This is a genomic window from uncultured Imperialibacter sp. (assembly GCF_963974565.1).
Classification (GTDB): domain Bacteria; phylum Bacteroidota; class Bacteroidia; order Cytophagales; family Cyclobacteriaceae; genus Imperialibacter; species Imperialibacter roseus.
Genome location: NZ_CAXBCJ010000001.1, coordinates 1 through 230,686, shown reverse-complemented (window position 1 = coordinate 230,686; position 230,686 = coordinate 1). Strand labels below are relative to the sequence as shown.

Annotated in this window: 215 protein-coding genes (1 of these 215 cut by a window edge); 102 read left to right on the top strand and 113 right to left on the bottom strand. The window is 46.6% G+C overall.

The annotated features are described in order from the left end of the window. From AAC052_RS01075 to AAC052_RS01050, 6 genes are all read right to left on the bottom strand, one after another. Nucleotides 1–471 carry the 5' portion of a hypothetical protein gene (locus AAC052_RS01075; RefSeq protein WP_339810266.1) on the bottom strand. It extends 168 nt beyond the left edge of the window, so 471 of the gene's 639 nt are visible here — the first part of the coding sequence; its start codon is at nt 469–471; its stop codon lies off the left edge, out of view. A gap of 58 nt (nt 472–529) precedes the next feature. Further along, nucleotides 530–1,594 carry a DnaJ domain-containing protein gene (locus AAC052_RS01070; protein WP_339810265.1) on the bottom strand — a complete coding sequence of 355 codons (1,065 nt, stop codon included), beginning with the start codon at nt 1,592–1,594 and terminating at the stop codon, nt 530–532. A gap of 12 nt (nt 1,595–1,606) precedes the next feature. Beyond that, nucleotides 1,607–2,710 carry a DNA-processing protein DprA gene (gene dprA, locus AAC052_RS01065; RefSeq protein WP_339810264.1) on the bottom strand — a complete coding sequence of 368 codons (1,104 nt, stop codon included), beginning with the start codon at nt 2,708–2,710 and terminating at the stop codon, nt 1,607–1,609. Next, nucleotides 2,707–3,054: a MerR family transcriptional regulator gene (locus AAC052_RS01060; RefSeq protein WP_152000468.1), complete on the bottom strand. Its 348-nt coding sequence runs from the start codon at nt 3,052–3,054 to the stop codon at nt 2,707–2,709. The genes dprA and AAC052_RS01060 overlap by 4 nt, the downstream gene beginning before the upstream one ends. Before the next feature lies 1 nt (nt 3,055). Continuing rightward, nucleotides 3,056–4,252, bottom strand: a complete 1,197-nt coding sequence (locus AAC052_RS01055) for a CapA family protein (RefSeq protein WP_317490374.1) — start codon at nt 4,250–4,252, stop codon at nt 3,056–3,058. A gap of 139 nt (nt 4,253–4,391) precedes the next feature. Beyond that, a complete protein-coding gene (locus tag AAC052_RS01050) occupies nt 4,392–5,369 on the bottom strand; it encodes a peptidoglycan DD-metalloendopeptidase family protein (protein ID WP_339792036.1) in 978 nt (325 codons plus the stop codon). A 233-nt stretch (nt 5,370–5,602) separates the two neighbouring features. Here AAC052_RS01050 and alaS point away from each other — a divergent pair, with 233 nt between their 5' ends. The 3 genes from alaS to AAC052_RS01035 are packed head-to-tail and all read left to right on the top strand — an operon-like array spanning nt 5,603 to nt 10,852. Further along, nucleotides 5,603–8,245, top strand: a complete 2,643-nt coding sequence (gene alaS, locus AAC052_RS01045; RefSeq protein ID WP_339810262.1) for an alanine--tRNA ligase — start codon at nt 5,603–5,605, stop codon at nt 8,243–8,245. A 14-nt stretch (nt 8,246–8,259) separates the two neighbouring features. Further along, nucleotides 8,260–9,714 carry an Asp-tRNA(Asn)/Glu-tRNA(Gln) amidotransferase subunit GatB gene (gene gatB / locus AAC052_RS01040; protein WP_339810260.1) on the top strand — a complete coding sequence of 485 codons (1,455 nt, stop codon included), beginning with the start codon at nt 8,260–8,262 and terminating at the stop codon, nt 9,712–9,714. A 28-nt stretch (nt 9,715–9,742) separates the two neighbouring features. Beyond that, complete coding sequence (locus tag AAC052_RS01035) at nt 9,743–10,852, top strand: TlpA disulfide reductase family protein (RefSeq protein ID WP_339810259.1); 1,110 nt, start codon at nt 9,743–9,745, stop codon at nt 10,850–10,852. 21 nt (nt 10,853–10,873) lie between these two features. Here AAC052_RS01035 and AAC052_RS01030 read toward each other — a convergent pair whose 3' ends face one another. The 3 genes from AAC052_RS01030 to AAC052_RS01020 form a co-directional block, all read right to left on the bottom strand. Continuing rightward, nucleotides 10,874–11,053 (bottom strand): hypothetical protein, encoded by a 180-nt coding sequence (locus AAC052_RS01030; protein ID WP_339810258.1) that lies wholly within the window; start codon nt 11,051–11,053, stop codon nt 10,874–10,876. A gap of 2 nt (nt 11,054–11,055) precedes the next feature. Next, a complete protein-coding gene (locus AAC052_RS01025) occupies nt 11,056–11,226 on the bottom strand; it encodes a hypothetical protein (protein ID WP_339810257.1) in 171 nt (56 codons plus the stop codon). A 108-nt stretch (nt 11,227–11,334) separates the two neighbouring features. Beyond that, the gene (locus AAC052_RS01020) at nt 11,335–12,000 is read right to left on the bottom strand and encodes a DNA alkylation repair protein (RefSeq protein WP_339810256.1); all 666 of its coding nucleotides are present in this window, start codon (nt 11,998–12,000) and stop codon (nt 11,335–11,337) included. 63 nt (nt 12,001–12,063) lie between these two features. Between AAC052_RS01020 and AAC052_RS01015 the strand changes: the two genes are divergently transcribed. Beyond that, entirely contained in the window at nt 12,064–13,950 is a 1,887-nt protein-coding gene (locus AAC052_RS01015; protein ID WP_339810254.1) for a M1 family metallopeptidase, read from the top strand. A 492-nt stretch (nt 13,951–14,442) separates the two neighbouring features. Next, entirely contained in the window at nt 14,443–14,838 is a 396-nt protein-coding gene (locus AAC052_RS01010) for a hypothetical protein (protein WP_339810252.1), read from the top strand. Nucleotides 14,839–14,875: 37 nt separating this feature from the next. On the opposite strand, the gene AAC052_RS01005 is transcribed toward AAC052_RS01010, so the two are convergent. Beyond that, complete coding sequence (locus AAC052_RS01005) at nt 14,876–15,277, bottom strand: hypothetical protein (RefSeq protein ID WP_317490383.1); 402 nt, start codon at nt 15,275–15,277, stop codon at nt 14,876–14,878. Between the two features lie 114 nt (nt 15,278–15,391). Between AAC052_RS01005 and xerA the strand changes: the two genes are divergently transcribed. The 17 genes from xerA to AAC052_RS00920 all read left to right on the top strand — a co-directional run bounded on the left by xerA (nt 15,392) and on the right by AAC052_RS00920 (nt 30,560). Beyond that, nucleotides 15,392–16,522, top strand: coding sequence for a site-specific tyrosine recombinase/integron integrase (gene xerA, locus AAC052_RS01000; protein ID WP_339810250.1), 1,131 nt, complete (start codon nt 15,392–15,394; stop codon nt 16,520–16,522). Between the two features lie 210 nt (nt 16,523–16,732). After that, entirely contained in the window at nt 16,733–17,587 is an 855-nt protein-coding gene (locus AAC052_RS00995) for a hypothetical protein (protein ID WP_339810246.1), read from the top strand. A 12-nt stretch (nt 17,588–17,599) separates the two neighbouring features. Then, on the top strand, nt 17,600–18,886 hold the full coding sequence (locus AAC052_RS00990; RefSeq protein WP_339810244.1) for an SEC-C domain-containing protein: 1,287 nt from the start codon (nt 17,600–17,602) through the stop codon (nt 18,884–18,886). A gap of 141 nt (nt 18,887–19,027) precedes the next feature. Next, nucleotides 19,028–19,420 carry an SMI1/KNR4 family protein gene (locus tag AAC052_RS00985; RefSeq protein WP_339810241.1) on the top strand — a complete coding sequence of 131 codons (393 nt, stop codon included), beginning with the start codon at nt 19,028–19,030 and terminating at the stop codon, nt 19,418–19,420. A gap of 401 nt (nt 19,421–19,821) precedes the next feature. Next, nucleotides 19,822–20,298 (top strand): hypothetical protein, encoded by a 477-nt coding sequence (locus tag AAC052_RS00980; RefSeq protein WP_339810238.1) that lies wholly within the window; start codon nt 19,822–19,824, stop codon nt 20,296–20,298. A gap of 179 nt (nt 20,299–20,477) precedes the next feature. After that, complete coding sequence (locus AAC052_RS00975) at nt 20,478–21,038, top strand: hypothetical protein (protein WP_339810236.1); 561 nt, start codon at nt 20,478–20,480, stop codon at nt 21,036–21,038. Between the two features lie 164 nt (nt 21,039–21,202). Next, nucleotides 21,203–21,763 carry an NADAR family protein gene (locus AAC052_RS00970; RefSeq protein ID WP_339810233.1) on the top strand — a complete coding sequence of 187 codons (561 nt, stop codon included), beginning with the start codon at nt 21,203–21,205 and terminating at the stop codon, nt 21,761–21,763. Nucleotides 21,764–22,394: 631 nt separating this feature from the next. Next, nucleotides 22,395–23,111, top strand: coding sequence for a hypothetical protein (locus AAC052_RS00965; RefSeq protein WP_339810231.1), 717 nt, complete (start codon nt 22,395–22,397; stop codon nt 23,109–23,111). A 173-nt stretch (nt 23,112–23,284) separates the two neighbouring features. Continuing rightward, on the top strand, nt 23,285–23,860 hold the full coding sequence (locus AAC052_RS00960) for a hypothetical protein (protein WP_339810229.1): 576 nt from the start codon (nt 23,285–23,287) through the stop codon (nt 23,858–23,860). A 194-nt stretch (nt 23,861–24,054) separates the two neighbouring features. After that, nucleotides 24,055–24,624 carry a hypothetical protein gene (locus AAC052_RS00955; RefSeq protein WP_339810227.1) on the top strand — a complete coding sequence of 190 codons (570 nt, stop codon included), beginning with the start codon at nt 24,055–24,057 and terminating at the stop codon, nt 24,622–24,624. Between the two features lie 180 nt (nt 24,625–24,804). Then, nucleotides 24,805–25,722 (top strand): hypothetical protein, encoded by a 918-nt coding sequence (locus tag AAC052_RS00950; protein ID WP_339810224.1) that lies wholly within the window; start codon nt 24,805–24,807, stop codon nt 25,720–25,722. Between the two features lie 157 nt (nt 25,723–25,879). Beyond that, nucleotides 25,880–26,410, top strand: a complete 531-nt coding sequence (locus AAC052_RS00945; RefSeq protein WP_339810222.1) for a hypothetical protein — start codon at nt 25,880–25,882, stop codon at nt 26,408–26,410. Nucleotides 26,411–27,497: 1,087 nt separating this feature from the next. Next, complete coding sequence (locus tag AAC052_RS00940) at nt 27,498–28,172, top strand: DUF4272 domain-containing protein (protein WP_339810219.1); 675 nt, start codon at nt 27,498–27,500, stop codon at nt 28,170–28,172. Nucleotides 28,173–28,427: 255 nt separating this feature from the next. Next, on the top strand, nt 28,428–28,973 hold the full coding sequence (locus AAC052_RS00935; RefSeq protein ID WP_339810216.1) for a hypothetical protein: 546 nt from the start codon (nt 28,428–28,430) through the stop codon (nt 28,971–28,973). A 214-nt stretch (nt 28,974–29,187) separates the two neighbouring features. After that, nucleotides 29,188–29,415 (top strand): DUF433 domain-containing protein, encoded by a 228-nt coding sequence (locus AAC052_RS00930; protein ID WP_339810215.1) that lies wholly within the window; start codon nt 29,188–29,190, stop codon nt 29,413–29,415. Between the two features lie 13 nt (nt 29,416–29,428). After that, complete coding sequence (locus tag AAC052_RS00925; protein WP_339810213.1) at nt 29,429–29,782, top strand: DUF5615 family PIN-like protein; 354 nt, start codon at nt 29,429–29,431, stop codon at nt 29,780–29,782. 268 nt (nt 29,783–30,050) lie between these two features. Continuing rightward, the gene (locus AAC052_RS00920; protein ID WP_317490424.1) at nt 30,051–30,560 is read left to right on the top strand and encodes a hypothetical protein; all 510 of its coding nucleotides are present in this window, start codon (nt 30,051–30,053) and stop codon (nt 30,558–30,560) included. 325 nt (nt 30,561–30,885) lie between these two features. On the opposite strand, the gene AAC052_RS00915 is transcribed toward AAC052_RS00920, so the two are convergent. Further along, complete coding sequence (locus AAC052_RS00915; protein WP_339810211.1) at nt 30,886–31,773, bottom strand: glycoside hydrolase family 16 protein; 888 nt, start codon at nt 31,771–31,773, stop codon at nt 30,886–30,888. A gap of 389 nt (nt 31,774–32,162) precedes the next feature. On the opposite strand from AAC052_RS00915, the gene AAC052_RS00910 reads away from it, so the two are divergent. The 7 genes from AAC052_RS00910 (at nt 32,163) to AAC052_RS00880 (ending at nt 36,696) form a co-directional block, all read left to right on the top strand. After that, nucleotides 32,163–32,747 carry a Crp/Fnr family transcriptional regulator gene (locus tag AAC052_RS00910; protein WP_339810209.1) on the top strand — a complete coding sequence of 195 codons (585 nt, stop codon included), beginning with the start codon at nt 32,163–32,165 and terminating at the stop codon, nt 32,745–32,747. Nucleotides 32,748–32,825: 78 nt separating this feature from the next. Next, nucleotides 32,826–33,443 carry a hypothetical protein gene (locus tag AAC052_RS00905; protein ID WP_339810207.1) on the top strand — a complete coding sequence of 206 codons (618 nt, stop codon included), beginning with the start codon at nt 32,826–32,828 and terminating at the stop codon, nt 33,441–33,443. Between the two features lie 169 nt (nt 33,444–33,612). Further along, entirely contained in the window at nt 33,613–34,239 is a 627-nt protein-coding gene (locus tag AAC052_RS00900; protein WP_339810205.1) for a hypothetical protein, read from the top strand. A 197-nt stretch (nt 34,240–34,436) separates the two neighbouring features. Beyond that, the gene (locus AAC052_RS00895; RefSeq protein WP_339810203.1) at nt 34,437–34,817 is read left to right on the top strand and encodes a DUF6326 family protein; all 381 of its coding nucleotides are present in this window, start codon (nt 34,437–34,439) and stop codon (nt 34,815–34,817) included. Nucleotides 34,818–35,018: 201 nt separating this feature from the next. Continuing rightward, on the top strand, nt 35,019–35,591 hold the full coding sequence (locus tag AAC052_RS00890) for a Crp/Fnr family transcriptional regulator (RefSeq protein WP_339810201.1): 573 nt from the start codon (nt 35,019–35,021) through the stop codon (nt 35,589–35,591). 85 nt (nt 35,592–35,676) lie between these two features. After that, entirely contained in the window at nt 35,677–36,087 is a 411-nt protein-coding gene (locus AAC052_RS00885) for a hypothetical protein (protein ID WP_339810199.1), read from the top strand. 12 nt (nt 36,088–36,099) lie between these two features. Beyond that, on the top strand, nt 36,100–36,696 hold the full coding sequence (locus tag AAC052_RS00880) for an START domain-containing protein (protein WP_339810197.1): 597 nt from the start codon (nt 36,100–36,102) through the stop codon (nt 36,694–36,696). 40 nt (nt 36,697–36,736) lie between these two features. On the opposite strand, the gene AAC052_RS00875 is transcribed toward AAC052_RS00880, so the two are convergent. Then, the gene (locus tag AAC052_RS00875) at nt 36,737–37,630 is read right to left on the bottom strand and encodes a LysR substrate-binding domain-containing protein (protein WP_339810195.1); all 894 of its coding nucleotides are present in this window, start codon (nt 37,628–37,630) and stop codon (nt 36,737–36,739) included. An 89-nt stretch (nt 37,631–37,719) separates the two neighbouring features. On the opposite strand from AAC052_RS00875, the gene AAC052_RS00870 reads away from it, so the two are divergent. The 3 genes from AAC052_RS00870 to AAC052_RS00860 all read left to right on the top strand — a co-directional run bounded on the left by AAC052_RS00870 (nt 37,720) and on the right by AAC052_RS00860 (nt 42,277). Then, nucleotides 37,720–38,025, top strand: coding sequence for a hypothetical protein (locus AAC052_RS00870; RefSeq protein WP_339810192.1), 306 nt, complete (start codon nt 37,720–37,722; stop codon nt 38,023–38,025). A 32-nt stretch (nt 38,026–38,057) separates the two neighbouring features. Further along, complete coding sequence (locus AAC052_RS00865) at nt 38,058–39,731, top strand: proton-conducting transporter membrane subunit (protein ID WP_339810191.1); 1,674 nt, start codon at nt 38,058–38,060, stop codon at nt 39,729–39,731. A gap of 71 nt (nt 39,732–39,802) precedes the next feature. After that, complete coding sequence (locus AAC052_RS00860; protein ID WP_339810190.1) at nt 39,803–42,277, top strand: DUF2309 domain-containing protein; 2,475 nt, start codon at nt 39,803–39,805, stop codon at nt 42,275–42,277. Nucleotides 42,278–42,343: 66 nt separating this feature from the next. Here AAC052_RS00860 and AAC052_RS00855 read toward each other — a convergent pair whose 3' ends face one another. Further along, complete coding sequence (locus tag AAC052_RS00855; RefSeq protein WP_317490438.1) at nt 42,344–43,975, bottom strand: carboxylesterase family protein; 1,632 nt, start codon at nt 43,973–43,975, stop codon at nt 42,344–42,346. A gap of 176 nt (nt 43,976–44,151) precedes the next feature. On the opposite strand from AAC052_RS00855, the gene AAC052_RS00850 reads away from it, so the two are divergent. Beyond that, nucleotides 44,152–44,856, top strand: coding sequence for an NUDIX domain-containing protein (locus tag AAC052_RS00850; protein ID WP_339810187.1), 705 nt, complete (start codon nt 44,152–44,154; stop codon nt 44,854–44,856). 217 nt (nt 44,857–45,073) lie between these two features. On the opposite strand, the gene AAC052_RS00845 is transcribed toward AAC052_RS00850, so the two are convergent. The 7 genes from AAC052_RS00845 to AAC052_RS00815 all read right to left on the bottom strand — a co-directional run bounded on the left by AAC052_RS00845 (nt 45,074) and on the right by AAC052_RS00815 (nt 52,646). Further along, entirely contained in the window at nt 45,074–46,333 is a 1,260-nt protein-coding gene (locus tag AAC052_RS00845; protein ID WP_339810186.1) for an aminotransferase class V-fold PLP-dependent enzyme, read from the bottom strand. Between the two features lie 120 nt (nt 46,334–46,453). Beyond that, a complete protein-coding gene (locus AAC052_RS00840; RefSeq protein ID WP_339810185.1) occupies nt 46,454–46,777 on the bottom strand; it encodes a type II toxin-antitoxin system PemK/MazF family toxin in 324 nt (107 codons plus the stop codon). After that, complete coding sequence (locus AAC052_RS00835; RefSeq protein WP_317490442.1) at nt 46,768–47,013, bottom strand: AbrB/MazE/SpoVT family DNA-binding domain-containing protein; 246 nt, start codon at nt 47,011–47,013, stop codon at nt 46,768–46,770. The genes AAC052_RS00840 and AAC052_RS00835 overlap by 10 nt, the downstream gene beginning before the upstream one ends. Nucleotides 47,014–47,157: 144 nt before the next feature. After that, on the bottom strand, nt 47,158–50,412 hold the full coding sequence (locus AAC052_RS00830) for a S41 family peptidase (protein ID WP_339810183.1): 3,255 nt from the start codon (nt 50,410–50,412) through the stop codon (nt 47,158–47,160). A gap of 202 nt (nt 50,413–50,614) precedes the next feature. Then, nucleotides 50,615–51,244, bottom strand: coding sequence for a DUF6624 domain-containing protein (locus AAC052_RS00825; RefSeq protein ID WP_317490444.1), 630 nt, complete (start codon nt 51,242–51,244; stop codon nt 50,615–50,617). A gap of 85 nt (nt 51,245–51,329) precedes the next feature. Then, nucleotides 51,330–52,196: an alpha/beta hydrolase gene (locus AAC052_RS00820; RefSeq protein WP_317490445.1), complete on the bottom strand. Its 867-nt coding sequence runs from the start codon at nt 52,194–52,196 to the stop codon at nt 51,330–51,332. 39 nt (nt 52,197–52,235) lie between these two features. Next, complete coding sequence (locus AAC052_RS00815) at nt 52,236–52,646, bottom strand: heme-binding protein (protein ID WP_317490446.1); 411 nt, start codon at nt 52,644–52,646, stop codon at nt 52,236–52,238. A gap of 205 nt (nt 52,647–52,851) precedes the next feature. Here AAC052_RS00815 and AAC052_RS00810 point away from each other — a divergent pair, with 205 nt between their 5' ends. Next, nucleotides 52,852–53,850, top strand: coding sequence for a Gfo/Idh/MocA family oxidoreductase (locus AAC052_RS00810; protein WP_339810179.1), 999 nt, complete (start codon nt 52,852–52,854; stop codon nt 53,848–53,850). A 15-nt stretch (nt 53,851–53,865) separates the two neighbouring features. On the opposite strand, the gene AAC052_RS00805 is transcribed toward AAC052_RS00810, so the two are convergent. The 5 genes from AAC052_RS00805 to AAC052_RS00785 form a co-directional block, all read right to left on the bottom strand. After that, nucleotides 53,866–54,864: an NADP-dependent oxidoreductase gene (locus tag AAC052_RS00805; protein WP_339810177.1), complete on the bottom strand. Its 999-nt coding sequence runs from the start codon at nt 54,862–54,864 to the stop codon at nt 53,866–53,868. Nucleotides 54,865–55,092: 228 nt separating this feature from the next. Then, a complete protein-coding gene (locus tag AAC052_RS00800) occupies nt 55,093–55,458 on the bottom strand; it encodes a cupin domain-containing protein (RefSeq protein ID WP_339810174.1) in 366 nt (121 codons plus the stop codon). 33 nt (nt 55,459–55,491) lie between these two features. Next, nucleotides 55,492–57,210, bottom strand: coding sequence for a beta-xylosidase (locus tag AAC052_RS00795; RefSeq protein WP_339810172.1), 1,719 nt, complete (start codon nt 57,208–57,210; stop codon nt 55,492–55,494). 99 nt (nt 57,211–57,309) lie between these two features. Beyond that, on the bottom strand, nt 57,310–57,597 hold the full coding sequence (locus AAC052_RS00790; protein ID WP_317490451.1) for a hypothetical protein: 288 nt from the start codon (nt 57,595–57,597) through the stop codon (nt 57,310–57,312). A gap of 89 nt (nt 57,598–57,686) precedes the next feature. Then, nucleotides 57,687–59,114, bottom strand: coding sequence for a sulfatase-like hydrolase/transferase (locus tag AAC052_RS00785; RefSeq protein ID WP_339810170.1), 1,428 nt, complete (start codon nt 59,112–59,114; stop codon nt 57,687–57,689). A gap of 388 nt (nt 59,115–59,502) precedes the next feature. On the opposite strand from AAC052_RS00785, the gene AAC052_RS00780 reads away from it, so the two are divergent. From AAC052_RS00780 to AAC052_RS00770, 3 genes are read left to right on the top strand one after another with little or no spacing between them, the layout of a single operon-like run. Then, the gene (locus tag AAC052_RS00780) at nt 59,503–60,585 is read left to right on the top strand and encodes an efflux RND transporter periplasmic adaptor subunit (RefSeq protein ID WP_339810168.1); all 1,083 of its coding nucleotides are present in this window, start codon (nt 59,503–59,505) and stop codon (nt 60,583–60,585) included. 26 nt (nt 60,586–60,611) lie between these two features. Further along, on the top strand, nt 60,612–63,788 hold the full coding sequence (locus tag AAC052_RS00775) for an efflux RND transporter permease subunit (RefSeq protein WP_317490454.1): 3,177 nt from the start codon (nt 60,612–60,614) through the stop codon (nt 63,786–63,788). A 5-nt stretch (nt 63,789–63,793) separates the two neighbouring features. Continuing rightward, nucleotides 63,794–65,227, top strand: coding sequence for a TolC family protein (locus AAC052_RS00770; protein ID WP_339810164.1), 1,434 nt, complete (start codon nt 63,794–63,796; stop codon nt 65,225–65,227). Nucleotides 65,228–65,420: 193 nt separating this feature from the next. Here the strand turns inward: AAC052_RS00770 and AAC052_RS00765 are convergent, their stop codons facing one another. From AAC052_RS00765 to AAC052_RS00715, 11 genes are all read right to left on the bottom strand, one after another. Beyond that, a complete protein-coding gene (locus tag AAC052_RS00765) occupies nt 65,421–66,446 on the bottom strand; it encodes a serine hydrolase domain-containing protein (protein ID WP_339810163.1) in 1,026 nt (341 codons plus the stop codon). A 22-nt stretch (nt 66,447–66,468) separates the two neighbouring features. Further along, complete coding sequence (locus AAC052_RS00760) at nt 66,469–67,902, bottom strand: amidohydrolase family protein (RefSeq protein WP_339810162.1); 1,434 nt, start codon at nt 67,900–67,902, stop codon at nt 66,469–66,471. Nucleotides 67,903–68,044: 142 nt separating this feature from the next. Further along, a complete protein-coding gene (locus AAC052_RS00755; RefSeq protein ID WP_339810161.1) occupies nt 68,045–69,229 on the bottom strand; it encodes a PQQ-dependent sugar dehydrogenase in 1,185 nt (394 codons plus the stop codon). 167 nt (nt 69,230–69,396) lie between these two features. Then, nucleotides 69,397–70,068, bottom strand: a complete 672-nt coding sequence (locus AAC052_RS00750) for a DUF4386 domain-containing protein (RefSeq protein ID WP_339810160.1) — start codon at nt 70,066–70,068, stop codon at nt 69,397–69,399. A 41-nt stretch (nt 70,069–70,109) separates the two neighbouring features. After that, nucleotides 70,110–71,102: an NAD(P)-dependent alcohol dehydrogenase gene (locus AAC052_RS00745; protein WP_339810159.1), complete on the bottom strand. Its 993-nt coding sequence runs from the start codon at nt 71,100–71,102 to the stop codon at nt 70,110–70,112. A gap of 104 nt (nt 71,103–71,206) precedes the next feature. Next, nucleotides 71,207–72,967: a helix-turn-helix domain-containing protein gene (locus AAC052_RS00740; protein WP_339810158.1), complete on the bottom strand. Its 1,761-nt coding sequence runs from the start codon at nt 72,965–72,967 to the stop codon at nt 71,207–71,209. A 598-nt stretch (nt 72,968–73,565) separates the two neighbouring features. Further along, a complete protein-coding gene (locus tag AAC052_RS00735; protein WP_339810156.1) occupies nt 73,566–73,787 on the bottom strand; it encodes a hypothetical protein in 222 nt (73 codons plus the stop codon). 204 nt (nt 73,788–73,991) lie between these two features. Continuing rightward, on the bottom strand, nt 73,992–74,390 hold the full coding sequence (locus AAC052_RS00730) for a DUF4304 domain-containing protein (protein WP_339786165.1): 399 nt from the start codon (nt 74,388–74,390) through the stop codon (nt 73,992–73,994). Nucleotides 74,391–74,639: 249 nt separating this feature from the next. After that, the gene (locus AAC052_RS00725) at nt 74,640–75,539 is read right to left on the bottom strand and encodes an Abi family protein (protein ID WP_339810154.1); all 900 of its coding nucleotides are present in this window, start codon (nt 75,537–75,539) and stop codon (nt 74,640–74,642) included. A gap of 135 nt (nt 75,540–75,674) precedes the next feature. Continuing rightward, nucleotides 75,675–76,142, bottom strand: coding sequence for a hypothetical protein (locus AAC052_RS00720; RefSeq protein WP_339810152.1), 468 nt, complete (start codon nt 76,140–76,142; stop codon nt 75,675–75,677). A gap of 266 nt (nt 76,143–76,408) precedes the next feature. Beyond that, the gene (locus AAC052_RS00715) at nt 76,409–76,975 is read right to left on the bottom strand and encodes a hypothetical protein (RefSeq protein ID WP_339810151.1); all 567 of its coding nucleotides are present in this window, start codon (nt 76,973–76,975) and stop codon (nt 76,409–76,411) included. 549 nt (nt 76,976–77,524) lie between these two features. Between AAC052_RS00715 and AAC052_RS00710 the strand changes: the two genes are divergently transcribed. Continuing rightward, nucleotides 77,525–78,226, top strand: a complete 702-nt coding sequence (locus tag AAC052_RS00710) for a response regulator transcription factor (RefSeq protein WP_339810150.1) — start codon at nt 77,525–77,527, stop codon at nt 78,224–78,226. Then, nucleotides 78,223–79,482, top strand: a complete 1,260-nt coding sequence (locus AAC052_RS00705) for a HAMP domain-containing sensor histidine kinase (protein WP_339810149.1) — start codon at nt 78,223–78,225, stop codon at nt 79,480–79,482. The genes AAC052_RS00710 and AAC052_RS00705 overlap by 4 nt, the downstream gene beginning before the upstream one ends. An 82-nt stretch (nt 79,483–79,564) precedes the next feature. On the opposite strand, the gene AAC052_RS00700 is transcribed toward AAC052_RS00705, so the two are convergent. After that, a complete protein-coding gene (locus tag AAC052_RS00700; RefSeq protein WP_339810146.1) occupies nt 79,565–82,297 on the bottom strand; it encodes an ABC transporter permease in 2,733 nt (910 codons plus the stop codon). 10 nt (nt 82,298–82,307) lie between these two features. Continuing rightward, complete coding sequence (locus AAC052_RS00695) at nt 82,308–82,640, bottom strand: helix-turn-helix transcriptional regulator (protein WP_151999104.1); 333 nt, start codon at nt 82,638–82,640, stop codon at nt 82,308–82,310. A 288-nt stretch (nt 82,641–82,928) separates the two neighbouring features. On the opposite strand from AAC052_RS00695, the gene AAC052_RS00690 reads away from it, so the two are divergent. Beyond that, nucleotides 82,929–83,360, top strand: a complete 432-nt coding sequence (locus AAC052_RS00690; RefSeq protein WP_317490467.1) for an Hsp20/alpha crystallin family protein — start codon at nt 82,929–82,931, stop codon at nt 83,358–83,360. Between the two features lie 323 nt (nt 83,361–83,683). Then, nucleotides 83,684–84,151: a DUF6702 family protein gene (locus AAC052_RS00685; RefSeq protein ID WP_339810145.1), complete on the top strand. Its 468-nt coding sequence runs from the start codon at nt 83,684–83,686 to the stop codon at nt 84,149–84,151. A gap of 5 nt (nt 84,152–84,156) precedes the next feature. Here the strand turns inward: AAC052_RS00685 and AAC052_RS00680 are convergent, their stop codons facing one another. The 4 genes from AAC052_RS00680 to AAC052_RS00665 form a co-directional block, all read right to left on the bottom strand. Beyond that, entirely contained in the window at nt 84,157–85,485 is a 1,329-nt protein-coding gene (locus AAC052_RS00680) for an amidohydrolase (RefSeq protein ID WP_339810144.1), read from the bottom strand. A 141-nt stretch (nt 85,486–85,626) separates the two neighbouring features. After that, nucleotides 85,627–86,067, bottom strand: a complete 441-nt coding sequence (locus tag AAC052_RS00675; protein ID WP_339810143.1) for a hypothetical protein — start codon at nt 86,065–86,067, stop codon at nt 85,627–85,629. A gap of 68 nt (nt 86,068–86,135) precedes the next feature. Continuing rightward, nucleotides 86,136–88,880 carry a hypothetical protein gene (locus tag AAC052_RS00670; protein WP_339810140.1) on the bottom strand — a complete coding sequence of 915 codons (2,745 nt, stop codon included), beginning with the start codon at nt 88,878–88,880 and terminating at the stop codon, nt 86,136–86,138. A gap of 88 nt (nt 88,881–88,968) precedes the next feature. Then, the gene (locus AAC052_RS00665) at nt 88,969–90,123 is read right to left on the bottom strand and encodes a class I SAM-dependent RNA methyltransferase (RefSeq protein WP_339810138.1); all 1,155 of its coding nucleotides are present in this window, start codon (nt 90,121–90,123) and stop codon (nt 88,969–88,971) included. 188 nt (nt 90,124–90,311) lie between these two features. Here AAC052_RS00665 and AAC052_RS00660 point away from each other — a divergent pair, with 188 nt between their 5' ends. The 3 genes from AAC052_RS00660 to AAC052_RS00650 are packed head-to-tail and all read left to right on the top strand — an operon-like array spanning nt 90,312 to nt 91,275. Then, nucleotides 90,312–90,530, top strand: a complete 219-nt coding sequence (locus tag AAC052_RS00660) for a hypothetical protein (protein ID WP_339810136.1) — start codon at nt 90,312–90,314, stop codon at nt 90,528–90,530. A 54-nt stretch (nt 90,531–90,584) separates the two neighbouring features. After that, entirely contained in the window at nt 90,585–91,076 is a 492-nt protein-coding gene (locus AAC052_RS00655; RefSeq protein WP_151999111.1) for a DUF4494 domain-containing protein, read from the top strand. Nucleotides 91,077–91,110: 34 nt separating this feature from the next. Next, complete coding sequence (locus AAC052_RS00650; protein ID WP_317490473.1) at nt 91,111–91,275, top strand: type II toxin-antitoxin system HicB family antitoxin; 165 nt, start codon at nt 91,111–91,113, stop codon at nt 91,273–91,275. Between the two features lie 55 nt (nt 91,276–91,330). On the opposite strand, the gene AAC052_RS00645 is transcribed toward AAC052_RS00650, so the two are convergent. The 4 genes from AAC052_RS00645 to AAC052_RS00630 are packed head-to-tail and all read right to left on the bottom strand — an operon-like array spanning nt 91,331 to nt 95,192. Then, nucleotides 91,331–92,080, bottom strand: coding sequence for a succinate dehydrogenase/fumarate reductase iron-sulfur subunit (locus tag AAC052_RS00645; protein ID WP_151999113.1), 750 nt, complete (start codon nt 92,078–92,080; stop codon nt 91,331–91,333). 58 nt (nt 92,081–92,138) lie between these two features. After that, a complete protein-coding gene (locus tag AAC052_RS00640) occupies nt 92,139–92,519 on the bottom strand; it encodes a four helix bundle protein (RefSeq protein WP_339810135.1) in 381 nt (126 codons plus the stop codon). 41 nt (nt 92,520–92,560) lie between these two features. Beyond that, nucleotides 92,561–94,492 (bottom strand): fumarate reductase/succinate dehydrogenase flavoprotein subunit, encoded by a 1,932-nt coding sequence (locus tag AAC052_RS00635; RefSeq protein ID WP_339810134.1) that lies wholly within the window; start codon nt 94,490–94,492, stop codon nt 92,561–92,563. A 13-nt stretch (nt 94,493–94,505) separates the two neighbouring features. Next, entirely contained in the window at nt 94,506–95,192 is a 687-nt protein-coding gene (locus AAC052_RS00630; RefSeq protein ID WP_339810133.1) for a succinate dehydrogenase cytochrome b subunit, read from the bottom strand. A gap of 200 nt (nt 95,193–95,392) precedes the next feature. Here AAC052_RS00630 and AAC052_RS00625 point away from each other — a divergent pair, with 200 nt between their 5' ends. The 5 genes from AAC052_RS00625 to fabD all read left to right on the top strand — a co-directional run bounded on the left by AAC052_RS00625 (nt 95,393) and on the right by fabD (nt 103,962). Beyond that, the gene (locus AAC052_RS00625; protein ID WP_339810132.1) at nt 95,393–96,796 is read left to right on the top strand and encodes a T9SS type A sorting domain-containing protein; all 1,404 of its coding nucleotides are present in this window, start codon (nt 95,393–95,395) and stop codon (nt 96,794–96,796) included. A gap of 75 nt (nt 96,797–96,871) precedes the next feature. Continuing rightward, nucleotides 96,872–99,709, top strand: coding sequence for a gliding motility-associated C-terminal domain-containing protein (locus AAC052_RS00620; RefSeq protein ID WP_339810131.1), 2,838 nt, complete (start codon nt 96,872–96,874; stop codon nt 99,707–99,709). Continuing rightward, nucleotides 99,688–100,125 (top strand): thiol-disulfide oxidoreductase DCC family protein, encoded by a 438-nt coding sequence (locus AAC052_RS00615; RefSeq protein ID WP_339810130.1) that lies wholly within the window; start codon nt 99,688–99,690, stop codon nt 100,123–100,125. Before AAC052_RS00620 ends, AAC052_RS00615 begins: the two co-directional genes overlap by 22 nt. Nucleotides 100,126–100,212: 87 nt before the next feature. Further along, nucleotides 100,213–103,008: a gliding motility-associated C-terminal domain-containing protein gene (locus AAC052_RS00610; RefSeq protein WP_339810128.1), complete on the top strand. Its 2,796-nt coding sequence runs from the start codon at nt 100,213–100,215 to the stop codon at nt 103,006–103,008. Between the two features lie 78 nt (nt 103,009–103,086). Further along, a complete protein-coding gene (fabD, locus tag AAC052_RS00605; protein ID WP_339810125.1) occupies nt 103,087–103,962 on the top strand; it encodes an ACP S-malonyltransferase in 876 nt (291 codons plus the stop codon). Nucleotides 103,963–104,046: 84 nt separating this feature from the next. Here the strand turns inward: fabD and AAC052_RS00600 are convergent, their stop codons facing one another. The 3 genes from AAC052_RS00600 to AAC052_RS00590 form a co-directional block, all read right to left on the bottom strand. Continuing rightward, a complete protein-coding gene (locus AAC052_RS00600; RefSeq protein WP_317490481.1) occupies nt 104,047–104,397 on the bottom strand; it encodes a hypothetical protein in 351 nt (116 codons plus the stop codon). Between the two features lie 85 nt (nt 104,398–104,482). Continuing rightward, on the bottom strand, nt 104,483–106,294 hold the full coding sequence (gene typA, locus AAC052_RS00595; RefSeq protein ID WP_317490482.1) for a translational GTPase TypA: 1,812 nt from the start codon (nt 106,292–106,294) through the stop codon (nt 104,483–104,485). Nucleotides 106,295–106,406: 112 nt separating this feature from the next. Next, nucleotides 106,407–106,724 carry an MmcQ/YjbR family DNA-binding protein gene (locus AAC052_RS00590; RefSeq protein ID WP_339810118.1) on the bottom strand — a complete coding sequence of 106 codons (318 nt, stop codon included), beginning with the start codon at nt 106,722–106,724 and terminating at the stop codon, nt 106,407–106,409. A gap of 158 nt (nt 106,725–106,882) precedes the next feature. Between AAC052_RS00590 and metG the strand changes: the two genes are divergently transcribed. Continuing rightward, nucleotides 106,883–108,952: a methionine--tRNA ligase gene (metG, locus tag AAC052_RS00585; RefSeq protein ID WP_339810116.1), complete on the top strand. Its 2,070-nt coding sequence runs from the start codon at nt 106,883–106,885 to the stop codon at nt 108,950–108,952. 67 nt (nt 108,953–109,019) lie between these two features. On the opposite strand, the gene AAC052_RS00580 is transcribed toward metG, so the two are convergent. After that, entirely contained in the window at nt 109,020–109,406 is a 387-nt protein-coding gene (locus AAC052_RS00580) for a GxxExxY protein (RefSeq protein WP_339810114.1), read from the bottom strand. Between the two features lie 503 nt (nt 109,407–109,909). Between AAC052_RS00580 and AAC052_RS00575 the strand changes: the two genes are divergently transcribed. Then, on the top strand, nt 109,910–110,887 hold the full coding sequence (locus AAC052_RS00575) for a pyruvate dehydrogenase complex E1 component subunit beta (protein ID WP_339810113.1): 978 nt from the start codon (nt 109,910–109,912) through the stop codon (nt 110,885–110,887). Between the two features lie 43 nt (nt 110,888–110,930). Here the strand turns inward: AAC052_RS00575 and AAC052_RS00570 are convergent, their stop codons facing one another. Then, complete coding sequence (locus tag AAC052_RS00570) at nt 110,931–111,104, bottom strand: hypothetical protein (protein ID WP_339810111.1); 174 nt, start codon at nt 111,102–111,104, stop codon at nt 110,931–110,933. Between the two features lie 83 nt (nt 111,105–111,187). Here AAC052_RS00570 and AAC052_RS00565 point away from each other — a divergent pair, with 83 nt between their 5' ends. Then, on the top strand, nt 111,188–112,612 hold the full coding sequence (locus tag AAC052_RS00565; RefSeq protein ID WP_339810109.1) for a nucleoside hydrolase-like domain-containing protein: 1,425 nt from the start codon (nt 111,188–111,190) through the stop codon (nt 112,610–112,612). A 187-nt stretch (nt 112,613–112,799) separates the two neighbouring features. Beyond that, a complete protein-coding gene (locus tag AAC052_RS00560; protein ID WP_339810106.1) occupies nt 112,800–113,531 on the top strand; it encodes a YoaK family protein in 732 nt (243 codons plus the stop codon). Between the two features lie 79 nt (nt 113,532–113,610). On the opposite strand, the gene AAC052_RS00555 is transcribed toward AAC052_RS00560, so the two are convergent. Genes AAC052_RS00555 through AAC052_RS00545 form a run of 3 tightly spaced genes read right to left on the bottom strand, consistent with a single transcriptional unit; the run spans nt 113,611 to nt 114,883 of the window. Continuing rightward, nucleotides 113,611–114,048 (bottom strand): SRPBCC domain-containing protein, encoded by a 438-nt coding sequence (locus tag AAC052_RS00555; RefSeq protein ID WP_339810103.1) that lies wholly within the window; start codon nt 114,046–114,048, stop codon nt 113,611–113,613. A gap of 12 nt (nt 114,049–114,060) precedes the next feature. Then, the gene (locus AAC052_RS00550) at nt 114,061–114,555 is read right to left on the bottom strand and encodes an SRPBCC family protein (protein ID WP_317490491.1); all 495 of its coding nucleotides are present in this window, start codon (nt 114,553–114,555) and stop codon (nt 114,061–114,063) included. Next, a complete protein-coding gene (locus AAC052_RS00545) occupies nt 114,548–114,883 on the bottom strand; it encodes a metalloregulator ArsR/SmtB family transcription factor (RefSeq protein WP_339810102.1) in 336 nt (111 codons plus the stop codon). Before AAC052_RS00545 ends, AAC052_RS00550 begins: the two co-directional genes overlap by 8 nt. 194 nt (nt 114,884–115,077) lie before the next feature. Here AAC052_RS00545 and AAC052_RS00540 point away from each other — a divergent pair, with 194 nt between their 5' ends. Together AAC052_RS00540 and AAC052_RS00535 are read left to right on the top strand one after the other, a co-directional pair. Continuing rightward, nucleotides 115,078–115,503 carry a YciI family protein gene (locus tag AAC052_RS00540; protein ID WP_339810101.1) on the top strand — a complete coding sequence of 142 codons (426 nt, stop codon included), beginning with the start codon at nt 115,078–115,080 and terminating at the stop codon, nt 115,501–115,503. A gap of 70 nt (nt 115,504–115,573) precedes the next feature. After that, nucleotides 115,574–117,520: a tetratricopeptide repeat-containing sensor histidine kinase gene (locus AAC052_RS00535; protein WP_317490494.1), complete on the top strand. Its 1,947-nt coding sequence runs from the start codon at nt 115,574–115,576 to the stop codon at nt 117,518–117,520. 61 nt (nt 117,521–117,581) lie between these two features. Here the strand turns inward: AAC052_RS00535 and ffh are convergent, their stop codons facing one another. The 4 genes from ffh to AAC052_RS00515 all read right to left on the bottom strand — a co-directional run bounded on the left by ffh (nt 117,582) and on the right by AAC052_RS00515 (nt 122,821). Then, nucleotides 117,582–118,907, bottom strand: coding sequence for a signal recognition particle protein (gene ffh, locus AAC052_RS00530; protein ID WP_339810099.1), 1,326 nt, complete (start codon nt 118,905–118,907; stop codon nt 117,582–117,584). Nucleotides 118,908–119,015: 108 nt separating this feature from the next. Continuing rightward, nucleotides 119,016–120,278, bottom strand: coding sequence for a DUF2264 domain-containing protein (locus AAC052_RS00525; RefSeq protein WP_339810098.1), 1,263 nt, complete (start codon nt 120,276–120,278; stop codon nt 119,016–119,018). A gap of 96 nt (nt 120,279–120,374) precedes the next feature. Further along, the gene (locus AAC052_RS00520) at nt 120,375–121,778 is read right to left on the bottom strand and encodes a Gfo/Idh/MocA family oxidoreductase (protein WP_339810097.1); all 1,404 of its coding nucleotides are present in this window, start codon (nt 121,776–121,778) and stop codon (nt 120,375–120,377) included. Nucleotides 121,779–121,912: 134 nt separating this feature from the next. Further along, nucleotides 121,913–122,821 carry a prephenate dehydrogenase/arogenate dehydrogenase family protein gene (locus tag AAC052_RS00515; RefSeq protein ID WP_339810096.1) on the bottom strand — a complete coding sequence of 303 codons (909 nt, stop codon included), beginning with the start codon at nt 122,819–122,821 and terminating at the stop codon, nt 121,913–121,915. A gap of 288 nt (nt 122,822–123,109) precedes the next feature. Between AAC052_RS00515 and AAC052_RS00510 the strand changes: the two genes are divergently transcribed. Together AAC052_RS00510 and AAC052_RS00505 are read left to right on the top strand one after the other, a co-directional pair. Continuing rightward, the gene (locus tag AAC052_RS00510; RefSeq protein WP_339810094.1) at nt 123,110–125,563 is read left to right on the top strand and encodes a YfhO family protein; all 2,454 of its coding nucleotides are present in this window, start codon (nt 123,110–123,112) and stop codon (nt 125,561–125,563) included. A 90-nt stretch (nt 125,564–125,653) separates the two neighbouring features. Continuing rightward, nucleotides 125,654–126,130 carry a hypothetical protein gene (locus tag AAC052_RS00505; RefSeq protein WP_339810092.1) on the top strand — a complete coding sequence of 159 codons (477 nt, stop codon included), beginning with the start codon at nt 125,654–125,656 and terminating at the stop codon, nt 126,128–126,130. A gap of 57 nt (nt 126,131–126,187) precedes the next feature. Here AAC052_RS00505 and AAC052_RS00500 read toward each other — a convergent pair whose 3' ends face one another. Then, on the bottom strand, nt 126,188–127,387 hold the full coding sequence (locus AAC052_RS00500) for a molybdopterin molybdotransferase MoeA (RefSeq protein ID WP_339810091.1): 1,200 nt from the start codon (nt 127,385–127,387) through the stop codon (nt 126,188–126,190). Nucleotides 127,388–127,471: 84 nt separating this feature from the next. Here AAC052_RS00500 and moaC point away from each other — a divergent pair, with 84 nt between their 5' ends. The 4 genes from moaC to AAC052_RS00480 all read left to right on the top strand — a co-directional run bounded on the left by moaC (nt 127,472) and on the right by AAC052_RS00480 (nt 130,521). Then, complete coding sequence (gene moaC, locus AAC052_RS00495) at nt 127,472–127,960, top strand: cyclic pyranopterin monophosphate synthase MoaC (RefSeq protein WP_317490502.1); 489 nt, start codon at nt 127,472–127,474, stop codon at nt 127,958–127,960. Then, a complete protein-coding gene (locus tag AAC052_RS00490) occupies nt 127,926–129,098 on the top strand; it encodes an NTP transferase domain-containing protein (protein ID WP_339810089.1) in 1,173 nt (390 codons plus the stop codon). Before moaC ends, AAC052_RS00490 begins: the two co-directional genes overlap by 35 nt. Before the next feature lie 137 nt (nt 129,099–129,235). Next, nucleotides 129,236–129,778 carry a YceI family protein gene (locus tag AAC052_RS00485; protein ID WP_317490504.1) on the top strand — a complete coding sequence of 181 codons (543 nt, stop codon included), beginning with the start codon at nt 129,236–129,238 and terminating at the stop codon, nt 129,776–129,778. A gap of 152 nt (nt 129,779–129,930) precedes the next feature. Next, entirely contained in the window at nt 129,931–130,521 is a 591-nt protein-coding gene (locus AAC052_RS00480; RefSeq protein ID WP_317490505.1) for a fasciclin domain-containing protein, read from the top strand. Nucleotide 130,522: 1 nt separating this feature from the next. On the opposite strand, the gene AAC052_RS00475 is transcribed toward AAC052_RS00480, so the two are convergent. Further along, on the bottom strand, nt 130,523–130,924 hold the full coding sequence (locus tag AAC052_RS00475; RefSeq protein WP_317490506.1) for a TerB family tellurite resistance protein: 402 nt from the start codon (nt 130,922–130,924) through the stop codon (nt 130,523–130,525). A gap of 433 nt (nt 130,925–131,357) precedes the next feature. On the opposite strand from AAC052_RS00475, the gene AAC052_RS00470 reads away from it, so the two are divergent. From AAC052_RS00470 to AAC052_RS00425, 10 genes are all read left to right on the top strand, one after another. Next, complete coding sequence (locus AAC052_RS00470; RefSeq protein WP_339810087.1) at nt 131,358–132,761, top strand: anthranilate synthase component I family protein; 1,404 nt, start codon at nt 131,358–131,360, stop codon at nt 132,759–132,761. Further along, a complete protein-coding gene (locus AAC052_RS00465) occupies nt 132,758–133,333 on the top strand; it encodes an aminodeoxychorismate/anthranilate synthase component II (protein ID WP_339810086.1) in 576 nt (191 codons plus the stop codon). The genes AAC052_RS00470 and AAC052_RS00465 overlap by 4 nt, the downstream gene beginning before the upstream one ends. Nucleotides 133,334–133,337: 4 nt before the next feature. Continuing rightward, the gene (gene trpD, locus AAC052_RS00460) at nt 133,338–134,351 is read left to right on the top strand and encodes an anthranilate phosphoribosyltransferase (protein WP_317490509.1); all 1,014 of its coding nucleotides are present in this window, start codon (nt 133,338–133,340) and stop codon (nt 134,349–134,351) included. 11 nt (nt 134,352–134,362) lie between these two features. Then, nucleotides 134,363–135,181: an indole-3-glycerol phosphate synthase TrpC gene (gene trpC, locus AAC052_RS00455; RefSeq protein WP_317490510.1), complete on the top strand. Its 819-nt coding sequence runs from the start codon at nt 134,363–134,365 to the stop codon at nt 135,179–135,181. Nucleotides 135,182–135,186: 5 nt separating this feature from the next. Further along, nucleotides 135,187–135,843, top strand: coding sequence for a phosphoribosylanthranilate isomerase (locus tag AAC052_RS00450; RefSeq protein ID WP_317490511.1), 657 nt, complete (start codon nt 135,187–135,189; stop codon nt 135,841–135,843). Continuing rightward, the gene (gene trpB, locus AAC052_RS00445; RefSeq protein ID WP_339810085.1) at nt 135,843–137,039 is read left to right on the top strand and encodes a tryptophan synthase subunit beta; all 1,197 of its coding nucleotides are present in this window, start codon (nt 135,843–135,845) and stop codon (nt 137,037–137,039) included. Before AAC052_RS00450 ends, trpB begins: the two co-directional genes overlap by 1 nt. Before the next feature lie 33 nt (nt 137,040–137,072). Next, entirely contained in the window at nt 137,073–137,333 is a 261-nt protein-coding gene (locus AAC052_RS00440; protein WP_339810083.1) for a hypothetical protein, read from the top strand. A gap of 143 nt (nt 137,334–137,476) precedes the next feature. Continuing rightward, nucleotides 137,477–138,271, top strand: a complete 795-nt coding sequence (trpA, locus tag AAC052_RS00435) for a tryptophan synthase subunit alpha (protein WP_339810081.1) — start codon at nt 137,477–137,479, stop codon at nt 138,269–138,271. Nucleotides 138,272–138,466: 195 nt separating this feature from the next. Then, nucleotides 138,467–139,489: a bifunctional 3-deoxy-7-phosphoheptulonate synthase/chorismate mutase gene (locus AAC052_RS00430; protein ID WP_339810079.1), complete on the top strand. Its 1,023-nt coding sequence runs from the start codon at nt 138,467–138,469 to the stop codon at nt 139,487–139,489. A gap of 157 nt (nt 139,490–139,646) precedes the next feature. Next, nucleotides 139,647–139,820, top strand: coding sequence for a hypothetical protein (locus AAC052_RS00425; protein WP_339810077.1), 174 nt, complete (start codon nt 139,647–139,649; stop codon nt 139,818–139,820). Nucleotides 139,821–140,052: 232 nt separating this feature from the next. Here the strand turns inward: AAC052_RS00425 and AAC052_RS00420 are convergent, their stop codons facing one another. Continuing rightward, nucleotides 140,053–142,554 carry a phospholipase C, phosphocholine-specific gene (locus tag AAC052_RS00420; RefSeq protein ID WP_339810076.1) on the bottom strand — a complete coding sequence of 834 codons (2,502 nt, stop codon included), beginning with the start codon at nt 142,552–142,554 and terminating at the stop codon, nt 140,053–140,055. A 263-nt stretch (nt 142,555–142,817) separates the two neighbouring features. Here AAC052_RS00420 and AAC052_RS00415 point away from each other — a divergent pair, with 263 nt between their 5' ends. Continuing rightward, nucleotides 142,818–145,949, top strand: coding sequence for a hypothetical protein (locus AAC052_RS00415; RefSeq protein WP_339810074.1), 3,132 nt, complete (start codon nt 142,818–142,820; stop codon nt 145,947–145,949). A 189-nt stretch (nt 145,950–146,138) separates the two neighbouring features. Here AAC052_RS00415 and AAC052_RS00410 read toward each other — a convergent pair whose 3' ends face one another. Next, nucleotides 146,139–146,288, bottom strand: coding sequence for a hypothetical protein (locus tag AAC052_RS00410; RefSeq protein ID WP_339810073.1), 150 nt, complete (start codon nt 146,286–146,288; stop codon nt 146,139–146,141). A gap of 15 nt (nt 146,289–146,303) precedes the next feature. Further along, a complete protein-coding gene (locus AAC052_RS00405) occupies nt 146,304–146,744 on the bottom strand; it encodes a hypothetical protein (protein ID WP_339810071.1) in 441 nt (146 codons plus the stop codon). A gap of 98 nt (nt 146,745–146,842) precedes the next feature. On the opposite strand from AAC052_RS00405, the gene AAC052_RS00400 reads away from it, so the two are divergent. Further along, complete coding sequence (locus AAC052_RS00400; RefSeq protein WP_339810069.1) at nt 146,843–147,010, top strand: hypothetical protein; 168 nt, start codon at nt 146,843–146,845, stop codon at nt 147,008–147,010. 768 nt (nt 147,011–147,778) lie between these two features. Here the strand turns inward: AAC052_RS00400 and AAC052_RS00395 are convergent. Beyond that, nucleotides 147,779–149,233 (bottom strand): Gfo/Idh/MocA family oxidoreductase, encoded by a 1,455-nt coding sequence (locus tag AAC052_RS00395; protein ID WP_339810067.1) that lies wholly within the window; start codon nt 149,231–149,233, stop codon nt 147,779–147,781. A 269-nt stretch (nt 149,234–149,502) separates the two neighbouring features. On the opposite strand from AAC052_RS00395, the gene AAC052_RS00390 reads away from it, so the two are divergent. Then, nucleotides 149,503–149,631 (top strand): hypothetical protein, encoded by a 129-nt coding sequence (locus AAC052_RS00390; protein WP_339810066.1) that lies wholly within the window; start codon nt 149,503–149,505, stop codon nt 149,629–149,631. A gap of 109 nt (nt 149,632–149,740) precedes the next feature. Here AAC052_RS00390 and AAC052_RS00385 read toward each other — a convergent pair whose 3' ends face one another. From AAC052_RS00385 to AAC052_RS00375, 3 genes are all read right to left on the bottom strand, one after another. Next, nucleotides 149,741–150,346, bottom strand: coding sequence for a DUF4145 domain-containing protein (locus tag AAC052_RS00385; RefSeq protein WP_339810065.1), 606 nt, complete (start codon nt 150,344–150,346; stop codon nt 149,741–149,743). A gap of 182 nt (nt 150,347–150,528) precedes the next feature. Beyond that, entirely contained in the window at nt 150,529–151,260 is a 732-nt protein-coding gene (locus tag AAC052_RS00380; protein WP_339810063.1) for a hypothetical protein, read from the bottom strand. Between the two features lie 107 nt (nt 151,261–151,367). Beyond that, nucleotides 151,368–152,078: a hypothetical protein gene (locus tag AAC052_RS00375; protein WP_339810062.1), complete on the bottom strand. Its 711-nt coding sequence runs from the start codon at nt 152,076–152,078 to the stop codon at nt 151,368–151,370. Between the two features lie 768 nt (nt 152,079–152,846). On the opposite strand from AAC052_RS00375, the gene AAC052_RS00370 reads away from it, so the two are divergent. Next, nucleotides 152,847–153,275, top strand: coding sequence for an HU family DNA-binding protein (locus AAC052_RS00370; RefSeq protein WP_339810061.1), 429 nt, complete (start codon nt 152,847–152,849; stop codon nt 153,273–153,275). A 366-nt stretch (nt 153,276–153,641) separates the two neighbouring features. Here the strand turns inward: AAC052_RS00370 and AAC052_RS00365 are convergent, their stop codons facing one another. Both AAC052_RS00365 and AAC052_RS00360 read right to left on the bottom strand, forming a co-directional pair. Continuing rightward, the gene (locus AAC052_RS00365; protein WP_339810060.1) at nt 153,642–154,631 is read right to left on the bottom strand and encodes a S41 family peptidase; all 990 of its coding nucleotides are present in this window, start codon (nt 154,629–154,631) and stop codon (nt 153,642–153,644) included. 75 nt (nt 154,632–154,706) lie between these two features. Next, complete coding sequence (locus AAC052_RS00360) at nt 154,707–155,489, bottom strand: helix-turn-helix transcriptional regulator (protein ID WP_339810058.1); 783 nt, start codon at nt 155,487–155,489, stop codon at nt 154,707–154,709. Nucleotides 155,490–155,748: 259 nt separating this feature from the next. Between AAC052_RS00360 and AAC052_RS00355 the strand changes: the two genes are divergently transcribed. Beyond that, the gene (locus AAC052_RS00355) at nt 155,749–156,786 is read left to right on the top strand and encodes an exo-alpha-sialidase (protein ID WP_339810057.1); all 1,038 of its coding nucleotides are present in this window, start codon (nt 155,749–155,751) and stop codon (nt 156,784–156,786) included. A gap of 119 nt (nt 156,787–156,905) precedes the next feature. On the opposite strand, the gene AAC052_RS00350 is transcribed toward AAC052_RS00355, so the two are convergent. The 13 genes from AAC052_RS00350 to denD form a co-directional block, all read right to left on the bottom strand. Beyond that, nucleotides 156,906–159,086: a KAP family NTPase gene (locus AAC052_RS00350; protein ID WP_339810055.1), complete on the bottom strand. Its 2,181-nt coding sequence runs from the start codon at nt 159,084–159,086 to the stop codon at nt 156,906–156,908. Nucleotides 159,087–159,465: 379 nt separating this feature from the next. Then, complete coding sequence (locus tag AAC052_RS00345) at nt 159,466–160,062, bottom strand: short chain dehydrogenase (RefSeq protein ID WP_339810053.1); 597 nt, start codon at nt 160,060–160,062, stop codon at nt 159,466–159,468. A 21-nt stretch (nt 160,063–160,083) separates the two neighbouring features. Next, nucleotides 160,084–160,992 (bottom strand): NAD(P)/FAD-dependent oxidoreductase, encoded by a 909-nt coding sequence (locus AAC052_RS00340; protein ID WP_339810051.1) that lies wholly within the window; start codon nt 160,990–160,992, stop codon nt 160,084–160,086. 16 nt (nt 160,993–161,008) lie between these two features. Then, a complete protein-coding gene (locus AAC052_RS00335; RefSeq protein WP_317490529.1) occupies nt 161,009–161,233 on the bottom strand; it encodes a hypothetical protein in 225 nt (74 codons plus the stop codon). Between the two features lie 84 nt (nt 161,234–161,317). Continuing rightward, nucleotides 161,318–162,175: a helix-turn-helix transcriptional regulator gene (locus AAC052_RS00330; protein ID WP_339810048.1), complete on the bottom strand. Its 858-nt coding sequence runs from the start codon at nt 162,173–162,175 to the stop codon at nt 161,318–161,320. A 144-nt stretch (nt 162,176–162,319) separates the two neighbouring features. Continuing rightward, entirely contained in the window at nt 162,320–162,793 is a 474-nt protein-coding gene (locus tag AAC052_RS00325) for an SRPBCC domain-containing protein (protein WP_339810047.1), read from the bottom strand. A 118-nt stretch (nt 162,794–162,911) separates the two neighbouring features. Then, nucleotides 162,912–164,534 (bottom strand): M1 family metallopeptidase, encoded by a 1,623-nt coding sequence (locus AAC052_RS00320; protein WP_339810044.1) that lies wholly within the window; start codon nt 164,532–164,534, stop codon nt 162,912–162,914. A 183-nt stretch (nt 164,535–164,717) separates the two neighbouring features. Then, a complete protein-coding gene (locus AAC052_RS00315) occupies nt 164,718–166,304 on the bottom strand; it encodes an ATP-binding protein (RefSeq protein ID WP_339810042.1) in 1,587 nt (528 codons plus the stop codon). A 388-nt stretch (nt 166,305–166,692) separates the two neighbouring features. Continuing rightward, nucleotides 166,693–168,126 (bottom strand): DUF1501 domain-containing protein, encoded by a 1,434-nt coding sequence (locus AAC052_RS00310; protein WP_339810039.1) that lies wholly within the window; start codon nt 168,124–168,126, stop codon nt 166,693–166,695. 11 nt (nt 168,127–168,137) lie between these two features. After that, nucleotides 168,138–170,990, bottom strand: coding sequence for a DUF1549 domain-containing protein (locus AAC052_RS00305; RefSeq protein WP_339810038.1), 2,853 nt, complete (start codon nt 170,988–170,990; stop codon nt 168,138–168,140). Nucleotides 170,991–171,469: 479 nt separating this feature from the next. Then, on the bottom strand, nt 171,470–171,841 hold the full coding sequence (locus AAC052_RS00300) for a hypothetical protein (RefSeq protein WP_339810037.1): 372 nt from the start codon (nt 171,839–171,841) through the stop codon (nt 171,470–171,472). Between the two features lie 170 nt (nt 171,842–172,011). Further along, on the bottom strand, nt 172,012–173,484 hold the full coding sequence (locus AAC052_RS00295) for a gluconate:H+ symporter (protein WP_339810035.1): 1,473 nt from the start codon (nt 173,482–173,484) through the stop codon (nt 172,012–172,014). Beyond that, entirely contained in the window at nt 173,481–174,437 is a 957-nt protein-coding gene (gene denD / locus AAC052_RS00290) for a D-erythronate dehydrogenase (protein WP_339810033.1), read from the bottom strand. The genes AAC052_RS00295 and denD overlap by 4 nt, the downstream gene beginning before the upstream one ends. A gap of 111 nt (nt 174,438–174,548) precedes the next feature. Between denD and AAC052_RS00285 the strand changes: the two genes are divergently transcribed. Further along, a complete protein-coding gene (locus AAC052_RS00285; RefSeq protein ID WP_339810031.1) occupies nt 174,549–175,955 on the top strand; it encodes a four-carbon acid sugar kinase family protein in 1,407 nt (468 codons plus the stop codon). Between the two features lie 251 nt (nt 175,956–176,206). Here AAC052_RS00285 and AAC052_RS00280 read toward each other — a convergent pair whose 3' ends face one another. The 4 genes from AAC052_RS00280 to AAC052_RS00265 form a co-directional block, all read right to left on the bottom strand. After that, the gene (locus AAC052_RS00280) at nt 176,207–177,724 is read right to left on the bottom strand and encodes a mandelate racemase/muconate lactonizing enzyme family protein (RefSeq protein WP_339810029.1); all 1,518 of its coding nucleotides are present in this window, start codon (nt 177,722–177,724) and stop codon (nt 176,207–176,209) included. 268 nt (nt 177,725–177,992) lie between these two features. Further along, the gene (gene rlmF, locus AAC052_RS00275) at nt 177,993–179,039 is read right to left on the bottom strand and encodes a 23S rRNA (adenine(1618)-N(6))-methyltransferase RlmF (RefSeq protein ID WP_339810026.1); all 1,047 of its coding nucleotides are present in this window, start codon (nt 179,037–179,039) and stop codon (nt 177,993–177,995) included. 160 nt (nt 179,040–179,199) lie between these two features. Then, nucleotides 179,200–180,315 (bottom strand): permease, encoded by a 1,116-nt coding sequence (locus AAC052_RS00270; protein WP_317490542.1) that lies wholly within the window; start codon nt 180,313–180,315, stop codon nt 179,200–179,202. A 154-nt stretch (nt 180,316–180,469) separates the two neighbouring features. Then, the gene (locus AAC052_RS00265) at nt 180,470–181,657 is read right to left on the bottom strand and encodes a histidinol-phosphate transaminase (RefSeq protein ID WP_339810025.1); all 1,188 of its coding nucleotides are present in this window, start codon (nt 181,655–181,657) and stop codon (nt 180,470–180,472) included. Nucleotides 181,658–182,110: 453 nt separating this feature from the next. Here AAC052_RS00265 and AAC052_RS00260 point away from each other — a divergent pair, with 453 nt between their 5' ends. The 9 genes from AAC052_RS00260 (at nt 182,111) to AAC052_RS00220 (ending at nt 190,082) form a co-directional block, all read left to right on the top strand. Further along, entirely contained in the window at nt 182,111–183,271 is a 1,161-nt protein-coding gene (locus AAC052_RS00260) for a Gfo/Idh/MocA family oxidoreductase (RefSeq protein ID WP_339810024.1), read from the top strand. A 93-nt stretch (nt 183,272–183,364) separates the two neighbouring features. Continuing rightward, nucleotides 183,365–183,625, top strand: coding sequence for a hypothetical protein (locus tag AAC052_RS00255; protein WP_339810022.1), 261 nt, complete (start codon nt 183,365–183,367; stop codon nt 183,623–183,625). 163 nt (nt 183,626–183,788) lie between these two features. Continuing rightward, nucleotides 183,789–184,589 (top strand): phenylalanine 4-monooxygenase, encoded by an 801-nt coding sequence (locus AAC052_RS00250; RefSeq protein WP_339810021.1) that lies wholly within the window; start codon nt 183,789–183,791, stop codon nt 184,587–184,589. A gap of 109 nt (nt 184,590–184,698) precedes the next feature. Further along, a complete protein-coding gene (gene hisH, locus AAC052_RS00245) occupies nt 184,699–185,280 on the top strand; it encodes an imidazole glycerol phosphate synthase subunit HisH (RefSeq protein WP_317490547.1) in 582 nt (193 codons plus the stop codon). Nucleotides 185,281–185,282: 2 nt separating this feature from the next. Then, on the top strand, nt 185,283–185,999 hold the full coding sequence (gene hisA, locus AAC052_RS00240; protein WP_317490548.1) for a 1-(5-phosphoribosyl)-5-[(5-phosphoribosylamino)methylideneamino]imidazole-4-carboxamide isomerase: 717 nt from the start codon (nt 185,283–185,285) through the stop codon (nt 185,997–185,999). A 215-nt stretch (nt 186,000–186,214) separates the two neighbouring features. After that, on the top strand, nt 186,215–186,970 hold the full coding sequence (gene hisF / locus AAC052_RS00235; protein ID WP_339810018.1) for an imidazole glycerol phosphate synthase subunit HisF: 756 nt from the start codon (nt 186,215–186,217) through the stop codon (nt 186,968–186,970). 12 nt (nt 186,971–186,982) lie between these two features. After that, the gene (hisIE, locus tag AAC052_RS00230; protein ID WP_339810016.1) at nt 186,983–187,582 is read left to right on the top strand and encodes a bifunctional phosphoribosyl-AMP cyclohydrolase/phosphoribosyl-ATP diphosphatase HisIE; all 600 of its coding nucleotides are present in this window, start codon (nt 186,983–186,985) and stop codon (nt 187,580–187,582) included. A gap of 57 nt (nt 187,583–187,639) precedes the next feature. Continuing rightward, entirely contained in the window at nt 187,640–188,572 is a 933-nt protein-coding gene (locus AAC052_RS00225) for an arginine deiminase-related protein (RefSeq protein ID WP_339810014.1), read from the top strand. 31 nt (nt 188,573–188,603) lie between these two features. After that, entirely contained in the window at nt 188,604–190,082 is a 1,479-nt protein-coding gene (locus AAC052_RS00220) for an NAD(P)/FAD-dependent oxidoreductase (RefSeq protein ID WP_317490552.1), read from the top strand. 28 nt (nt 190,083–190,110) lie between these two features. Here the strand turns inward: AAC052_RS00220 and AAC052_RS00215 are convergent, their stop codons facing one another. The 5 genes from AAC052_RS00215 to AAC052_RS00195 all read right to left on the bottom strand — a co-directional run bounded on the left by AAC052_RS00215 (nt 190,111) and on the right by AAC052_RS00195 (nt 193,543). After that, nucleotides 190,111–190,692 carry a hypothetical protein gene (locus AAC052_RS00215; RefSeq protein WP_317490553.1) on the bottom strand — a complete coding sequence of 194 codons (582 nt, stop codon included), beginning with the start codon at nt 190,690–190,692 and terminating at the stop codon, nt 190,111–190,113. A gap of 156 nt (nt 190,693–190,848) precedes the next feature. After that, nucleotides 190,849–191,229 carry a DUF1987 domain-containing protein gene (locus AAC052_RS00210; RefSeq protein ID WP_317490554.1) on the bottom strand — a complete coding sequence of 127 codons (381 nt, stop codon included), beginning with the start codon at nt 191,227–191,229 and terminating at the stop codon, nt 190,849–190,851. Nucleotides 191,230–191,815: 586 nt separating this feature from the next. Beyond that, nucleotides 191,816–192,379 carry a hypothetical protein gene (locus AAC052_RS00205; protein WP_339810011.1) on the bottom strand — a complete coding sequence of 188 codons (564 nt, stop codon included), beginning with the start codon at nt 192,377–192,379 and terminating at the stop codon, nt 191,816–191,818. Between the two features lie 42 nt (nt 192,380–192,421). Further along, nucleotides 192,422–192,802 (bottom strand): DUF1987 domain-containing protein, encoded by a 381-nt coding sequence (locus AAC052_RS00200; RefSeq protein WP_317490556.1) that lies wholly within the window; start codon nt 192,800–192,802, stop codon nt 192,422–192,424. Between the two features lie 420 nt (nt 192,803–193,222). Continuing rightward, nucleotides 193,223–193,543 carry a Dabb family protein gene (locus tag AAC052_RS00195; RefSeq protein ID WP_339810010.1) on the bottom strand — a complete coding sequence of 107 codons (321 nt, stop codon included), beginning with the start codon at nt 193,541–193,543 and terminating at the stop codon, nt 193,223–193,225. A 484-nt stretch (nt 193,544–194,027) separates the two neighbouring features. Here AAC052_RS00195 and hisG point away from each other — a divergent pair, with 484 nt between their 5' ends. Genes hisG through hisB form a run of 4 tightly spaced genes read left to right on the top strand, consistent with a single transcriptional unit; the run spans nt 194,028 to nt 198,357 of the window. Next, entirely contained in the window at nt 194,028–194,879 is an 852-nt protein-coding gene (gene hisG, locus AAC052_RS00190) for an ATP phosphoribosyltransferase (protein WP_317490557.1), read from the top strand. Nucleotides 194,880–194,893: 14 nt separating this feature from the next. Beyond that, entirely contained in the window at nt 194,894–196,195 is a 1,302-nt protein-coding gene (hisD, locus tag AAC052_RS00185; RefSeq protein WP_339810008.1) for a histidinol dehydrogenase, read from the top strand. Further along, nucleotides 196,185–197,255 (top strand): histidinol-phosphate transaminase, encoded by a 1,071-nt coding sequence (gene hisC / locus AAC052_RS00180; protein ID WP_339810004.1) that lies wholly within the window; start codon nt 196,185–196,187, stop codon nt 197,253–197,255. Before hisD ends, hisC begins: the two co-directional genes overlap by 11 nt. Nucleotides 197,256–197,262: 7 nt before the next feature. Then, on the top strand, nt 197,263–198,357 hold the full coding sequence (gene hisB / locus AAC052_RS00175) for a bifunctional histidinol-phosphatase/imidazoleglycerol-phosphate dehydratase HisB (RefSeq protein ID WP_339810001.1): 1,095 nt from the start codon (nt 197,263–197,265) through the stop codon (nt 198,355–198,357). Nucleotides 198,358–198,522: 165 nt separating this feature from the next. Here hisB and AAC052_RS00170 read toward each other — a convergent pair whose 3' ends face one another. Continuing rightward, nucleotides 198,523–199,263, bottom strand: a complete 741-nt coding sequence (locus tag AAC052_RS00170) for a peroxiredoxin (protein ID WP_339810000.1) — start codon at nt 199,261–199,263, stop codon at nt 198,523–198,525. Nucleotides 199,264–199,452: 189 nt separating this feature from the next. On the opposite strand from AAC052_RS00170, the gene AAC052_RS00165 reads away from it, so the two are divergent. Continuing rightward, a complete protein-coding gene (locus AAC052_RS00165; protein ID WP_339809997.1) occupies nt 199,453–199,917 on the top strand; it encodes a nucleoside deaminase in 465 nt (154 codons plus the stop codon). Nucleotides 199,918–199,922: 5 nt separating this feature from the next. On the opposite strand, the gene AAC052_RS00160 is transcribed toward AAC052_RS00165, so the two are convergent. Next, nucleotides 199,923–200,849 carry an SGNH/GDSL hydrolase family protein gene (locus tag AAC052_RS00160; RefSeq protein ID WP_339809995.1) on the bottom strand — a complete coding sequence of 309 codons (927 nt, stop codon included), beginning with the start codon at nt 200,847–200,849 and terminating at the stop codon, nt 199,923–199,925. Nucleotides 200,850–200,962: 113 nt separating this feature from the next. Between AAC052_RS00160 and AAC052_RS00155 the strand changes: the two genes are divergently transcribed. Further along, on the top strand, nt 200,963–202,381 hold the full coding sequence (locus AAC052_RS00155; RefSeq protein ID WP_339809993.1) for an amidohydrolase family protein: 1,419 nt from the start codon (nt 200,963–200,965) through the stop codon (nt 202,379–202,381). Between the two features lie 13 nt (nt 202,382–202,394). Here AAC052_RS00155 and AAC052_RS00150 read toward each other — a convergent pair whose 3' ends face one another. Beyond that, nucleotides 202,395–203,201, bottom strand: a complete 807-nt coding sequence (locus tag AAC052_RS00150; protein ID WP_339809992.1) for a DUF1080 domain-containing protein — start codon at nt 203,199–203,201, stop codon at nt 202,395–202,397. Nucleotides 203,202–203,416: 215 nt separating this feature from the next. Here AAC052_RS00150 and AAC052_RS00145 point away from each other — a divergent pair, with 215 nt between their 5' ends. Next, on the top strand, nt 203,417–204,274 hold the full coding sequence (locus tag AAC052_RS00145) for a hypothetical protein (RefSeq protein WP_339809989.1): 858 nt from the start codon (nt 203,417–203,419) through the stop codon (nt 204,272–204,274). A gap of 176 nt (nt 204,275–204,450) precedes the next feature. Here AAC052_RS00145 and AAC052_RS00140 read toward each other — a convergent pair whose 3' ends face one another. After that, nucleotides 204,451–205,353, bottom strand: a complete 903-nt coding sequence (locus tag AAC052_RS00140; protein ID WP_339809988.1) for an NAD(P)-dependent oxidoreductase — start codon at nt 205,351–205,353, stop codon at nt 204,451–204,453. A 234-nt stretch (nt 205,354–205,587) separates the two neighbouring features. Between AAC052_RS00140 and AAC052_RS00135 the strand changes: the two genes are divergently transcribed. Both AAC052_RS00135 and AAC052_RS00130 read left to right on the top strand, forming a co-directional pair. After that, nucleotides 205,588–206,610, top strand: coding sequence for an LLM class flavin-dependent oxidoreductase (locus tag AAC052_RS00135; protein ID WP_339809985.1), 1,023 nt, complete (start codon nt 205,588–205,590; stop codon nt 206,608–206,610). Between the two features lie 14 nt (nt 206,611–206,624). Continuing rightward, nucleotides 206,625–207,707 (top strand): NAD(P)-binding domain-containing protein, encoded by a 1,083-nt coding sequence (locus tag AAC052_RS00130; protein WP_339809983.1) that lies wholly within the window; start codon nt 206,625–206,627, stop codon nt 207,705–207,707. A gap of 59 nt (nt 207,708–207,766) precedes the next feature. Here AAC052_RS00130 and AAC052_RS00125 read toward each other — a convergent pair whose 3' ends face one another. Continuing rightward, nucleotides 207,767–207,922 carry a hypothetical protein gene (locus AAC052_RS00125; RefSeq protein WP_339809981.1) on the bottom strand — a complete coding sequence of 52 codons (156 nt, stop codon included), beginning with the start codon at nt 207,920–207,922 and terminating at the stop codon, nt 207,767–207,769. Beyond that, on the bottom strand, nt 207,912–208,376 hold the full coding sequence (locus AAC052_RS00120; protein WP_339809978.1) for a hypothetical protein: 465 nt from the start codon (nt 208,374–208,376) through the stop codon (nt 207,912–207,914). Before AAC052_RS00120 ends, AAC052_RS00125 begins: the two co-directional genes overlap by 11 nt. A gap of 415 nt (nt 208,377–208,791) precedes the next feature. On the opposite strand from AAC052_RS00120, the gene AAC052_RS00115 reads away from it, so the two are divergent. The 3 genes from AAC052_RS00115 to AAC052_RS00105 all read left to right on the top strand — a co-directional run bounded on the left by AAC052_RS00115 (nt 208,792) and on the right by AAC052_RS00105 (nt 211,134). Further along, nucleotides 208,792–208,959, top strand: coding sequence for a hypothetical protein (locus AAC052_RS00115; protein ID WP_339809976.1), 168 nt, complete (start codon nt 208,792–208,794; stop codon nt 208,957–208,959). A gap of 122 nt (nt 208,960–209,081) precedes the next feature. Beyond that, complete coding sequence (locus AAC052_RS00110; RefSeq protein WP_339809973.1) at nt 209,082–209,918, top strand: SH3 domain-containing protein; 837 nt, start codon at nt 209,082–209,084, stop codon at nt 209,916–209,918. A 118-nt stretch (nt 209,919–210,036) separates the two neighbouring features. Beyond that, nucleotides 210,037–211,134: an AbiH family protein gene (locus tag AAC052_RS00105; protein WP_339809970.1), complete on the top strand. Its 1,098-nt coding sequence runs from the start codon at nt 210,037–210,039 to the stop codon at nt 211,132–211,134. A gap of 122 nt (nt 211,135–211,256) precedes the next feature. Here AAC052_RS00105 and AAC052_RS00100 read toward each other — a convergent pair whose 3' ends face one another. The 4 genes from AAC052_RS00100 to AAC052_RS00085 all read right to left on the bottom strand — a co-directional run bounded on the left by AAC052_RS00100 (nt 211,257) and on the right by AAC052_RS00085 (nt 215,195). Next, the gene (locus AAC052_RS00100) at nt 211,257–211,634 is read right to left on the bottom strand and encodes a hypothetical protein (RefSeq protein WP_339809967.1); all 378 of its coding nucleotides are present in this window, start codon (nt 211,632–211,634) and stop codon (nt 211,257–211,259) included. Nucleotides 211,635–211,777: 143 nt separating this feature from the next. Continuing rightward, nucleotides 211,778–213,700, bottom strand: a complete 1,923-nt coding sequence (locus tag AAC052_RS00095; protein WP_339809965.1) for a prolyl oligopeptidase family serine peptidase — start codon at nt 213,698–213,700, stop codon at nt 211,778–211,780. A gap of 197 nt (nt 213,701–213,897) precedes the next feature. Beyond that, nucleotides 213,898–214,197 carry a DUF1801 domain-containing protein gene (locus AAC052_RS00090; protein ID WP_317490576.1) on the bottom strand — a complete coding sequence of 100 codons (300 nt, stop codon included), beginning with the start codon at nt 214,195–214,197 and terminating at the stop codon, nt 213,898–213,900. A 122-nt stretch (nt 214,198–214,319) separates the two neighbouring features. Then, on the bottom strand, nt 214,320–215,195 hold the full coding sequence (locus AAC052_RS00085; RefSeq protein ID WP_317490577.1) for a cyclase family protein: 876 nt from the start codon (nt 215,193–215,195) through the stop codon (nt 214,320–214,322). A gap of 156 nt (nt 215,196–215,351) precedes the next feature. Here AAC052_RS00085 and AAC052_RS00080 point away from each other — a divergent pair, with 156 nt between their 5' ends. Then, nucleotides 215,352–217,037, top strand: coding sequence for a GMC family oxidoreductase (locus tag AAC052_RS00080; protein ID WP_317490578.1), 1,686 nt, complete (start codon nt 215,352–215,354; stop codon nt 217,035–217,037). A 10-nt stretch (nt 217,038–217,047) separates the two neighbouring features. Further along, nucleotides 217,048–217,611 carry a gluconate 2-dehydrogenase subunit 3 family protein gene (locus AAC052_RS00075; RefSeq protein ID WP_317490579.1) on the top strand — a complete coding sequence of 188 codons (564 nt, stop codon included), beginning with the start codon at nt 217,048–217,050 and terminating at the stop codon, nt 217,609–217,611. Here the strand turns inward: AAC052_RS00075 and AAC052_RS00070 are convergent. The 6 genes from AAC052_RS00070 to nudK all read right to left on the bottom strand — a co-directional run bounded on the left by AAC052_RS00070 (nt 217,608) and on the right by nudK (nt 221,107). After that, nucleotides 217,608–217,901 carry a hypothetical protein gene (locus AAC052_RS00070; RefSeq protein WP_339809960.1) on the bottom strand — a complete coding sequence of 98 codons (294 nt, stop codon included), beginning with the start codon at nt 217,899–217,901 and terminating at the stop codon, nt 217,608–217,610. The genes AAC052_RS00075 and AAC052_RS00070 overlap by 4 nt on opposite strands. Nucleotides 217,902–217,938: 37 nt before the next feature. Next, nucleotides 217,939–218,157 (bottom strand): hypothetical protein, encoded by a 219-nt coding sequence (locus AAC052_RS00065; protein WP_317490581.1) that lies wholly within the window; start codon nt 218,155–218,157, stop codon nt 217,939–217,941. Between the two features lie 84 nt (nt 218,158–218,241). Continuing rightward, nucleotides 218,242–218,583, bottom strand: coding sequence for a hypothetical protein (locus AAC052_RS00060; RefSeq protein ID WP_317490582.1), 342 nt, complete (start codon nt 218,581–218,583; stop codon nt 218,242–218,244). Nucleotides 218,584–218,705: 122 nt separating this feature from the next. Beyond that, the gene (locus tag AAC052_RS00055; protein WP_339809958.1) at nt 218,706–219,734 is read right to left on the bottom strand and encodes a glycoside hydrolase family 43 protein; all 1,029 of its coding nucleotides are present in this window, start codon (nt 219,732–219,734) and stop codon (nt 218,706–218,708) included. A gap of 45 nt (nt 219,735–219,779) precedes the next feature. Then, nucleotides 219,780–220,322, bottom strand: a complete 543-nt coding sequence (locus tag AAC052_RS00050) for a DinB family protein (RefSeq protein WP_339809956.1) — start codon at nt 220,320–220,322, stop codon at nt 219,780–219,782. Nucleotides 220,323–220,525: 203 nt separating this feature from the next. Beyond that, nucleotides 220,526–221,107 carry a GDP-mannose pyrophosphatase NudK gene (gene nudK, locus AAC052_RS00045; protein ID WP_317490585.1) on the bottom strand — a complete coding sequence of 194 codons (582 nt, stop codon included), beginning with the start codon at nt 221,105–221,107 and terminating at the stop codon, nt 220,526–220,528. Nucleotides 221,108–221,189: 82 nt separating this feature from the next. On the opposite strand from nudK, the gene AAC052_RS00040 reads away from it, so the two are divergent. Then, nucleotides 221,190–221,936: a DeoR/GlpR family DNA-binding transcription regulator gene (locus tag AAC052_RS00040; protein WP_339809953.1), complete on the top strand. Its 747-nt coding sequence runs from the start codon at nt 221,190–221,192 to the stop codon at nt 221,934–221,936. 1 nt (nt 221,937) lies between these two features. Here the strand turns inward: AAC052_RS00040 and AAC052_RS00035 are convergent, their stop codons facing one another. From AAC052_RS00035 to AAC052_RS00020, 4 genes are all read right to left on the bottom strand, one after another. After that, nucleotides 221,938–223,182, bottom strand: coding sequence for an ectonucleotide pyrophosphatase/phosphodiesterase (locus AAC052_RS00035; RefSeq protein ID WP_339809950.1), 1,245 nt, complete (start codon nt 223,180–223,182; stop codon nt 221,938–221,940). A gap of 86 nt (nt 223,183–223,268) precedes the next feature. Continuing rightward, nucleotides 223,269–223,979 (bottom strand): hypothetical protein, encoded by a 711-nt coding sequence (locus tag AAC052_RS00030; RefSeq protein WP_339809948.1) that lies wholly within the window; start codon nt 223,977–223,979, stop codon nt 223,269–223,271. A 6-nt stretch (nt 223,980–223,985) separates the two neighbouring features. Beyond that, on the bottom strand, nt 223,986–225,152 hold the full coding sequence (locus AAC052_RS00025; protein WP_339809946.1) for a cellulase family glycosylhydrolase: 1,167 nt from the start codon (nt 225,150–225,152) through the stop codon (nt 223,986–223,988). A gap of 368 nt (nt 225,153–225,520) precedes the next feature. Further along, complete coding sequence (locus tag AAC052_RS00020; protein WP_317490590.1) at nt 225,521–225,727, bottom strand: hypothetical protein; 207 nt, start codon at nt 225,725–225,727, stop codon at nt 225,521–225,523. A gap of 117 nt (nt 225,728–225,844) precedes the next feature. Here AAC052_RS00020 and AAC052_RS00015 point away from each other — a divergent pair, with 117 nt between their 5' ends. Beyond that, entirely contained in the window at nt 225,845–226,618 is a 774-nt protein-coding gene (locus AAC052_RS00015; protein ID WP_339809943.1) for a ThuA domain-containing protein, read from the top strand. Between the two features lie 60 nt (nt 226,619–226,678). Here the strand turns inward: AAC052_RS00015 and AAC052_RS00010 are convergent, their stop codons facing one another. Together AAC052_RS00010 and AAC052_RS00005 are read right to left on the bottom strand one after the other, a co-directional pair. Beyond that, nucleotides 226,679–229,846, bottom strand: coding sequence for a glycosyl hydrolase (locus AAC052_RS00010; protein ID WP_339809940.1), 3,168 nt, complete (start codon nt 229,844–229,846; stop codon nt 226,679–226,681). A gap of 137 nt (nt 229,847–229,983) precedes the next feature. Then, a complete protein-coding gene (locus tag AAC052_RS00005) occupies nt 229,984–230,427 on the bottom strand; it encodes a hypothetical protein (protein WP_339809938.1) in 444 nt (147 codons plus the stop codon). Between the last annotated feature and the right edge of the window lie 259 nt (nt 230,428–230,686).

The window sequence follows — 230,686 nt, the reverse complement described above, 5'->3', positions numbered from 1 at the left end:
TTCGATACCGAAGACCAGACCAATCCCGGAAGACTTAAGCTCTGTTTGACTATTGAATTCCGCATATGCCGGATTATTAACATCGATCGTTTCCTGGCTTTTGAAAGCACAATAGCCAATTTCAGTAAAAAGATTAATGCGGTTTCGTGACAAGTACCAGCGGGCGCCGTAAAATTGCATGCTTTGCTGCCACGCAGCCGTTGGTGAAAGACTAACATTGGCAGTATTGATGACTTCCGGAGTGCCATCGGTTTTGTATTTTTGATACTTGGCGGTTAGATAAAACCAGTTTTGCCCTACACCTGCGTGGAAGCCAATAGGAAAGACGTCGTTTTTATACACACTGGAAACGTTGTCAGCCGATGGGAAGAAAACCCCACCGTGAACCCCGGCGAATGCCCCAAAGCCATTTTGAGCAAAAGAAATGCAGGGCAAAAAAGTGAAAAAGAGCAGAGTAAAGTATCTGTACATAGGTTCGGTCAATCCGAATATAAGAATTATATCGAAAAACCTTGTTATTTACTGAGTATTACTGGCAGAATTTTAACCAGGCATCCTTCCCGCCCTTCGATCCCAGCTTTTCGGCCTCCAAAAAGTCCCGGCAGGCAAGCTCAGGGTACTCAGTTTCAAGAAGAGCCATTCCTCTGAGGTAGAAGCCAGTGCCTCTGTCTTTGCTCGAATATTTGAGAAATGAATTGAAGTCAAGAACAGCAATATCGAAGTTTTTGAGCTGATAGTGGCAATAGCCCCGCCCCATAAAGCAGTCGGAATAATCGGGGTTGATTTCAAGAGCATGAGAGAAGTGCCTGACGCCGTTTTCATAGTCTTGCTTGCCAAATGTGCTGACTTCACCCAGGTAGTAGTAGGCGCTGTCCCAATTTGGTTGTTTCGTTAAGGCGCTGTAAAAAGCGCTGTCGGCTTCATCAAACCTTGATGAATTTTTAAGTGCAATGCCCTTTTTTAGATAAAAGAAAGCACTGTCTGCTGCTGTTTCGGAGTAACTGAGCCCCCTGCTGATGTGGGGTAACGCCTGATTGAAAAACTTCAGGTTTTCGGTCATCAGCCTGGTGATTAACCTGGCGGTTTCAAGGTTTCTGACGCCTACGCCCCGGTAGGCATACTCTAGCTGTTTTAGTGCGGGCACCCACTGCTTGCGGTCATAGAGTGCTTTGCCCTCCTTGTAGTTATGAATGGAGGCGTACACCTGCAGCGTCATTGGTATAGCGACAACCAATATTACCAGAAGAGCCATGAAGGCACTCCCCATTATCTTGGTTCTTCTGGAGAAGGCGGTTGGCTCCGGCGGCTTCCGTGCTCGTGCTTTGTTCCTTTTAAAATAGGGGTCACGATCTCTTGGGGAACCGGATGAGGGTGAGGGTGGTTTCGGTTGACTGAATTGCTCGTATGTAAACGTAGCACCACCGCTGGAAAGTACCCGGTAAGCTTCCGCAACCTGCTTGAACCTCTCCTCGGCATCTGTATCCCCCGGGTTTCTGTCAGGGTGGTATTTGAGTGCCAATTTCCGGTAGGCAGCCTTTATTTGCGCTTGCGTGGCACCGTACTGAACACCTAATACCTGATAATGGTCTGCCATTTTTAAGTGTTTTTACCTGATAAGTTTAAACTGCTTTCCAGGGAGGGACTTAACAAAACCCTCAAACTCCAAATTTAGCAATTCGGAGGCTAGTTGATGAATCGGTATTTGTGTGTTCCAGCTCAAAGTGTCCAAATGGATGCCATTGGGCTGTTTCTCCAGCGAATCCCATATTTTGGAAGCCATTTCGCTTAGGGCCGGCGGCTTGGTTGCGGTCTTCTTTTTTGTGGATGAAGCAAGATCCCAATTGAGCAGAGAAGCAAGACTTTCGGCTGACGTGTAGATGTGGGCTTTCTGTTGTTCTATAAGCTTGTTGCAGCCCTCTGAAAAACTATTGCCCAGGTTGCCGGGTATAGCGAGCACCTCCCGGTCATAGGAATTGGCAATTTCGGCTGTGATAAGCGCACCACCACGGCTGGCGGCTTCTACCACTATCACCGCTTCGGCCAGGCCGGCTATGATCCTGTTTCGTGCCGGAAAGAACGACGCTTCAGGTTTGGTTCCGGGCGCATACTCTGTCACCAAACCGCCCTTTTCAAGCATTTTGTGTGCTGTTTGTTTGTGCACCGACGGGTATATGACATCAGTGCCAGAGGCCATTACGCCAAATGTAGAAAGAGCGTTGTCAAGTGCTGCCCTGTGGGCTTCTATGTCGATGCCGTAGGCCAGGCCGCTGACGATAAGCGGATTGTAGGGAATAAGCGATTGAATAATTTCACGGGTAACCTCCCTGCCATAATCGGTGGCACTTCTGGTGCCAACAATAGCCACCGCCTTTGTTGTGTCCAGTGTTCCAGCCCCCTTTTTGAAAATTATCAGGGGGGCATCGTAGATGTGTTTCAGCCGCTCAGGATAGGCCTCATCGGTAAAAAATATGGCTTCGGTATCCTGCTTTTCGCAGCTCTCCAGCACTTTCTCGGCTTCTTTTAAAAGGTCGGCCTGAATCAGGGCTTCAGCTGTTTTCTCTCCAATGCCGTTGATCTTTTTTAGTTTTCCTTTAGGCGTTTTAAAAATAGAAGAGGCTGATCCCAGATGACTGATGAGCATGCGTGCCATGCGGGGCCCAACTCCCGGAACCAATTGGAGGGCTAATTGATATAACTTTTCTTCTGTCAATCTTTCTGTTCTAACTCGCCTCTTAATTTAACGAGGAAAGACCTGACATTCTTCAATCCATCAATCATTTCCAGTGTATCCTTCGCTTTTTTTGCGTTTGTTTTCAAAAAATCCCGTGCTCCCTGCAGGGTATAGCCCTTTTCTTTTACCAGGTGGTAAATCAGCTTTACATTTTCGAGGTCTTCTTTGGTGAACTGTCTGTTTCCCTTTCGATTTTTCTTGGGTTTGATGATGTCGAATTCAGTCTCCCAAAACCGAATCAGGGAAGTGGCTACATCCATCATGTCAGCTACCTCGCCGATGGTGTAGTATTTTTTCTCGATCTCTTTTTCTTTGTATGGCACGTTAATTATTGATTTTAAAAGTGATCAAACCATCATCTAAAATTTCCAATGCTGTATCAGGAAAGTCCTGCAAGGTTAGCTCTTTTATTTTACGAAGCACTTTCTGATTCTCGTCGACCAGTGGCCCCCCTGAGCCCAGCTGGTGAGTGGAGAATATCTGGCCCTGCAGAAAATCACCCTCTCCATTTACCCATAGCTTTACAATGGGGGCGATGCCATTGGGACCCTTAAGGTTAAACCGGCGATAGGTGCAAAAATTGCCCATGCTGTACGCAATAAATTTTCCTTCGTAAAGGTCAATAGCTCTGGTTACATGTGGGCCATGGCCAAAAACGATGTCGGCACCGGCGTCAATAACCAACCGGGCAAATTCATACACATTACCCCTGTCTTCACCTACAAATGACTCTCTTTTTCGGGTAACGTGCTGAAATTCTGGCCCCTCACCACCTGCGTGGAAAGAAACAATCACTATCTGGCACGTTGAGTCAAGGTGTTGAATGATCTTCCTGGCCCGTGCATAGTCGTGAATGCTGATGGTACCTGTGTTGGGTGCGAAGGCTGCAAAACCTATTTTGGTCTTTTTAGCTTCGAAGATTGTGTAGGGCGTTGATTGAGTGCCTGCTACGGCAATACCCAACTTCGTAAGCACTTCGATGGAGCTTTTTCGGCCTTCCGGGCCAAAATCACCAGCGTGGTTATTGGCCAGGCTCATCACATCGAAGCCAGCTTCTTTCAAATGAACTGCATAGTGTTCCGGTGTCTTGAAGAGATAGCAGAGCTTTGGATTGTTACATTCCTTGGGTGTACCTTCTTCGTCAATAAGCACTCCTTCGTAGTTGCCGAAAGTAATATCTGCATTCTTCAATATGTCTGCTACATCGCTCAACAGCATGCTGCCATTTGCTGGTGGCAGATACTCTTCAGAGGGATATGCTGTTCCCAGCATAATGTCGCCCACGCCAATAACGGTCAATGTGTCGGGCACTACTTCGAATACTTCAAGGGCTATCTCCTCACCAATTTTTTCAAGCGTGTCACCCTTTGAGGTTACGTACACCGGGGCCGGTGCCGACACAACAACCGTGTCTTTCGCAACTGGAGCAGGGGTGTTATCCACCGTTGAAGCCAGCCTGCTAGTTTTGCAGGAAAATGCCGCTAACGCCAATAGTATTACGTACCCTGATTGCTTGAACATGGTTTGGATGGTGAGTCACAAAAATAGGGTATCGGGCTGGAAGTGGCTTTTCAATTCACATGAAATTTATCCACAATTTATAGACACAAAAAAGGCAGCCTTTCGGGAAAGCTGCCTTCATGTTCAGATTCAACTGTTTTTATCCAAGTGATTGGTTTTCAACAGAGGCGAGTCTGAGAATTTCTTCATACTCTTCAGGTGTAACCCCCTGGAAGAAGTAGTGGACGGGGTCAGTGGCTTTGCCATTAATGTGCACTTCGTAATGCACGTGAGGAGCGGTAGACTTTCCGGTGCTTCCAACAAAGCCGATTGTCTCACCTCTTTTTACCCTCTGGCCTACTTTTACGTTTTGCAAGTCCATGTGACCGTACAGGGTTTCGTAGCCAAAGCCATGGTCTATAACCACATACTTGCCGTACCCGCCAAAGTCATATCTGACAGATTTTATGACACCATCTCCTGTCGCATAAATAGGTGTGCCTCTTTCTGCAGAGAAGTCAACACCAGCGTGCATTTTAGACGTTTTCAGGATGGGGTCAATTCTTATTCCGAAACCCGAAGCCAGGCGCTTCAACTCCTTGTTGGATATTGGTTGGATAGCAGGTGTGGCAGCCCAAAGTTCTTCTTTGTTCTTGGCCAGTTTCATGATTTCGTCAAACGACTTGGTTTGAATATACATCTGCTTCTTCAGCTTGTCGAGTTTCTTAAATGACTCCACAATCAGTTCCTCACGCTGAAGGTCAGACTCTATCATTTCTTTGTAGCGGTTAGCACCCCCAACTCCCGCTTCTCGTATCGACGATGGGATGGGTTCAGCTTCAAAAATAACCCTGTAAATCTGATCATCCCTGTTTTGCAGGGAGGCAAGCATGTCCTGAGTCTCATTCATGTCCTTCTTGAGAAGCTCATAGTACATGTTCAATTCCTCATTTTCCTTCTTAAGGAGGGCCTCTTTAGGAGAGTCAAAATAGGTGTTGTAGCCCAAAAGAATGCCGATAGCTAAAATTAAGGCGACAGTAAGGAAGCCAAGAAGGTTAAGGAAAATATCCCAGGAGCTGACCTTGACACGCTCATATTTGCATGTTTCGGTGTCGTAGTAATATTTTATCCTAGCCATAGGTTGACAGTTAGTCTTTTATTATAACTTTGCTTCTATATAAGCGAATCTCACCGCTTTTACGAAAAAATTTGAATTGCGTTATAATTCTGGCGCAATATAAGAATTTTTAAACATATTCTGGATATTTCCCAACCTCCGGCAAGTTTGACAGCAGCATAAACCCCTTTAGTTATTGATAAGTAAGCTGTACAATTCTAAGATGCTACAGTTTATCAGACCATTTTATTCAAATGACAGCAGTAGAGATAAGACAGCAGTTCCTTCAATTCTTTGAAAGCAAAGGCCATAAAATAGTGCCTTCAGCCCCCATGGTGGTGCAAAACGACCCTACATTGATGTTTACCAATGCGGGCATGAACCAGTTCAAAGACTACTTTCTTGGGAACAAAGAGGCGCAGGTAAAGCGAATTGCTGACACACAGAAATGCCTGCGGGTGTCGGGTAAACACAACGACCTTGAGGAAGTAGGGTTGGATACCTACCACCACACCATGTTCGAGATGTTGGGCAACTGGTCGTTTGGAGACTATTTCAAGAAAGATGCCATCAACTGGGCGTGGGAGCTGCTTACTGAAGTGTACAAACTACCAAAGGACAGGCTGTACGCCACTGTGTTTGGGGGTGATGAATCGGAAAGCTTAGAGAAAGACAACGAGGCATTTGAGTTATGGAATGCTCATTTGCCGACCGACCGGGTGCTCGACGGGTCCAAGAAAGACAACTTCTGGGAAATGGGTGACACTGGTCCCTGCGGTCCTTGCTCAGAATTACATATCGACTTAAGAGACGAGGCTGAAATAGCAAAAGTGCCAGGAAGGGAGATGGTCAACATGGGCCATCCGCAGGTAGTAGAGATTTGGAACCTGGTATTCATTCAGTTCAATCGGGTGTCGGACGGAAGCCTTAAACCGCTACCAGCTAAGCATGTCGACACAGGCATGGGCTTCGAAAGGCTGGTGATGGCTTTGCAGGGTAAAAAGTCGAACTACGATACCGACGTCTTCCAGCCAATGATCGCTGTTCTGTCTGAAAAGGCAGGAGTGGCATATGGCGACGACGAAAAGACGGACATTGCCATGAGGGTGATTTCCGACCACATCAGGGCTATTTCGTTCGCTATTGCCGATGGACAGCTGCCATCCAATGTAAAGGCTGGCTATGTGATAAGAAGAATTTTGAGACGTGCGGTTCGCTACGGATACACATTCCTGAAGTTTAATGAGCCGTTTCTACATACTTTGGTGCCGGTGCTTTCCGATCAGTTTGCTGGTGTGTTCCCCGAGCTGGTTGGGCAAAAGGACTTTATTGCCAAAGTAATTTTTGAGGAAGAAACATCTTTCCTGCGCACACTTGACAAGGGACTCAAGCGGATCGAGGTGATTAAGCAGTCGCTGAAAGGGAATGAAATCAGCGGTGCCGTTGCTTTCGAGCTTTACGACACTTACGGGTTTCCGCTTGACCTAACGGCATTGATTGCCAGAGAAAATGGACTGACGGTTGATGAAGCTGGTTTCCAGGCGGAAATGCAGCAGCAGAAAGACCGTTCGAAGAAGTCGTCCAAAGTATCGACCGGCGACTGGGTGGAGGTAAAGCAGCAAGAGGAGCTTGGTTTCATTGGCTACGACAACCTGGAAGCGGTTGCTCAGGTAGTAAAATACCGGGAGATAAAAGACAAAGGCAGCAAGCTGTTTCAGCTTGTGCTTGACAACACGCCGTTTTATGCGGAAAGCGGCGGACAGGTGGGCGACAAAGGCATGCTCATCTCCGGCGATCAAAAAATAAAGGTGCTGGACACGAAAAAGGAAAATGACCTGATCATTCACTTTGTATCCGAGCTTCCTAAGGATCCGACTTTGCCTTTGCAGGCAAAAGTCGACATTTATAAAAGACAGCTGACAGAGAATAACCACAGTGCTACCCACTTATTGCATGCAGCGCTCAGGCAGGTGCTCGGCACGCATGTGCAGCAAAAGGGCTCATTGGTGTCTCCCGATGTGCTTCGTTTCGATTTCTCTCATTTTGCCAAAATGACGGATGAAGAGATCAGAGAAGTGGAGGCCATTACCAATAAGAAAATAAGAGAAAACATAGCGCTGAATGAGCGGCGCAATGTGCCCATTGCCGAGGCCAAACAGTTAGGGGCTATGGCGCTGTTCGGAGAAAAGTACGGTGAGTTTGTGCGTGTCATCACCTTTGATCCTCACTATTCTGTGGAACTGTGCGGAGGTACCCATGTGCGTGCCACTGGCCAAATCGGTTTCCTCAAAATTGTCTCCGAAAGCAGTGTGGCTGCTGGTGTGCGACGCATTGAAGCAGTAACGGCCGATAAGGCAGAGTCACTGATCATTGAGCAGGACATGCTGATGAACGAGATGAAGGAATTGCTGAAGAACCCGAAAGACATGGCCAGGGCTGTGGCACAGCTGCTTGAGGAGAAGCAAACTTTGACAAAGGAGCTGGAGGGGTATCGCCTGAAAGCGTCGCAAGGGGTGAAGCAGGACTTGCTCAAAGAAGTGAAGGCCATTGATGGCATCAGCCTGCTGGTGGCAGAGGTGACATTGCCAGATGCCGACAGCTTGAAAAAATTGGCTTATGAGCTCAGAAATGAGTTGAGCTCACTGGCTATGGTGCTGGCAGCGAATATTGACGGCAAGCCTCAGGTAGCTGTGATGTTCGACGATTCGCTTGTGGAAAAATTTGGATTGAACGCCGGGCTCATGGTGCGTGACCTGGCCAGAGAAATACAAGGTGGTGGAGGCGGACAACCGTTTTTCGCTACTGCAGGAGGAAAAGACATTAACGGATTGCCCAAAGTGGTGGAAAAAGCAAATGATTTACTGGCAAAAGCGCTTAATTTGAGCTCTCTTGCTTAACCGAAGTGCATCTAATGAGTGATTTGAAGGACAAGAATAGCTTTGAGGCCGTTATTGGACTGGAAGTGCATGTGCAGCTGCAGACTAAAAGCAAGGTGTTTTCACCGGATGCCAATAAGTTTGGTTCAGAACCCAATCAGCACATCCATGTGATTAGCCTGGGGCATCCGGGCAGCATGCCGAAGTTGAACAAAAAGGCACTGGAGTACGCCATTGAAATGGGGCTGGCGTGTCACAGCGAAATAGGTCGCTATAATTTCTTTGACAGGAAGAACTACTTCTACCCCGACCTTCCAAAAGGCTATCAGGTGACGCAGGACAAAACACCGATTTGCAAAGGAGGTTATGTCGAAATTGGTTTCGATACCAACACTCCGAAAAAGATCATGCTCCATAAAATTCACATGGAGGAAGATGCGGGCAAATTGATGCACGTCGATGGTAAGGATATTTCGGCAGTGGACTACAACCGGGCTGGTGTGCCTTTGATAGAGATAGTGACTGACCCCATGATTACCTCATCGCAGGACGCCGGTGCTTTTCTTACTGAAATAAGAAAAATGGTGCGTTTTCTGGGCATTTCCGACGGTCATATGGAGGAAGGCTCTTTGCGTTGCGATGCCAACGTGTCGATTCGTAAAAAAGGGGTGACCACGCTGGGCAACAAAGTAGAAGTGAAAAACCTCAACAGCATCAGGTACGTGCAGAAGGCGATTGAGGTAGAAATAGAAAGGCAGACCAACCTTACCTTACAAGGGAAAAAGATCATTTCAGAGACCAGGCTGTTTGACCCCGAAAAGAACCAGACTTACGGCATGCGCATGAAGGAGGAGCTGAACGACTACAGGTATTTCCCTGAGCCGGATCTGGCTCCCTTTGTTGTGGATGACACCATGCTGGAAGACATCCGCAAAAAGATGGCCAAGCTTCCCCGGCAGTACTACGACGACTTCACGCAAAAGTATGGCCTGCCAAGCTACGACGCACTGGTGATCACCGAAAAAAGGGACTTTGCGCACTTGTTTGAAGAGGCCATTGCTCATACCACTTGCTATAAGCAGGTAAGCAATTGGCTCATGGGGCCGATTAAGAGTTACCTGAAGGAAAACGGCACCTCCCTGCGAAAGCTTTCGCTCACAGGCGCTATGCTGGCCGACTTGGTCAATCTGGTGGAAAAAGGAACAGTGAGCTACACCGTGGCCTGCCAAAACATATTTCCGGAAGTAATAAAGACCGGGAAGGCACCTCACGACATAGCGCACGACATGAACCTGGTGCAGGAGTCGGACAGCGATGTGCTGATGCCTGTGATACAAGAAGTGCTCGCCCAAAATGCGGATAAGGTGGTCATGTATAAAAACGGTAAAAAAGGACTGCTCGGCATGTTTATGGGGGAGGTAATGAAAAAAACCAACGGAAAGGCCGACCCGAAACTAACTAACCAGCTTTTGGTTGAATCATTGGCTTAGAAGTCTTGTTAGAGAAAAAAACAGAAAGATGATAAAGTATCTTGTAGTAGCATTAACAGGAGTTTTATTTATTACCTCTTGTTCTGAGGGTACAACTCAGGAAGGGCTGAAAATTGCCGGAAAAGTAAAATTCCCGCAAGAAACAGGCATCATTCAACTGGAAATGCTGGGCCTCGAGGGAATTGACCCTATAGATACGCTCACATTGGCCGCCGACAGTACGTTTGAAACCTATGTGCAAATCACTGAACCTTCTTTTTTAAGGATCAACTTCTACGGCAAACAGGTGGTGCCATTGGTGTTGGACAAAAGCGATGTTTATATAGAGGTGGAGGCTTATTCGCCGCAGGCCCCGTTCACTGTGACTGGCTCAAAGGACACGGAATATTTCGAAGCCGCTGGTAAGCTCAATGCCAAGTTTCAGTCCGACGTGCAGATGATTAACAATGACTACAGCCAGGCAATGATGTCGGGAGATCTTGAGACGGCTGATAAAATACGGGAGCAATATATCGATATAGAAGAGACCTTTAGTAAAAAAATGAAGGCGCTTATTTGGTCGATGGATAATTCAGTGTCGGCCATATTTGCTTTGAACTACCTGGACGATGATGCGCAGTTTCCGTTCTTCGACAGCGTAGCAACAAGGTTTCAGAATGGCCTGCCCGAATCCCGCTTCACCAAGGAACTGGTGACAAGGGTAGATGATATGAGGCCGCTGGCAGTGGGGGCAATGGCTCCGGAAATTAACCTTCCAAACCCTAATGGCGAATCAATTAAGTTGTCATCACTAAGAGGAAAATACGTGCTGGTGGACTTTTGGGCTGCCTGGTGCAAGCCATGCCGTCAGGAAAACCCGAATGTGGTGGCTTCTTACAACAGGTACAAAGACAGGGGTTTTGAAATATTGGGTGTTTCTCTTGATAGAACAAAGGATGCCTGGCTGAAGGCCATTGAAGACGATGGCCTCACCTGGAAGCATGTGTCGGATTTGAAATACTTTAATTCGGAAGCGGCTGCTACCTACGAAATCAATGCTATTCCGGCTACCTACCTAATTGGGCCTGATGGTAAGATTGTAGCCAAGAACCTTAGAGGAGAGTCATTGGAGAGGAAGCTTGAAGAGATTTTTGGGTGAGATTTTCATTGATTGCTAAGTTCAAGCTTTGCTTTCAAGGAACTCAAGTCGCCGGTTCATGATGGCCATTTCTTCCATTCTTAATTTTCTGTCTTCCTTCAAGGCATTCATGAAACGCTCGTTTTGAGCATCCAACTCTTGCTGCCTTTGCTTGCGTTCGTGCTCCAATTCGGACTTTCTGTTCTTTTCTTCCTTTTCCATCCTTAAAAGGACTTTATCCATCCGTTCCCCCTGGTCATCGAGTTTCCGAAAGATCCCATTGACCACCTTTTATTTTCAACAGCGTAGTCTTTCAATGCGTCAATATCAGCAGTAAGCTTATCAATGGCTTTCAGGGTATTACTCAGCTGTTCTTCTATTTGATTGACTCGCATATTTAGTCTTTCGTTATTCACTCAGTATAAAAGTAACTTTTTTGCCATTTGCTTCAAAGTGGCCTTTGATAGCACACAAACGAGCTTATTTTTTGTTAGACGGATCATTCAGGGTCGCCTCTTTTCCAACTCCCGAATCACATCACTGGCAATCCACTTGCTGGTCTTGTCATCTCTGGTCCGGAGCTTCCTTGCCAGTTCAATCACCTCGACAGTTAGATGAGGTCTTTTCTTCCCTACCTGCCTCATTGCCCAGCTTATTGCTTTTTTTATGAAATTCCGGGGGTCGTTGGCAACCTCAATTGCTGTACGGAGCATAGAGCGTAGTTCGTCATCGGAAACATTGTTCTTTTGGTGCATGGTGGCTTCGGCTATTAGCACAATGCCTGCCCTTCGGGTGAACTCATGTTCAGAGGGAATCCATTCGGCTACTTTGCTTTTCCAAAAAGGAGTATAAACGAACAGGTTACCGCAGCACTGGTCGCACACATCCCAGGAATACATGTCTGCCACCCACGCATCCATTTGCTCAGTGGTCATTTGTATCGGGTCGCCAACCATGCTGGCCAGCACCTTTGCCTCATGAATATCCGTTTGCCAGAGCTGAAGCGCCAGGGTGTGGTTCTTTTTGATGCTTTTGGCTATTTTGCGAAGCTCAGGCGTTTTGATGCCCAACGCTTTTTCTGAGGGGATGCCGAATCGCTCTACGCCTTTCTTCGTCCCTTCATCCGCCAGATGTTTTAAACCACTAATAACACTTTCTACCGTCTCCATAAATTGATGTTACTGTTTCTGGCTAAACTTACTACTTTGGCAAAATAACCTTTTATCAAACCAATGACTCGACCTACAAACTTAAATTTAGCCCTGCTTTTTACCTTTTTAACAACGGCTGCGCTCGCTCAACCCGACAGGTGGCAGCAGCGTGTAGAGTACACTATGGACATTGACATGGATGTATCTGCCCATCAGTTCAAGGGTAAGCAAAAGCTCGTTTATTACAACAACTCTCCTGACACGCTCACGAAAGTGTTTTATCACCTTTACTTCAATGCTTTTCAGCCGGGAAGCTCGATGGACGTTCGCTCCCGAACCATCGCTGACCCGGACAGGCGGGTGATGGATAGAATTTACCATTTGAAAGATGACCAGATCGGCTATCAAAAGATCAACAGCCTGAAGCAAGATGGCAAAGTGCTTTCGTATGCTGTAGAAGGTACGGTGCTGGAGGTGAACCTGGCCAAGCCAATTCTTCCGAAAAGCAAAGTGACTTTTGATATGGAGTTTGATGCACAGGTACCCTTGCAGGTTCGCCGCAGTGGCTGGGCCAACAAGGAGGGGGTGGAATACTCTATGGCGCAATGGTACCCAAAAATGGCTGAATATGACTACGAGGGCTGGCATGCCGATCCTTACGTAGGCAGGGAGTTTTACGCTCCATGGGGCGATTTTAATGTAAACATTGCGATTGATTCTGCTTATATGATAGGAGGCTCAGGCTATTTGCAGAACCCGGAGCAAATTGGCAAAGGCTATGCAAAGCCAGGGACTACTATTAAAAGACCGAAAGGGGGCAAGCTGACCTGGCAGTTCAAAGCTCAGAACGTGCATGACTTTATGTGGGCTGCCGACCCTGACTATCTGCACGATGTGGCTCAGGTGCCTGGCGGGCCTGCCCTGCACTTCTTTTATCAGGGTGACACGCTGGTGGAAAACTGGAAGGAGCTTCAAGGTATTGCAGTAAAGGCATTCGACTTCCTGAGCAAAAACTTTGGCAAATATCCCTACGACAAGTTTGCTGTGGTGCAGGGAGGCGATGGTGGCATGGAATACCCTATGTCAACTTTGATTACCGGGCATAGATCAGTTCGCAGTTTGGTAGGTGTGACTGTACACGAAGCACTTCACAGCTGGTACCAGGGGGTGTTGGGCACTAACGAGTCGCTGTACCCATGGATGGATGAGGGTTTTACTGACTATGCCACGCAGATCACCATGCACTACCTTTTCGATGGGCCGAACGGTGGTAATTACATCAACCCGCTGGAGGGCTCGTATCGTTCTTACTTCTCACTGGCACAAAGCGGCCTCGAGGAACCTATGTCGACACATTCCGATCACTACAATACCAACAGAGCTTATGGCTCGGCTGCCTACTCCAAAGGGGCTGTTTCGCAACATCAGCTGAGCTATGTGGTTGGTCACGAAACCTTCATGAGGGGATTGCGGAGGTATTTTGATACCTGGAAGATGAAGCACCCCAATATGAACGACTATATCAGGATTCAGGAAAAGAATTCAGGCCTGGAGCTCGACTGGTACTACGAGTACTTTGTGAACTCCACCAAGACCGTTGACTATGGCATTAAGTCGGTAGAAGAGCAGGGAGATCAAACAAACGTTACGCTTGAGAGAATTGAAAAAATGCCGATGCCTATAGAGCTGTACGTGGAATATGCTGATGGCAGCAAAGAGTTGTTTTATATTCCATTGGATTTAATGAGGGGGGTGAAGGAACATGACGACCCGAGCATTCCACGCACGATCCTTACCGACTGGCCCTGGACGCATCCTTACTACACGTTCAGCATTCCAAAGAAGCCGAAGGACATCAGGTACATGGAGATTGACCCAACGCAACGCATGGCTGACACTGACCGCACCAACCAGAGCTACCCGTGGCGCTCAGCAGTGGAAGCTGAGGGAGAACCGGTGAATAAGTAGAGCGACATGCCGCTTTCTTTTTAGCGGTAATTGCGAAGGCATCGATGAATTTTTCAAATTGTGCGTACTGGTAAAATGCCTGTGGCCATCTGCTTGATAAGAACGGTACTTATTAAGCAGATGGCCACTTTTGCCAGGCGCTGAGCCTGCTTGCCGAGCGATAGCAAATATGAAAAACATAACCACCTTTTAATCAGAAATTTCGTATACTAAGAAAGGCGGTCACTGCCATTTATTCCTTTCTGTCTCAAATATCCACTTTTCCTCGCAGCGTAGCAGTCGCTAGTTTGCTACGTAGCAAACATACCATTTGCTACGTAGCAAATGTCTCAATTATGGCTATCTTGCACCTTCTACATAGCTATGTTGCAGGTGCAATGTGGCTATGTTGGCAGTCCATTGTAGCTATGTTTGGCATCGGCCTTTACCTGACGTTAAAATCCTTTATTTTTCCATTGCCAGGGGTTGTTTTACAAATTAGAAATGACGGAAATGATAAGAAAAACCTATGGCATTATTGCCAGAACTGAGGCTGGAAAGCCGGCTGGCGGCCCACCCAAATATTACCCGGCGTTGCTGCCTCTGCGTAAAGCCACCGAAGAAGACGTGATGCTGAGGATGGAAAGGGAGTATGGCATCAAGCGTGCTGAATACAAGCGCTTTATCATGGCTCTGGAAGATATGATTGTGAAGTTACTTGAAACGCATAACCATATTGAATTGGGTGCACTGGGCTATGTGCGGCTGGAGATCCAAACCAGCGGAGCCGATCGGCCCGAATTGGTCACTCAACAAAACGTCAAGAAGGCCACGTTGCATCTGCGCTTCAGTCAGGTGATCAAGCAGGGGTTGAAGCAGTTGCGATTTGAGAAAGCGAGCAGCAGATGAATGCAACGGGTTTGATTGGAGAATAGGAGTCAGGCCTTCAAGTGTCGGTCTTCGAAGGTTTCAGCGCCAGTTTTTCCCCCATGTAGTCCTGCCAGGTGATGAGGAGGTATTTTTCCTTGCCGTTGTGGGTGATGCCCAAAAATCCGATATCGTAGCAAAAGAGGTATGCGTCGCCTTTTGGGTTTTTCCAGAAATGGGTAAAAAGGTGTGGGTTGAAGCCTTCGTTGTGGAGTATCTCCCGCCGAATGGTGGTAAGGCCGCTCACGTTGTATTTTTTCAGGATCTTACGGTTGATTTTCAGTTGCTTGTCGACCTGAATGAAAAATTGCTCGTTGTCCATCCGTCGTTCGTACTGTTTTACGGTACGGCATTCGATGGAGCAGTAGACCTTGTCGGATCGACCTTTGACCACAGCACCGCAAACGGGACAAACTCTCATAGCTACTAATTTACATTCCTGCACCAATTTACCCTCATAATATACTCATAATATGAGTATATTATGAGTATACTATGAGTTTGCGGTTTCCTTTTTTGCGGTTATTGCCACCTCATGGAAAAGCTGCAAAACATTACGTTAAGGCATCTTTACTTCAACGAAGAGAAGTATATAGGCATTCAATTTTACCCACATAAAGTGGTGCAGGCACTGATAAAGGAGCTTCCCGAGCCGAAATGGAGTAAAGAGCACAATATGGTGTGTATTAAGAATACGCCGCAAAACCTCACTGCTATCTTTAATAAGTTCAAGGGGGTGGCGTGGGTTAATTGTAGTTACTTTTTTAAAAACCGGCCTGTTAACACACATGGAGATGGGAGTGGTGATGTCTCCTGGGTGGAAAAGCGCCGAACTGCAAAAGACTACAGGCCTTGTCCGCATGAGTACCTTCAAAAGCTGGCTTTGAAAAAGTACTCAAGCAGTACGATAAGGTCCTACGTGATGTACTTTGAACGATTTATTAATCATTACAAACACCTTGAAATTAATTCGTTGAATGAGCTTCATATCAGGGCCTTTCTTGAGCAAATGGTAAAAAACAAATCATCCAATTCAGCCCTAAACATGGCTGTGAATGCCATTAAATTTTATTTTGAAATAGTGCAGGATATGCCTAATCGGTTTTATGAAATTGAAAGACCAAATAAGGAGCAAAAGCTACCAAAGGTGCTTTCAAAAGAGGAAGTGAAGGCGATTATTGCCAATACCAACAACATCAAACACAGGTGTATTGTGGAGCTTTTATACTCAGCGGGGTTGCGTCGCAGTGAGTTGATCAATTTGAAGATCAGTGACATCAATAGTGATCGAATGATGGTAAGGGTAGAGGGAGGTAAAGGGAATAAGGACAGATTCACGCTGCTGTCGGCAACCGTGTTAGCTAACTTGAGAAGATATTTTGTGCAATGCAAGCCGAAGACCTATTTGTTTGAAGGTGTTGGTGAAGCACAGTACAGTGCAGCTAGTGTCAAGGCTATTGTAAGTAAGGCCGCAAAAAAGGCTAAAATATTGAAACTGGTTTCTCCTCATATGTTGCGTCACAGTTTTGCTACTCATTTATTGGAGAGCGGTGCCGATTTACGCCAAATACAGATTCTTTTGGGGCATAACAGTTTAAAGACGACAGAAATCTACACACATGTTGCTTCCCATACTTTTAATAACATCAAAAATCCACTAGATTGACCAAAAGTTACAATGGGTATATGGCCAATAGCCATACCGAATTGTTGTGAGTAACTGACTATAGAATATTTAAAGACTACCAAGAGTAGCGTGGACAGGTGTCCTAGATTGAAGAAGCTTCTGCTGATTCAGTGTACCGGGTTCGATTCCCGGCCGAAGGAGTAATGAAAAAAGTACTTCTTCGGCCAGGTTTCGATACTAATAATCAAAATGACAGAGCAAGAAGTTGAAACCTACTTTCAGTACCATAATTCCAATATAAAGTCTTTAAAAATTGGATACGATGAAATACGCTCTCAGATCATAGGGCTATATAGGAAGGCAAATAAGTCTGGTGACCTAATATTTGGTCTTCCCAATACTCATAACCACAAAATTGAAACACGGGAAGTTGAATTGGCTCTAGGTAGGATATTATCTGGTATACAAGTGTCATGGGCAGAAGAGAGCATAAAAAGACTTTTGTATGAACGTCAATTGTTCTCTGACAATCAACGAATTTATCTTCTTAAGCAGCCTGCACTGGATCAACGCTGGTTAAAAACATTAAAAATTGCCTATTGTATAGCATATGATTTAGTCCCAACTGGTGACGAAATCTGTACCACAGTAAAAATTAAGCGAGAGAGAAATAATTTAGGAGATGAACTTGTCGATCAGTACTTTGAACTTCGAGGAATTATTACAAACTATTTGGTTCCGAATATTACCATTAGAAATAAGGTGCAACATGGTGAGTGGAAATTTGCATTTAAACCTTCGTACTCCATAGAATTCAGTCAAGATCTTACGGACAAAGTTCGTGTTGAAAACATTATAACAACTACCTCAAGATTTACCATCGTCAATGCTCTATATCAGATGATGGTCGATTTAGGTAGGTTTCGAAGCGATAGTTTTGCCTTAGACTCTATAACAACTCCATTCGAATTTTTTTATAAGCGCTACATGAGAAAAATAAAGTTTGAGGTCGAAAAAATCACAGACCATAATCTTGAGACATTTATCGATGAAATAGTTCAAAAGGAGCTAAGAGGTATTCAGTACAGAAATAATACGGCATAGAAATACCTAGTAATGATGATGGAGAATAATAGAAATGCCCCATGCCACTGTGGAAGCGGGTTGAAATACAAGAAATGCTGCATGAATAAGGACAAAAGCAGTGCACAAACAATAACTCGTTCTTCTGTTATTTCCGTCGTACGATTTGGGCTTGAAAATCTTGATGCTCTGGAGGGAGCTAAAAAGAAAGTCAGAGTTAAGGACATAACTACTACGAATGATGACACATTACAAATTCAATTCCATTCATATTCGGCTAACTCCATTGATATCAAACTTGAAATTGGAACTATCATGGGGTTCTTGAGTGGTTTCTTTAGAGATGGAGGTTTTGATTTTGATTTCAGGTTCTATGCAGTAAGAGCTTATGATGAAAGCGATAAAGAATTAATCAATGCAATTTCATCAAAACAAACCGCTCAATTAATTGGATCTGGCAATTCTATAGATTGGCTGAAATCCACTCTATTTCAGGAAAACACTGATGATTACAGATTGTCAATTGCAAAACGTATTATCTCTGAAATTGAAACAACATTAAGGCATGTGATGATAGATGTCCTTTCTAACAAATTTGGAGAAGATTGGTGGAATAAAGCATTGAATTCAAAGCTAGGATCGAGCATCAAAGAAACCTATCTCAACCAATTTGGAGAAGAAATATCCGATGGCAATGTCTTGATCAATTATGCATATTTGCTGCAACTGAAAAAAGTAATAAGTACGCATTGGCCATTGTTTAAACATCTATTTAGCTCCAAGACCGATGTGGAAACGTCTCTCGAAAAATTGAATGAAATAAGGCGAGAGGAAGCTCACAATAGAAACATAACCGAAGCTCACCTAGTTGAGCTAAACAGAATTCACACATTAATTCTGTCTGATATAGCCGAAAAATACCCCGAAATATTGCCTACATACCTGATTGAAAACTGGCAATTAAAAATCAAGAAGGTAATGACTGATTCGTATAAGCCTATTTATCAGGAACACGAATTGCTGAATGAGCCGAATCCCAAATTAAAACTGATAAAATCAGTGAACAGCACATTGCATTTGATTGAATATCTTAATGGTACTATCTCAAGACTCAAAGAAATTGTGACTCCAGTTCAAAAGAAAAAATTGCACTTTGAACTGATTGAACTATTTGAAAAAAGCAAAAAATTACAAGAGCAGAAGTTGGATAACGTAAAGACGGGAGAGTTTGATGAACTGCTGAACACAATAAAAAGCATCGAGAAACATGAAAAGAAAATGAATGATTTTGCGGAGAAATTTTTACTTTCAGAGGGCTAAAAACTACTCACAACAAACACTAAAATGAATATGCGAACTGAGTACTTTGCAAGGCATGTGCGAAAAGGCAACTTCGGTGCTTCTAGCCACTGGGGCGCATACTCATTTTAGTTGAGCGTTGTGCACCATTACCTAACCGACATGCCATTTCCAGTAGAACTGAAGTATATCGAACAGACTGAGTCCGAACTAGGGGTTAAATTCCCTAAACTTTTCAAGCAGCGAATGATGCAGGCCAATGGTGGCGCAACATGTAACGAAGAATTTCAGATCTTTCCTTTCTGGGATAAGTCAGACCGGAAGCGAATTGCCCGAACATCTAATCATATCGGACTAGAAACGAAAAACGCAAAAGATTGGCCGGGATTTCCCGAACGAACTGTAGTTATCGGCTCAGACGGAACAGGAGATTTGCTAATTTTCCAACATCATGGAGACGGAGAGCTGGAAGAAGTTATTTACTTGTGGGATCACGAAACGGGTGCGGCACAATTTATCACAAAAGATATAATCGAACTGGACGCCAACTTCTAACCTTTGCAGATCAATCGTAACACATATCTCTGGATAACCTTCGGACTAATTGAGTTCGCAATTTACATGTATTTCAGAGCCAACACACCCAACTGTGAGCCATGTCTACCCAACACTTTTTGCCCTCCTTGCATTACCTGGGAACAGATCATCTCATTCTGGACAGGGATCGCTGTCATCATAGCTTTTATAGTATGGCAAGCCTGGCGGATTGGCAAACAAAGAAAACGGAGCACAACACAAAGCTAAGACATCATGGGGCCTCACCTGAAAGGAAATGGCAGTGGGGATTGCAGTCCCCGCCACTTTGTGTATTTTTATTCATCGGCGTGGCTATTTGCGGAGGGCAGCGGTAACTCTTACCAATCCCCACGCTGTTTAGCTAGGCGTTACATACCATAATGACGTTAATCAAGACCCCATATAGACACGAGCTGATTACGGAATTCCTACAGCCGGATGGAGGTTGCAGAGACATCTATATTATGGGCACCGACGAACTGGACTGGAGGCTTCTGCTCAACGGACTCATAGCATCGGACTACAAATACGACTTCTTTGCCAGCGGTGAAGCAGCTGAACTTTTGATTGACACGGCTCAACTATTTGGACAGGAGGTTATGTACTTTCTCAAGGTTCGGATAGACAACATTCATATTAATTGCCACTTCTTTACTGAAACCCAAATTGAATTTGATATCGATCCTCACGATTTCGTTGCTTTTGAGCAGCACGAGGATCTCATCAATTTCATGCGATTTCTGAGCAACACAGTAGGCAAACCCTGCAGGTTGACTCCAGAGAATATGGAAGACGTGGCGTTAGTGCTAGTTAATCCGAACGAACAGGACATCTGGGCTGACGGAAAAGGTATGTAACACGCCGGTAAAATGAATGTGGGCTTCATCGGTTGTCAAAGGTCAGTTGGCTTGGAATGTCCGCCACAAGAGTTAATTTTAATACCGCCGTGGCTAAGTGCTAGTGGAAGCGGAGCTGCATAAAACTCCCACACTCATTTTACCGAGGCGTTACAAGCAATTATCCCCAGAACGGCTTTATGAGTCAAGAAAATTTCAACTTTGAGGATGCCTGCAAATTAGTGGGAATAAAAGTGACCAATTCTCAGGGAACGCTAACTATTCGAACTCTCTTTAACCCCTTTAACAAATTCGGCATTGGCAGTATAATTTTCTTGATCGGCGGACTGACAGTCGGCATTTTGTCAATAACTCGTTCAAAAGAATACTTGTCGTTAATTACAGGCAGTATTCTAGGATTTGGAATCGGAACAGTTGCACTTCTATCCATTTTGTCTGAACTAACAAGTTACTTTAAGATTTCAGGCAAGAACCTCGAATTTAGGAACAGACTCAGACTAAAAACAGAACGAATCACTGACGATCATAAGGTAAAAATGAAGACTCGTTCGGAATTTGTACAGCTTAAATCGCAACCTGGCTCTGGATCACACTTTAGAATTATTGAACTATACATTTCTAATGGAACAAGCGACCAACTGATCATAGATTTCCAAACTGATGACAAGAGCTCATCAATTGCTAATCAACTTGGAAACGAATTGACCTACATGGTTAAGAATAAAATAAAAAGCTTGTAACACAAAGCTAAAACATCATGGGGTCTCAGCTGCAAGGAAATCGCAGTGGGGATTCCAGTCCCCGCCACTTTGTGTATTTTTATTCATCGGCGTGGCTATTTGCGGAGGGCAGCGGTATCTCTTACCAATCCCCACGCTGCTTAGCTAGGCGTTAGCATTAATGGATGGACTACACAAAAGCAGAGCTAGAAAAAGCTTATCAAGCTGGCAACAAACTTAAGTTCTTATTCTTCTGGGGACACCAGAAACATCCAAGTGGTGAAGTTACTGGATCATGTTTTAGCCAATGGTGGCCGAGCAAGTTTAGTGTCGACGGTGTGACCTATCCGACTACAGAACACTGGATGATGGCGGAAAAGGCACGACTCTTTGCCGACTTTCGAGTGCTGGACGAAGTGCTGAAAGCTGGCTCTCCAGGCAAAGCGAAACAGCTGGGACGGGAAGTTGTCGGATTTAATCAAGACATCTGGAATGAGAAAAGATTTGACATAGTTGTAAAGGGGAACTACCACAAATTCAGCCAAAACCCAGAACTTCGGGCATTCCTTATCAACACTAAGAATAGGATACTTGTGGAGGCGAGCCCTGTGGATAAAATCTGGGGAATTGGTCTGGAAGCGGCTGACGAATTTGCGACTGTCCCACCGAAATGGAAGGGTTTGAATCTCCTAGGTTTTGCATTGATGAAGGTAAGAGATTTACTGAATACAGGTCATAAATTATAGTATGGACAATATCGCTTTGACACGAAAAGAACGGATTCTAATGTTCCTTAACGAGTACTATTTTGGAGGTTCGGCACTAACAACCCTACTCCGACTATTTAGTGGACCCCCAATGTTTTATATAGGACTTACAATGTACTCAAAAGCCTCTGACCGGGTTGGAATTGGATACGGAGGGCTGATGGTCGTGTTCTCAATTTATTATACGTTTAAACCATTCCTATGGATATTATTCAAGTGGAAGTATTTCCGATCTGTCGAGTTTCGAATTGAGGCGACGGCTGACAGACTTTTAATCCAAGAAGACGGTAGCGAGTCACAAACAGAGTATTCAAAATTTGAACGGATCGTCAAGCGGACGAACTACTTCGCTCTCAGTGTCCAGAAAGGCTTAAAAATATATCTGCCAATCGCAGGACTATCTGCGTCGACAGTCGATACGCTAACTCAGCATGAAAAGAAATAATGCTAACACAAAGCTAAGACATCATGGGGGCTCAGCTGCAAGGAAATCGCAGTGGGGATTGCAGTCCCCGCCACTTTGTGTATTTTTATCATCGGCGTGGCTAAGTACGGACGGCGGCGGAATCTCTTAACAATCCCCACGCTGCTTAGCTAGGCGTTAGCGGGAATGATGTTCAGACGAATCAGCATATTTTTGTTCTTATCAATTGGCTTTTCGGCTTTTGCCCAGACTAACATCTTTGGTCACTACGAAACCCCGACTATCGGGATTGTACAGTTTGTCCATCTCAGACCCGACTCTACCTACATCGCATACTCAATAACCGACACCGATCTTCCCATAACGTTGTATGAAGATATAGAGCCGAAACGATTCAGGTACGCTGAGGGTAAAATTCACCTTAGTAATTACACCTACAATTTTGATTCCGTATTTGTCTTAACTGACACACTTCATCTTGTTCCTATGCATGACTCTCATGTTTTGCATCGCAAGGTTTTTTACGATGACGAAGGAGCTATTAAATATGCCGTTCAAGGCATTGGCTATGACTACAAGCTGCAATCCTTCCACAATAATTACCTGACATCTGTACAGACCTTCAAAAATAATCAACGGAACGGGGCTTTTGAAAGGTACTATCCGCTAGATAGCACTACCTTTTCAAGGCTTTATAAATCGTTTATGAAAGACAAAGATCCTTTAAATTGGAGATTTATGACTGCCTTCATGGAAGTCAATTGCGCCATTTATCAATCAACGCAAATACGTGGGAACTGGTTTAACGGTTCAAAAGATGGTTGGTGGTTCTTCTACAATCAGGATGGTTCTGTTGATAGAAAGGAAAAATATAAGAACGGACGTCTGATAAAATCCCGCTAACACAACGGTAAATTGAATGTGGGCTTCACTGCTTTTCAAGCATTGGCGGGCTTGGATTGTCCGCCACAGTTTATAATTTTATCATCGGCGTGGCTAAGATGAAGTGGAAGCGGAGCTGCATAAAACTCCCACACTCATTTTAGGCAGGCGTTGGCACACATAGACCTGCATGGATGAAAAATCTGCTGAACGTGTTAATCTCTCTGTGTCTGATTTCTTGCAGTAGCCGAACCGACCAACGGCAACAAGGCGAAAAATCTGCAACGGAACAGGCAGACTCTGTAGTACTGGCAGATCTGCTGGCAGTAGACGGACCACCGCTCGATACTAGTGAACCATCAAAAGCCGAGCGCAGAATAAAAACCGTTCCGTTTAACTCTTTGTCTGCAAGAGCATGCAATACCGAAGCGATCCTCTATGTATATGAAAATATCGACAGTTTGTCTGTGGATGCAATCGACATATTCCTGGCAGCCTTTTCGGACGAATGTGACATCAACGTTGAATTTTCGGAATTTAGTCAAGAGATGATCTTCGATGTCTTTGCCAGATATCCGCAAGACATTGTTGCTCTGCTGAGTAAGAACGATTACGACATGGCTGCTTTGACGGACGAATTGGAGTCCCCGCTGCTTGATCCAGTGATCAGACCCATAATTTCTGGCATCGAACAGACTGGAGTTCATAACCCAAAAGTAGACAGTGTTTTGGCTGCTCTCGAACGTGCGAACGAATACCTGACGAAATAAAAAGTGTGCCAACACAGGCCTATAGCGAATGGGGCCCTCGTTGGTAAACAGACGGCGGCTGGCTTGGATTGTCCGCCACAAAAGTTAAATTTATCATCGGCGTGGCTAATCGCAAGTGGGTAGCGAAGTGCATAAAACAACACCACTCGCCATAGCCAGTCGTTGTACACCATTGACTGCATCACGTAGAGTAAATGAACAAAGCAAAAATCTGCCTGCTCGCACTTCTAATACTGGGCTTCGAATTAACATTTGCTCAGAACCCATTCGACTGCCCAAACGAAACTTGTCTGGAAAGGCTACACTTTGACTCTGTTCGACTGAACAACAAGATTCCATTAAAGTTAAAGGACGCTCAACTGGTCGAGTTTTTGGGTCAACCCGACTCAATTGCGGTAGAAACATGGGAATGTGGAAACTATATAGATTCTGAAGAGTCAGTTCGAGTTCTGTATTATGGACGGACAAGATTCATCTCTTCGAATGGAACGTCGCTTTTGCATCGATTGGACTTTGAAGACGCCAGATTTTCTTTTGGCTTTGGGAACACTCAAATCAAGTCTGGAATTTCTAAAAACGACCTTCAACGAATTTTTCCGAATGCCATCAACTCTTTGACCTACAAAATTCAGAGTTACAACAAGGAGGGTCGAACTAAGGTGAAGATGCTTCCAGCCTATGAAGGTGAAGGAACAGCTGGCTGGATATTTTCTTTCAACGGAGACCTACTTAAAGAAATTGAACTTTGGTGGATGATATGCTAAGGAAAACGGTGTACAACACAAAGCTAAGACATCATGGGGCCTCGGTTGAAAGGAAATTGCAGTGGGGATTGCAGTCCCCGCCACTTTGTGTATTTTTATTCATCGGCGTGGCTATTTGCGGACGGCAACGGTATATCTTACCAATCCCCACGCCGCATAGCTAGTCGTTATCGTTAATAGATGCATAGAGTCGGCTATTTATCAATCTTCTTTTTTTGTTTGGCGGCCTGCTCCAAGACAGGAGTAACTGACCGTCCAAGCCTGACGCCTGATCAAAAGACAAAGATCGAATCTTTCTCGCAAGAGCTCGTCCGCAGCATTAACGGATTTGACTTCTCCGTAATAAACAACTCCTGGGACTATCAAGCTTTCAAAGACAGGATTTCGGATCGTGTCAACCGGACTCAAAAGAGCGTTTTGTCGCATATCTTTGAAAAAGAACTTAAGAGCAAGATTAAAGATGGTAACGCCCAAATTGTACTGCGGGTAAACACAGACAATGGCAAAGTTTCGCCCCTAAGATTAAATCAGTTTGACCATCATTCCGAACTTCTTCTGCTTTTGACATTCGACAATACCTTTGACTTTTTTAAGTATCGAATCGAGTACATAAATAATCAGCCAAGAGTCACCGATTTCTATTCCTACGCTGATAACAGATGGTTTAGCGAAAAGCTAATTGACCTGCTTAAGCTGAGCACAAAATATGACGCTTTTTCTAGCGACCGTCACGAAGCAAATGCGGCAATTGCAGCATCTGAACAAGCGCTAATACTCGGCGACACCCTTGACGCTTTATACAACCTCTATGAAGTTCCCGGCTCTCACCAAGAAGGCAATTGGCTAAGTCTTAGAAAAATAAATTTGGCAGTGACTCTCGGTGATTCCGTATTGGCAGAGGTGCTGACAGCCGAACATGATTCCAACAATAGCCTTTATATAAACTATCTATACAACTATTACTTTGGAGACACGACTGAGCTTGATCTGACCTACAAGCTTCTAGCCACTGAACTTGGTGACTCACAAGTGCTTGATTCGCTGATACATGCCGGCTACCTGTGGAATACGAGAAAAAACGATAACACGAACCTATGACGTCATGGGGCTTTATATGTAAGGAAATGACGGTAGGGATTGCAGTCCCCGCCACTTTGTGTATTTTTATTCATCGGCGTGGCTATTTGCGGACGGCAGCGGTATCTCTTACCAATCCCCACGCCGCATAGCTAGTCGTTATAGCCAATAAACCGAAATGGCATATTTCAAACTAAACTTCATCCTTCTATTAACCCTCATGATGGCTTGTCAACAGAAGGACAACAATCAAGAGCTGCAAATTGACTTTTTCGATGAACAATTAATGATGAGATCGAATAAGCCAATTTTGAACATCTATTGCCATTTTGATGAATGCGGTGAATGGGGTGGCCATGAAGAGTTTATTGAGATAACAAAAAAGAATAAATCCTTCTTGCTAACTCATACCGAATACTCAGTGAATTGCGATAGCATGGTCTCTGAATATTACCTTGGCGGACTATTAACAAGGCCGTACAAGGAGTTAGTCGGTACTTCAACTTTTGAATTGACTGAAGCAAAAAAACGAGCAATTCTGAACTTCTCAACTGACATGGTTGAGTCGAAATTTAGTGAGACGTTTCCTGGATATTCTGGTATTACACTTTCACTGTTTAACTCAGATTCAACCCTCTTCATACGAACTTACACTCGAACTGCGGAGCACTACCTTAATTTGATCACTGCTCTAAAACAAGACGAGTAAAACTGGCTATAACAAACACTATCGGTTATGTGCTAAACTGCCTCTTTGCCAGCTACATCGGGACTTGCCCGCAGAAGTGCACCTTCTGAGATTTCAACGCTTTTGGATACGTCTGTGGTTCAGGATTTTTACTTGCAGAACGCAGTGCCTTGTAGTTGCCGTTGTGCTTCTGGTGCACTTCCGCTATTTTAGCTGTACTTGCCAACTGTGGGCACACAAACCGATAGTTGGTCGTTACACACAAATCACCTACGTGCGGACATTCCTATTCATACTTTTAAGCATAGTTTACTTCAAAGCGCCTGGACAATGCATTGAAAAAGAATTTGTTGGCCCAAGTCATAAATTTGCGTACCTGCTTAGGTTGGCCACAGACACTACACACAATAGCCGAATAGAACAAGATTTCTTCTGCGCATATCCAAATTCGGTTGGAGAATTAAATGCGATATTTGGTGCTGACCAGCAAACAGAAATGCTACCTTTCAACGATGTCCATGATCGATTGAAAATCATCTTCTTTTTCTACCATCTTAGGACAATTGACAAGTCTGCATATTATAAAAAATACATAGACCTATGTGTGGACGGCGAGTGGCAAAATACTGACGATGCCGACGGATTTGGTCTCTTAAACAAACTTTTGGAAGACTCTTCGATGGTTGTGACGGAATTAGAGACACGGACGGATTCAGAGATTCTAAATGTGTTTAGGCTGTTGTTGAGTTGCACCAATGAGAAGGGTCTGAATACGAAATATACCGAGATTAACGAGGTACTAGCGAGGAACTCTCCTGCTTTAATGGCCCCATTGTACAAAGCTTACAGTGAGATTCAGACATCGATGCCTTGGAAGCGGGACTAAATGTGTGTAACACGCCGCTAACAATGAATGGTGGCTTCATCGGATTTCTATCATTTGCTGGCTTGGATTCTGCGCCACAAACCATAAATTTATCAGCGGCGTGGCTAACTGCTAGTGGAAACGGAAGTGCATAACAATCCACCACTCATGTTAGCGAGGCGTTGTGAGCTATGCTAAGAGTGACGGACACCGACCTTTATTGGTAGCAAAGGGATAAGAGACATGGCAACTGAACCAAAATTGCTAGAGAGAAAGGCACGATTAGACAAGCGGTTGAAAGATCGGGGAATCACAAACTACGAAATCAGGTACCTGCCATACTTGGACTTTGACGAAGCGGAGTTCGCAAGCACCAAAGAGGTTGCTGCAAGGATGATAATTCTATATCTGAGTGCCTACTCCGCAAACAACGATGACAGCAATCACAAAATCGTTGGCTGGCTAAAACAAGAAAGGCTTTGGTCACATGTAAGCCCCGAAGAGAAGAAACTATTTGAGGGGCGTACAAAAGATTCGGAAAAATTGGAGGGCTTTTCTTGGTGCCTTGAATCGGCCTATACTCTTGCGTGGGTATTGAACTTAGTTAGCACACTTCATCCGCCCATTTCGGAATTAAGTGCTGAGCAAATTGTAGACTTTCAAAGAAAAATGCCGAGACTCGGGACTGACCTAGGCTCCTATTTCACCAAATTGGATCTTCGAAACAAGGAAGAAGTTTTTGAAGAGAATATTTTCAACGAACTAGTTACGACGTACTTCCGAGACTTATTATTTAACGGAAAGACCGACACAACTGACATTGACAGCTACGTATCCTTCGAGCGACATAAAGTCCTTAATTGGGTAAGGCGATTTAGCGATATAGTTGACTGGGACGACACAGACACATCAACTTAACTAGGTGGACATCAAATAGCCGGGGACTTGTCGAAACTAAGAAAAAAGCTCACAACACAAACCTATGACGTCATGGGGTCTCAGTTGCAAGGAAATCGCAGTAGGGATTGCAGTCCCCGCCACTTTGTGTATTTTTATTCATCGGCGTGGCTATTTGCGGACGGCAGCGGTATCTCGTACCAATCCCCACGCTGCTTAGCTAGGCGTTAGAGCTCATGTCTTGTAGCGATGAAAAAAACTTCATTCTTACTGCTCTTGGTAACTCTAGCATGTGAGTCCAGGGTAGTAGTCAATCAAAATATTGAGGCTCAGCTAAACACTGTTGATCAATTTATCGACGCTGGCTTCGAGCCGACTGAAGGTCAAACTTTCACTCTTGTGTACCGGCCAATAATTGAGGACGGGGCTTTCAGGGCGTTCATGAAACGAGAGTTTGGAGAGTCTCTTCTCGCTGACATGAGCACGGATCTGCGTCTCAAAACTTCTTTACTTGAAAATCTAAGCAAACCGAACATCCTTGATCGACAACAACTATCCTTGTCTAAGCATAATCTTCTCTCCGGCAAATACAGCATAGATTCGTTATTTGAGGTATACAAGTACGATTACTTGGGTGACGTTAGTATATCGGAAGTGACCATGGACGACAAGGCTTTTATCTATTGCGAAGCTACAGACCCATTGCATTATCGAGGCATTGGACATTTTTTTCTCCTCCAACAAGTTGACGGTGAGTGGACAATACTAGAAACTTTCAGCGGCTGGGAGCTTTCGACGGATACCACAGACTTCTTGCAATGAAAAAGCTCTAACACAGCGGTAAAAATGAATGTGGGCGTCCTTGGTTGTCAAAGGCCATTTGGCTTGGAATGTCCGCCACAAGGGTTAATTTTATTCATCGGCGTGGCTATTTGCGGACGGCAGCGGTATCTCTTACCAATCCCCACGCACGATAGCTAGGCGTTAGAGCGCATGGTGATGCGCACCTTTAATCCATAATTTCGTAAATTTGACTATGGAATGGCGAGAACACATAGTATCAGACAATAATGTCCTTCTAGGCAAGCCGACTGTCAAAGGCACTCGGATTTCCGTCGAGCATGTCATCGGTCTACTGGCACAGGGATGGACTGAGCAGCAAATACTGGAAAACTACCCTCGTTTAACGCATGAATCTTTGCAGGCAGTATTTTCATATATACAGGAATGCTTAAAAGACGGGCTCCTCTACTCAAACGCCTGAACCCTACCTCATCTTGAAGTTACTGGCCAACGAAAATGTTCCGCTCTCAAGTGTGACCTATTTGAAGTCACAAGGGTTTGATATTACCGCAATTGGTGTCGACCACAGTGGAATTTCAGATGAACAAGTGATGGAAATCGCCATTGCTGACAATCGGACAATTGTAACTTACGACAGCGACTACGGCGAACTCATTTTCAAACATGGATATAAGCCAGACGCTGGCGTTATTTTTATTAGGTCTCAACCAGTAGATCCCCTGGAGACATCCAGAATTCTCCAACGATTAGCGGAGACACCAGGCCTTTCCTTCAGGCGAACCCTGACAGTGGTTGACTCCGATTCAATGCGGCAAAAGAAATACTAAAGCTTTCTAACACGCACCTAAGACATCATGGGGCTTCACCTGCAAGGAAATGGCTGTGGGGATTGTCCCAGTGGGATCCCTTCGGGGCAGTCCCGCCACTTTGTTTATTTTTATTCATCGGCGTGGCTATTTGCGGACGGCAGCGGTAACTCTTACCAATCCTCACGCTGCTTAGCCGGTCGTTAGGGCATATAGTGACTGCATGAAACCGAAACTGGCAACATTCTGCGTTATACTTCTTTGCTGCTGCCACAGTGAGCATACGCTAATGGTCACCAAAGAACTTCTAGCTGGAAAATGGATCGACGTCGGTTCATACAAAAATGGCAAACCGCTTTATGATACTCTGGGTGTTGAGCTAAATCAAGATTTTGAAGGTGCTGTCAATGAATTAAAGTATGTAATCAGGACGGACAGTGGCGTATTCAAACACATATATACGGCAGACTCGAACAGATTTGTTGGTATCGAGCCTGCAACAGAGCTATCAATTGGAGAGTATCAATTTATCAGTGATTCTGTTGCGAACTTAACTTACTACCAAATTGATACTTCGCACTTTCAAACTACCGACTCTAAGATGTTTGGTCATACTGAGGAAGTAAGACTTATAGAATCTGACTCTGGCATTGTCATGGAGGTTCCATATCCCAGCAATTTACGGAATGAATATTCTGATCCGACTTACCATGTTTTTGTAAAGCGGCTGACCACCGACTCTCTAATTCTCCAGTTCGGCAACGGAGGAACTATATACGTCAGATTTAAAATGCCCTAACACGCCGCTAACAATGAATGGCGGTTTCATCAGTTTTCAATCATTCGCTGGCTTGGATTTTCGGGGACGCCTAGTCCGCCACAAACCATAAATTTATCAGCGGCGTGGCTAACTGCTAGCGGAAACCGAAGTGCATAACATTTCGCCACTCATTTAGTGTGCCGGGAAGTAGAAAATCGGCAAATCGTAAGCGCTGCATGCTGTATGTAGCGTTACCCTTTTTATGATTTCTGCCTCACTCCCACAGGAAATACAATTCAAGTTTATGGGGCCGCTGGATTCTATTTGATATTATACCCCATTAATCGCACAATGGGTAATGATACTACTTATTGCCAAAGGGATCATAAGACATCCAGTCTACCTCCATTTGGTAAGGCTGTAAGGGTTTTTCGATAGATTGTGGATTTGTTTCAACCGACCAACTGTCGGTATGCCAAAAATTCATCCGATAGTGTGTTCGGTTTTGTGGGATACCCCTTGAGGATCCGTGGTAGTCCCACAACACAACTTTTTCATCACTGTCGGGGCGCTTAATCCACCAGCGGATACGATCTTCAAACCAATCAAAACCGTAGGTATAAAATGTAGAAGAGGCATCAAAATCAGGAATAGCCCCGATAGTTTCCGGTTGGTTTTGTTCGCCGGTCAAAGGTATACGTGTACCGGCATGACCTTCTCTGTAGGTGGTTTCATAGATTATGCCTTTGGCCAGATTGATGGTCCTGCCAATTCGTTTTAACTTTCCCGACTGCCCTCCCGTCCACGTACCCACATAAATAACAGTAGGGTCGGCAGGGAGCCATTCAAAGTCAATTTCACTCAATCCGGCTACACTATCCACATGGTAAGTGAAATAACCCACCACAGCCCCCAGATTCGGTTGAATATCTCTTACCTGAGGAACTTTCAGCCGTGCCGAATAGGTGCCAAAATGCGTAAAGCCTTTTGAGATAATCTCGGGCCCACGTCCAGCGCCGGCCCTATCCTCGGGGTCTATTTTAAAGGAAAGAATTTTAGTGCCCGGTTCAGATGGAGAATTTGCACCCAGTTCGTATTTAAAACTGGCTTTGGTTCCGGTGGAGCCATACCTAAAGTAGCTTGAAGTAGAATCATCAAAATTCTCGACAAATGAACCATGATTCTTGTCAGTTTGAGAAATTGCGAGAAAAGGAATGAAAAATAAAAATGCCACCAGGAAGCGTTGTTTCATAGTAATGCCCAATTGAATTGAGGAATGAAAATACAAAAAAAAAGTTGCTCTATTTATAAGTTATCCAAACACGGTAAGACATAGTGTAGCCTCCCGGGGGAACTGGCCAGGATTGGTTTATTTCTCTTCTTTTTTCGATTGCCGCTCTCCCCCAAGTTTAGCAAAACGGTAACTTGATGGAGGTATCAGTCAAGATTGTGGCTTACCTGCTGGCGAAATGCTACAATTCAAATGTTCCTGATCAGCGTAATAGGCTTGGATTCTCCTCCACAACGACTTTTTATATCTTCAGCATAACCAACTTCAAATGAATGCGAAGCCACCCAAAACTTACCCTATTATTTTACGTTGGTGGCAATTGTAGCAGGCCTCAGTAACGACACACCAGAATGCAAGACATACTATTTGACTTTATAGCAAAATACATTACCCTGACCGAAGAGGAGAAGAACGCCATCAATTCCGTAGATATTTTTCGGTCGGTAAAGAAGGGGACTGTTTTACTCAGCAAAGGGCAGCAATCGAAAAACAGCTTCTTCGTTCTGAAAGGCTGTATTCGCATTTATTACATCATAGACGGAGAAGAAAAAACTACTGCTTTCTATACGGAAATGGACGCCTTAACACCCCATTGTGTGATCAACAAAGCGCCCTCTGAATATTACATTAGTTGTGTTGAAGACACTATTCTTACAGTTTCAAATTTAGATATGGAAGAAGAGATCAATGCTCAATTTCCAAAGTTTGAAATCATGTGCAGAAAAATGTCGGAAGAGTTGTTGGCCAAACACCAAATAGACTTCGACGGGTTTAAGACTTCTTCCCCTGAGCAGCGATACCTGAATTTGATGCGATCACGCCCAGACCTTCTTCAGCGGGTTCCTCAGCACCAGCTGGCAAGCTATCTCGGCATGACGCCACAATCATTGAGTAGGTTACGGGCAAGAATTTCGGAGAAAGACAGAGGGAAGTAGTCATTTATTAACTTAAGTGAACGTTATGAGGCTACCTGCCCATCTACTTTTGCAGCATCATTTTCACCAAAAAAAGATATGCAAAAGAAAATTCTGGTCATTGGCTTCGCCTTTTTGCTGACAAGCTTCTTACCACTCAAAGCTCAATCGGCCAAACAAGACAGTACTTATAAAAAATGGTTTGTTGGAAGTACGCTACTGCTCCTGGGCAATTTGGATGGCACTAACAATCCTGGGTATATACAAATAAATGCAGGGTATAGGATTACACCTAAAGATGTTATTCAATTCAGATTTAAAAAGTCTAAGTATGCGTGGCCACTAGGTATCCCTTTCGGGCCGGATTTTGATGGGCCAGGGCTCAACTACCCCGGACATGCACGCATACTTGCTCCTCAAATTGGGTACCAGCGGTTTTGGTGGAAAGGGGCCTATACATCTCTTTATGTATTGAATGCTTTCGAAAAATACATGGATGAGGATAAAAAGAAGATTGGAAACGGTTTTACGTTATATACAGACTTCTATTTAGGTTATCAGTTTAAGTTTTTCAAGGATCGTTTCTTTTTTGAACCAGCTATCGGATGTAGTTACTGGCCTCTACGAACCGGTGTTCCAGCTTCTTTTACAGCTGTTGAACAAAAGTGGCCTAACTACTTTATTCAACCCGGGCTTGATTTTGGATTCAAGTTTTAGCCTCCACGTCGGGCCATTACTCCAATACTTTTTCACCTGATCCGCCCTGACGGCATCGAACTCAAAAAGGCAGTTTGGCTGAATGCAGGCGATCCAAAACAAAGGGATCGGTTTGTCGTGTCCCGCCAATCCACTTTTTCCATATCGTTTAACACAAGCAAAGACTCAAATGCAAAAGAAAATTCTATTCGTTGCTCTTGTCACATTGATGACAAGCACGCTCCACGTTAAAGCACAGTATGCCAAACAAGACAGCACTTACAAGCGGTACTTCGTTGGTAGCACGGTATTTCTTCTAGGCAATTTGGACCGTGTAAACCCACCCAACTTTGCTCAACTCAACATAGGCTATCGGATTACAGGAAAAGATGCTATTACACTAGAACCAAAAACGTGGAAATATGCATGGCCAAATGGTATTCACCCGTTTCTAAACAAGGCATACGGAAAGGATGAAGAAAAATTTCCGGGATATGTGCGTGAATTTGGCTTATCGGTGGCTTATCAGCGATTTTTCTGGAAAGGCTTGTATGCCGAGCTTAATGTGATGCCTACGCTGCAAAATTTTGTGAATGCGGACGGCGATAAAATTGACAATGGCTTTCAGGTTTTCAATACGTACCGTGCGGGTTATCACATCAAACTTTTTAAGGATAAATTTTTTATTCAGCCATCTATTGCCGTCACCCATCGTGCTTATCACACAAGACTACCCGATGGGTTTAAACAGTTGGATGACAAGTGGCCCAAGTTCATCTTCGGAGAACCGGGATTTCACTTTGGGTTTAATTTTTAGTTGATGACTTATGAGCACACATGAAATAGCCATAAGGAATACCTTACCCAACGGACCGGCGTGGAACGATGAATAACCTGTCAGCAGACTAAGATCTATTCCGTAATGGTACAGGCTATTCCCGCTTCGGCGGACCGATCTGGCCGCTAAAAAGTAAATTTTATACAGATGAAACACTGCATGACATCAAAGTCAGTTTGAAACTGAAGCTCGCTACGCTGTGGGCGAGCTTTATGTTTCTCTACATTTATGTTGATTATTTCGCTCTGTACATGCCTGGTAAGGTAGAAGGTATTCTGACAGGGAAGGTATTTGTATTCGATATTACGCCAGGATTTCTTTTGCTTGCACTCGCCTCAGTGACAATTCCGGCACTGATGATTTTCCTTTCCGTAGCCTTGCCAGACAAAGCAAATCGCTGGGCAAACATCGCTATTGCCACGGTGTATATTCCTTATACGTTGTTTAACCTGGCTGGCGAGGCATGGATGCACATGGTGTTTGGCGCCGTTGTAGAAGTAGCTCTTCTTAGTCTGATTATCCGTTATGCTTGGACATGGCCTCGTATCGAAGCATGAGCAGCGAATAATTTTCATAATTATTGGAATGTTCAGGTTAGTTGAGTGTGGCTGGCTTGGATTCTCCGCCACAAAGTATAATTTTATTCATCGGCATGACTAAGTGCTAGAGGAAAGATTAGTGCTTTTAATCTCCACTGATCATAAGAATTGGTCGTTGAGAGCCAGAAACCCAGGATATTCAATCTAGCCCAAAACATCATGGAGAACCTTATTAAATTCTTTAACAGCACTGTCCCACTTTCTGAAACAGTCATAAGCATGATGGCGGGGATGTTTGTTTGCGATGAACTGAAGAAGGGGGCGTATTTTATAAAAACAGGAGAATATGCAAGTGAAGTTGCCTTTTTGGAAACCGGCATTGTCAGGGCGTTTTACGTCAACAATGAGGGGAAAGAATATAACAAAACTTTCTTTTCAGCGCCTTCAATCATCGGCTCCTATGCGTCACTCATCAGCAAGCAAAAGAACAATGTTGCCCAGCAGGCGCTTACCGATTGCAAAATTTGGAAAGCTTCGTTTCATGAAATAGAAAAGGTATCCGAGGGGAATTTTGAGATAGAAAGATTGAGACGAATGATAGCAGAAAACTACTTTTTGAGCAATGAGAAAAAGGAACTCGAGATGGCGATGCTGGACGCTGACAAGCGATATTTGATCATGCAGGAGGATTATCCTGGGATTGAATTACGAATTCCACAATACCATATTGCCTCTTACCTTGGCATTAGTCCTACCCAATTGAGTAGAATCAGGAAAAACCGATCTCTCTAATCAGTATTTCTTTACATATGTAAATGCGCAGCTGTTTTTGACACTCTTACTTTACAATTCAATTTTAACCAAAATCGATATTGTAATGGAAAGCAATGAACTCAGTTTTTTCAAAGGCTTATTTGTTGTTTCAGCACTATGGAACCTAATAGGAGCAATTTTTGGCTATTTCAATACCGCTTTCACTTTCAATGGTTTTTTTAACCGGGAGTTAGCAGATCCGCTTTACTATGCCATCTATCAAGGGGCATGGGGGACAACACTGGTCTATTTTATCGGCTATTCTATAGTGGCGTACAATCCACTGAAACATACAGGAATTGTCCTAGTAGGCGGGATCGGTAAAGCTGGCTTTGCCATTTCGTTGTTAAAGTTCTACCTGTCGGGCCTTGCCGGGCCTGTGGTGTTCATAGTCATCATCGGTGATTTCATTTTTTCGCTCCTTTTCATGTATTACTTCTTCAGGCTGTATCAAACTAAAGAAAGTATCCTCTAATCGGCGGAAACAGTGAAAGTTAAAATATTGCTGATCAGCGCATTCGGTTTCTTGTCAATAGTATCTCACGCTCAACGGTCATGGGAAATTGACAAGAACAAAGACGGTATCATTGTTTATACTAAAGAAGAAGAAGGGTCAGCTTTCAAATCTTTTAAGGCTGTTGTGACAATCCATGCAGCGGCGGGTGAAATAGTAGAAATACTAAAAAATGCAGACGACTATACTAAATGGTACGGCTACACAAACACATCGGCACTCCTAAAGGAAGAGGGTGATACACAATACAATTATGTTGAAACCATATTTCCGTGGTCATACAGTAATAGAGACATGGTTTACCGGATGTCTGTTAAAGCGTCTGCCCAGGGGGTTGTAAAAATTTTACTGAAAGGAATGCCTGACTACCTACCCGAAAAGCAAGGAATAGTGCGCATGAAAAAGGCAGAGGGGTACATTTTATTACAGCCTATCGGCGAGAAAACAGAAGTGACCTATGTATTTCACTCCGAGCCCGGAGATAATATTCCGCCATGGCTGGCAAACAATTCAATAGCTGAACTGCCTTTTCGAACACTGTCCGGATTAAGGAAACTCCTCAAAGAATAACACTCTCAGATAGCAGCCGCTGGCATCCATTTGAGTGCATTCAGTATTTCAAATACCAGCTGAAGTTATGGTCAAGTATGTGTTGCTTGTTTGACCTGATGTAGTCAAGGAATGCCTGGCTGACAGGTGAAAGTCTTTTCCCCTTTAGCCAAATGAGGCGCCATTTTGTGATAATGGGGAGATGCGCCATAGGTAAAATGTGGATTTCCTTGCTCATCAGTTCATGCCGCATGCCAATCAGCGGCATAACGGAGTGACCTATCCCTGCAATTACCGCCTGCTTTACTGCCTCGTTGGAGGTCAGCTCCATCCGTTTTCTTTGCTTGCCTTCACGTGATTCAAAGTAGTGCTCCATCGCCATCCGGGTGGCTGATCCCTCCTCCCTGTAAATCAATGGTTTGCCTTCATTGCGTGCGGGCGTGTTGCCCATGAGGTAGAGTTTATTTTCTATCAGCAGCTCTTCCTCTACTTCCAGCCTTTCCGGCACCACAGACACGAGCGCAAAGTCGATTTCATTATTTTTCAAACTTTCGATTACCCGACTCTTATTGGTCACATCAAGGACGATGTCGATTCCTTTGTGCTCATCCAGAAAGCCGCTTAGGAAATATGGTATTACATATTTTCCGGTCGACGCCGATGAGATGGACAGCTTGCCTGTAAGGATACCCTGAAAAGCCTGCGTTTTATAATTGATGTTTTCCAATTCCTGAATCACCCGCTCAGCAATTTTAGCGACTTCCTTCCCAAAATCGGTGACGTAGAGCTGCCGTCCAATGACCTCAGTAAGCGGTATTTCAAACTGGTCTTGAAGGTTTCTTAGCTGAATCGAAACGGCAGGTTGAGTCATAAAAAGCTCTTCCGATGCCTTTGTCACACTTCGTGTTTGCACCACTTTTAAAAATATCTGAAGCTGATGGATGGTATAGTTCATAAATATTTGTTATGCTTTTCATAACAAATATAAATAAAAATATATTAAACGCTTTTTCAAACTTTGCCCATCAATCAAACAAAATTTACATGATAACAGAACAGGAAGAGCCCATCAAAAAACAGAAACAAGAAAATTTTGAGCTGGTCAATGGTGAGTTTTCAGCTAGTGAGGCCATAGAAATCATTGAGGATTTGTATGCCAGGAATATCAATTTTCATGAGATCAAAAGTTTTAGTGAGCTAATACGCTACGATGCCAAAGACGAAGCGACTTTAGCTCGGCTAAACGCACTGAAGGAGAACAAGGAACAAGTAGGAAAACTACTTCAAACTGCCCGGGAAGATGGCCGGTCTTTGAGAGTTTCGTCGACCATTTCAATTGAAATTATCTAATCTAAGTCACTCAAACCAAATCGAGATATATTATGCCATATAACTTTCTTATTGCGTTTGCTTTGCTTCCCCCCGCTGCTTTTGTAGCAACGGCCCTGGCTTCATGGTTTCAACCGGGGATTTATCCCACGTTAACCCGACGACTTGGCGCAGCCTCTACTATGATAAGCATCATGGCGGCTGCTATGTGCGGTTACATCGTTTTCCAGGATGGCCTTTTTCAGACCGATTTAGTTGGTTGGTACGACTTAGGCTTTAGTCTTCGCCTTGATGTTGTGAGTGCCATCATGGTGGGTATGATTGCTTTGCTGGGGTTTGTTATCTTTAAATTCAGTATTAACTATCTGGATGGAGACCAGCGCCAGGGCGCCTTCCTTGGCAGGCTTGCGGCTACCATTGCATCGGTGCAGCTACTGGTAATGGCTGGCAACCTTGCTCTTCTATTTGTGGCTTGGGTTTTAACCAGCGTATCACTGCACAGGCTTTTGGTCTTTTACAACCACAGGGCTGGTGCCATTATCGCTGCAAGAAAGAAATTTATAGTAGCCAGGCTGGCAGATGTTTGTCTTCTCGTGGCATTTGTAATCCTATACAATCAGTTCGGGTCGGGTAACCTTGAAACTATTTTCACTTCTATTAGAAGTGTCAGTGCCTCTGCGTCACCTTGGGAGGGGGTAGAAGTTGTTGCGATATTTTTAGCGATGGCAGCCATATTGAAATCTGCTCAGTTTCCAACTCACGGATGGTTGATTGAAGTAATGGAAACACCCACGCCGGTTTCAGCCTTGTTGCATGCCGGCCTCTTAAATGCTGGCCCTTTCTTGATCATCCGAATGGCCTACGTAATGGATGCCAGCACGGCGGCACCACTTCTTTTGATGGCTGTTGGGGGAATCACAGCGCTTTTTGCCTCTGTAGCCTACTTGACACAACCCTCTGTGAAAACAGCCTTAGGCTACTCAAGCGTTGCACATATGGGATTTAGTCTCATGGTATGTGGCATGGGCGTGTACCCGGCAGCCATGCTTCACCTTGTGGCTCATTCATTTTACAAAGCGCATTCTTTTCTTTCTTCCGGCAGCGCCGTTGACCTTCTGAAAATGTCAAAAATAGCTAAGCCAAGCGGCTCTGGAAACCCCTGGGCCATTGCATTAGGACTTTGGTTGGCTTTAGCTCTTTATTCAGGCTTCGCCATTTTGTGGGGCATTAACCCTGCGAAAGACTTTTCGCTGCTTGCGATTGGAGCTGTGATCACTATGGGGTTGGCGAAGATATTTGTATCAGCGATTGAAGCGAAAAGAAACCCTGCTCTGATGTTTCATGCCATATCGCTTGCCTTGCTCGTTACGCTTGCTTTCTTCACACTTGAGTCAGCCATTCATTACCTTCTTCTGAACCAGGTTCCGGAAGTTTCAACTCCTGGATTGGGTGCAATGATCCTGACCGGCTTGTTACTTCTGGTCTTTGCATCCGCTGTAGTCATTCAAATGGTTTCTCCTAAAATCCCCCACAATACCTCTTATTATGCCTTTGCCATTCATTTCCGCAATGGATTCTATGCCAATGCCGTCTTCGATAGGTTGATCAGCTCATTGCGCATTTTGCCGCAGGACGATTCACGGCCTTTAACTCAGCGTCCACTCAATCGATTTGAAGCTTATGGGGCCAAAATTAACGAGCAGGAAGAAGAGTTGAACGTAGTATAAAAACTTCCTCATAGGTAAGAGAGATTTAACCATAAAACCTGATATAGATAAATATGACATACCAAAATCAAATGACTACAGTGAATATGAGTAGTAGTGAGCATCTCAAGGTGCTACGTGAGGCTTGCAAAAAGATTGCACCAGTTTGGCCTCTGGAAAACTTTGTAGCTGTAAATCCATACTTGGGTCACGCTGATCAAACATTTGAAAGCACCGCCCAAACCCTGGCGAAAATAGGTGGTATTCAAATGGCGCTACCACTATCCTTCTACCTTCAGAAAATCAAAGAAGGAAGAATCACCCGAAGTGATCTGCAATCGGTTTTGTCCAAAAAATCAAAAGAGAAAACAAAAGTCGACGACTTTATTGCTCTCATTGAAAATGCCACCGACGAGACAACGGGAGTTTCCACAGTAGCGACTCTGGCGGACGTGGCTACCCAGGTTACCGGAAAGGACTGGAATCGGTTTGCTACGTCAAGGATGTCCACCTGGGCGGCATCGTATTTTGACGACGGGCAGGCAAGCTGGGCCGCTGCTGACCAACAAGCAGCTCTTTTTCCGGCCTGGAAATTTGAAGCTGAAGTTGACAATACAACAGATATCATGGGACTGAAGGGCTTCAGAAAAGCAGCCAAATCGTTGCCGGGCGACCCTGTTAAAGCCATGGATTCCGCACTTCAAATCCTGGAGATGCAGGCAAATATGTTGCCCATTTATCTGCATCGGTTGCTGTTGAGTGTGGGTGGCTGGTCGGCCTTTGCCGCAAGATTGGATTGGGAAAGCGAACTGAATGGGGGTAAAGACGGTAAATTGATGGAGTTTCTCATCGTTTTACTTTGCTGGGAAGCATGTCTTTTCCAAGCCCTCGATAGTCCAAAGCTTAGGGTAAAATGGTTGACAGCCAAAAAATCAATGGTGTTGACATCGACGCCATCAGAAATCAATCAACAACTAACACAAAAACTAATTTTACAAGGGGCCTTTGATCAGGCAGCGCAGCGAGAGATCATTCAAAAATTCAAAGAACCAAAAGCAATAAAGAGCCTATCAGCTTCCCAGGTGAAGGCACAGGCCATATTCTGTATCGATGTCCGATCAGAAGTGTATCGCCGGAACCTGGAGCTGGTAGACCAGGGGATAGATACAATCGGGTTTGCCGGATTCTTTGCTTTTCCTATCAATTATGTGCCCATAGCACACGATCAGGGAGTAGCCCAATGCCCGGTTCTTATTACGACAGGCGCCACCATTTTGGAAGAAATTCCTGATAAGAAAACGCATGAGCAGGCACGAAAAAGCAGAACGCTGAAACACCAGGTGCAGCACATATGGAAGTCGTTCAGGTCAGGAGCCATCACTTGTTTTAGTTTTGTGAGTCCACTGGGGTTGTCCTATCTACCCAAGCTCTTCACAGACAGCTTTGGGCTCAGCCGTCCGGTTCCTCATCCTGATCATGTAGGATTAAAGGGCAAATATATGAAGCTCAAAGGAGCTAGTCTGAATGTGGCGACACACGGCAATGTGGGAGCAGGTATGCCACTGGAACAGCGTGTTCAGGTGGCGAAAAATGCCTTAAATGCGATGTCGCTCACGAGCGATTTTGCCCCGTTTGTGCTAATAGTTGGCCATGGAGCCACTACTGTCAACAACCCGCATGCAAGTGGATTAGATTGTGGTGCCTGCGGCGGGCGGAGCGGAGAGCCCAATGCCAAAGTTGCTGCTGCGGTACTAAATGATAGACAGGTGAGGCAATTACTGAAGGCTGAAAACATTCACATACCGGACACTACTGTTTTTCTTTGCTGTCTGCACGATACCACTACGGATGAAGTAACGATTTTCAATGAGCAAGAAGTGCCAGTTAGTCGGGCAAATGAGTTGGAAGAACTGAAAACTTCGCTGGCAAAAGCTGGCCATGCTTCACGCACCGAACGAGCTCTTCGGATGACTACCAAAGGAAGTGTGGATGATGCTATCATGAGAAGAAGCAAGGATTGGTCGCAGGTTCGCCCTGAATGGGGCCTGGCAGGATGTTCAGCTTTTGTCGTCGCTCCCAGGTTCAGAACAAAAGACCTTGACCTGCAGGGCAGGAGCTTCCTTCATTCTTATGACTGGAAGAAAGACGAGGGATTTAAGGTGCTCGAGCTGATCATGACTGCTCCCATGGTGGTCACCAGCTGGATCAACTTGCAGTATTTTGCTTCCACGGTGGACAATAAAAATTTTGGTTCCGGAAATAAGACGCTCCATAACGTAACCGGTGGTGTTGGTGTGTTAGAAGGGTTCTCAGGAGACCTGAGGGTTGGTCTTCCTATCCAGTCAGTGCACGATGGCAAAAACTATCAGCATGAGCCACTCAGGCTCAATGTGATCATCGAAGCCCCCACCGAGGCTATCGACGCTGTGCTTGAAAAACACAGTGCAGTACGGAACTTGTGTGACAACGAGTGGATTCACCTGCTGGCGATGGATGATGAGGGTATGGTTGCTCGCCGCTACGCTGGAAATTTGCTCTGGGAAGAGATTGGGGCAGTTGGAGTGTAACGGTTGAAGGATTTTTTAAAAAAAGGCCCTGATTTTTTCAGGGCCTTTTTGGTGCTATCAACAGTATCAGTTTTTGTAAGCCTTGTCTAAAAACACGTACCTGGCGTCGTCTTTCGCATCTACTGCTTTGGACTCTACATCGATGATCATGACTGGAGGCGTCGTGTCTTTGGCTTCGGCAGCTGGCCAGTTGGGCACGCCTTCACCATTCGGGTTGCCGGTTTTAATGAAATTGGCAAAGAAGTTTTCCATGGTTTCTGACACTTTGAAGTCGTCGGGCGTCCAGGCATAGTCGTCGACAAGGTAAAGGTTGCCCATGCAGTACTCAATTTCTGAGGCGTGGGAAGCGCCAACTGGTTCTGGCATTTTCGGTGCATTTTCATCTTTCTTCACAGTGCCGCCCGCCAAACCTGAAGCAAGCGTTTGGTCTCTTAGCGGGGGTCTCACTCTGCTGAACAGGTAGCGATACACCGGCTGGTTGCTATTTTTTCTGTGCAGGTCAAACCACTTCCAGGTACTGTAGGAAATGAATCTGTCAGATGCCAGGGCTGTGGCCGAAAGTTCGATCTCTTTTTCTGAGCCATGAGGATACAGCTTGAGTACTTCGCTGTGGGTGTCAGGATAGGCCTCTTTCACCTTTGCCACATAGCTTTCTTCGTTGTAGGGCTTGCCTTGCATAAAGGCCATGCCAGGGATTTCTGCAGAATTCCAGCCCAGCAATAAAGGCACCATGGCCTGCTCCTTGGCATTGAAAATCTGAGGGATGGTTTTAGGATAAAAATACCCATCAATGACTGTCGGGAACCCAAAACGTCTGGATGCCTGGTAAATCTCATATACTTCTTTGGTGCTAAGAGCTCTCAGTTCTTTCAGTGTTGGGTAACCAGCTTTTTGCGCAAACTCAAGTCCTGTTTTTTCAGCCTCAGCCAATGGCACAGGAGCCAGGGTTGGATTGATAGCAGCGCCGCTTTCGCCTATGGCACCGGCAATCAGGTTTTTGGAGAGGGGAGAGGCCATTTGTGCACTCACCGAAATAGAACCTGCTGACTCACCTGCAATAGTTACCTTCTTAGGGTCGCCACCAAAAGCAGCAATATTTTTCTGTACCCATTTGAGGGCAGCATTTTGGTCAAGCAGCCCGTAGTTGCCAGAGCCTTTGTAAGGCGACTCAGCGCTCAGTTCGGGGTGAGCAAAGAAGCCAAAGATGGCCAGGCGGTAGTTAACGGTAACTACTACGATGCCCTTCTTGGCCATGCTGGCTCCATCGTAGCGTGGCTCAGAGCCATCGCCAGCTACAAAGCCGCCGCCGTAGAAATAAACAAGGACGGGGAGGCCGGTTTCTTTGGCTTTAGCGGGTGACCACACGTTCAGGTAAAGGCAGTCTTCGCTGATGCCGTCGGAACGGAAGTTCATGTCGCCGAACACCGCTGCCTGCACGGCACGTGGGCCAAATTTCTTGGTTTGCTTCACACCACTCCAGTTGTCAACAGGCTGCGGCGCTTTCCACCTCAGGTCACCAACAGGTGGTTTGGCAAAGGGGATGCCGAAGTACATTGATAAGCTGGTAGTCACATCGTAGTTGCCTTCGATGGTGCCATTTTCAGTTTTTGCTTGTACGGGAAAACTATTGTTTTTCTGTGCCATGGTTGTAGCGCTGATCAAACATAGCCACCCCATGAGTAAGGTGAGTTTTTTCATATGTAAGTAGGTGTTTTATTATTGTCTCAATTTGTAACAATAATAAAAGAACTTTTGGATAACTCCTATTAATTGTCAATTATTGGGAGTGATGAATCAGCGTTGTGGTCCTGTGGTGCACACGGCGAGGGCTGCAGCCGGGCTGGTGGCACGCATTTTACACTCTCAATGCTCAAATGAACCCAAAGGAATTCCTTCCTCATATTGCTTACGACTCGGTGATCTTCGGTTTCTCTGGCGACAAGCTGAAAATCCTGATCATGGAGTATCACAATACCAGGCTGTTTGCACTGCCAGGGGGCTTTGTGAGAACCAATGAGGCGCTGAATGATGCAGTGCGAAGAGGGCTCAAGGAGCGGACCGGACTAGACGACATTTTTCTGGAACAGTTCTACACCTTTGGCGACATGGCTCGCTTCAAACCGGAGGTGATGAAAACGATCATGCAAGGCCTCAACGACAAGGTGCCCGACAACCACTGGCTGCTCGACCGTTTCATTTCGGTGGCCTACTACGCACTCATCGACTACAAGCAGGTGGTGCCCCGGCCGGACGCCATTTCAGATTCTTGTACATGGTATGACGTAGACAATTTGCCTGTGCTGATACTCGATCATCAAAAAATTGTCGACAAAGCACTTCAAACACTCAGGCAAAACCTGGATCACAAGCTGACCAACCTGCTACCCGAGAAATTCACCATGAAAGAGCTACAGTCGGTGTATGAGGCCATTCTTGGAGAAAAGTTGCGCCGCACCACTTTCCAGCGGAAGTTGCTGGCGTCGGACCTGCTGGTACGCCATGAGAAGCTGTACAATGGAGGAGCACACAAAGCGCCGTTTCTTTATTCGTTTGCAAGGAGTGAGGATTTGGAGAGTTGAGGAATTGGGTATTGGACAACGATGTACCAAATACCCATTATTCGCAGCAAAGATGGGATGACAGGCGTAGGTACGGCAAGAGGGTAAAAGGGAGGGGCCGTCAGACGCCAATCAGCATCCCAGACGTCTGACGGTTTCCTTCGCCGATAGCCAATGCTACCGTGCCGACGCCTTCTTCGTGCGGTCTTCCGTCTTCGGTCTTCCGACCTTTCCGTTCTTAAAGCGTTTCGCCAACAAATTCCACAAACCTTTCCACTTCCGCTTTCGAGTTGTAGATATGCGTCGATACCCGGATGGCGTCGAGATGGCTTTCGGGCACTACCCGCAGACGGAAGCCTGCTTTGGCACCCAGGCTATTGAACTCCCTGTAGCCAATGTTTTTCGGTTTGAATGTAACCATACAGATCCTCGACTGCTTTTCGGCAGGGGTAAGGATGTCGAGCTTTGTTTTGAGTCCCGAAAGCCCGTCGAAAAGAAGGCTCGACAATTCCCGTACCCTTTCCTCTATTTTTTGTTTGCCTACCGACATGTGGAAATCGGCTGAAGCTGCAGCACCCATGTACATAGGTGTACTTTGGGAACCGTAGTCGTAGCGATGGGCAGTGGGAACATAGGTCGCCATACTGGGCGGGTTACTGTACAAATCCCAGCCGGTGTCGGAATAGGCCCCGACTTGATAGACTTGTAAAGTGTCGAGCAATTCTTCCCTTACATAAAGAAATCCGGCGCCATTCGGTCCAAGCATCCATTTGTGGCAGGAAGTGGCATAAAAATCGCAGCCGAACTCCTTCAGGTTCAGGTTGAAAGTACCTGCACCATGCGCTCCGTCAATAGCCGTGAAAATGCTTTTGCTTCGGGCCCAGGCAGCAATCTCTTTGATGGGCAGCACAAGGCCGGTGGTGCAAGTAATATGGGGGACGGCAATAACCCTGGTTTTGGTTGTCACCAATGCTTTTATTTTACTTAAGTTTTCGTCCGCCGTGAGCCCCGGTTCGAATGGCTTAAGTACAATGCCGTGCAGTTTGGCCCGGTTGAGCCAGGGGAGTGCGTTACCGACATGCTCGTGCAGGGTAACGATGACTTCATCTCCTGCTTTGAGCGGCAATCCCCAGGAAACGATGTTGATTCCTTCGGTGGTGTTGTGTGTCAGGCTGAGCTCTTCCGTTTTTACGCCGGCATAGGCTGCCAGCACTTCTCTTGCTTTGTCGGTATGGCCGTATTCGCCGGTACCATTGGTTTCATCGAGGTACTTTTTAATGGTGTCGAGTACTGGAGTTGGCGAGGGGCCAAAGGTCCCGTTGTTGAAATAGACCCGCTTGTCTTGTAGCGGAAAGGCTTTTCTCAATTCGGCCCAGTAGGCCTCGCCGTCTGCTGTTGGGAATTGGAAGGAAGCTGGTACAGTTGATAGAAATGGTATGGCGGAGATACCGATAGCACTTTTGGAGGCTTGTTGAAGAAAGCTGCGTCTATTACTCATAACCCCTAAGTTGTATTCCTTATTTAAAACAGACAAGGCTTTATTTTTATAAGGCCTGGTTGGAAGGGCGATAAAACCGCCAGTCTCATTCCTACCCGTTGCAAACGGGTAGGATGGGTTTTAATCCACAAAAGTCTCCTTTAATACCCTTTTTACCTCAGTAATTTCATGTGAAGCCAATTTGCCCAGCAACCGAATGACCCGCTGCTTGTCAATAGTTCTTATCTGATCCAGTACAATCCACCCCTCAGTTTTATCATGACTGACCGGCACCCTGGTTGGGTAGTTTTTCGATTTAGAGGTCATAGGAGCAATTGTCACAGTACGAATATTGAAGTTCAATTCATTGGGAGAGATGATAACACAAGGTCTTGTTTTTTTGATTTCACTTCCCACCGTAGGATCAAGGTTGACCAGAACGATGCTGTATTGGCTTAATTCCATTCGTCGAAGTCTTCTTCAGCCAATACATCATCAATCAAGAGCTTGTCATCTCCCTCTTTCGCCATTTCTTTAAAGGCATTGTCCCAACCTTTTCTGGGTTGCTGAATAGGCCGTAGCACAATCTGATCCTTTTCAAATATCAACTCCACTTCATCAGTAATGTGGTATTGTTCGAGCACTTGTTTGCTTAGCCTGAGCCCTTTTGAGTTACCTATTTGAATAATAGATGTCTTCATAATGATGTTATGTAATTACAAAGTTATTACATTCCTTGAGAACATTCAAATGATATCCGACCAGGATTGAAAAGGCGATAAAATCGCCAATCTCATTCCTACCTGTTGCAAACGGGTAGGATGGAGGGTAAGTGGCCTATCCGGTTATTTATTCTCAAACGATTTATCAGGATACGCTGGCACTGGTGGCACCGGCCTTGGGTCTTCTTCGATCTTCTTTTGTAAAAACTCGATGGCAGCCTTCAGCTGAGCATCTTCCCCTTCGAAGGTCGCATGAGGCAGGTTGTCGACCACAATATCTGGCTCGAACCCATGGCCTTCCACCAGCCACTTGCCTTCTGGCCCATAAACGCCCATCATGGGAGCCCTGGCAATGCCACCATCGCTCAAAGTATTGACACCGCTCAGCCAAATCTCACCTCCCCAGGTGCGGGTGCCAATGGCTGTGCCCAGCTCCAGCCTTTTGAAACCATCGGCAAAGGATTCGCCATCCGACGCCGTGTTTTGGTCTACCAGAATCACGATATGCCCTCTGAAAGCGTACTGCATGTTCCAGTACGGTTTGCCGGAGCGGCTTTTCCAGTACATCCACGCCTTTCTCAACAGCTTCTCCAGTACAAAGCTTTCGATATTGCCGCCCCGGTTGTGGCGCACATCTATGATCAGGCCCTGTCTGTCAAATACCGGATAGAACTCCCGGTACCACTGCTCAAGATCGTTGCTGCCCATAGCTTGCAGGTGAACATAACCCACACTGTTCGCTGTGGCTTTGTCTACCTCCAGCCTTCTGGAATATTCCCAGTCCCTGTAACGCAAGCCGTAAGGGTTGCTCATAGGCACCACTATCACATCCTTTTCAACGGAGCCACGTTTTACGCTCATTCTGACCTGCTTACCGGCCTGGTTGCGGATCAATTCTCCAATGTCCACAGCACTCAAAGCTGCCTTGCCATTTACGCTGGTAATGACGTCCCCCACTTTCATGTCCAGATAGGGGTCGTCCAGTGGCGACTTTTCATCAGGATAATCGGGGTCAGCTTTATAAATGTAGTCGATGCTGTAGCCGCCTTTACTATCGTCTCTCGAGAAGATAGCACCGAGGCTGGCCACGACTACATTGAGCTCGTCTTCTCTGGTATCTCCTCCTCTTACACTCGTGTGGAGAGCTGAAAGCTCACCAACAAAGCGGCCAATGAGATCCGAAAGCTCTTCTCTTGTCGTTACCCGATCCACAAAAGGCAGGTATTTGGCATGCATAGCATCCCAGTTGACACCGTGCATGTTTTTGTCGTAGAAGTAGTCCCTTTCCATGCGCCAGGCATCAGTAAAGATCTGCTCCCAGTCTTCTTTAGGTGTAATGGCAAACTTCCAGCCGCTGAGGTCGATCTTGTTATCGTTCAAGTCAGCCACCTTACTGGTGCCCGCTTCAACCATGTAGTAATTCCTTTGTTTTACCACCAATATTTTCTCTCCATTCCCAGTTAGATCGAAGCCGTTGATGTCTTCAATCATCGTGACCAGCTTGGGGTCGTCGTTGGTGATCTTTACTACGCCAAGGTGCGTTTTGGCGCCAACCCCTGTTTCTCTACTCAGCATGTAAAGGCCTTTCTTTGTCACCTCAAGTCCCCTGTAATTTCCCGGGCTTACGGGCACTTCTTCAATTCTTTCGGCTATGCCGTCTTTGTCTATTTTTACGGCAACCGCAGGCTTAGCTTCCTCCTTCTTATCACCTTCCTTACCATCAGGCTTGTCTGTTTTAACAGCTAATTCATCGTCAGGACGGAAGGGTGATCTCGTACCTTTTTGAAGGGATATGTGGTAAATCTTTTCCTTGGCATCAAAATACGGCTCTGGCTGTCTTGCTCCCCAGGGTGAGCCTACCAACGTGGTAAAGCTGCGATCCGATAAAAAATAGATGAATTTTCCATCGGGGCTCCAGGCAGGAAAAACGCTGTTCGCTCGGTCGGTAGTAATGGGGAAAGTATCACCCGTATCGACATTGGATACAAATATTTGATCCATGGTATTGTCGGCCGACTGCACAAAAGCTATCCATTTGCTATCGGGTGACCATGAAAACATGCCGATACCTTCTTCGCTGGTCGAGATTTTCTTACTAACCCCCGTTGTGAGGTTCAGTACGAACATGTGCCTCTCCAGGTCATCGTAAGCCAGCCACTTTCCGTCGGGTGAAGGTAATCCTCTATATCTCAGTACGGTGCCGTCTTTGGTAATTGTTTTATGTGCGCCAATGCCATTGGCGGGCATGCTGATGAATTCAAACTCTCCGCTTTCGTCCGACAGCGTGTATATGTTTTTGCCGTCAGCGGAAAACACTGCATCCCGAAAGCGAACATCTTTCTTATCGGTGAACTCCACCGTTCTGCCCGATTTTACAGGCACTACAAACACCCGTCCCCTGGCAGTGATGACTATCCGGTCTCCCTCTTTGTCAGGCAACGCTGAACTGATGTACCTGGCAGGATTGTCCACCCACCTTTCTCTTAGCTGGTCAAGGTCTGTAGGGATCCTGATATCGATTTTGGCTTGGGTGTTGTCAGGAATGCTGTAGTGCCAGATATCGGCGCCCCATTGGTAAACAATTTGGCCGTTGTGGAGACCAGCGTCCCGAACGTCAAAGTCTTTGTGAGTAGTGTGCTGGGTCAGGCCGCCACCGTTTTCGTTGATCGACCATATGTTCATGGTGCCGTCTCTGTCTGTGATGAAATAAACACGCCCATTGTACCACATGGGATGGTGGCTTTCGCCTGCATAGCCGAGTGTAAGCTGAACTGCCTCCGGGCTTCCTTCGGTATACTTCCAAATCTGTCGTGCAGTGCCTCCTTTGTACCTCTTGGTCACATTGCCGTGGTACGATGGCCTTACGAAGTATACCGTTTTACCTGTGGCGTCGAACGACGCTTCGCTGGCCTGCGCAAGTGGCACCCTGGATTTCTTTTTGGTGGCAGGGTCAATGGTTACCAGCTGACGGTCAGGCAGTGTGGCAAACGCTCTTGTATCGTACACTACTTTTCCGTCGGGCGTCCAGCAGTTCATGGTTGAGGCGTCGCTCTCAAAAGTCCAGCGGGTGGGTAAGCCACCGGAGATGGGCATGGTGTAAATCTCCTGCGGCCCTTCGTAGCTGGCCGAAAAGGCAATGGTGGTGCCGTCTGGAGAAATGGCAGCATCCGTTTCTTCTTCTGCGTGAGTGGTGAGTCGTTGCGCCAGGCCACCGGTAAGAGGCACTGTCCAAATATCGCCTTCGGCGGTAAACACTACGGTGTTGCCGTGGATATTGGGGAAGCGGTAGTAGCCTTCAACGCCCTGGGAGATTGAACTGTTGGCGATAAGTAATAGGGTTAAAGTAAAACCGTAGTTAATAGATAGGCGGAATTTCATTTTTGAGTTCATGGTTAATGGGTCGGTAAATCAAAATAGTATGCCAGGCGAATGGCCTGTCGCATAGGGTGGAGATTGCGTTGCTCAGGCAGTGATGTTGCAGCGCAAAGGAATAATTAGTTATTCAATTTAATATTTTCGCCAGAAACTGAACCTTCCATTTATGTATTTTTCACTCAAAGACGCAGAGGTTGGTTTACCCTCATTCCCACCTGCTGACGCCAAACTGATTAAGGTATTCTTCCAGCGGGCCCATGCCACTCAGGGTTCGTATTGAATCTATGTTTGTTGTATCGGCCAAAGGCCAAACATAAGTTGAGTCAAATCTCATGCCTGTGGTCGGGTCGGTTTTGTATTCAGTACGTACCTGGGTGCCGTAAATCTGAGGCTCTCCTCTGTGCATCAGGTATCTGTCCTGATACATGGCCGCAAGGCTCTTTTTTAGTTCATTTCTGCTGGCAGCATCAATGATAAGGTCATAGTATTTGTCCTGAATACTATCTGGAGCGTGCTGAAGCACATAAAAGGTTGCTCTGCCGGCAGAACCGCCCACCATTGATTCTCCGGGGTAGCCACCCACCATGTCAATGATCTCAACAATCCGCCTTACATTGGAAGAATCTGCCTGCCAGATTTTCTTTATTACTTCCTTTGCTTTCGGAGAGTTCCTACCACCTGTTTCTTCTATTGCCAGTAACTCTTTTCTGTACCTCTGGTCAATTTCCAAAATACTATCAAGCTCCACCGTTAGTTTTTCCTTGTCGAAACTTGGTTTTGGTTGACAGCCGAGGATAAATGATACGGAGGCTATTAGAAGGAAGTATCTTTTCATGGCTCTGGGTTCATTTTGCAGTGAACTTAAGAAAGAAAATGTGAAAATGGTATTTATTGAAAACCTGGAACTTATACTTTGTCTGCTACTTTAGCACCTCTTTCAAAAACGCCACCATCTTATCAGTAAACTGCGGCTTGTCATACTCCTGCGTGCCATGGCCAGCGCCATACACCACTTCAAACTGCACCCTCACGTGATTTGCCTCGCAAGCACCCACCAGCTCCAACGACTGGTTGATCGGTACCTGAATATCCTGTTCACCATGCGCAATGAAGATCGGTGGGTCGGTGGGGTCAACCTGATAAACAGGACTGGCCAGCTTTGCCAGGTCTGGCACTTGTTCTACAGGCTTGCCCAGCAGGAGAGCCAGTGCTGGTGCCCGCACACTGATGCCGTGTGGGGTTGACTGACTCAGGATGGTTGTAAAGTTGGTGGGGCCGTACAGGTCAATGGTTGCCTGCACGTCGGAGCTTGTGGTCAGGAAGTCGCCAAGAGTACCTTCCAGTTCCTTGTTTCCGTTGGTAGTGCCGATTAATGCAGCCAGGTGCCCACCTGCGGAGGAGCCCGCCACGATAATTTTGTCAGACCTGTACCCATATTTTTTGGCGTTAGCCCTCAGGTAGCGAATGGCAGCCTTGACATCGTGCGCCATGGCCGGAAAGGGTGCCTCCACGCTCAGTCGGTAGTCGACGCTTGCCAGGGCATAACCATTTTCGAGCAGCCCTTTGGGTGGGTTTTCTTTTGAACCCGAATGCCAGGCGCCTCCATGCACCCACACCACCAGGTAAGGGTTAGGCGAATTTTCAGGCAGGTATATATCGACTAGCAGGTCCCTGCCTGTTTTTGCATAAACAATGTTCTTGTACTGCTGTCCGACAACCAGCTGCGTGGATAGAAGTAGCAGCAGCGCTGTCACCAGGGTTGTTTGTGTGGTATACTTTCTCATCATGTTGCAGATTAGCAGTTCATCTCTATTTCTGGATGGGACTTATGGGAAAACAGCCGCTATAGCTTCTTCCGCTATCCTCTCATCTTCCGATTCGGTGAGTCCGCTGATGCCGATGCCACCAATTACTTTTTCATTTTGGACAATTGGGAGGCCACCACCAAAGCCGGTAATGCCAGTATCGGTCCAGTAGCCTTGTTCACGATTAACGGTGCGCATAAATTCTCCCATGGACCTGGTTGATTTCCAGTCCCTGGCGCTGGTGTAAGCCTTACTTTGGGCGATTTGGGCTGTGGCTGGATTGGCACCGTCCATGCGAAGAAAGGAGATGAGCTCCCCTTCAGTGCCTGTTATGGCTACAGCGATGCTTTTATCGATTTCTTTAGCCAGCTCTACGGCTTTTGCAACGAGCTTGAGGGCTTCTTCCGCACTTACTTTCTGAATCGTATGCATTTACACTTAGTGGGTTTAAGTTATTTGTGTCTTTTACGTGGTAAGCCCTGAAAATAGGCATAATATTAAACTTTTGCCCGAGCCTTTGAGCCAAAGGTGTGTAGGGCGTGCCACCGGCCTGCCATTGAGCCGACCGGATTTTCATTATCAGCCTGAAGTGGCTATTATTGTCTGAAACCATATTTTCCACAAGTCATCAATAACAATGACACAGCAAAGAGTTAGATGGGGCATTATAAGCACCGCCAAAATTGGAATGACCAAGGTGATACCTGGCATCAAAAAAAGTGAGTTTTGCGACGTAGTGGCGATCAGCTCCAGAAACCAGTCTGCTGCTGATGAGGCGGCTAAGAAACTGGGCATACCGAGGGCTCATGGCTCCTACGAAGCGCTGCTGGCCGACCCTGAGGTAGACGCCATTTACAATCCATTGCCCAATCATTTGCATGTGGAATGGACGATCAAGGCCATAGAAGCTGGTAAGCATGTGCTGTGCGAAAAGCCGGTGGGTATGGGTGCCACAGAAGCCGAGCAACTATTGGCGGTAAGCAAAAAGCATCCTCAGCTCAGGGTAATGGAGGCCTTTATGTATCGATTCCATCCGCAGTGGGTGAAGGCAAAAGAGCTGGTGAAGTCGGGCGCCATTGGGGAAGCCAAAGTGGTGCAGTCTTTCTTTTCTTATTACAATGTTGACCCCAACAATGTCCGTAACCAGGCCGATATTGGCGGCGGCGGATTGATGGACATTGGCTGCTATTGCATTTCGTTTCCCAGGTTCCTTTTTAGTGAAGAACCAACACGGGCTGTGGGCCTGTTGGATTTTGATCCGGTGATGAAAACGGACAGAATAGCTTCGGGGCTGCTCGATTTTTCAGGTGGAAAATCAGCCACCTTCACGTGCTCTACGCAACTCATGCCGTATCAGCGCTGTATAGTGTTTGGCACTGAGGGTTATGTGGAAATAGAAATACCAGCCAATGCACCGCCCGACACTCCCTGTCGCATCTGGCTGGTGACGAAGGAAAAAAAGGAAGAAATCATGCTCCCTGTTGCTGACCAGTATACCTGTCAGGCTGATGTTTTTGCGAAGGCCATACTCGACAACAAACCAGTACCGACACCCCTGGAAGATGCCGTTAACAACATGAAGGTGATTGATGCTATTTTCGAAAGTGGTAAAAGCAAAAGTTGGGTGACGAATTGATCACCCACTTTTCGGCTAAGCCTTCACTAACATTTTACCAGTATTGTGTCCTTTAAACAAGCCCAATAGTGCTGTTGGTAGCTGATCGAATCCATCAATAATAGTTTCAGTCGTTTTTAGTTTGCCCTCTTTCACCCAATGAGCCAGGTGTTTGAAACCTTCCGGGTATTTGTCTTGAAAATTGAAAACGATAAAGCCCTGCATAAGCACGCTTCTCGTAAGCAGCATAGGCTGTAAGCGAGGCCCGGTAGCCATTTCAGTATTGTTGTACAACGAGATCTGTCCACACAGCGGTATGCGAGCATGAAAGTTAATATTGCTGATCACAGCATCTGAAATAGGGCCTCCTACGTTGTCAAAATAAATATCAACTCCATTGGGACATGCCTCTTTTATGGCCAATCGCATGTTGGGCGTGGTTTTGTAGTTGATCGCTTCGTCAAAGGCAAATTCTTTTTTGATCAGCGCCACCTTTTCGTCTGTGCCGGCGATACCCACTACTCTACAGCCATGGATTTTGGCCATTTGCCCTACCAACACTCCGACGGCGCCCGCAGCACCCGACACCACCACCGTTTCTCCCGCCTTCGGCTTCCCAATATGCATAAGACCGAAATAGGCAGTAAGCCCCGGCATTCCCAAAATACCGAGGTAGTAGCTGGCGGGTGCAATCGTCGTGTCAACTTTCCTTAATTCCTTCTCATTGGCAACGATCTGCTGTGCCCACGAAAGCATGCCGAGCACCACATCACCTTCTTTGAAAAGGTCAGACTTGCTTGAAAGTACCTTGGCTACCACGCCTCCGTAAATCGGCTTGCCTACCTCAAAGGGTGGGGCATACGACCTGGCATCACTCATGCGGCCACGCATGTATGGGTCGACCGAGTAGTACAATCCCTGTAGAAGTACCTGGCCTGCCTGAAGTGCGGGCACCTCTGTGGTTTCAAACCTGAAAGTGTCTTTGGTGGGGGTGCCAACGGGTCTGGCGGCCAGAACGATTTGTTGTGTAGTCATGCTTGAGTGTTTGAAGGTAAAGGTATAAGAAATGCGGTGATTCGATGAATGCTCACCCACCTACTGAAACTTCAGTTCTTGAGCAGTCTGGCGGGATTATGCTTTGTGGTGATCGTATTCACCAAAAAGCATAACTATTGGTGAACATGATCACCAAAAGTCATGTTTTGTACCCGAAACACACCCAAAGATTAACCTTCACTGAAAACGGCAGGATATTGTAGTCGCTTAAATCTTTTCAATCTTCTCCCTTGTAAGTTCACCGGGATTGTTTCCTGTGTTAACGGTTGCAGCAGGCTCAAACAGCATCACGGAAACTTCTTGTTCAGCCACTGGTCGGTGCTCCACACCTCTGGGTACAATGAGGAACTCATTTTCTTGAATGATCACAGTTTTGTCTCTGAACTCCATATGCAACTCGCCTTTGATCACGTAAAACATTTCGTCTTCGTTATCGTGCTTGTGCCACACAAACTCACCGAGGAGCTTGGCCAGTTTCACATGCTGGCCATTGAGCTCGCCCACAATGCGTGGGTGCCAGTGGTCAGAGAACAGGGAGAGTTTTTCGTTGATGTTGATTAGGTCAGCTTTCATTGGAAAAGTTGGAGGCAGGTTTTTTTGACAAATTTACCACTCTAGCTTCAACAGAGAAATGCCTTGCCTTGGAAGCTTCATACTGATGGTAAGTTTTTTGTTTTTCACATCCATCCATTCAGGTGAGCCATATAGTTTAAGCTGTCCTGCTTCTTCGAGAGTTGCCATTTGTTCGCTTGTAGGGTTTTGCGGACTTCCCATTTCTTTCCACACAGTGTAAGAGTTGCTGTGCTCCTGATCAATTCGGTAGTGGGTGAGCAAGATTCTTCCATCTGTTGGAAAACCCCCGATATTTATTTTAACGGGAGAGTCTTCCACGGCCAGGTCATTGGTGTCGTGATAGTTCCAAATCATTACTGTAGCTGCTTTTTGCGACTTTGAAGCCAATGCATTGACGTCAGGTGCCGGGCCTCGCACACTTTCATCCCGGACTTTGACGTAGTCGTAGCTTAAGTTGTCCTGACTTACTTCCACTCTTTGGTCCTCCATCATGCCAAACATGCGGAAGGTATTGAGCACTGGCTTATCGACGCCATTAGTAGCCATGTCTCTGAAACCGGCAAACCAGGGCTGTTCTTCGAATTCGAAACCCCAGGTAATGGCCCCAAGGAGGTTGACGCCGTGGTGTTTGGCGAGGTCGTATTTTCTGGCAAAGGCGGCAGCTGTATAGGCCGCATACATGGTGCCGTTGCGGTAAGCATTGTGTGGGTAATCGGCTTCTGAGCACGCCGCACACCCTTCTGGATCTGACTCGCCAATCAGAATAGGTAAGTGTTTGAGGGTCGGGTAGGAGGCTACGACTTCAAACCCTTTGTCGATATCACGCAGCTGAGTACCTATGTTCATTTGCACCATGCCGTCCACCACTTTCGGACTGCCTTTTGCATGGAACGAAATAAAGTCCAGCGGAGAGCCGGTTTTGCCAGTCACATAGTTTTTGCCGGACACTACATGATCAAGAAATGTCCGGAGAAACTCTTCAGCTTTATCCCAACCCGGGCCTGTGGTTTCCGGGCCACCTACTTTGGCTGTTGGCAGTGCTCGTTTTACGGCATCGGCACTGTAGTCATACAGCTTAATGTACTCCTCGGTCGTTCCCTGCCAGTAGCCAATATTGGGCTCGTTCCACAGTTCCCAGTACCAGCTTTCCACTTCTTCTTTTCCATACCGATCCACGCAGTGAGTTACCCACTGGTAAACCAGCTCAGCCCACTTTTTATAGTCTTTAGGCGGATAAGCCCAGCCTGTGTAAATGTCGTTGTACGCTGCGCCGGGCTTCCAGTAATGCCGATAAGGCTCAGGTTTGCTCGAAAGCGCCTGAGGCATGAACCCGATTTGTGCAAATGGCTTCATGCCCCGCTCGATATAGGTGTCGAATATCCTGTCGACGATTGTCCAGTCGTAAATGGGCCGACCTTTTTTATCTTCAGTATAGGCATTGGTGGAGCCCCATTTCAGTCCATAAGTGCCTTCTCCTGTTACCAGCAGGCTATGTGCTCTCACATAAACGGGTACTTTGCTTAGCTTCGCAATTTCCGAAAGCAGCTTTTGCCCATCTTTCATATACGTGTAATTGGGCTCGTCGTAGCCCCACCAGGCCCAGATGGGATCAAGCTCACCCATTTCTTTCGTTAGGTCGATCTGGATGGTTACAGGTTCAACGGCGTATTGGGCGGAGGAATGATAGGTGGAAATAGAAAAGAGTAGGAAGCATACTGGCTTCCACAAAACCAATGATTTTGATATGGCCATTAGAAGAGGTGTTGAATGTAGTAATCAGCCTAATGTAAACAAAAATACTGGCTTGCTGTAGCTACAACTGCACAAAGCTAAGGTTGACCGAATTTTGGATCAGAAAAGAAGGAAATAAAAAGCCAGGCTGATTGCGGCCACAGTTGCCACCAGCAGCATTCTTTTTTTAGTAGTACGTCGCTTGTTGTCAACCGCCAGTTGTGCTCTCAGGGATGCGAGGTATTGGGTGCTTGCCTTTCTATAAACAGGAGCCTTTCTGGAAATGATGGAATCGGTGATGTAAGCTGTGTCGAAGTTTTTGTAAGGCCCGGCACCTTTTCCTTTCAGGAGTGATCTATTGTTCCTGAGGGTTTTAATCGCATCGATGGCAAAACCTGCGCCGTGCATGGAGAAGGAGGTTGTTTCTCCTTTTAACGGCGCAAGATTGGTTCAGGTTGCCGGCTTGGTATGAAGGAAAAAATAGCTTTTGTTGCCATCTAATTTCCTCCTGGAAACCATTCCTGATCAAAAGCGCTTCTTAGCTCCTTTAATTTTTCATCATACTCGGGGTTGGCCGTAAAATGTGTCATTTCGTGGGGATCGTTGTTAAGGTCGATCAGGTTTTCCTCTATACCGACCACGTCGTACCGCAGGTATTTGAGGCCATCTGCCGACACCACCATCTTACCTACCTGGCTCTCAACGCCAAGATGCTCCCGCCAGCCCACTTTCTTTCCTTCGAACAAAGGCCGCAAGCTCCTACCCCGGGGATCCGATTTTCCGTCGATGCCAGCGTAGTCGCACAGGGTTGGCAGCAGGTCCAGTCCGTTGGATATCAGGTGGGTGCTGTCGACCCTTGCCGCCGGAATCTGGCCTTTCCACATGGCCAGAAAGGGGACGTTCGCTGCCTCCTCATATAGAAGACTTTTGTGCTCCAGCCGGTGTGATGCATCCATTTCGCCGTGGTCGCTGGAAAGCAAAACCAAGGTGTTTTCTTCCTGTCCGCTGGCTTTCAGCGCATCCAAAATTGTTTGAATCTGCCTGTCAACCACCTCTGTAAGGCGGTGGTAGGCCCAGCGGTGCATGCGCCATTGCCTTTCGGCGTAGTGCTCACGGGCCTGCTTCTGAAAATTTCTTTGATCAACCCGCCAGCTAATGGCGGCCGGTTCATCTTCCTGAGGTTCAAAGTTAGGTGGTAGTGGAGGGCAATACTTGCTGAAAAACTCTTCTTCACTTACACCCTCAGGCAGCTTTAGCGCCTCGTCGAGTGTGGCTAATTCTGTTTCGCCAATTTCGAGCAGCCGCTTTTCCTGCTGTGTTTCCGCAAAATCCCGAATGGCCATGTAGCAAATGTCGTGTGGATTGATCAGCGACACCACCAAAAAGTAGGGCTTTTCATGGGGTGTGGAAATGTACTTTGCTGCCTCCAGGGCCAGCTCGTCTCGCTCATCGTTTGTGATGTCGGTGAAGCCAAGCACTTCCGGCGTGAGTGACTTTGGTAGGTGTTCTTTTCCGCCAAACACCAGGTCGTATCCGGCCGCTTTCAGGTAAGCTGCTATGGTGGTGCTTTGCACGTTTACCGACACGTCAGGAATCCTCATGGCTCCAACATTTTCCCGCACCGGCTGACCATTAGCGTCATTGAAGTAGCCCGGAAATCTGCCAGTCATCATGCTTACTCTGGAAGGTGTGCAAACAGGGTTGGTCACATAGGCCCGAGTAAACCTAATGCCATTGGCGGCTATGTAGTCCATGGCTGGCGTCTTCAGCCACTGGTTGCCGACGCAGCTCATCATGCTGGCATTTTGCTGGTCGGTATAGATATAGATGATGTTCGGTTTTTGACTAACCTTTTCGGATTCGTTACCGCACCCGTAAACGGCGGTTGCCAGTAACACGATGGCGAGTTTTCTTATTTTATCCATTGTGTCAAACTGTATGCGAGTGTTAAATTTTTTGTAAGAACCGCTTTGACGAAGATGCCGACTGCAAGAACAGTGACCTGGTTTTTTAACGTACTTTTCACTGTTTTTCGAGTGTTATTACTGACAATCCAATATAATCAATTGCACAAGGTAACCGGGTAGTTTTTCAAATTTTGTGCAAGCTTGCCGGTTAACTCTTTACAAATTCTCACTATTGGGCGCTGTTTTTTGCACGATTAGCAACCTCCTACAAGGCTTTTTTTAAATCTTCAGCAAAACTTCAGAATTACTCCCGAAATACTTCAGAATCAGTAGATGAATTTTGTTCAGTCAAAAGTGACAACTGAAATAATCAAGTTTTTTGGAGAATCAAGAACGCAAAATTATTATGAATAAAACGCTCATGTTCGTGGGTTTGTGTGCCCTGTTGTGCTACACAAGCTGTGAATCGCACAAGGAAAAAGAGGAGGAAGAAACTAAATTTTTAGTGACTAGTCCGTTGAGGATGGACACAACCGTTACAAAAGATTACGTGTGTCAAATTCGGTCCGTACAGCACATTGAACTTCGGGCACTTGAAAAAGGCTATTTGCAAAAAATATACGTGGACGAAGGGCAGCGTGTAAAAAAAGGGCAGCTAATGTTCCAGATAATGCCCAAACTATATGAAGCGGAGCTCCAAAAGGCACAAGCAGAGGCCAGTTTTGTTGAAATTGAGTACCAGAACACAAAACGACTGGCAGAAAGTAATGTGGTAGCACCAAATGAGCTGGCCTTGGCCAAAGCCAAATATGATAAAGCAATGGCTGAGGTATCGCTGGCTGAAGTTCACCTGGGATTCACCCAAATCAGGGCACCTTTCGATGGGCTTATGGATCGTTTTCACGTAAGGCAGGGTAGCCTTGTCGACGAGGGAGACCTGCTGACAAACCTTTCGGACAATAGCAAAATGTGGGTCTACTTTAATGTTCCGGAAGCAGAGTATCTGGAATACGAATCCAGTGTGAAATCTGAAGACAAGATGGAGGTTGGTCTCTTGATGGCTAACAACAGGCTGTTCAACCACAGAGGCGTTGTGGAAACCATTGAGGCGGACTTTAACAACGAAACCGGCAATATTGCTTTCAGAGCAACCTTTCCGAACCCCAATGGATTACTCAGGCATGGCGAGACGGGCAATATACAAGTGACGGTAGACCTTAAGGGCGCCCTGCTTATCCCTCAGAAGTCGACTTTCGAAATCCTCGACAAAAGATATGTTTATGTGATCGACGAGGAGAATAAGATCAGGTCAAGGGCAATAACCATTTCAGCCGAAATGCCGCACATTTATGCCGTTCAGAGCGGGTTGGAAGTAAACGATAAAATCCTTCTGGAAGGGCTGAGGCTGGTCAGAGAAAATCAGGAAATAAGTTTTGAATTCAAGGATCCGGCAGAAGTACTGTCGCATTTAACGCTCTATGCGGAATAATCAGGCATCCTTAAAATCCAGAAGAAATGTTTAGTAAAATAATTCATAGGCCCGTTTTTGCCATTGTAATTTCGGTCATTATCGTTTTTGTGGGTTCGCTGGCTATTAAGCAGCTGCCTATCTCGCAATTTCCCCAAATTGCCCCAACAACCGTAAGTATTTTCATTGCTTACCCAGGTTCCAGTGCCGATGTGCTGGTTAAGTCGACGCTTATTACCCTTGAAAACTCTATCAACGGTGTTCAGGGTATGAGGTACATGACCACCGATGCCACCAGTGCTGGCGAAGCTACAGTCACTATCATCTTTGAACCAGGCACGGATCCCAACCAGGCGGTTATCCGGGTGAAGACCAGGGTGGATCAGGTGATGCCTCTTTTGCCCGCACTTGTGCAACGTGAAGGGGTTATCATCACACCCATCCAGCCCAGTATGTTGATGTATGTGAACCTCTACAGTACTGAGGAAGGGTTGGATGAAAAATTCCTGTACAACTACGCCAACGTTAAAATGATTCCTGAAATAAACAGGATCAATGGTGTGGCCAGAACGCAGATATTGGGTAGCCGCACCTACGCTATGCGGGTGTGGCTCAACCCTGACCGCATGAGGGCCTACAATATCTCTATTGAGGAAGTAATGGAGGCTCTTGCCGAACAAAGCATTATTGGTCGTCCGGGTAGAATAGGCCAAAGTTCAGGTATCGCTGCGCAGTCGTTAGAATACGTACTCACATATAAAGGCCGGTACAACAAGCCGGAAGAATACGAGCAAATCATTGTTCGGGCGAATGCTGAAGGTGAAAGCATACACCTGAAGGACATTGCCACAATTGAGCTGGGTAGCGAGTTTTTTGACATTTATTCTAACCTGGATGGGCATCCTTCTGCGGCTATTGTATTGAAGCAGAACTACGGCAGCAACGCCAGTGAAGTTATTGCTGAGGTGAAGGCGAAGCTTGAAGAAATGAGAGTCAGTTTCCCTCCGGGAGTGGACTACAAAATCAGTTATGACGTATCCAAGTTTCTGGACGCCTCCATTGAGCAGGTGACCCACACTTTGCGTGATGCCTTTATCCTGGTGGCCCTGGTAGTGTTTGTATTCCTTGGCGACTGGCGCTCCACGCTCATACCGATTCTGGCTGTTCCTGTATCCCTCATCGGTGCATTTTTTGTCATCCAGTTTTTTGGGCTTTCTATCAACCTGGTGACACTGTTTGCTCTTGTGCTGGCCATTGGTATAGTGGTGGACGATGCCATTGTGGTGGTGGAAGCTGTCCACGCCAAAATGGAAGAGGAGCACCTTTCTCCTTACAATGCCGTGAAAAAGGTAATGGGGGAGATCAGTGGAGCGATTATCGCCATCACCATGGTAATGGTGTCGGTGTTTCTGCCAATTTCGTTTATGACCGGCCCGGTGGGCACCTTCTACCGGCAATTCTCTATTACGATGGCCAGCTCGATTGTGATTTCGGCGGTGATAGCACTTACACTTACACCGGTATTGTGCGCCATGCTGCTGAAGAACACACACGGGCAACCCAGAAAGAGAACACTGATGAACCGGGCACTCGATAGTTTCAACAGTGGCTTCGAAAAAGTAACTGGAAAATACACGGGCTTGCTAAGGCTGATAGTTAACAGAAGAGCGCTTACTTTCATCATTTTGGGAGTATTCTGCGCAGGTATATTCTTTGAAAATGAAATTCTGCCAGCTGGATTTATCCCCAGCGAGGACCAGGGCACTATTTACGCTATCATCCAAACACCTCCGGGTGCCACCCTCGAAAGAACCAATCAGGTGTCTCAGCAGCTTCAGAAAATTTGCGAGGAAATTGATGGTGTGGAATCCGTTTCTTCGCTGGCTGGCTACGAGATCATGACAGAAGGTCGGGGCTCCAACGCAGGTACTTGTTTGATCAACCTCAAGCCCTGGTCGGAGCGGAAGCATTCGGTGAAAGAGATCATGGAAGAGCTGGAGGAGGAGTCGAAAGGCCTGGGGGCTATTGTCGAATTCTTCGAGCCGCCTGCTATCCCCGGGTTCGGGTCTTCCGGAGGTTTTTCCATGCGTTTGCTGGATAAAACTACGGACACCGACTACCAGGAGTTTGATAAAATAAACAAGGAGTTCATGGACAACATGAGCAAGCGCCCGGAGCTTACTGGTTTGTTTACCTTCTTCGCTGCTAACTATCCTCAGTACGAGCTGTTGATAGATAACGAACTGGCCATGCAAAAGGGCGTTTCGATCGGCAAGGCAATGGAAAACCTGAACATACTTATAGGGAGTACCTACGAGCAAGGCTTTATCAGGTTCGATAGGTTTTTCAAGGTGTATGTTCAATCTGCACCGGAGTTTAGAAGACTTCCCTCCGATGTTTTGAACTTGTTCGTGAAGAATGACCGGGAGGAAATGGTACCCTACTCATCGTTCATGACACTTGAGAAGAAGCAGGGGCCTAACGAGATTACCCGCTACAACATGTACAACTCGGCTGCCATCAGGGGACTACCTGCACCGGGATATACGACCGCCGATGCTATTCAGGCCATTACTGAAGTGGCGGCCCAAACGTTGCCGAAAGGGTATGACATCGCCTGGGAAGGTCTTTCTTATGATGAATCAAAAAGAGGGAATGAAGCACTTTATGTCTTCATCATTGTGGTACTGTTCGTCTACTTTGTGCTGGCAGCTCAGTACGAAAGCTTCCTTTTGCCTCTGGCGGTAATATTCTCCTTGCCAGTTGGGGTGTTTGGCTCGTTCCTGTTCCTTAAGGTAATGGGATTAGACAACGATATTTATGCACAGATTGGTCTCATTATGCTGGTGGGCTTGCTGGGTAAAAATGCAGTGTTGATTGTGGAATTTGCAGTTCAGAAACGGCGACACGGAGCAACAATTTTTGAAGCAGCCATTGAAGGTGCCAGGGTACGTTTCCGGCCTATCCTGATGACATCATTTGCCTTCATTGCCGGTTTGATTCCTCTGGTGATTGCCACAGGTGCGGGCGCCATAGGTAACCGAACCATCGGCTCATCGGCCCTCGGAGGTATGCTCTTTGGAACCATATTCGGTGTGATCATCATTCCGGGACTGTACTACATTTTTGGAAAACTAGCGGACGGCCGTCAGCTGATCAGGGATGAATACGATAGGCCTCTGAGTGAGGAGCCCCAACACACACATTCGAAAGAAATAAATTGATTATCATGTTGAAACGAATCATATATAGATGGGTTGGAGTGGCCTGCCTTTCCTTAGCGGTTTGGGCCTGTAAAACGCCCGACTTAGTACAAAAAACAGAGAGCAAGGCAGTGCCTGTGAGCTACAGCAGCTCGCAGGACACCACCAACACTGGCAAGGTTCGGTGGCAGGACTATTTTACTGATCCGTACCTGATCTCCCTGATTGACACAGCTTTGCAAAACAACCAGGAGTTGAACATTGTGTTGCAGGAAATTCAAATTGCCAGAAACGAAGTGCAAGCCAGAAAAGGAGAGTATTTACCTTTCGTAGGCTATGGTGCGGGTGCCGGTGTTGACAAGCCTGGCCGTTACACAAGCAAGGGCTCCAGCGAGGCTACCACGGAAATTAAGCCAGGCAAGGAAACGCCAGATCCGCTGCCCGATTTCATGGCGGGGCTGTATGCTTCATGGGAAGTGGACATTTGGCACAAGCTGCGCAATGCAAAGAAGTCAGCTTTCAACAGATACCTGGGAACCGTGGAGGGCAAGAACTTTCTGGTAACCAACCTGATTGCCGAAATTGCCAACTCCTACTACGAACTGCTGGCGCTGGATAATCAGCTGAGAATAGTGCAGCAGAACATTGAAATACAAAGCAATGCGCTCGAAATCGTGAGGCTACAGAAGCAGTCGGCCCGGGTAACTGAGCTGGCCGTTCGCAGGTTTGAGGCACAGGTACTCAACACCAGAAGCCTTCAGTTCGGTATTCAGCAGCAGATCATTGAAACTGAAAACAGGATCAACTTTTTGGTTGGCCGGTTTCCGCAACCCATTCAGCGCAACTCACAAAGTTTTATTGAACTGGTGCCCAATGTACTGAATGCCGGTGTTCCCGCCCAACTGCTTGAAAATCGTCCTGACGTAAGGCAAGCCGAGTTAGACCTGGTAGCAGCCAAACTGGATGTGCAGGTGGCCAAAGCCAGGTTCTATCCTTCGCTGGGCCTTTCTGCAGGCTTGGGCTTTCAGGCGTTTAACCCGATTGACCTGGTAAAAATGCCTGAGTCGCTGATATATGGACTGGCGGCTGATTTGGCAGGGCCGCTGATCAACAAAAATGCGATCAAGGCAGCTTATTCAAGCGCTAATGCCATGCAGATACAGGCGGTGTATAATTACGAGCGAACCATATTGACCGCTTACATTGAAGTGGCTAATCAGCTGTCCAATATCGGCAATCTGGCAAACACTTTCGAACTGAAATCACTTCAGGTCGAAGCCCTAACCGAGTCGGTCGACATTTCAAGCAATCTGTTTCGCTCAGCCCGGGCCGATTACATGGAGGTGCTGCTGACTCAACGAGATGCGCTGGAATCAAGGTTTGAGCTGATTGATACCAAAATGGCGCAAATGCACGCTGTGGTAAATGTGTATCAGGCGCTGGGTGGTGGATGGAGATAAGCACCATCGCCAAATGTAAGAAATGGAGCTGTTTGGGTTAGGAAGAAAGGTTGATCGATTGAAGTAACAGTAGTAGAACAACTCCACAAAAGGCCTCCGAAGTCGAAAGATTTCGGGGGCTTTTTTTGTTTTGGCGGTCTGGATTAAAAGCAGAGTGGCACCCGGCCATGAAGTGGATTTCTTTACTCAGACTTCATTGCTTTCGTAAGATTTTAACAATCCTGCTATAAACCACCTCTGATAAATTCCAGTTGTAGCAATCAAAATTGGTTGTATTCGTGAATTGAATAACAACTGTGTCAATGTCCTTGTGGTATTTGGCGATGCTCTGATAGCCGACAAGTAGCCCCGTATGTTCATACTCGTAGACGGAGGAATAGATTTCCTGTTCCCCTTCATTGAACACCGAGCCATCGTTCAATGCTCTTATGAATGTGCCAACATCCTCTGCTGTAGCTATCATTAAGCCCGTATCTTCATATTTAAAGTCTTCATCAATACCTACATAATAGCCACTCATCACATCGGCTATATCCACTTCACTGAGCGAGCCAAAAGTGTTTTTCAGCCCAAGTGGTATCAAAATCTCCTCCTTTATATACTGCTGATGGCTATAACCCACCACTTTGTCAATGAGGTCAGAAATCAACATGTAATTGGTATTTGAATAGCCATAGTCTTCACCCGGTTCAAAGTCAGCTGGTAAATCCAATGCGTACTCAAGTGTTTCCTGTTTGTTTTTTGGAGGGTTTTTCCAATAATCGGGGTGGTCAACAAAATTGGGAATACCACTCCGATGCTGTAGCATGAGCCTCAGGGTTATTTTGTCTGAATTTTCAATTCTTCCGGCAAGCGCTGGAAAGTACTCAGCAAGTGTTTTATCCAGAGACAAACGTCCGTCTTTGACTAATTTCGTGGTAGCCACAGCCACATATAGCTTGGTAATGCTGGCAATCTTGAACAAGGCGTGCGGGTTGGCAGGTATTTTGGCTTTTCGATCATGCCAGCCTGCAGCGTAAAAGCCAGGTTCCTTACCAGCCTGATCTACATAAACAATGATTCCGTCAAATCCATGATCAAGCGCTTCGTCTACTTGTGCCTGAACTGTATCAGGCAGGGGTAGTATCCAGGCCCATACGATAGGCCACGGCACAAAGTACAGTGAGCCTATGCTTGCCAGAATAAATACTATTCTGAGTACTCGTTTTATATTGTTCATATTTGACACTGTAAGAGTTTGTTTACTTTTCTACTATTAAATTCTCAGCATACCTTAGTGCTGAAGCCAGCAGATTGCTTCGATTCCTTGCTTTTTGCTTAAACTCATCAAGCATGTCTTGCTTGATCATCCGTCCCCGTACCATCACCATTTGGGGGTTCCTAAGCACTTCCAGGCGATCCAGAGGATTGTCTTTTGTCAGAATGAAATTGGCTAGCTTTCCAATTTCAATACTTCCCTGGTTACTTAAGAAATCATGGGTTTCTGAGGGATTAATTGTGGCCGTTTGAAGCGCCTGATAGTTACTCATGCCCGCTTGTGTGTAGAAATTCAGTTCCTCGTGCAGGGAATAACCCGGCGGTGTTACACCAATGCCAGCATCCGTGCCGGCAACGATCTTCACCTGTCGTTCATGCAATTTCTTGATAGCAAGCAAATGGAAATCGTGTTGGTCTTTGATCCTGCTCACTATGGTTGAATCACTGCTCTTTGTGCCTGCCCAGCGATCAAACTGTGCCTGGCTGTCTACGGCACGAATGAGTGGGTTCATGTTTTTCAGTGCTTCGGACTGTAGGATATTCTCCTCCGTCAGCAGTCTGTAAATATTATGATAGACCACCAGTGTGGGGCAGAGTTTGGTATTTGGGTGGGCGGCAAACAAATCGACAACAGTGTCCAGTTGAGTAGTGTCCAAACGGTAGTTCAGCGGTAGCTGCACAATGTCTTCTGCATGCTCTATCGTCACAATTTCTGGTTTGAAATGGTAGCTGTAGGGTACCTTTGGCGTTGGATGAGCAACAATGTCGAATTTTAATTCCCCAGACTTTTCTATCACCGCATCGAACAGTTCACCTGTCAGGCCATAATAGGTCTTGATGAAATCATACCCTCGTTCTTTGTATTCGGCAACCTTTGAATAGGCCTCTTCGGCAGTGAACAACTGAAGATTATCATCGCCCATATACTCGGGGCCCGTGAGTTTGGGGCCGGAAGTGAAAAACAAAGGCCCAATGACCTCTTCGTTACTTATGGCTTTTTTCATACGCAGGTGCATCGGTTGCCCCCACAGATTTCTTACAGTAGTGACACCATTTGCCAAATAAAGACCAAGCTCATACTCGTCCCACACATGAACATGCATGTCGACCAGACCCGGCGTAAGGTACCCTCCTCCGGCATCAAACACTTTTGCTGTTGAGTCGGTTATTGCATCTGCTATCCTGGCAATCACTCCATCCTGAATAAGCACCATTTGATTCAGAAGCACTGTGTCGGCGGTCATTGGCACAATATTGACGTTTGAGATCAGGTAAGTGTTGGATTCAAGTGCTGGATTGCCTGTGACTTCCAGGTAGGCGGTCCCCCTTTTATCAATAATCAAAGCTCCGGCTGCGACCAAAACCATCATCAAAATCAGAACGCCAACGGCCAGAGCAGTTATTTTCAAAATTTTCATGCTATCTACGTTTCAGTTTGTCAAAAAACATTTATCTCCTTTAAAACCAGTTAAAATACAAATCTCATCCCGGCCATGCTCTTAAAAGCGGTTTTTTTCGCCATTTTAACCGGTGTAGTCGATTGCGTACGTTTTTTGGATACTAATTCCCTATCCTGATAATTTTACCATTGGATTTTCGCAGGTCGCTTCTCTCAATCAGTGCGATGATGTCTCCACCAGGAAGTTGTTTGACTGTCCTGACTCTTCCTTTTATCGACAAGCCAAAAGTTTCGCCCGTTTTGTGGTTGTATTTCATCAGCCTTCTAAAGGCCAGCGAACCAAAAATAAAATAATCGTTCCAGTCCGAAATATTGCTTTCGCTCACCTTTAACAAACAGGCAGGGGCAACGGCCTGGCCACCGTCTCGGGTTGGCACCGTCCAGTAGTGCGCTGGAAAAACAGTAAACTTGGCAGCTGAATCTTCGGAAATAGTAGACACCCACGCACCGTCGTAGTTGATGCCGTAGGTGAAAAGCGGCCAACCGTAGTTTTTTCCCTTCTCTATTATGTTGAACTCATCCCCGCCTTTGGGGCCATGTTCAATCCCAAAAAGGGTATGGCTGGATGCTTCAAAAAACAAACCCTGCACGTCCCGGTGCCCATAGCTCCAAATGGTGGTAGGGGAAGCATACCCATCGAAGACGGGATTATCTGCAGGGACACTTCCATTATCCATTAACCGGTGAATCTTTCCTGCGTCATGGTTGAGGTCTTGTGCATGCAACACTGGATACTCACTAGTTGAGAAATCAGAATTTCCGATGTTGAGAAAAAAGTGAGTTTCGTCTTCCCACACTATCCGAATGCCGTTGCCGGTGTAGTTTTGGTGCCGGGTGGTGAAAATAGTTTCCAACTGAGAGACAGTATTGTCCTGTACTTTAAGCCGGGATACTTTAGCAAAGCCGTCCGATGCCAGATAGGAAATGTATATCCAGGAATTGGTTGAGTAGTCAGGATGAAGACTTACATCCATTAACCCCCCATGCATAATGGCAGCTAAACCCGGGGTGCCAAATGTAACAACCTCCGGCACTCCGCTTATCTCTGTCAGCGTGCTATCTTCAAAGTGGAACATCTTGCCGATTCTGTCTGTAATGAAGTATTCGTTTTCACCAACTATAGCTATTCCGTAGGGTATGGTGAAACCGCTTGCAATGGTTTTAGTAGTAAAGGAATCATCGCTTACCCTATAGGGAGAATCCGGAACCAGCACAAGGTTTTGTTTGCAGCTAACCAGGCAACCAAATGAGAGCGCCAGCAGCCAGAGAATAGTAATTAATTTCATAGTCTTATCTGCTTTAATGTTTTTGACTGTGCAAAGGTCTGTCAGAAGTGCAGAGGCCAGTTATGAGCTATGCGGCGAAATCCATCAACTTTAAGGAAAGCCCATAAATTATGATGCGGGGCTATAAACTATGACGCAAACTGCATAGGATAGCCCTGGCCAGGCAGTCACCTTCTAGGCTTTCCGCCTTTCCACACCAACCACACAGCCAGTGCCAGCTCGGCAACAGCCATGGGTGCGCCCAGGATCATTTCGGCCATGGCAATTGCATCAGAAGCTTGAGGGGCAATGGCCTTGGCCCCATGGATGGCCATATAGCTAAGCCCGGCAACATACAACGACCAGCCCATCCACTTTGGAACGAAGTTGGATTTTAGGGAAAGGTACCCCAGCCCCAAAAGGTGAACGCCAAACAGGATAAGACCAAGCGACCAGTATTTTTCAAAGGCAGCCATCAGGTTCATCAGCGCCATCGCATCCTGATTGCCAGAGGAAAGCATTTGCCACACACCTGCCAAATGGAAGATGGCAAAAGCTAGTATGGCCGAGTAGACAGCCCGTACCACCCCGGTAGCCAAGGCGATTCTAGCATCAACCTGGGCGAAAAACCGGTAAAGACTCCATGCCACCAGCAGGTCGGTGATGAGGATGATCACCCATCCGATGACGCCACTACCGAACAGGCCAGTTGCGCTGTTGAGATTGGTGAGTGTAGCTGCTGGATTACCAACTACTATGAGCTTGCTCTGCACATAGCCATAAGCATAACCGGCTGCCAGGGCCATGATGATGAGTGAAACACCGGCGACGATGGCTTCTTTTCTATTTGAGTTTTCCATGATTGAGAGGTATTTAAAATTGACCAGATTGATTCGTTTCCTTAGGCTGCCACTACTATGACCACATTGCCTTTTTTGTGCCCACTGGCGATGTAATGATGCGCTTCAGCAACCCTTTCGAGTGTGTATTGTCTGTCTATGACTGTTTTCAGTTTGCCATTTTTATGAAGGTCGACAACTTCCAGTAGCAGCGATTTCAGCGTGTCGTCTGCATTGGCACCTGTGGCTTCAAACTTTGCTTTCTTTTTCCCAAAGAGCGAGGAGGTAATCATTTGCATGAGCAGCGAAAACCGGAGCACTGGCGACATGTACATGCCTGGTTCAGCCAGTGCCTGTTTGGCTTTGGTAAATGGAGTCTTTCCGACTGTGTCAAAAATGACGTCATACTGAGCAGTCAACCGGGTGAAATCCTGTTTTTGATAGTCGATGACCTCATCGGCACCCAGCGATTTTACCAACCCTGTGTTTTTGCTGCTGCACACTCCCGTCACGTGAGCCCCCAGGTATTTGGCAATTTGTATGGCTGATGTGCCCAGGCTGCCGGCAGCTCCGTTGACCAACACCCGCTGACCAGGCTGTACCTGTGCTATCCGCTTAAGAAAATTGTAGGAGGTTAAATGACCGTCGCAATAGCTGGCGGCCTCAGCGAAGGGCAGGGAGGCTGGTTTGGGGAGAACTACTCCATTGGCGGGAACCACTACGTACTCGGCATTAGTGCTGAAGCCAAGGGTTGTTTCACCGAACACCTCGTCGCCCACAGCGAACTGGGTGACCTCACTGCCGACGGCTTCAACCACTCCGGCAAACCCGGTGCCTGGTATGGGATGCTTCGGTTTTGTCAGGCCGACGAATAACCTGGCGATATAAGGTTTGCCAGTGAGCATCATGGTATCTGCTGTAGTGGCGGCAGAGGCTATTACCTTGATCAGTACATCCTTCGGGCCAGGTGCCGGCTTTTCTACAGAGATGAATTTTAACACTTCCGGTGTCCCGTATCCGCTGGCGACGATAGCTTTCATTTGATTTGCGTTCATGCTTTTGAGTTTTTAATGATGAAGCAAAGAAAAAGCAAACCGCAAGGGCAAGTGTTCCGAATCAATGGCGATAGGTTCGGAATTATAAAACGGAACTTATTTGGCTATGAATGGTGCTTCAGGAAGGCGCTCGGAGTCATTCCTTCTGCTTTTTTGAAGTAGGTATTGAAGACCGTTTTGGAATTAAATCCACTTTCGAAGGCCAGCCCAACCAGTGAAATATGTGAGTTGGCCGGATCTACCGCCAGCTTTTTGAAATGCCCGATCCGATAGTCGTTGATGAATTCGTTGAAGTTTTTGCAGATTTTCTCATTGAGCAGCCACGATAGCTGATTGGGATGCATCTCGATTTGCTCGGCCAGCGACCTCAGGCTGAGTGAGGGATTCAGATAAGGCAACTCATCATTGACGAATGCCATCAGCTTTTCCTCATAAGCGGCGGCCGTGGCCTCATCCAATTGCGATGTATTGGTCTTTGGGGTTGGCTCCTTATGTGTCAAGTCCGGATAAATCCGATCGGCATACCGCCGGAATCGCTCATCCCCTCGGAGATTCTTCGCTAACGGATCATAATAATTGAGGAGCAATATGGACGACTGATGTGTGAATAACTTTTCGACGATGGCAAAGGCCTCATCTGCTTTGGACTGGCGTGCATAGATCCAGAAAGCATAGGCATCTGCCTGAAAAGAGGCGTTTTCGTTGGATCTGACCATCACCTGATTGACATAAGGTTCAGCATTTTTGCTATCCCCCTTCATTAGGTACGCCAATGCGTTGATGCCTGCTCTTTCGTCGGGTATCATGATTTCATCCGGCATGTTAGCAGTTTCTTCAATCACCTGATCCATCCGCTTCAGATGAAACAAGCTATAGCAATGAACGATGTATGCCGGCAGGTTTTTGGGGTTTGTTTTCAGCAACTGTTGGCAGATGGCTGCCGCTTTCTCAAAATCCTCCGTTCGGTAAAAGTAGTAGGCCTGATAGAACAGCGTTTCCTGGTTAAGCGGGTCGACGGAGCGCACATATTGCAGGTGCTCATTCGCTTTTGTTGTGTCGTTTTTAAGCAGGTACAGGAAAGCCATGAACTGCTGTCCCTCAGGGTAGGTGGGCCTCGACTCGATGCTTTTCAGGGTGTATTTGAAAGCTTTATTGTAATCTGCTTCCGTAAAAAAGGCATGATTGGCAAGCTGATAGTTGAGTGGGGCGTGGTTCGGATTAATTCGCTCCACAACCTTCATGTGCTCAAAAGCCTTCTTCCAGGAGGCCTCCCTCGGAGCAAAGCCCGCTGTTGCCAGAAATCCATAGGCATCCGACAACCCCATATGAGCGTCCAGCAAATCAGGATCCTGCTCAATAGCCTGTTCGAAGAGCCCGATTGCTTTGTTTACATCCTCCGGGTTCCAGCGGTTAAACAGGTATTTACCTTTGAGCAGTAGCTCATAGGCATTGAGGTTTTGAGTGGGTGACTTCGCCAGGTGGTCGCCAATTTCCATATGACCAAACTGTTCCCTGAGCCTATCTGCAATGTGGAGGCTGATCTCGTCCTGTATCTCAAAGATGTTTTCCAGCTTTCTGTCCCAGGTCTGTGACCAGAAATGTGAATCCGTCGCTACTTCGATCAGCTGCGCTGTGATCCTCAGCATATTGCCACCCACACGCACACTTCCTTCCAGTATTGCCGATACATTCAGCTTTTCGCCTATCTCCTGAATGGATGCTTTGTGATGCTTAAAATAGAAGCTGGAAGTGCGGGAAGTAACCTTCAGCTCTGTGACCCTGGCCAGTGCATTAATGATCTCTTCGGTGATGCCATCGCAGAAGTATTCGTTCTCGCCATCGGCACTCATGTTAACGAAGGGCAAAACCGCAATGGAGGTCTTTATGTGCGTGGGAGTACTAAGAATGACGGATGCTTATTAAAATAGTTCAGTTCGAAAATAGCTCGATTTTTTTAGTTTCCCATGGTGAAATATCTGATCCAAAGATAATGGGAGAAGGGTTGATGGTTTTGGGGTGTGTTTGGTATTAGTCGCTAGAAAGATTGTAGGTGTTTTATATAGCTTACCAAGGAAAGCCGACGATAAATTTTGATTTGTGGCGGAGATTCCAAGGCAACCAACTAACGACAACCGATGAAGCCCACATTCATGTTTGCGTTGTGTTGGAGAGCTTAAAGCACATAGGCAATTAGAGCTATAATTAGAAAGACTGCAATGTAAATCCCCGAACTCCATGTGCTGATTTTGTTCAAAAGGATTAATCTTTGAATTTCAGTATGTAGTTTTTTCGAGTCTGTCTGTTTGAAGAGTTGAGAAAGTTCTTTCGTTGTGTAAGCCATTCGAATACTCTTTCGCTCAATTCGCAGGCCATTTACCTTCAAAATTCGATGTGTCCAAATACTATAAACTATACCGAGTGCTGTATTGAGAAAGAAAAGAAAGATTAAGAAGTTTAGAAGATTCATGGGTCTGTATTATGATCTTCTCTTGATTTATGGAGGTCAGAAGTTAGTTCGGTTAATTCGAGTTCTTTAAAAATTCCGCTGAAAGATAATGGCGATTTGTCAGTCGGTAAGTGCGACTCCAAATCAGAGAGATAGGCATCCAGGCTCGGAAGTTTGTCGTCCGAAAGTTTCTTGATCTTGTTGAGGATCGTTTTTCTTAGTTTTTCCTCAGTTGCCATGTGATAAAGTTAGAGAACTTCCGGTTTGCAGTCAATGGATCACAACGACCGGCTCGTGCGTTGGGGTTTTTAATGCAGTTCAGCTCTCGCTAGCACTTAGCCACTCAATTGATAAATTTTACTTTGTGGCGGACAATCCAAGCCAACAGACCTTTACTAACCGACGAAGCCCACATTCATTTTACCGCTGTGTTGTGGTGATCTTTAATTCGCTCGAAATGGGTTCTGTTTCCACCATTCTTCCGCTTCATTCCAGTTGTCGAGCAGTTCAGTTGCTCTCTTCTTGAATACGCTTCCGAATATCAACATCTGCTCGAATTTATACCAATAGTCTGTCTTGGCTTTGATGCTGCCAATCCTCAGTCGTTCTGCCATATAATGAACCCGACACTCTGAAGGTTTAAGTGACGTACCCCAACTGGTTGTGTATCCATTTGCTGGACAATTGGAAATTTCTACGACAAATCTTGGTGCATACATACTGAATTGAAATACTAGCAGGTTCAGCTGATCTCCGTTCTCCCGTCTAAAGTTTGGGTAAGAGCCTTTGAAGTCTTTGGCTCGCAAAAAAGGAATGACAATTTCCTTAATTGCCTCGTCCATTTTTTGCCTCATTTCTTTATGCGTCATGTCGATCTATCCGTCACGCTTTTCACCACAACGCCTGCCTAAAATGAGTGTGGGAGTTTTATGCAGCTCCGCTTTCACTACATCTTAGCCACGCTTTGCCAACCGAAGCTTCAGCCAAGGTTGGGCAATTATAAAATTAAACTATTTGGGGACAATCCAAGCCAACTGACCTTTTACAACCGATGAAGCCGCCATTCATTTTACTGATGTGTTAGCCACTTTTTACTTTGCCCAAGCTGGCTCTGTTCTCCAGTTACTTGGGAAGCCCATTGACAACGTATTGATAGTAGGATTGTCATCTATGAGCTTTACTAATTTGTTGATGAAGTGATTGCTAGGATTTGTCGCAGTAAGTAGCCTATCAATCATTGCGGCAATCCCATAAACAGTAGTATTGAAATCTGTAGGTATTTCTCCTTTGAACTGATATTTTCTTCTAGTCGGAATAGTGGGTCGGTCTGCCGTGACTTTTTTGTTCCAGAGCCGTGAATGGTGGGCACAAATGTTTCTTACGTTTGTGAGGTATACTAACCAAGAGGAAAGAATTGTTGAGGGTAATTGAAAATCGTCTGCAATTTGCACTTTTTCACTTTGATTTTTCAATCCTCGATATAGTCTGGACAGTTTTCCTAACGTCAGGATTTCCAATGCCATATTTGACGGAGGCAATGACTCCGAAGTGTACTTGTTCTTGAAAGCTTTTAAGAATCTTTCCTGAGGGTCTGAGAAGTGGTCTCTGATTTCCTGATTTATTGAGTTGTAGATACCTTGGTCTTCGAATAGGGACTTATCTGTGTACCAATAAAATCCATGAGAATTTGAATATCTATCTGTGAGTCTAGCTCTCAAAGCTATTTCTATTCTTTCAAGATATTCGAGAAATAAAGACCTAAGCTTTTTGTCGAATTGGTAATGGAGGATAATATCACCAAATTTTATTCCTTCCTTGAAATTATGTTCACCATCTACTGATTGAAGGTGGTACATATAGCCGGAAAGCCTGAAGTATCCGATATTGGCCAAGTATTTCTTAGCCCTTTCTTCATCATCGATTATTAATTTTCGAGCTCGCAGAAGCTCAATATGTTGATCAACAGTAAATGGCTTCTTAGTGTATTTCAATTACCTAAACTATTGAGGAGAGGGCAAAAAAAAGCCTCGCAAATTGCGCTTGAGTCAGAGGCGTGCGAGGGATTGATGCTTCAAAGGTACAAAACGTTTGCTAGAATTCAAAGGTTCGAAAGGATTCGACATAAATTAAGATTCCATATGAATTGCCGTGTCCGAATGTGTTGAATAGCTATTTTTCAGTTTCCATTCTGCGATGAATTCATTGAGGTCATTGATTTTGTACAAGAAAGAATGGATGAAGTAATGAGGGGCATTGCTAATTACGAGCCAACCCAAACTGGCTGCAACTTTCATTTGCTTACCTGTAAATGGGTTGATAGGTTCAAATTTCTCAATATGAAGTGAGGTGATTTTACTTGATCTAATGAGCTTGGAAAATCGTATCTGGCCAAGTCTCTTTGTTATTTTAATCCCTAGGTCTGATAATTCGATCTTTTGTATCCCGAGTTTCCACCAAAAAGAAAGAAAAAACGTCAAGATGCCGCCAATTGTCCAGCCAAACGTCCAAAGAAGCATTTTCGTCGACCCATCTTTTGTCAGGATGTACACCCCAAAGAAAATACCCGACATCCGTGCAACAAAAATCAAAGCCATTCCAGCTGTTTTGAAGTAGTAGAGCCACGGATATTTGGCGAAGAAATAGCTTGGTATACGGGACTTTAACACTATGCAGATTTATTGTGGCTAACCTTGGTAAAATGAGGGCGTGGGGGTTTTTATTGCAGTTCAGCTCCTGATAGCATCAAGCCACTCAACTGATAAAATTATATTTTGTGGCGGGGACTCCAAGCCAGCCACTATTCGTCAGCGATGAGGCCCTATTCGCTGTAGCATTTATGTTCAATGCCTTTTCACCGTTTCTATTTGTTATTAAGTTTATCATGTACCTCAGAAATAGCGACTATCCTATATTTGTCCTTCAACCCAAGCCAGAAACTAACTTTATCAATCAAATTTTCAGAAGGTATTGGCTCTAGCTTTATGAATTCCTTTCCCTCAAGGTTTTTTGGGTAAACAATTCTTGATTTGAAATCTGTCCGATTCGCAAGTTGGATAAATGAAACGATATTTAGTTTAGAGCCAACATAATCTGTCAATATATCAAAACCATTTGCATCAGTTGGAATGGGGTTCCATGATTTATTTTTGGTTATGAACAAAAGAAAGTGATCATCGGTAAATGGCACTTGATTAGTTGTTACTTCTCCGATCGCAAGGATGTCAGAAAACTCGAAACCAAATAGGAGTGTTTCCTCCTCATAATACTTTATCGAACTAGACTCCTTGTCGACAACAACGCCTTTCTTCATTTTGACATTTAACCAGTATCCAGCCCCAAATCCCAACTCAGACTTAGAGTCATCCCCACTATAGAAAGATAGGGATTTTTGATCCGGGTTTTTATTCCAAACCTCTAGAATAAACATATATTTTTCAACTCATTCATCCAATCCGTTTGCTGGGGTTTTTATCTGGCCAAGGTGTGCGGTAGGAGTATGCGGATTGACTTGGGTGGTGGCAGGCTCTTTTGCTCCTCAATCCCCTGATTGTCCGGATTATACTGAGCGACTCTGCGGATTATACTGAATGATTGCGATAAATGAATGTTTTGTCACTAAATGTTCAGGAAAACTTCAGGATTGCTCCCAAAATACTTCAGAAATCATAGGTGAAATTTGTGGTGTCGAAAGAATGGGTTATCGCAAAAGAGTTGAAGGTTGAATGATGATTTTTTGCGTTTAACAGGTTTCCTGTAAAGGAGTGATACTCATCACTTGTTTTATTCTTTCAGTTGGTTGTTTGCAGGCCCGGGTGGCGGCCATTGGGGGATGCAGCCCAGGGCTGCCGGGGCTTGCAAAATACAAAGTTGACATTTGGTTGAGGGCTTCTTTTAGTTGCAGCAGCGAGATAGCCTGGCAACTTAATCGCCCGGGCTGGCTTAGTAAATAACGATTTCTAGTAAATTGTATCGTTCAATGTCAAAAGTCGAAATGAAGGAAGTAAGGCTACTTCTTGTAGAAGACGAATACCAATTACTAAAAGCAATCAGGACTTTCCTGGAAGAGGAGAAGTATGTGGTGGTGGCAGTGGAGACCTATCGGTCGGCGCAGCAGGAAATAAAGAACGAGAACTACGATGTGTGCCTGATCGACATCAACCTACCCGACGGCAGTGGCAACTCCCTCATCAATCTCATCAAGTCAAAACAGCAAAAAACGGGCATCATCATCATCTCGTCGCACAACATGACCGAGGATAAAGTGCAGTCGCTGGACCTCGGAGCGGATGACTACCTCACCAAGCCTTTCGACCTGCATGAGCTGAATGCCCGGATCAGGTCCGTGCTGAGACGAAAGTTAGGCGACAACCGTCATCAGGTGGTTTCGGAGTCTATCTCGGTCTACCCCAATGAGTTCAAGGCGTTTGTGCACGATGTGGAGCTTGAGTTGACCAAAAAGGAATTTGAGATGCTGCTTTACCTCATGTCAAACAAAAACCGCCTGATCACAAAAGAGAGCCTGGCCGCTCACCTATGGGGTATAAGTATTGAGTTTTCCGATAACTACGACTACATATACACACATGTGAAGAACCTGCGAAAGAAATTAATGAATGCAGGAGCCACGGACAACATCAAAAACGTTCACGGTATCGGATACCGGTTTGAAGTGGCATGAGGCTGGTCGTAAAAGAACTCATCTTTAATCTCCCCGCCATTATCATAGTGGTTGCTCTTGGTGGTGGTATTTTTTACCAGTCCATTGAGTCGGTGCTCGAGACGAACGAAGATGAGGTGCTGAAAATAAGAAAGCAGTATATCATTGACCTGCTGGACAACTACAAAGGAGAGAGCCCATTTATTGAGCATGCATTTGCCGACATTTACGAAATAGAAGAAGAGGACGCTTTGCACCTGCCTGTAACGGATGTCTTCTCTGATACAATTATTAATAATCCTAAGCTTGACGAATCCATACTGTATCGCCAACTGCGGTTTCAGTACAGCACAAATGGCAGGAACTACATGGTGTGGGCACGCACAGCAGAGGTTGATAACGACGAGGTACTCCAGTCGGTCATCACTACCATCGTTATTACTTGCCTTTTAATGGCCGTGGTGATCTCCTTTCTTAATGTTTACTTCTTTCGGAAGATATGGATGCCTTTCCATGGAATACTCAGTAATCTGACCCGGTTTAACCTCGATGGCTCAAGTGAATACGTGAGTGCGCCAAGCAGCGTGAAAGAGTTTCAGATGCTTGACGCCACCCTTCGTGAAATAACAAGCCGACTTCAGAGTGAGTACGACGAGTTGAAGGATTTCACCTCCTACCTTACCCACGAACTGCAAACACCCCTTGCGGTGGTCAATGGAAAGATCGACCTGCTCATTCAGGACCAGAGCCTGAGCGAAGACCAACTAAGGAGCCTGGTGGCTATTCGTAATACTATTCTAAGTATCAGCGAGTTTGAGAAAACCCTCATTTTCCTGAAAAGAATAGAGCTGGGGCAGTTTAATCAAATGGGTCATATCGACTTTTCAGCCACGCTGGCCTCGAAACTTGAGCAAACCGAGGAGCTGATCAAGCTGAAGAAGATTAGCCTGAAGGCCGACATTGTGCCGAACGTGATGCTGGATATCCATCCGCAACTAATAGACACGCTGCTGAACAACATCATTTCGAACAGTATTCGTCACAACATCAAGAATGGCTTTATTGAAGTGAAACTGACCCCGAGGGAGTTAAAAGTTACTAACAGCACCCGTGAGGTCGGTGAGTTGTCTCATGAGGGTGCCGATTTTATTTCTATCAGGGGGCTGGGAGTAGGAGCATCCATTATCAAAGCCATTTGCAACAGGCATCAGCTCAATTTTAAGGTCGTTCAGGAAGACAATGCCTACAGCCTGGTTATTGGCCTTCACCCGGGCTAGAGCAAGAATTTTCCGGTCGGGCATGAAATAGAAAAAGCCATCCGTTTTGGACAGCTTTCTCTTGTCTGCTTTCAAATTAGTTTTATTCTGACCTCAGCGACTTCACCGGGTTCACGCTGGCGGCTGTGAACGACTGATAGCCAACGGTTAACCAGCCAATGACTACAGCAGTGAGGGCTGCGAGGAGGAATGTCCACACGCTGATGTCGATGCGGTAGGCAAAATTATCCAGCCACTTGTCCATGCCCCACCATGCGGCTGGCACTGCCACAAGCACGGCAATCAGGATAAGTTTCGTAAAGTCCCTGCTCAGCAGCAGCACGATATTGAAGATGGAAGCGCCCATCACTTTACGTACGCCAATCTCCTTCCGTTTTTGACCTGCCGTGTAAGCTGCCAGTCCAAACAGGCCAATACAAGCGATCATGATGGCCAGCGATGTGAAAATGGTAAACATATCGCCACTGGTTTTCTCTGCGTCATAGAAGCGCTTCAGGTTTTCGTCCAGATAGTAGTAGCGCAGCGGTGTGTCTTTCGTAAACTGGTTCCATGTTGCCTCCACACCGGCCAAAGAAGCCTTTAGCTCGGAAGGATCAACCTTTACCACCATTTTGTTAATGAAAGTATTGGGGGAGTTAACGTGAATAATGGCCACAGGCTCCAGCCCAACATGCAACGACTGAAAATGGAAGTCATTGACGACTCCGATAATGGTATAGGTAATATCGGTGTCGCCGCCGTTATTCACATTGATTATTTTCTTGCCTATGGGGTCTTCCAATCCAAGCTTGGCTACGGTGGAGGCCGCAAGTATCATAGATAGTGAATCGTTGAAGCTCTTCGAGAACAGTCGTCCTTCCAAAAGCTCGATCTGCATTGTTTCGAAGAAGCTCTCATCTACCGAAAGTCCTCTCGCTACCATGCTTTCTTTTTCGCCACTACCGGGCACTCTCACTATGAACCCGGGCATTACGTCGCCTGGCATAGCCGAGGTGTAGGTGGCATTTTTCACTCCAGGCACCTTTTTGATCTCGTTCTCAAAGGTTTCGTAGCGGCTTCTGATTTGAAACACATCGGCATCGGGGTTCTGAAAATTGTCTCTGTTGACATTGAATGCACTTTCAATCACCACCACATGATCTTTTTCAAAGCCCAGAGACTTATTGAGCATGAAACTCATTTGGTTGAAGATGATCATGGTGCAGGAAATCAAGCCGATGGAGATAGCAAACTGGAAAACGACGAGGCCGTTGCGAAGAAAAACGCCATACTTTGATGTTTGCATCTTCCCTTTGAGCACTGCTGCGGGTTGAAAGGAAGACAACACAAAGGCAGGGTACACACCAGCGAGGAAGCCAATGCAGAAAATGACCAAAACGATCACTGTAATGGTTGCGGGTGCCAGCAGGAAATTTAATGTGAGTGCCCTGTGCGATACATCGGCAAAGAAAGGCAGGATAAATATCAGCGCTACCATGGCAAGCACAAAGCTGATCAGGGTAAGCAGAATCGATTCGGTAATAAACTGGCCTATCAGCTGATTTCTTACCGATCCAAGCACTTTTCTAATCCCCACTTCCTTTGCTCTCTCGGTGGAGCGGGCAGTGGATAGGTTCATGAAGTTGATGCAGGCAATAAGCAGGATGAAAATGGCCGCTGAAATGAAAATATATACGTAAGTGATATTGCCGTTGGCCTTTATTTCTCCTTCAAGGTTAGAATGGAGGTAAATATCCTTCAATGGTTGAAGTGTGTAGATGTAACCATTGCCCGCAGCGATGTATTCGTCGTAAGAAATGCCATTGCGCTGCTGAATGGGCCCGGCAGCGTATTTTTTCACAAACTCAGGAAACTGTTTTTCGAGGGTGGCCGGATTGGCGCCTGGTTGTAGCTTGAGGTAGGTAAGCACATCAAAGCCGATCCAATTGGGCTGTGCAATGAACGGGAAGGTGCTCATCGACCCGATGAAGTCAAATGCCATGTGGGAGTTGCCTGGGTAGTCTTTGGCCACGGCCCTCACAATAAAATTACCTTGTCCGGTTTCCATGCTTTTGCCCATAGGCGACTCATCCCCGAAGTATTTTTTGGCCATGGATTCGGTAATGAGCAGACTGTTGGGCTCTTTCAGGGCAGTTTCGGCGTCGCCTTCAATCAACGGAATCTCCAACACCTCAAACAGCGTGCTGTCTGCGAAAAGTATATTTTCTTCATAAAAGTAGTTGTCGTTGTAACGCACCACAATGGGAGCAAACGCCTTTAGCAGGTTAGCAGATTGGATCACTTCAGGGAAATCCTCTTTTAGCTGAGGGCCAATGGAGTGGGGAATGAAGGCGTAGTTCACCTCTCTTTCGGGGTATACTCTTTTGAGGGCGATCCTGTACACATCGTCTTTCTGAAAATTATCGAAGGAGAGTTCGTATTGTACAAAAATGACAATGAGCAGGCAGACAGTGATGCCTACCGCCAGACCGAAGATGTTCACCAGCGAGTAGCCAACCTTCTTGAGGAGGCTCCTGTAGGCGATAATGATGTAATTCTTAAGCATAGTCCAATTATTAAATTGAGTTTGATTGTATTTGTTGTTCTTTTTTTTCCAGGCAAAGGGCTGACAAAACTTGAGCACATGCCACACATACTGCAGCGAGGCCAGTCTGCTGTTTTTTTCACCGGCCGTCTCTTCAAATATTTCCCTGATGTCTCCTTCTATTTCTTCCGCCAGCTCCTCCCGGCAATACCAATGCAAGAAGCCAGTGGCCCAGGCCGGCGGCTCAGGTCTTTTATTCTCTCTGTTGTCCTTTTTTATCAGGGTAGGCATTGTTCAAATTTTACATCCCCTCAATTGAGAGCTGAGGAATTTCCGTCCAGTAGCTTTCTCTTAGCTCCTTGGCCTGCTCCAGCGACTTGATGCCGAAGGCTGTTACTTTAAAAATACGCTTTCGTTTACCGCCTCGTTCGGGAGTGGCCTCGCCAAAAGCGGACTCCACAAAGCCTTTCGAATCAAGACGATTCAACGCACTGTGTATCGCACTGATGGCCACACTTCTGCCAGCTTTTTTCCTGATCTCTTTTTGTATGGCAACTCCGTAGGCTTCTTCATTGAGCAAAGCAACCGTGAGCAATATCAATTCTTCAAATTCTCCAAGATGTGTTCCCTTCATGATCGGTAGTGTATTGACTTAAAAGACGTTGTAACTCCGTTTATGTCCTCTTTTTACGGTGTTGGCACCCTGAGGTTTTGTTATTTTTCATATATGTAGAAAATATAAGAAAAATTCACCAAACAGGCACCTTTCGTGCTGGTATTTAGCCACAAATCGATTTGCTGATTGCCGCAATATCTGTAAGACAGGTATGAGGAAAATCATAGAAGCCTGCTGTTCTAAATCATTTCAGGGGCAAGGTTTTGGTGCGACTTTCGGGTATAACATTAACGCAAGGAGGTAGCTATGACACTCGTCAAAAGAAATGGCAGCCTGCCAATGATAGACTCGCTGCTGACTGATCTGTGGGACACAGAGAAATTCTTTGGGGATGATTTCCTGCAAAGACCGTTGTTGCCCGCCGTGAACATTAAGGAAACCGAAAAAGGCTATGAAATAGAAATGGCTGCACCCGGTTTCAAAAAAGATGATTTCAGGGTTTCCATTGAAAAGGGAATGCTGACAGTGACATCTGAACGTAAGGAAGAGAATGAAGAGAAAAAACCCAACTACACCAGAAGAGAGTTTTTTCAAACCAACTTCAAGCGATCCTTTTCCTTGCCTGAGGATGTAAACGAAGAAAAAGTACACGCTGAGTACAAAAATGGAGTCCTGCAACTCCAGCTCAACAAAATGGCTGAGCCAGCGAAACCGGTGAGGAAAGTGCTGGTTGAGTAATAATTTTTTTGGGATGATGGTTGTGAGCAGTCCCGTCTTTGTGACGGGATTGCTTTTTTTTATTCCATTGGCTAAGCACCGTTAGCCAGGCGCAGAGTATGGATCAAGCGGAAAATCTGGGGAGTAAGACGCTTAAATAACGCTGTAACATTTGGCGAATGATAGACAATAAAGAAGCAAAACTGGTTCAATGCGTCTCGCCCGGCCGGGTTAGGCTTGGATCTTTTGCTTCTTTATGTAATGACATAATGCTCTTGTCAAAAGAATTAATCCCCAGAAATATTGCTTGATCCCAGAGTATATTTTTTGTGCTACCTTGTAATGTGCAAGTGCTAATTTTCATCATAGGTTTTTTTGGGGCCGACCACGGTCTCTACGTGTCGGTAACCAACGTGACGTATTCAGGCAACGATACCTGGGAGGTAAGCTGCAGGCTTTTTAATACTGACCTGGAGGATGCTATCAGAGATTTTTCAGGAGAAAGTGTTTCGCTGCGAACTGATGGCGACATCAAAAAATCGGAGGCGCTTGTTGCCAGCTACATCAAAGCAAAGATGCATTTCATCACTCAGCAGGGAAACGAGCTTGCACTGAAATGGGTAAGCGGTAGTGCCGAAAATGATACTGTTTGGTCGTACTTCATTGTAGAGGGGACGTCGATTGACGTGGTGGAAAATGCCCTGCTGGTCGAGCTATTCAGTGATCAGGAAAACGTGGTTGCCATCGAAAGGGACGGAGAAAAGCGATACCTCCGGTTCAATGCCGGCGTCAAACGGCTTCAGCTTGAATAGCTCTGCTATTTCCCGCCTTTGAACAAATCAAGCAGGCCAGTGCTGGTTACCTTCACGCCCGTTACTATCGATGTTTCGATGGCTGGGTAGTAAAATGGAGAATGAAGGCCGGGCAATGACATTTCACCTTTTGCCACTTTCGCTGTTCTTTCAGGAGGCACCGTGCCCAGCCAAAACAAAGTTGTAGGCACCTTGTGTGTGGTTTTTCCATACCTCGAAAAGTCCTCGGCCACCATTTGCGGTTCGGCCTCCACCACGTTGCCAATGCCAATGGCCTTAACAGCGGAGGCTAACAGCCGATCTACTAAAGCTTCATTGTTGAAGTTGGCTGGGGTGAAAGTCTCGGGGATGATTACCTCTGGGTATTTGTCTTCAGGAAGTCCGGCTGAGATCGCCACCCCCCTGGCTATTTCTTTGATTCTCTGGTGAATTTTCAACCTTACTTCTTCGGTGAAAGTTCTTACGGTGAGTTCCAGGGTCACTTCGTCGGGTATAATATTGTATTTGGTGCCGCCCTTAATCACTCCCACCGACACAACGGCGTTGTCGAGCGGGTTCAGGTTTCTGCTCACAATTGTCTGGAGCTCCATCACCAGCATGGATGCCATCACCACCGGGTCAATCGACATGTGGGGGGAAGCCCCGTGGGCACCCTGACCAAATACTTTGATGCTGATGGCCTCTGCGTTGGCCATGGTATAGCCTTTGCCAAAGCCAACTTTACCTGTCGGTATAGTGGGGCTACAGTGAAGCCCTACTCCGTAATCCGGCACCGGAAACTTCTCATACAATCCCGCCTCCAGCATGAGCTTGGCACCTGCACCAATTTCTTCAGCAGGCTGCCCGATCATCACCAGCGTTCCTTTCCATTGACTTTTCATGTCCACCATCGCTTTGGCTGTGCCAAGCCACACGGTCATGTGCATATCGTGCCCGCAGGAGTGCATAGTGCTCACATGTCCTCCGGTGCCATCAGCTACAACCACCTGACTGGCGTAGTCAAGGCCGGTTTTTTCGACCATGGGCAAAGCATCCATATCGGTGCGATACAACACTGTAGGGCCTTTACCGTTTTTCAACACCCCCACCACACCGTAGCCACCCATGTTTTCTGTCACTTCAAAGCCAAGCTTACGGAGCTCAGCAGCCAGCGTTTTTGAGGTTTCCTTTTCAGCCAGCGAGAGCTCGGGGCTTTGGTGTCTGTCCAGATAAAATGCTTTAAGCTCAGCCATATGATCAGCGACAAAAGCATCGAGCGCCTGACTGCCGGGGCCTGAAGCAAGCAGGGAAGAAGTTATGAACAGAGAAGTGAGGAAAAGAGAAGCTTTGCGCATTGGTGGGTCATTAATGAAACAGTAAAGTACTTCATGAATGGCGGATTCTCAAGTCCAATTTGATAATCGGGGGGTGAAAAAAAAGAAGGCCGCCCATGGCAGCCTTCTCATTAAATATAACTGACTAAAACATTCCCCAACTCAATTGTTTACTTTAACTACTTTCACATCAACCCAGTAGTCCGACTCCTGTACTTCTTCAATGCTGGTTCCCGGGTAAGGGAATACATTCACTAATGTTACCTCGTAGCCCAACACAACGGCCGATGTCTTTGGCTCCTGTGGGTTGGTAGTCAGGGTGAAAGTCTCCGTTTTTGAGCCAACCTGGGCCTGCATTTCAACAGTTACCATACCCTGCCATATGCACATGGTATTGGCCGGACACCTTGAATCTTCTACAAGCTTCTTGAAAGTGAGTTGCTCACCAGCGGCGGAAGTAATGGTTTCTCCCAGCTTAATCGCCAGTGTGTCGGAAGCAGTTTCTGTTCCTTCCAGGGCTGAATTGATCTCTTCCTTTCCGCAACTCATGCCTACGCAGACGATGGCGACAAATACGCCAATAATTCCCAATGCCTTCTTCATATCAAAAAATGTTTCCTAAAGGACAGCCGAATCAAAGAATAGGTTGGAGACACGAAAAGAAAATTACGCTACTTTTTCAGGGTAAGGATGGAGAACTCATTCTCGTAGTTTTTGTAAATTTTGTACAAGCCTTGCGATTCATAAAAAACGATGGCCACCTCGTTCATGGTTTCTGCAGGCCTGAAATTTACAAGATTTCCTTTTTCGTCATACAGATAGCTGAAGGCCTGCACAGGATCGTTGACAATGAAAAGCTTGCGTCCTCCGCCAAAGTCGTAGAACTGCGAGCTTGCAATTCCACTTGACATATAGTCTTTTTCAAAGAGCACTTTGCCAGCCTGGTCTACAATGGCAATTCTGTTGGCATCCTGCCGGGTAAAAATGTAGCCGTTGCCTGAAGCTTCAGGTACCAGCTTAAATTTTGACTGAGCCGATGGCCGGTAGAGCTGCTCCCTTTGCAGCACTTTGCCAGCGAGATTGATCTGAATAATTGACCCATCATCGGTAATCGTCGTTAGTTTACTATTCGCATTCGTTGAGCCCGCCTCAGCAAATACCGGATTGTTTACCGGAGCTTTGAAGTCTACCGGGAAGCCCGCCACGGGTTGTGCCCGCCGGTTGAATACACGCATGATGCCATTGCTTTGCAGGGCCACGAGAAAATCCTGTCCTCTCACCCTGATATGCAGAGGGGAGGAGGCAAGTGGGTGCTTGATTTCCTTTGGGTTCCATCCCTCCAGCACTTTGCCATCTTTGTCCGATATGTACAAATCACCCCGGGTGTCAGCAAAGAAATAGCGATAATTTTTGCTCTTGTCATAGTCCACCAGGTTGAAATAAGCGATTTCTGTTTTGCCCTTAAACTCTACTGGAAAGCCAGGAAGATACTCGCCTGTTCGGTCGATGGCATAAATGTATTTGGGGGTGGAAAACAGGTATTGCAGCTTGCCGTTTTTGTAGTAGTCGATCTGAAAGACCGGACTGATGATTTTCCCTTTGATGGAGTCGAGCCATAAAACTTCCTGATTGGCAGATAGCAGGTAAATCATCTGGGTGGAATCCTGAACCAGCGTTTCCAGCGTTTTGTCGTTGTGGTTGCGAACCACAAACGGCTTTGAGATGAGCGGCTGCGCAAAAGTTACGGCGTTGTCGGCCAGCAGAGGTTTTTGCGCCCCTTTTTGTGCTGCTTTTTCCGTTTGCTGCAGCATGATGCTGGTGTAGAATTTGTCTTCGATAAAAGACCACTGTATGGCCATCAGATCAATCGACTGAAGGGTAGAAGAAGCATCCGTAAACTGCTGCTTCCAGGCATCGTCCAGGTTTTGTTGCCACAGATTCCAGGCCCTGGGTGTGTGAACGAACACACTGAAATTGGCTTCCCTCAACGTGTTATCGAGAAACGAATTGATTTGCACTGACTTTCCCCAGGTATTTTCGTTGGTTATATCGTCGATCACGGTTTTCAGAATTTGCACTGAAGCCGCCCCAATCAAATAGTTACGGTAGCCGGTATAGTACAGCGACGAAAATCCACTAAATGGTTCTCCAAATAACTGATAAGGAAATTCGTCAATTTCAAGCTGCCCAATGGTGAAGTCGGCATATTCTTCGTAGTAGAGTGTGTCTCCCTGCGACTTGTTGATTCTCTCTGAAAGTTCTTTGAACTGCTGAAGGCTTTCCGGTAAATCCTCCATCTCCATGTAAACTACTTTGTCAGGATCATGGCCTAAAGAAGATTCCTGCAACGATACGCCTATATGTCCACCAATACTCTCAAAAAAGGAGGCAATATCAATGTCCTGATCTTTTAATGTGGTGCTTCTCAAATCGACTAACTCAGGCTCGTTTGTTTGCCAATAGGGTAACATCTGAGTGTTCCAACGCTCGGCAGACTCAAAAGTGAGGTTAAAATAAACAGCGGTTCGGTTGCTCACTACCTCTTCCATTTTTAGCGACTGCGCCGGGTTGTTGATAAACCCACTGAAATAGCCTGAATAGTCTTGTGGTATCAAGGTAAAGCCATTCATTAGTAGCTGTGGCTCGGTCACTTTTACATCGAGAAAAGACGAAGAACCAAGGGTTGAAATAGCCTTCAGGTTCAATAATTTTTCATCCAGGAAGGTGTCGCCCAGCCTGTCAAGCTTGTCAGTGTTGATGTATAAATTGCCTTGATCATTTTGCAACCTCGAAAGGGTGAGAAGACCAATGTTTTTATCAAAAAAACCTAAGCCTGCAGTTTCAATATTTCTGACGGCATCCTCCACGAGAAAGGGGGTGAAGCTCCCTATGAAGAAATTTTTGTAGTAAATGAAGGTGAACAGATCCTTCGTTTTTTGAGACCTTAGCTCGCTAATGGTGTAGCCCTGGTACGTTCTGTTGGAAATGGTGTATCCATTTTTCTCTGAAAAGTAGGCCAGAATGTCGTCCATTTTTCCCCGGCTGTCCAGCGTGGGCAGGTCAACCAGAAGAAGGAAGTCGAGCGATTGGCTGCCGACACTGTGCAGGCTGGCCAGGAAAGTCTTGTCGTTGAAAAGCGTGGCTGTTTGCTCATTTCCTCCCAAAATCGTGTCAAGCTTTGAAAGCATTTGACCAGGACGCTTGAATGCAGCAATAGACTGGAGTCCTTTGCCAATGTTCGAAGAAGTAAATGCTGCCCAGGCATTCATGGGAGAGGTAGACTCGTAGACGGCCAGCGCATTGTCAGGAACCAACGTCCAGAGGGAAATATTACCCCTTTCGAAATAGGTTTTATAGGCAACAAAGGCCCCGCCACCAATTACCAGAATAATTATAAAAATAATGAACCTCTTCAATGGAAAGTTGGGTCTACAGCATCAAATTCAATAACGAAAGTTAAGCAACAAATTGCTTCGAGTACACTTTGCTTCTACAAACGGAAACCTAATTCTTTTTGGAGCCTTCATACATATCGTAGGCCACCAGCCTCGAATCGATCTTCGCATTGAAGAACGGCCATTTGGCTGACGAGCGAAGCCCCACCTTTTTAATCAGATTGAGGTTGCCTGTGAATATAAAGCCACGTTTTCCCTGACAGCGCTGCTTGAAAAAGTCGCCAATACCTTTGTAAACAGCTTCAAGCTCCGATTCTTCTCCCATGCGTTCCCCATATTCAGGATTGAGGATAATGATGCCTTCACCGTCTGGAAGGGTAGTATTTTCGTAGGGGCAAAGCTCCCATTTGATCATAGAAGCCACACCAGCTTCTGCGGCATTGGTACGGGCCGCTTGCAGGGCTTTCATGTCTCGGTCGCTACCAATGATGGTCACGTTGATTTTCGCATTCACCTTTGATTTGGCGCTGGCTAGCATGGTTTTCCAGGCATTGTTGTCAAACCCGATAAGGTGTTTAAAACCGAAATTATGCCTGTTCAGGCCAGGTGCAATATTGGCAGCTTTCAGGGCAGCTTCAATGGCAATGGTGCCACTGCCACACATGGGGTTGATGAGCGGAATCGACGGGCTCCACTCAGTTGCCTGCACAATAGCGGCAGCCAACGGTTCTGCTACTGGAGCCTTGAAAGGCATTTTCCGATAGGTGTGCTTCGATATCGTTTCTCCGGAAGTGTCAATGTATACAGTACAGTTTTCTCTGTTCCAAAAGAAGTAGACTACGGCTTCGTTGAAGTCGTTACCGGAGTCAGGCCGACGGCCGGTTTTGGATTTGATTCTGTCAACAATAGCATCCTTGGCTTTCAGGTTTGGATACCTGGTGTCATTGATCGACTCATGCTTGGCGAATGAGTGGATGCTGAAATAGCCATCGTTAGGGATAACGGTTTCCCATGGCATTTCGAAAATATTCTTGTAGAGCCCTTCCGAATCTTTCAGTTCAAAGCTGCCCATCTCCCAAAGGATGCGGTTGCCGGTGCGGAGGTGCAGGTTCAGGTACATGCAGTCGTGCAGGGTGCCTTCAGTGACCACATGCATATTGGCTTCTTCAGTTACAGGAAAACCAAGGCTTCTGAGTTCGTTGGCGGCAAAAGGAGGGAGGCCGGGATGGCACTGAACAGTAATTTTTCTTTTAATATTCCACATAAGTGCACAAAGATAGTTATTAAAGTCGGAGAGTGGGAAGGGAAGTTAGAAGACGGAAGCCAGGAGACCAGGGCTGTGCCGTGCTACAGGCGTCGGTACGGTCAGTCGGCCCAGTGCGTTGAAGCCGTCAGACGCCCGGAGGTTAGAGGGGAGCTGGCAGGCGTCGGCACGGCGAGTAAGTCTGTGCGATGGAGCCGTCAGACGCCCGGGGCAGAAAAACACTGGAGCGTGATAAAGAGAGACCTGAGTTGAAAGCAGGCGTCGGCAGGGCTGTCCCGCCCATGGAGCCGTCAGCCGCCCGTAATATCGAATGTATCCTCAAGTCCAGACGATATGTGGAAGCAATAAATCCTGAATTCGCTATCGATGCAGTAAAAAAAGCAAGACAGTTTTGGTGGAGCGCCTAGCCATTTTCCGGAAGGATGCCCTATCTTTGGAGCCCAATAAAAAACAGAGGTATTATGCGTATTTGGTTTGTTTGCAAGGCGAAGTATCAAAAGGAAGACGACGAAGGTCATTTGAAAAACACCACAGAAACTTATCTGCTCGATGCGGTGAGTTATACTGAGGCAGAGGCCATCATGTACGAAAAGCTTAGCGAGCGGGTAAGAGGTGAATTTGTGATCACGAGCCTGACCAAAAGCCGCATCACCGATGTGTTCCTGTACGAAGACGCAGACTTCTGGCACAAATGCAAAATCACCTATTTTGTCACCGATGCTGACAGTGGTAAAGAGAAGAAGGTAACGAACCTGATGATAGTGACAGCGCACGATGTAAAAGATGCCTACGACCGTATCCATCAGAGCCTGAATAATATGCTGGTAACCTTCCGTGTGCCGGAAGTAGTGGAAACGTCTATTGTAGAAGTTTTCGCTTATGGACAAGATAATGAGGAGGAAGAAGAGGTTCCTGCTGGTTTTAAGCCGGTGAGTGAGGTAGAGGAGGATTGATTACTTTATAATCAAATTGCGTTAACTTTTGGATATGAAGCTTACCGCAATAATTGAAAAAGCAAAAGATGGATGGTTTGTAGGCCAGATAGAAGAAGTTCCAGCCGCTATCAGTCAAGGCAAGACGATTGATGAGGTGAAAAGCAACTTGGTGGATGCGCTTAAGCTTTTGTGGGATACAAACACAATAAAAAAATGATAATTCTTTAAATAGAAAGGGGCCGAGGCCCCTTTTCTATCTAAATCAAATATTTCTAAACGTTCTCCGACGTCAATCTCGCTCCAATAAAATCCCGGTTCATCTTGGCAATGTTCGCCAGAGGAATCTCCTTGGGGCATTCGGCTGCACAAGCACCAGTGTTGGTGCAGGCACCAAAGCCCTCGGCATCCATTTGAGCCACCATGTTTTCTACCCTTGTCTTGGCTTCCACCTTTCCTTGTGGAAGCAGACCGAGGTGGGTAACTTTTGCAGACACGAAAAGCATGGCAGACGCATTCTTACAGGCCGCCACACAAGCTCCACAGCCAATGCAGGTAGCCGAATCCATCGCTTCATCAGCTATCTTTCTTGGAATAGGAATTTCGTTGGCGTCAGGCACACCACCGGTGTTCACGGAAATGTAGCCACCCGCCTGGATAATCCTGTCAAATGCACTACGGTCGGTAACCAGGTCTTTGATCACGGGGAATGCCTTGGCTCTCCATGGCTCAATCCAAATAGTCTGGCCACTTTTGAAGCTGCGCATATGGAGCTGGCAAGTAGTGGTTTGCTGAGGGCCATGTGGCTTACCGTTGATGTATAGGCTACACATGCCGCAGATGCCTTCCCTGCAGTCATGATCAAAATGCACTGGCTCCTCGCCCTTTTCTTCCAGCCCAATGTTCAGCACATCAAGCATTTCAAGAAACGAAGACTCATGCGATATATCTTTCACCTCGTAGGTGACAAACTTGCCTTCGGTATTGCTATTTTTCTGTCTCCAGATTTTTAATGTTAAATCCATGCTTAACCTGTTAAGAGTTAATGGTTAAAAGTTATTTATTAGTTGGGTCGGTATCAACCTATAACGATTTCTTTTTGGCTTCCGATAAATAATTTATGTACCCATTCAGTATGGTGGTCGTTTTTTCAATCAACTGTCTGCCAGCAATTAGGTCAGGCTCATCTATATATTCTTCTTCTTTGGCAATTAACAAGTGATCCAAAGTTTCGTAGAGTGATCCCCTGCCTTGTCGGCAAAACTGGATATTTTCCTGAAAATGAAATCTCCCATATCCTTCTGCAATGTTATTGGTTACCGATCGTGATGATCTTTTTATCTGACTTGTTAGTGCATACCGTTCATCCATTGGAAACCGTTTTGCGAGTTTACTAACAAAAACTCTCAGTTCCTTTCCTGCTTTCCAGCATTCCAATTCTTCGAATGATTTTAAATTTGCCAAGATGTCCGATTAACTAATCACCAAAATCGAATAACTAATTCTTACTTGTAGCTTCTTTGAGTCAACTTGACGTTTTCAAACACAAGATCTTCTTTGTGCAAAGTGGCCTTTCCCGGGCCATTGTACTCCCACGCAGCCACGTATGAGTAGTTTTCATCATCCCTCTTAGCTTCACCTTCTTCAGTTTGGTATTCTTCTCTGAAGTGTCCGCCACAGGATTCGTTTCTGTTCAAAGCGTCGTCGATCATCAGTTCGCCAAGCTCCAGAAAGTCGGCCACTCTGTTGGCCTTTTCCAGCGACATGTTCAGCTCGTCGCTTGTGCCCACTACCTTCACATCCTTCCAGAATTCATCTCTCAGTTCCTGCACCATTTTCTTGGCCTTCTTCAAGCCTTCGGCAGTTCTCGACATCCCGCAATAATCCCACATGATGTGGCCAAGCTCCTTATGGAACTGATCCACGGGCTTCTTGCCATTAATGGAAAGAAGTTTTTCTATCTGGCTTTTGACACCAGCTTCAGCCTCTTTGAATGCTGGGTGATCTGTTGATATTTTGTCAGCAGGGTTTTGCGCCAGGTAGTCGCCCAACGTATAGGGAATCACAAAGTACCCGTCGGCGAGGCCCTGCATTAGTGCCGAAGCGCCAAGTCTGTTGGCGCCGTGATCTGAGAAGTTGGCTTCCCCAAGTGCGTAAAGACCAGGTACGTTTGTCTGAAGATTATAGTCTACCCAAAGGCCACCCATTGTATAGTGTACCGCCGGGTAAATCATCATCGGTGTTTTGTAAGGGTTCTCTCCTACAATCTGCTCATACATATCGAAGAGGTTGCCATATTTTGCCCGGATGGTATCTTCTCCGTCTCTTTTTATTGCATCGGCAAAGTCCAGATACACTGCAAGACCGGTTGATCCCACGCCTTTGCCATCATCACACACATCTTTAGCATTTCTTGACGCAACATCACGGGGAACCAGGTTACCAAAGGATGGGTATTTTCTCTCTAAGTAGTAGTCACGATCCGTTTCGGCGATCTCTGCAGGTTTTACTTCTCCCTTTCTCACCTTTTCGGCTGTTGCTTTGTCTTTCGGCACCCACACACGACCATCGTTGCGGAGTGATTCGGACATCAGCGTGAGCTTCGACTGGAAGTCGCCGTGAACAGGAATGCAGGTAGGGTGTATCTGCGTGAAACAAGGGTTAGCGAACAAAGCACCTTTTCTGTGTGCTCTCCAGGCTGCCGTTACATTGGAGCCCATGGCGTTGGTAGAAAGGAAGAAGACGTTGCCATAGCCACCTGTGCAAAGCAATACTGCATGGGCGCTGTGTGACTCTATTTCGCCTGTAATGAGGTTCCGTGCTACAATACCACGTGCCTTACCATCTACCATTACCAGATCAAGCATCTCTGTGCGTGGGTACATCTTCACTTTGCCATTGGCTACCTGGCGGCTCAATGCGCTGTAGGCACCCAGCAACAGCTGCTGGCCTGTCTGGCCTTTAGCATAGAAGGTACGTGATACCTGAGCGCCACCAAATGAACGGTTGGCCAGGAGCCCGCCATAGTCACGGGCGAATGGAACGCCCTGGGCTACGCACTGGTCGATGATGTTGACACTCACTTCAGCAAGCCTGTGAACATTGCCTTCACGGCTTCGGTAGTCACCGCCTTTAATGGTGTCGTAGAAAAGCCGGAATACGCTGTCACCATCATTTTGATAGTTTTTGGCGGCATTGATACCACCCTGGGCAGCGATACTATGAGCCCTCCTTGGGCTATCCTGAAAGCAAAAGGACTTCACATTGTAGCCGAGCTCTGCCAGAGAGGCGGCAGCTGAGGCACCAGCCAGGCCGGTGCCTACCACAATCACGTCATATTTACGCTTGTTGGCAGGGTTAACCAGCTTCACGTTGAATTTATGTTTGGTCCATTTCTCAGCCAGTGGGCCTGCAGGTATTTTGGAATCTAGCTTCATATATCGATGATGATTAACCTAAACTCTTGATGTAAATAAGGATTGGGATAATGGCAAACAAGGCCGGAACGATAATGGCATAGCCTTTACCGATCGCCTTAATAGCCGGAGTATATTTAACGTGATTGAGCCCCAGTGTTTGAAATGCACTGGCGAATCCGTGAGACAGGTGAAAGCCTACGAAGAACATGCTCACCACGTACACTGCTGCATACCATACATTGCTGTAAGCCGCTTTCACGACCAGAAACACATTAGGCATTGTTTCGCCGTCATAAGTGACCATGGGAATGCTGTCGTTTTTGAATTCCCACCAAAAGCCTTTCAAGTGAATCACCAGAAAAACCAAAATCAGTGTACCCAGGATGCCCATGTTGCGGGATGTCCATGGACTGTTGGTGCTGGCAGCAGAATAACCATATTTAACTGGTCTGGCTGTCTTATTAATTCTTGAAAGCCAAATGGAGTAAATGACGTGAAGTACAATAAAGGCAAAGTTGAATTTGGACACCAATTGGATAAAAGGATTATGCGCCATAGTATGTGCATAGATATTGAACGCCTGCCCTTCATCGTTTAAAATTAACTGGAGATTGCCGGCAAGGTGCACAGTGAGGAACAGAATGAGGAAAAGCCCGGTAAGCGCCATGAGGAGCTTTCGAAAAATGCTGCTTTTTAGTGAATCAGTTAACCAACTCATATGTTTTTTGTATTACACAAACGTTTTAAATAGAACCAGCCAAAGGTAATTCCCGAGCGGCACTTTACCAATCCGCCTGTCCTATTTTGAACGCTTCTAAACTCTCTCATTGGGGAATTTTCTTTGACTGTTGTTTAATATTTGTCTATGTGACGTACAACCGGCCGTGAAATGAAATTGTTTTATCCAAAATAGACCCCATGAAATTCATCGTTTGCCTTGTCATTTTCCTGATAACCTTGTTTAATGGTATGTTAGCGAGCCACATCAGAGGTGGGTACATCAGGGTGGTGTCGGGTAACGGCTCATTGACTTATAAGTTTGAGGTGATTGGATTTACCGACACAGGCTCTTCTGTGGGTTTTGGTGGAGGGGAGCTGGAGTTTGGGGATGGGACAATTATTAGCCTTGAAGGCGGTGATGCTACCCACGAAACTATTTTGCTGGGTAATGAAACTTCACTTACCAAATACACTATCAGCCATACCTACCAGGCACCAGGCGCTTACACAGTCAGGGCTAAAGAATTTTTCCGCAATGCCAGCGTGATAAATATGGAAAATTCAGTCGAAACGCCCTTTTTCGTTTCTACTCAAGTGATCGTTGATCCTTTCTTTGGCGCCAATTCTACTCCGGAGTTGGGTGTTTTTCCAGCTGTTTTTTCGAGAGCTGGAAGTCGTTTTTTCAGTGCCGTTGGTAGCAAAGACGAGCAGGGTGATAGCCTTGTCTATAGCTTGGCTGTTCCTTTGAGAGATTTTGCTGAGGAGGTGGATAGCTACCGGTGGCCAAATGATATTTCGTTTTATGCTGGAGAAAACCGTAGCGAAACACCTGTTTTAAAGCTCGACAAGCTTAGTGGCCAACTGACCTGGGACACACCTGAACTTGCCGGAGAGTTTGGCATGGCTTACAAGGTCATCGAATACAGAAAAGTTGACGGTGAAGTCCACAAGTTGAGCGAAACCACGGTTGACTTACAAATTATTAACGTAGAAAGTGACATGCTGCCACCCAATATCGATTTTGACTATCAGGTTGCATCGAATGGGCGGATCGATTTTATAGTTGGTTATGAAACATTGGCTGCTGATTCGCTCGAATGGAGCTTTTACTCTAGTGGTTTATTAAACTGGGATGGAGCGGATATAAATGGACATCAGCTTACAGATACCATTGCCGGGGGCGCTGGTTTCAATGGGTTTGTGGCATTGCCTCAGTCTGCTGCTAAACCCATCTATTTTGTGCTGGCGGCTCGCAGCTTAAACAGACTCAATCCTTTTAAAACTGTTAAATCGTTTGCTGTTAATCCAACCGGTGAAGAATATGTGATTAATGCCGTTGGTCATCCGAAGGAAGCGGTCATTTTACGTACGTATCCCAATCCTGTAGCTGGCACCATGACCATTCAATTTCCAGAGCTGAATCAGAATAAAGTGCAGGAAATAGAGCTTATTAACGCCGCCGGGCAAAGTATTTTAAAAACCGGCATTCCCATTAATGGTAATTTGGCTACCTTGAACACTGAAGACCTACCTGGAGGAATTTATTTGCTTCGCACCTCTCTGGGCCAGCAAATTTATTATTCGAGATTTATAAAAGAGTAATACAGAAAAATACTTGCAACCGTTTAGATGAAACAAGTGTTTACTTGGTTGATAGAAACCCGTCGACAACAACCTATGTTGAAAAAGTTAATACTGACGCTGAGTGCAGGGCTGATCTTTCTTCTGTCGTCCACTTCAAATGTATCTGCCACCCACATCAGGGCCGGTGAGATTATCGCCCGCAGAATCTCCAATTCCAGCCTCGAGTTCGAATTTTCAATCATTGGATATACAGATACCGGTTCGACGGTGAAATTTGGCGGGGGTGATATTGATTTTGGTGATGGAACGGTGCTGAATGTTGAGTCGGAAGCCGACCCTGTTGTCACCATCAATTTGGGTGACGAAGTAGCCTCAAATGTTTTTACCATTCGCCATACTTACCAGGCCCCTGGCGTATATACTGTCCGGTTCAGAGAGTTTTACAGAAACGCCGGCGTAGTTAACATGGCTAATAGTGTTGAAACTCCATTTTACACTGAGACGCAGCTGATTATTGACCCTTTTTATGGCCTCAACAACACGCCTGTGCTGCTGGTGCCACCAGTCGACAGGGGCGCAGTTGGTGCCACCTTCATCCACAACCCTGGTGCTTATGACCCCGATGGAGATAGTCTTTCTTACAGGATCTCAGTGCCCAAAAGGAATTATAACGATACAGTATTTGACTACAGAAGCCCCATTGATCCTAAGTTTTATACCAAAGTAGATTACGCAACAGCCAACCAAAATCAAGACGGGCCTCCTACCTTTTCACTCGACCCCGTTTCGGGCAACCTTGTGTGGGATGCACCTGGTTTGAGAGGTGAATACAACGTTGCCTTTATTGTGGAAGAATGGCGAAATGTGCTGGGAACCTGGGTAAAACTGGGGTATGTGACCAGAGATATGCAGATTATCATCGAAGATTCTGAGAATGAGCGTCCTGAAATTATAGTACCAGAAGACATATGTGTGGAAGCAGGAACGCTGATAGATGAAGATATTTTTGCTACCGACCCTGAAGGGCTACCTGTTATCATGGAGGCGTTCGGTGGTCCTTTTGAATTCCTGGGCTCTCCAGCTACTTTTTCTCCGTCTCCACCAGACTATCAGCCGTCGCCAGGAACGCTGAATTTTACATGGCAAACAGTGTGTGGACATGTGCGTGAAAGGCCTTATGAAGTGCAGTTCAAGGTGGTGGATACTCACCCACCGCCAAACGCAGGGCCGAAGCTTGTGGATTTCAAAACCTGGAACATTACTGTGGTGGCACCGGCTCCTACCGGTTTAACTGCAACTATAAAACCTGACAAGGTCATAGAACTTGAATGGGATGCTTACGAATGCGCCAATGCTGAGTATATCCAGATATGGCGACGGGTTGATAGCTACGACTTTACCCCGATTGACTGCGAAGTAGGCATGCCTGACTATGCTGGCTACGAGCTGATTGATGTGGTGGACGACGGTGCCCGCTCGTACACCGATGACAACAAAGGCCAAAGACTCGATGTGGCGGCCAACTACTGTTACAGGCTGGTGGCTGTGTTCCCTACTCCGGGCGGTGGTGTCTCTTATGCATCAGTAGAGGCTTGTGGTATTCTTGAAATAAACGCCCCGGTCATTACTAATGTGGATGTGAAGACGACGTCCGTAGATGCAGGCGAAATAGAGGTCAGGTGGAGTCCACCGATAGAAATTGACCAGGCAAGTTTTCCACCGCCTTATAATTATGAATTGTTCAGAGCAGAAGAACTTCAGGGCGAAAAGAACATGATTAGCCTTGGAGTGATTGCTGACGACACAGTGTTTTTGGATAATGGGCTGAACACCAGGGATGTAACCTACAATTACAGGGTTCATCTGGTGGATACCCAGGGGGGAGTGATCGATACTTCCGGCGTAGCTTCTCAGGTGAGGCTGGAGCTAAAGCCGTTGTTGCAGTCTATTGAATTGACATGGGATGCGAATGTGCCCTGGTCGAACAATACCCAGGATTATCCGATCCATTACATTTACCGCAACAGGGTAGATGAGAATGATCCAAGCCTGCTTGTTCAGATTGCCTCTGTGGACGTCAACGAAGAGGGCTTCTACTTTTGGGACGATGGTTCGTTCAATGGAGTGCCGTTAAACGAAAACCTGGAGTATTGCTATTATGTTACTACGCAGGGCTCTTATGGAAACGTCGCCCTGGCTGAGCCGCTGATCAATAATTCGCAAATTATATGTGGGCAACCGAACGATAAGACGCCGCCTTGCGGCCCTGTAAACTTTGTGCTTGACGAAACCTTCGGCTGTGATGCAGTGCTTCAAAGCCAATCCTGCGATTTCAGCGCCTTTAGCAACAAGTTGAGCTGGGAAAAGGATCCTTCTGATGGATGTGAGGACGACGTAAGAAGCTTCAATATCTATTTTAGTGAAACCGGCGCTGAAGGCTCCTTTAACCTGATTGATAACGTTATTACTTCAACCTATCGTCACGTTGATTTGACTTCGTTTAAAGGATGTTATAAAATCTCGGCTGTAGACCGTTCCGGCAATGAAAGTGAGTTGAGTGAGGCCGTTTGCAACGACAATTGCCCATATTTTGAACTGCCAAATGTATTTACCCCCAATGGCGACGGCAGGAATGATGTGTTCAGGCCTTTCTATGACGACGGAACAATCACAGGTTTCGACAGGGCGAAATGTATTCGATTCGTTGATGCCGTGGTATTTACCGTGTTCGACAGGACAGGTAACGCCATCTACAACTTCACTTCTGCGGGCGTAGAGAACAGTATTTTGATTGATTGGGATGGCCGTACCAACGAGGGCTCGGAACTTCCATCGGGTGTTTATTTTTACACAGCGGACGTTACGTTTGATGTGCTTGACCCCAAGCAAATGAACAAACAATACAAGGGATGGGTGCAGATCATGAAATAGCCGGCATTCCCGACAACCTGATTCTGTTTGATGGAGTGTGCAATCTCTGTAATTCTTCCGTCAATTTCGTAATTGAAAGAGACCGAAAGGCCGTTTTTTCCTTTGCATCTCTTCAGTCGGAGGCAGGGCAGGCGCTTTTGCGCAGTCAGGGTATAACCGAGGCAAAGCTGGAAAGTGTGATGCTGTGGGGAAATAGTGTGCTTTATAAAAAGAGCCGGGCAGCACTCGAAATAAGCAGGCAGCTGAGCGGGCTTTGGCCCATTTTGTATGTATTTAGAATTGTACCCGCTTTTCTGAGAGACTTCGTCTACGACTTCGTAGCGGCCAACCGTTACAAATGGTTTGGCAAGAGAGATCAATGCCGGATGCCGGAACCAGGACTGAAAAAGCGGTTTGTGGAGAACATCCCGGCTTGAAAAAAGCTTTGAAACTGAGAGGTAGCTAGCGGTAAACCCTCTTTCAGTTGTTATTGCATAAGTTAGTCACTTAAGTAATTCCAGCTGATGAAAAGACTAGTAGAGGCATTTCTTTTGTCGCTTTTCTCCTGCACGGCTACATTTGCTACCCATATTAGGGCAGGTGAGATCACTGTCAGACGTATTTCCAATGGCGCTCATACATACGAAATAACTGTCATAGCCTATACCGACACAGGCTCACCAATTCAGTTTGGCGAAGGAAATATTAACCTGGGCGACGGGTCAGTTTATGCATTAAAAAACCTGGCGGCAAAGGAGACCATTCCACTGGGAAATGATGTGGCTTTTAACAGGTTCGTATTCACTCACACGTATCCAGCGCCGGGTGGTTACACCATCAGCTACCAGGAAAGCAATCGGAATGCTGGTGTTCTGAATATGGTGCGGTCGATTGACACTCCCTTTTACATTGAAACAACGCTGGCAATAGACCCTGCTTACAAGTTAAATAGCAGCCCTGTGCTATTGGTACCCCCGGTTGACAGAGCGATTGTTGGCGCACGGTTTGTTCACAATCCCGGGGCCTTCGATCAGGATGGTGATAGCCTGGCCTATAAAATGTGGTACCCAAAGCAAAACCGATTTGACTCTGTCTTTAACTATCAGAACCCAAACCATAAGATTTTTTATGAAGGCAGGGATTATTTTGCGGCAAATCAAGACCAGGACAGCATTCCATCGTTTACACTTGACCCCATTAGTGGCGACCTTGTTTGGGATGCGCCCGGGATGGCTGGTGAATACAACGTTGCATTCATTGTAGAAGAATGGCGTTTGTTTTTTGGAGAGTGGAAGCTGCTGGGCCAGGTGACCAGAGATATGCAAATTATAGTGGAAGAGTCGGATAACAGGCCTCCGGATTTGATAGTACCAGCAGATATTTGTGTAGAGGCTGGTACACTGATACAAGACCAGGTCACCGGTATTGACCCCGAAGGAATGGGGGTTCTGATGGAGGCTTTTGGAGGCCCTTTTGAATTTTCGAGCGGCAATGCTTCATTTTCTCCTGCCCCACCGGTTTATCAGCAATCTCCCGGCACGTTGAATTTCACATGGCAGACTGCTTGCAGCCATGTTCGGCAGCGGCCTTATGAAATTCGTTTCAAAGTGATAGACGAACCCGCCGATGGTGGTGCAAAGCTTGTGGATTTTGATACCTGGAACATCACCGTAGTGGCGCCAGCACCAACAGGACTTGCGGCAAGCTCAGAGCCCAATGGAGTGGTCAGGCTGTCGTGGGATGAGTACACTTGCTCCAATGCTGAGTTGCTGCAAATTTGGCGACGGGTGGAGAGTTATGATTTCACACCAGTCAACTGTGAGGTGGGCATGTCGGCATATGCCGGTTATGAGCTAATCGACGTGGCTGACGTAGGTGCTCTCGGGTATACAGACGACAACCTGGGAGCCGGGTTAAATCCCGGCGCTTCCTATTGCTACCGGTTAGTTGCTTCATTTTATGAGCCTGAGGGTGGTCTTTCTTATGTGTCTGCGGAAGCTTGTGCTGTCATCAGGGCCGACGCACCGGTGATTACTCATGTGGATGTAGAAACCACTTCAACTGAAAACGGCAGAGTAAATGTATCATGGACGTCTCCATTTGATATTGACAAAGTCGATTTTCCACCACCTTATACTTACGAGGTGCTGAGAGCAAAAGGCCTGAATGGCGACAATGAAATAGTAAGCCTTGGCACAACGCAGGATACAACCTGGGTCGATCAGGGATTGAATACAGCAGACTTTCCATACAATTATCTGGTTCGCCACGTTGCTAACAATGGGCAGCTTGTTGGAGCTTCGTCGGCTGCCTCCACCGTCAGGCTTGAGCTGAAGTCAGACAGCACAAGTATTGACCTCAACTGGAGGTTTGATGTTCCCTGGTCAAACAATTCAAAAGAATTTCCGAAGCATTTCATCTATCGAAATAACGTAGACGTGGTCGACCCCGATGGCTTTTACCTTATTTCAAGCACAGACATCACTGGTCAGGATTTTCAGTTTGCAGATACTCTGGGGCTGGTGCCTAAGACCGAATACTGCTATTATGTAACCACTCAGGGTAGCTACGGGAATCCCGCAATCGCTGCTCCGCTCCTCAACAGGTCACAGATTATCTGTGGCTACCTTGATGATAAAGTGCCGCCGTGCCTGCCGATTAGCCTGGCGCTCGACAATGCATTTTCCTGCGAGGCCCAAACTCAGTTTACTGATTGCGGAGCTAGCAACTTTTCTAACAGAATATTGTGGGAAAAGGAAGCTGTGTTTGAGTGCGAAGATGAGGCTGTGAGTTACAATGTATATTTTTCTGCTCTTGGTGAGGAGGGCACCTACAACCTGATTGCGCAGGTGAATACCACAGACTTCACCCACCAAAACCTAAAATCTTTCAAGGGCTGTTACAGGGTGGCGGCGGTGGACAACTCGGGAAATGAAAGCGAGTGGACGGATCCGGTATGCAACGATAACTGCCCTTATTTTGAGTTGCCCAATGTTTTTACACCCAACAACGACGGGAAGAATGACCTTTTTATCCCTTATTACAACGATGGAACCATTGCCGATTTTGACTTAACTAGGTGCATGCGTTTTGTGAAGTCGGTCGATTTTAAAGTATACGACAGGTCAGGGAAGATGGTGTTCTATACCAATTCCAGTGGTGTTGAAGGCTCAATTTTTATCAACTGGGCGGGACAGACGGAGGCAGGAATAGATCTCCCTTCGGGGGTCTACTATTATGTGGCCGATGTAGAATTTGATGTGCTGGATCAGCAGCAGGGTAGGGAAGAGTTGAAAGGCTGGGTTCAGCTGGTCAGGTGATTAATGCATCCTCTTTTCAGGAACCGACATTTGCATATTCTTTGTAGCTTTGGGGTTTCAAACTAACTCACATCCACTATGAATGCATATGTTTTCCCAGGGCAGGGGGCTCAGTTTTCCGGAATGGGCAAGGAGCTGTACGACACCAATGAAAAGGCAAAAGCGCTGTTCGAAAAAGCCAACGAAATACTGGGATTCAGGATTACAGATGTCATGTTCAGTGGCTCTGATGAAGAGCTAAAGCAAACTAAAGTCACCCAGCCGGCCATCTTTATACATTCAGTGGTAATGGCGATGGTTTCAGATAATTTCAAACCCGACATGGTAGCTGGCCATTCTCTTGGCGAATTCTCGGCACTTGTTGCCAATAAATCGCTCTCTTTTGAAGATGGGCTTCGCCTTGTTAGCAAGCGGGCGCTCGCCATGCAAAAAGCTTGTGAACTGACGCCGTCCACCATGGCAGCGGTGCTGGGACTCGACGACGCAAAGGTAGAGGAAGTTTGTGCTTCAGTTACTGGCGAGGTAGTAGTGCCTGCCAACTACAACTGCCCGGGTCAGTTGGTTATATCAGGGTCTGTGAAAGGGATAGAAATTGCTTGCGAGAAAATGAAAGAGGCAGGGGCAAAAAGGGCGTTGGTGTTGCCTGTTGGAGGAGCGTTTCATTCTCCGCTGATGGAGCCAGCCAGGCAAGAGCTCGCAGCTGCTATTGAGGCGACTCATTTCTCTCAGCCAATATGCCCGGTTTATCAAAATGTAACGACCAAAGGATCGGTTAACATTGATGAAATTAAAAAGAACTTGATTTCCCAGCTTACAGCTCCTGTAAAGTGGACACAGTCGGTTCAGAATATGGTGGGCGATGGTGCCGTCAACTTCATTGAATGCGGCCCGGGTAAGGTACTTCAGGGGCTTGTGAAGAAAATTTCACCCGAGGTTTCTGCGGGTAGTTTGTGATCTGTAAATATTAAAAGCTGATCTTCAAATTGTTATGTGAATAGCCCCCTTGTGGGGCGCTTTTCTTGAAACGTTCACAAAATATTACATCACCTTCAATTCATCTAGCTCGGCTATCTTGTCTTCAAGGCGTTGGAAAAGTTGTTGAAAAAGGTCATTCAGCCTGAGGGTCAGTGCTTCGGTGTGCAGGTTTTTGTCGCCTTCATAGAAACTTGTGACTTGAGTAAGTGCGTCCATGAGCTCTGCATACTCAAGCGTGTTGAGTGTAGAGAAAATCTTATGCTTTAGGTGAGAAAAGGCGGTAGAATCACCCTTTTCAATGCTTGAGGTTATTTTGCCCTGAGCTTTTTCAAACTCCTGGTACATAAATTCGAGTAGCTGCCTGTAAGCGTCAGGGCTGCTCCGGTATAAGCTGTCTAGGTTTTCGAAGTTCATCACAAAAATAAAGGGATAACATTTACTTGTTATCCCTAAATTAAGCCTTTTAACTTTTGCGGTTTACGAAAAATTCGGAAGAACCTTACTCCGACATTTTAGCGTCCATGCGTTTCCGCTCATTTTCATCAAGATAGATTTTTCTCATCCTGATAGAGAGAGGAGTCACTTCCACGTATTCGTCTTTCTTGATATACTCCAGTGCTTCTTCCAAAGAGAACCTTCTTTTTGGGTAGATCTTCGCACTATCGTCAGTTCCGGATGCCCTTACGTTGGTAAGTTTTTTGCCCTCCTGAACGTTCACAACAAGATCGTTATTTCTTGAGTGCTCTCCAATGACCATGCCGCCGTACACCTCATCTCCCGGATCAACAAAGAAAGTGCCTCTGTCCTGAAGTTTGTCGATTTTGTAGGCAGTAGCGCTTCCGGTGTCCACTGATATGATGGAACCATTGATCCTGCCAGGTATGGGGCCTTTGTAAGGCTGGTAGCTCAGGAATCGGTGCGTCATGATGGCTTCACCCTGAGTGGCCGTAAGCACACTGTTTCTTAGTCCGATAATGCCACGGGCAGGAATCTCAAATTCCAGGTGCTGCAAGTCGCCTTTTGGCTCCATAATCTTAAGCTCAGCCTTCTTTTGCGTAGCGAGTTCGATTACCTTACCGGCAGACTCCTGAGGCACGTCGACTACCAGAAGTTCGATTGGCTCGTTGCGGATGCCGTCAACTTCTTTGAACAACACCTGCGGCTGGCCTACCTGAAACTCATAGCCTTCACGGCGCATGGTTTCGATAAGAATAGACAAGTGGAGTACACCACGGCCGTACACGAGGAATTTGTCTTCTGATGTAGTTTCCTCAATTCGAAGGGCCAGGTTTTTCTCAGTTTCTCTGAAAAGGCGGTCTCTTACGTGGCGTGATGTCACGAATTTACCTTCTTTACCGTAGAAAGGCGAGTTGTTGATGGTGAAGAGCATACTCATGGTAGGCTCATCAATAGATATTCTTGGCAGTGGCTGCGGATTATCTGCGTCTGTAATAGTGTCACCGATTTCAAAGTCTTCGATGCCTACAAGCGCACAAATATCACCAGCGGAAACTTCAGGTACACGTAGCCTTCCCAGGCCTTCGAATACACTGATTTCCTTAATTTTCACTTTCTTAACAACACCGTTTTTTTTGCAAAGACCCACAGTGGCACCTTCAACAAGTTTGCCCTGAAATACTCTGCCAATGGCAATACGGCCAGTGTAGGCATTAAAGTCCAAAGAAGTGATTTGCATTTGTGGCAAGCCCTCTCTCAAAGGAGCTGGAGGAATTACTTCTAATATCGTGTCGAGCAAAGCAGTGATGTCCTCTGTTTTTACTTTCCAGTCGTGGCTCATCCAGCCGTGCTTCGAAGAACCGTAAACAGTTCTGAAATCCAGCTGATCTTCCGTTGCATCAAGGTTGTACATTAGCTCAAACACCTGCTCATGTACTTCGTCAGGCCGACAGTTCTCTTTGTCTACTTTGTTGATGACCACAATGGGCTTAAGTCCCAGTGCAATCGCCTTGCTTAATACAAAACGTGTTTGGGGCATAGGGCCTTCAAAGGCATCTACCAACAGCAATACGCCATCAGCCATTTTCAGCACCCTTTCTACTTCACCTCCGAAATCGGAGTGACCAGGGGTGTCGATAATGTTGATCTTAACGTCTTTGTAACGAATAGATACATTTTTTGACAGGATGGTGATGCCACGCTCTCTTTCCAGGTCATTGTTGTCAAGGATCAAGTCCCCAAACTCCTGGTTTTCCCTGAAAAGCTTGGACTGGTGGATGATTTTGTCAACCAAAGTAGTTTTACCGTGGTCAACGTGCGCTATGATAGCGATATTACGGATATTATTAGACATGTCTTTAGAAATTCGCCCGCAAAGGTACGAATAAAACATGGCTAAAAGAAGGCATGTTAAGAAATAGTAATTTCAAAGGCAAGATGAGTGAACAGAAAGCCAGGCGCTTAGTTTATTTCGTCTTCTTTTTTAGTGATTCTTTGTAAGCTGTTTCCAGTGCATCTTTCATAAGCTCTTCTGGTACTTTATCCAGCTCAAACGTAGTCCAGCCCTGCTGGCCCCATTTGTTGGGAACCGCATATACCCCTTTTTCAAATTCGCAGAAAACCGATTGATCTACTTCGTTGAACTTGAGGTTGGCAGTGTGGCTGGCCTCATGAAGGGTAGCAAATATCACCCTGGCTTTGAACGCAGCTCTGTCGAAATGAGGTTTTTCTTCGACCCCCGGAAACGACGACGCAATTTCTCTAAATACCTCTATGGTTACCAAAGCAAATCCAGTTGATGTGCTCAGCAAATTAATAAATACGTTGTTAAGTCAAACCGAAAATGAAATTGTGTCCGTTGGATTCTTTGTACCGACTTTAGCAGCTCAACTCTTAAACACTTTCACTCTTTCCCCTATCTTTGCAGCCCAAACCAAGAATAATGGCTAAGAAGACTTACAAAAGACACACCGTTACCGCTGCATTGATCTATGCCAATGGCCCCATTCACATAGGTCATTTGGCAGGCTGCTATCTCCCATCTGACATCTATGTGAGGTACATGCGCTCAATGGGGGAGGATATCGTGTTTGTGAGTGGAACGGATGAGCACGGCGTACCCATTACGCTGAAAGCCCGCAATGAGGGAACAACGCCTCAGGGGGTGGTGGATAAATACTACGACATCATTAAGAACTCTTTTGCTGAGTTTGGTATTTCTTTCGATACCTATTCACGCACAAGCCGGGAGATTCATCATAAGACCTCGCAGGATTTTTTCCTTAATCTTTATGAGAAGGGGATTTTTGAAGAACAAACCACCGAGCAATATTTCGATGAAAAGGCCAATCAGTTTTTAGCGGACAGGTACATAGTAGGTACATGCCCCACTTGCGGCAACGAAAACGCCTATGGCGATCAGTGCGAAAAATGTGGGAGTACCCTAAGTCCTCAGGAGCTAGGTAATCCCCGTTCTATGCTGAGCGGTGAGAAACCGGTGCTGAAGCCCACCAAAAACTGGTACATGCCGCTCGATAAGCTTCAGCCTAAAATTGAAAAGTACGTAGACAGCCACCCTGAGTGGAAAACCAACGTGTTTGGGCAGTGCAAAAGCTGGCTGAACCAGGGCCTGCAGCCTCGCTCCATGACTCGTGACCTCGACTGGGGGGTGAAAGTGCCGTTGCCAGATACTGAAGGGAAAGTGCTCTACGTGTGGTTCGATGCGCCCATTGGCTATATCTCCGCCACAAAGGAACTGAAGCCCAACGACTGGGAGAAATACTGGAAGGATGAGGACACCCGCCTGGTGCACTTCATTGGTAAGGATAATATCGTTTTCCACTGCATCATTTTCCCTTCCATGCTCATGGAGCACGGCGATTTTGTGGTGCCCGACAACGTGCCTGCCAACGAATTTATGAACCTTGAGGGGCAGAAGATCAGCACGAGCCGCAACTGGGCAGTGTGGCTCCACGAGTACCTGGAGGAGTTTCCGGGTAAGCAGGACGTGCTGCGCTATGTGCTTTGCGCCAATGCGCCGGAAACCAAGGACAATGACTTTACCTGGAAAGATTTCCAGACAAGAAATAACAGTGAGCTGGTGGCCATCTTTGGCAACTTCGTGAACAGGGCAGTGGTGCTTACTCATAAATATTATGAGGGCAAGGTGCCTGAGAGAGGAGAGCTTTTCCAGTTTGATGAAGAAACGCTGGCTAAGTTGGCGGAATTCCCGGGAGTGATTGCCGGCTCTATCGAGCAGTTCAAATTTCGGGAAGCGTTGGCTTCGCTGATGGATCTGGCGAGGTTGGGTAATAAGTACCTGGCCGACACGGAGCCCTGGAAGCTGATCAAGACTGACCCTGAGCGTGTGAAAACCATCATGAACATCGCTTTACAAATAGCAGCCACGCTGCAGGTGGTGTGTGAGCCCTTTTTACCATTCACTGCCAGTAAGTTGGGTGGCATGTTCAACCAGAAAGGCGTCAAATGGAGTGACCTTGGAAAAGGTGATCTTTTAGCGGCCGGGCACCAGCTGGAGGCAGCGACGCTGCTGTTCGAAAAAATAGAAGACGATGTGGTGGAGGCTCAGATAGCAAAGCTGGAAGCAACAAAAAAACTAAACAGTCCTGCCGAAAAAGCAGGCGAATTAAAAAAAGCAGAAAAGATGGAAGTACCCGGGCTTAAGGAAGAGATAGTGTATGATGATTTCACCAAGCTAGACATGCGAGTGGCTACTGTGCTGGAGTGCGAAAGAGTGCCCAAGTCGGACAAGCTGCTCAAGTTTTTGCTCGACACAGGCATCGATAAGCGCACTATTTTAAGTGGTATTGCCAAGCATTATCAACCCGAAGACCTGATAGGAAAGCAGGTAGTGGTGCTGGCTAACCTGGCCCCCCGCAAAATGATGGGCATTGAATCGCAGGGCATGATTTTGTCGGCTGAGGATGAAGAGGGTAACCTGAGACTGTTGCAGGCCAATGCGGTAACAAATCCGGGAGCGACCATCAGCTAATTTTTAGTTGCTCGCAGAGACGCAAAGTCGCAGAAAAAAGGAATGCTCGAAGGCTTTACTTGGTCTGCTATAGGTTATTGACAATCCTTATAATGCCGTTTTTTATTAAGGACTCGTTGAAGTTGACAAGCAGACCTAATTTCAGTCCGGTGAGCTTTAGGTAGGTCAGAAGCTGTTTTTTGTGGACGTCAGCCAGCGACTCAATGGATTTAATCTCCACAATGATTTTGTCCTCAACAATCAAGTCTGCCCGAAAACCTTGATCCATCTTTATACCTTTCCAGACCACGGGTATGGCTATCTGCTTTTCAACTTTGAGTCCCTCAGCTGTCAGTTCATGATGTAAAATGGTCTCATATACTGTCTCGAATAATCCAGGACCGAGCTGACTGTGTATTTCATATAGTTTATTTACAATAATTCTGGAAATGTCGTTTTCGTGTAGCGTTGTCATATTTATTCATTTTTTTGAACGTAAAATAGTGCATTTGACTCATATCTAAGGTATTAGTATGCTTGGAGTGACATTTATCCAGCTCCAATTTCAATTCGCCGTGGATTCCCCGGCGCTTTTGAGTAGGTATCTCCTCTTCTGATATTCCTGCACTTCTGCTGGAAACATTCTCTTCCCTTAGCGCCTCTGCGTCTCTGGAGCCATATTCCTCCCTTAGCGCCTCTGCGTCTCTGGAGCCATATTCCTCCCTTAGCGCCTCTGCGTCTCTGCGAGCAATATTCCTCCCTTAGCGCCTCTGCGTCTCTGCGAGCAATATTCCTCCCTTAGCGTCCCTGCGCCTCTCCGAGCAATATTCCTCCCTTAGCGTCCCTGCGCCTCTGCGAGCAATATTTCTTCCTTAGCGCCTCTGCGCCTCTGCGAGCAATATTCCTCACTCATCAAAATCCATGTTGTTTCTTGTACCAACCCATATTAACTTAGCACGCCGTTAGAAAGACTATACGATGAGAGAAATACAATTCAGAGAAGCCCTTCGTGAGGCGATGAACGAAGAGATGAGAAAAGACCCCAAAATATTCCTGATGGGGGAAGAAGTGGCCGAATACAATGGTGCCTACAAGGTAAGCCAGGGTATGCTTGATGAGTTTGGGCCAGAAAGAGTGATCGACACGCCAATTGCTGAATTAGGCTTTGGTGGACTGGGTGTTGGTGCCGCTATGAACGGCCTTCGACCAATCATAGAATTTATGACCTTTAACTTCTCATTGGTAGCCATCGACCAAATCATTAACGGCGCTGCCAAAATGATGTCGATGTCGGGTGGGCAGTTCAATGTGCCTATCGTTTTCCGTGGACCTACAGGAAATGCAGGCCAGCTGAGCTCACAGCACTCACAAAACTTTGAAAATTGGTTTGCCAACACGCCTGGTTTGAAGGTGGTGGTGCCATCCAACCCATACGATGCCAAAGGCTTACTTAAGTCTTCCATCCGTGACGACGATCCGGTTATTTTCATGGAGTCGGAGCTGATGTATGGCGACAAAGGTGAAGTACCCGAAAGCGAATACCTTATTCCACTTGGTACTGCCAAGGTGGTAAAAGAAGGAAATGATGTTACTATCGTTTCATTTGGTAAAATGATGAAAGTGGCTTTCGAAGCTGCCGATGCCCTTCAGCAGGAAGGAGTTTCAGCCGAGGTTATCGACTTGATGAGCGTACGCCCGATTGACTACGAAACAGTGGTGAATTCGGTGAAGAAGACCAATAGGTTGGTGATTGTAGAAGAAGCCTGGCCTCTGGCGTCTATTGCCTCAGAAATCACTTACCACATCCAGCGCTATGCATTCGATTACCTGGATGCACCAGTAAGGAGAGTGACCAACCTTGATGTGCCACTGCCATACGCTCCTACATTGATAGAGTTCATTTTGCCGAACGCAAAGAAGACGATTGATGCGGTGAATGCGGTGATGTATCGTTAAGGAATAAAAACATTGAGTTAAAGGCCCGGCGATGGGCCTTTTTTTATGCCTTAAAGAGATCGATAATTGTTTCCTCTCCAAAATAGTTGAGTCCAATTTCGTTGTGACGGTCGGGTCTTCGCATCAGGCAGGGCGTCCACACCTCGCAGGTGATGCCGTAGGGTTTGAACTCCTCACGCTTTTCGTTAAACACATTTAAAATCTCGGAATTCATCATGTTTAATTACACATACGGGTAGTTTTGGTTTGAAACCGAGCTTAAATTAACTTTTTGATTATTGACTAGACTACACGTTCACCATGAAGAATTTTCTTGCCCCCTTTTTTTTGATACTTAGCACCAGCCTCCTGTTCAGTCAGCCAGTGCAAAAACATCGGGTGGTTATCCTGTCCGATATAGAGGCAGAACCCGATGACATCGAATCTTTCGCCCGACTGGTGTTGTACTCGAATGTGATAGACATAAAGGGAATGGTAGCTACCACCTCCATTTGGAAGAAAACAAGTGTGGCCCCGGAGTCAATTCGGAAAGTGATCAGGGCCTACGGCAAGGTTCAGCCTAACCTTTTGAAGCACGAAGCTGGTTTTCCGGAAGCCGAAGATTTGCTGGCGATAGTGAAGCAAGGGCTGCCGGTATATGGCATGTTGGGAGTGGGCGATGGAAAGGACTCAGAAGGGTCAGATTGGATTATCAAAGTGCTTGAGGAAAAGGACGACCGCCCTTTGTGGGTAACAGCCTGGGGGGGCGTGAACACACTGGCCCAGGCCCTGCACAAGATACAGAAAACCAAGTCGCCCGCAGAAGCAAAGCGACTCGTCGCCAAGCTGCGGGTTTATACCATATCGGACCAGGATGACAGCGGCATTTGGATCAGGAATAGCTTCCCCAGCCTGTTTTACATTGTTAGTCCTGGCGACCACTACGGCAGCGCCACGTGGAGTGCCATCAACAGCGTGATTAAAGGCATAGACAATGAAAAAATAAGCAACCCGTGGATAGTGCAGAACATTCAGCAAGGCCATGGTCCTGTGGGCGTGGAATACCCGGACGTGGCCTGGGGCATGGAAGGCGATACGCCATCGTTCCTGGGTTTGATACCTAACGGGCTCAATGAGCCGGAGCATCCGGAATGGGGTGGCTGGGGTGGCCGCTACGAGCTCTACAAGCCAGATATTGCTACACTAAGGCAGGGAAGCTCAGGCGTTCCGTTTGAGCCTGAAACCAGACCGATATGGACGGATACAAAGGATAATTATACGCCGTATGTGCCCAGTCTGTACGGACGCACCGTTCGCAGAGACACCCTTTCTTTCAATAACAACAAGGCCACGTTGTTTCGCTGGAGAGACGATTTTCAGAATGACTTTGCTGCCAGAATGGACTGGTGCACCATGTCGTATGAAGAAGCTAACCACCCGCCAACGCCTGTGCTGGAGCATGCTGATCGGCTGACGGTGAAGTCAGGAGAGGGCTTTTCGCTGGATGCCTTCAGCTCTACCGACCCTGATGGCGATAACCTCAGCTTTCTCTGGTTCCACTACCCCGAGGCAGGCAGCCATAAGAAGCAAATAGATATCTCTGCTGAAAACGTACATGGGGTGTATGTGAAGGCACCGGTTGTCGACAAGGAAGAAACACTACATTTCATCCTGAAACTGTCAGACAAGGGGAGCCCGGTATTAACCAGGTACAAAAGAGTGATTGTGACTGTTGTGCCAAAGTAGCGGAGGCACTGAGGTCATCAGTTCTGTTGTGCTGCCGGCATGTTTGCGAGCCGGGCAAGATGCCTGAGATGGACATTTGAAGGATTCCTTTCGCTGTGAAGAAAAAACAAGTAGCTTAGCGAGCCCAGGAGGATAGCAAGCGAAGGCGTGTTATATCCAACCAATAGGCAAATAAAGTGATCATCTAATGTTCAGGCATCAAGGTAAAAGCAGGACACTGAAGCATAACCTGCAAATTGCCACCGTACTTTCCTTTGTAGCTGGCATTGTGAACGTAACTGGTTTTTTGGCTCTCCAACAGTTAACTACAAATGTAACCGGCCACTTCGCACTGTTTATCTACGACGTGTCAAATCTGGAGTTTTGGAGAGGGACGGTGTATTTCCTTTACATTTTCTCTTTCTTCTTTGGCTCCTTCTTGTCAAGCTTTCTTATTGAGCTCTTCCGGGAAAATAAAAAATGGAACGTTTACGTTTTGCCCACAACAATTGAGTCTCTGGTTTTGCTCTCTATAGGTCTGCTGAGCAATGTGGTGGACATCACTTATCCTGATGTCATCGCCTGTTTACTCCTTTTTGCCATGGGGCTTCAGAATTCTTATGTGACAAAAATTTCCAACACAATCGTAAGAACCACTCACCTTACAGGGCTCTTCACCGACTTGGGTATTGAAATTTCGCAGCTACTCTTCCCTAAATCGCATCCGAACAGGGAAAAACTCAAATCGACCATCAAACTGCGCATATACATTATTTCATTCTTTTTTGCCGGAGGACTTGCCGGCGGTTTTTTCTATTCTAAAATCGACCTGAAATTAAATACGCTGGTATTTGCTGCCGTAGTTTTATTGCTAAGCTTGCTATTCGACGATTTTCGATACAGTTTGATCAGGGCTAAGAGAAAATATCGCCAAAAATGAAAGCTACGCCCGAATCCATGGACGTAACTTTCGTACGATCTTACTGGCTGACACAGCTATTTCTGTGAAGAGAGGGTCATTATTGCTGTTGTTTCCCCTCCAGGTACTCTCTCAAGCTCCTTCCCACAATATCCGTCCATCCGGCGGCGAAGTTTTCAGGTACCAAATCCGGATTGCCGCTATTGAAGCTTTCCAGGTTGGCGTGAGTAAGTCGCACCAACGTGGAGTCCCCCTGGTCAAACAGCTCCCAGGTCACGTAAGAGATGCCTGGCTCTCCGTCGTAGCGCCAGCTGTGGGCTAGTTTTTTCTCCTTAATCACTTCCGTCACCTCGCAAATGTGCAGGTACTGTTTTTCCGGTGGGCCGCCTTTAAACCGGAACTCAAAACCCACCTCAGCTTTGAACTCAGCCAGATCAAAGTACCAAACCTTCATTTTGTCTTTGTCGGTAATGGCTTCCCATACATTTTTAGCGGGTGCGTTGTATATTTTTTCGATGGTAAATGGAGTCTTTTCCATATTATTGTTTGGTTATAGATGATTATACATTTCGGCGTACTGCGCCTTTAAGCTGTCTTGTTTGTCTGGTATGTTTGGTGTTGCCTGGTCGCCTTCCAGCGTTTTCTCCAGTGTATCGAGCATAAAGTGCCAGCCCGCCGGAACGGACTTTGCCCATTGCCCATCCACTTTACTATGCGTAAGTGTAAGAAGACATCGTTCGGAACCCAGCTCCTGAAGCTCCCAGGTAACAAGCTCCTCTTCCCAGTAGTACTCAAACAGCTTCCTCTGGATGATCCTGGTTATTTTTCCAAATGATTCTGAATTGTCAGGTTCAGGAAAGCGGATGACCATTTTGCCACCTGGTTTGAATTCCATTTCTGTTGCCATGAACCATGTCGCCAGCTTGTCGGGATTTGTAATTGCCTCCCAAACAGCTTCGGAACTAAACGGAAACTCTCGTTCGAATACCACTTTGTACCCATCGGGTTCATTGGTGAGCTTTCCGGGGTTTAGCAGGTCACTCATAATTTTTGTCTTGTTTTGTATTTTGGTCATTCTCCAGAAACATCTCAAGTGCATCCAATTTCTGCGTCCAGAAGGCCCTCATCTTTGCTGTCCAGTCTGTTACCTCCTTCAATCCATCGAGCCTGGCGCTGCAAAAGCTCTCCCTGCCTCTTTTTTCAATATCGATCAGCCCACACTCTTTCAGTAACTTTAAATGCTTGGCCACTGCTGGCCTGCTGATGTCGAACTTGTCGGCCACAGTGTTAAGATTCAGAGGCTGGCTGGCCAGCATCGTAATGATCTCTCGCCTTGTGGGGTCGGCAATGGCTGCGAATACGTCTCTTTGCATTAGGGAACCTTTTGGTTTCAAATATATAAAGGAAACCTTTTAGTTTCCTAATATGACCACCCATTTTTTTCAATAGCTGCCTGAGGCTGGTTTTGGACGCTTCTGGCGGCAAATTCTTGGGTTTCAGTGGTGTTAAAAATGCGAGGCCGCTGAATAATTGTAAATTCATTCATTGACTACCTTAATTTTTGACTATGAGACGATACCTGATCATGATCCTCTTCTGCACCTCTGTATTTAGTGTCGCTGCTCAGGGTGTGCAAAAAGATGCCGATGGCTTTGAGTACTTTGAAATGCAGGAAGGAGATACAACGTACATCATGAAAAAGTATTTTTTTGTGATGCTCAATAGCGGCCCAACCAGAAGCCAGACGAAAGAAGAAGCGGCGGCCATTCAGGAGAAGCACCTGGCACATATCAACTGGATGGCAAGCAATGGCTATGTAAACCTGGCTGGGCCAGTTGAGTCCGAAGATGAATTCAGGGGGATTTTGGTCTTCAACGTAACCTCTTTGGAGGAGGTGAAAAAGCTGGTGGCGATGGATCCGGCCGTAAAAGCAGGCTGGCTGGTCATGAAGATATATCCCTGGTGGTGCGTTAAAGGAGGGATGTTGCGCTAACTGAAAATCAACACATTAGTAGTAATAATTGCGTCGGCGGCTTATCTTCGGGAGGACATTGCTTATAACCTTGAGATTTATCCGGCCAACCAAAGTTTTTCTTTTTGTTGTTCTGCTTTCTATGCCCGCCGCTGTTTTTTCGCAAGCGAGCACTATTGATAGATTGAAAGCAGAAAACGGAGCCTATACCGGCTTGGACAGTGTAAAAGTTGATATGCTCAACAGACTGGCCCTTGAAAATCAGTTTGTTTCTATTCTCGAAGCATTTGCTTACGGACGTGAGGCACTGGAACTAAGTGTGGAAATTGGCTACGTGAACGGTGAAGCCTATGCCTACCGAAACCTTGGAAGCAGCTATGCTATACGTCAGGATTTTGTCACTGCTGTGCAACTGTTGGAGAAAGCGCAGGCACTTTTCGAGACAATTGGCTCGCAAAGAGGAGTGGCCGACTGTTATATTTCCATGGGGCATGTGTACAGATGGCAGCTTGACTACTTCAAAGCCATTGAATATCAAAAAAAGGCCGCTGATATCTATGTAAAGCTTGATATGCCAGAGCGTTATGGTGTCACTCTTCATAATCTTGGTGAGAACTACCTTCTGGTAGGCGACCTGAAAACAGCGCAACAAGTTACCCAGCAGGCTACAAAGATTTTCATGGAGGTGGAGAATAAGCAGGTGTTAACATCATGTTACAAGGTGTTTGGACAAATTGCCTTTGAGAGGAAAGATTTTAAAGGTGCCGAAGGATATTTCAAGGAGGCGCTGGCTATTTCCGACGAGCTGGGCAAAGATTCTCAAAAAGAAGCCACATTTGATGTTTACTTGATGCTGGCTAAAATTTATCACCAATGGGGGCGGAGGTCTGACGAGGAGAAAATGCTTAAGCAGGGCCTTTTATTAGCTGGAGATAACGTGCTGCTTTCGCAGGAACGGCGGGCCTACACACAACTTGTTAACCATTATTTTTTCTACAAGGAATATGAGTTGGCAGACAAAACTTTTGATGCTTTCAGTCTTATCAACGAAAAAATATACGAGCAGCAAAAAATAGAAATGGCCAATATGATGGAGCAAGTGCTTCAAACGATAAAGGTGGCCAATGAGAATGAGCTGCTCAAGCAGGAAAGGCGGTTGCAGGAAGAAAGGATTACGCTGCAGCAATATCAGATTTACTTTTTTGTGTTTTCCATTGCCTTGCTCGGTATGTTGGCACTTCTTTTGGTTCGTTCAGGCAGGCTGCGGAAGAAGTATACCGAGGAACTGGCCGCAACAAACGAATTGATAGAAGAGAAATCGAAAAAGCTTGAAGAGTTGGTGCGGGTAAAGGACAAGTTCTTCTCCATCATATCTCACGACCTTCGCAGCCCCATAAGTACCCTGGCCCAGTTTGTGGTGATGTTGAAGACTAGCTACAAAAATTTTTCTGATCAGGAAATGGAGGATGTGCTTGAAAAGTTTGACTCGCAACTGACCTCGACACTTTCGCTGGCCGATGATATCATTCTTTGGGCGAAAGCAGAGATTAATCAGGCTCCCGGAATAAATGATGCTTTTGAAGTAAATAAAGCCATAGAAGCTGTGGTCAAGGTGGCAGCTGAGCAGCTGCGAATGAAAGGAATTGTTTTGCAGTCAGAAATTGGCAACCACCTGATGGTGTCAGCAAACAGGGATCAGCTGGAGTTTTGCATTAGGAATATTCTAAGCAACTCGATAAAGTTCACGCCTACAGGCGGGCACATCGGTATCGGCACCTTTTCCGAAGGAAACATGGTGGCTGTGAAAATAGAAGATAACGGAACCGGTATTTCGCTTGAAAAGCAAAGTATACTGTTTCAAAGCCCGTTGAAACAGAGTGAAGGAGAATTGGGCACCGACGGCGAAAAGGGTAAAGGGCTAGGACTGTACCTTGTGAATGACTTTATAAAGAAAAACGGAGGCAGGGTGGAAGTGTCCAGTGAAGAGGGGAAAGGCTCCGTTTTCACACTCTATATTCCCGTTGCCACGGCGTCATAGGATATCGCCAACCACCTCAACGGCGCTAAAGTTGGAAAAACAACAAGCCCTTAGCTCAAGATTAGCGCCTCATCATGTTGCCCAGCGCCGCTTTTGCTCCTCCCATTTTGTTCATCGTTTTCATCATCTTGCGCATTTGCTCAAACTGCTTCATCAGGTTGTTCACCTCCTGAATGCTGGTGCCACTTCCCTTGGCAATGCGCTGACGGCGGCTGCCGTTGATGAGATCCGGATTTTCTCTCTCCTTAGGTGTCATCGACTTAATGATCGCCTCAATAGGTTTGAATGAATCATCATCGACATCCACATCCTTCAGGGCTTTTCCCATGCCTGGAATCATACCCATCAGGTCTTTGATGTTACCCATCTTTTTGATCTGATCGATTTGAGAAAGGAAATCGTCAAAGCCAAATTGGTTCTTGCGGATCTTCTTGTTAATCCTGTCAGCTTCCTGCTGGTCAAAGGCCTCCTGTGCTTTTTCTACCAAAGACACTACGTCACCCATACCGAGGATTCGCTGGGCCATCCTGTCGGGGTGGAACAGGTCGATGGCGTCCATTTTCTCACCAGTCGAAATAAACTTGATAGGCTTGTCAACCACGGCCCTGATAGAAAGTGCCGCACCACCACGGGTGTCACCATCCAGCTTGGTCAACACTACGCCGTCGAAGTTGAGCCTTTCATTGAAGGTTTTGGCCGTGTTCACAGCATCCTGACCTGTCATTGAGTCGACTACGAAAAGCGTTTCGGTAGGCTTCAGTGATTTTTTCAGGCCTTCAATCTCAGCCATCATTTGGTCATCGACAGCCAAGCGACCGGCCGTATCGACAATCACTATTTTCTTGCCTGTTTTCTTTGCCTGTGCGATACCGTTCTGAGCAATTTGAAGAGCGTTTTTATTTTCAGGTTCTGCGTACACATCTACACCCACCTGCTCGCCTAATACTTTCAACTGGTCAATCGCCGCAGGACGGTAAATATCGCAAGCCACCAGCAGCACCTGACGGCCTTGTTTTTTCAATCTATTGGCAAGCTTGCCAGTGAAAGTAGTTTTACCAGAACCCTGCAAACCAGATATAAGCACAACGGCGGGGTCGCCACTGATATTGATATCAGCCTGCGAGCCACCCATGAGGCTGGTAAGCTCTTCGTGCACGATTTTGGTCAGCAACTGGCCCGGAGAAACGGCAATAAGCACATCACGGCCAAGTGCCTTTTCTTTAATGCCGTCCGTTACTTCCTTAGCTACTTTATAGTTTACGTCAGCCTCTACCAGCGCACGACGGATTTCTTTGATCGTACTGGCGACGTTAATCTCTGATATTTTCCCCTGACCTTTGAGGGTCTTAATGGCTCTGTCGAGCTTTACACTTAAACTATCGAACATGCTTCAATACTATTTTGAGGTGCAAAGATAGAACAAAGTGCGCAAGTGTGCATGTATTCAATCGGATAAGTGTTTACGTAAACAGGCTGGCGGACAATCGAAATCCGGCTACAATGACATCGCATGGTCGGCTGGTACATCTACACCATTCCATATCTTTTTGGAAGTCCAGTCTGCTGCTGGTGCAGCCCAAAAGCTGTTATCAGGTGCTAATCCGAGTGGGAGGTAAGCCATGGAGCAAAGATAAAGGCTGCCGGTGGAGATGTATCCTTCGGCAATTGCTGGCTGGTGCCCGCAGAAGCCAATAGTGAGCCAGCCATTTTTGTCAAATGTTCCTTCTGCTCCCATTATTTTTTTCATGGAAGTGGTAAGCGCCGACCGGATGCTGGCCGGTGATATACCCTCGCTGAGCTTTTCCATTAGTGTTATTTGCGCCAGCAACTGAAAGGCACCGATTCGGTAGGGTAGCGAGCGGCCAATTGGCGGGAAGGAACCATCAGCCATAATCAATCGCTCCTGAATGGCGGCATAACGCTGCCCGATTTTCAGGAACTTGTCAAATGCCTTTTGAAAGTACTGATCGTTGCGTTTGTCGAAGGGGATCATTGTGGCGGTGATATCCAAAAGAAAAGGCTGGATGACGTAGCTGTTGTAATAGTCCCAGTGGAAATCCTCGCCATCTCCAAAAACACCGTCGCCTTTGTACCAGCTTTCCATTTGCCTAACTGCGAGCTCTATTCTTACAGCGTCGCCTTCATTGTAGAATTTGGCCAGGGCGGCTTCCACCATGGCGCTGAAAAGAATCCAGTTGCTGTGGTAGGGCCTGATCACTCTGCTGGAGACAAATGCGTTTTTCAGATTAAGTTTTGTGGCGCTATCGAGGGATTCCCAAAGCTCTTTTGGGGCACGAATCAATGCGTGGGCCAGGAAGGCGGCATCTACCAGGGGCTGGGCATGCTCCGTGAAATTCATAAAATCAGGAGAGCCGGGATCTACCGCTTTGCCGATGGCTGTTCTTGAAAGGGTTGCATATTTTTTTCGCAGTTCCTCTTCCTTGCCTGTTAGGCTCGTTGATGCCAGCCAGGGGGCCATTCCAGAAAGCAGCCTCCCGAAGGCTTCAAGGTAGGTGACCTGCCTTCTAGAGGCTTCCTGCCCTTCTTTGCACTCCACTGGCATGTTCTTTTTCAGCGTGCCCGCTGCCAGGTTAGTCAGCACAGGATCTGCTATTTTGACAAGCATGTTTACCCAATAAGTTCTGTCGTCTTCAGCGGCTACTTCTGCGCCTTTGGGGAAGGCAGATAGAGAAGCTGGTGTCATTAAGCCAAGTGCGCCAACGCCAGCGGCATTTTTTATGAAGTTTCTTCTTTCCATGGTATTAGTTACTGCAATTCGGTAAAAAACACAAACACCCGACATTTTTGAATATGCCAGGTGCTGTAGGTAGTTGCGTTTGCAAACTGCCTGTGGTTAAGCGAGCTTTGCTTTTTCAGGATCCCAGTTCACAATTCTGTTTTCGAAGTAGCTTAGGTTAGAGCAAAGAGCCGGGCCTGCTGCCCGCATGCCAAACAAAGCGTCTTCCAGAATGGGCTTACCCTCTCTAATACCAGCATAAAAATTGGTGTGATGTGAAATATCGGCGCTGTAGCCTTGTGGCGCTTTGTATTCCACTTCCGGAATCAGCATTTCGGGTGCCTCCGGTGGAAACTCCGCTTTGTACCACTTCTCAAACTCTTTTTGCTGTGCTTCTGTAAATGTTTTGAAGCTGTCCCAGCCGCCGTAACCTGGTGCTTTTTTGATTTTATTTCTTTCAACAGTGAGCCCACTCCAGCCAAGGGTGATGGTGCCTTCGCTGCCGACCAGGCGCACTCTGGAGCCACCACCTCCGCCATCCACAAAGTTGACCCTCATTTGTAGATTGAAGGCTGGATGTTTGGCTGTGGCAGGATAGTCGTGGATGGAGCACATCAGGTCTGGCACATCCCGGCCGTCTTTCCAATAGCGCAGGCCACCCGATGCATAGATTCTATTGGGCCCCGTTGAGCCGGTGATCGTGTGGAAGTTAGTGAACAGGTGAACGAAAAGATCGCCCGCTATGCCTGTGCCGTAGTCCTGATAGTTTCTCCAGCGGAAGAACCTCTTGGCATCGAAGGGTACTTTTGGCGCATCGCCAAGGTAGCGATCCCAGTCAACCGTGGCCGGGCTCGCATCGGTGGGAATTGAGTACTGCCAGGCGCCGCTGCCACCCTGGCGGTCGTTGTAAGTTTCCACCATGATCAGCTGCCCTATGGCGCCGGACTCATAAATCTCTTTGGCCTTGTGGCTCACCAGGTTGCTGGCCGACTGGCTGCCTACCTGAAACACTTTCTTAGTTTTGGCTTGAGTATCGATTACTGCCTGGCCTTCGTCGAGGCGGTGTACCATGGGTTTTTCGCAATACACATGCTTGCCCTTATTCATGGCATCGATGGAAATGCGGTCGTGCCAGTGGTCAGAAGTGGCGATGATCACTGCATCAACATCTTTTCGGTCCAATATTTCTTTGTAGTCTTTTGTGGTGAAAATGTCTTTTCCGTAAAGCTCTTTCGTCCGATCAAGCCTCCCTGTGTAAAGGTCACAAGCGGCCACAAGCTTTACACCTGGTATTTGCACCGACGTACTCAAATTATTGAAACCCATGATGCCCATACCAATGACGGCGATATTGACTTTGTCGTTGGCGGCATATTTTTTCAGCTCGTTTTCAGGCTCTTTAATAAGAAAGGTTTGTTTGCTTTTTCCTGCCATAAGCAGCGAAGGAGCAGCACCGGCCAGCAGCGAGGTTCCTACTGCTTTCTTAATAAAATTCCGTCTGTTTGAAGTAGGTTTTTTCATTGTAAGGGAGTTATTAACTATCGAAACTGATAGTAATATACTCCATAAAAGTCCAAGCTTCAAACAGCAGGCTGTTGTTGGTAATTATTGGTGAAGTATGGCTGAACAGGCACTGCGGAAGGTAATGCCAAATATCATTTATTTGCAGGTGTGTCCGCTAACAAATGCCCCAGGGCATCGATGAGCTTGTCCGATAAAACTGAGTCCTCTTTGTTGTCGCTAAAGAAGGGTTGTATCTCTTTTACGTAATTTTCGAAGCCCTCGAAGTCTCTTTTTTCGACGAGGGAAAGCAATATTTCAGCCTCTTTCATAAACAACTGTGTAACCTCCTTCACAAACGGGTTGAAGATCTGTATTTCTGCATACAGCCGGGGGTTTTGCAGCACATACCGTGTGTAGAAAAGCAGGAATATCCGGTAAGTGGGAGAAGAGAGACTTTTGATGAAATCCAGATTGGCCCCCATATGGGCCAGGGTTTTCGCACTCACGAATACATTGAAGTGGTTCAGCCCCTGAATCACACCCATCAGCCTGTCATGTTCATCATAAGATATGTCTTGCACAAGGGCTCCTTGCTTCGAAAATAGGTTTTTCCAATAAAGCTCAGTTTCTGTCTCAACGTTTACACTGTAGTTAAAGATCACTACCTGGCCTTCGACGTTCTTCACCGAAGGGGCAAACATGGGGTGAATAGAAATGTATTGGGAAGAGATATCGCTCTGTTCCTGAGAAATTTTTTGATGAGCAGCCACAATGCCCGATTTGACGCTGCATACGTCTATCAAAAGCTTGTCATTCAACAATGGGTATATTTCGGCAAGCACACCCTCCATGGCCGAAATGGGTACTGCCAAAATTAACACATCGGAGGCCGCAACGAGCTCAATGTTAGAGCTGTACTGGCTTGATTCATCATTGGATGTGAAACTTACCTTGTGGCCTCTTTCAGACAGAAAATCCACGAGCCACTTGCCCATACCACGACTTCCACCAACCACACCTATACTTTTCGAATGCTCGCTTTTCATAAAACTATCGGTCATGCTAAAGTAATTGAATAGCACGTTTTCTTATAAAAGTCTGCTAAATACATAATTTTATCTTTTCGTTCCTTCCGGTTAAGTCAATTTAATCTGAACGTTCGTTCTTAAATCGATCTTGAAATTATATTATTGCCGGACAGATACTGGTACCTCTCCGCTGCGGGCACGCTCAGATTTAATAGGGGAGCCTGGTTCAGTATCATAACTACAACTGTGAGTATAGGCCTTTTATGAGGATGGAGTTGATTTTGGAATTGGCTCCCCGGCCAAAAGATAAATTTGTTACACATGAAAATTACCTTTAATAAGAAGGTTATACAGCATTTTATAGCCATAGCAGTCTTCTACCTGTTGACTATATTCTTTTTCAGCCCTGTTTTTTTTGACAATAAAAACATTAATCAGCAAGATATTCTGCAGTGGCAGGGCTCGGTGCAGGAAATAAAGGAATTCAGAGCAACGACGGGAGAGGAGCCACTCTGGACCAACTCGATGTTTGGCGGAATGCCTGCCTACATGATCGATGTGGACTGGAGCAATGACATTGTGGAGTTTCTGCAATCGGCCTACAGCTTGTGGCTGCCCCATCCTGTCAGGTTGGTGTTTGCCAGCATGGTTTCGTACTACATTTTACTTCTGGCTTTTGGGGTCACTCCCTACCTGGCCATAGTCGGGGCGGTCGGTTTTGCCTTTACTTCTTACAACATGATCTGCCTGGTGGCCGGGCACAACGCAAGACTGGGAGCCATTGCTTTTGCACCACTTATTCTTGCAGGTATTCACAAAGCCTACGATGGCAAAAAAAGAATCGGGTTTGCACTGGCGGCGTTAGGGCTGGCCATGCACCTGAGGATTAATCACCTTCAAATCACTTACTATCTGCTGCTTATCATCATCATTTATGCCATAGCTAGGTTGGTGGTGGAGACGCAGAAGGGGCTGCTGAAGCCATTCCTGAAGCATAGTTTTGTGCTCATTTTAGCAGCCTTGCTGGGACTGGGAACGTTCTTTGGTGAGTTTTGGGCAACTTACGACTACGCCAAATACACGCAAAGGGGAAGGCCCGAGCTGACAGCCCAAAAAGAAGCCAAGCCCAATGCTGACGGCCTCGACAAAAGCTATGCCTTCAACCACAGCAACGGCATTTTCGAGCCTGTCGTGATGTTCATTCCCAATTTCTACGGAGGAGCTATGGCGGGCGGGTTCGATACGGATGGTGCTGCCGCTTTAGAGCTACAAAAAATGGGGGTTCCACGCCAGCAGGTGGCCCAACAACTGAACGGGTTGCCTGCTTACTGGGGTAACCAGCCGGGCACGTTGCCTTACTACGCAGGCGCCATTATCATTTTTCTGGCAGTGCTGGGAGGCATCGTTTTACCTGGTAAACAGAAATATTGGATGTTCGTGGTGATCGCCTTTGGCATCGCCCTCACCTGGGGCAAGAATTTTTCTTCATTCAACTACTTCCTTTTCGACTACTTTCCGGGCTACAATAAATTCAGGTCAGTGACTTTTGCCTTGTTTATGCCGTTGCTCTGTCTGCCACTATTGGGCATGCTGGGGCTTCAGCTTGGCTTGGAAAAGTCATTTGATAAGCAATGGATGAAGGGCTTCTACATAGCGCTTGGCGCAACAGGTGGATTCGCCCTGCTGGCCATCATGTTTGCTGGCATGGGTGGCTATGCCAGCCCAAATGATGCAGGGCTTGAGCAATACCCCCGGTTGTTACAAGCGCTCCGTATCGACAGAGCGTCATTGCTTCGAGCGGATGCGTTTAGGTCACTTTTGTTCATCGTTGCGGCGGGAGCATGCATCTATTTTTGGGCCAAAGGCAAGCTCTCGGCAGTATGGGCTCCCGTATTACTCGTTGTCGTTACCTCTGTGGATGTGATATCAGTAAGCAGAAGGTACCTGAACGACAAGAATTTCACAGCGAACCCAGCTCGTCAGTTCTTTGCCCCTTCTGAGGCAGACCAGGTGATTTTGAGTGACAAAGATTATTACCGTGTTTTCAACCTCAATGATCCTTTCAACGATGCACAAACCTCTTACTTCCATCATTCTTTGGGGGGGTATCATGCAGCCAAACTCAGGCGCTATCAGGATTTGATCGAGTACTGCTTGTCGGGTGAGGCTAACCAGTTGTACTCCACTGTGCAGGCTGGCTCGAGAGATTTTTCAGGCCTTGGAGTAGTCAATATGCTTAATACCAGGTACTTCAAATTTGGCGATAACAAAGGGGAGGTGCTTAGAAATAGTGACGCCAATGGCCCGGCCTGGTTCGTTTCCAATGTTTATAAAGTAAATTCGGCTGATGAGGAAATAGACGTTTTGTGTGGTACTGACACCAAATCGGTAGCCATTATTGATGCCACCAAGTTTGACGTAGCCGCTACTGAATATGACGACTCCGGCACCATAGCCTTACAAAGTTATGCACCCAACAAACTGGTGTACAAGTCAAGCTCTTCCAGCGAGGCTTTGGCCATCTTCTCCGAAATCTACTATCCTGAGGGTTGGGTAGCCCGCATCGACGGCAATGAAGTGCCGATTCTCCGGGCCGACTATGTGCTTCGGGCGCTTCAGGTGCCTGCAGGTGACCATGAGATCGTGTTTACTTTCGAGCCTGTGATTTACTCCGTTGGCAACAAAGTGATGCTTGGTTCCTCCTTCATTCTGTTGATAGTTGTAGTTCTTGTGTTTGGCTACCAGGTGCGAAAGATGTTGTTCGACCAGGCTTGAGGCAGACTTTGATCGTTTTTTCTTATTTCGTGCAACCTTTGTCCTAAATAATAGTATATATAGTACCTTGTAATACAAAATACTATCAAAATGAAAAGGACACTATTACTGATCGGACTATTTGCTTTTACCTATGTTGCCGCCCATGCGCAGCGACGTGTGAATGAAAGAGACCTGAAGGGCGTTTGGAAGCTCGTTATCGACGTTGACAAAGACGAAGTGAGAGAGGAGATTGAGGATGAAGACAATATCGTAGCCCAAATCTTTGCGGAGACAGTTACCGACTTTGCTTTCAATATCATTGAGAAGATCGATATCAGATTTGAGTTTCTTCCTGATAATCGGCTTCGTGTAGAGGCCAATGTTTTTGGCGAGTCGGAAGTAGAATACTCTGAGTGGCGGATCAATAAGGATGGTGAGCTGTGGATCAGCGACTCGGATCACTTCAAAGTAGACGACGATGATGACGATTTTTGGCTAATGGAAAACGGGAAGTTGGTGTCGTTCGAAAAGCAACGTGATGGTAGTAAAAGAAACAAATCGGTATATCTGGAGCCTGTGAAATAGGTAGTCAATTATTGCAGAAATCAAAAAGGCGGAGGCAATTAGCTTCTGCCTTTGTTTTTATAGAGGGTTGTAGGTAATCAGGCGCAAGCTTTCACCCTTTTTGAAATTTTGGCGATTCGGTGGCAGTTCGAGAAACGCATTGGCATACAGCAAATTTGCCAGGTCACCCGACCCGCCACCTGACCGTGGCTGCGCCCAAAGCACTCCCTCCTTATCCAAATGAGTCTTCACCTGTAGAAAGTAGGTGAGAGGCGAAGCAAAGTCAAAGTCTTCACTCAGCTTGGCATATTGTTCCGTTGGCGCAATGCCCAGGCAGGCTTTTAGCCAGGGTAGAAAATACCTGTGAAAGCACATAAATGTGGAAATAGGGTTGCCCGGAAACGCAAACACAAATTTTTTCTCTTCAATACGACCAAACCAGAACGGCTTGCCTGGCTTTTGCGCTACTCTATGAAATATTTTCTGCACCTGAAGTGACTCAAGTACTTCAGGCAGGTAATCGGCCTTCCCTTTTGACACGCCACCACTCAGCAGCAACACATCATTCTGCTTCAGAATGTTTCCAAGTTGCTCCTGCAGGCTTTCTTTATCGTCCTTGATATGGAAGATTTCGGGCTCTACTCCCCAGCTCTGGAGGGCAGCGGCAAGCGCCTGACTGTTGGAAGACCGTATCTGATAGGGCTCAGGGTGATCATCTACAGCCACTAACTCATCGCCGGTGGCAATAACAGCCACCTTTGGCAGGCAAAATACCCTGGGCACGGCTGCTCCCACTGTTGCCAACACGGCGATTTCCGACGCACGAATGAGTGTGCCGGTGTCCAGAAGCTTGGTGCCTTTTTTCTGGTCTCTCCCTTCTTTGTGCACGTTTTGGCCTTCCCTGATTGGCTCAACAGTGAACTTTGCCTGTCCGTTTGTGATCTCAATATCCTCATAGGGAACGACGGTATCGCAGCCGACGGGGAGCACAGCACCGGTCATCACTTCCAATGCGGCGTCAGGATTTTGAAGACTTTTTGCCTCTTCACCTGCCAGTTGTGTGCCTTCAATAGCGAATGTTCGGAGCCCTGCTTCGTAGGCTTTGAAGGCAAATGCGATGCCGTCCATCGTTACCCGGTCGAAGGGAGGGAAATTTCTGTCTGCAAAAATCTCCATGGCCAACACCCTGCCCGACGCCTCCTGCAGGTTGACGTGCTCCTTTTTCAACCTGAGCCGAGTGGATAAAATAAGCGAGGTGGCTTCGTTAACTGAAATCATTGCTTAGAAGTACTTAGATCAACTGTCCAACTTTATTTTTTATCTTTAGCGAGTATTCTTTAACCGAATCCCAGACCAAAGTAAATGAACATTAAAGAAAAGGAACTTAGCCATGTAAACAAAGAGGGGCAGGCTGCCATGGTGGATGTGGGCGAAAAGAAGGTGACTCGGAGAATGGCTTCGGCAAGGGCCATTGTTGTGCTTCCTCAAGAGGTGATGTCCTTGTTGAAAGATGGAGAGCTTTGGGGGAAAAAGGGGCCTGTGATTCAAACGGCCATCATTGCCGGCACTATGGGGGCCAAAAGGACAGGGGAACTCATACCCATGTGTCATCCGTTAGGTCTGGAGAGTTGTTCATTTGACACGGAATGGAAGGGCAATGAGCTCACCATTCAGTGCACTACGAAGATTGAGAGTAAGACAGGTGTTGAAATGGAGGCTTTAACCGGGGCGTCAGTGGCGGCACTAACGATTTATGATATGTGCAAAGCTCTTTCGCACGACATTGTCATTAAAGAAATCAAACTACTGGAGAAGCGTGGAGGAAAAAGCGATTTCAAAAGAGAAGCATAGCAAACATGCCAAGTTGGCCAAGCCAATGGGCGGCAGCTATCACCGCCAGGAATGGGCCATATTGGGAACTCCTTGTGGAGAAATCAGGAAGCTGGTCGGCAGCTTATGCGCTGCTTTGGGTGAGAAATGGAAGCTGGCCTATCTTGATGAAGACCATAAGGCCTCAGAAGAGGAGTATAGCCACTCTATGCTGAGCGGGCATGCATTTCTGGAGGCAATCAATAAAATCAACTATTTTCGGTTCGACCACGCAACAGCCCCCTCTTCCTTTGAAGCAAAAGCTATTTTCAATCCACTTGATGCTGTTTTCATCAATGGAAACCATTTTGCGGCCTCCAGACAAATTGTAGTGATCGATCCACGAAAGGATGTGGTAAAGAAGATGGACCGGCTGACTAATATTTCCCTTGTGCTGATGACGGAAGGGCAAACACAGATCCCGGAGGAGGTGCAGTCCCGAATGAATCCAGGCACGCCGGTTATTTCAATTGCCGACACGCAAAGGATTATTAACTGGATGGCTTCGCAGCTCGAGCTTTCTGTTGCACCCGTCAAGGGACTTGTGCTGGCTGGTGGCAAAAGCCAGCGAATGGAAGCTGACAAAGGGCTCATTTTTTACCATGGAAAGCCACAACGGGAGTACATGTATGATTTGCTGAGTGCAGCAGGCATTCAGCCTCACCTTTCTATCAGAACCGATCAGACCTACTCTGTTTCCGAGGAGGCAAATACGGTGATGGATCGTTTTTTAGGTCTTGGGCCTTATGGCGCCATTTTGTCGGCTTTGATGAGCGACCCGAATGCGGCCTGGCTTAGCGTAGCTTGCGATTTACCACTTTTGGCGAAGGAACACATTGACCTGTTGCTACAGTACCGAAACCCTTCAAAGGTAGCAACGGCTTTTTATAACCCCGAGACCGACTTCCCGGAACCGTTGATCACCGTTTGGGAACCAAAGGCCTACCAGGTTTTACTTAACTACCTTGCCCAGGGTTATTCATGCCCCAGAAAGGTTTTGATTAATTCGGATATTGAGTTGGTGAATGTGGTAGACCATGCATTTATGATGAACGCCAATACTCCAGACGAAAAAGACAAAGCGCTGAACCTTATTGCCGCCTCAGCCAAATTCAACTGAGCTGACTAAAAATGGCTTTTCTTGCTATTTAAGGCACTTTCTCAACTAAATTGAATTTTTTTTCTCTCAAAGTGAAACAATTTCAGTCAATTGTATGTATATACATATAAGTACAAACATTTAAATTAATATATACAATGGAAACACAAACTCTGACCCAATGGAACCTTGATACTATGCACTCTGAACTTCAGTTCAAGGTGAAGCACCTGGTTATTTCAACAGTGACCGGTTCATTCAAAAACTTCAATGTGGAGGTAGCCACAGAAGGCGACGATTTTTCAACAGCACAAATAAAGCTGACTGCCGATGTGAGCTCAATTGATACCGGCAATGAGCAAAGAGACGGACACCTCAAAAGCGACGACTTTTTTAATGCTGAGAAATTCCCTGCGTTGACTTTCGAAAGCACTGGCATCAAAAAAGTTGATGAGGAAAACTTTATTCTTTCAGGAAACCTTACAATCCGTGACATTACCAAGCCAGTAGACTTGAATGTGGTGCTCGGAGGTATAGCTGTTGACCCTTATGGCAACACTAAAGCGGGTTTTGAGGTAGAAGGGAAAGTGAACAGAAAGGAATTTGACCTTAAGTGGAATGGCGTTACCGAAGCTGGTAGCGTTGTGGTAGCCGATGTTGTTAAAATCCTGGGAAATATTCAGGTAGCAAAGGCACAGTAAGCATATTTCAACCAATCGTAGGCGAAAGTCTCTCATTAGTGAGAGACTTTTTTGTTGATTTTTACAGCGAAAGGTACTCTTTTATCGAACATGCCGGCTTTCTTTTCCCCCAGCTAATGCCTACATTCAAATTTGAGTTAGTTATAGCTTAAGTGAATCGCCTGGTAAAAATTGTACTTATTTTTCTTATCGGAGTAGTCCTGCTATTCCAGAGTGCTTGCCGTGACAAAGAATCACCCAAAGAAACGGGCAATCTTTGGCAGGCAATAGAAGAAGCCAAGGAACTCAGTATTTTCGAAAACGCTATTATTGTTGCCGGACTCCAGCCACTATTCGAAGAACAGGGGCCATACACGGTTTTTGCGCCCACCAACGAGGCCATGCTGATCTTTTTTGAAGAATTTGGCTTTACAGAAGGTCTTGCCAACTTAAGCCCTCAGGATTTACAAATTGTAGTGCTGTATCATGTTGTTGATGACCGGTTATTTCTGAAAAACTTCGATGAAGAGCTTGGCTACCCGACGTTATTCAATGGTTTTGAGGCTTTTATAGCACGATTGAATAGTGATGTGTCGATTAACGGAGTATCAAATGTTATCGTTGGCGATTTTGAAGCTTCAAACGGCGTTCTTCATATAGTTGATCACACCTTTTTCATTAAAGCTTCTGATGGTTCTATAGGGATACCCGGTGCCGATGGCGGGGGTGTGGGAGGAAATAACCCGAATCGCAGAGGCCCTTGAGCTATTTCTTAATCAGGTATTTCTGAGCCAGTTGTCTCAGGAATTTTTTGCTTGTGCTGATTTCCGGGTCTGCATAAGTAAACTGCGAAAGCTCAGCAATTACACCAGGCAAATACCCAAGTTTAAGAGCTATTTTTTCGCAAAACTCGATTTCGCTGGTGAAGACTTTGCCATCTACCTTCATTAACTGCACAATGTTCAGGAGGTAGTCGAGCCTGTCATCCTCATCAACACCCTCCAGTGTAGGCATTGGCTTTGGGTGATCAATCAGCGTTTCTATCTGATCCTTTGACAAGCCATTGAGGGCACCTATGTAGTGAATCAGTTTTGATTCAGACGGGGCTACGTATTTATCTACCCTCGATAAATGAACCAAAACGCTTAGTTGATCAACAACATCCATAAAGCAAAATTAAAAGTATCTGTACTCAGGCCAAAATGATAAAAAAGTAAAGCTATTTGGTTAGGTTGGCTCAAACTAAAATTACAACTAATTCCTAATTTTCTACCTTTTGCCTTCAAAAAAATGCGCACAGCTAAATCTAGGGGAGCGGGGATTTTCACTGCAAACGCAGTTCGCTAAAGGATGAAAACTTATCCAATTATTTTTTCTCATTCCTCAATCGCAAGAAAGATTTCTTTAAAAAATTCCCTGATGTCTTGCGGCGTAATTCTTCGGCTACTACATTAGCGTCCGTTATGACAAAAGCAAGCGCTCGTATGATCTGGTGGTGGCACAATTCGACATTCGAATCGTGAACCGGTAGATTTTATGATCTTGAAAAAAGGGCCTGTTCACGCAGGCCCTTTTTTGTTGCACCATGAACCAAATTTTTATGTATCACATCAGGCAAACATCCAAAAAACTGCTGGCAGATACCCACACTCCAGTGAGTATTTATCTGAGACTGAGAGACAAGTACCCGAACACGTTTCTGCTTGAAAGCTCTGATTATCATGGACAGGAAAACAGCATGTCTTTTATCTGCTGCCAGCCCATGGCTTCTATGACGCTGAGAGGCAGGGAGTTTTCATCCGAATTTCCAGACAACAGAGTGGACAACCATTCGTTAGGCGACGCTGGCAAGCTTACCGAACTGATGAGTGCCTTCATGGGCAAGTTTGATATTAAAGAAGAGGCTGGTGTCAAGTTCTCTGTGGCAGGTCTGTTTGGCTACCTGGCCTACGATGCTGTACAACGGTTCGAGGACATTAAGTTCGACTCATCCAAAAACGACCAATTCCATATACCTGACATGCATTATTCGCTTTTCAGGTATGTGATTGCGATCGACCATTTCAAGAATGACCTGTTTATTGTCGAAAATCAGATCGACGGTCAGACATCCAGTATCGATGAAATGGTAAGCCTGATCACTAGCCGCAATGTGCCTACTTTTCATTTTAGCATTAAGAACGGAGAGGAATCGAACTTTACAGATGCTGAGTTTTTGGAGATTGTGAAAAAAGGAATACATCATTGCCAGGTGGGTGATGTGTTTCAAATCGTGCTTTCCCGCAGGTTTCAGTCTTCCTTCGAAGGCGATGAGTTTCAGGTGTATCGTGCCCTCCGCTCCATTAATCCTTCTCCTTATTTATTCTATTTTGACTACGGCAACTTCAAGATTTTCGGCTCCTCGCCTGAGGCACAGATAGTGATAAAACACGGTGACGCCACTATTTATCCTATAGCGGGCACTTTCCGAAGAACCGGCAATGACCAGTCGGATGCGGAGCTGGCCAAGAAGCTTTATGAAGACCCCAAAGAGGACTCGGAGCACGTGATGTTGGTGGATTTGGCGAGAAACGATTTGAGCAAAAGCAGCGATGCCGTGAAAGTCGAGACCTACAAAGAGATTCAATATTACTCTCATGTGATTCACCTGGTTTCGAAGGTGTCGGGCAAGCTGAAAAAAGGCACCTCTCCGCTGGAAATGGTAGGCAGTACTTTCCCGGCGGGCACTTTGTCGGGTGCGCCAAAGCACATGGCCATGCAATTGATTGATAAGTATGAGGCAGTAAAAAGAGGCTACTATGGTGGTGCAATCGGCTACCTGGGACTCAATGGTGACTTTAATCATGCCATTATGATCCGATCCTTTCTCAGCCAGGACAATACGTTGTTCTACCAGGCGGGGGCGGGAATTGTGGCCAAGTCGACGCCGGAAAGTGAAGTGCAGGAGGTGTATAATAAATTGGCGGCATTAAAATCGGCGCTGGAGTTGGCGCAGCAAATATGAAGATCCTGGTATTAGACAATTACGATTCATTCACCTATAACCTGGTTCACATACTGGTGGAACTTGGGTATGGTGACACCACTGATGTGTTCAGAAATGACAAAATTAGCCTGGAAGAGGTAGAGAAATACGATAAGATACTGCTGTCACCTGGCCCTGGTCTGCCAAGGGACGCCGGCATTATGCCAGAGCTTCTGAAGAAATATTCGCCAACGAAAAGCATTCTGGGCGTTTGTTTGGGGCACCAAGCTATTGGCGAAGCCTTCGGAGGGGAGCTGTTCAACATGCCGGTTGTGTTGCACGGCGTAGCGAACGACACCATCAGAACCGGTGTAGAGGATGCCCTGTTCGAAGGGTTGCCTGATAGTTTTAGGGTGTGCAGGTACCACTCATGGTCGGTGGTGGCAGAAAACCTGCCGGCAGAATTGCTGGTGACGTCAAAGGATGCGGAGGGAAATATTATGTCGATGCGTCACAAACAGTACAGCGTAAGAGGTGTGCAGTTTCACCCTGAGTCGATTCTGACTGAGCATGGCAAACAAATGATTAATAACTGGGTAACAAAATGTTAGTGCAATGAAGGAAGTACTGAACGAACTATTCGAGTATAAATCGCTGACAAAGGAACGGGCCAGGGAAATACTGGTGAACCTTGCCAAAGGCGAATACAACCCATCGCAAATGGCTGCTTTTCTTACTGTCTTCATGATGCGGTCGATTACGGTAGAAGAGCTCGAGGGATTCCGTGACGCCATGCTTGAGCTTTGCATAGCGCTCGACCTTAAAAAATACGACGCCATTGACCTGTGTGGAACAGGAGGCGATGGTAAGGATACGTTCAACATCTCTACGCTGGCCTCTTTTGTGGTGGCCGGAGCTGGGCAGAATGTGGCCAAACATGGTAACAATGGTGTTTCATCTATTTGTGGCTCGTCGAACCTGCTGGCCTATTTTGGCTACGAGTTCACTAACGACAAGGACAAGATTGAGAAGAGTATTGCCGAAAGTGGCATTTGCTTTTTGCATGCGCCGCTCTTTCATCCAGCCATGAAGAACATAGCACCTATCAGGAAGGAGCTGGGCGTGAAAACCTTCTTCAACATGCTTGGCCCCATGGTAAATCCGGCTTTTCCCGACAAGCAGCTTGTCGGTGTTTTTAGCCTGGAATTAGCCCGGCTTTACGGCTACCTCTATCAGCGATCGGGTAAGGAGTTTGTCATCCTTCATTCTTTGGATGGATACGACGAAGTGTCGCTAACTGGTGGGTTTAAAATGATCACCAACCAGGGAGAGAAGGTGCTTCACCCCGAAGACCTTGGTTTGTCGACCGTGAAGGCTATTGAACTAAAGGGTGGCGAGACAATTGAAGAGTCGGCAGCCATCTTTCTGAAGGTGATCAAAGGCGAGGGAACCAGGGCTCAGACAGAGGCCGTTTTGGCCAATGCCGGGCTGGCACTTTACGTAGGGAAGCAGCTAAGTTCTGTGAAGGAAGGAGTGCAAATGGCCAAAGAATCTCTTGAATCTGGCAGGGCTTTCCAAACATTCAGAAACTTAGTTGGCGATTCAAAGATATCTGTAAGTATTTCATAATTTTGTAAGCAATGGAGAATATCCTGGATAAGATTCTTGCCGTAAAAAAGCAGGAAGTAGAGCGACGGAAAGAGTTGTTTCCAGCTAAATTACTGGAAGAGAGCATCTACTTTCCTTCGCCCACTGTGTCGATGAAAAAGTACCTGCTTCGCCCCGATAAGTCTGGCATCATCGCCGAAATCAAAAGAAAGTCGCCTTCGAAAGGAGTCATCAATCCCAACGTCTCGGTGGAGCGCATTTCCATAGGCTATATGCAAGCTGGCGCAAGTGGGCTTTCTATCCTTACGGACAGTGAGTTTTTCGGAGGTAAAAATGAGGACCTGACCACCGCAAGAAACTTCAACTTTTGCCCCATTCTCCGCAAGGACTTTATCATCGATGAATATCAAATCATTGAAGCCAAGTCAATTGGCGCTGACGTGATACTGCTGATAGCTGCTGCCTTGCCACCAAAACGATTGAAAGGCTTGGCTCAGTTTGCAAAGTCGCTCGGGCTGGAGGTGCTGATGGAAGTGCACAATGAGGAAGAGCTGCTCAATAACATTCATCCCGAGCTGGATATTGTCGGAGTGAACAACAGGGATCTGAAGCGATTTGTGACAGATATCAATATCAGCAAGGAACTAGTCGCAAAAATTCCTGAAGACTATGTGAAGATTTCGGAAAGCGGAATAAATGATCCGGCCGTTATGCTCGAATTAAAGGAATGTGGCTTTGAAGGATTCCTGATCGGTGAGCAATTTATGAAAGAAAGCAGGCCTGAGTTGGGTGCGAAGCATTTTATTGAGCGCTTTCATTTTCTGGAGAAAACCAAAACCCAAACGGTTTAATACATATGGCTAACCAACGTCTGCATTTGAAAGTGTGCGGGATGAAATTTCCTGACAACATCAAGAGGTTGAAAGAAGTGGAACCTGACTTCATGGGGATGATTTTTTTCTCAAAATCTCCCCGGTTCGTTGGTAGCGAATTGTTGTTTACCGGCACAAGCATATTTCCTCCGGGAGCAAAAAAGGTAGGAGTGTTTGTGAATGCCCCTCTTTGGGATATTGTGAAAGTGGTGGAGGAATACAAGCTGGAGTATGTGCAGCTTCATGGCGAAGAGTTTCCGCAGTATTGTGTTGAGCTAAGGAAAAAAGGAATGAAGGTGATCAAGGCCTTTCAAGTAAGTAATTCCTTCGATTTTAAGAAAGTGGAGGCGTTTGAGGGGTGTATCGACTATGCTCTTTTTGACACCAAAACGCCTAACTACGGAGGGTCGGGTGAGAAATTTGATTGGACTTTGCTCAATTCCTACAAGCTAAGCATTCCCTTTTTTCTGAGCGGCGGCATTAGTCTGGAGGATATAGATGAGATAGAGCAGCTGGACTTGCCCAAGCTGTTCGGTATTGACGTAAACAGCAGGTTTGAAGTTTCGCCCGGATTGAAAGACATTGACAAGCTGCTGGCACTGAAGAAGAGAATGGGAAAAATGAAAAAGGAGACAATGTGATGGAACAAACAATATCCAAATATGCAGTGGATGAGCAGGGATACTATGGAAAGTTTGGAGGTGCCTTCATTCCTGAGATGCTCTATCCAAATGTAGAGGAGCTTAAGGAAAAATACCTGGACATTATTTATGCTCCGGAATTTCAGGAAGCCTTTCACGGGCTTTTGAAAGACTATGTAGGAAGACCAACACCGCTTTACTTTGCCAGCCGCTTGTCGGAAAAGCATGGTGCGAAGATTTACCTGAAAAGAGAAGATCTTTGCCATACAGGAGCCCACAAGGTGAACAACACTGTTGGGCAGATTCTGCTTGCTCAGCGACTAGGTAAGAAAAAGATCATAGCGGAAACAGGTGCCGGTCAACACGGAGTGGCTACTGCTACTGTGTGTGCCCTTATGGGCATGGAGTGCATCGTGTACATGGGTGAAGTGGACATGGCAAGGCAGCGGCCAAATGTAGAGCGCATGCGGATACTTGGCGCTGAAGTGCGCCCGGCAAAATCGGGCAGCCGCACCCTCAAAGACGCTACCAACGAAGCCATGCGCCACTGGATCAACAATCCGAACGAAACACATTATATCATCGGTAGTGTGGTTGGGCCTCATCCCTATCCTGACATGGTGGCTCGTTTCCAGTCGGTAATCAGCGCTGAGATGAGGGAGCAGCTTTTGCTCAAGGAGGGAACTGAAACCCCCGACTATGTCGTTGCCTGTGTAGGTGGTGGATCGAATGCCGCCGGTGCATTTTATCACTTTCTCGATGAGCCTGAAGTGCAACTGGTAGCTGTAGAGGCAGCCGGCCACGGAGTTGATTCGGGCAAGTCTGCTGCTACAACGGCTTTGGGCCGGGATGGTGTTTTGCATGGCAGCCGCACGATACTGATGCAAACTGAAGATGGGCAGGTAGTGGAGCCACACTCTATTTCTGCCGGCCTCGACTACCCTGGCATTGGCCCTTTGCACGCCCATTTGTTTGATAGTAAGCGAGGTATATTCCTGAATGCTACCGACGAAGAGGCCATGGTAGCTGGCGTTGAGTTAAGCAGGCTGGAAGGCATTATTCCCGCCATTGAATCAGCTCATGCCATTGCGGCGCTTGGAAAGCTGACATTTAAACCTTCCGATATTGTGGTACTTAATCTTTCAGGCCGGGGCGACAAAGACCTGGAGACGTATATCAAGTGGGGGGGGTATTAGGAAGATAGGAGACGGGAGACAGGAGATGGAAGTTTGAAGACGGGAGACCGGAGAGCAGGCGTCGGTACGATAGCGCTGCCTTTCTGCGTCGGCAATCGTCAGACGCCCGAAAGGCTTAAAGGGAGACGGAAGTTTGAAGACGGGAGACGGGAGACGGGAGGTAGGAAGCTTGCCCCACTACTGGCGGGATCGAAACCAGGCGTCGGTACGGCAGCGCTGGAAATAGTGCTGGCAGCCGTCAGCCGCCGGAACCAAAGTGGCGAGTTTGTGCTTTCGTGCCTTCGTGGCAACTGAAGAGAAAAGGTGAAAGTTTAAGAGTATAGAAGTGGGAGAGGTTAGAAGTCAGTAGATTGAGGATCGAAGTAGGCTTTGCGTCTTAGCGCCTTTGCGTGAAACCTCCTTTGTGTGAAAGTGGTAATTGTTAAAACGGAAATAACATGAGTGAAATAATTGAAGCAAATAGAATAGACACCCTTTTCACCGAAAAGGCAGACCATATATTGTCGATGTATTTTACGGCGGGCTATCCGAGCCTTGGGGACACAAGAAAAATTATGAAGGCACTTCAAGAGGGTGGTGCCGATGTGATTGAAGTAGGCATTCCATTTTCAGATCCCGTGGCCGATGGGCCCACTATCCAAAAAAGCAACCAGCAGGCGCTTGAGAATGGTATGAACATGAAGCTGCTTTTTGAGCAGCTGGAGGGCATGCGTTCAGAGATCGATATCCCCGTTTTATTGATGGGGTACTTTAATCCGGTGATGCAATACGGCCTGGAGAAGTTCTGTGTGAGGTGTCAGGAAATAGGCATTGACGGCCTCATTTTGCCTGACCTGCCAGTATACGAATACCGAAAGTTTTACAAAGAAACCTTCACCAAATACGGCCTGCACAATATCTATCTCATTACACCGCAAACATCGGAAGAGAGGATTCGTGAAATTGATGAGCATACCGAAGGCTTTATCTACATGGTTTCCTCTGCCAGCACAACTGGTGCCAAAGGGGCTGTGAGTGAGGTGCAGGAGGCTTATTTTGCCAGGATTCAGATGCTCAGGCTGAAGAACCCACGGTTGATTGGCTTTGGTATTTCCAACAACGAAACGTTTGAAAGAGCCTGCCGGTATGCCAGTGGTGCCATTATTGGCAGCGCCTTCATTGACCTGCTGGAGAAGTCGGACAATATGGAGAAGGACATCAAGCAGTTTGTGAAAGGCATAAAAGAAAATTGATGACTAGAATAGTTAAGGCATTTCGGAACCGGCAAAAAATCCTTTGTTTCACCCCAACCCTGAAGGGAGCTAAAGGATTTTTACGCCTCGGTTCCACCAGCTGGTGTGTATCGGTAGATGCTCTAAATTTTTCAAATTAGCCTCTGCACTTTATATGTCGTTGATAACAAAAGGAACTTTTAAAAAACACCCGTTATGATTATCCAACTCGATCCGGCCATTTCGGAAGAAGCGAAGGCGAAGATTACCGATACCCTTGGTCAATTGAAGTTCAAAGGCACCGAAGTGAAAACCCAGATGGGCGACTACCTTGTATGCATTGGGAAAACCAATATCGACATCAGACAGCTCGGCTTTCTGCCAGGCATAATCGACATCCACAAGGTGTCGGACGATTATAAGCTGGTGTCCCGAAAATGGAAAGTTAATTCAACCAAAATCGACCTTGGCGATGGCGTTGTGATCGGCGATGGTAGCTTTTCCATCATGGCTGGGCCTTGCAGCATCGAAGGAGAGGAGAACGTTAGGGCGACCATCAAGCACCTGAAGGAGAACGGGGTGAACATCATGAGGGGTGGCGTTTTCAAACCGAGAAGCTCTCCTTATTCATTCCGTGGCATGGGTATTGATGGCCTGAAGATGTGGTATAATATTGCCAGAGAGGAAGGCATCAAGATTGTGACTGAGGTAATGCAGGTGTCGCAGATTGAAGAGATGTATCCTTATGTGGATGTGTTTCAGGTTGGTGCCAGAAATACGCAGAACTTCAATTTGCTGGACGAGCTTGGCAAGGTAGATAAAGCCGTTATGGTCAAAAGAGGCATCTCAGGCACCATAGAAGAGCTTTTGTATTCTGCTGAGTATGTATTCTCTGGTGGAAACGAAAAGCTGATCCTTTGCGAGAGAGGCATAAGAACCTACGAAAAGGCCAGCCGCAATACGCTCGATTTGAATGCCGTGCCGATTTTGAAAGACAAGACACATTTGCCTGTGGTGGTGGATCCTTCACATGGTATTGGTATCCGTGATTATGTTGACAGCATGTCGCTGGCAGCGGTAATGGCCGGGGCCGACGGTGTGATCTTTGAAATTCATCCACTGCCTGAAAAAGCAGCCAGTGATGGGCAGCAAACCTTGGACTTCCAGCAGTCGGCGGCACTCATCAGGAAGATGAAAAAGACCTATACGCTGAGGGAAGAGTTTGAGATGGCGGTGTGATCAAGGCTACCTTTTTAGAACAGAGAACCTAATTTGCCCATCATGGGGGTTGGCTGTTTCCACATGAGTCGTGAAGAGGTTGTGAAAATTGTTAACTGTAGTTGCTTGTCCAACAAAATATGGAAGCAAGGTTTAACTTCAAGTAAATAATAAATTGATGGTTACAATTCTAAAATCAGGAGCGCCGAAGGAATCCATTCAAAAGGTATTGGATAAGTTAGGCAGCCGAGGGCCGAAAAAGGGCATTGATGCACAGAAGTATTGTGGGGTTATTAAGTTTAGCGAGGATGCGTTAGTACTTCAGAAACGCTGGAGAGATGAATGGGAATAAGCTATTTCTGGATACCTGCCCTGCCTGGCAGATTGCCACGCTCGTTTGAACATTGACTAAAAGGGTAAGACTATTTTCTACTAGCTACCGATGACGTGTTAATGAGTTTTTTAAAGAATGTGGATTTCGACGGAGCTCAATCTGACACATTCTTTTGACATTTCGAATCACGTCATCTCAATTGGTTCGGTTTGCCAAAAATGTTAGGTCTCGCAATGACATCGGGGAATGTTTACCCCCTCCCCATATACGGATCCGATATACTGTCCGCTCCGGTTTCGAGCCTCCCGGCAAAGCGTACTTTCAGGTTGGGGTCATTGGGGCTTGTTACTGAAAAGTCGTACCATCCCTTGCTCGACGCAGTATTGAGCGTTACACTTTCCAAACCATCAGCTTTTAGCTTTAGCTCTTCCTCCACGTGTTGGTATTTATCATCTTTCAACTCCAATTTCAAAGCACCTTTGCTTCTGTTGATGATGGAAACTTTTAGCTTCCCATTAACTTTTCCCCCAGTCATTTCCGGGATACAAGTTACGTCTACGCCATTCCCTTCGTTGCCAACAAACTCCCTGAAAAAACCGTTTGGGCCATACACTCTCAGGTGATATTGCCCATCCTCGAAGTTATCCAATGGCCACTGGTACTCGATTTCGTCGCCAGCTTTAACAGCAAAGGCCCATGTTTTAACCGGTTCAAAAGTACTTGTTGTCGGGTTGCGATACTTGCCGGGAGCATACACATTGAATGGTGCGCCTAAAGAGTTCTCTCCAAAAAGGCCCTTTCCGGCTTTGAAGCGAATGCGGAAATGCTTGCTGTCGTGGGCCAAATTGCCGGTAACATGCAACTCGTAGCCAAGCGCATTGGAAGGTTTGGTGCCAGGCTCCTGTTTTGGGAGCTGTGTCGTCAACATCCTGGTATCTGCTTTGAGGGGTTTGAAATTGTTGGGCAAGCCTTTGAAGCTGGCATTGTAGATTTCCTGAATATGCCTATTCCTGTCAAGGGGGGCTGGCATGTCAACCTGCTCGCCATTATATGGCCTGAACACCGAAGTAAGGTCGCCACTGATGGCCCTTCGCCACGAGCTGATATTAGGCTCTTCGATTTTCTTACCCGTCTTTTTGGAAAGGAATTTTTCCATGAACATGATGGTAGACGTGATATCACATACTTCTGAATTCACCCATCCACCCCGAGACCATGGTGAGGCCACAATAAGCGGCACACGGTAACCCAAACCTACCGGACTAGTCCTTGCCTCCTTCTCGTCAAAGCCAGCTTTTATTTCTTCATCTACGGTCACGTACTCACCATCGGCTTTTAAGCCATCTGAAATTTTGCCATCATTTGGATCGGCTGGGTTGGGTGCCACAAAAGGAGGGATGTGATCGAAATAGCCATCGTTTTCGTCGTAATTGAGAATGAAAATCGTTTTTTTCCATACCTCCGGATTCTCGGTGAGGATGTCCATTATCTCAGACACATACCAGGCGCCATACCACGGAGCGCTCGGATGGTCAGAAAACTTCTGTGGCGCTGCCAGCCAGGAAACTGTGGGTAGCTTGCCTTCTTTGACGTCCTTGCGGAACTGGTGAAGGATGTCCCCCTTAGGCACTTTGGTGGTACGCTCCGTTCCATTGTCGGAGTAGGTCATATCTTCGACCTTGTGATAGTCGGGATCGCCGATATTGGTTGTGAAGGCCTTGTTGTGCAGGTTTTTGGCACGAGCAGAAAGCTTCTCAAACGCTTCAGGTGTCCATTGCTGCAGGAGGTCGTTTACCTGATCAATACCCTTCTTTGTTGCATCAATTTGCCCCTGCAACTTGAGCTTATCTGCGCCGGGAGCATTCAGTTGTTTTTCCAGGGCAGCCAGATCGCTGGGCAGCTCTTTTTCTTTCGTCTTCAGGTACTCGTGAAAACCCTTACTGTAACGCACGCCATACTGGGTAAACCACTCCAGATTATTGTCTGTAAAGTTGGCCAGCAGCGACTCGTCCTCCACATTGGTGGGCAGGCTGATTTCGTTTTGATAGACTTTCCAGGAAATGCCGTTGTCCTCCAGTCTTTCAGGGAAGGTGGCCCAGCTGGCCTCCCTGCCATAGGTCACTTCTCCATTCCTCACTTTAGCTTTGTCGCCTGGCTCGCCGTGTGTTTTACCAGTCCAGTGGTAGCTGCGGTTGGTGGTGGTGCCGGTAAGAGCGGCGCAGAAGTGCTGATCGCACACGGTGAAGGCATCAGCCAGTGAGTAATAAAATGGAATGTCCTCTCTCGTGTAATAGCCCATGGTAAGGGGGATGTGCTTGTAGTCTTTGTTGCCGGGCCTTTTTGCTTCTATCCAGCCATCATATTTACCATTGTTGCGGGCGTCGACCTGATCTTCCCAGGAGTGGGGCACTCCACCCATCCAGGTAGCTTTGGTGTCTTTCATGTCGAGGCGGAAAGGGGCGAACCTGTTGCCGGCACTATCTGGCTGAAACCAAACGGGGTTTTTATCAGGCAGCGAAATAGCGAGTGGGTCGTTGAAGCCACGTACCCCTTTGAGCATGCCAAAGCAGTGGTCGAACGAGCGGTTTTCCTGCATGAGCACCACCACATGCTCGGCATCGTAAAAAGTAGTGCCGGGATCAGGTGAAATAGCCAAAGCCTTTTCAATCGAAATGGGCAGTGTGCTCCAAACGCTGGTGCCACCAGCCAGCAGGGCCGCTTTTTTAAGGAACTCTCTTCTCGAATCGCTCATAAATATTGTTTTCAAACAGGTTAGACCAGCGTAAACACGCTCCGGGTGCAATAATATCGATCAGGCCAGCCAAATGAGCTGACGCAGCCATTATGTGTTCTTTAATAACATACGAATATGTTAACATAAAGGAAATACCCCAAATGGTTTTGTGGGCAGATGTCGGAAGTATGGCCGAAGGTTGGTTGTTTTCTCCATCCATCCTTTTGCCGGTTGAGTTATCGGTGTTTGGTTAATAACTTTCCTTCGTTAAACATACAGGTATGATTTCTGAAAAGCACATCAAATACGTTCTCATTTTTGCCATGAGTATTGCTACCCTTTCTGGCAGTCTCGCACAAAAATTCCCTTCCGATAAATTCCAAAACCTCAAAATTCGCAATGTAGGCCCGGCCAATATGAGCGGGCGAATTACCGCCATTGCTGCTGTGGCCGACACTCCCACGAAGGTTATTTACATAGGTGCTGCCTCCGGAGGGGTGTGGAAATCAGAGAATGGTGGCACTGCCTGGGAAAGTATTTTTGATGATGCCCCAACCGTTAATATTGGCGCTATTGCCGTGCAGCAGAGCAACCCCAGTGTGGTATGGGCGGGTACTGGTGAGGGCAACCCCCGCAACTCCATGAACCTGGGTTTGGGCCTGTTCAAGTCGTTGGATGCTGGAAAAACGTGGAAGAGAGTAGGGCTGGAAAACTCCAAAACGATTCATAGGATTATCATTGATCCGAGTGACGGCAACACGGTATACGTAGGTGTGATGGGCGATCCGTTTACACCACATACCGAACGGGGCTTGTACAAGACAACAGACGGTGGCCTTACCTGGAAGAAAATCCTTTATACCAACGACAAGTCTGGTGTTGCCGATCTGGTGATGGATCCAACTAACCCAAACAAGCTGCTTGCTGCCATGTATGAGCATCGGCGCACGCCCTACAGCTTCACGTCAGGTGGTCCAGGGTCTGGACTGTATATGACTTATAATGGTGGTGAGACCTGGAAGAGCCTGAGTGAAAAAGAAGGACTACCTGCGGGTGAGCTGGGTAGGATAGGATTGGCCATTGCCCCGAGTAACCCGGATCGGATTTATGCCAAAGTGGAGGCTACCAAAAATGCGCTTTATCGCAGCGACGACGGCGGCTTGTCGTGGAAGATGATCAACGACAACCCCAGGTTCACCAACAACAGGCCGTTCTACTTTCAGGAGCTGGCTGTGGACACCAAAGACCCGAACAGGCTATACAACATCTACCAGCCACTGCATGTGAGCTACGACGGCGGTGTGTCTTTCGATCCGGTACCGATGATCCCCGCTGACGAGACCAAGGGCATCCACGCCGACTTCCATGCCTTTTGGGTAGACCCCAACGATCCCACTTTCTTTATCATTGGTGGCGATGGAGGCATTGGCATCACCCACGACCATGGCAAAGCCTGGTATTTCCCTGAAACAATCCCGGTGGCACAGTTTTACCACATCAATGTGGATGAAGACATGCCCTACAGTGTGTACGGGGGCATGCAGGACAACGGCAACTGGTCGGGCCCTGGTTATGTGTGGAAACGGGGTGGCATCCGCACGCTGTACTGGCAGTATTTGGTCGGTGGAGACGGCTTTATCATACAGCCTGATTCGGTAGACTCCCGCTTTGGTTATGGTACTTCCCAAAATGGGGAGCTTTATCGCTATGACAAGCTGACGGGCTATTACCAGCACATTCAACCCAGGGCACCGAACATGAACACCCGCCTGCGCTACAACTGGAACGCTGGGTTTGCGCAGGATCCAAACAACAACGATGTGGCTTACCACGGCAGTCAGTTTGTGCACAAAACCACCGACAAGGGAAAAACCTGGACGATCATTTCGCCTGACCTCACCACCAATAACCCCGATCACCAAAAGCAGGACTACGGCGGACTCACCATTGATGCTTCCGGGGCGGAGATTTACAATTCGATCATAAGTCTGGCCGTGAGCTACCTTGACAAAAACGTTATTTGGGCGGGGTCTGACGATGGACTTGTGCATTTGACCAAGGACGGAGGCAAAACCTGGACGAATGTCACTGCCAATATCAAAGGCCTTCCAAAACAGGCTTGGCTTGCTCAGATGCAAACATCGCCCCACAAAGCAGGTGAAGTATGGCTGGTGGCCAATAACTATCGGCAGGGCGATTATGCACCTTACTTGTTTCGCACGCAGGACTACGGGAAAACCTGGGTACGCATGGCTGAAGCCAGTCAGGTAAAAGGGTATGCGTTGTCGGTGATGCCCGACAGCAAAGAACCAAAGCTGGTGTTTCTGGGGACTGAAAATGGTCTGTGGATCAGCATAGACGAAGGCAAAACCTGGGAGCAATTCAAGAATGGCTTTCCCTCTGTGTCTACGATGGACATGGCGATACAGCAACGGGAATCGGCGCTGATTGTGGGCACCTTCGGTCGGGCCATTTGGGTGCTGGATGATCTGTTGTCGCTACGTGAATTAGCCAAAGGCAAGCTGGAGCAACAGCCGTTGACAGCTTTACCAGTCAACGACGCCGTGCAGGTAAAGGCCTTGTTCATCAATCCTCCCGGCAATATCTGGACAGGCTTTTATACTACTTTCGAGGGTGCCAACAAGCCATTTCAGAAAGTGGAAATTCCGTTTTTTGTCAAAGACAACAAAGGAGGTGACAAAGCTATGGCTGAGGTGTACAATGCCGACAACCAGCTGATCCAAACAGTAAACACCGACAGTGTGGTGGCTGGGCTCAACTACATTACCTGGAAGCTCGACGAGCAAATGGCCCGCCTGCCGGGTGCGTGGGCAGGTGAGGACTCACGGGATATTCCTGTGCTGCCCGGCGACTATAAAATCGTGGTCAAGTATGGCGATGCCAGTTCAGAAACGGCGGTGAAGGTGATTCCCGATCCACGGTTTGAATACGACGAGGAGGTGGACAAGGCTGTGTATACTTTAAGCAAACGCCTGAATGTTTCTACTGAAAAGCTGGCCAGTGCCATGGCTAAGTTGCAAGCGAGCGACAAAACGATAGAACATGTGCTAACCCAGGCTAAAGCGGTCGCAGCCAAAGAAGTTGTGACGGCTTCCGAAGCCATACAGCAAAAAATCAAAACGCTTAACGACCTGGCCCGTGCCCCTCGCCCCGATAAGCAGGTGGGCGCCTGGCAGTCGTTTGCCGTAACGGCGACTTCCAGGTTGAGCGATGCTGCCCAGGCTTTGCGTGGCCGACTCTTTGTGCCTACTAGTCAGGATGTGAAGGTAATTGAGGAAGCGGAACAGTTGGTTGGGGACTATGTGAAAGCGGTGGATAGTTTCTACGCTACCGAATGGCCTGCTTATAAAAAGCAGGTGGAGAAAGCGGAGCTGAGTTGGTTTAGGGAGTGAGTTGGACGTGAAAGCTATCGAAACGACCATATAGCGAGGGCGATACAATCGCCTGACTCATTACGTCCTCGTTTCCGCTAGCGCTCAAACGAGGACGATGGGGGTGAAGAAATGCGTTAAGGCAAGAAAATCGCCGCTTCATCCCTGCTCGTTTTAGCAACAGCGGAAACGAGGAAGATTTGGGGAACTCTATTTGGTCTTGGGGAGGCCAGCTTTCTTCAGGATATCGTTTGCCATTTGGAGTTTCTCCGGAAATAATACCTGCCCCTTAAGTTTGTCCAACCCTTTGTCGATCTTCACAATCGGGGTCTTATGCTTATTTAATTCATCGATTTTCATGATACACTAAATTACCTATTTCCTTCTTGCCAAAAAAGCATCATAATCTTGCCCGACAGTAAATTCCTCCCAAACATCGTTCTTTAATCCATACACCAGGAAATCAACAGAGATTTCCACGATGTTATTAGCAAGCCCTATTCGATACAAACGAGTTCTTGTTAAGCTACTTCCAGCTGCAAATACCCAAGCCTTTGGGTATTTGTTAGTGAACGCATAAACTGTTGACGCAACTGTAGCCAAAACCTTTAAGCTGTCCTCGTTGTTGGTGATGGTTTTGTCATCAATCCTTGAATTTTCCTCGTCCCAATCTCCAAACGCCAGATTGTAAACTTCTTCCATGTTGGTTTTTGAATACTCCACAACCTTCTTAACTCTTCCCTTCGGCCCTATGCTGAAAAATTGATAATACAACAAATCATCTTCGGTTGTATAATCATACCTCGGATATCTCATCTTTAGCCAATTTTGAATAAATATAGCATTTTACACATTTCAGCTTTGTTGGCCTCCAAATTTACCTCGATGCCAAAAAGGGTGATGCCATCCAGGCCTTGAGAGGCCGACTGTTTGTGCCTACCAGCCAGGACGTGAAGGTAATCGAAGAGGCAGAGCAACTGGTTGGGGACTTTGTGAAAGCGGTGGACAGTTTCTACGCTACCGAATGGCCTGCCTTCAAAAAGCAGGTGGAGGAAGCGGAGCTTAGTTGGTTTAGGGAGTGATTTGGACGTGAAAGCTATCGAAACGACCATATAGCAAGGGCGATACAATCGCCTGACTCATCACGTCCTCGTTTCCGCTAGCGCTCAAACGAGGACGATGGGGGTGAAGCTAAGCTGGTTTGAGGAGTAATACTTGAGTAATGCGGGTTTCAAACCCGGTGGTACCATTTCCGGTTTCACCAACTGGTTTGCAAATCAGGAAGCTATCCGTCTTAGTCCTACAGAGGCACTTTACTAAAATGCCGTTTCCTTTGGATAAAGTTGGAGGGTGTGTCTTCACACCCGCAACCATCGATGCCCAAAGCCGGGCGTGAAGACACGGCCCGGGACGATTGGAGAGCTTTTATACCCTGCGAATGGTCAGCCTGAAAAAAAAGCACCTAACGGACTAAACTGAGCTTGATGTAAACCGGGTTTCAAGCCCGGCGACAACTCTTCCGTTTCACCAATTGGTTTGCAAATCCGGAAGTGCTGATGCGGGGTGGCGCAGCGACAAACTCACCCACACCATCGTCATATCGAACCGAGTTAAGAGGGAGATATCTCCATGATGGTTGCACTGGGCCGTTGCATATATCTCCCCAAAACCCAACAATTCAAAAGCAAGCTGAAAACTTGACTGGTATTCCCACAAGTTACTCCTGTGGCCAAACTTGCGGGAGGAAGCGAGCTGCTACCCGGGCCGGAAACTTCTATCCCGCCTCCCGATAGCTCGGGAAGCAAGATACGAAGTGACGCATGCTATGGAGGCGGGGGTGGTGCAGCGGATTATACCTCCCAGCCCTTTCTGTAGGTTCTACCCACAAACTGATTGGCCTCTTCCAAATTGGTGATTTTCATGTTTTCACCATCCCATAGAAGCTTTTTGCGCCCGTAATACTCCCATTTATTTTGCGAGATCTCCTTTCTGAGCATATAACTCCGGATGGCCAGATTCCCCATAAGTACTGTTTCCGTCATCGGACCGGCGTAATCGAAAGAGGAGGTGAGTCCCTTGTGCTCCTTGCTTCCAAAACCAGCTTTGCAAGCTTCCACCCATTTCTTTTGATGTCCATACTCAGGAACGGGCATTTCCTCTTTTTCCGGGCCAAAATCTGTGGTACCATCATACAGGAACAATTTGGGCATAAGCGGCGAACTGTCATTGATGTTGGTAGAAATAAGTCCTTTGTCGCCAATGATTAGTACGCCGTTGTCGCTGTTGGCTCCGCCGATGTCCATGTTGGCAGGGATTATATCCGGGTGAGCCGGACGAATTCCTCCGTCGCTCCAGGTCATTTCGATAGGAGATTTGCTCTTGTCAGTACCATCAAACTGAAGGGTAATGAAGGAAGATGGCGGACAACCCTTGGGATAATAGTCAGGTGTCCACATTTTGCTGTATATCGAAGCTACACTGGCTTCAGCCGACTTGGGGTATTTCAAGCCCAATGTGCGGAATGGAATATCGATCAAATGGCATCCCACATCTCCCAAAGCGCCTGTTCCGTAGTCCCACCAGCCTCTCCAGTTGAACGGATGCAGATTGGGTGTGAAAGCCAGGGTCGGTGATGGCCCGAGCCAAAGATCCCAGTTAAGATCCTTAGGTTTCGCATTAGGGTCAGGCTCCGGGAAGGGAATGCCTTGTGGCCACACCGGGCGATTGGTCCAGATCTGTACTTTCGAAATTTTACCTACCTGACCCGAATCAATCCACTTTTGTACCATGTCGAGCAGCGGGTTACTGCCTCCCTGGTTTCCCATTTGGGTCACTACTTTTTGCTTTCGTGCCAGCTCGGTGAGGAGGCGAGCCTCCCGGATATTATGGGTCAGTGGCTTTTGTACGTAAACATGCTTTCCCCTGTCCATGGCATACTTGGCAGCGGGACCGTGTACATGATCGGGGGTTGAAATGGTCACGGCGTCAATGTCTTTTTCCTTGTCCAGCATTTCCCTGTAATCGGCATACAGTTTGGCCTTTGGGAAATTTTGTACCGACCTGGAAGCCGATCCGGAGAAATCCACATCGCAGAGAGCAATTACATTTTCACGGCCTTCCACCGAAGCCAGTTTGATATCGCTGGCACCTTTCCCGCCAGCACCAATTGCTGCGAGATTGAGTTGGTCGCTGGGTGCGGTATACCCGACGCCGCCAAGGACATGCCTCGGCACAATCGTGACTGCAGAAGCCGCCAACACACTATTCTTTAAAAATTTCCTTCTTGATTCAGGGGTGTTTTTCATGACGTAACTTATTTGCTTAGCTGTTCAACCTTTAAGCTACATCTTTCGGTAGAAATTTTCATTTGCTATAGGACGAACGGTTTTTTTATCTGCTGTTCGTCATTTCGAGAGGTAACATTTTTGGCAAACCGGACAAAATGAGATGACGTGACCTTAAATCTTAAAAGAATGTGTCAGATTGAGCCCCGTCGAAATCCACATTCTTTGAACGGCTTAATAACGAGTCATCGGTAAGAATTACAGTGAGGTCTTTAACTGGTGTGTTTTGGTTGCCAGACTTCAAGTCCTTTCAGGGAAGGCTACGCCAGGAATTGATCCGCCCTTCCGTCGATGAGAAGGTTTTCAATGTGATCGTTTCCGGCAACGTGGAATATGCTATTCCGAGAGAGGGCGGCTGATTGGGTTGTCTAAGAAGAAGAGTAGACCAAACGAGGCTGAGTTTTCAGTATTCCGGGTTTCAAACCCGTCGATAGGGATCGGTGCAAGCGACTAATAGCAAATGTTTATTTATTCTGTTTCAGTTGGAGTCTCAGGGGATTCAGTTTCCATCATGATTCCCGACATTTCATAAATGAATCTTAGAAGCATTTCCGTAAAAACTAGAATTCGTTCTGCTTCTTCTTTAGTCCTAAACTCAATTTTGTGATTAGCTTCATTACCAAGTTTACGAATGCTGTCTACCCACTTCTTTCCGTTGGGAGGTATATAATTGTTGTCGTTGAGGTAGTTCACATAATCAGCAAATCCCTTCCCAGCTTTTGCCCCTTCGGCTACCGATATATTCATTAAAAGCTTACGACAACACATAACACTTGATGTATAGGCAGAAATCGAATAACAAGATTTAGCCTCATTAAAGAGTTGTTCAACGTCTGCATCAGGTATATGTTTGACAGGGTTTCCAATAACTGGTCCCGGTGTTTGCGTACCTTCATATACATCAAAGAATGTTGGTTTTTTGCAACTATGACACACATAGATATACCCATCGGTAACATTCTGACCGTTACGGCTGCCTTTTGATAAATAGCCCTGAGCTGAAGATAGCGATTCTCCACAATGTCCGCATTTGTAGCTTTTAGAAGGGAGTCCCATTGCTTTGTCCCAGTTCATGTGCGTTAAGTTTTATGTGTGCTAACCTCGGTAAAATGAGTGTGCGAATTTTATGCAGCTCCGCTTCCACTTGCACTTAGCCACGGCGATGTTAAAATTAACCCTTGTGGTGGACATTCCAAGCCAACTGACCGTTGATAACCGGTGAAGCCCACATTCATTTTTACCGCTGTGTTATCTTTTTACCAGCCGGTTTGTCGCTGTCCTACTGCTTGATATTTGCCACCCTCAAACACAAAAACATTTTTAAATTGTTCGGTGTCTTTATTTCCCTCCTCGCAGTCTTCAGTTAGAAAGAAGTGTTGATACTTTAGATTCTCAATTATTGAGAAGTGACTATTTACCACATTTTCCTTGTCAATGATAAATAGACTTTCTCGTTTGTGTACTTCAGTTTCCTGGCATTCACCGCCGCCATATGCCACGGCGGTCTTTGAGTCTATTCTAAATAGCTGGTCGATTGAGTCTTGACGTTCCAGCATCAACAAAAATTCTTCGCCGGAATATGAAGCAGCTCTTGAGTTAGTTGTTAATTCGATTCTTATTCCAAAAGCTCTATGGCTTACTGAAACATTGAACGGAGCAGTGTCAATCCAAATATCAAATGGGTAAACGGCATCCGAAATTAAAGCGCTTTCAAACCTACTGTATGTAACAATTTCTTCGTCGGCAGTGGCAATAACAACGAATAGATCGGCCACCCAGCATTCTCGGTCACAATCGTACTCAGTTATTAAGGGGAAACACCAGATGACATTGTCGTTAAGTGGGTGCTTCTTTGACGCAATCAGGCTAGTCTTTACGCTGTCAGCTTGCAAATTCAACTTACTGAACAGCCAGTTTGGGGTTGTTTGCTTTGCCCATGAGGGGAAAACCAGCAAGAGTGCCATTGATACAGTCAGCCCTATGCGCATTAGAAGATTATTAAACATAATGTCTCGGTAAAATGAGTGTGGGAGTTTTATTCAGCTCCGCTTCCACTAGCCTCGATTTAATAAATTCCCATTTATGGGAGCATTTGTTAGAGGCTTCTTCTTAATGTTATTCTATCACCCACTGATTTCAAGGCTTTTGGCCGTTCACTCCATTCAGGTTCTTTTACTTGTACTAAATGGAATATAGAGTCAGTGTATGTCAAAATATAATAGGTATTATTCTTTGTTTTCCAGTTTTCCAAGCTCAGAATTGCGGTATTTTCGTCCCATAGGAAAAAATTATACAATGAATTATCAATATACCCCTCCGTGTTTCCCTGTTCGGTGAAAAGAAGGGTTCCTATTACTTCATTACTGTCTATCACCTGATATTCATTAGCAAACCATAATCGATAAAGCCTCTGGAGATGTAAGCCTAAACTTGAGTTAGTTCTAGTCGCTTCTTGTTCGTCAATAACTTTTATAAAAGTCTTTATTTCAGTCTGATCTTCGAAATGTACTTCAGCTTGAATAGTCAGAGCGTTTAAGATACTACTAATCTTAATGTAGCCTCTTTCATTTTCGAATCGCCCATTTTCTGTATTTAGAAAAAGCCAATCTTCTTCCATTGCGTTAGGATGAAGAGCGAGGATTAATGTGTCATTTTTTATAAGCAATCCATCGTAAAGTTCTCCTCTTTCCTTGAATGCTTTGGTCAAAGAATTGTGATGAACTAGATTGTCGAGGCAGGCTTTGTCTGACCAAACCCCACTTAATTTATTGTTTAAGATACCCTCTTGCCCTTTAAGCTTATCCAAACAAAGTATGGATAGGATAATGGCCAGACATATATTTCTCATTATTGAAAATTGCTACTAAAAACCAGTATAAACCAAGAGGCTGATTAACATACCTTATCTCGATAATATATTCAATTTTCCGCAATAAGTTATTACCCGTACTGCCAAAACCATTTGATGCACCTTCTGATATCAATTTGAAACCCCTCTTAATCCATCCCTCTTTCCAGTAATGCCCTTATCCGTCTCAAGTAATGCGGTGATTCGTTTTCAGTTAAGCGCTTAACTACCTATCGGTTATGCCCTTAACTGGTACCCGGTTAAGCCTTTAACTGCCATGCGGTTAAGCCCTTAACAACTACCCGGTTAAGCGCTTAACTGAAAATGGCAATAACCAGGTGCTGAGGACGGTTGCCTCCAGGGCACCTGCAAGTGCAGCGCTGAGCGGTTTTTCGAACGCCGCTTTAAACGAAGGAAAGCCGATTGGGTTGGACTATTGAACCAACCTTTTGATGATTTTTTCTTTCGGGTTTTAATGAATGAAATTTCTTTAAAAATTTTCATTTCAATCGATTGAAATACATTTTTTGGCACTAAAGTTGAATTGTAAAAAACCGTAAGTCAGGAACGAAAAACAGCTTCCACGAAGGCCTTCAACGAACGACTTTTCAGTCCACGACCGACAAGGAAATCCGGCCGGGTTCCTCATTCAATACCCGTTTCGTGTGGTCTTTACCACCTGAAACACCAGTTAAATCAATTAGTCACAATTTAAATGTTAAAATCATGTCTATTCTGTATAAAGCAATACCTCGTACCGAGCCGGGAGTGGTGGGTGGAGGTGAAATCAAGTACTACGCTGGCATCGTAAGAGAACGTGAAGTAACCCTCCGGGAAATGGTGAAGGAGATTAGCTCCCGCAGCACCGTTACCACCGCCGATGCCATGGCCGTGATCGAGAACTTTCTGGAGCTGGTGCCAAAGTTTCTTCGCAACGGCCGCAATGTGAACATGGGCCAACTGGGTCGCTTTAAGGTGACCATCCACAGCAAAGGCTACAAAACCCCCGATGAGGTAGGCAACTACAGCATCAAGCGCAACAAGATCAGCTTCTGGCCAGGCATGGAGATGCGTGAGAACATGGGGGATGTGAGGTACACCAAATACACGCCGGCGCCCAGTCCCCGGGTGTTCACGAACCAGTCCAGAGAATGAGAGTTGCCTTCAGCTCACTACCCGGAAATTGAAAATCTCGCAACTGCTTGCGGGATTTTTTTGTGCTGTGTGCCGTGCGTGAAGACACAATGGGATTTTGGGAATAGGGTCTGAGTTTTCCGGGTTCCAAACCTGGCGATAGAGCTTCCTGATTACAAATCCGGACGAGCTGAGCGAATGGCCAGCTTGTCGTTTTGCGTATAGCGCTGGATGAAGGAACCATTGATTTGCATAAAACAAAAGTAGGGAAATTACGGCGAGAGTCTTCTTTTGAGCAGTGCAGGGGTTGCTCATTTAGAAAACTCCCGCCAGCACTTCCCCAACAAGCAAGAAAGCAGACCGGGCTATCAGCCACCTGGCAGGGAATTACTCCTTACCGAGCCGCCCTTTGATATGCTGCAACGCTTTCTCCCTGGCCTCGTCATCATTGGCGGCCACGTTTGGCTGAATGCCAGTACCCTGCCAGCTAATTTGGGTGCCAGGCAAAAAAGGTGCGTCGCTTGATACTGATACGATCAGCTGATCATTGACCAGATAATACTGATTCATAAAGGCAGCACCTGCCGAAGGCGTCCCAACAACAGTGGCCCTTCCCAGGTTTTGTAACGCAAAAGTAAATGCCTCAGCCGCCGAAGCTGTGCCACTGTTGGTCAGGATGTATAGCGGTTTTGTATATTTTTTTCCTAGAAGCCAACCAACAGTTTTATTCATTTCCACACTCCCAGTTCTGTTTTTGAATTCAAGGAGCTCGGTTTCTTTTTCCAGAAAGAAAGTTTCAAAGACGGCACCCACTGTGCTGCCACCGCCACCATTGTTTCTCAGGTCGATAATGAGCGCATGGGTATTCTTTATAAATTCCATGGCTGCGTAGAGGGTCTTGAGGCTTTCTGCTGAAATGTTGATCTGGGAAAGCTTCATGTAGCCGACGTTTCCCTCAAGAATTTCGAGCTGCTGAAACCCAAAATTGCTGTCGTAGGCTTTTTTGTTATTGAAGAAGGAAGTCGTTTCTTCACTAGTTTCTTCCTTTTTTTCTTCAGTCTGACCTTTCAACTCTTTGACGATTTCCAGATTGTGCCAGACATAAAGATGACCATCGTTACTAACCTCCCGCAGGCTCTTGGTCATTACTGAATCGAGTTGTTTCCAGCTCGCAGCAAAGTTAAACCTGCCTTTTTCAAAATCTTTTATAAAGCTGGCGGCGATGTCGTTGCCCTTATCTTTCAGCACATAGTTGGCCTTTACGAGCTCTGCTACTTTGTAGGATGCGTCTTTAATCGTCCGTTTTGATAAATCTTGCGATTGGCAGCAAAGGGAGCAAAGGGACAGCGAAAGCGCTATTGTGATTATTTTCGTCATGGCTTATCAGTTTTGTTTTGCGAAGGTGAACAGAAGCGCCCCCACAAAATAGAATGAGATTAGCCTGCTTAATAATTATAAACGAGACAGCTGCCTGGGGTTAAAGCCGAGGTATAGCTTGAAGAGCCGGGTCATATGGCTTTGGTCGGAAAAGCCGCAGGCAAAGGCTATTTCGGTGAAGGACTTTTTGCTGTACAGTATCAATTGCATAGCCCTGTCAACCTTCACTTTTCGCAGATAGTCGGCCAGGGTGCAATGGCAGTATTTTTGAAAATATTTTGAGATAGTAACGGGGTGTATACCCAGCTCTGTGGCTAGCTCATCGAGGGAGATGAACTCATCCCACCTATCGTTTACTATTTCCAGAAGCCGCTTTAACCAAACTGGTTGTGGGTTGGGTTTCTCCTTTTTTGAAAATGCGGATGTCAGCGATGCGTGGATGGCGTCGGCGGAATATCCGTCGTTGACTGCCAACTCCCGGTATATTTTAAAGACGTGGAAATAGGTGTCGATTTGGCTGGAGGGTGTTGCATCCAAACTGTCGGGAGCCAGGTCGTTATGCTGAAAGAAACCATTCTTTATTTCCAGGTTCAGGTTTTTGGACGGGAACTGGGTAAACCTATTGCGGTGAATCTCCCCCTGGTGGTAAATCATCAGCTTGCCCGGCAGCACCTGAATGTCATCCTTTTTCCGTGATTCCAGGTTGCCTCCCTTTAGTATAGCCGACAGATGGAAATTTTCATGCCGATGCCATTCTTCCGACACAGCACTTTCATAATTCACAACGGAAACTGTGCAAAGATCGGAGTCAAACCTGCTGGATTTAAAGCCTAAAAAGTCATCGTAATCTACTTTCATGGAGCTCGAAAAGGATTGCTGGCGATTTTCTCTTTGTACGAAAATATAAAACTTCTGGTTGTTTGGGCTGCTGCCAAAGCCTTTGCTTGTTCCCATCATGTACAGCGCCCACCACCACAAAAATCACAGTGCTGGCTTTTTGTGGCTTTGCCCTCATCTTTTTACGTATCATTTACAATCATTTTACAAATGAAATGGCTGCGTTGGGCTGTCATGCCTGTAGTTTTGAGTTATCATTTTCATTAAAACCAAATTCGCTATGCCTTTCATGCATCCACCCCTTTTGTATTTTCTGCTTCATTTCTTTGCAGGCAATCAGGCTTCAGAACCGTCAGCTGAAACAAAGATGGTTGAACCAACTAAAGAGGCCGAAGCCACCAATGTCATTCTTCAATCAAAAGATGGCGGCCACACATGGCAAGATATCAGCCACGGTTTGCCTGAGATAGAAGAGCGTATGGGCTTTTTTGCCGGTGAGTCAGAAATCTATTTAAGTACCAACGGTGCATTGTATCGCAGCAAGAGTAATCTTAAAACGCATGTTTGGGAAAAGGAGAATGTTCCTGATCTAAAAAGTACTTCCATTACTTTCAATCAATCCGGAGTGATGGCCTACAGTTTTGATGGTCACATTTATCGAAAAAAGCCCTCATCAGACACATGGTTGCCGATATACACAGACCTTATAACGCATTCGGTAGCAACTATTTTTGAAACGTCTGATGGGACGGTATTTATGGGGACAGGCAAGAGTCTTTCCAAATCTACCGACAAAGCACAAAGCTGGAAGCCAGTCCAAAAAGGCTGGGTTGATAATATCGTCGAGTCAGAAGGTGTTCTATTGGCTACTGGGCAACAGGGGATCATGCGCTCGACCGACAATGGCGACACCTGGGAATGGGTCATCAGCGAGGGGGGCGTAGGCATAGCTGTTGAACGTATCGATGGTGGATTTGCTGCGATAGCCTACAACACACGAACTCAATCCAGAAGGATCCACACTTCATTTGATGGCGGAAAAACCTGGCAAGCCATTGATGAAGGACTTCAGCCGTCGAAGAACATTTCATCTGTTAAGCAAATGGGTAACTATTTATTCGTCGGTCATCCGGATGGTATATTCCGTTCATCGGACATGGGTAACACATGGCAGCGTGTTCACGCAGGCTTTGGCAACCCGCTATATGCTTCACTGAAATTCGCCTTGTGGACGCCGGCAGCACCTGTTGAGAAAGTGTTTAAACTCTATGTTTCCGGCAATGTACTCTACGCTGTGGCGGTATCTCCCGGCTGCTGAGTGATTCAGGGGACGCCCGGAAAATGAAAATCCCGCAGTTGCTTGCGGGATTTTTTTGTGGTGATGGCTGAGGGAGTTTGGCCAAAGTGACATCTTGGGACATTACCTCTCCCGGTCGTCTATTTTTCTTCCCGAGTATTGTCCTTAGAGTACCAGTGCACAAACTGTCTTAAGATGTTAATATCTGTTTGGTTGTGTTCATAACGGTCATCAAACCTAACTTTTTCCTTTGCAATTTCTCCTCCGAATGAAGACTCTAAACGTTCATAAATGTATTCCTTATCTAGAAGGGAGATAAGATATTCATATTGTTCCTTTGTAAACGTCGATTTGTAGGGTTCAGGATGGTTAGAACTTCTGGCTGTTGGCGTAAATGACCATAGTAATTCCTTTATTTTCTTCGCATCTTTATCCAAAATACTCTTTAAGTAAGTTTGTAATTCTTCTGAATTATCTTCCTTCCAAGTACCTAGCAAATAATTAGTATGATCGGGGAAAGTCACAAAAAGTGGTTTACTCTTAGAGTCTTTGATCGCTCTTTGTCTAAGTATTTTTGCGAGTTGGATATATTGCTCTGTACTGAATATTTTTTCTTCTTCAGTTTCACCAGTTCTAAGCCAATTATTGACTTCATACGAGAACTTAAAAGGAACTGGATTAAGCATAAGAGATTTAGCAAGTTCTAAACACTCATCTTTATTGCCATGTTTCTTTATTACTTGATAAATGAAAATTGTTGCTTGAGCAAGAGCACCATCCATTCCAAAGCTGAAAAGGGAATCCCCTTCTGGAAATTTATCTCCCATATATGCAAGAGACAATGATAATTTGGTTGAAATATCCCACGGTAAATCCTCTTCATGACTTCTTATCTTATGAAGAAAATTATCGACCGAGCTGCCTTGTATTAACCTTTCGATATGCTCCTTTAGGTCGGCTATGGATGATTCATTTATTAAATTGAAGAATGAATCGAATTGAACATCGGAAAGCTCCCCTTTTATCACCGTGTATGAAAAATATCTCTTGAAATAGTTAGTTGAAACTATCCGTTTCTCCTTAAACCATTCATTAGCTCCATCATGCAAAAAGTTTTTATTGAAAGCTTCGTTCAATCTTGGGAATAGTTCACTTAAAAGATTTAAAGCTGCTTCTTTCTCCCTTTTAGAAAAATCCTTAGCCAGTTCATCCAGATTTTCCTGTAGAACCGTTGCACGCTCTTTATATTCTCTGGAATCACCGTAACCCATATGTCCTCCGTAGGAAGATAAAAAATAGTGAGGGTTTTCTTTTACAAACGAGTAATGTGCTGGGTAAAAAATCTTGAGAGCTTCAATAAGCATCAGATCCACATGATTGACTTCTCCTTTGAGAAGAGGTATAGAAAACGACAAGGTGTTTCCGTATCTCACTGCAAATCGTGGAGTTTTAAGTTTGAGTAATACGTTTTCTGTGAATTCAGAAACGAATCGTCGAACCTCATTTTTAGTGAGTTCCAAACCACTTTCATTAATAGCTTTATCGACTAATTCAAAGCAATATTTTTTAAGAGCATCTGGTTGTGCTTGAGGAACTTTTAGAGGGACCTGGATGATTTTTTCAAGAAAGTTTTCACCTGATTTTTGACTCCCTTCGCCAAATCTGCTTCCAATAGCAGATGCAACCATTTGTTCATCAAAGGAGAGAAGGTAAGTAGTGTTTGAAAAGTCTGCAGTTAATTTAACTAGTTTAAAAAGCGTGAAAATTTCCGATTTGTCTAATCGATCAATGTCATCTACAAAGATTACAAGTTTGCATTGACTCTCCCTTAAAAACTCATCAATTCTATTTTTTAATTCTTCAAGATCGACGTCAGAGATAGATTTTCCAATTCCAGAGGCGTCAACGCCGAAGATTCCACCGATGCTGCCATATTTAGATATAAAGCTACCCAGTTTCTCTTTTCTATTATCTAGTTCACGTCCAAGGGTTGTAGCGATTTTGTTGAAGAATTTTTTTAATAGCGTTTCCTCATCTCCGTATCGCCAAGGGTTTAGCTTTATGATTAGGATAGACTCTTGAATACTAAGTTCTTGATTTATAAAATTCAGAACAGACGTTTTCCCTTCTCCCCAAGCTCCATAGATTCCTATTACTATTCCATCAGAATTCTTTCTCTGAATAATGGATTCAGCGATTCGCTTCGAGAAGTCATAGCGTTGAAATCTATCTTCAGCCTGAACTGAGACAGGTTTGTCTGAAGAAAAATTTAAGTCCATGTTTCTTTCGCCATGCAGTTGTGGAAAATCACCTGATAACACTTACTCTCCGTGTCATAATCCTTGTTGGTCATCTGTGAATATACACCAAAATGTTGCTACTGACAGTGTGTTTTTGGGAAAGATTACTCCACCCATTGCCATAAAAAGTAGACCCCACCCCGGTGAGTAGGTATGGCTCCAGGCACATCAGCGGAGCAGAGGCTGCCAGCCTTTGGGTCTACAAACAGGTACTTGTGGCTGTGCAATGACATGAGCACAACCGTGCCGTCCGTCAGCTCCTGCTATTGGAAGGTCTTGAGCTGGTAGGGAGTAGGATGTCGCCGCCGAGGCACCCCAGGTTGGAGGCTGCAGCTATGTACTTAATAGCATAAAAAAAAGACCACCCGACAGGATGGTCTCTTTGTCACAGCTTTGTTGACTAGTGGGTTTTGATCACCTGGCCGGTACCAGCACCGAAAACACTTTTGCGAAAGCCGTATTCTAGCTGCCTCATCGTTGTTGGTATTTCTCCGGGAAAAAAAGGAAAGTACTGTGGTGAGTTTTCAATCACCGTTGGGCTTACGGCATTGATCCTGATGCCATTTTCCAGTTCAATGGCCGCTGCCCGAACAAATCCTTCCACCGCCCCATTGGCCGCCGATGCATTGGCGAAATTCCGTTGCGGCTCGTGCGTCAATGCCCCGGTGATCAATGTAAAAGAACCCCTGGGCTTGATGTAGTGCTGACCAATCAGTACCAGGTTGATCTGCCCCATCATTTTACCCTCCACTCCCTGGCGGAACTGCTTGTCGGTGAGGTTCTTCCACGGCCCAACAAACGTAGGCCCGGCGGTGCAAATCAGTGCGTCAAATTCGCCAGTTGTTTTGTACATGTTTTCGATTGACTCGGGCGAGGTAATGTCTACCTGCATATCCATTCCGTGGCGATCTGCCCGAACGATTTCGTTTTCTTTTTCGAAAGCTTTTGACAAAAAGCTTCCCATGGTGCCTGACGCACCTACAATGATCATCTTCATGATTTGTGTTTTTTTGTTTGATTAAAATTCTTCTTCTATCAGCTCCTTGTTCACCATTAGCCCCGTTGTTGTGCCCATTGAAACCGCATTGGCAACAGTGCGCATGCGGGTGACGTTGTCGCCACAGGCATATACACCTGGCACCGAGGTTTTTTGCGCAGCGTCTACCTTAATGTAGCCTTCTTCGCTGAGCTCGCAGCCCAGTTGTTGTGGAATGTCGCAATGCTGCTGAAAAGGGAGCCTGGCATATAATGCGGTCACAGGTTCTACTCTGCCGGTCTTGAACTGGATGCTATTGAGGTAGCCGTTTGTTTGGTCCAACTTGAGGATTTCATCTTCTACGATGTTGATCTTATGATTGCGCAGACTGGTAGTTTGCTCATGCGTGAGCGTGCTGTTGCCGTTGGTATACAGCGTCAGGTCGCTTGTCCAATTGGCAATGAGCATGCAGAATTCATAGCCACTATCGCCGTTGGCGAGTATGCCGGTTTTCTGGCCTCGCACTTCGTATCCGTGGCAATAGGGGCAGTGGAGCACACTTTTACCCCAGCTCTCCTTGAAACCGGGAATCTCAGGCATAACGTCTTTGATGCCAGTTGCAAAAATTAATTTCCTGGCCGTAAACGACTCGCCGGATGGCACAAAAACCTCAAATCCACTGTCCAGTTTTTTGGCGTTTACCACCCGGTCGTTCAGAAGGCTTACCGTGTCGTATGTCAACACCTGCTGTTTGGCTATTGAAGCAATTTCTGCCGGGGCTGTGCCGTCCTGCGTAAGGAAATTGTGCGAGTGTGGCGTTTGCTTGTTGCAGGGTTTTCCACTGTCGATGATCAGCACCTTTCTCAGCGCTCTGCCCAGGGCGAGGCCAGCAGCCAGACCGGCATAGCTTCCTCCAACGATGATTACATCGTGCTTTATTGCAGTCTCCATGTTATTGTCGTTTGCTTTATTTTGCGTTTGCCTTGCCTGAAAATTGAGCGATCAGCCGGTCGAGTAAAGGAACGCCTACGAACATCATCCACGGAACCAGAGAAATGGTCAGGATAAAGGTTCTTTGATAAAGTGGCAGCCCAGCCAGGCTTTCGCCAAAGACAGCCAGAAACACTGTGATGGAAGGATAGATGACCAGCCATATTTTCAGCGAGGCCATCAGGCGTGTTTTTTTGTTCATTTTGTTACTTGTTGAAACTTGATGTCACAAAAGTAAAGTGAACAAAAGGGGTGGGGATAGGACGAAAATGAAGTTGGATGGGACTTATCGGAAGTTCTTGCGAAAAGCATCCGGAGAGTGGCTTGTATGTTTTTTAAAAAACCGGATGAAATAGGAAACGTCCTCGTACCCCAGATCCCACGCAATGTCTTTCACCTGATTAGGGGTGGCGAGCAGGTAGCGTTTTGCTTCGAGTATAATCTGTTCGTCGATCAGTTGAGCGACAGTTTTACCTACCGACGCTTTGGTGATAGCATTCAACTGGTAGGCTGAGAGATTGAGCAGGTCGGCATATTGCGATACATTTTTTAATTCGCTGATCCGGGTCTCAAGCAGTTCAAGCAGTTTTTCAAAACGCTCCTGCGTATAGAGGTTACCATTGTTTGTCAGTTGACCTGGGTCAGGGCTCTGCCTGTTGTATGCTATGCAAAGGATTTCCAAATTGGCTTTGATGATATTTACGTAGCCGTCCTGCTTGCTGGTGTATTCTTCAAAAATATCAGACAGGATACCGTCCAGTTTGTCGAACCTGCTGGCTTCAAGTTGGCAGAAGTTCTTGCCACTTGCTTTTCGCAGCCGCTGCGCAGTAGCCTGATCTTTGGAGCCGCAGAACTCCTGGTCAAATTCCATGAGATATCCGGTGGAGCCCATCTTTAGCTGGAGGCGGTGCACCTGACCCGGCCTCAGAAAAAACACGGATCGGTCGGATACCTGATAGGGAGTGAAATCAATTTCATGAACGCCTTCACCCTGGGCGACCGCCAGAATAAAAAAGAAGTTGTGCCGGTGCAGGGCGTGCAGCATGTCTTTCCCCTCGAAGATATCCTGCAGCCTCCGGATACTACATCGCCCAAAAGCCTGCCCACTTGTGGTGCGAATGTCTCTGATGGGGATTTTCTCCATATAGCGTCGTCGATGAGTAGTCAGCCCTAATGCCTCGATAGAGCTTTTGCTTCAAGGTTGATTTCGGCATTGTTAATTTACAGCTTAGCCTCATTATTGCGACCATTCCGGCACATGTTTTTCGCTACTGCATTCGACCTGCTCCTAACCCTCGCAAATCTCCTTCAGCCTGTTCAATGCCTTTGGCCACATTTCGCTGAACATTTCGGCAAAAGCATCCGCCGTGTCCAAGTCTACCGTCACTGCAGTCACCCCATTGCGTTCTTTGAAGGTGTAGTTTTCCATAGCGCCAGCCCACATTTCAACCATGGTGCCGGAGGTGATTTCCTGGTCGCCATCCACCATGCCGTAATGACTGACAGATACGAACTCAGCGGGTTTGTTTTCCAGTATTTTGGACACCATGCCGCCCCTCTTACCGTCCTGATCAAGCCCTACGAAAAGTATTTTGCTGCCTTTGTCCCAGCTTCCCTCGTAAGAGCCTGGAGCCCCATCTGGATCGGGGTTGAAAGCGCTGGTCCAGTCTTGATAGCTTTTAATATCATCAAGGCCCAGCATCAGCCTGTAAACTTTTGTAGCAGGCGCCTTGACGTCCTGGAGAAATTGAAGATGTTTCATAGCAGTTTTATTGTGGTGTATTTTACCTATCAAAGATCGCTATTGCCAACAAATTTCTCGCTGTAGTAAAACGACAATTCAAGAGGGCGATTGCGCCATTTTCCTGAGCAAGCTAAGTCTATTCAATCTTGCTGGCATCCACGTAATAATCACTGTCTACCGTCAGCTTACGCATGGGCTGACCTAACGCTACGGTCTTCCAAGTGCTCTCAGGAATCAATCTTTGTGTTTTGCCGTCGATGCTCACCTCCACTGGTATCGCAAAACCTTCCACACAGTTAGTCCAACGATAGTTGAGCGTTTTGCCGTCGGCTTTGTACTCCAACACAGGGATTCTGGTATCTCTCAGGTATTGGTCAAAGAAAGGCTTCAGATCCATCCCTGACTTTTCAGCAAGGAAATCTTCAATTTGCCCGGTGGTAACAGTTTGGTGGTAGAATTCTTCATTCAACCCCCGCAGCATCATGCGCCATTTTTCATCGTCTCCCACCAGCTGGCGCAAAGTGTGCAGCATATTCGCTCCTTTCGAGTACATGTCGCCTGAGCCTGATTTATTCACCTGGTAGTAGCCAATGATAGGTCTGTCGTTGCGGATGTTCTTGCGTGTGCCAACCACGTATTCGGCACTGGCGTCTTTGCCGTAATAGTAGTCTACAAAAAGGTTCTCTGAGTAGGCAGTAAAGCCTTCGTGCACCCACATGTCAGCGATGTCTTTGTACGTGATGTTATTGGCAAACCACTCGTGTCCCGACTCGTGCACAATGATGAAATCGAAGTTGAAACCCCAGCCTGTGCCGCTTACGTCGGTGGTGTGGTAGCCGTTTTTGTAGAAGTTGCCATAGGTGACGCTGCTCTGGTGTTCCATGCCGTAGTAGGGTACTTCCACCAGCTTGTAGCTGTCTTCGTAAAAAGGGTAGGGCCCAAACCAGTGTTCAAAAGCCGCCAGCATTTTAGGCACTTCTTCGAAATGGGTTTTTGCTTTCTTCAGGTTGTCTCGCAACACGTAGTAGTCGCAGTCCAGCGGGCCTTTTTCTCCCTGATACACCTCTCCAAAATGCACGTAGTCACCCACGTTCACATTCACGCCGTAGTTGTTGATGGGATTGGACACAAACCACTCGAAGGTTTTTGTGCCATCATTGTTGTTCGTGGTTTTTCTCAGTCGGCCGTTGGAAACGTCCATGAGGTGCTCAGGCACGGTTACGCTGATGGTCATGCTGTCGGTTTCGTCGTACATGTGGTCTTTGCAGGGCCACCACAGGCTGGCACCATCTCCCTGGCAGGTAGTGACGATGAAGTCGTTGCCGTTGCTGTCCTTTGTCCAGGTAACACCTCCTTCCCAGGGCGGGAGCTTGCTCACTTGAGGCCTTCCACCATAACTGATTATCAGGTTGTTCACAGCCCCTGGCACCTGCTTTTTCTTGAGCGTAATGAACCACGCATTGCCCTCCTGTTTCACTTTAAGCGCTTTCCCATCTTCTGTTACGGCCGTGATTTTCATTGGGGGCTGCAAGTCAATCTGCATTATTTTGGCCGACTTAAGCACCTTGTAGGTGACGGTATTTTGCCCGGAGAAGGTTTTGTCTGATGGATCGACCTTGACCCCGAGGTTATAATGCACCAGATCCCACCATGCTCTTTCCGGGGTGATGGAGCCACGCAGGGTGTCCTGACGGGTGAACTTGGGTGCTTGGGCTAAACCTTCTGTCGATAATAAAAGGAAGATCAGGATAAATCTCATATTTAGTCTTTTGGGTTAGAAAGGTAGGTTTTTCAGCCTGTAGGACAAAGAGAAATCCTGGTGGCAGGTATTTAAAGGGTTTTCTGGTATGTCAATTTCAAAAAGTACCTTAAGATTTTTCGATGAAATGCGATATCAGTGTGTTCGGATTGTTTGAGAAAAAATGGCTATTTGTAGTATTGATTAGTGACTTGGGGCAATAGGAAACTTCAAAGTAAAGGTGGTGTGCTGATCGACGACGCTACGCACAGAAATAGAGCCCTCGAGTAACTCGGTTTCTGCTTTTACAAAATACAGGCCAAGCCCTTTTCCGGCTGTGTTTTCGTGAAATCTTTTGTATAAACCGAAAACCCTGTCCCCGAAATAAGACATATTAATTCCCATTCCATTGTCAGCTATTTCTAGTATCAACTTGTCTTCATCCAATTTACAGGAAATAGTTACCATTAGAGGCCGTTCGGGCGACCTGAATTTAATGGCGTTGTTGATGATTTTATCCAATATATCGTAAAGCAAGCTTCGGATGGTTGTGATATAAGGGGCTTGATTGAGGTCAAGTTTTATCACTATACCAAGCTCCCTAATTTCTTGTTCGTATTGTTCGAGAACCGAGGCAACGATTTTATCCCAAAAGATTTTTTCCACTGGATGGAGCAATTGATTTTTGATTGTGTCAATATGGTTCAGGTCGTCAACTACATTGTTCAGAGCGCCTAGTTCATCAATGCCTCTGTCCAATAAATCAGATAGCTCTTCATCTAATTTTTTCCTTGGCACCAGGTTAATCAGCCCATGTAGCGTGGCAATAGGCCCCCGAAGGTGGTGAGAGGCCATGTACATGAAATGATGTAAATCAGCATTCATTTTTATAAGATCCTGGTTGGCTTTTTCAAGCATGTCGTTTTGCTCAATCAACTTCTGTTGCAGGTCGATATTTTTACTTAATAGTAGATCATGTTGTGATTTTATCACCTTGTTTGCCTGAGTCAATTTTTCTTCGTTGCTCATCAACCTCGCCTCTCTTTGCAGAATGATATTGTACTGATGTTCTATCAGGTCTTTTTGGGATTGGATGCTCTTTTGTTGATTTTGGATCTCTCGAAGTTGGGTTTTTATTTCCGTATTTCTCCTGCCTAGTTCCTCGATGAGCTCCTCGTTTTCGGCCTCAGATTTTTCAAACGAATTTTTCAGAATGAGGGCGCAAGAGCCTATAATAACAATACCCATAAAGGCCCGGATGTTGGTGAGTTGATACGATGAATCTGCCAGGGAAGCATTGGAAAATCCGACACCAAAAAAAGTATGAGCAGCGTCAAAGCTTATCACAGTAAAAGATGAAAGCCCCAGCGTGAGGAACATAAGCCATCTCTCCGCTGGAGTAAAAAGCAGAAAAGGTAAAATGGATGATGCTACCATGGTTATTCTGAAGCCGACATAACTCGATACTTGCATGTCGAGCCCATTGGTTTTGTTAATGATTGAATAACTAATGATAACGGCGGGTGTGATCCAGGACAGTAAAATGCGACTTGCAGTTGTCCACCTTACTGCGTTGAGGAGGATAGGAGTAAGCACAAATAAGGGCTGAGTGACCAGCGGTACAGTTATTAGAGCAGTTCCCTGCGTTATAGAGACCAGCAGCGTAAAAAGAATAGGCATTGTGGCGATCATTAAACTAAGGCTATTGCTTAGAATGACTGAACGCTTTAGCGCCTTGCTCATGTGTGGCTCCACGCCAATGTTCTGAATCTTTAATATCCAATGGAGCATTTGACGAACGATTAGGATGGTGTTGATCTCCACAACGTAAAGACCTTTGTTAAATAGGCTAATTCTTCATGAGAATGCAAAGTATCCGGAAGTATTTGTGATTTCTTCCCTTGCCAGGAGTTGAGCTAATTATGACAAGCAGTGGCGGTTGATACTAAACTAAAATTCTTTCACTTTTACGTTGGGAGTGCCGGTTAAGAATCTGATAGTGAGTGTGTGTTTGAGAAATGCATTTGGTTGTTACCAAAAGTGGTTGAATCCCTCCTTCCAGTGGTTTGTTTATTTGCGAAACACATTCTCTAAGTTCTATCTTATTCAGAGCAATTTTCAGGAGACTCTCAGAGAACTCAGGTGCGGGAAGGTCGGCATGCGGCAAAATTAACCTACCCTAAGCAAGCAACTCCAAAACGGCTTTTCCCTGCCCGTCGGGCGTGGTGTAGAAGGGCCGACCTTCGATCGTGTAGTTAGTTTCAGGATGGATACCTAAAGCATGGTAGATCGTCTGGTGTATTTGGTCAATAACGACGGTGTTTTCAATGGAGGAGCAGGGTCTTTCATCGGCCGTTTTGCCGTAAACCAACCCTTTTTTGATGCCCCCTCCCCACATAAGTATAGAGCTGCCATCGGTGAAATGCCGGTGCATGCCATAGAATTTTTCGTCTTCAATAACGTCAGGTTGATTGACCTGGTCTTGTACTTTTTCGCCCGGGCGCCCTTCCAGCAAGGCATCTCTGCTGAATTCGCTGGCCAGCACAATGAGCGTCCTGTCCAAATGCCCCGATTCATCCAAATCTTTGACAAGCTGCGCAACAGGGCCATCGATCAGTTCCTTCATTTTCACCACTCGGGTATGTCCGTTCTCGTGCGTATCCCAGCCTAGAAATGGCTCGTATTCTGTGGAAACGCTCACAAACCGGGCACCGTTCATGGCCAGCCTTTTGGCGGTCAGGCAGCCAAGCCCAAATCGGCCGGTGTTGTAGATGTCGTACTTCTCCTTTGGTTCCTGTGTCAAATCAAACACCTGCGACTCCGGTGAATTTAATAGCCGGTACGACTGCTCCATCGACCGCATCAACGACTCCCGCTGGTAATCGCTTCCCCGCTCCATTACCTTACTTTTGTTGGCCAATTCTTTGTAAAGCTGATTTCTTGCCTCAAACCTTTTGATAGACATGCCCTGCGGCGGACGAACGCTCTCCAGCCCACTTGACGGATCGGGAATAAGAAACGGGCCATATTCACTGCCCAGGAATCCTGCCGTATGGAAAGCTTTTAGTTCTTCGCCTTCCCCAACAGTGAAACGCTGCCCCATGGCAATAAAAGGAGGGATGACCGGATTGACCGGCCCCAGCTCTTTGGCGATCCAGGCACCAATATGCGGCGCTTGCACGGATTGTGGCGGCTCATAGCAAGTATGCCAGTGGTACTGGTGCCGGGTATGCAGGATGTGCCCCAGGTCGGCCGATTTGTAGGACCGGATGATAGCGCCTTTGTCCATCACACTGCCGATGGACTCAAGACCTTCGGAAAAATACAGCCCGTCCACAGCGGTCGGAACCTTTGGAAACGAACTTAAAATTCGTTTGCTCTCTACGCCTTTTGTGTAGGGTGTGTAGGCCTTGGGGTCAAAGGTTTCTGTATGTGCCATGCCTCCGGCCATCCAAAGCAATATGACGGTGTCAGCCGTAGAACGAATTGCCGGAGTAGTGCTGCATGAGCTTAAAAAACTGGCAGTGGGGATGCTGACAGCCGCAGCGGCCAGGCTGGCAGCCCCCATTTTCTTCATAAATTCCCTGCGTGAGTTAGTTATCTCGTCATTCATTGGCTTTTCATCTAATAGATAAACTGGAATTCAGGTAAAAGTAACGTGGCCCAGAACAGGTCCTGCAAACCCTCCTTATCGGGGGTGTCGCCCAGGGCGCTCAGCATGACCGCCTTTTCCTGCGCTGACGGTTTCCGTCCAAGGGATTTTAAATAGAGGGTGTCAACGATTTTATCCCCATCGTTGCCTAATTCTTGCAGCCAGGTGCTGGCACCCTCTTCCAGTACCTGGTTAAAATAGGCACCATTGGTGAGTTCCAGCGATTGCAGCAAGGTAGCCTGATCATCCCTGGAGGTGGCTACAGTTTCCCGGCTTGGCCGACCAAGCGCTTTCAAGAACGGATGCTGCCTGACCAGACTGGCCCTAGCATAAGTGGGCACATTGTCTTCAAATGTAAAACTCAATAACTGGTCCCAATGCATGGAACCATAGTTGCGGGCATTCTCCCAATCCGAATCATCAAACGTAGCGCTCAGCCATTCTTTGCCTGGGTTCACATCGGCGCTTTTCCAACCCTCGCCACTCGCCGATTGTATAGTGGTTTCAAGGCTGTCCTTTTGTCGAATTTTCATCGCAAACAATATCCCCGCAGGATTGGCAATAGGGCCTTCATTCGTTCCCTCGATGGCGATAATGTTTTCTCCACTTTTCAGGAACTTCGTTACGTCCAGCTTACTTACTTTTCTCCAGTCGTTGCCTTCAGCCACCTTGTTCCCATTGAGGTAAAACGAATAAGAATGATCAACTGAAATCAGGGCCTGAGCGTTGATGATTTCCCGGTCAGTCAGGGTAAACTTGTGACGGAAATATCTCGTGCCGGGTTCCGGCAGTACGTCCCGGTCAAATTTCCTTTCACGGTGCCAAACCCTGTTCGAAGATAGCTGATCGCCGGAAGGGTTGTAAGCGGCGGCATAGTATACCGGGGCTATGACCTGGCTTATGGCGTCAGAAAATTGCTCGGCGCTCATTCGCCTGACAATTGGGCCGTTGAATACGTAGCGGGCCGACTTCACCTGCTCTAACTTTTCGTAGCTCACCGTTGGCAGCTGGTAGGCTTTAGATGTCATGATGGTGCGCATCAACTGCTTCAGGTCATAGCCTGAGTCAATAAAATCCGCCGCCAGCCAGTCGAGCAAAGCACCATCCCAGGGGGGGTTGTCCATCTCATCCAAAGGTTCGATGATGCCACGGCCCATCAGTCTTTGCCATATCCGGTTGGTAATGGTTCGGTAAAGCCTGCCATTCTCTGGCTTCACAATGACCTCTGAAAGTTTCAGTAAGCGCTCTTTTAAGCTGTCGGCCTCCACCGACCCTAATTCCGGATACAGGAAACTGACCTGGGCCATTTTTCCAGTGGGTATGTCACACCTGTTGAGTTCCATCACCGAATCGGCAAATATGGACGCAAAGCCATAAGCCTGATCCAGCGTGAGGTTGCTTACAAAGCTGTTGTGGCAAGACGCACACTTCACATTCACCCCCAGCAGTGACTGGCCAATATTCTGAGCAGCCTGCATTTCGGTGCGCTGACTGGCGTTTACCACACCCCGCCATTCTATGCCTTTGATAAAGCCTTCGGAAGCGGGGGTGGGGTTGATCAATTCCTTCACCATGCCATTGTAGGGCTTGTTTTCCAGGAGCGAGTTGTACAGCCAGTCAGTAACCTGCTTTCTGCCACCAGTAATAAACCCTGTACCCGAATAGTCGTTCCTAAGTAAATCGTTCCAAAAGCTCAGCCAGTGTTGGGTGTAATTGCGGTTGTCGGCTAGCAGGTGGTCGATCAGTTGCGTTCGTTTATTGGCATCCTGACTATCGTCGAACCGATTGACGGCATCGGGTTCTGGTAGCAGCCCTACAATATCCAAGTAGGCTCGTCTGATGAAGGTTTTATCGTCTACCAACTGTGGCCATGCGATGCCGTTCTTTTCAAAGTAGACCTCCAGCAGCTTATCCACGGGATGTTCTTGTTCTGTGGAAACAGGAAGCACCGGCCTTGACAAGGCAAGGGCCGCTTCCGGGAATACTTTCAGCGCCCGGTCCGACCAATGGGCACCCTTCTCGATCCATAGTTTGATCAGGGCGATTTCATTTTTCTGGAGCACCTTTCCCTTTTTGGGCATTACATCATCGTCGTTGGACGACAGCGTAATTCTTCTGTAGATCTCGCTTTCTTCAGGGTGGCCCGGCACAATTACTTTCCCGGATTTCCCACCCTGGAAAACGCCTCTTTTATTCTCTAATACCAGCTCCCCTTTTTGCTTGTTTTCACTGTGGCATTGGTAGCAGTTGTGCGCAAAAATGGCCCGGACTTCCAGATTCAGATCATCCAGCTCGGTTTCTGACAAGGAGTCCAGTTGCTTCAGTTGAGCCAATAATATCACACCTCTGGTATCGTCGTAATCGTCAGCATTTCCCGGCAGTACGCTTGAGAGGAAATCTTCGCCATGGGTGAGGCTGGCGCCCAGGTGACCTGTAATGGTAAGCGAGATAACCGATAGCACCAGCAGCGACCGGTAGGCGAAGAAATTGGATAACTTCCCTGCATTTGATTTTTGGAGCAAGAAAGCGGCAAGGATAGAAAGTACAGCTGTGGCGATGCCCAGATTTTGATGTTGCTGTACCAGCTCTCCGGAGTAATCATCGAAAGTGCGAAGGAACCACCCGAGGCCAGCGGCCAATACTGCTGAAACGGCTCCCAGGTACACCATCCAGTTGATCCCATCCCTCAGGCCAGGCCGTCGGCCGTTCAGGGTAAGGGCCTCCAGAAAAAGAGCAACAACTAATAATCCAATAGGAAAGTGGACTACTAAGGGGTGCAGGCGACCCAACAGCTGAAATATCCAAGACCACGCATTCTCCTCCATGTTTGAAAATAGGAGGAATTTTTCACAAAAACATCCTTTAGGTTACGATTGGCAGAGATACTGAACGAGCGGATTAGGCGGGATCAAAAAGTATTATAACCTAATCAGGCTGGTGGCGGAGTCGGCTACTTGATTAGCGGTAGATTTTTTTTCTGTCTGGCTGAATTTGTTTTGGACTTTTGAAATGACGGTTTCTTCCCAGTCGCCTTATAATGAGCGATTATCTCACTTATTCTTTTTCTCTCCTCAGTTGTCAACGGTGTTGGATCAACTATAAAGTCAACTCCTTCTGGTTCTTTAATATGTCCCATATTATTTATCTGTCAATGTGGATAATATTTTCTAATTAATCTAAGTGCTTCCTGAGGGAAGATTACCATTTTTTGCCCACCGATATGAGTCTCTCCTAAAATTTTCTCATTGTGGGCGACCAATTTTGTTTTGGAAGTAAAAGAAATGAAACCCTGATAGCCCTTGTCTCAGGAGGTTTTACAAGTGAATGCACATAGGTTGCCGGGAACGCCTTCGTATAGTTTACCTTTTCCTAAGTTGAAGGGAGCACTTTCGATGAGATGGAGATAATAATGGTCGCCGTAGTCGCTGATGCTTATGAGTCCCTGAATGATGCCAGGATTATTGCGAATCGTCAATTTGAAAACTTGTCTATCAGCAAGCTTGAATTCACTTGCCCACTTGAAAAGCCACCCATTTTTCCTGGTGGTATTTTTCAAGTCAGCCTTGGTTATGGGATGAACATCAGTCGGGAAACTATCTCCAGAAATAGTGTTAACAATGCTGTTTGTTAGCTTGTCAATCTCAATGTCCAGATGATATTTCGTCTGTTTTTCCACGTGTTAAAGATACAAAAATCTACTTGCAATGCCTGTCTTTAAGTGGATCGGTTGCATCGCCGCTGAGGCATGCTAAGCAACGTTTTGTCCATTGCCAGCGATTGTGTGGAACGACTGTACTCCGTATCTTCCCACACCTTCAATGAAGCTGTTTTAGCCAGGTGATTCCGCTATTGTTTGAAGTCTCCCTTTCTCCTTATCACCACCCACATCACGCCCAATCCCGCCAGCGGAATCAGCGGATCGAGCAGGGAGCCATTGGCGCCAAAGATTAAATTAGTCAGCGCAATTAATACCCCGCCAATGGCCCATGCGATAGTGGTGGGTACCGACCAGGTCATGAGCTGCAGCTTCACATCGGCAATGCCCATCATGCGGTTCACCACCCAAAAGAAGCTGTCGTTGAAATAGCTGAAGAACAAAGAACCCAACACGGCTGCCTGTGCAGCGAACAGCATATTGACATCGGGTAAATTCACCAGTATCGGCGCTGTGATAGATGCCGCAGTGATCATGGCAACAGTGCCCGATCCTTGGATCAGCCTCACAATAGTGGCGACGAAGAAAGGGATCATGATGGGGGAAAATGGGAGATTGGCCATCAGTGCGGCCAGCTGTGCACCGGAACCACTTTCCCGCACCACAAAACCAAGTGCTCCGCCTGCGCCAGTCACCATTAGTATGATGCCCGCTGACTTCAGGCCTTCCTCCAGTCGCTCTGATGTCTCGTGCCGGTTGAGGTGAGGCACCAGGGTGTAAACGGCAATCAAAGTGCTGATGCACAAAGCAATGACAGGTGAGCCAGAAAAAGCCACTACCTGTAAGGCCCCTGATAAAGTCATGCTGTCGCTGGCTGCAAGCAAAGGGAACAGGTTGGTTACTGCCTTCAAGAAGATCAGTCCGATAGGGACAAGAATGGGAAGCAGCGACTTAGTCAGGCTGGGGAGGGGCTTGGCCTCTTTTTCTTTCAAGTAGTCAGCGTGGACGACTTTCAGGTCTTCCTGCACCACTGTGGTTACAAAGTCGGGATATGTTCTCCCAAGCCACTGCGCATACCACACGATCGCCAGGGTGCAAGGCAGGGCCAGCGAAATGCCGAGCAGCATCATGGCACCGATGTCGACACCAAAGAGTCCTGCTACACCCAAAGGCCCTGGCGTGGGAGGCACCATGGTATGGGTCACGATAAGGCCGCCCGCCAAAGCTACGCCCAGCGTCAGTAGCGAGCGGTTGCCTTTTTGTGCCAACGCCTTGGCGATAGGGTAGAGAATGACAAAAGCGGAATCGACGAAGATGGGAATGCTCACCAGGTAGCCGGTGAGAGCCAATGCCCATTCTTCCCTGCGGTGGCCCAGCCATTTGATAAAGGAATAAGCGATTTGTTCGGCAGCACCTGATACTTCCAGGATACGCCCCATCATCACCCCCAGCCCGATCACGATGCCAATAGTGCCCAGTGTAGCTCCAAAACCTTTGGTAATAGCGTCGAGGGTTTCATTCACCGACAAGCCTCCGGTGATGCCCGCCACACAAGCCGCTGTAATCATGGCAATGAGCGGGTGCACTTTGGTGCGAAGCACCAGCAAAATCAAGACGAAGACGGCTACCGCCAGACCAATGATGGGAATGGAGAGTTCGCTCATCCCGCTGACGGTTTGCTGGAGGCAATGAACTGCGTGATGAAGGCATCGAACTGCCCGTCGACCGTGAAGCCAAGTGCCAGTCCTCTGGTATTGTCGATGGCGGCAGGCCAGCTACTCACAATGGCGTTGACAGCAGCATCTGGTTTGGATTGCACCCTGGACAGAGCGGCCTGGCCGGAGATACGCTCCAGCGAGTCGAGCATTTGTTGCACCGTAACACTAACCCCCGGCAAGTTGACAGTACGCCAGCCACCGAAAGCTTCCGCTTTCAGCGTGGCGGCATGGATAAGGTTTTGGATCACAGTATCGGGGCTTGAGAGCCAAAGTGCCAGTTCGGTCGATACGGGGCAGATGGCGTCTTCTCCATTAATCGGCTCACGAATAATGCTACTGACAAAAGAAGAGGCCGCCAGGTTGGGTTTCCCTGGTCGCACACAAATGGTAGGCAATCGCAGCACCCTCCCGTCGACCAACCCTTTTCGGGAGTAATCATTCACCAGCAGTTCACCAATCGCTTTCTGGGCACCATACGACGAACGGGGAGTGAGTGCCGTGTTGTCCAGCACGGTGGCGGGCAAATCACCACCAAACACAGCGATGGAGCTCGAGAAAATAAACTTAATGCCTGGTTTTTGATGACGACAAGCCTCCAGTAGTTGGCGGGTAATGTCCATATTGACTTTCCAGCCCAGGTCGAAGTCTTTCTCCGCATGGCTGCTCACCACTGCCGCCAGGTGAAAAACAACACCTGTTTCGGCGGAGATAAGAGATTTGGCTGCCCCCTCTTCAGAAAGATCAGCTTGCAGGCACCGAATCCGGCTGTCATTTTTAGGATAAGAAGGCGTCACAATGTCTACCAGCAATAACTCATCAAAAGCAAGGTTACTGCTGAGCAGGGCTTTTGCCAGGCGCTGGCCGAGGAAACCTGCTCCTCCGGTAATGATTATTTGCATAGATTCAGGGCTTGTTTAACGGGTCGATTTATCCGACTTAAAAAGATAAATAATAAATTTATTACCCCACCACCTATGAAGCTTATTTGAGTGGTTGATCAAAGACTTGCGATGTACGAGAACGTAAACGAAAAATTCAATCAGTTGCCTCCTGATTATCCCGAAGACCTCCTGCCAGCCATACAAAAGGAGTTCCTGGAAAGTGAAAAGACCATTGTGGTACTTGATGATGACCCGACTGGCACACAGACATGCTACGATGTGATGGTGCTTACCAGTTGGGAGGTAGCCCTGATTACTGCCGAACTCCGACAGCAACCCTCCATTCTCTACATCCTCACCAATTCAAGGAGCCTGCCGGAGGCAGAGGCTATTCACCTGGCACTTGAAATAGGGCGGAACCTTAAAGAGGCGGCAAAAGAAAGTCAGAGAGAAGTGGTGGTGGTGAGCCGAAGCGACTCCACTTTAAGAGGCCACTTTCCTGCGGAGGTAGACGCCGTAGCCAAGGCCCTTGGTTTTCAGGGAGCAGTCACTGTGCTGGTGCCAGCTTTCATTGAGGGAGCCAGGTATACGATTGATGATGTGCATTACCTCGTTGAAAATGAGGAGCTGGTGCCTGTGTCTGACACACCTTTTGCTAAAGATGTGTCGTTTGGCTACCAGCACGCCAACCTGAAGGAGTGGGTGGAAGAAAAAACCAGGGGACTGATCAAAGCATCGGAAGTTAACTCGGTGTCCATCGAAGACTTGCGGGCAGGCGGCCCTAAAGTAGTAGCAGAGAAACTGGAAGCCTGCGCTAATGGATCAGTGTGCATCATGAACGCTGCCAGCTACCGTGACCTGGAGGTAGGAGTGCTGGGATTGATCATGGCCGAAAGGTCAGGTAAGAAATTTCTGTACCGCACCTCTGCCACCTTTGTGCCCACCAGGGCGGGCATGGTATCAGGTAAACTTTATGTCCCGCAAAAAGAGGATACAGCGTCGTCTCACGGTTCGCTTGTGATGGTAGGCTCTCATGTGCCGAAAACCACCGCCCAGCTAGCTTATCTGCTCAAGCAGGGCAGGCACCAAAAACTGGAGATAGATGTAAGTCAGCTGCTTCAGTCGCAAGACTTAAGTGGCGAGGCAAGCGCCATTGGTGCACAGGTGGATGCCTGGCTGGCTGCTGGGGAGGATGTGGTGGTTCATACCAGCCGCCGACTGGAAACTGGGGCAGACGCAGAGAGCAGCCTGAAAATCAATGCCCTGGTGTCCAGCTTCCTTGTCGCCATTGTGCGGGGAACTTCTGTCCGTCCAAAGTTTATTGTTGCCAAAGGCGGTATCACGTCAAGCGACCTGGCCTCGAAAGGGCTTTCAGTTCAAAAGGCAACAGTTCTGGGGCCAGTTATTCCCGGAGTGCCGGTATGGAAGCTACACGAAGAAAGCAAGTTTCCCGGCCTGATTTACGTTGTGTTTCCCGGCAATGTAGGCGATGACAAGGCGCTGACACTGGTATGTGAAAAGTTTGGTGCTGGGTAGCATTATGCGGGCGGAGTGCCTACGGCTGGTTGTAAGAAATAAGGGTTGCTGACTAGTTTTAACTAGCGCAACAACCCTGCGTAGTTGTTAGTTGCCCACAACCCTCCAAGGGTTTATCTTCTTCAGCGCAGCAGGGCGTCATGTCTCCAGGGAGAGGTTAGCTAAAGGAGAACTCTTGGAGGGTTTCTTTATAAGGCTTTCCCAAATACGCTTGCCTTGGAGAACTGGTCGCCTAAGCCATGATCGAACTATCAGCTCCAAAGCCTGTCGTGCGATCTCTTGGCGTCCCATTCCGGCGTAGGTCTGAAATAGCTATTATCTTCCGCATGAAGATGCTTTTTAAGCTCATCTTCATTTAGCTCTACTCCCAGGCCTGGTGCATCGGTGGGTACATGTGCAAAGCCTTTGGTGTATAGCGGTTTTTTGCCGACCATTTTCACCAACTGAGGCCACCAGGGATTGTCCACACACTGAACGGGTAGCTCAAGGGCCATAAAATTTTGCGTAGCTGCGGCACAATGCACATTGGCCATAAACGAAATGGGGGTGCCTGCGAAGTGCATCTTCATGGCCACGTCGGTTTCTTCTGCGTAGTCTCCAATCTTTTTCGTCTCCAGTATGCCACCTGAGGTACCCATATCAGGGTGCACAATGTCGACCGCATGCACATCGCAAAGCTTTCTGAATTCCTCTTTTCCAAAAATATCCTCACCTGTAATGGTTGGCGAGTTGATCGAATCGGTGATGTGCTTTAGCTGCTCGGTGTTGTCCCATGGCACAAAGTCTTCCAAAGAAGCCAGCCTGTAAGGTTCCAATGCATTGGCCACCCTGATGCAGTTGTTTACATCAAAGTGTCCGAAGTGGTCGGCAGAAAGGGGAATATCATAGCCCACCACGTCCCGGATCATGCCTACATAGTTGGAGAGCAAATCCAACCCCTTGTCGGTAATTTGCACGCCGGTAAAGGCATGTCTGGTGTTTTGATAAGAAAGGTAATTGTCCAGGTTGTCGTCGTTGAAGCCGGGGATGTAATTGCTGTTAACCACGGTGCCTGGTACGTCGCTGTACACATGGATGCCCGGATGCATCTTGAGCCATGTGAAGCCCTGATCCACCATGCGCACTTTGCAGTCGGCTTTGAACTTCTCTATGTCCATATTTTTGCTGTTGTGAGCAGGCACATAGGCATAGAGCCTCACATTCTCCCGGTATTTTCCGCCCAGAAGTTGCCATACGGGCACATCATATGCTTTGCCCACCAGGTCCCACAGCGCCATTTCCACGCCGCTTACACCGCCAGCTTTGCGGCCATGACCACCAAATTGTTTGATCACTTTAAAGATCATTTCTACGTTGCAGGGGTTAAGGCCCAGGATCCGGCTTTTAAGAAACAGGCCATAGCGGGGGTCGGCGCCATCTCTTAGCTCACCCAAACCGTAGATGCCCTGGTTAGTATCGATGCGGATCACCACATTGCGGGCGTTGGTATAGGAGGTGCCATTGTCCAGGGTCACGTAGCGCATGTCCGTTATTTTAAGATCGGATGGATTTGATGCCTTTCTGACCTTTGAAGTGGTTTGTGCTACCGAGTCTTCGAATGTCATGCCCATGAGGCCTGTCAGTGCAATGCCACCCATGGCCGTTTTCTTAAGAAAGTCTCTGCGGTTATCCGATGTGGTGGGATTATCGATCTCTTCCTGAATGGCAGCAGCCTCATGTTGTTCCTGCTGCTTGTTTTCGCTGATCAGCTTTTGTAAGATACTCTTCATAGTGTAGTCTATTTATAAGGTATGTTGAATGCATTTCAATACTCCGGGAGCAAATTGAATCACCGGAAACGAGCTCGCCGACGAGCTTCAACTATCAAGAACCATATCCTTTCCTCAGTAGAGTAGAGCAGAAAGAACTAACCACAATCGAGTATACCTACCAAAATAAGCCTAAATAGATGAACCCCCAAATCGGGATGCAGAGAACGGTGGGTGAAAAGATGATATTCTGCAAACGGCCTTGAAGAATGTGAGATGTGTCCTGGTGTCATCGGGAACCTTTGTCATTTTTGCCCAATGTTTTATCATGACTTTCCCACCTTGTTCTCATCCATTCTTCTCGCTGCTCCTTCGTAAGAAATGTCCATGAAACAATGCGGCTGGTTTTATTTCCCTGCCCCATGGGAATTGTTTTTACTTCAGAAGCTTGCGCTTTCTTTAGGGCTTCGTAGACGCCGTCAAGATTCGATGACTTCGACACGAGGGTTGAAAACCAATAGCAACGAGAGGCGAACTGTTTACTTTGGAAGGCCATATTCCGTATAAACCCTTCTTCCCCTCCAGCATACCACAGTTCATTGCTTTGGCCGCCAAAGTTCAAAATGGGTTTGGTAATTTTCTTTTGTTTTAGATTTCTCAGCTTTCGTATTGTTCCGGATTGAGCTTCAGCAAAAGAACCATGAAAGGGTGGGTTGCAAATTGTTAGATCGAAGTGTTCATCCTTTTGAATAATGCCGATGAATATGTTTTTGGAATTTGACTGTAACCTCAGTTCAACCTTCCCTTTTAATTGGGGATTCGCTTGAATTATTTTGTTGGCAGATGTGATAGCCACAGGTTCGATATCGGCGCCTACAAAAGACCAGCCATACTCCGCATGCCCTATGATGGGGTAAACGCAATTGGCGCCTACCCCAATATCCAGACATTTTATTTCGCTGCCAGTTGGAGGCTTTCCCCGTTGTGACAAGGCATGTGAGGAGGCCAATAGGTCTGCCATATAATGGATATAGTCAGCTCTTCCGGGAATGGGTGGACACAAATAACCTTTTGGGATGTCCCAGTCTCTAATATTATAATAGTGTTTTAAAAGCGCTTTGTTCAGCGCTTTGACCGCTTCTGGGTTGAAGAAGTCAATTGATTCGTCGCCGTAGTTATTCAACCTTACAAATGGTGCCAGGTGTGGAGTGCTCTGACTAAGCTGCTTGAAGTCGTAGCGCTGCCGATGCTTGTTGCGTGGGTGTAATTTGGGTTTTTCTACCCTTTGGCCAACCCGATCCGCTGCATTGGGAAGTTTCTTTTTCTTATCTGGCATGGAGGTGTTCTCTCTGGGGATGGTGTCACTTTAGACGTAATCCCGTCCACACCCAAAGTTACAAATTGTTGGCAGTAAGTAGGCTGGATGACGAGCCGCCGGGTAGCAGGCAACGGCCCCATGCCTCTAACGCCTTTTTATCCAATGTACAAAGGAAATGTTAGCTTCGTTCTTCTGCCAGTCGGCTTGCATAGGTTTTGAACCAGCGAGCAGAAAACAAAAGCGGCAGAGCGGCTAAGGCAATAAAAATACCGGATGAAAGAAAAACATTGGCTGGCTGCACAAAGAAGTCTTCAAACACATAAACGCTAAGAATAAGTGCGACAGAAAAAGGCAAAGAGCACGCCAATGCATTCATGGCAAAATCGAGATCAAACGTGCGGGGGCGAATCGGGTTTTCCTGTGCACTTTCCAATGTATTAACTGCCGACATATGGGCAAATGGCCAGAAGCTACATGCACTCTGGGGAAACACCACGATCAGAATCATGGTAGGCACGTCGGTTACTGGTAGCAACACCAGCAGCAAGCCGCTGATGACAAAAGCGATGGCAGACCGGAAGAATAAAAATGAGAAAATAGCTTTTACTTGCTGCCAGGTAAACTTGATAGAGATGCCGATGAAAAGGAGTATGAGCGGCGTCATCATTAAGCTCATTTTGTCAACTGAATCCCGCAGAAAACCAGGCAAGGAATCGAAGTTTAGCCCAAAAGCAAGCATTACAATGGCCACAGCAATCACCATGTTGACAGGCTCTTCTAACATTGACTTGAAGAGGCTTTTGAGTTTTTCGGAGGTGTTTCGGTTGCCAATCTCATTGCGGTCGAAATACCATTTCATGGCAATGCTGTATAATATTATCAGCACAAACACTTTGTTGCCCACGTCGGCCAGCGCAGCCAGTGCCAGTGGCTCCTCGCCGTGGTACTCCATAATGAATGGAAACAGCGAAAGGCCCGGTGCCAGTGAGGGTAGTAGCATGATCAGCGTGCGATACTGCTCTTCTTTTAAGTTAAACAGCGAAGGCAAAGGTAGCTTGCTTACCAACAAATACATAAGCAGGTTGAAGCCAAGTGCCAGCACAGGCACAATGATCATCCCCCACGAAAACTCAATTTTCAGTAAAGCAATGAAAATGGTGGCAGGAAGCGCCAGGCTGAGTATGAGCGTCTTGATGCCATCCTTTCGCTCCTTGCCCTGGATTTTTTTCTGAAGAAAATACCCGATGGCAATAAGGAGAAGGAATGAAATGGTTTTAGTAATGGCTGAATTCATGAACTAAAACAGAAATACTTTGTGCTTATAAAAAACGAACGGTGGTCGATTGAAAAGAGGGGTATTGTCGATGTGTGGGCGCTGCCCCGGGCCATCGCTGTGGGCACCTGATTGAGTGCCGGAAACTCAGCCCGGGCAGCTAACACATAGTCAGTTAACTGACAATCTCGTAAAGACTTTTAGTGAACAGTTTCACTTCGTCCATGGTGCCCATGCTTACCCTGGCATAAGGCTTCCCGTCGATCTCAAATCCTCTGATGCCCACGCCTCTGTCCATAAACTGAGTGAGAAATTCCTTAGTGGGTACCTGAATAGGGAATAAGATAAAGCTGGTGAACGACGGAATTGGATTCATGCCGGCCTTTTTTAGCTCAGCGAACACATATTCTCTGTTCTCCTTATTGTGCTTTCTGGTGAATTCCTGGAACTCAACGTCCTTTAGGCTAGCCATACCACCTTCAAGTGAGGTCACGCTGATCCCCATTTCAGTGCGAACCATGCTCTTGATTGCTTTTACTCTCGCCTCATTGGCGGCCATATAGCCAAGTCGCAAGCCTGCCATGCCATGTATTTTGGAGAAGGTACGGCAAATGATGACGTCATAGCCTTCCTGCACAAGGCTCACTGCGGTGTTTGCTTCAGGGTTATCAAGTAGCTCCATATAAGCCTCATCGATAAACACTGGCACCTTTGAAGAGACTTTTTTACAGAATGCCTTGATCTCACTTACCGGCGTCATGGTGCCAGTTGGGTTGTTCGGATTACAGATGTATACAAGCTTGGTTTCATCGTTAATCGCTGCTGCCATGGCATCCAGGTCGTGCGAATAGTCTGCCTTTAATGGAATGTTTTTCCACGTGCCACCAATCGATTCAGCGGTTCTTATCATCGACATGTAGCTGGGATCAGCCGAAACAATGTTGCCGCCCTTCATAAACAAAGAGAAAGCAATTTTTTCCAGAATGTCGGTTGAACCAGGCGACAAAAGGATGGATTCTTTAGATACACCTTCTTTTTCAGCAAGGAAGTCGACCATTTTGGCTGAGCTATTATAAACATAGCGGTTGCCCATGGAAGCACTTGCTGCAATAGCGGCAACAGCTTTCTTTGAAGGCCCCCATGGGTTCTCATTGGCGAGCAGCCTGGCTTTCATATCGGCTCTGTCAGCCATCATTACATGGTAATTTTCCATGAGGCTGTACTTGCCTTGATAAGGTTTCATGCCAAGCGCTGGCTTGCTGTTGGCAAATGCGGGAAATGCAGCGCTGGTTACAACACCGCCGGCAGCCAAAGCACTATACTTCAGCCACGATCTACGATTAAGATTGGTTGTCTTTTCCATCCTCTTATTACAGGTTTGAATATTGGTTTAATTATCAAAAGAAGCCTGAGCATGCCTCTGGTAATCCTGAAATGTTCCTCTGATTGGGAACTGAAAATAAAAGGGGTGTCGAATAATGTAGATGCTCAGATAAGCTTAGGAAAGATAAACAAAAGCGCAGGTAATAGTCAAAAATATTGTTGCCTCTTATGAAGTATTCCTTAATTTTTAGAAAGTTGATAATTTATGAGGGTAATAATTGCAAAACAGATAGCGCTTAAGACTGCTCAAAGACCTGTTGGCGCTTTTCGCTCTCTGGGCCATTCAAATTAAATTCGTTCAGGGAGTTGAATAAAACTTCATTTTTAGCCGAAAAATGAATTTATTGAGGGGAAATTGGCGGGCCACCCACCGGGAGAAGCCGGACACTGGTGGCGGCCATTCGATTGTTTCACCCTAAAACTATCATAGATAATGAGCAGAAAAATAAGAATGGGCATGGTAGGTGGTGGTCGTGGTGCGTTTATTGGCGCTATTCACCGTCACGCAGCTGGCCTCGATGGACAGGTTGAATTAGTATGCGGAGCTTTCCATATTGATCCTGAAATATCTGTCGCTTCAGGTAAAGACTTTTACCTGCCTGAAGACCGTTGCTACAGAACTTACCATGAGATGTTCGAGAAGGAAGCTAAACTTCCGGCTGACAAGCGCATGGATTTTGTTACAATCGTTACGCCCAACTTTGTGCACTTTGAGCCTGCCAAGTTGGCCCTGGAAAACGGGTATCATGTGGTGTGTGAGAAGCCGCTGTCATTCAGCCTGGACGAAGCACTGCAATTAGAGGCTTTGGTGAAAAAGACAGGTCTCACATTTGCCGTTACACATACCTACACCGGTTATCCCATGGTGAAGCAAGCCCGTGAAATGATTAAGGAGGGGGTTTTCGGAAAGATCCGAAAAGTAGTGGTAGAATACCCACAGGGCTGGCTATCAACTCCGCTGGAGCAGTCAGGTAACCAGCAAGCCAGCTGGAGAACAGACCCTAAGCGCTCGGGTAAGGCTGGAGCTGTGGGCGACATAGGTACCCATGCTGAGAACCTCGCAGAAACCATCACCGGACTTAAAATCACAGAGCTTTGCGCCGATGTAAGCCGTATGGTGTCGGGCCGTTTGCTTGACGACGACGCCAATATATTGCTGCGTTTTGACAATGGGGCCAAAGGTGTTCTTCACTGTAGCCAAATCGCTGCTGGAGAAGAAAATGCACTCAATATTCGTGTGTATGGTGAAAAGGGAGGCTTGGAGTGGCACCAGATGGAGCCTAATACCATGCTGGTGAAATGGCTCGACAAACCCACTCAAGTGTATCGGGTAGGTGGTGATCGTGCATATATGGGTGCTGTTGCCCAGGCGAACACACGTACACCGGCAGGCCACCCCGAAGGGTACCTGGAAGCGTTTGGCAATATCTATAAGAACTTTGCCAAAACTGTGCAGGCAAGAATCGATGGCAAAAAGCCAGATCCTATAAATCTTGATTTCCCGACCGTTGAAGATGGTGTGCGTGGCATGAAGTTTATCGATGCCGTGATTGAATCAGGCGACGCTGGCGCTAAGTGGGTGAAGCTGAACTAGGGGCTGGCGCTATATGTTAATAAGAGTAACTACGGTGTATTCACCATGAATCATTATATTGGTCATACTGTTACGAATTGAAACCAATAACGAATGGACAAGAACACTGAAAACGCTATTGTTAATGCGCTTGGAGATATTCATGTTACTTTAGACTACATGAAAAATGACCTTTCTGACATGAAAAATGACGTTTCTGATGTGAAGAAGAGTTTTAATGTTTTCTCAGGAAAGGTGCTTGACAAACTTGATACTCTCGATGGTAAGGTAACTGAGGCGATAGATTTGAAGAAGGAGATCGAGAAACATTCATTGGACATTGAGGCCATTAAGAAGCATTTGAATATTCAGTGAAATTTCAGACGTAGCGCTATCTACTAACATTGATTTTTTGTAACTTTATACCAAATAATGAACGGAAATACCTATCATATCTATTACCATCATGTGGCTCCTGAGCGATTTAGGCAGTAATAGACGATATTTATATAGCTATTAGAAAAAAGGCCTCAATCGCATGATTCAGGTCTTTTTTCATTATTGGAGTAATTGCATTAACCCAACAAGTGAAAATTATACGTTTATGAGACAGATTTATGAGAATTACGACAATGAGGACTTTAAGGTCTGGCAATTGTTGTACGACCGTCAGATCGTTAATCTTCCCAATGCAGCGTCGAAGGCACACCTGAAAGGACTTGAGCAAACAAATTTTGTAGCCAACAACATTCCACATTTTGAAGACACTAATGAGATACTGCACAGGATTACAGGCTGGAAGCTGGCGGTGGTGCCGGGGCTTGTGCCAGACTATACCTTTTTTGAGCTGATGTCGAACAAGTATTTTCCGGCAACTACCTGGCTGCGGAAAATGAAAGAACTCGACTATCTGGAGGAACCCGACATGTTTCACGACGTATTTGCCCACGTACCCATGCTCACCAACCAGAACTTTGTCAACTTTTTGGAAGAGTTGAGCAAAATTGGGCTGAAATACTGCGGCAACGACTACGCCATAGAATTGCTTTCCCGGATCTACTGGTTTACGGTTGAGTTTGGCCTGATCAGAGAGAATGGCGAACTGAGGATTTATGGTGCAGGTATTTTAAGCTCGGCGGGGGAAACTAAATTTTCGCTCAGCGATAAACCAACTCACTACGAATTCAATGTCAGGCAGATTATGGCAACACCTTACTGGAAGGATAAATTTCAAGACAAGTACTTCATTATCAACTCCTATGAGCAGCTCTACAAAGCGATTCCTGAGATCAATCAGGTGATTGCTGAGGAAGTTGATAAGGCGCAGCACGTCCATTGATTTCACTTTAACCCCGGAACTTTAGGTAATTCACATAAATTTGCCGGGGTTTTCTATTGCCTTTTCAGAAAAGCGGGCAGAAAACAATTAGCACTATTGATGGAAGAGAATGAAAGTAGCGATCATAAAATACAATGCAGGTAATGTGCAGTCTGTGACTTTTGCGCTCAATAGGTTGGGCATTGAACCAGTGCTGAGCAATGACCCTGAAGTGCTCAAAAGTGCTGACAAGGTCATCTTCCCAGGTGTGGGGGAGGCCAGCACGGCCATGGCCTCTGTGAAAGAAAACGGGTTGGATAAAATCATCCCCGGGCTCAAGCAGCCTTTTTTGGGTATCTGCCTGGGACTTCAGCTGATGTGCAGGCACTCCGAAGAGAATGATACACCTTGCCTGGGTGTGTTTGACCTGGAGGTAAAGAAGTTTCCGCCCAATGAAAAGGTGCCTCATATGGGATGGAATAAGATTCACTCGCTCAAAGGCCCGCTAATGAACGGGCTCACCAATGATGCGTATCTGTACTTTGTGCATAGCTACTATGCTGAAATGGGAGGCAGCACCATTGCCCAGTCGGACTATATGGTGCCTTTTAGTGCAGCGCTGCAAAAGGGGAATTTTTACGCCGTGCAGGCTCACCCCGAAAAGAGTGGTGTGGATGGAGCAAGAATACTAAAGAACTTTATTGAACTGTAGGAATGGATATTATACCAGCAATCGACATCATTGATGGAAAGTGTGTGCGCCTTACACAGGGCGACTATGATCAGAAGAAAATATACAATGAACGCCCGCTGGAAGTGGCTATGCAGTTTGAAGATGCGGGCCTGACCAGGCTTCATTTGGTGGACCTCGACGGAGCCAAAGCAGGGTCAGTGAAAAACTGGAAGGTGCTGGAGGCTCTGGCCAGCAAGACATCCATGGTCATTGACTTTGGTGGTGGAATTAAAAGTGCGGAGGATGTTGATATTGTTTTTGAATGCGGCGCAAAGCTGGCTACCGTTGGCAGTATGGCGGTGAAGAATGAGGAGATATTCTCCGACTGGCTGGAGCAGTACGGAGCTGACCGATTCTTTCTTGGGGCCGATGTGAAAGACGAAAAGATTGCCATAGGGGGCTGGTTAGAAACGACAGACATCTGGGTGTATGATTTCATGGAGAAGTATGTTCAAAAAGGCGTTACCAATATATTCTGTACCGATGTGAGCAAGGATGGTTTGCTGGAAGGGCCGTCAGTTGATTTGTATAAGACCGTGGTGGAGCAGTTTCCAGACATCTATTTTGTGGCAAGCGGAGGCGTAAGCTCTATGGAGGATCTCGAAAAGCTCAAAGAAATTGGCTGCAGGGGAGCAATTGTAGGGAAGGCTATTTATGAAGGAAGGGTTAATATTGCTGATTTAAGATTTTTGATTTGATCTGGAAAAGCTTCAATAACCAAACCATGGCGAGCATTTTCTTATGATGAATCCTAATTGTGGTTGAATTACAGATATAAACTGTTTGGGCGCAGAAGGCCTGTGGACAACGTTTGGAATTTTCCTATCGGTAATTATTTGTTTTTTGTTGCTTGCGGTTTGAGTTTTCTCAGACGTTGCAAAATGACTTGAGTTTAAATTTTAACGAGTTTCCTGTGTTAACAAAACGTATCATCCCCTGCCTCGACATCAAAGACGGTCGCACCGTTAAAGGCGTCAACTTTGTAGACCTGCGAGATGCCGGTGACCCGGTAGAGCTTGGTGCCCGCTATGCGGCAGAAATGGCCGATGAACTGGTATTCCTGGATATTACGGCCACAGTAGAAAAGCGTAAAACTCTGGTGGAACTGGTTCGGCATGTGGCCAGGGAGATCAATATCCCTTTTACCGTAGGTGGTGGCATCAGCTCTATTGCTGATGTATCAGCCCTGCTCAATGCCGGAGCTGATAAGGTGTCGATCAATTCATCGGCAGTGAAGCGGCCAGAGCTGATTGACGAGCTGAGCCGTGAGTTTGGTAACCAGTGCATTGTGGTGGCCATTGACTCCCGGTTTGTCGACGGTGTGCATGTGGTACATACACATGGCGGTCGCACTCCTACGGCGCTGGAAACTATCAAATGGGCCAGGGAAGCCGAGAATAGGGGCGCCGGCGAAATTTTGCTTACTTCTATGGATCATGATGGCACCAAAGCTGGCTTTGCCGATGAGCTTACAGCAAAGGTTTCGGAAACAGTGGGTGTGCCTGTAATAGCATCTGGTGGGGGTGGAGTCCAGGAGCATTTCCTGGACGTATTTACCAAAGGAAAAGCCGATGCTGCATTGGCGGCCAGCATTTTCCATTTTCAGGAGGTACCTATTAAGGAATTAAAGGAGTACCTTCGTGACCAGAATATACCCATGCGATTATAAAGAGAGAGGATAATGGAAGGATTGGATTTTAATAAAGGAGACGGGCTGATTCCTGCGATTATACAAGATGAAGCGACAAGCAAGGTGCTGATGCTCGGCTTCATGAATGAGGAGGCGCTCTCCAGAACCAGGGCAGAAGGGAAGGTCACGTTTTTTAGCAGAACAAAGAACAGGCTGTGGACCAAGGGAGAAACTTCGGGTAACTTCTTTTTTGTAAAAGACATCATTGCTGATTGCGACAAAGATACCCTACTCGTCAAGGTGAACCCCCTTGGCCCCGCTTGCCATACTGGTGCCGATACCTGTTTTAATGAGGTGAATGCGGACGGGATATCCTTTCTTAATAACCTCACATCCATCATTCAAGACAGGCACAATAACCCTTCAGATAAGTCGTACACGTCATCTCTTTTTGAGAAAGGAATTAACAAAGTGGCTCAAAAAGTAGGTGAGGAAGCTGTTGAAGTAGTGATTGAGGCCAAGGATGACAACCAGGAGCTTTTTCTCAATGAATCGGCAGATTTACTTTTTCACCTGATGATCCTGCTCGAAGCGAAGGGAAACAAGCTGGATGACGTGGTTGACATTCTGAAACAAAGGCATAACAAATAGGTCTGCCCGCTGGAAAATTAGCTTTGTAAGTGCGAAATTGGGCAAATGCCCAAAGAAATGAAATTGCAAAGCAACGCTGCACCAGCAGTCCTCATGGTGAGGCCGGCCAACTTCGGCCCCAATCCCGAAACAGCCGGAAGCAATTCCTTCCAAAGCGCAGCCCATACAGGAGAACTGGATAAGATTCGCTCGCAGGCAGTTGCAGAGTTTGACGTTGCCGTAGATACACTCAGAAACGCTGGCGTCAAAGTAATTGTGGCTCAGGATACATTTTTGGAGGAGCGACGTGATGCGGTTTTCCCCAACAACTGGATAACTTTTCATGAGTCAGGCGATGTGTTTCTTTATCCCATGCAATCCAAAGCCAGGAGAACCGAGAGAAGACAAGAAGTGATTGACACTGTGAAACCTCGGTTTACAGTACATAAAATCACTGACCTCTCAGGAACCGAAGAAAAAGAGCTATATCTGGAGGGTACCGGGAGCTTGATCGTCGACTACCCCAACCAGATTATGTACGCCTCCAGGTCTATTCGGACAAACGAAGGCCTGGTGAGAGCCCATGCCGCCAGACTTGGTTTCAGCGCTGTGGTTTTTGACGCCGTCGACAGAAGCGGCATGCCTATCTATCACACCAATGTGATGATGTGTCTCGGCACATCCTATTGCGTGGTTTGTCTTGAGAGCATTCCTGAGGGTGAGGAAAAGAAAGCATTTCTTGCAAGTCTGGGTGCCACGAATCATGAAATCGTCGACATTTCTTTTGATCAAATGGAGCATTTTGCAGGCAATATGTTGGAGGTAGCTACCGGGACAAGTAAGCCTGCACTTGTTATGTCCATCACCGCATTTGCCGCTCTCACACAATCGCAAAAGATTATTCTGGAAAAATATGCTAACTTAATTGCCATAGACATACCGACCATTGAAAAATACGGAGGGGGAAGTGCCCGATGTATGATGGCGGGAATACATTTGCCAGCTGTGTAAACAACATTTTTTAAACCTTAATGACCTGGTAATGAACAAGTTTGATGTTTGCGTTATTGGTGCGGGGCCTTCCGGCTATGCCGCAGCCATGCGTGCCCTGGATTTTAAAAAGAAGGTAATTCTCATTGAAAGAAATCAGGTAGGTGGTGCAGGAGTGCACGATGGCGCCCTTTCAAGCAAAACATGGTGGGAACTTTCCAGAGACTATTTCACCCTTCGAAAGCATGGGAAAGCATTTAATTTCAAGGTACCCGAAATACCTTTCCAGAAGGTAAAAGCGGAAGTGTTGAAAGCCACCAGTGAAAGGAAAGATCTGCTGGAGTTTCATATGACTTCCATGAACAACAATGGCCAGGACCTGCTGACATTCAAAAGAGGAGAGGCAAAACTTTTGAGCAAGAACAATGTCGAGATTTTAGGAGACAATGGGGCAGAAGTCATTGAGGCTGATAATATTATTCTAGCTACCGGAAGCCGACCAAGGAAGCTCCCCAATTTACCCATTGATGAAAAAATTGTTGTCACCAGCGACGGCATCCATAACTGGACAGAGTGGCCCAAGAGTATGGTGATAGTGGGTGCGGGTGTTATTGGTTGCGAGTTTGCAACCATCTTTTCCAATTTTGGAAAAACGCAGGTTAACTTAATTGACAAGGGAGAAAGAATATTGCCGTTTGAGGACGGCGACGTGGTCGATGTGATTGAAAATAACCTTGAAGAAAAGCACGTGTTGGTGCATCGCAATTCCAAACTCATTGACATGAAGATCGTCAACGGCGAGGTGGAGTATGAGCTGGAATATGATAACGGTGAAAAGAAGAAGTTTCAGGTGGAGAAAGCCCTGGTTTCAGTGGGAAGGATACCTAACTATGAAAATCTTGGTTTGCAGGAGATTGGTGTTGAAATTGATGCCCGGGGAATCATTGACGACCTCACGCAAACGTCAGTATCTAATATTTACGCCGTGGGCGATATCACTGCTGATATTGCGCTTGTGAATGTAGGCGAGCTGGAAGGCAGGTATGCGATAGAGCGGATATATGGCAAGCCCTTGCATAAGCTTATTTACGAAAATATTTCAACGATCATGTTTTTGGCACCCGAAGTTGCAGGGGTTGGGTTCAATGAGATTCAGGCCAAGCAAAAAGGGATCAACTACAAAGTCACCAGCTTACGTTATAGCAACATTTCGAGAGCTACTGCCATGCGAAACACCCAGGGCTTCATCAAACTGCTGGTGACAAATGACGACAAAATGAAAATTCTGGGCATGCGTGTTGTAGGAGAGCATGCCTCAAGTGCTATCCAGGCGGTGGCGCTGCTCATCTCCATGGACAAAGGCGTAGAGGAGTTGGCTGAACTCATCCACCCTCACCCTTCCATTATTGAAGGCATACAGGAATGTGCCAGAATGCTACTGGGCAAATCGATGCTCAAACCAACGGTTTTGCTGGAATCAATGGCCTGCAAAACCTGCGTGGGAGGAGTTTACGAAAACATCATCTATTAAGCATTCGTCTGCAATATAAAGTCTCCCGCTATTTTGTAAACAATAGCTTTCCAATAGATGGTGATATCTTAATGTTGGGTAGCTTGAATTTGTTTTCAAGTTCCGGAACATCTCCGTTGTTTCCTTTCACAATCTTTATTTGCTCTTTCTTCATAAAAAACGTCTCCAGTCCCCCCTCTAAAAACTTAAGCCCAAATGCTATACAGCCCTTAATTACAAGATCTAAGTACTGGATATGCACGATCACAGCGATCGCTTCACCCAGGAATACTTCTTCAGAAAGGAACATGACTACGGCCACCGTAAATATGATGGTAGAAGCTTTTTTCCCAACCTGGGCCTTCACTAGCTGACCAATAGTGCTTTCAAGAAGCATGTTTTTCTCAACTATTTCCTCATTCTGTTCAATTATACGTTCGTTAGCCTTGTTCAGCTTCGACTGAAGCTTGTCGCTAACTTTTGTAATAACCTTGCTCTGAATAAGCAGATCCTGATAGCTATCAATAAATTGGGCAAGATCCTTTCTTGAAATATTGTCCTGTTGCGCTTTGGTTTTAAACGCATGAAGTGCTTTGTCCTCTTCGTCATATAGTCCCCACAAGTCATTCATACCTTTTAAAATTAGTTAGGAGTTAGGTATTAGGTATACGGTGTCGCCAACAAATGGTGTACCTGTGTTTGGAAGTTTTGAACAACAACTACCTGCCTTAGTTAGCTATAACGGTTAGTGCTTCCCGTGGTCAAACACACCACAGCAACTGAACCGTTAAGCAGCGATAGTAATAAAGTTGAAATTCATGCGAAGTATGTCAGAAAAATCCTCACCTACTTCTCTCATTTCCTCATCCTCTTCCAGATAATACCAATTGATGGTTACACACCGGCCTGCTTCCTGCATTTTGTGGAGCTTTTTTAGCATGTTAAAAATGCACTTGGAAGAACTAGTGTTAAAGTAATGAAATGACAGATTAGCGGTGAGTCCCCCGCTTTCGTGGGTAACGTACTCGTCCAGCTCCACAATAAATTTTTGATAGAAGCTATTTGAGTTGGCGGGATTTGAATTCCCTTTTAATTCTATCAGCCCCGTTGAAGGGTCGAAATAGACGAACGGCGTATAGTCCGTAGCTTGAATGTAAATTTTTTCCATAATCTCTCAGGTTTTTCAACTGTTATAATTTCAAGTAAAGTAAGTGATAATGCGGGAGGTTCTACAGTCAATCCCTCACTGTCACTAAATCTTTACTTAAGTTATTCTTTTTAAAAGCTCGATTGCTTTCGATTTCAGGCCAATACTTTCTCATGTAAGATATCCATTATATCAGGAATAAAATCATGTTTAAATGGAAGTGTTTAATTAAATAAAGTTATTTAAATAATTGTAAATCAAATAGATATGTTTTTATGTCGGAAGTTTATTTTTTTGAAAGCACCAGAGACTGATGTAATATTTGTGGGGTGAAAGTTGAAATACGCATCAGATAGTTGAAAAAACGGACGGTTATAGGGGTAAAGAGAGTTAATGTTATTTTTTTGATAAAATATTATCAAATAGAATCAAAATAGAAGGGAAAGCCGGGTGTGTGGAGCAACTCAATCTGCAAATTTTCTTTTAATTTGTTGATTATTAGCACCTTATGTTTGAGTCGCTGTTGCTTTGATGTAATTTTTTTGTTGTGTTATTCAGCGAAGCTTTGTTTGGGGTTGTTGATAGGTCGGGACACCTTTTTGGGAGGCTAGCGACCACCAAACTCTGCTGTGATTGGACTTGAAGGCGACGTGTTGTCTACCTCCGCTACGTCCCACGAACCTTGCTCTACAATTTTTGAATGCTCTTTTCTTAAAAAGAATTTCTCGATAGTTGATTCGAAGGCTTTTAGAGAAAGGGCAATGCAAAGTTTCACGATCAATCCGATGTAGGGGATGTTAACATAGTTATTGATTGCTTCCTCAAGAAGTACCTCTTCCGCTACAAAAAGCACAACAGCGGCTGTTAGTATAATGGTGGAGGCTTTTTTACTGACTTTGGCTTTCACCAACTGCTCGATGGTATTATGGAGTAGTTTGTTATTGTCACTGATGGTTTCGTTCTGCTCAGCGATTTGTGCATTTGCTTTATTCAGTTTGGACTGAAGCCTGTCACTTACACGGGTGATTACTTTACTTTGGGTAATAAGATCTTCGTAATTATCAATAAACCTGGCAAGAGTCCGCTTCGACACAGCATTGCCTTTCACCTTCCCTTTAAATTCTTTTAAGGAATTTTCTTCGGCATGAAACAGGTTTTTTGCTTCGGACATGAGGTGTAGAGTTGGCTTGGTCAGCGCAGCATTAGGCGTTTACTATGCTGCAAGTTCAATAAAGTTAAAGTTTAGGTTCATTAATTCCGAAAAGTCTTTGCCCACCTCATACATGTCTTCGTCACTTTGGCTGTAATACCAATTAATGGTTACCTGACGACCTTTTTTCCTCATGGCGTTGAGCTGTTTGAACATATCATAGAGGCATTTTGAGGAACTTGTGTTGAAATATCTGAACGCCATGTTCGCTACCAACCCTCTTGTGTCGTTCACAGCGTAGTCTTCGAGCGTATGAATCACTTTTGTGTAGAAGGTAAGCGAATTGTGAGGGTTGGAATTGCCCTTTAGTTCTATTATTCCGTTGGAAGGGTCGAAGTAGACTTGTGGGGTGAATTCTGTTGCCTGAATGTAAATTTTTTCCATACTCGTGATATTAAGAGGTATAAATTGTTGCCTTGTCAGTTGCTTATCTTTAACTACATTACAAAGTAAATGCATATGCCGGGAGCAAAAGTGGCAAGTGCGGACGAATACTATCTGATGTAAGATTATGAGAAGTCTTAAGCCTTTAGAGCTAAAATTTAAAGCCGATTGCGAAGAGATTTAACTCTTAAGTAGCTGAAAACAAGTGGAATACCTATTGTCTAGGCAGGTGTTGAAGGGTGCAAAAAAAGTTGACCTGTGATGTAGGAATTTGAAATGGTGAGAGCCCTTCTTGCACATTTTTCAATAAAAGGGGAGGTGCGATGCTCATTATAGTACAAAACGGAGGAGGGAATTATAAAGACAATCAGCCGGGTTAACTCTCGAAAAACTGACTGATTGTCGTTTTTTTTAGAACGATTATACTTTTACCGAATCATAGACCTGCACCTTGCTCCACATATGTTGGGCTTTTTCAACGAAGGCCAGATGGACGGGGTGCTCCTGGTAAGCGTCCTGATCTTTCTTGCTATCGAAAGCTAAAACGATGGAGAAGGTATAGGTATTGTCGATGACCGGTCTGTTGGTGTCGGCAGGCGTTCCGATAAACCTTTCCTTGATCACATCAATGCTGCCGGTGTATTCCTTCACGTGGGAAAGAAAAGTTTTCTTATTGGCTTCGCTGGGATCTTTGAGCCAGAAATAGACAATGTGATAGAAGTTAACAGATGAATCTTTCATAGTTTTTGTTTTTGCAAATGAATATGTACCTAAGCCGAGCAGGCCAAGCAGACCTGTTCCCTTTTTTAAAAATGAGCGACGTTGCGAATCCATTTTGGTTGTGAGTAAAGTGAGGGACTAAAGATAGAAGGTTGAGATTATTTTTTCCTCGTTTTGTGACGAATCCTTTTCTGAAATGCCCGGATGAAGCCTCCTTGAAGTGCTGCCTACACCTTATTATATAGTATCAATATTTAGCCATTCTTTGATGTAAAAGGAAGGGTCGAAAAAAACTTGAACAATTTTGTCTTTTTGGGTTTTAATTGATGTTAGTGGCACCTAAATTTGGCCTTGTAAAATGAAGTACCTGAGACACTCCCATATATTCGATCATCTGCACGTGAACCACGATCATGTGTCTCGTCATTCCCATTAAGGAAGAACATTTTACTTCAACATTGGCCCGTATTCATTTTACTTACTCATTTCTCTAATTAAGCTTTTCATGCTACGTATTGCAGTTCAAAAATCAGGTCGCTTAAGCGAAGATTCGTTCCGTTTGATCAAAGAGTGTGGTATACACTTTAATAATGGTGTCGGTAAGCTAAAGGCCTCTTCCCATAATTTCCCGATGGAATTTCTGCTGCTCAGAGATGATGATATTCCTGGCTATGTAGCCGACGGCGTAGCCGATGTTGGCATCGTGGGACTGAATGTGGTAGAAGAAAAGGAAAAAGACCTGGATATAGTAGTGAAGCTGGGTTTTTCCAAGTGCAGGCTTTCTTTGGCCATTCCCAGAAATGAGGAGTATGAAGGCCTAAAAATGCTGGAAGGCAAAAGCATTGCCACCTCCTACCCAAAGATTTTGGGGAGCTATTTGAAGAAGAACGGTATCAGTTCAGACATTCACGAAATTAGCGGCTCGGTGGAGATTGCTCCGAGCATTGGGCTGGCCGATGCTGTGTGCGACATTGTTAGTTCGGGTAGCACGCTTTTAAGTAACGGATTGAAAGAAGTGGAGACCATCTTTACATCCGAGGCAGTACTTGTTGCCCATAAAGGGCTCGGTGCCGAAAAGAAAAAGCTCCTTGAGCAACTCCTTTTCAGGATTCGGTCAGTGCAGAATGGATCTAATAATAAGTACATTCTGCTCAACGCTCCCAATCACAAAATTGAGGAAATCGCCAGCCTTCTGCCTGGTATGAGAAGCCCGACGGTGCTGCCTCTGGCTACCGAGGGTTGGAGTTCCATTCATTCTGTGATCAACGAAGACAGGTTTTGGGAGATAATAGAGAAACTGAAAGAGGCAGGTGCTGAAGGCATCCTTGTGGTGCCGATAGAAAAAATGATATTGTAGACAAATCGAGGATCATGCAACTTATATACGAACCACCCCGGAAGCAATGGCTTGAGCTAACCAGCAGGCCTGCGCAAGATCCAGCCAGGCTGGAGAAGGTGGTGAAGCCCATACTGGAAAAGGTGAAGCGCAACGGCGACATGGCCTTGCGAAAGTTTGCGCTTGAGTATGATCATGTTGAATTGGACGACCTCTTTGTGACAGAGGAAGAGTTATTGGCCTCGGCCGATCAGGTAGGGGAGGAGCTGAAGGCTGCTATTCATGTTGCAAAAGAAAATATTGAGAAATTCCATCTGGCGCAAAAGGAATCTCCGATAACGGTGGAGACCATGTCGGGTGTGGTCTGTCAACGCAAAAGTATACCCGTAAACAGGGTTGGTCTTTATGTGCCAGGAGGCACGGCGCCACTCTTTTCTACAGCCCTGATGCTTGGTATTCCGGCGAAAATTGCTGGCTGCAAGGAAGTCATTATTGCTTCCCCCACCGACAGCATGGGCCAGGTGAATGCCACAGTATTATATGTGGCTCACTTACTAGGCATAAAGAAGATATTGAAGATTGGCGGAGCCCAGGCCATTGCCGCTATGGCCTACGGCACTGAGTCGGTGCCGAAGGTTGACAAGATATTTGGTCCGGGCAATCAGTATGTGACAGCGGCCAAGCAAATGGTAAGCCGTGACACGGTGGCTATCGACATGCCAGCTGGCCCCTCGGAGGTGTTGGTGTTCGCCGACAAACATGCTGAGCCGTCATTTGTGGCGGCCGATTTGCTGTCGCAGGCTGAGCATGGTGCCGACAGCCAGGTGATACTGGTAACATCCAGCAAGCGCATGGTGGATAGCGTGGCACAGGAAGTAGAGCGACAACTCGCTACTCTGCCCAGGAAAGCTATGGCTGCGAAAGCATTGGAGAATAGCAGAACCATCTACTTTGAAGACAAGATAACAGCCATGGACTATATTAATATGTATGGCCCTGAGCACCTTATTCTTGCGTTGAAAGATGCGGACAAATATGCCGAAATGGTGGAGAACGCAGGATCGGTATTCATAGGTAACTATACGCCTGAGTCGGCAGGAGACTATGCGTCGGGCACAAATCATACACTGCCTACCAATGGCTGGGCCAGGGCCATGGCGGGTGTGTCCGTCGACAGCTTTGTAAAAAAGGTCACCTTTCAGAAAATTACGCCGGAGGGACTGCAGCTGCTCGGGCCCAGCATTGAAGCGATGGCTGCTGCAGAAAAGCTCGATGCGCACAAAATGGCTGTGACACTTCGACTACAGAAAATTAAAGAAGGTACCAATGAGCTTTGATCCGAACTCGCTACTTCGTAAGCACCTGGTTAACCTGAAGTCATATTCTTCCGCCAGAGACGAATACACAGGTAAGGAGGGTGTTTTTTTGGATGCCAATGAAAATCCTTATGGTTCTGCGGGGGTAAAGGAAGCTTACAACCGCTATCCCGACCCCTACCAGCAGGAGGTGAAGCAGGCGATTGCCAAAATCAAGAACATTGGCACTGAGTCTATTTTTCTGGGAAATGGCAGCGATGAGCCTATTGATTTGCTTATCAGAGCTTTTTGTGAGCCAGGCGAAGACAAAGTGATCACAGTTCCCCCCACTTACGGCATGTATGAAGTGAGTGCCGGAGTTAATGATGTGGGCGTTGTGAAAGTACCTTTGAATGAGAACTTCCAGCTCGATGTAAAGGGAGTTATAAGCGCTGCTGGTTCGGACACAAAAATCCTGTTTCTCTGTAGCCCTAACAACCCCACAGGCAATCTGATCCGAAAGGAAGATCTTTTCACACTGCTCCATCAGTTTCCTAACCTTGTTGTGATTGATGAGGCATATATTGATTTCGCTCCTGACGCTGGCTTTTTGCAGCATCTGCACCGGTTTCCTAATCTGATAGTGCTGCAAACACTGAGCAAGGCCTGGGGGCTCGCTGGTGTTCGACTGGGAATGGCTTTTGCCAGCCCCGAAATAGTCACTATCCTGAACAGGATCAAGCCACCTTATAATATAGCTGCACCAACACAAGGCATAGTAAGAGAGGCTTTGGGCAATGTGCTGGCCAAGGAAAAAATGGTAGCCGATATTCTGGAACAAAAGAATTGGCTGGAAGATCAGCTCGAAGCCTTACCTATTGTGCAGCATATCTATCCCAGCGATGCTAATTTTATGCTCGTCAGGGTGCCGAAGCCAAAGGAAACCTACCAGTTTCTGATCGATCAGAAAGTAATTGTGAGAGACCGAAGCAATGTGATGCACTGCCATGGCTGTCTGCGCATAACCGTGGGAACAAGAGCAGAAAACGAAGCTTTACTAAAAGCCATGGCTTTGGTGAAAGAGGACTCATTTGCTAATTAATAAAAAAATGAAAAAGGTATTGTTCATAGACAGAGACGGCACGATCATCGTGGAGCCACCTGAAGACTTTCAGGTAGACTCGCTGGAGAAACTGAAGTTTATTCCCGGGGCTATTTCGAACCTGAGGAAAATAGCGGAGGAACTCGACTACGAGCTTGTGATGGTGACCAATCAAGACGGATTAGGCACGGCCAGCTTTCCCGAAGATACCTTTTGGCCAGCGCAGAACAAGATGTTGGAAACGCTGGAAGGAGAAGGGGTCAACTTCGCTGCCATCCACATCGATAAAACCTTCGAAAAGGACAATGCCCCAACCCGAAAGCCCCGCACAGGACTTCTTACACAATACCTGACCGAAGATTACGACCTGCCCAACTCCTACGTGATAGGAGACCGTAAAACGGATGTGGAACTAGCAAAGAACCTCGGTTCAAAAGCTATTTTTATAGGAGAGTCAAGCCCGGAGGCGGCTTTAAGTACTACGAATTGGGATGAGATTTATCGTTTCCTCAAACTTCCTCCCAGGATGGTTGAAGTGAAGCGAACCACTAAGGAAACGGACATCTTTATTAAGCTTAATCTTGACGGTACGGGCCAAACGAAGATGAACACAGGCCTGGGGTTCTATGATCACATGCTCGATCAGCTGGGCCGTCACTCTGGTTGTGATTTAGAAGTAACTGTGAAAGGCGACTTACATATTGATGAGCACCACACGATCGAAGACACAGCGCTGGCTTTAGGGGAAGCTTTCCGCAAGGCTATTGGCGACAAAAAAGGCATTAGCCGCTACGGCTTTATGCTGCCTATGGACGACTGCCTGGCGCAGGCGGCTATCGACTTTGGTGGAAGGCCCTGGCTGGTGTGGGAGGCAGAATACAAGCGTGAAATGGTAGGCGATATGCCAACGGAAATGTTTTATCACTTCTTTAAGTCGTTTTCTGATACCTCGCTGAGCAATATCAACATCAAGGCGGAAGGCGCTAATGAGCACCACAAGATAGAGGCAACCTTTAAGGCGTTAGCGAGAGCCATCAAGATGGCTATAGGCAGAGACGCCAATGCGCTGAATCAGTTGCCTAGCACGAAGGGAGTACTTTAGAAAGCGCTGGTGATCGGTAGTGAATTTGGGGCTCTTCCATGCCTCACTTACCGTCTCTATTTTGAGTATGGCTGTGGCCTTGTTGATCTGGCCGAAAAAGAAAGGCTGCACCGCCCGGTACTTTGTCCGGGAAATGCAGCCACCGTACTAACTTGTTGTCCCTACTTACGCTAATACAGGCTCTTTTTCTTTTTTCAGCACCTTGTCGAGTACCATGTCTTTGTCGAGCTTTTTGGTACAGAAAAACCAGTCTTTGCAATCAAGCCCTTCTACGTTGCCATCCATTCTCTCTTTAGCAACTCCGCAAGAGCCTGCCGGCGAAATGATCACGTCGTCGCCTGGCTTCCAGTCGGCTGGTGTGGCCACAGCAAACTCATCGGCTGTTTGCAGTGCAACGATCACACGGTAAAGCTCGTCGAAGTTGCGACCAAGGCTGAGTGGATAGTAGATGATAGCCCTTATGGTGCCCTTGGGGTCAATAAAGAACACTGCACGAACGGCTTGTGTACTGCTTTCGCCAGGCATAATCATTCCGTATTTTTTGGCCACATTCATGGTGATGTCTTCAATGAGTGGGAATTTGACATCCACATTTTTCATCCCCTTGAATTCTATTTTGTCTTTGATAGTGCGCAACCAGGCAATATGGCTGTACAATCCATCAATCGATAAGCCAATCAATTGTGTGTTTGCTTTGGCAAACTTTTCTTCCAGCGTGGCAAAGGTCATAAACTCTGATGTGCAAACCGGAGTAAAGTCGGCAGGGTGGCTAAAAAGAATCACCCACTTGCCTTGATAGTCGGCGGGGAAGTTGATGTCGCCCTGGGTAGTTTTTGCTTTGAACTGTGGTGCTTTATCCCCAATGCGTGGCATTGGTATCACTTCTTCATTCAATATATTTTCCATATCTAATGTTGTTTTATTGATAGTTGAAACTAGCCATTCATCAAGTCAGGCACAGTGATTTAAGTCACACTGGCACTTTGATATTCGACACTTTGCGAACCTCCGCTGGAGTATTGTTCCGGCAGTGTTGACAAGAGCAACAAATTGGCGTGCTGCACGTATTTTGGGAGGTCAAGACTCTTTTGAACTATGAGCAACGAGAAACATATGCGGCTGGCTATTGCGGTGGCACGACGGTCGGAAAGCAAAGGCAATCTCCCATTTGGTTGCGTGCTGGTGGACGGCGAAGGAAAGGTGCTGATGAAGGGTGAAAACACGATTATGACAAGCGGAGACGCCCTGGGGCACGCCGAGGTGAACCTGATCAGGAAGGCATCCAAAAAATTCAGCTATGAGTTTCTCAACACGTGCACTATTTACACTACCGATGAGCCCTGCCCTATGTGCACGTCAGCTATTTTTTGGAGTGGCATAAAGAAGCTGGTATTTGGAATGAGCAAAGCTTCCTACTATGACTTGACGGGTAGAAGCAATCCAAACTATGTGTTTGAAATGCCCTGTAGAGAACTATTTGACAAAGGTGGGCGAAAAGTGGAGGTGGTCGGGCCGTTTTTGGATGAAGAAGTGGCTCTATTACATTCTGCTACAAGCTGAGCCTCTTAGCGCATGAGCTTACCCAGCGCCTTCTCAAACTCCGCTGATTGAGCCAGAGCCTCCTTAAGTGGTAGCCCTTCTTTCATTCCAGGCCGGGTGTGCCCTGTGGCCGTTAGCCAGGCATCTTTCATTATTGCCTGCCGCTCTTCGATCAGTTGCAGAATTTTTTCACCATTGCTGGCAGTGGAAACGGCTTCCCCGGCGCTGTCAGCCCTGGCCAGCTCATTCAGTCCCAGGTAAGCAAGGATCGCTTTTGCCATGATCCAGTGGCCAGTTTTGTCCGGGTGCACTCCGTCCGAGGCGTATTTGAAATCAGGATCGATCAGGCGCCTGTCCTCCAGATGCTTTTTCATCGGTCCATGTACGTCAGCCACATTCCAGTCTTTTGTATATCTATTACTAATCAGCCAGTCGGAGTAAATATCGAGCACATTGGCGTAGGCTACGCCCTTTCGTTCGTCAAACACCGGAGGGGTGAGGTGGACGATGGCAGCGCCCGACTTCGATACTTCTCTATGCAGCCAGTTGATCCCTTCTTTATAGGCCTGGAAGCGAGTGTCATCAAAGGGTAGATAGATACCATCGTTCATGCCATAGGAGGCAAATACCAGATCGGGCTGGGTTTGCGCAAGAACACGATCCAGCCTCTCCCGGAGGTCTGGTCGGGGAAATTTGCCGTCTGCATGGTTGGGCTCAGAAAGCCCGGATACAGTTTCGCTTGGCAGGCCCACATTGATGACCTCAAATTTTCCGTGGGGGTAAGCCAGCCTGAGGCATGCTTCGATGTAGGATACATACTGCCCTGCATAAGTAATGCTGTTGCCCAGAAAAACAATGCGTTGCACTGAATCAGGAATGATGTAACTGCCCTGGCTTTGGGCACTCAAATGAAGAGAGAAAGCAAAGAGAAGACAGGTGATCATTCGGGTCATAATGACGAAGATAGGGAATATCGAAATACGATTTACTCGCTTTTTTTGTAGTTTCGGACTTGTCGTACTTTCCCCAGGTGAGTATGGTAAGCGGATCAACCTAATTTCCGACCATGAGAAGACTATTTTCCACAGTTCTTGCTATTTGTGCCTTTTTCAGCGCATTGGGGCAGGAACAGTTAACTGACCAAACAAAAGCCTTTGTAACCCACGAAAGAGGCAACTACCTCCTTCAAAACCTCACTCTGGTAGATGGTACCGGTGGTGCGGCAAAGGCCAATCAGGATATCCTTATCGTGGGTGATAAAATTGAAAAAGTGGGACCTGACCTACCTGTGCCGAAGGGGGCGACGGCCATCAATATGGAGGGCAAAAGTGCCATGCCTGGTATGGTCATGCTGCATGAGCACCTGTTTTATCCAAAAACGACACCAGATGCCAATTATGGCGTGGACCAAATGAGTTACTCTTTCCCAAGACTTTATCTTGCCGGTGGTGTTACCAGCATAAGAACGGCCGGAAGCATCATGCCCCAGGCCGACCTGAATATCAAGAAAGCCATTGGCCGGGGAGAAGTGCCAGGTCCGAAAATGGATGTGACCAGCCCGCACATTGACAGAGAGGGGGTGGGTATATTTGAGCTCGGCGCCATCGACTCTCCTGAAGGTGCAGCCAGGGCGGTTAACCACTATGCCGATATGGGTATTACATCCATTAAGGTGTACAACTTCATTACAAGAGAAGACCTGAAAGCGATTGTGGCAGCGGCTCATGCCAGAAACATGAAAGTCACGGGCCATATCTGTTCTATTACTTACAGGGAAGCCGCTGATATTGGAATTGATAATCTTGAGCACGGCTTTTTTTCATGCAGTGACTTTGTGAAAGGCAAGCAAGTTGATATTTGCGATCCTTTTGAAATGCGCAAGGCCCTGTTGACTATTCCGGTTGATTCAAAGGAAGTGACCGATCTGATAACGCATCTGGTGAGTAAGAAAGTAGCACTTACCTCAACCATCAATGTATTTGAACCCTACACCGGCAGGGAGGTGGTGCCGGGAGGAGGCATCGACGCTTTGTTTCCAAACGCAAAAGAGAAGGTTTACAAAAGGTGGGCCAGCAAGCAGGGGAAGGATTCACTCGATTACCTGGCCTTCAACAAAGCCAAGGTTTGGGAGAAAGCGTTTTACGATGCAGGTGGCTTACTGGTAGCAGGCACCGACCCTACTTACGACGGGAGAATTGTGGCAGGTTACGCCAACAGGAGGTTGCTGGAGCTATTTGTTGAAATGGGATTTTCTATTCCCGAAGCCATTAAAATATGTACGCTTCACGGCGCCACTTACCTGGAGCAGGCGTCGTCTATTGGTACATTAGAAGCAGGAAAGATTGCCGACCTGTTGATTATGGACAACGACATCAGCAAGGATATTTCTGCTATAAGGTCTTTGAATATTGTGTTCAAAAATGGCATTGGCTATGACTCCAAAAAGCTGTTCAAGGCGGCGGAGGGGTATGTAGGGATTAGGTGATCCCCCTCGCAAGTTAAAGCCGCTTGATAAACACATTTCGGTAAAAAATCTCAGCGCCTTCTGCCTGCAACAGGATTTTTCCTTTGGTGAGCGGCTCCCAGCTATTTTTTTCAGCATCCCAATATTTCATATCAATGGCCTCATTGACAACTTTTCCATTAATGGTGAAGGTGGCATGGTCGCCATTTACCTCAACTTCTACCTTGTTCCAGCCCGGCACTTCCCATGAAAAGGACCTGGAGAAGCGATGGTATTTGTTTTCAATTTCTCCCTTTGTCTTGAGTTCGCCGTTGGTGGCATAGTGCTCAGAGGCATCCACCCTGGCTGAGGCTCTTGCCCCAATGATCCATAAATCCCCAAGGTCTCCTTCTTGAATCTGACATTCTACGCCATAAGGCCAAAAGTCAGTTTCGTCAAAAATATGAAACAGGACACCAGCGTCTTTTACATTACCAGTCCTGGGCTCAAACTTTTTCTCGCCCCATTTGAAGTCAAACGTTAGAATATAGCTGCTGTATTCTTCTTTGGTTACTAACCCGGCAAATGACTGACGTGAACCAGCCTTTTGGCTGGGGTAGGCGTGGATGGTTCCATTTTCAGCACGGAATATCTCCAGACTGTCGGGGCCATTTCCGTCACTCACTGTATACCAGCCTTCTAAATCAACACCATTGAACAGCGCCTTAAATCCTTCCGGAGCTATGGTTTCTGAATTGGGTATGCTTTCTTTGGCTGTCTCGTCTGCTACAGGCGGGTTGCACATGGTAGCAACAAATAAAAGGCATAGTAAAAGTAGCGATAGTGATTGACCGTGTTTCATACGGGAAGATAGGACTTTTATGGTTACCTCGTAATCTCAACAGTGCATTGTCTTGACACCTGCGGAACGACAGCATGATTTGGATTGAGAATAGATAAAAAGGCATTTCGCTAAGGAATTCATTAGTTGCTGACCAATTAGTTTGAATGGCCACTTTACCGCAGTAAACTTTTATTAAATTGAAAGCGAACCGATTTTTTTGAGTAACCAGCTACATGATAGTAAGGAACATTGAGAAATTTTTTCTCAACACCCTATTGAGGATAAGTATTCTTGGGGTTTCATTTATTCTCTTATCCAGTATAGTTTTTCGTCCTGAGAACATACTACCCACCATAGTTTCGCTAATCATCCTTTTGGCTTGCATTGCTGCTTATAAGTTGAGGGATAAATACCCTACGCAGGCTGTGCTTCTTTTAACCAGTACAACGCTGCTGGTGGTGGCTTACCAACGGATTACTGCCCCTCATGCCACTATCACACTGGCAGTGGTTATGATTGTTGGGTTTATTATCTCGGTGATGCTGAAAGGAAGAACCATGTGGGTCATGCACGGAATCACGTTTATTCTCCTCAATACAGTTTTTGTGTTTCACGTGTCGGAAAAGGTTACTGCTTGCATCACATTTTCTATTTTGTACTTTATCATCACTTTTGCCACTGCTGTGTTAAAAGGTAGCTACGATGGGATTCATTATCACTTACGAAACACCAATTTGGAACTCCAACGAAGGGCGAACGAAATAGCTGCGCAAAACAAAGAGCTTCATGCAACACAAGCAGAACTTAGCTTATTGAATCAAAACCTGGAGAAAATTGTAAGTGAGCGCACCGCAAGAATTAAGTCTCAAAACGAAATGCTTATCAGATATGGCCACATCAATGCCCATCATTTGAGAGGGCCGGTGGCAAGGCTGCTGGGCCTTGCTGCCGTTTATAAGCTGGGTTCCGACATGCAGCCTGATCAACTTGTGGAGAAAATGATAGCGCAGGCCAACGAAATTGACGCTGTGGTTAGAAAAATCAACGCTGATTTAGATTCCAACAACATGGGATGGAAAAGCGAAGATTGAGAGGGGAATGAACCAAGTATAGGCGCCGGCACGGTAGCGATGGATTGTGCGCTTGGGGCCGTCAGCCGCCGGAGTGAGGTTCACCGGTGTCTGACGGCTCTTGCTTGGGGGCTATTTGGCCGTGCCGACACCTGCGTTGGCCATGCCTTCAGCGCACGTCGAAGGGCAGCTGCCCATCAATCCCATTTCACGTATTTCCGCCAGTTATGCTGCTCTTTGAAGCCCAACACTTCTCGAATTTTGCGGTTTGAAAACAGGGCCTCATGTTCCTCCAGCTCACGGGTAATGGGCACTCCCGGGAAGAACCGCTCTGCCAGTTCTTTGCTTGGAATAATTGCACCATTGTGATCGTTGCCCGCATTGAAAACCTGATAGCCCAGGCCGTCTTTTTTCAGGCATAAATCCACAATCTGCCCCAGGTCACGTGCGTCAATATAACAGAAGGCATTCCTGCGGCGCACTTCAGGATTTTTGAAATAGCCGGGAAATAGTTCAGCGTATTCATGAGGCTCAATCACGTTGCCGATACGAAGGGCGTAAATATCAAAGCCCGAACGTCGCTGGAAGCTACGGGCTGTTTTCTCATTGACCACCTTTGATAGGCCATAGCTATCCATGGGGTCAACGTCATAGTCTTCTTCCAGTGGCAGCGTATGAGGATCAGTTTTACCATCGGAAAAGCAAACGCCGTAGGTGGTTTCCGACGAAGCGATGATGATCTTCTTAATCCCAAGTTTTACAGCCGCCTCGATCAAATTATAGGTGCCAACGGTGTTGACCCTGAACGTTTCATTGTCCGGAGTGATCAGAATTCGGGGCACGGCGGCGAAATGGACTACAGCATCAAACTTTGGCACGCCATTGCCTGCCTCCAACTCATCCAGCCCGGCATACGAACTCATGGCATTGAACATTTGTCCGGAATCGGTAATGTCGGCCCTGAGGTTGTCAACACCCGGGTGGTGCAAAGGCACAAGGTCGACGTTCATCACTCTGTATCCCTGGTTGAGAAGATAGGGTACAACGTGTCTGCCGGCTTTTCCTGATCCGCCTGTGAAAAGTATTCGCTTGTTAGCCATTCATTCTGTTGTTTAGTGCTGAAAGCAACTTACGCACTGAGGGAAATAAAGCCAACTGGTGAAGAGAATAATGACGTGCCAGGTAAAAGCTGAGGTACGCAGTTCATGGCAAGGGCACCAATTTTTATTTCACAATGTTTCACGTTAGCTGCGATCAAACAGCATTAAATTCCGGCTTTGTAAGTAAGTCGGTGCACTATATTTAAGCATTACAATCAATCCCCAGGGGGAATTATGAAGAAAATTGGGTTTTTATCATTTGGGCACTGGGACAACCACCCGGCCTATGCCACCAAAACTGCCAGCGACACTTTGTTGCAATCCATCGATTTGGCAGTAGCAGCCGAAGAGATTGGGCTGGACGGGGCCTATTTCCGGGTCCATCACTTCGCCAAACAACTGGCCTCTCCGTTTCCTTTGCTCTCGGCCATTGGGGCTAAGACCAGCAAAATCGAGATTGGCACCGGGGTCATTGATATGCGCTACGAAAATCCACTCTACATGGTGGAGGATGCCAGTGCTGCTGACCTAATATCAGGCGGCAGGTTACAACTAGGCATCAGCAGGGGCTCCCCAGAGCAGGTAATTGATGGATGGAGATACTTTGGTTATGAGCCCGAGGAAGGAGAGTCCGACGCCGACATGGGTCGCCGGAAGGGATTGGAGTTTTACGAAAAGCTGAAGGGGGAGGGCTTTGCGCAGCCGAATCCCTACCCGATGTTTCCTAATCCGCCTGGCTTGTTACGATTGGAACCCTATTCAAAGGGGCTGCGTGACCGCATTTGGTGGGGATCGGGTTCCGACGCCACGGCAGAGTGGGCGGGGAAAATGGGCATGAACCTCCAAAGTTCTACCTTGAAATTCGATGAAAGTGGCAAGCCATTTCACGTGCAGCAAGCTGAGCAGATTCGCTTATACAAGCAGGCCTGGAAGGAAGCGGGTCACGAGCGGGAGCCGAGAATCTCGGTGAGCCGGTCCATCTTTGCGCTGGTCAATCAGCAGGACAGGTATTATTTCGGTCAGGAAGCGAACAGAACAGATAAGATCGGTTTTATCGAAAGTAACAGAAAGGCTATCTTCGGCAGGAGCTATGCCGCCGAGCCTGACCAATTGATTAAAGAACTGGGGCAGGATGAAGCTATTCAGGAGGCTGACACCCTTCTTTTGACCATACCAAATACCTTAGGTGTGGATTACAATGTGCATGTGCTTTCTTCCATTCTGGAGCATGTAGCGCCAGGGCTGGGATGGCGCTAACCTGATGGTTTTGAATGGCTAACAGAATTCGCTACAAAACCAAAGTTGCGGTGATAGGGGCAGGACAGGCCGGACTTTCCACGGCTCATCATTTGAAGAGACGTGGGCTGGAAGTCGGAAAGGATTTTGTGGTCCTCGATGAGGCACCCAGTCCCGGCGGGGCCTGGCAGTTTCGGTGGCCTTCGCTCACGCTAAGCACAGTGAACAGGATTCACGACCTGCCGGGTATGCCGTTTGAAGAGACGATAGCAACGAACGCCACCGAAGTGAAGGCGAGTGTGGCGGTGCCACACTACTATGAGTTGTACGAAAAGAAGTTCGGTCTGCAGGTATATCGTCCGCTCAAGGTAGAGAAGGTGTACTGGCACAACGACCGGCTGCATATCGATACGTCTACTGCGCTGTTTTCAACTCAGGGACTGGTCAATGCCACGGGCACCTGGCAAAATCCCTACATTCCCGAGTACCCCGGCGCCGCCCTTTTTGAGGGGGAGCAGCTGCATACCAGGGATTTCAAGACCGCCGATTATTTCAAAGGCAAGCACGTGGTGATAGTAGGGGCGGGTATCTCTGCCATTCAGTTGCTAGACCAGATATCGAAAGTGACCACTACCACGTGGGTGACCCGGCGACCACCGGAATTCAGAGAAGGACCTTTTGACGATGCAGCAGGGCACAATGCCGTGGCGATGGTGGAGGAAAGAGTACGGAAAGGTCTGCCGCCGCTGTCGGTAGTGTCGGTCACGGGACTGCCCTTGTCGCCGACTGTTCTTGATATGAAAAAGCGGGGCGTACTCAACCGGGTCCCTATGTTCAGCGAGATCACCCCAACGGGCGTAAAGTGGGCCGATGGCAGAGAGGAAAAAGCCGACGTAATCCTTTGGAATACGGGCTTTAAAGGCGCCTTGTCTCATCTGGATGCTGTGCTGCCAAGAGAAGAGGGTGGCGGAATTGTCATGGCAGGCAGCCTGGCCACTATGGTCGCCAATGAGCCCCGGATCCATCTGGTGGGCTATGGGCCTTCCGCCTCTACCATTGGCGCCAATCGTGCGGGCGGCGCAGCCGCCAGGGAATTGATGAGGGAACTGGGGTTGTAGGGCTGACGGAAGTCTGTCTGTTTTGAACCACAAGGGAGCCCCTTGCCGCAGGGGAGAGATTAGGTACTTGGTTTAACCCGGCTGTCTAATCTGACTTTTTTGAAATAGGCGATAATTTCTTCTGCCGTCATTTTCGCCAATTCAGCGCTCAATTTGTCTTTTTGCTCTCTTGAGAATTTGACAGCATCAAATTCTTTCTTTGTTTCAGTTTCCATAACTCATTAAATCTCTTGGTGAGCGAATTTCCAATTGTTTATATCCATTTTTTATATTGATGGAATTAAAGCCACGTATCCTGTCAACGTTTACTATATGTTTAAAATTCCAACTAACAAGCAAATCAGCTTGATTGATGGTTGCCAATGCAATATGCAGACAGTCCGCATAGCTGGTTTGGCCGACGACTTTTTGCGTTATGTATTCCATTGCTAAACCCAACGCATCTTCATTTTCTTCAAGGAATTCTGTGTATTCACTTTTCAAGTTAGAAACTAGTTTGATAATTTTTTCGGGTGCGGGATCGAGTTCCCTTTGCAAAACAGCAGAAAATAGAATTTGAAACTCTCCTTTACTTATTCGTTCGAAAAGCGGTTTCGTGAACTCCTCAAATTCACTATCAAAATATCCTCCAAAAACCGAGGTATCAAGATATAGTCGCTGCCTTTTCATTCAATAAATTTACAAAACCCAACTGGATATTTGTTTTTATGACCGATTTTCCCGCATTTGGAAGTTGGCGGACGTCAGGTTACTATAAGCCACAAGGCTGCCCTGCCGGGAGAGACCCTTGCGGCATTTGGGAGATGTGGCTCTTCGGGATGTTCCGTAGGGCATCGCTGAGCGATACTCCCGAAGGTAGAATAAATTCGGATTTTTAATCCGGCATAACGAACTCTCCAAACTAATTCCCTACCTTAATTCATGGCCTTTGAATACCGGATAAAAGACCAGTATGGTCAATATTTTGTCACCTTCACGGTTCACCAATGGGTAGATGTTTTTACGAGGGAGGATTTAAATTCCTAATTATTAAGACTTGGTTGCCATCCAATTGACATCAGGTCGCCAAAAGAAATTATTGACTATGAAAACTAAAGTAAAAAGCACGACCATCGAGGGGTTCAAGGCAGTGGAATTCATGAGAGAGGCAAGGGATAAAATTAGCGTTGATATTCAGGATATGAATTTCGAGGAAATAAAAAAGTACTTCGAAAAGCGTAAAAATGAGAAGAAAGCACAATCTGAGGAATAGGGCGGAAGCTTTGTTATCGAATACGACAAGCCTACGTGGTGGCTCGGTTCGCCGAGTGCTAAAATTGCGGCATGGTGACCTTCGGAAGATGTTGGATGGCAGAGGCTAACTTTTTAAGATAAATGAAACACACAGCCATACTCCTTCTTTTGTTGCCAATCCATCTGCTTGCTCAAGCAAGACTAGGTCAAATTAACGATCCTGATGGCTATACCAACGTGCGAAGTGAGCCAAGTGGCCAGGCAGGAATTATCGGCAAGATTAGTGACGGAGAAATATTTGAATTTGATGTGTCTGGATCAAGTTGGTACAAAGTCTGGACTAATTATGGTCTTTCTGGATACATGCACAGCTCGAAAATTCAAGAAGCAAAGCTTGAATGTGGTTGCAATGGGTATGGGGGTGTAAACAGCAAACCTATATTGAGATATACTGAAGGCGGAAGAGTGCTATCGGTATGTGGTACCATAGACTCAGTAGCAAATAACATGATTTATGGAACGGAAATGCTTGTGCAGGATTGTTTGAGTCGTGCAGAGCTAAATGAACCCTCGATATTGCCCCAAAAGGTGGAGCTGAAAGATGGGAGGATTTCAATCACAGAGCTCGCAAATTTGCCTGTTTCGAAAAGCTGGAAGTATAGCCTTGTTCCGGTAACGAAGAACTCTTATTTTTTCATTGATGATCGTTTTATCAAGCAGATCAATGCTGGCGCTTATTCATTCCCAAAATTCTCGACAAATGAGCTGGAAGAAGAATTGGAGAAGTTGAAATCAGGGCTTTCTAATGCTAGTCTGCACTTGTCCATCGACATAGCTCTCGTATTAGCACTCAATGACTGCGACGATTGTGTGGCACTTTTTTTGGACCTGGGAGACTATTTAGGTGGTGGCCTGGATGGGGAAAATGGTGAGAGGTATCTTGAGGCGCTCAGGGTATATGGATTGAATAAAAAATAGGGAGCGAGCCCGGTTAAGAACCTAGAGTTGGAGTATTTCGGATTAACACAAGGCATGACGCTCTTGCGGTAAGGGGAGAGTGAGTGAACCGCACTACATGTAGATAAAGTTGTTCTCTATGAATAGATTAGTAATAGTTGGTAACGGATTTGATTTAGCGCATGGATTGCCCACCAGTTATAATCACTTTGTTGATCATTATTTTACTTCGGTTGCTAAAAACTTAGAGACCAAGTATTCACATGAGGACGACTTACTAAGAGCTTCAACTACGATTGGCAATTTTAAAACATTCAATATAAACAGCTTCGAAAAATTCAAGGAAGCGAAGGAACAAAAATTATTGAGAGCAGAATTTAACAACTCATTCTTCGAGACAATGGTATTTCAAAAATTCGAGAACTGGGTTGGAATAGAAGAACTCTATTATAATACTTTAACCAGTATCGTACAGGATCAAATTAGAGCCAGGACATTTTTGGATATATCAACAAGGCGAGAATTCTCAAGAAAGGCTAGAGAATTGAATGAAAAATTTGATCAGGTTAAGACTCATTTCCACAACTACTTGGTCTCTGAGGTTAAAGAACGTTATGAATTCAGAACACTTCAGGAATTCATTGGCCCATTTTACAGCGATTACCACACATTCAACCCACTGACGTTGAAATTAGCAAATATATATCCTCTTGAGAGGATATGTATTTTGAATTTCAACTACACCAAATTAGCTAATCTTTATCTGACTAAAGGGCTGCAGTCGAAAGGTTCAATATGTATTAATATTCATGGAGAACTCGAGTCTCAAATTAACCCAATAGTCTTCGGATATGGAGACGAAAGAGATCATGCTTTCTACTTGCTGGAAGATTTGGGAATAGACGATTTATTAGTCAATATTAAGTCAATTTGGTATCACAAGTCTTATAATTACTGGCAAATAAGCGAGTTTCTGAAGTCAAAGCCCTTCGAGATTGTGATTCTAGGGCATTCATGTGGGATGTCGGACAGAACATTGCTGAGCTGGATATTTGAGCATAAGAATTGCGTACGTTTACGCCCCTACTACTACGGAGGAATTGACGGATTTGACAAGCTTACAATCAATATTTCCAGAAATTTTGAGAACAAGGAAACTCAAAGAAAAGTCTTTCAATTTGACCAAGCACTTGTATTCCCAAGTGGGCAGCTAAATATTCAGAACCGAACGAAATAGTTCAATTTTTTCGCACGAGCGAAGCAGAAATATCGCTAATTTCTGCAATTTTCAGGAGCAGCCATATTCGGACTTCAAGTCCGGTGATTACCATTCGTCGGTGTAAACCCAAAGGAGTAATTCTATTTGTTATTTTTTTTCGTTAGCATTTTTATTCGCTCATATATTTTCAGTTGATCAGCATAGAATTGTTTGGCTGACTCAAATCCCATATTGAAATATCTATTATCATAGATTTTATTGTCATCTAATTCTGAGTATTCTACTGCAACTTTTAAATCATCAATAGCTTTATCCAATTCGTGCAGCTCCTTGAACGAACTACTTCTTAGAAAGCAGATATTACAGTCATTAGGCCGCTTTTTTAGGCAAATATTGAATTCATTAACGGCTTCCATGTGATTGCCATCCTTCTGGTGACTGACGGCTAGGTCGGCGTGATGTTGAAAGTCTTTTTTTTTGAGACCCCCTTTTGAGGAACTGAATAACTTATTAAACATATGAAATACTCTTATTGTGAGGTTAATGTATGTGTACGCCGTGATAGCAGCCTATCGCCGCTAGTTCGAGTCTGTGACTCTGGACTATTAATAAACCGGTTGTCGTCAGTCCTCATGACAAGAGTACTGACAACGAATTTGTATCACTCCGCCACCGGCTTTCCTTCGCCCTTCAAATACTTATCCAAAAACACCAGCACCTTGCCGTAGCCTTTGATCTCGTTTTCCTTTTTGCGGAAGCCGTGGCCTTCGTCGTCGAATACCACGTATTCTACCGGCACACCATTCGCTTTTACACCGGCTACTATCTCGTCAGATTCTACCGGGAGCACCCGCACGTCGTTGGCGCCTTGCAGTACCATGAGGGGTTTGGTTACCTTTTCGGTGTGGAAGAGAGGGGAGATTTCATACAACCTCACCGAGTCGGCTGTGTAGGGATCGCCCATTTCATCGTAAAGCGATTTGCGGAAGCTTTCCCAATACGGAGGGATGGACTTCAGCGTGCGCAGCCAGTTGGTTACGCCAAAGAGGTTCACGCCTACATTGAATTCTTCAGGCGCAAACGTAAGCGCCGCCATTACCATATAGCCGCCGTAGGAGCCACCAATAATGCCCACCTTCTCCATGTCAATCACCCCTGTAGATGCAAGGTAGGTTTTGCCGGCTACACAGTCTTTCAGGTCTTTGTCGCCATGGTTTTGGTCGTCCATGTGGTAGAAGGTTTTGCCATAGCCGCTGCTGCCCCGGTTGTTCACGGCCAGTATCGCATAGCCATGATTCACGAGGTATTGGATCAGGGCGAAGTAGCTCAGCCTTGTTTGTCCGCCCGGGCCGCCGTGCACCCACACGAGCGCAGGTACTTTGTCGCCAGGAGCTGCATTTTTAGGCTGGTAGTAAATGCCCGGAATCTCTGTGCCATCAAACGACTTGAAGCGCACTACCTTGCCCTCTACCAGGTCGCTGGCAGCCATTTCAGGATTGAGCGTGTCGGTGAGTTTGGTGAGGGCATTGGTTTCGAAGTTGTACACATAGATATTACTGGGCGACGCTGAGGTGCTCACGGTCAGGCGGGCCAGCTTCTCACTGTCGGAAATATTTACTGAGGCAATGCTGCCTCCTTCAATGGCAGGAAGCATCACTTCTTTGCCGGTGGTCATGTCGAAAATATGCACTTTGGTGGAGGCATCTTCGTTCACGCCAATCACCCGGTACTTTCCATTTTGTGACTCATAGGCGTACCACACATCCCATTTGTCTTCGTATACTTTTTCAGTGGCTTTTGTCTCCAGGTTCATCTTCATCAGGTAGACAAACTCTGCCCCTTCGTCGGTGGTGTAGTACAACTCCTTGTTGTCGAGGCTGAAGAACTGCGGGCCATATTGCACGTCACCCTCATGCTCGCTGATGTCGGTGGTTTCGCCGGTCGATTTGTTGTAGAGATACATCTTGGAGTCAGCGCTGGTGATGGACTCTGTCAAAGCGAAATAGTTCTTGTCTGGCGAAATGGCGGCCACGTCCCTGCCGTCGTTGTTTTGGTAGATCACCTCACCAAAACCGGTTTCGCTATCCAGAGACTCTATGGTACGCTCATACACGTCCATGAATTTGGGGTCACGCTTGTTGGAGGCAATGAACATGCTTTGCTTGTCCTGGCTCCAGCCGTAGAACGAGCTCTTGGCGCTGTCGTAAGGCGTCAGATCCTTCTGCGTGCCGTCGGGTGTTTGCAGGTAAATGTGGTTGTTTTCATTACCACCCTGGTCGGCGGTAAATATCAGCCTTTCATCGTTCGGGAAATAAGAAATAGCAAAATAGGAGTCGACGGTCGAGTTGGTCAGCTGTTTCTTTTCGCCTTTGCCATCCACCGGTATTTCGTAAGCATTGTAAATACCGGTTTCGTTAGTGGAAACGAGGAGTTTTGACTCATCAGGCGAGAAGCTGCCGCCGCTCACGTTGATGTTTTTGTAGAATTGCTCGATGGAATAAGTTTTCACAGCCACCTTCTCCGGAGTTTGTTCACAGCCGAAAAACAGGCCAAATGCCATTGCTGGCAGGATAAGTCTTTTCATAAGAATGGTAAATTTTGGTAATTAGGCAGGTATAAAGATAGGGGAAAAAGTGGGAGAGTAAGGAGTGGAAAAGTAAGAAGTAGTTGGTAAGCAGTAAGTTCCAGCAAATCGCTTTTTCTCACCTGCAATTTCATTTCACCTTTATTATCCCATTCTGTACAAATCCAGTGCATCATTTAGTAATTGCCTGATGGATTCTATCGGCAAGTCTGCGCTGGGGTTGACCCGAAAATTTTCATCCGTGACCGGTTGCCCTCTTCCAGCTCAGGGTGTTGCAGGTGTTTGCCTTCCACCATCAACAGGTAAGGCTCGTCGGTCTTCTTGTCGGTCCACAGGTAGCAGAACATCTTGTTCTTGTAACAGAAGCAGGGCATGCCATACTTCTGCGTTTCGGTTACCTCGTCGTCCTGTTGAAGGATGATGCTTCGCAGGGCCAGCAGACAGCTTTTGGCCGGCTCATTCTTGCTGAGGTAGTATTGGCTGTTGTCGTGAAGCATACGCTTAAATCACCGGAAACACGTTAGAAATTTCATTCACGGGTGTCCTGCCTTAAATAATTAACCATCGCAGGCAAGGCATGGCCGCCGCTAGCAGCACGAGCATTGATGATGGCGTTCATTTACAATTTGGCATACGCACGCACAGGGAAAGTTCCCATTCCTTTGACCTTTGGAGGCACAGCGTGGAAAGTGTAGCCGGCGGCGGGCAGCATATCAAGGTTACACATGTGCTCCACAATCAGGATGTCGGCGCCCAGCAGGGTGGAATGAACAGGGCGGGCTTTGCCTCTGGTGTCGTCGATGTTGTGGCTATCGATACCCACCAGCTTCACGTCGCATTCCCGCAGGTATTCAGCCGCTTCTTTGGTTACATAGGGGTGGTCAGTGAAATAGGCTTCCGTGTTCCAGTTGGTGGCCCAGCCAGAGTGCACCAGCACAGCCTTGTTCCTGATCTCTTTGTTTTTAAAAAAGTCGATACCAATTTCCGTGACACCCTTCGCTTCGATGGTAATGCCATTTAGACCTGTAAAGGCGTTAAGCGGCACTTCCGACAGGTCTGTTCCCTCTTCAAAAAAATGAAACGGGCAGTCAATGTAGGTGCCCGTATTAGCTACCATGTCAATGCGCCCAATCTGAACGGTCACGCCTTTCTCGTAGATTTCCTTTGACTGCTCTCTGCTCAGGTAGTCGCAAATAACAGGTGCAGGGAGGCCTTTGTAGGTGACCAAGCCATCAAACACAGTATGGCTGAGGTCGATAAGCTCTTCTCCCTGCGCAAGTGAGATAGGAGATCGCTTGTGCTCTTCAACGATGTAGCGTTTGTTAATGATCTTCACTTTGCCTACCATCAGCAGGCGCATGTCCCACACTATGTAGTCGGCCAGCTCTTTGTCGGAAATGGACTCCCCGCCAATATCGAGGCGAAATTCCTGTCCCTGTATACCCCCACCGTTGGTGAAGCTGATATCGAAGTCGAATATTACTCTTTTGGACATGGCTACAAACTCTGGTGATCAAAAAGTGATGAAAAATGGCTTGTCAGGAAGTGGTAGGTGTCAGTCATGTAAAAATACAATATTCTTGTTCAAGTCCCTCCCAATTTTTATAACTTGATAGATTAATGCTTAACTACAATACCCTGAATTTGCAATATGGATAACACCTTTGATGCCATCGTGATCGGCTCGGGAATTTCCGGTGGCTGGGCTGCGAAAGAGTTATGTGACAAAGGGTTAAGAACGCTTGTTCTGGAAAGAGGGCGGGATGTAGTGCATAATAAAGACTACCCTACGGCTAACCTCAGGCCCTGGGAGCTGAAACACAGAGGCGCTCTGACTAAAAAGTTCAAAGAGGCAAACCCGCTAATCACCAAAGCCGCCGGGTTTGGAGAGGACACAAAACACTTTTTTATTGAAGATAAAGACCATCCTTATGTGCAGGAGAAACCATTTGACTGGATCCGTGGCTATCAGGTAGGAGGCAAGTCGATTATCTGGGGCCGGGCCACCCAACGCTGGAGCAAGTATGAATTTACGGCACCGGAGCGCCATGAATATGGTATGAAGTGGCCCATAGGCTACGATGATGTGGCTCCCTGGTATTCGCATGTCGAAAAGTTCATGGGCGTATGCGGCACCAAAGATGGTATTGAAGCGATGCCTGATGGAGAGTTTCTGCCTCCTTTCCAGTTCAACTGTGTGGAGCAGCACATGAGCGACAAAATCAAAGAGCACTTCCCCGACCGGCACATGGTGCATGCCCGCTGGGCGCACATCACTGAGCCTCAGGAAATCCACATTCAGCAGGGAAGAGGCCAATGCCAGGCCCGCAACATGTGTATGCGGGGTTGTCCATTTGGTGGCTATTTCAGCTCTGTATCGTCCACTTTGCCCTGGGCAGATAAAACTGGTAATATGACTATTCGGCCTTTTTCTGTAGTGCACTCCATTCTTTATGATGAGGCTTCTGGCAAGGCCAGCGGTGTGCGGGTGATTGACGCCAATACCAAAGAGGTTACCGATTTCAAAGCCCGGATCATCTTCCTTAATGCCTCAGCGCTCAATAGCACCCTGATTATGCTGAACTCGAAGTCGAACCGCTTCCCCAATGGGCTGGGCAACGACAACGACTTGCTTGGCAGATATGTAGGGTTTCACAACTACCGGGGTTGGGCCGGAGGAGAGGTCGACGGGTTTGAAGACAAATACTATTACGGAAGAAACCCTACAGAGCCGATTATTGCCAACTTCCGGAATTTGGGCGATCGTGACACAGATTTTGTGGGCGGGTACACCATTTTCTCAGGTGCCTGGCGGGCGAGGGGTGTGCATTTCAAACAGCCTGCCATAGGTGCAGCCTATAAATTGTCGCAGACAGAACCTGGCGGCTGGCATGTGTATATGTACATGCAGGGAGAGACCATTCCCAAAGCGGAAAATCATGTGAGGCTAAGCGAAACAGAGAGAGACCAGTGGGGCATTCCCCTGCTGATAACATCTGTGGGCTACGACGACAACGACGAGAAAATGGTGGCCGATTTTCTTACCCAGGCTCGGCTGATGATGGAGAAAGCAGGCGTTAAAAACATAGAAACAAATGACAGCAAGCAAGCGCCAGGCCTCGACATCCATGAAATGGGTGGAGCGAGGATGGGCACCGATCCAGCCAATTCCATTTTGAATGAATGGAATCAGGTGCACCAATGCAAAAATGTGTTTGTGACCGACGGCGCCTGCATGACAAGCACAGGCAATCAGAGCCCATCCATTCTATACATGGCGCTGACGGCCAGGGCGGCTAACTATGCAGCGGAGGAGTTTAAGAAAGGCAATTTGTAAGCGAAGAGCTATGAACAGAAGAAAAGCGATATCAGCCACCGCACTGCTTATGGGAGGCACCATGGTGGGGGCCCAGGTATTTTTAACCGGGTGCAAGCCATCAGCTCCCAAGGAGGGGCTTTTTAGTGCGAATGACATTGCGTTGTTGGACGAAGTCGGTGAAACTATACTGCCGACCACCGAAGGTTCTCCAGGGGCAAGGGCCGCTAAAATCGGCGAGTTCATGAAGGCGATTGTTACTGACTGCTACAGCGAAGAGGAGCAAAAAGTATTTACAGAAGGACTTGTGAAGCTCAACAAGGCCAGCCAGCAAATGCAGGGGGATGACTTTATGCTCATTGGTGCTGAGAAGAGGGAGTTATTGCTTGTTGCCCTTTTGGAGCAAGCGGAAAAGTACAATGATAGCAAGGCTGAGGACGAGCCTGTTCACTACTTTAGCATGATGCATCAGCTCACCAATTGGGGCTATTTTTCTTCCGAGCCAGGCGCCACGCAGGCACTTAGATACATAGCTGTACCAGGGAGATGGGAGGGATGTGTGCCTTATGCTAAGGGCGATAGAGCCTGGGCTTAGGAAATGGCCCAATAGTCGGCAACAAGCAAGGAGAGGAAAAAGGAGAACGAGGTGATGAGCCTGCCGGAGAAGCCAAGGATTCGTTCTGTCAGGTGAAAGGGAGCAGCTTGCAAACCGAAGAAGATCGTTCCGTAAAAAAGAAAGGCAGGCAGGAACTCCAAAGACAATAGACCTTCAAAAGAGTACCTTCCTTCGTCAATGTAGAATAGCATGAGAGTGATTGTCGAGGCTATCGTCAAGAAGAGGCTATGAGCCAACTGGTTTTTTCTGGTGTGAACTAGTGCTTTCATAAAAGATTAGTTTTTACTTAATGCAGAGCGGGAGAGGTCAGCCATTTTTCTTCCAGAAGTCTTCGCTGCTCAAGGTTCTCTCATTTTTATGATCGTCCATTCCTTTATAAATGGATTCTTTTTGGCCCCCTGTCCAATCAGTATACCAATCTCCTTGCTCCGATGACTCTTTTAGTTGGCTAATGGCGTCAAGTAGAACCTCATCTTCAAGCTTTAGAATCCATTCAGCCAGTTGATTTCGGGTAGTCAAGGTCATATCACTTTCGTTTATAATAAATATAAGAAAAATTGGGTGAAGTCAGAAGCCGGGGTTTTAGACTTGAAAACAGTAATTGAAAAATTACAGCTTAATCAAATAACTATACTCATCAATCATTTCATGCTCTTTACTGAAGCTGGCGCCCTGCAACTCAAAGAAGCTGCAGCAATTTTCCGAAACACCTTTGTATACAATCGTACAAATCACGGTTCCGGCATCGCCAAGCTTTAGTTCAAACTCAGTGGATCGGTCTGCACTTTTCCAGCCTATTTCATCGGACACTATTTGGTTGTCAGTAATCAAAAAATCCACCTCTTGACCGGTATCCGTGGCTTTTAATGTGATGTCGGCCGTGTTGATCGTTCCATTTTCTATCAGATTAGCACCTGTTTCCAAATCCACAATTTCTAATTTGAAAGTCATTGGTGGACTGGTGCACTCAGATTTGCAGCCGCAGGAATAGGAAAAGAGTAAAACTATGGTACTGACAAAGAGCGTTCTCATGGGCGACTTTTTATTGTCCGAATATGCAAAACTGGCAATATTTAAAGTGGTCTGGCTTCCACACCTTCAAAAGTAATCTTTACAGGCTTAATGGTGCCATCTTCATTGAACTCCAGTTTGTCGATGCAGGTTACCCGATGGTCACGGCCTTCGTTCGGGATCGGGCGGCGGTGGTACACAATATACCACTCGTCGGTATTGGGCACATTGATGACCGAGTGATGACCGGAGCCGGTAGCTACTTCAGGATCCTGTGATAAGATGGTGCCAATTCTTTCAAACGGCCCGAGCAGCGAGTCGGAGATGGCATAAGCCACCCGGTAGGTTTCGTCTCCCCAGTTGCCCTCACTCCACATGAAGTAGTACTTCCCGTTTCTGATGGCAAAAGTGGGGCCTTCCACGTAGCCTTCCGGGGTAATTTCTTTCACCAGGTCACCATTCTCAAAAGGCACTAATGCTGTAAAATCATCGTTGAGCTGGCCAATATTGCAGTGACGCCATCCTCCGTATACTATGTAGTATTTCCCATCCAGGGCTTTGAAAACATACTGATCGATGGGTTGCGCACCGTTGTAGAACTGATCAATCAGCGGCTTGCCCAGGTAGTCGGCAAAAGGCCCGGCGGGACTGTCGGCCACACCAATGCCGATGCCACCTTGCTGTTTGGCTGCATCAGGATTGTCTTTCCAGTAGGGGCCGTCCTGATTTTGGATGTCGTTGGCGGCGAAAAACAGAAAATACTTTCCATCTTTTTCAATGGCCGAGGGTGCCCACATCGCTCGGTTGGCCCATTTCACAATGGTGGTGTCTATGATGTGCTCGTGCTTTGTCCAGGTGACGAGGTCTTTCGAAGAAAAAGCATCTAGAAATACTTGCTCCTCATATTTCGCTGAGAAAGTGGGGTAAATCCAGTACTCATCGCCAAACACCACACCTTCCGGGTCGGCATACCAGCCTTCCCATAAAGGATTGCCTGACAAGGCCTTCTCCTCAGGTTGACTGTTTTTAGTGTTTTGGTTACACCCAGATAGGACAAGTAGCAGTCCCGTAATAGCAAATGCTTTATTCATTGTAAAAGACTTGATGAACGAAAAAGTGAAGAAAGTGAGAGAATGCTAGAACTCAAAGAAGGGAGGCTCGATTCCTTTCAGTCTTAGATAGACAATGGCCTCAGCCCGGTGGTGGGAAGTGTGAGCAAATGCCCGGAGAAGTAAATCCCTTCCTGTGTGTTCCCGCCAGTAATTTTCGTCGATTACACTTTTTCTGTTCAGATCGGCGGCTGTTATCTTTTCGATCACAGAAGTGCAATAGTCAAAGTTCTCTTCAATGTAGGCCCTGGCTGTCGCTTTGGTGGTTTCTTTGGGTTCCGGCATGGCTTGCTTCCCCTCGAAGGGAGCTATGTAAAAAGAGTTCCAGAAGGCCATGTGCGTCAGCTGTTTGCCAAAGCCCATTTGCTCGGCGGTGGGCGCATAGTTGAAATACTCTTCTGGCATTTTGTCAAGCACTTTTAGCGTATAGCCTTTGCTGGTTTCCCAGCGGGGAAGGAAGTCGGATGTGAAATCAGCTGTGTGGCTTCGGCCCCAACCGGCTATTGGCAAGGCTGTGAGCAGTCCGGCACCCGCAGCTATTTTGGTGAGAGATTCTTGTCGGTTCATCATCAGAAGAGTTTACCGAAGATAAGGTTTTTGGGTGAAGGGCCAATTGTGAATCTAATGAATCCGTTTTGTTGCCATTTTTGCTGGAAAGGGCAAAAATGTCGCCAAAGCTACCTGCTGCCATTGGTCGGCGTGGGTTGAAGCCCACGCCTGTAATGTGCCGCCCTGATGGAGGCTCTCTGGTGTTGTTCGGTCGAAGCCTGTACCTAGTTTAATCTTTCGCTTAATCGTAAATGCTGTAACAAAATCACCGTCTTAGCGTCTTTGATTTCACTGGTTTTGATCATTTCGAGGGCTTTCGCAAAAGGAACCTCCAGCACATCAATGTCTTCGTGCTCATCCACGCCTCCACCGTCGCTTACTTTTTGTTCTTTGGTGTACCTGGCAATGAAAAAGTACAGGATCTCAGTGACCGACCCAGGACTCATGTAGAGTTCAAATACCTTCTCTGGCTGGCTGATCTTGTAACCCGTTTCTTCCTCTGTTTCCCTGCGAATGCACTCTTCCGGGCTATCTGCATCCAAAAGACCAGCGCACGCTTCGATCATCATTCCTGTCTCGTTGCCATTCACGTAGGTGGGCATGCGAAACTGTTGGGTAAGTATCACTGTTTTTTGTTCGGTGTTATAAAGCAAAATGGTCGCCCCATTTCCTCTGTCATAGCACTCTCTCGACTGGCTAAGCCATTCGCCTGCCTTTCCTTTGATCTGGAAGTCGACCTTGTAAAGCTTGTACCAGTTGCCGGAAAGCAACTCTTTCTTGTCTATCTTAATGTTCGGATTATTCATATACCAATCAATTATCGATCAAAAGTAATCATAAAACAATCATTTTCAATTATTCTCTTCTATCTTTACAAAAAAGAACTTCATGAGTAGTAAGGCACGGCAAAAAGGCATACTTGATCAATTGAAAACGGGAGAGGAGTTGTCGGTGAAGGAGCTGGCCGACCTGTTCGAGACTTCGGACATTACCATACGAAGAGACCTGGTAGCTCTTTCCGAAAAGGGACTACTGGTGCGCACCCATGGCGGGGCTATGCTGCCAGAAAGTACGAGTTTCCATCAAAAAGAGTTGAGAAGCAATGCAGCGAAGGCATCCATAGGCAAGCTGGCTGCTTCTTACGTGAAAACTGGAGACGTTGTTTTCATGGATTGCGGCAGCACCGTGTTTCAAATGTGCAAGCATTTAAGGCGGCTTGAAAAGCTAACCATTATCACCAATTCTCTTCCGATAGTGACGGAGCTTTTAGGCCAGCCAGGCTTCACGATCAACCTTGCTGGCGGAGAAATAGATGCCGGAAGGAAAGCAGTGCATGGTAGCATGGCGCTGGAGCATATTGCTCGCTACACAGCCGATAAAGCTTTTGTGGGAGTAGATGGCTTTTCGCTGGCCAACGGCCTGAGTGCCAGCGGCGAGAAGGAGGCTTCCATCACGCTGGCGATGGCACAACGGGCTGTGCAAACCTATCTGCTTTGCGATGCATCAAAACTGGAGAAGGATAGCTATCTGCAATTTGCCAACCACGGCTTGTACCAGCACCTGGTCACTGACAAGGCAGCACCGACGGAGTTGTTGTTATCGTACAAAGCTGCCGGCATATCAGTGATGCAATAGTTTATTCCTGGTAGATTGGTAATAGTACCGACAAGTCCCCGTCGATGTTCGCAGGTACTTCGAGGCCAAGTATCCTGGCTGCCAGTGGATAGACGTGAACATTTTCAAATGGAGGGATTGTTATTCCCTTCCGGATATTCGGGCCTTTTGCATAGAAAATAGCCCCCATTTCCGGAGTGACATTAGGATCAAAACCATGCACGCCCCAGGGGGTAGCCATGGGGGCTTTCGAGGTATCTGGTGATCCGTTTCTGAAGTAGTGGCCCTGTTCCATAACCAACAACAGATCACCGATTCTTGAGTGTTTATTATAATGCCATTTTTCCGGTGTTTCTTCCCTCCTGTACACTTTAAAGAAAGTTTCCCTGGCTAGCAAGGTCTGCAAAACATGTTCCCTGGAAGCACTATCATCTTCGTACACATGAACGATTGGCCCGCTGTTGGCAAACCTGATACTGTCCTCTGGCGCAAACAGGCTGTCCAGATAAACAAAGGTTTCCGGTGTTTCCTGCATTTCATACATTCCGTGGTCAGACGTTACTATAATGTTGACCGGTAATCCGATGCGGCTTATTTTCTCATCGATGATGCCCAGCAACCGATCCGCTTCCAGCACGGTTTCTTTCAATTTTTCAGAATTAGGGCCGGAATTATGCCCTTCACTATCCACTAGCGAAAAATATAAAGAAATGAACCTGGGTCTTTCGGATTCAGGCAATTGAAGCCATTCCACCACCTTATTGATGCGTGCCTCGTTAGGGACATCACCATCGTATATCTCATAGTAGTCGGGATAAGATCCCGCTACCGGCGCTTCTGATCCTACCCAAAAATACGAAGCCGACTTCAACCCCTGCTGCTGCGCCAGTTGCCAGAGAGGAAGGCCTCCATAAAAAAAAGCGTCCTGGACCAGCTCCCGTTTGCCCATGGTATAAACCACGTTTTGTGTAGAATCATAAAATGTGTTGTCGACCAGACCATGATGGCCCGGATACATGCCGGTGACGATGGTGTAGTGATTAGGGAAGGTTTTGCTGGGGAACGAAGGAATCATGGCCTTGGCCGCTGTTCCTTCCTCGATAAACTCCAGGAAATGGGGAGGCTGGAATGTGTTGACATAATCATGCCGAAAGCCATCGAAGGAGATGAGTAAGACATATGGCTCTTGCTTTTTGCCAGAGGTGCAGCTTTCAGAAACAACTGCAAGGGCAGCAAACAGTAAAAAAAGGGCAATGCGTTTGGTCATCGTATGGTTGGCTTATCAATGCTTAAAAATAGAGCAAAGGCACCAAAGCAGCGGCGACTTCACAAAAAGATAATGTAAGCAGGGTGTTAAGGCAGGATGTTGTAGGCAGCGGCGAACATGATCACTCTGTTGTTATAGCTTAGTTCGGGTTTTGCACAACCTTCGTAGCAAACTGCATCGTCGGCCTGGAATCGATAATAGAACTTTTTCCCCAGGATGACTGATGCCTCCAAAGTGAGCCTCTCGAATACCCTGATGCCTACGCTGGAAATCATTGGGAAAGCAAGGCGTAGCTTGCTGTTGTAGGGTGCCTCCAGGTTCAAGTTCTCAGACTGTTCATTTGGTGACAGATCGTCACGGTGACTCCTTGACGCCTGCTGCACAAAGGATGGCCCGAATCCCCAGCTCACGTAGGGCGTTACCTTAGTATTGAGGATGTCATAAGATATCCGAATAGGGGCGTAAACTCTCGAAACCTTGTAGGTCACTTCTGCTGCGTTGGACGGCGCACCAACAAATGAACTGGAAACGGTCGACTCATTTCTGTAGTGGCTGCCAGATTGAAGAAAGGTAGCTTCCGCCGTACCCCTTAACCGGTAGGGTAATTTGTAACTGGCAAAAATGCCCAGTGCTTTGGCATTGGTTGGAGTGTATGCTGCTTCCGGACTGTCGTCGGAAGGTGTTTTGCCCCAGCCGCTGTACCCCAACCCTCCTTTGAACCCAAAGCTAAAGTCGGACTGCCCGAAGCAAACAATGCTTTGAGCAGTAAATATTGCAAAGACGATGAGGCTTTTCATTCGTTGCTACACGTTCTTTGTCAGTAAGTTAAGCAATTTTCTGTCAAGTTTTAGTCCGTACCAGTCTTCGTAGTCAACATCTTCCCTGCCTGAATTGAGGATACCGAAGCTACCTTTAAACTCCCACAGAGCAAAGCCTATTTGGTTGGTGTGCAGAATATCCAACACGTCGCCAAACCAGGCGAGGAATACGTCGTGTGGCGTTTTGTTGAAGCAGCCACATTCGCCGCAGTGCACACCCACGCCCTGGTTTTTCAGTGCAATCCATGGCTCGTAAAATTTCTCGAGCATTTCTCTGCTCAGGTATTGGTCGCCTACCTGTCCGGGCCATTTCACTTCCGGCAGGTTATCAATGTCTTTCATGGCCCAGGGCGCTTTGTAGTGCGACACAATGCCAGGTGTGTAACCCCGACAGCTTTGGGCAATGTCGAGGTCGGCGATTTCGGGAATGACGGTGCTGCCTGTATTGTTCCCGTCTGCAATGATCAGGTGCTTTTTGTTGACGCTTTTGATAGCTTCGGAAGCTGCGATGGCCATTTTGCGGTAGACATCGCCTGGCACCGGCCCCCTTTTGGAGTGCTGGTCGTTCATGTCTTCCCTGTTGCTGGGCTCATTGAGCAGGTCAAAGCTTATTTTCTTTTTCGAGACATTTTTGAACCGGGTGGCCCAAAAGTTCCAGTGAAAGCAGAAGTCGTCAAGTGCTTGCTGATCGGTCCACAAATTGTAAGGCTCATGGAAGCCGGCATTTACACAGTAGCCGGGGCCCCGATGCAGGTTGAGGCTCACATGCAGTTTGTACTTGTGTGCCAGGTACACCAGCTCTTCAATTTTATCAGTCGCCTCAGTATCTATGTTGCGAACTTCTTCCGGCAGTATGTTTCGGCTGCGGTCGAATTTAAGGTAAGAGGGATACGCCATCGGTATTCTCACAAAGTCAAAACCCCAATCGGCCATCCATTTGAAGTATTCTTCTTTGGTGCCCTCACGGCCATTGGCCGGGTTGGGTGAGAAGAAGTCGAGAAGGTTGAAGCCTTTCCATTGGGGTAGTTTGTTTTGTGAAGCAGGGAAAGCTGAAAGGTCGAAAGGCGCATTGGCTGCCAGCAATGCTCCGGCAGCAGCAAGGCTTGATTTTTTCAGGAAATCACGGCGTTGGAGGGAATCGGGGTTGTTCATAGCGGGTGTTTTTTAGCAGTGTTTGACACACCCACTAAATATATCAATTACCCTTATTAAATGCCAAGAGGAAATGTTGGACGGCAATTATTAGGCCGAAATGCAGTAAGAACTTCATTGGCTACCTCCTACTCTTGATGATCTGATATTTCAGTCACCACAAAAAGATCTCCTTTGAAATGTCCGATTGCTCCGTATTTTTTATTGATCCTGAAATAGTAAATTTCGTGGTGTTTCGGGCGGCATTTTTTGAAAATGGCAGACTGAAGGTCTGCCGTTTTCGAGCAGTAGTTTAGCTTTAATATAGGGTTTAACAAGATTTCTTTCCTGAAGATATTGAAGCACTTTTTCAGACTTCTCTACAACCTTCATCTGATATCGATAAAGTCTTCATCATTCATTGTCTCCACCTCTTCGCAATCTTTTTTTCTTTTTTCTGTTGCATCTTCCTTCGAAAGAGGGAGAAGTTTTCCGATCTGAAAATTTTCAAGGAGGTAGTCCAATAAATCCCCCGGGTCTTCAAAACTTGTTTTCTTCCAGGAGCTATCAGTTTTCTTTATCTTTATAGTGGTCATTCTTGTAGTCTTGTGATTATATCAAAGTAAAAAAAATCATTGAAATAAATTAAGGTGCTGAATTCATTGTTGTATGAGACATTGCGACTTTCTTTCTAACTAACAGTAAAATTGGCCGTGAGAACCGTATTGATTAGCGTACTGCTTAGCTGCTTTTTTTCGGGGTCTCTTGATCTGCTGGCGAGTCAAGGAAGCGATGATACTCAATTCAAGGCCCTGGTGCTCTACGAAAACAGTGGTCACCACCGGGAGTACACCGATGCGGCAGTTCCCTGGCTGAAGCAGCTAGCGGCAGACAACTCTTTGGCGATGGATTTCATTACTTCTACTGATACGATCGACGAAGCTTTTTTGGCCAACTACCAGCTACTTATCCAGCTCGACTATCCGCCCTATGGTTGGAAAGAGGAGGCTGCAGCAGCTTTTGTAGGCTACATTGAAGAGGGCAGGGGTGGCTGGATAGGCTTCCATCATGCTACTTTACTCAGTGAGTTTGACGGTTACCCCATGTGGGACTGGTTTTCAGACTTCATGGGCGGCATCAGGTATCAAAACTACATAGCTACTTTTGCCGAAGCAGACGTTTGGGTTGAAACAAAAGAACATCCGGTGATGAAAGGGTTGCCAGGACGGTTCCGGGTCAAAAAAGAAGAGTGGTATACCTACAACCAAAGCCCCCGGCCTAATGTGAAGGTGCTGGCCTCTGTGGATGAAGCCACATATACACCTGACTCTGAAATCAAAATGGGAGACCATCCTGTGGTGTGGACGAATGAGAAGATGAAAGCAAGAAACGTCTATATTTTCATGGGGCATTCACCTCTCTTATTGGACAACGACGCCTATACCACCATGTTTAGAAACGCTATTTTCTGGGCGGCAGGGAAATGAATAAAAAAACCGGAAAGCTAAGCTCTCCGGTTTTCTTACTATTTCAATTCAAATACTTTGTTACATGCTTGAAGCGTCGCCTTTTTTCAGCATCACGGCTTCTACGCCTTTCTGCTTAGCCTTTTCGTTTAGCTGAGGGATATCGCTGTTCTTGATTTGCTCCCACTTGCTAAGCTGCTCATTGATGGCCGACTCAATTTCTGTTTTCACGGCAATGGTCTGGTCTGTGGGCTTATAGTCGCTGCTGTTGGCTACAGAGCTCAGGTGCCCTAGTTTGTTGTTCAGCCTGATGGGGTAGTTCAAAGGATCCTGACCACTGCGGTTTTTGGTCTGGTAGAGCTCTTCTTCTACAGCTGTCATCTTCTTGTTGATCTCGTTGATGGACTCAATCAGCTCTTTGTAAGCATCCTCTTTGCCCAGCCTTTCTTTCAGGTCATTCATTTGCACACGGGCAGAGCGAATGTCCTTAATTGTTTGGTGAGTTTCCGTCATTTTGGCGTTTACTCCCTGTATGAAGTCGAACTGAGCCTGGATGTCGGCCACAGTGCCTTCAGTACGTGGGTCTTTCAAAATGGTGAACTCAGTTTCGCTGGTCTTTCCATTGGCGGTAAGCCTGGCTTTGTAGGTGCCCGGCACTGCTTTTGGCCCACTCAAACGAGCCGCCCACATGATCAAGCCGTCGAAACCTTCCGGAGCTGAATATTGCATGTTCCAAACGAAGGTGTTGCTGCCCTTCTTTACAGTCAGTTTTTCGCCACGCTCTTTCGATACAGTAGAGAACTTCTTGATCAGGTCGCCGTCGGCTTCCATTACTTCCAACGTTACCGTGTCCTTTTCGCCAGGTTCGTTCTTGAGTGAAAAGAAAAACTGTACGCCATTGTGGTGGTTTTTGCCAGCGCCGGAAGGAACACGCCATGCAAAGCCGCCCATGCGGTAGCTGTCTATTGGCTTAAACAGGTGCACTTCAGCTGCCGCCACTGTGCTGTTGAGCTGATGCAAAGGTGTTAAATCGTCGATCAACCAGAAGCTTCTTCCCTGTGTGGCAGCGATCAGGTTATCGTTTTTGATGGTCAGGTCGGTGATTGGCACTGTGGGCAGGTTCAACTGAAATGTGGACCAGCTGGCACCGTCGTCGAACGAGATGTACATACCCGACTCCGTACCTGCATACAGCAAGCCTTTGCGCTTTGGATCGGCCCTCACCACACGGGTGAAGTGTGAGGGGTTGATGCCATTGGTGATTTGCTTCCAGGTTTTGCCGTAGTCTTCTGTTTTGAAAAGATATGGTTTGAAATCACCTATTTTGTATTGCGTACCGGCAAGGTAGGCACCTCCTTTTGTGAATGGGTCGGGGTCAATGCTGTTCCACATCACGTATTTGGGTGCTGTGGGAGGGGTTACGTTTTCCCATGTTTTTCCGGCGTCTTTGGTCACGTGCACCAGCCCGTCGTCAGAGCCTGTCCATATAAGATCCTTTTCAAAAGGCGATTCAACCGCTGTGAAGATAGTGGCATAGTACTCAACCGCTGTGTTGTCTTTGGTGATTGGGCCACCCGCAGGGCCTAACTTTTCTGGTTCAGCTCTGGTGAGGTCAGGGCTGATGGTTTCCCAGCTTTGGCCTTCGTTGTAGCTTACGTGTACCTGGTTGGAGGTCGTGTAAAGCTTGTTACTGTTGTGGGGAGAAAAGAAGATCGGGAAGTTCCACTGAAAACGGAACCTCATGCCTTCAGCACCATGACCCATTGGGTTGTCGGGCCACACGTTGATGTTTCTTTCTTCTGCTGAGGCATGATTAACTCTCGTAAGGTATCCGCCATAGCTACCCCCATACACGATATCATTATTGTCAGGATCGGGAGCAATATGGGCGCTTTCACCACCGGCAGTTTCTTCCCAGTCGCTTTCGGTGATGGCAGGTCCGTCTACTCTGTGGCGAATTCTTACCGTTGAGTTGTCCTGCTGAGCACCATAGATACGATAAGGAAAACTGTTATCAGTTACAACACGATAAAACTGTGAAGTTGGCTGGTTCATGTAGGTAGACCAGTTGTCGCCGGCGTCGAAGCTCACCTGTGCGCCGCCATCGTCTGCAACGATAATTCTGTTGTGGTCATCGGGCGCTATCCAAAGATCGTGATGGTCGCCATGCGGGGTTTCGTACTCTTCGTAGGTCTTGCCACCGTCTTTTGACTTGTGAAAGTTTACATTCATCACATAAACGATGTCCTCATTTTCGGTGTCGGCATATATCTTGGTATAATACCATGCACGCTGACGAAGGCTGCGGTCGCTGTTGATCAAGCTCCAGTTGTCTCCACCGTCATCGGAACGGTATACACCACCCTTGTCATTTTCTATGATGGCAAATACCCTGTTGGAATTAACCGGTGACACAGATACACCGGCAATGCCCCATATGCCAGATGGCAAACCTTTGTTGGTCGAGATGTTTTTCCAGGTATCACCGCCGTCAGTTGATTTCCAAAGGGCAGAACCTTCTCCACCACTGTCAAAACCATAAGGGGAGCGATTGAATCTCCATGTAGTGGCAAAGAGAACTCTTGGATTTCCCGGATCCATCGAAATGTCCACAGCGCCTGCATCTGCATTGGCAAAAAGTACTTTTTCCCAGCTCTTGCCCCCGTCTTTAGAGCGGTAAACACCACGGTCTGCTGAAGACTTCCAGATATCGCCCAATACAGCGGCGTATACCAGGTCAGGGTTTTTGGGGTGAATCCGAATTCTGGGGATATGGTAGGCCTTGGGAAGCCCCATATCTGTCCATGTTTTGCCAGCATCGGTAGATTTCATGATGCCAAACTGGCCGTCAGAAACGTTGCCCCTTACCGTACCTTCTCCGCCACCGACGTAGATCACGTTGTTGTCGTATTCGCTCACGGCTACTGCGCCAATAGAGCCTCCGAAGAAGCCGTCAGAGATGTTTTCCCAGCGCTGGCCGCCGTCAGTTGTTTTCCAAACGCCACCGCCGGTTGCGCCCATGTAAAAGAGATTGGGCTTATTGGGCACTCCTGTCACTGATGCGGCTCTGCCACCTCTGAAAGGGCCAATGGAGCGCCACTCTATCGCAGAATACAGTGATTCATCAAATTTGGTAGTTGCCGGAGCAGAGCTGCTTCCTCGTCGCTGGCTAAAAGCGTCGGTGGTGCCCATCAGGACAACCAAAGCCAGCAAAAAACCCTGCCAGGGCATTTTTGGGTTGTAAGTCATTTTCATATACAGTTTTCGATTAATTAATGAACCTTAACAAGTAGTAATGGGAGTCAAATTACACCAAGTGCAACTCAATTAAAATACAGAAAGGAGCAGCGAAAATAATGAAGGATGAACGGTGGCGGGGTTATTTTCTACTCTTCCGGGTGGCTGCTTTTCACGTCAGCAGCAAAGTAATTTTCCTTAGGTACCTTGTTGCCATTGAGTCCGTTGAGCATGGCTATTTGCCCCACGTGTGTGGCCATATCGAGGATAGGCCCTTGCAGTAACTTTTTCACAAGAGAAGGATCCAGCTCTTTTGCTTCCAGCACCCGGCTAAGGGCAGTTAAGCTGTCATTGAATCGGGCAACCTCTTTTGTAAAAGTGAGTGAGGACGGAGCAGGGCTGTTAAAATGGCCTTCTTCTACCATCATTGTTGCCTTCAAAGCCAAATCCGTCATATGGTTGATGATTTCATTGGGTGTTCGGGTATGACCACTGACTTTGTACTCCCCAAAGTCATCTGAAGTTTGGGCGACGGCCCTTGCCAGCCGATACCTGATTGCTGCCACTGTATGGCTTAGTAGTTCGTTGTTCATACTGCACAGATGGGATGCAAGAGAAGCAATTTAGGGCTAATTCCTAAAACGTCGATTCGTTTTATGGTTTTGTCAGAGCAAAACGCATTTAAAACTATTCAACTTTGAAATTCTTCTTTTTTACCCTTCCAGGTCGGCCCGTTCCACGTCGGTAACCCTAAAGGGAACGAAGAATTTCAAAGCTGTTACGGCCGGTCAGGCTCACCCTTTAGGCCTTATGATTGTAAAAGCATAAGCTTCTATGCAATTTAGTTTTGGA

Coding starts and splice junctions, on each gene's coding strand:
- AAC052_RS01070 (WP_339810265.1), bottom strand. CDS start 1,594: ATGGCAGACCATTATCAGGTATTAGGTGTTCAGTACGGTGCCACGCAA.
- AAC052_RS01055 (WP_317490374.1), bottom strand. CDS start 4,252: ATGTTCAAGCAATCAGGGTACGTAATACTATTGGCGTTAGCGGCATTT.
- AAC052_RS01050 (WP_339792036.1), bottom strand. CDS start 5,369: ATGGCTAGGATAAAATATTACTACGACACCGAAACATGCAAATATGAG.
- alaS (WP_339810262.1), top strand. CDS start 5,603: ATGACAGCAGTAGAGATAAGACAGCAGTTCCTTCAATTCTTTGAAAGC.
- gatB (WP_339810260.1), top strand. CDS start 8,260: ATGAGTGATTTGAAGGACAAGAATAGCTTTGAGGCCGTTATTGGACTG.
- AAC052_RS01035 (WP_339810259.1), top strand. CDS start 9,743: ATGATAAAGTATCTTGTAGTAGCATTAACAGGAGTTTTATTTATTACC.
- AAC052_RS01030 (WP_339810258.1), bottom strand. CDS start 11,053: ATGGAAAAGGAAGAAAAGAACAGAAAGTCCGAATTGGAGCACGAACGC.
- AAC052_RS01025 (WP_339810257.1), bottom strand. CDS start 11,226: ATGCGAGTCAATCAAATAGAAGAACAGCTGAGTAATACCCTGAAAGCC.
- AAC052_RS01020 (WP_339810256.1), bottom strand. CDS start 12,000: ATGGAGACGGTAGAAAGTGTTATTAGTGGTTTAAAACATCTGGCGGAT.
- AAC052_RS01015 (WP_339810254.1), top strand. CDS start 12,064: ATGACTCGACCTACAAACTTAAATTTAGCCCTGCTTTTTACCTTTTTA.
- AAC052_RS01010 (WP_339810252.1), top strand. CDS start 14,443: ATGATAAGAAAAACCTATGGCATTATTGCCAGAACTGAGGCTGGAAAG.
- AAC052_RS01005 (WP_317490383.1), bottom strand. CDS start 15,277: ATGAGAGTTTGTCCCGTTTGCGGTGCTGTGGTCAAAGGTCGATCCGAC.
- xerA (WP_339810250.1), top strand. CDS start 15,392: ATGGAAAAGCTGCAAAACATTACGTTAAGGCATCTTTACTTCAACGAA.
- AAC052_RS00995 (WP_339810246.1), top strand. CDS start 16,733: ATGACAGAGCAAGAAGTTGAAACCTACTTTCAGTACCATAATTCCAAT.
- AAC052_RS00990 (WP_339810244.1), top strand. CDS start 17,600: ATGATGATGGAGAATAATAGAAATGCCCCATGCCACTGTGGAAGCGGG.
- AAC052_RS00985 (WP_339810241.1), top strand. CDS start 19,028: ATGCCATTTCCAGTAGAACTGAAGTATATCGAACAGACTGAGTCCGAA.
- AAC052_RS00980 (WP_339810238.1), top strand. CDS start 19,822: ATGACGTTAATCAAGACCCCATATAGACACGAGCTGATTACGGAATTC.
- AAC052_RS00975 (WP_339810236.1), top strand. CDS start 20,478: ATGAGTCAAGAAAATTTCAACTTTGAGGATGCCTGCAAATTAGTGGGA.
- AAC052_RS00970 (WP_339810233.1), top strand. CDS start 21,203: ATGGACTACACAAAAGCAGAGCTAGAAAAAGCTTATCAAGCTGGCAAC.
- AAC052_RS00965 (WP_339810231.1), top strand. CDS start 22,395: ATGATGTTCAGACGAATCAGCATATTTTTGTTCTTATCAATTGGCTTT.
- AAC052_RS00960 (WP_339810229.1), top strand. CDS start 23,285: ATGAAAAATCTGCTGAACGTGTTAATCTCTCTGTGTCTGATTTCTTGC.
- AAC052_RS00955 (WP_339810227.1), top strand. CDS start 24,055: ATGAACAAAGCAAAAATCTGCCTGCTCGCACTTCTAATACTGGGCTTC.
- AAC052_RS00950 (WP_339810224.1), top strand. CDS start 24,805: ATGCATAGAGTCGGCTATTTATCAATCTTCTTTTTTTGTTTGGCGGCC.
- AAC052_RS00945 (WP_339810222.1), top strand. CDS start 25,880: ATGGCATATTTCAAACTAAACTTCATCCTTCTATTAACCCTCATGATG.
- AAC052_RS00940 (WP_339810219.1), top strand. CDS start 27,498: ATGGCAACTGAACCAAAATTGCTAGAGAGAAAGGCACGATTAGACAAG.
- AAC052_RS00930 (WP_339810215.1), top strand. CDS start 29,188: ATGGAATGGCGAGAACACATAGTATCAGACAATAATGTCCTTCTAGGC.
- AAC052_RS00920 (WP_317490424.1), top strand. CDS start 30,051: ATGGTCACCAAAGAACTTCTAGCTGGAAAATGGATCGACGTCGGTTCA.
- AAC052_RS00915 (WP_339810211.1), bottom strand. CDS start 31,773: ATGAAACAACGCTTCCTGGTGGCATTTTTATTTTTCATTCCTTTTCTC.
- AAC052_RS00910 (WP_339810209.1), top strand. CDS start 32,163: ATGCAAGACATACTATTTGACTTTATAGCAAAATACATTACCCTGACC.
- AAC052_RS00905 (WP_339810207.1), top strand. CDS start 32,826: ATGCAAAAGAAAATTCTGGTCATTGGCTTCGCCTTTTTGCTGACAAGC.
- AAC052_RS00900 (WP_339810205.1), top strand. CDS start 33,613: ATGCAAAAGAAAATTCTATTCGTTGCTCTTGTCACATTGATGACAAGC.
- AAC052_RS00890 (WP_339810201.1), top strand. CDS start 35,019: ATGGAGAACCTTATTAAATTCTTTAACAGCACTGTCCCACTTTCTGAA.
- AAC052_RS00885 (WP_339810199.1), top strand. CDS start 35,677: ATGGAAAGCAATGAACTCAGTTTTTTCAAAGGCTTATTTGTTGTTTCA.
- AAC052_RS00875 (WP_339810195.1), bottom strand. CDS start 37,630: ATGAACTATACCATCCATCAGCTTCAGATATTTTTAAAAGTGGTGCAA.
- AAC052_RS00870 (WP_339810192.1), top strand. CDS start 37,720: ATGATAACAGAACAGGAAGAGCCCATCAAAAAACAGAAACAAGAAAAT.
- AAC052_RS00865 (WP_339810191.1), top strand. CDS start 38,058: ATGCCATATAACTTTCTTATTGCGTTTGCTTTGCTTCCCCCCGCTGCT.
- AAC052_RS00860 (WP_339810190.1), top strand. CDS start 39,803: ATGACTACAGTGAATATGAGTAGTAGTGAGCATCTCAAGGTGCTACGT.
- AAC052_RS00855 (WP_317490438.1), bottom strand. CDS start 43,975: ATGAAAAAACTCACCTTACTCATGGGGTGGCTATGTTTGATCAGCGCT.
- AAC052_RS00850 (WP_339810187.1), top strand. CDS start 44,152: ATGAACCCAAAGGAATTCCTTCCTCATATTGCTTACGACTCGGTGATC.
- AAC052_RS00845 (WP_339810186.1), bottom strand. CDS start 46,333: ATGAGTAATAGACGCAGCTTTCTTCAACAAGCCTCCAAAAGTGCTATC.
- AAC052_RS00840 (WP_339810185.1), bottom strand. CDS start 46,777: ATGGAATTAAGCCAATACAGCATCGTTCTGGTCAACCTTGATCCTACG.
- AAC052_RS00835 (WP_317490442.1), bottom strand. CDS start 47,013: ATGAAGACATCTATTATTCAAATAGGTAACTCAAAAGGGCTCAGGCTA.
- AAC052_RS00830 (WP_339810183.1), bottom strand. CDS start 50,412: ATGAAATTCCGCCTATCTATTAACTACGGTTTTACTTTAACCCTATTA.
- AAC052_RS00825 (WP_317490444.1), bottom strand. CDS start 51,244: ATGAAAAGATACTTCCTTCTAATAGCCTCCGTATCATTTATCCTCGGC.
- AAC052_RS00820 (WP_317490445.1), bottom strand. CDS start 52,196: ATGATGAGAAAGTATACCACACAAACAACCCTGGTGACAGCGCTGCTG.
- AAC052_RS00815 (WP_317490446.1), bottom strand. CDS start 52,646: ATGCATACGATTCAGAAAGTAAGTGCGGAAGAAGCCCTCAAGCTCGTT.
- AAC052_RS00810 (WP_339810179.1), top strand. CDS start 52,852: ATGACACAGCAAAGAGTTAGATGGGGCATTATAAGCACCGCCAAAATT.
- AAC052_RS00805 (WP_339810177.1), bottom strand. CDS start 54,864: ATGACTACACAACAAATCGTTCTGGCCGCCAGACCCGTTGGCACCCCC.
- AAC052_RS00800 (WP_339810174.1), bottom strand. CDS start 55,458: ATGAAAGCTGACCTAATCAACATCAACGAAAAACTCTCCCTGTTCTCT.
- AAC052_RS00795 (WP_339810172.1), bottom strand. CDS start 57,210: ATGGCCATATCAAAATCATTGGTTTTGTGGAAGCCAGTATGCTTCCTA.
- AAC052_RS00790 (WP_317490451.1), bottom strand. CDS start 57,597: ATGCACGGCGCAGGTTTTGCCATCGATGCGATTAAAACCCTCAGGAAC.
- AAC052_RS00785 (WP_339810170.1), bottom strand. CDS start 59,114: ATGGATAAAATAAGAAAACTCGCCATCGTGTTACTGGCAACCGCCGTT.
- AAC052_RS00780 (WP_339810168.1), top strand. CDS start 59,503: ATGAATAAAACGCTCATGTTCGTGGGTTTGTGTGCCCTGTTGTGCTAC.
- AAC052_RS00775 (WP_317490454.1), top strand. CDS start 60,612: ATGTTTAGTAAAATAATTCATAGGCCCGTTTTTGCCATTGTAATTTCG.
- AAC052_RS00770 (WP_339810164.1), top strand. CDS start 63,794: ATGTTGAAACGAATCATATATAGATGGGTTGGAGTGGCCTGCCTTTCC.
- AAC052_RS00765 (WP_339810163.1), bottom strand. CDS start 66,446: ATGAACAATATAAAACGAGTACTCAGAATAGTATTTATTCTGGCAAGC.
- AAC052_RS00760 (WP_339810162.1), bottom strand. CDS start 67,902: ATGAAAATTTTGAAAATAACTGCTCTGGCCGTTGGCGTTCTGATTTTG.
- AAC052_RS00755 (WP_339810161.1), bottom strand. CDS start 69,229: ATGAAATTAATTACTATTCTCTGGCTGCTGGCGCTCTCATTTGGTTGC.
- AAC052_RS00750 (WP_339810160.1), bottom strand. CDS start 70,068: ATGGAAAACTCAAATAGAAAAGAAGCCATCGTCGCCGGTGTTTCACTC.
- AAC052_RS00745 (WP_339810159.1), bottom strand. CDS start 71,102: ATGAACGCAAATCAAATGAAAGCTATCGTCGCCAGCGGATACGGGACA.
- AAC052_RS00735 (WP_339810156.1), bottom strand. CDS start 73,787: ATGGCAACTGAGGAAAAACTAAGAAAAACGATCCTCAACAAGATCAAG.
- AAC052_RS00730 (WP_339786165.1), bottom strand. CDS start 74,390: ATGGACGAGGCAATTAAGGAAATTGTCATTCCTTTTTTGCGAGCCAAA.
- AAC052_RS00720 (WP_339810152.1), bottom strand. CDS start 76,142: ATGGCTTTGATTTTTGTTGCACGGATGTCGGGTATTTTCTTTGGGGTG.
- AAC052_RS00715 (WP_339810151.1), bottom strand. CDS start 76,975: ATGTTTATTCTAGAGGTTTGGAATAAAAACCCGGATCAAAAATCCCTA.
- AAC052_RS00710 (WP_339810150.1), top strand. CDS start 77,525: ATGTCAAAAGTCGAAATGAAGGAAGTAAGGCTACTTCTTGTAGAAGAC.
- AAC052_RS00705 (WP_339810149.1), top strand. CDS start 78,223: ATGAGGCTGGTCGTAAAAGAACTCATCTTTAATCTCCCCGCCATTATC.
- AAC052_RS00700 (WP_339810146.1), bottom strand. CDS start 82,297: ATGCCTACCCTGATAAAAAAGGACAACAGAGAGAATAAAAGACCTGAG.
- AAC052_RS00695 (WP_151999104.1), bottom strand. CDS start 82,640: ATGAAGGGAACACATCTTGGAGAATTTGAAGAATTGATATTGCTCACG.
- AAC052_RS00690 (WP_317490467.1), top strand. CDS start 82,929: ATGACACTCGTCAAAAGAAATGGCAGCCTGCCAATGATAGACTCGCTG.
- AAC052_RS00680 (WP_339810144.1), bottom strand. CDS start 85,485: ATGCGCAAAGCTTCTCTTTTCCTCACTTCTCTGTTCATAACTTCTTCC.
- AAC052_RS00675 (WP_339810143.1), bottom strand. CDS start 86,067: ATGAAGAAGGCATTGGGAATTATTGGCGTATTTGTCGCCATCGTCTGC.
- AAC052_RS00665 (WP_339810138.1), bottom strand. CDS start 90,123: ATGTGGAATATTAAAAGAAAAATTACTGTTCAGTGCCATCCCGGCCTC.
- AAC052_RS00660 (WP_339810136.1), top strand. CDS start 90,312: ATGGAGCCGTCAGACGCCCGGGGCAGAAAAACACTGGAGCGTGATAAA.
- AAC052_RS00655 (WP_151999111.1), top strand. CDS start 90,585: ATGCGTATTTGGTTTGTTTGCAAGGCGAAGTATCAAAAGGAAGACGAC.
- AAC052_RS00650 (WP_317490473.1), top strand. CDS start 91,111: ATGAAGCTTACCGCAATAATTGAAAAAGCAAAAGATGGATGGTTTGTA.
- AAC052_RS00645 (WP_151999113.1), bottom strand. CDS start 92,080: ATGGATTTAACATTAAAAATCTGGAGACAGAAAAATAGCAATACCGAA.
- AAC052_RS00635 (WP_339810134.1), bottom strand. CDS start 94,492: ATGAAGCTAGATTCCAAAATACCTGCAGGCCCACTGGCTGAGAAATGG.
- AAC052_RS00630 (WP_339810133.1), bottom strand. CDS start 95,192: ATGAGTTGGTTAACTGATTCACTAAAAAGCAGCATTTTTCGAAAGCTC.
- AAC052_RS00625 (WP_339810132.1), top strand. CDS start 95,393: ATGAAATTCATCGTTTGCCTTGTCATTTTCCTGATAACCTTGTTTAAT.
- AAC052_RS00620 (WP_339810131.1), top strand. CDS start 96,872: ATGTTGAAAAAGTTAATACTGACGCTGAGTGCAGGGCTGATCTTTCTT.
- AAC052_RS00615 (WP_339810130.1), top strand. CDS start 99,688: ATGGGTGCAGATCATGAAATAGCCGGCATTCCCGACAACCTGATTCTG.
- AAC052_RS00610 (WP_339810128.1), top strand. CDS start 100,213: ATGAAAAGACTAGTAGAGGCATTTCTTTTGTCGCTTTTCTCCTGCACG.
- fabD (WP_339810125.1), top strand. CDS start 103,087: ATGAATGCATATGTTTTCCCAGGGCAGGGGGCTCAGTTTTCCGGAATG.
- AAC052_RS00600 (WP_317490481.1), bottom strand. CDS start 104,397: ATGAACTTCGAAAACCTAGACAGCTTATACCGGAGCAGCCCTGACGCT.
- typA (WP_317490482.1), bottom strand. CDS start 106,294: ATGTCTAATAATATCCGTAATATCGCTATCATAGCGCACGTTGACCAC.
- metG (WP_339810116.1), top strand. CDS start 106,883: ATGGCTAAGAAGACTTACAAAAGACACACCGTTACCGCTGCATTGATC.
- AAC052_RS00580 (WP_339810114.1), bottom strand. CDS start 109,406: ATGACAACGCTACACGAAAACGACATTTCCAGAATTATTGTAAATAAA.
- AAC052_RS00575 (WP_339810113.1), top strand. CDS start 109,910: ATGAGAGAAATACAATTCAGAGAAGCCCTTCGTGAGGCGATGAACGAA.
- AAC052_RS00570 (WP_339810111.1), bottom strand. CDS start 111,104: ATGATGAATTCCGAGATTTTAAATGTGTTTAACGAAAAGCGTGAGGAG.
- AAC052_RS00565 (WP_339810109.1), top strand. CDS start 111,188: ATGAAGAATTTTCTTGCCCCCTTTTTTTTGATACTTAGCACCAGCCTC.
- AAC052_RS00560 (WP_339810106.1), top strand. CDS start 112,800: ATGTTCAGGCATCAAGGTAAAAGCAGGACACTGAAGCATAACCTGCAA.
- AAC052_RS00555 (WP_339810103.1), bottom strand. CDS start 114,048: ATGGAAAAGACTCCATTTACCATCGAAAAAATATACAACGCACCCGCT.
- AAC052_RS00550 (WP_317490491.1), bottom strand. CDS start 114,555: ATGAGTGACCTGCTAAACCCCGGAAAGCTCACCAATGAACCCGATGGG.
- AAC052_RS00545 (WP_339810102.1), bottom strand. CDS start 114,883: ATGCAAAGAGACGTATTCGCAGCCATTGCCGACCCCACAAGGCGAGAG.
- AAC052_RS00540 (WP_339810101.1), top strand. CDS start 115,078: ATGAGACGATACCTGATCATGATCCTCTTCTGCACCTCTGTATTTAGT.
- ffh (WP_339810099.1), bottom strand. CDS start 118,907: ATGTTCGATAGTTTAAGTGTAAAGCTCGACAGAGCCATTAAGACCCTC.
- AAC052_RS00525 (WP_339810098.1), bottom strand. CDS start 120,278: ATGGAAAGAAGAAACTTCATAAAAAATGCCGCTGGCGTTGGCGCACTT.
- AAC052_RS00520 (WP_339810097.1), bottom strand. CDS start 121,778: ATGAAAAAACCTACTTCAAACAGACGGAATTTTATTAAGAAAGCAGTA.
- AAC052_RS00515 (WP_339810096.1), bottom strand. CDS start 122,821: ATGACCGATAGTTTTATGAAAAGCGAGCATTCGAAAAGTATAGGTGTG.
- AAC052_RS00510 (WP_339810094.1), top strand. CDS start 123,110: ATGAAAATTACCTTTAATAAGAAGGTTATACAGCATTTTATAGCCATA.
- AAC052_RS00505 (WP_339810092.1), top strand. CDS start 125,654: ATGAAAAGGACACTATTACTGATCGGACTATTTGCTTTTACCTATGTT.
- AAC052_RS00500 (WP_339810091.1), bottom strand. CDS start 127,387: ATGATTTCAGTTAACGAAGCCACCTCGCTTATTTTATCCACTCGGCTC.
- moaC (WP_317490502.1), top strand. CDS start 127,472: ATGAACATTAAAGAAAAGGAACTTAGCCATGTAAACAAAGAGGGGCAG.
- AAC052_RS00485 (WP_317490504.1), top strand. CDS start 129,236: ATGGAAACACAAACTCTGACCCAATGGAACCTTGATACTATGCACTCT.
- AAC052_RS00475 (WP_317490506.1), bottom strand. CDS start 130,924: ATGGATGTTGTTGATCAACTAAGCGTTTTGGTTCATTTATCGAGGGTA.
- AAC052_RS00470 (WP_339810087.1), top strand. CDS start 131,358: ATGTATCACATCAGGCAAACATCCAAAAAACTGCTGGCAGATACCCAC.
- AAC052_RS00465 (WP_339810086.1), top strand. CDS start 132,758: ATGAAGATCCTGGTATTAGACAATTACGATTCATTCACCTATAACCTG.
- trpD (WP_317490509.1), top strand. CDS start 133,338: ATGAAGGAAGTACTGAACGAACTATTCGAGTATAAATCGCTGACAAAG.
- trpC (WP_317490510.1), top strand. CDS start 134,363: ATGGAGAATATCCTGGATAAGATTCTTGCCGTAAAAAAGCAGGAAGTA.
- AAC052_RS00450 (WP_317490511.1), top strand. CDS start 135,187: ATGGCTAACCAACGTCTGCATTTGAAAGTGTGCGGGATGAAATTTCCT.
- trpB (WP_339810085.1), top strand. CDS start 135,843: ATGGAACAAACAATATCCAAATATGCAGTGGATGAGCAGGGATACTAT.
- trpA (WP_339810081.1), top strand. CDS start 137,477: ATGAGTGAAATAATTGAAGCAAATAGAATAGACACCCTTTTCACCGAA.
- AAC052_RS00430 (WP_339810079.1), top strand. CDS start 138,467: ATGATTATCCAACTCGATCCGGCCATTTCGGAAGAAGCGAAGGCGAAG.
- AAC052_RS00425 (WP_339810077.1), top strand. CDS start 139,647: ATGGTTACAATTCTAAAATCAGGAGCGCCGAAGGAATCCATTCAAAAG.
- AAC052_RS00420 (WP_339810076.1), bottom strand. CDS start 142,554: ATGAGCGATTCGAGAAGAGAGTTCCTTAAAAAAGCGGCCCTGCTGGCT.
- AAC052_RS00415 (WP_339810074.1), top strand. CDS start 142,818: ATGATTTCTGAAAAGCACATCAAATACGTTCTCATTTTTGCCATGAGT.
- AAC052_RS00410 (WP_339810073.1), bottom strand. CDS start 146,288: ATGAAAATCGATGAATTAAATAAGCATAAGACCCCGATTGTGAAGATC.
- AAC052_RS00405 (WP_339810071.1), bottom strand. CDS start 146,744: ATGAGATATCCGAGGTATGATTATACAACCGAAGATGATTTGTTGTAT.
- AAC052_RS00395 (WP_339810067.1), bottom strand. CDS start 149,233: ATGAAAAACACCCCTGAATCAAGAAGGAAATTTTTAAAGAATAGTGTG.
- AAC052_RS00385 (WP_339810065.1), bottom strand. CDS start 150,346: ATGAACTGGGACAAAGCAATGGGACTCCCTTCTAAAAGCTACAAATGC.
- AAC052_RS00380 (WP_339810063.1), bottom strand. CDS start 151,260: ATGCGCATAGGGCTGACTGTATCAATGGCACTCTTGCTGGTTTTCCCC.
- AAC052_RS00370 (WP_339810061.1), top strand. CDS start 152,847: ATGTCTATTCTGTATAAAGCAATACCTCGTACCGAGCCGGGAGTGGTG.
- AAC052_RS00365 (WP_339810060.1), bottom strand. CDS start 154,631: ATGACGAAAATAATCACAATAGCGCTTTCGCTGTCCCTTTGCTCCCTT.
- AAC052_RS00360 (WP_339810058.1), bottom strand. CDS start 155,489: ATGAAAGTAGATTACGATGACTTTTTAGGCTTTAAATCCAGCAGGTTT.
- AAC052_RS00355 (WP_339810057.1), top strand. CDS start 155,749: ATGCCTTTCATGCATCCACCCCTTTTGTATTTTCTGCTTCATTTCTTT.
- AAC052_RS00345 (WP_339810053.1), bottom strand. CDS start 160,062: ATGAAGATGATCATTGTAGGTGCGTCAGGCACCATGGGAAGCTTTTTG.
- AAC052_RS00340 (WP_339810051.1), bottom strand. CDS start 160,992: ATGGAGACTGCAATAAAGCACGATGTAATCATCGTTGGAGGAAGCTAT.
- AAC052_RS00335 (WP_317490529.1), bottom strand. CDS start 161,233: ATGAACAAAAAAACACGCCTGATGGCCTCGCTGAAAATATGGCTGGTC.
- AAC052_RS00330 (WP_339810048.1), bottom strand. CDS start 162,175: ATGGAGAAAATCCCCATCAGAGACATTCGCACCACAAGTGGGCAGGCT.
- AAC052_RS00325 (WP_339810047.1), bottom strand. CDS start 162,793: ATGAAACATCTTCAATTTCTCCAGGACGTCAAGGCGCCTGCTACAAAA.
- AAC052_RS00320 (WP_339810044.1), bottom strand. CDS start 164,534: ATGAGATTTATCCTGATCTTCCTTTTATTATCGACAGAAGGTTTAGCC.
- AAC052_RS00315 (WP_339810042.1), bottom strand. CDS start 166,304: ATGCTCCATTGGATATTAAAGATTCAGAACATTGGCGTGGAGCCACAC.
- AAC052_RS00310 (WP_339810039.1), bottom strand. CDS start 168,126: ATGAATGACGAGATAACTAACTCACGCAGGGAATTTATGAAGAAAATG.
- AAC052_RS00305 (WP_339810038.1), bottom strand. CDS start 170,990: ATGGAGGAGAATGCGTGGTCTTGGATATTTCAGCTGTTGGGTCGCCTG.
- AAC052_RS00295 (WP_339810035.1), bottom strand. CDS start 173,484: ATGAGCGAACTCTCCATTCCCATCATTGGTCTGGCGGTAGCCGTCTTC.
- denD (WP_339810033.1), bottom strand. CDS start 174,437: ATGCAAATAATCATTACCGGAGGAGCAGGTTTCCTCGGCCAGCGCCTG.
- AAC052_RS00285 (WP_339810031.1), top strand. CDS start 174,549: ATGTACGAGAACGTAAACGAAAAATTCAATCAGTTGCCTCCTGATTAT.
- AAC052_RS00280 (WP_339810029.1), bottom strand. CDS start 177,724: ATGAAGAGTATCTTACAAAAGCTGATCAGCGAAAACAAGCAGCAGGAA.
- rlmF (WP_339810026.1), bottom strand. CDS start 179,039: ATGCCAGATAAGAAAAAGAAACTTCCCAATGCAGCGGATCGGGTTGGC.
- AAC052_RS00270 (WP_317490542.1), bottom strand. CDS start 180,315: ATGAATTCAGCCATTACTAAAACCATTTCATTCCTTCTCCTTATTGCC.
- AAC052_RS00265 (WP_339810025.1), bottom strand. CDS start 181,657: ATGGAAAAGACAACCAATCTTAATCGTAGATCGTGGCTGAAGTATAGT.
- AAC052_RS00260 (WP_339810024.1), top strand. CDS start 182,111: ATGAGCAGAAAAATAAGAATGGGCATGGTAGGTGGTGGTCGTGGTGCG.
- AAC052_RS00255 (WP_339810022.1), top strand. CDS start 183,365: ATGGACAAGAACACTGAAAACGCTATTGTTAATGCGCTTGGAGATATT.
- AAC052_RS00250 (WP_339810021.1), top strand. CDS start 183,789: ATGATTCAGGTCTTTTTTCATTATTGGAGTAATTGCATTAACCCAACA.
- hisH (WP_317490547.1), top strand. CDS start 184,699: ATGAAAGTAGCGATCATAAAATACAATGCAGGTAATGTGCAGTCTGTG.
- hisA (WP_317490548.1), top strand. CDS start 185,283: ATGGATATTATACCAGCAATCGACATCATTGATGGAAAGTGTGTGCGC.
- hisIE (WP_339810016.1), top strand. CDS start 186,983: ATGGAAGGATTGGATTTTAATAAAGGAGACGGGCTGATTCCTGCGATT.
- AAC052_RS00225 (WP_339810014.1), top strand. CDS start 187,640: ATGAAATTGCAAAGCAACGCTGCACCAGCAGTCCTCATGGTGAGGCCG.
- AAC052_RS00220 (WP_317490552.1), top strand. CDS start 188,604: ATGAACAAGTTTGATGTTTGCGTTATTGGTGCGGGGCCTTCCGGCTAT.
- AAC052_RS00215 (WP_317490553.1), bottom strand. CDS start 190,692: ATGAATGACTTGTGGGGACTATATGACGAAGAGGACAAAGCACTTCAT.
- AAC052_RS00210 (WP_317490554.1), bottom strand. CDS start 191,229: ATGGAAAAAATTTACATTCAAGCTACGGACTATACGCCGTTCGTCTAT.
- AAC052_RS00205 (WP_339810011.1), bottom strand. CDS start 192,379: ATGTCCGAAGCAAAAAACCTGTTTCATGCCGAAGAAAATTCCTTAAAA.
- AAC052_RS00200 (WP_317490556.1), bottom strand. CDS start 192,802: ATGGAAAAAATTTACATTCAGGCAACAGAATTCACCCCACAAGTCTAC.
- AAC052_RS00195 (WP_339810010.1), bottom strand. CDS start 193,543: ATGAAAGATTCATCTGTTAACTTCTATCACATTGTCTATTTCTGGCTC.
- hisG (WP_317490557.1), top strand. CDS start 194,028: ATGCTACGTATTGCAGTTCAAAAATCAGGTCGCTTAAGCGAAGATTCG.
- hisD (WP_339810008.1), top strand. CDS start 194,894: ATGCAACTTATATACGAACCACCCCGGAAGCAATGGCTTGAGCTAACC.
- hisC (WP_339810004.1), top strand. CDS start 196,185: ATGAGCTTTGATCCGAACTCGCTACTTCGTAAGCACCTGGTTAACCTG.
- hisB (WP_339810001.1), top strand. CDS start 197,263: ATGAAAAAGGTATTGTTCATAGACAGAGACGGCACGATCATCGTGGAG.
- AAC052_RS00170 (WP_339810000.1), bottom strand. CDS start 199,263: ATGGAAAATATATTGAATGAAGAAGTGATACCAATGCCACGCATTGGG.
- AAC052_RS00165 (WP_339809997.1), top strand. CDS start 199,453: ATGAGCAACGAGAAACATATGCGGCTGGCTATTGCGGTGGCACGACGG.
- AAC052_RS00160 (WP_339809995.1), bottom strand. CDS start 200,849: ATGACCCGAATGATCACCTGTCTTCTCTTTGCTTTCTCTCTTCATTTG.
- AAC052_RS00155 (WP_339809993.1), top strand. CDS start 200,963: ATGAGAAGACTATTTTCCACAGTTCTTGCTATTTGTGCCTTTTTCAGC.
- AAC052_RS00150 (WP_339809992.1), bottom strand. CDS start 203,201: ATGAAACACGGTCAATCACTATCGCTACTTTTACTATGCCTTTTATTT.
- AAC052_RS00145 (WP_339809989.1), top strand. CDS start 203,417: ATGATAGTAAGGAACATTGAGAAATTTTTTCTCAACACCCTATTGAGG.
- AAC052_RS00140 (WP_339809988.1), bottom strand. CDS start 205,353: ATGGCTAACAAGCGAATACTTTTCACAGGCGGATCAGGAAAAGCCGGC.
- AAC052_RS00135 (WP_339809985.1), top strand. CDS start 205,588: ATGAAGAAAATTGGGTTTTTATCATTTGGGCACTGGGACAACCACCCG.
- AAC052_RS00130 (WP_339809983.1), top strand. CDS start 206,625: ATGGCTAACAGAATTCGCTACAAAACCAAAGTTGCGGTGATAGGGGCA.
- AAC052_RS00125 (WP_339809981.1), bottom strand. CDS start 207,922: ATGGAAACTGAAACAAAGAAAGAATTTGATGCTGTCAAATTCTCAAGA.
- AAC052_RS00120 (WP_339809978.1), bottom strand. CDS start 208,376: ATGAAAAGGCAGCGACTATATCTTGATACCTCGGTTTTTGGAGGATAT.
- AAC052_RS00115 (WP_339809976.1), top strand. CDS start 208,792: ATGAAAACTAAAGTAAAAAGCACGACCATCGAGGGGTTCAAGGCAGTG.
- AAC052_RS00110 (WP_339809973.1), top strand. CDS start 209,082: ATGAAACACACAGCCATACTCCTTCTTTTGTTGCCAATCCATCTGCTT.
- AAC052_RS00105 (WP_339809970.1), top strand. CDS start 210,037: ATGAATAGATTAGTAATAGTTGGTAACGGATTTGATTTAGCGCATGGA.
- AAC052_RS00100 (WP_339809967.1), bottom strand. CDS start 211,634: ATGTTTAATAAGTTATTCAGTTCCTCAAAAGGGGGTCTCAAAAAAAAA.
- AAC052_RS00095 (WP_339809965.1), bottom strand. CDS start 213,700: ATGAAAAGACTTATCCTGCCAGCAATGGCATTTGGCCTGTTTTTCGGC.
- AAC052_RS00090 (WP_317490576.1), bottom strand. CDS start 214,197: ATGCTTCACGACAACAGCCAATACTACCTCAGCAAGAATGAGCCGGCC.
- AAC052_RS00085 (WP_317490577.1), bottom strand. CDS start 215,195: ATGTCCAAAAGAGTAATATTCGACTTCGATATCAGCTTCACCAACGGT.
- AAC052_RS00080 (WP_317490578.1), top strand. CDS start 215,352: ATGGATAACACCTTTGATGCCATCGTGATCGGCTCGGGAATTTCCGGT.
- AAC052_RS00075 (WP_317490579.1), top strand. CDS start 217,048: ATGAACAGAAGAAAAGCGATATCAGCCACCGCACTGCTTATGGGAGGC.
- AAC052_RS00070 (WP_339809960.1), bottom strand. CDS start 217,901: ATGAAAGCACTAGTTCACACCAGAAAAAACCAGTTGGCTCATAGCCTC.
- AAC052_RS00065 (WP_317490581.1), bottom strand. CDS start 218,157: ATGACCTTGACTACCCGAAATCAACTGGCTGAATGGATTCTAAAGCTT.
- AAC052_RS00060 (WP_317490582.1), bottom strand. CDS start 218,583: ATGACTTTCAAATTAGAAATTGTGGATTTGGAAACAGGTGCTAATCTG.
- AAC052_RS00055 (WP_339809958.1), bottom strand. CDS start 219,734: ATGAATAAAGCATTTGCTATTACGGGACTGCTACTTGTCCTATCTGGG.
- AAC052_RS00050 (WP_339809956.1), bottom strand. CDS start 220,322: ATGATGAACCGACAAGAATCTCTCACCAAAATAGCTGCGGGTGCCGGA.
- nudK (WP_317490585.1), bottom strand. CDS start 221,107: ATGAATAATCCGAACATTAAGATAGACAAGAAAGAGTTGCTTTCCGGC.
- AAC052_RS00040 (WP_339809953.1), top strand. CDS start 221,190: ATGAGTAGTAAGGCACGGCAAAAAGGCATACTTGATCAATTGAAAACG.
- AAC052_RS00035 (WP_339809950.1), bottom strand. CDS start 223,182: ATGACCAAACGCATTGCCCTTTTTTTACTGTTTGCTGCCCTTGCAGTT.
- AAC052_RS00030 (WP_339809948.1), bottom strand. CDS start 223,979: ATGAAAAGCCTCATCGTCTTTGCAATATTTACTGCTCAAAGCATTGTT.
- AAC052_RS00025 (WP_339809946.1), bottom strand. CDS start 225,152: ATGAACAACCCCGATTCCCTCCAACGCCGTGATTTCCTGAAAAAATCA.
- AAC052_RS00020 (WP_317490590.1), bottom strand. CDS start 225,727: ATGACCACTATAAAGATAAAGAAAACTGATAGCTCCTGGAAGAAAACA.
- AAC052_RS00010 (WP_339809940.1), bottom strand. CDS start 229,846: ATGACTTACAACCCAAAAATGCCCTGGCAGGGTTTTTTGCTGGCTTTG.
- AAC052_RS00005 (WP_339809938.1), bottom strand. CDS start 230,427: ATGAACAACGAACTACTAAGCCATACAGTGGCAGCAATCAGGTATCGG.